At 68.1% G+C, this 222,404-nt stretch carries 223 protein-coding genes, 1 tRNA gene and 3 pseudogenes (2 of these 227 cut by a window edge); 101 read left to right on the top strand and 126 right to left on the bottom strand.

The features are described from left to right. From glpX to FGX59_RS02800, 4 genes are all read right to left on the bottom strand, one after another. Positions 1–343: the beginning of a class II fructose-bisphosphatase gene (gene glpX, locus FGX59_RS02815; RefSeq protein WP_138464989.1), read on the bottom strand. Its footprint begins 629 nt before the window's first position; the window shows 343 of its 972 coding nt (coding positions 1–343); its start codon is at positions 341–343; its stop codon lies off the left edge, out of view. Positions 344–397: 54 nt separating this feature from the next. After that, positions 398–1,684: a homoserine dehydrogenase gene (locus FGX59_RS02810; protein WP_138464988.1), complete on the bottom strand. Its 1,287-nt coding sequence runs from the start codon at positions 1,682–1,684 to the stop codon at positions 398–400. A 373-nt stretch (positions 1,685–2,057) separates the two neighbouring features. Further along, positions 2,058–2,381, bottom strand: a complete 324-nt coding sequence (locus FGX59_RS02805) for a hypothetical protein (protein WP_138464987.1) — start codon at positions 2,379–2,381, stop codon at positions 2,058–2,060. A 116-nt stretch (positions 2,382–2,497) separates the two neighbouring features. Beyond that, positions 2,498–3,703 (bottom strand): flagellin, encoded by a 1,206-nt coding sequence (locus FGX59_RS02800; RefSeq protein WP_138464986.1) that lies wholly within the window; start codon positions 3,701–3,703, stop codon positions 2,498–2,500. Positions 3,704–3,992: 289 nt separating this feature from the next. Between FGX59_RS02800 and FGX59_RS02795 the strand changes: the two genes are divergently transcribed. The 5 genes from FGX59_RS02795 (at position 3,993) to FGX59_RS02775 (ending at position 11,629) form a co-directional block, all read left to right on the top strand. Beyond that, entirely contained in the window at positions 3,993–4,475 is a 483-nt protein-coding gene (locus tag FGX59_RS02795) for a hypothetical protein (RefSeq protein ID WP_138464985.1), read from the top strand. Between the two features lie 88 nt (positions 4,476–4,563). Next, positions 4,564–6,015: a Glu/Leu/Phe/Val dehydrogenase gene (locus FGX59_RS02790; protein ID WP_138464984.1), complete on the top strand. Its 1,452-nt coding sequence runs from the start codon at positions 4,564–4,566 to the stop codon at positions 6,013–6,015. Positions 6,016–6,066: 51 nt separating this feature from the next. Next, positions 6,067–8,046 (top strand): DNA primase, encoded by a 1,980-nt coding sequence (gene dnaG / locus FGX59_RS02785; RefSeq protein WP_138464983.1) that lies wholly within the window; start codon positions 6,067–6,069, stop codon positions 8,044–8,046. Positions 8,047–8,155: 109 nt separating this feature from the next. Next, entirely contained in the window at positions 8,156–10,168 is a 2,013-nt protein-coding gene (rpoD, locus tag FGX59_RS02780; RefSeq protein ID WP_138464982.1) for an RNA polymerase sigma factor RpoD, read from the top strand. Positions 10,169–10,339: 171 nt separating this feature from the next. Then, positions 10,340–11,629 carry a 3-phosphoshikimate 1-carboxyvinyltransferase gene (locus FGX59_RS02775; RefSeq protein ID WP_138464981.1) on the top strand — a complete coding sequence of 430 codons (1,290 nt, stop codon included), beginning with the start codon at positions 10,340–10,342 and terminating at the stop codon, positions 11,627–11,629. 40 nt (positions 11,630–11,669) lie between these two features. On the opposite strand, the gene FGX59_RS02770 is transcribed toward FGX59_RS02775, so the two are convergent. Both FGX59_RS02770 and FGX59_RS02765 read right to left on the bottom strand, forming a co-directional pair. Then, positions 11,670–12,671 carry a hypothetical protein gene (locus FGX59_RS02770; protein WP_138464980.1) on the bottom strand — a complete coding sequence of 334 codons (1,002 nt, stop codon included), beginning with the start codon at positions 12,669–12,671 and terminating at the stop codon, positions 11,670–11,672. Between the two features lie 18 nt (positions 12,672–12,689). Then, positions 12,690–12,890: a hypothetical protein gene (locus FGX59_RS02765; protein ID WP_138464979.1), complete on the bottom strand. Its 201-nt coding sequence runs from the start codon at positions 12,888–12,890 to the stop codon at positions 12,690–12,692. Positions 12,891–13,159: 269 nt separating this feature from the next. On the opposite strand from FGX59_RS02765, the gene FGX59_RS02760 reads away from it, so the two are divergent. The 6 genes from FGX59_RS02760 to FGX59_RS02735 all read left to right on the top strand — a co-directional run bounded on the left by FGX59_RS02760 (position 13,160) and on the right by FGX59_RS02735 (position 17,525). Beyond that, complete coding sequence (locus tag FGX59_RS02760; RefSeq protein ID WP_138464978.1) at positions 13,160–13,576, top strand: secondary thiamine-phosphate synthase enzyme YjbQ; 417 nt, start codon at positions 13,160–13,162, stop codon at positions 13,574–13,576. A 103-nt stretch (positions 13,577–13,679) separates the two neighbouring features. Then, positions 13,680–14,114 (top strand): hypothetical protein, encoded by a 435-nt coding sequence (locus tag FGX59_RS02755; protein WP_138464977.1) that lies wholly within the window; start codon positions 13,680–13,682, stop codon positions 14,112–14,114. A 112-nt stretch (positions 14,115–14,226) separates the two neighbouring features. Continuing rightward, on the top strand, positions 14,227–14,697 hold the full coding sequence (gene nrdR / locus FGX59_RS02750) for a transcriptional regulator NrdR (protein ID WP_138464976.1): 471 nt from the start codon (positions 14,227–14,229) through the stop codon (positions 14,695–14,697). Positions 14,698–14,701: 4 nt separating this feature from the next. Beyond that, positions 14,702–15,799 carry a bifunctional diaminohydroxyphosphoribosylaminopyrimidine deaminase/5-amino-6-(5-phosphoribosylamino)uracil reductase RibD gene (gene ribD / locus FGX59_RS02745; RefSeq protein WP_138464975.1) on the top strand — a complete coding sequence of 366 codons (1,098 nt, stop codon included), beginning with the start codon at positions 14,702–14,704 and terminating at the stop codon, positions 15,797–15,799. Positions 15,800–15,892: 93 nt separating this feature from the next. Next, complete coding sequence (locus FGX59_RS02740; protein WP_138464974.1) at positions 15,893–16,561, top strand: hypothetical protein; 669 nt, start codon at positions 15,893–15,895, stop codon at positions 16,559–16,561. 133 nt (positions 16,562–16,694) lie between these two features. Next, positions 16,695–17,525: a hypothetical protein gene (locus FGX59_RS02735; RefSeq protein WP_138464973.1), complete on the top strand. Its 831-nt coding sequence runs from the start codon at positions 16,695–16,697 to the stop codon at positions 17,523–17,525. An 8-nt stretch (positions 17,526–17,533) separates the two neighbouring features. Here FGX59_RS02735 and rsmA read toward each other — a convergent pair whose 3' ends face one another. From rsmA to lptF, 6 genes are read right to left on the bottom strand one after another with little or no spacing between them, the layout of a single operon-like run. Continuing rightward, positions 17,534–18,376, bottom strand: coding sequence for a 16S rRNA (adenine(1518)-N(6)/adenine(1519)-N(6))-dimethyltransferase RsmA (gene rsmA / locus FGX59_RS02730; protein ID WP_138464972.1), 843 nt, complete (start codon positions 18,374–18,376; stop codon positions 17,534–17,536). Beyond that, entirely contained in the window at positions 18,373–19,347 is a 975-nt protein-coding gene (pdxA, locus tag FGX59_RS02725; RefSeq protein WP_138464971.1) for a 4-hydroxythreonine-4-phosphate dehydrogenase PdxA, read from the bottom strand. Before pdxA ends, rsmA begins: the two co-directional genes overlap by 4 nt. Then, positions 19,347–20,552 (bottom strand): peptidylprolyl isomerase, encoded by a 1,206-nt coding sequence (locus FGX59_RS02720; protein WP_138464970.1) that lies wholly within the window; start codon positions 20,550–20,552, stop codon positions 19,347–19,349. Before FGX59_RS02720 ends, pdxA begins: the two co-directional genes overlap by 1 nt. A 13-nt stretch (positions 20,553–20,565) precedes the next feature. Then, positions 20,566–22,719, bottom strand: coding sequence for an LPS-assembly protein LptD (locus tag FGX59_RS02715; RefSeq protein WP_138464969.1), 2,154 nt, complete (start codon positions 22,717–22,719; stop codon positions 20,566–20,568). Then, the gene (gene lptG, locus FGX59_RS02710) at positions 22,716–23,810 is read right to left on the bottom strand and encodes an LPS export ABC transporter permease LptG (RefSeq protein ID WP_138464968.1); all 1,095 of its coding nucleotides are present in this window, start codon (positions 23,808–23,810) and stop codon (positions 22,716–22,718) included. The genes FGX59_RS02715 and lptG overlap by 4 nt, the downstream gene beginning before the upstream one ends. Continuing rightward, positions 23,807–24,940, bottom strand: a complete 1,134-nt coding sequence (gene lptF, locus FGX59_RS02705; protein ID WP_138464967.1) for an LPS export ABC transporter permease LptF — start codon at positions 24,938–24,940, stop codon at positions 23,807–23,809. Before lptF ends, lptG begins: the two co-directional genes overlap by 4 nt. A 121-nt stretch (positions 24,941–25,061) precedes the next feature. On the opposite strand from lptF, the gene FGX59_RS02700 reads away from it, so the two are divergent. The 4 genes from FGX59_RS02700 (at position 25,062) to FGX59_RS02685 (ending at position 28,438) form a co-directional block, all read left to right on the top strand. Further along, complete coding sequence (locus tag FGX59_RS02700; RefSeq protein WP_138464966.1) at positions 25,062–26,528, top strand: leucyl aminopeptidase; 1,467 nt, start codon at positions 25,062–25,064, stop codon at positions 26,526–26,528. 4 nt (positions 26,529–26,532) lie between these two features. Continuing rightward, the gene (locus FGX59_RS02695) at positions 26,533–27,003 is read left to right on the top strand and encodes a DNA polymerase III subunit chi (RefSeq protein ID WP_138464965.1); all 471 of its coding nucleotides are present in this window, start codon (positions 26,533–26,535) and stop codon (positions 27,001–27,003) included. Positions 27,004–27,114: 111 nt separating this feature from the next. Continuing rightward, positions 27,115–27,816 carry a VPLPA-CTERM sorting domain-containing protein gene (locus FGX59_RS38105; protein ID WP_206078277.1) on the top strand — a complete coding sequence of 234 codons (702 nt, stop codon included), beginning with the start codon at positions 27,115–27,117 and terminating at the stop codon, positions 27,814–27,816. Between the two features lies 1 nt (position 27,817). Continuing rightward, positions 27,818–28,438, top strand: a complete 621-nt coding sequence (locus FGX59_RS02685; RefSeq protein WP_138464964.1) for a phage tail protein — start codon at positions 27,818–27,820, stop codon at positions 28,436–28,438. 52 nt (positions 28,439–28,490) lie between these two features. Here FGX59_RS02685 and FGX59_RS02680 read toward each other — a convergent pair whose 3' ends face one another. The 5 genes from FGX59_RS02680 to FGX59_RS02660 all read right to left on the bottom strand — a co-directional run bounded on the left by FGX59_RS02680 (position 28,491) and on the right by FGX59_RS02660 (position 32,943). Then, positions 28,491–29,069, bottom strand: coding sequence for a TIGR02281 family clan AA aspartic protease (locus FGX59_RS02680; RefSeq protein WP_138464963.1), 579 nt, complete (start codon positions 29,067–29,069; stop codon positions 28,491–28,493). A gap of 58 nt (positions 29,070–29,127) precedes the next feature. Then, positions 29,128–29,748 (bottom strand): MarC family protein, encoded by a 621-nt coding sequence (locus tag FGX59_RS02675; protein WP_138464962.1) that lies wholly within the window; start codon positions 29,746–29,748, stop codon positions 29,128–29,130. A 101-nt stretch (positions 29,749–29,849) separates the two neighbouring features. Next, complete coding sequence (locus tag FGX59_RS02670) at positions 29,850–30,548, bottom strand: L,D-transpeptidase (RefSeq protein WP_138464961.1); 699 nt, start codon at positions 30,546–30,548, stop codon at positions 29,850–29,852. 46 nt (positions 30,549–30,594) lie between these two features. Next, complete coding sequence (locus tag FGX59_RS02665) at positions 30,595–30,939, bottom strand: hypothetical protein (RefSeq protein ID WP_171060490.1); 345 nt, start codon at positions 30,937–30,939, stop codon at positions 30,595–30,597. 150 nt (positions 30,940–31,089) lie between these two features. Beyond that, positions 31,090–32,943 (bottom strand): ABC-F family ATP-binding cassette domain-containing protein, encoded by a 1,854-nt coding sequence (locus tag FGX59_RS02660; protein WP_138464959.1) that lies wholly within the window; start codon positions 32,941–32,943, stop codon positions 31,090–31,092. Positions 32,944–33,107: 164 nt separating this feature from the next. Between FGX59_RS02660 and ndk the strand changes: the two genes are divergently transcribed. After that, complete coding sequence (gene ndk, locus FGX59_RS02655) at positions 33,108–33,530, top strand: nucleoside-diphosphate kinase (protein ID WP_138464958.1); 423 nt, start codon at positions 33,108–33,110, stop codon at positions 33,528–33,530. Between the two features lie 73 nt (positions 33,531–33,603). On the opposite strand, the gene FGX59_RS38100 is transcribed toward ndk, so the two are convergent. The 9 genes from FGX59_RS38100 to FGX59_RS02615 all read right to left on the bottom strand — a co-directional run bounded on the left by FGX59_RS38100 (position 33,604) and on the right by FGX59_RS02615 (position 38,977). Continuing rightward, complete coding sequence (locus FGX59_RS38100) at positions 33,604–33,819, bottom strand: hypothetical protein (protein WP_206078276.1); 216 nt, start codon at positions 33,817–33,819, stop codon at positions 33,604–33,606. A gap of 202 nt (positions 33,820–34,021) precedes the next feature. Beyond that, positions 34,022–34,357, bottom strand: a complete 336-nt coding sequence (locus FGX59_RS38095) for a helix-turn-helix domain-containing protein (RefSeq protein ID WP_255471531.1) — start codon at positions 34,355–34,357, stop codon at positions 34,022–34,024. A 169-nt stretch (positions 34,358–34,526) separates the two neighbouring features. After that, positions 34,527–34,868: a TfoX/Sxy family DNA transformation protein gene (locus FGX59_RS02645; RefSeq protein ID WP_138464957.1), complete on the bottom strand. Its 342-nt coding sequence runs from the start codon at positions 34,866–34,868 to the stop codon at positions 34,527–34,529. A gap of 84 nt (positions 34,869–34,952) precedes the next feature. Continuing rightward, complete coding sequence (locus FGX59_RS02640; RefSeq protein WP_138464956.1) at positions 34,953–35,141, bottom strand: hypothetical protein; 189 nt, start codon at positions 35,139–35,141, stop codon at positions 34,953–34,955. A 380-nt stretch (positions 35,142–35,521) separates the two neighbouring features. Then, on the bottom strand, positions 35,522–36,505 hold the full coding sequence (locus FGX59_RS02635; protein WP_138464955.1) for an isopenicillin N synthase family oxygenase: 984 nt from the start codon (positions 36,503–36,505) through the stop codon (positions 35,522–35,524). A gap of 408 nt (positions 36,506–36,913) precedes the next feature. Next, positions 36,914–37,405 carry an asparaginase domain-containing protein gene (locus tag FGX59_RS02630; RefSeq protein WP_138464954.1) on the bottom strand — a complete coding sequence of 164 codons (492 nt, stop codon included), beginning with the start codon at positions 37,403–37,405 and terminating at the stop codon, positions 36,914–36,916. Then, positions 37,402–38,343, bottom strand: coding sequence for a nucleoside hydrolase (locus FGX59_RS02625; protein WP_138464953.1), 942 nt, complete (start codon positions 38,341–38,343; stop codon positions 37,402–37,404). Before FGX59_RS02625 ends, FGX59_RS02630 begins: the two co-directional genes overlap by 4 nt. A 77-nt stretch (positions 38,344–38,420) precedes the next feature. Then, positions 38,421–38,660, bottom strand: a complete 240-nt coding sequence (locus tag FGX59_RS02620) for a DUF2798 domain-containing protein (RefSeq protein WP_138464952.1) — start codon at positions 38,658–38,660, stop codon at positions 38,421–38,423. Between the two features lie 2 nt (positions 38,661–38,662). After that, on the bottom strand, positions 38,663–38,977 hold the full coding sequence (locus FGX59_RS02615) for a putative quinol monooxygenase (RefSeq protein WP_240722213.1): 315 nt from the start codon (positions 38,975–38,977) through the stop codon (positions 38,663–38,665). Positions 38,978–39,077: 100 nt separating this feature from the next. Between FGX59_RS02615 and FGX59_RS02610 the strand changes: the two genes are divergently transcribed. From FGX59_RS02610 to FGX59_RS02600, 3 genes are all read left to right on the top strand, one after another. Continuing rightward, entirely contained in the window at positions 39,078–39,995 is a 918-nt protein-coding gene (locus FGX59_RS02610; protein ID WP_138464950.1) for a LysR family transcriptional regulator, read from the top strand. Between the two features lie 31 nt (positions 39,996–40,026). After that, complete coding sequence (locus FGX59_RS02605) at positions 40,027–41,868, top strand: ABC-F family ATP-binding cassette domain-containing protein (protein ID WP_138464949.1); 1,842 nt, start codon at positions 40,027–40,029, stop codon at positions 41,866–41,868. Between the two features lie 220 nt (positions 41,869–42,088). Next, entirely contained in the window at positions 42,089–42,361 is a 273-nt protein-coding gene (locus tag FGX59_RS02600; protein ID WP_138464948.1) for a hypothetical protein, read from the top strand. Positions 42,362–42,495: 134 nt separating this feature from the next. On the opposite strand, the gene FGX59_RS02595 is transcribed toward FGX59_RS02600, so the two are convergent. The 8 genes from FGX59_RS02595 to FGX59_RS02560 all read right to left on the bottom strand — a co-directional run bounded on the left by FGX59_RS02595 (position 42,496) and on the right by FGX59_RS02560 (position 50,443). Continuing rightward, a complete protein-coding gene (locus tag FGX59_RS02595; RefSeq protein WP_138464947.1) occupies positions 42,496–43,110 on the bottom strand; it encodes a TetR/AcrR family transcriptional regulator in 615 nt (204 codons plus the stop codon). Between the two features lie 5 nt (positions 43,111–43,115). Continuing rightward, positions 43,116–43,994, bottom strand: coding sequence for a polyphosphate kinase 2 (ppk2, locus tag FGX59_RS02590; protein ID WP_138464946.1), 879 nt, complete (start codon positions 43,992–43,994; stop codon positions 43,116–43,118). Continuing rightward, entirely contained in the window at positions 43,991–44,995 is a 1,005-nt protein-coding gene (locus FGX59_RS02585) for an alpha/beta fold hydrolase (RefSeq protein ID WP_240722212.1), read from the bottom strand. Before FGX59_RS02585 ends, ppk2 begins: the two co-directional genes overlap by 4 nt. Then, positions 44,985–45,902 (bottom strand): homoserine O-succinyltransferase, encoded by a 918-nt coding sequence (gene metA, locus FGX59_RS02580; RefSeq protein ID WP_138464945.1) that lies wholly within the window; start codon positions 45,900–45,902, stop codon positions 44,985–44,987. The genes FGX59_RS02585 and metA overlap by 11 nt, the downstream gene beginning before the upstream one ends. A gap of 42 nt (positions 45,903–45,944) precedes the next feature. Next, positions 45,945–46,808 (bottom strand): ATPase, encoded by an 864-nt coding sequence (locus FGX59_RS02575; RefSeq protein ID WP_138464944.1) that lies wholly within the window; start codon positions 46,806–46,808, stop codon positions 45,945–45,947. Positions 46,809–46,918: 110 nt separating this feature from the next. Then, positions 46,919–48,064, bottom strand: coding sequence for an OmpP1/FadL family transporter (locus FGX59_RS02570; RefSeq protein ID WP_138464943.1), 1,146 nt, complete (start codon positions 48,062–48,064; stop codon positions 46,919–46,921). A gap of 150 nt (positions 48,065–48,214) precedes the next feature. After that, entirely contained in the window at positions 48,215–49,795 is a 1,581-nt protein-coding gene (gene guaA, locus FGX59_RS02565; RefSeq protein WP_138464942.1) for a glutamine-hydrolyzing GMP synthase, read from the bottom strand. 321 nt (positions 49,796–50,116) lie between these two features. Continuing rightward, entirely contained in the window at positions 50,117–50,443 is a 327-nt protein-coding gene (locus tag FGX59_RS02560) for a DUF6477 family protein (RefSeq protein WP_138464941.1), read from the bottom strand. Between the two features lie 252 nt (positions 50,444–50,695). Here FGX59_RS02560 and FGX59_RS02555 point away from each other — a divergent pair, with 252 nt between their 5' ends. Continuing rightward, positions 50,696–51,817 carry a DUF6456 domain-containing protein gene (locus tag FGX59_RS02555; RefSeq protein WP_138464940.1) on the top strand — a complete coding sequence of 374 codons (1,122 nt, stop codon included), beginning with the start codon at positions 50,696–50,698 and terminating at the stop codon, positions 51,815–51,817. Between the two features lie 92 nt (positions 51,818–51,909). On the opposite strand, the gene FGX59_RS02550 is transcribed toward FGX59_RS02555, so the two are convergent. Then, positions 51,910–52,455 carry a peroxiredoxin gene (locus tag FGX59_RS02550; RefSeq protein ID WP_138464939.1) on the bottom strand — a complete coding sequence of 182 codons (546 nt, stop codon included), beginning with the start codon at positions 52,453–52,455 and terminating at the stop codon, positions 51,910–51,912. A 308-nt stretch (positions 52,456–52,763) separates the two neighbouring features. Between FGX59_RS02550 and lipA the strand changes: the two genes are divergently transcribed. Then, positions 52,764–53,720 (top strand): lipoyl synthase, encoded by a 957-nt coding sequence (lipA, locus tag FGX59_RS02545; RefSeq protein WP_138464938.1) that lies wholly within the window; start codon positions 52,764–52,766, stop codon positions 53,718–53,720. Positions 53,721–53,789: 69 nt separating this feature from the next. On the opposite strand, the gene FGX59_RS02540 is transcribed toward lipA, so the two are convergent. The 3 genes from FGX59_RS02540 to hpt form a co-directional block, all read right to left on the bottom strand. Further along, positions 53,790–54,266: a bacterioferritin gene (locus FGX59_RS02540; RefSeq protein ID WP_138464937.1), complete on the bottom strand. Its 477-nt coding sequence runs from the start codon at positions 54,264–54,266 to the stop codon at positions 53,790–53,792. A 156-nt stretch (positions 54,267–54,422) separates the two neighbouring features. Beyond that, on the bottom strand, positions 54,423–55,313 hold the full coding sequence (locus FGX59_RS02535) for a cytochrome c (RefSeq protein ID WP_138464936.1): 891 nt from the start codon (positions 55,311–55,313) through the stop codon (positions 54,423–54,425). Between the two features lie 100 nt (positions 55,314–55,413). After that, on the bottom strand, positions 55,414–55,953 hold the full coding sequence (gene hpt, locus FGX59_RS02530) for a hypoxanthine phosphoribosyltransferase (RefSeq protein WP_138464935.1): 540 nt from the start codon (positions 55,951–55,953) through the stop codon (positions 55,414–55,416). A 68-nt stretch (positions 55,954–56,021) separates the two neighbouring features. Here hpt and FGX59_RS02525 point away from each other — a divergent pair, with 68 nt between their 5' ends. After that, complete coding sequence (locus tag FGX59_RS02525; RefSeq protein WP_138464934.1) at positions 56,022–56,477, top strand: type II toxin-antitoxin system RatA family toxin; 456 nt, start codon at positions 56,022–56,024, stop codon at positions 56,475–56,477. 57 nt (positions 56,478–56,534) lie between these two features. On the opposite strand, the gene FGX59_RS02520 is transcribed toward FGX59_RS02525, so the two are convergent. The 3 genes from FGX59_RS02520 to FGX59_RS02510 are packed head-to-tail and all read right to left on the bottom strand — an operon-like array spanning position 56,535 to position 58,656. Beyond that, a complete protein-coding gene (locus FGX59_RS02520) occupies positions 56,535–57,008 on the bottom strand; it encodes a CinA family protein (protein ID WP_138464933.1) in 474 nt (157 codons plus the stop codon). Then, positions 57,005–57,505, bottom strand: a complete 501-nt coding sequence (locus FGX59_RS02515; protein ID WP_138464932.1) for a phosphatidylglycerophosphatase A — start codon at positions 57,503–57,505, stop codon at positions 57,005–57,007. The genes FGX59_RS02520 and FGX59_RS02515 overlap by 4 nt, the downstream gene beginning before the upstream one ends. Next, positions 57,502–58,656, bottom strand: a complete 1,155-nt coding sequence (locus FGX59_RS02510) for a bifunctional 2-C-methyl-D-erythritol 4-phosphate cytidylyltransferase/2-C-methyl-D-erythritol 2,4-cyclodiphosphate synthase (RefSeq protein WP_138464931.1) — start codon at positions 58,654–58,656, stop codon at positions 57,502–57,504. The genes FGX59_RS02515 and FGX59_RS02510 overlap by 4 nt, the downstream gene beginning before the upstream one ends. 237 nt (positions 58,657–58,893) lie before the next feature. Between FGX59_RS02510 and dusB the strand changes: the two genes are divergently transcribed. The 9 genes from dusB to hflX all read left to right on the top strand — a co-directional run bounded on the left by dusB (position 58,894) and on the right by hflX (position 70,637). Further along, positions 58,894–59,823 (top strand): tRNA dihydrouridine synthase DusB, encoded by a 930-nt coding sequence (gene dusB / locus FGX59_RS02505; RefSeq protein ID WP_138465050.1) that lies wholly within the window; start codon positions 58,894–58,896, stop codon positions 59,821–59,823. Continuing rightward, entirely contained in the window at positions 59,820–60,896 is a 1,077-nt protein-coding gene (locus tag FGX59_RS02500) for a nitrogen regulation protein NR(II) (protein WP_138464930.1), read from the top strand. Before dusB ends, FGX59_RS02500 begins: the two co-directional genes overlap by 4 nt. Beyond that, positions 60,896–62,260, top strand: coding sequence for a response regulator (locus FGX59_RS02495; protein WP_138464929.1), 1,365 nt, complete (start codon positions 60,896–60,898; stop codon positions 62,258–62,260). The genes FGX59_RS02500 and FGX59_RS02495 overlap by 1 nt, the downstream gene beginning before the upstream one ends. 70 nt (positions 62,261–62,330) lie before the next feature. Continuing rightward, a complete protein-coding gene (locus FGX59_RS02490; RefSeq protein WP_138464928.1) occupies positions 62,331–64,577 on the top strand; it encodes a PAS domain-containing sensor histidine kinase in 2,247 nt (748 codons plus the stop codon). Positions 64,578–64,593: 16 nt separating this feature from the next. Then, positions 64,594–66,009, top strand: a complete 1,416-nt coding sequence (locus FGX59_RS02485) for a sigma-54 dependent transcriptional regulator (RefSeq protein WP_138464927.1) — start codon at positions 64,594–64,596, stop codon at positions 66,007–66,009. Positions 66,010–66,063: 54 nt separating this feature from the next. After that, positions 66,064–67,440, top strand: a complete 1,377-nt coding sequence (gene trkA, locus FGX59_RS02480; protein WP_138464926.1) for a Trk system potassium transporter TrkA — start codon at positions 66,064–66,066, stop codon at positions 67,438–67,440. A 7-nt stretch (positions 67,441–67,447) separates the two neighbouring features. Then, entirely contained in the window at positions 67,448–68,962 is a 1,515-nt protein-coding gene (locus FGX59_RS02475) for a TrkH family potassium uptake protein (RefSeq protein WP_171060489.1), read from the top strand. Between the two features lie 158 nt (positions 68,963–69,120). After that, complete coding sequence (hfq, locus tag FGX59_RS02470) at positions 69,121–69,354, top strand: RNA chaperone Hfq (protein ID WP_108263468.1); 234 nt, start codon at positions 69,121–69,123, stop codon at positions 69,352–69,354. After that, positions 69,354–70,637, top strand: a complete 1,284-nt coding sequence (hflX, locus tag FGX59_RS02465; RefSeq protein ID WP_138464924.1) for a GTPase HflX — start codon at positions 69,354–69,356, stop codon at positions 70,635–70,637. Before hfq ends, hflX begins: the two co-directional genes overlap by 1 nt. A gap of 1,357 nt (positions 70,638–71,994) precedes the next feature. Here the strand turns inward: hflX and FGX59_RS02460 are convergent. The 4 genes from FGX59_RS02460 to hemB form a co-directional block, all read right to left on the bottom strand. Continuing rightward, entirely contained in the window at positions 71,995–72,555 is a 561-nt protein-coding gene (locus tag FGX59_RS02460) for a helix-turn-helix domain-containing protein (RefSeq protein WP_171060488.1), read from the bottom strand. Positions 72,556–72,628: 73 nt separating this feature from the next. Next, positions 72,629–75,094 carry a penicillin acylase family protein gene (locus FGX59_RS02455; protein WP_138464922.1) on the bottom strand — a complete coding sequence of 822 codons (2,466 nt, stop codon included), beginning with the start codon at positions 75,092–75,094 and terminating at the stop codon, positions 72,629–72,631. 83 nt (positions 75,095–75,177) lie between these two features. Continuing rightward, positions 75,178–75,729 (bottom strand): YSC84-related protein, encoded by a 552-nt coding sequence (locus tag FGX59_RS02450; RefSeq protein WP_138464921.1) that lies wholly within the window; start codon positions 75,727–75,729, stop codon positions 75,178–75,180. Positions 75,730–75,855: 126 nt separating this feature from the next. Continuing rightward, entirely contained in the window at positions 75,856–76,854 is a 999-nt protein-coding gene (gene hemB, locus FGX59_RS02445) for a porphobilinogen synthase (protein ID WP_138464920.1), read from the bottom strand. A 124-nt stretch (positions 76,855–76,978) separates the two neighbouring features. On the opposite strand from hemB, the gene FGX59_RS02440 reads away from it, so the two are divergent. Further along, entirely contained in the window at positions 76,979–77,488 is a 510-nt protein-coding gene (locus FGX59_RS02440) for a hypothetical protein (RefSeq protein ID WP_138464919.1), read from the top strand. A 57-nt stretch (positions 77,489–77,545) separates the two neighbouring features. Further along, entirely contained in the window at positions 77,546–81,007 is a 3,462-nt protein-coding gene (gene mfd / locus FGX59_RS02435) for a transcription-repair coupling factor (protein ID WP_138464918.1), read from the top strand. A 55-nt stretch (positions 81,008–81,062) separates the two neighbouring features. On the opposite strand, the gene FGX59_RS02430 is transcribed toward mfd, so the two are convergent. The 4 genes from FGX59_RS02430 to FGX59_RS02415 all read right to left on the bottom strand — a co-directional run bounded on the left by FGX59_RS02430 (position 81,063) and on the right by FGX59_RS02415 (position 86,286). Further along, entirely contained in the window at positions 81,063–82,286 is a 1,224-nt protein-coding gene (locus FGX59_RS02430; protein ID WP_138464917.1) for an MFS transporter, read from the bottom strand. A gap of 67 nt (positions 82,287–82,353) precedes the next feature. Beyond that, positions 82,354–82,986, bottom strand: coding sequence for a DsbA family oxidoreductase (locus FGX59_RS02425; protein ID WP_138464916.1), 633 nt, complete (start codon positions 82,984–82,986; stop codon positions 82,354–82,356). Next, entirely contained in the window at positions 82,973–84,508 is a 1,536-nt protein-coding gene (locus tag FGX59_RS02420) for a class I adenylate-forming enzyme family protein (protein ID WP_138464915.1), read from the bottom strand. The genes FGX59_RS02425 and FGX59_RS02420 overlap by 14 nt, the downstream gene beginning before the upstream one ends. Before the next feature lie 71 nt (positions 84,509–84,579). Beyond that, positions 84,580–86,286: an extracellular solute-binding protein gene (locus FGX59_RS02415; RefSeq protein WP_138465049.1), complete on the bottom strand. Its 1,707-nt coding sequence runs from the start codon at positions 86,284–86,286 to the stop codon at positions 84,580–84,582. 529 nt (positions 86,287–86,815) lie between these two features. Here FGX59_RS02415 and FGX59_RS02410 point away from each other — a divergent pair. From FGX59_RS02410 to FGX59_RS02400, 3 genes are read left to right on the top strand one after another with little or no spacing between them, the layout of a single operon-like run. Continuing rightward, entirely contained in the window at positions 86,816–87,589 is a 774-nt protein-coding gene (locus FGX59_RS02410) for a 3-hydroxybutyrate dehydrogenase (RefSeq protein WP_138464914.1), read from the top strand. Positions 87,590–87,607: 18 nt separating this feature from the next. After that, on the top strand, positions 87,608–88,153 hold the full coding sequence (locus FGX59_RS02405) for a hypothetical protein (protein ID WP_138464913.1): 546 nt from the start codon (positions 87,608–87,610) through the stop codon (positions 88,151–88,153). Beyond that, on the top strand, positions 88,150–89,208 hold the full coding sequence (locus tag FGX59_RS02400) for a patatin-like phospholipase family protein (protein WP_138464912.1): 1,059 nt from the start codon (positions 88,150–88,152) through the stop codon (positions 89,206–89,208). Before FGX59_RS02405 ends, FGX59_RS02400 begins: the two co-directional genes overlap by 4 nt. Positions 89,209–89,253: 45 nt before the next feature. Here FGX59_RS02400 and FGX59_RS02395 read toward each other — a convergent pair whose 3' ends face one another. From FGX59_RS02395 to FGX59_RS39255, 3 genes are read right to left on the bottom strand one after another with little or no spacing between them, the layout of a single operon-like run. Further along, positions 89,254–90,180, bottom strand: coding sequence for a site-specific tyrosine recombinase XerD (locus FGX59_RS02395; protein ID WP_171060487.1), 927 nt, complete (start codon positions 90,178–90,180; stop codon positions 89,254–89,256). Beyond that, positions 90,177–91,664 (bottom strand): hypothetical protein, encoded by a 1,488-nt coding sequence (locus FGX59_RS02390; RefSeq protein ID WP_138464911.1) that lies wholly within the window; start codon positions 91,662–91,664, stop codon positions 90,177–90,179. The genes FGX59_RS02395 and FGX59_RS02390 overlap by 4 nt, the downstream gene beginning before the upstream one ends. Then, positions 91,654–91,785: a hypothetical protein gene (locus tag FGX59_RS39255; protein WP_255471527.1), complete on the bottom strand. Its 132-nt coding sequence runs from the start codon at positions 91,783–91,785 to the stop codon at positions 91,654–91,656. The genes FGX59_RS02390 and FGX59_RS39255 overlap by 11 nt, the downstream gene beginning before the upstream one ends. 82 nt (positions 91,786–91,867) lie before the next feature. On the opposite strand from FGX59_RS39255, the gene FGX59_RS02385 reads away from it, so the two are divergent. The 3 genes from FGX59_RS02385 to dusA all read left to right on the top strand — a co-directional run bounded on the left by FGX59_RS02385 (position 91,868) and on the right by dusA (position 94,831). Next, a complete protein-coding gene (locus FGX59_RS02385) occupies positions 91,868–92,473 on the top strand; it encodes a shikimate kinase (RefSeq protein WP_255471530.1) in 606 nt (201 codons plus the stop codon). Then, positions 92,457–93,578 carry a 3-dehydroquinate synthase gene (gene aroB, locus FGX59_RS02380; protein ID WP_138464910.1) on the top strand — a complete coding sequence of 374 codons (1,122 nt, stop codon included), beginning with the start codon at positions 92,457–92,459 and terminating at the stop codon, positions 93,576–93,578. The genes FGX59_RS02385 and aroB overlap by 17 nt, the downstream gene beginning before the upstream one ends. A gap of 206 nt (positions 93,579–93,784) precedes the next feature. Continuing rightward, positions 93,785–94,831, top strand: coding sequence for a tRNA dihydrouridine(20/20a) synthase DusA (dusA, locus tag FGX59_RS02375; protein WP_138464909.1), 1,047 nt, complete (start codon positions 93,785–93,787; stop codon positions 94,829–94,831). A 3-nt stretch (positions 94,832–94,834) separates the two neighbouring features. Here dusA and FGX59_RS02370 read toward each other — a convergent pair whose 3' ends face one another. From FGX59_RS02370 to ccmI, 3 genes are read right to left on the bottom strand one after another with little or no spacing between them, the layout of a single operon-like run. Beyond that, on the bottom strand, positions 94,835–95,059 hold the full coding sequence (locus tag FGX59_RS02370) for a DUF1289 domain-containing protein (protein WP_138464908.1): 225 nt from the start codon (positions 95,057–95,059) through the stop codon (positions 94,835–94,837). After that, positions 95,052–95,534, bottom strand: a complete 483-nt coding sequence (ruvX, locus tag FGX59_RS02365; RefSeq protein ID WP_138464907.1) for a Holliday junction resolvase RuvX — start codon at positions 95,532–95,534, stop codon at positions 95,052–95,054. Before ruvX ends, FGX59_RS02370 begins: the two co-directional genes overlap by 8 nt. Next, positions 95,531–96,760 (bottom strand): c-type cytochrome biogenesis protein CcmI, encoded by a 1,230-nt coding sequence (gene ccmI, locus FGX59_RS02360; protein WP_138464906.1) that lies wholly within the window; start codon positions 96,758–96,760, stop codon positions 95,531–95,533. The genes ruvX and ccmI overlap by 4 nt, the downstream gene beginning before the upstream one ends. A gap of 398 nt (positions 96,761–97,158) precedes the next feature. Between ccmI and FGX59_RS37450 the strand changes: the two genes are divergently transcribed. Both FGX59_RS37450 and FGX59_RS02355 read left to right on the top strand, forming a co-directional pair. Beyond that, positions 97,159–97,314 (top strand): hypothetical protein, encoded by a 156-nt coding sequence (locus FGX59_RS37450; protein ID WP_171060486.1) that lies wholly within the window; start codon positions 97,159–97,161, stop codon positions 97,312–97,314. Between the two features lie 236 nt (positions 97,315–97,550). After that, positions 97,551–98,153 (top strand): superoxide dismutase, encoded by a 603-nt coding sequence (locus tag FGX59_RS02355; protein ID WP_138464905.1) that lies wholly within the window; start codon positions 97,551–97,553, stop codon positions 98,151–98,153. A 66-nt stretch (positions 98,154–98,219) separates the two neighbouring features. Here FGX59_RS02355 and xth read toward each other — a convergent pair whose 3' ends face one another. Beyond that, entirely contained in the window at positions 98,220–99,017 is a 798-nt protein-coding gene (gene xth, locus FGX59_RS02350) for an exodeoxyribonuclease III (protein ID WP_138464904.1), read from the bottom strand. Between the two features lie 143 nt (positions 99,018–99,160). On the opposite strand from xth, the gene FGX59_RS02345 reads away from it, so the two are divergent. Continuing rightward, positions 99,161–100,243, top strand: coding sequence for a sulfotransferase domain-containing protein (locus FGX59_RS02345; RefSeq protein ID WP_138464903.1), 1,083 nt, complete (start codon positions 99,161–99,163; stop codon positions 100,241–100,243). Between the two features lie 36 nt (positions 100,244–100,279). On the opposite strand, the gene FGX59_RS02340 is transcribed toward FGX59_RS02345, so the two are convergent. Continuing rightward, complete coding sequence (locus tag FGX59_RS02340) at positions 100,280–100,612, bottom strand: iron-sulfur cluster assembly accessory protein (RefSeq protein ID WP_171060485.1); 333 nt, start codon at positions 100,610–100,612, stop codon at positions 100,280–100,282. Between the two features lie 78 nt (positions 100,613–100,690). Here FGX59_RS02340 and FGX59_RS02335 point away from each other — a divergent pair, with 78 nt between their 5' ends. The 7 genes from FGX59_RS02335 (at position 100,691) to scpB (ending at position 107,557) form a co-directional block, all read left to right on the top strand. Continuing rightward, positions 100,691–101,842: a deoxyguanosinetriphosphate triphosphohydrolase gene (locus FGX59_RS02335; RefSeq protein WP_138464902.1), complete on the top strand. Its 1,152-nt coding sequence runs from the start codon at positions 100,691–100,693 to the stop codon at positions 101,840–101,842. Positions 101,843–101,963: 121 nt separating this feature from the next. Beyond that, on the top strand, positions 101,964–102,308 hold the full coding sequence (locus FGX59_RS02330; RefSeq protein ID WP_138464901.1) for a hypothetical protein: 345 nt from the start codon (positions 101,964–101,966) through the stop codon (positions 102,306–102,308). A 94-nt stretch (positions 102,309–102,402) separates the two neighbouring features. Further along, a complete protein-coding gene (gene argS, locus FGX59_RS02325) occupies positions 102,403–104,148 on the top strand; it encodes an arginine--tRNA ligase (protein WP_138464900.1) in 1,746 nt (581 codons plus the stop codon). 87 nt (positions 104,149–104,235) lie between these two features. Further along, positions 104,236–105,096, top strand: a complete 861-nt coding sequence (locus FGX59_RS02320; protein ID WP_138464899.1) for an SPOR domain-containing protein — start codon at positions 104,236–104,238, stop codon at positions 105,094–105,096. 3 nt (positions 105,097–105,099) lie between these two features. Further along, the gene (locus tag FGX59_RS02315) at positions 105,100–106,095 is read left to right on the top strand and encodes a glycoside hydrolase family 3 protein (protein ID WP_138464898.1); all 996 of its coding nucleotides are present in this window, start codon (positions 105,100–105,102) and stop codon (positions 106,093–106,095) included. Further along, complete coding sequence (locus FGX59_RS02310) at positions 106,092–106,871, top strand: ScpA family protein (RefSeq protein WP_138464897.1); 780 nt, start codon at positions 106,092–106,094, stop codon at positions 106,869–106,871. The genes FGX59_RS02315 and FGX59_RS02310 overlap by 4 nt, the downstream gene beginning before the upstream one ends. Continuing rightward, entirely contained in the window at positions 106,868–107,557 is a 690-nt protein-coding gene (gene scpB / locus FGX59_RS02305) for an SMC-Scp complex subunit ScpB (protein ID WP_370295694.1), read from the top strand. Before FGX59_RS02310 ends, scpB begins: the two co-directional genes overlap by 4 nt. Positions 107,558–107,663: 106 nt before the next feature. On the opposite strand, the gene FGX59_RS02300 is transcribed toward scpB, so the two are convergent. The 4 genes from FGX59_RS02300 to FGX59_RS02285 form a co-directional block, all read right to left on the bottom strand. Beyond that, positions 107,664–108,221 carry a cytochrome b gene (locus FGX59_RS02300; RefSeq protein ID WP_138464896.1) on the bottom strand — a complete coding sequence of 186 codons (558 nt, stop codon included), beginning with the start codon at positions 108,219–108,221 and terminating at the stop codon, positions 107,664–107,666. 182 nt (positions 108,222–108,403) lie between these two features. Then, entirely contained in the window at positions 108,404–110,218 is a 1,815-nt protein-coding gene (typA, locus tag FGX59_RS02295) for a translational GTPase TypA (protein WP_138464895.1), read from the bottom strand. 93 nt (positions 110,219–110,311) lie between these two features. Beyond that, positions 110,312–110,938: a YitT family protein gene (locus FGX59_RS02290; protein ID WP_138464894.1), complete on the bottom strand. Its 627-nt coding sequence runs from the start codon at positions 110,936–110,938 to the stop codon at positions 110,312–110,314. Between the two features lie 128 nt (positions 110,939–111,066). Next, positions 111,067–112,281, bottom strand: coding sequence for an NADP-dependent isocitrate dehydrogenase (locus tag FGX59_RS02285; protein ID WP_138464893.1), 1,215 nt, complete (start codon positions 112,279–112,281; stop codon positions 111,067–111,069). Between the two features lie 221 nt (positions 112,282–112,502). Here FGX59_RS02285 and FGX59_RS02280 point away from each other — a divergent pair, with 221 nt between their 5' ends. Continuing rightward, positions 112,503–113,669 (top strand): DUF2235 domain-containing protein, encoded by a 1,167-nt coding sequence (locus FGX59_RS02280; RefSeq protein ID WP_138464892.1) that lies wholly within the window; start codon positions 112,503–112,505, stop codon positions 113,667–113,669. Position 113,670: 1 nt separating this feature from the next. On the opposite strand, the gene FGX59_RS02275 is transcribed toward FGX59_RS02280, so the two are convergent. Both FGX59_RS02275 and FGX59_RS02270 read right to left on the bottom strand, forming a co-directional pair. Beyond that, positions 113,671–114,255 carry an HD family hydrolase gene (locus tag FGX59_RS02275; RefSeq protein WP_240722209.1) on the bottom strand — a complete coding sequence of 195 codons (585 nt, stop codon included), beginning with the start codon at positions 114,253–114,255 and terminating at the stop codon, positions 113,671–113,673. Beyond that, positions 114,252–114,905, bottom strand: coding sequence for an alpha/beta hydrolase (locus FGX59_RS02270; RefSeq protein WP_138464891.1), 654 nt, complete (start codon positions 114,903–114,905; stop codon positions 114,252–114,254). Before FGX59_RS02270 ends, FGX59_RS02275 begins: the two co-directional genes overlap by 4 nt. Before the next feature lie 150 nt (positions 114,906–115,055). Between FGX59_RS02270 and FGX59_RS02265 the strand changes: the two genes are divergently transcribed. From FGX59_RS02265 to FGX59_RS02215, 11 genes are all read left to right on the top strand, one after another. Then, entirely contained in the window at positions 115,056–115,514 is a 459-nt protein-coding gene (locus FGX59_RS02265) for an Rrf2 family transcriptional regulator (RefSeq protein ID WP_138464890.1), read from the top strand. Continuing rightward, complete coding sequence (locus FGX59_RS02260) at positions 115,511–116,563, top strand: cysteine desulfurase family protein (protein WP_138464889.1); 1,053 nt, start codon at positions 115,511–115,513, stop codon at positions 116,561–116,563. Before FGX59_RS02265 ends, FGX59_RS02260 begins: the two co-directional genes overlap by 4 nt. A gap of 43 nt (positions 116,564–116,606) precedes the next feature. Next, positions 116,607–118,169, top strand: a complete 1,563-nt coding sequence (gene sufB / locus FGX59_RS02255) for a Fe-S cluster assembly protein SufB (RefSeq protein ID WP_138464888.1) — start codon at positions 116,607–116,609, stop codon at positions 118,167–118,169. Between the two features lie 290 nt (positions 118,170–118,459). Then, a complete protein-coding gene (locus tag FGX59_RS02250; RefSeq protein WP_138465043.1) occupies positions 118,460–118,771 on the top strand; it encodes a heavy metal-binding domain-containing protein in 312 nt (103 codons plus the stop codon). Next, positions 118,771–119,565: a polysaccharide pyruvyl transferase family protein gene (locus FGX59_RS02245; protein ID WP_138464887.1), complete on the top strand. Its 795-nt coding sequence runs from the start codon at positions 118,771–118,773 to the stop codon at positions 119,563–119,565. Before FGX59_RS02250 ends, FGX59_RS02245 begins: the two co-directional genes overlap by 1 nt. A gap of 19 nt (positions 119,566–119,584) precedes the next feature. Then, positions 119,585–120,340, top strand: coding sequence for a Fe-S cluster assembly ATPase SufC (sufC, locus tag FGX59_RS02240; protein WP_138464886.1), 756 nt, complete (start codon positions 119,585–119,587; stop codon positions 120,338–120,340). Next, entirely contained in the window at positions 120,340–121,626 is a 1,287-nt protein-coding gene (locus FGX59_RS02235) for a SufD family Fe-S cluster assembly protein (protein ID WP_138464885.1), read from the top strand. Before sufC ends, FGX59_RS02235 begins: the two co-directional genes overlap by 1 nt. Then, complete coding sequence (locus FGX59_RS02230; RefSeq protein ID WP_138464884.1) at positions 121,626–122,138, top strand: YIP1 family protein; 513 nt, start codon at positions 121,626–121,628, stop codon at positions 122,136–122,138. The genes FGX59_RS02235 and FGX59_RS02230 overlap by 1 nt, the downstream gene beginning before the upstream one ends. 9 nt (positions 122,139–122,147) lie before the next feature. Next, positions 122,148–122,774 carry a Yip1 family protein gene (locus tag FGX59_RS02225; protein WP_138464883.1) on the top strand — a complete coding sequence of 209 codons (627 nt, stop codon included), beginning with the start codon at positions 122,148–122,150 and terminating at the stop codon, positions 122,772–122,774. Continuing rightward, a complete protein-coding gene (locus FGX59_RS02220; RefSeq protein WP_138464882.1) occupies positions 122,767–123,987 on the top strand; it encodes a cysteine desulfurase in 1,221 nt (406 codons plus the stop codon). The genes FGX59_RS02225 and FGX59_RS02220 overlap by 8 nt, the downstream gene beginning before the upstream one ends. A gap of 72 nt (positions 123,988–124,059) precedes the next feature. Then, positions 124,060–124,136, top strand: a tRNA-Arg gene (locus FGX59_RS02215). Positions 124,137–124,671: 535 nt separating this feature from the next. Here FGX59_RS02215 and FGX59_RS02210 read toward each other — a convergent pair. Next, positions 124,672–124,851: a hypothetical protein gene (locus FGX59_RS02210; RefSeq protein WP_138464881.1), complete on the bottom strand. Its 180-nt coding sequence runs from the start codon at positions 124,849–124,851 to the stop codon at positions 124,672–124,674. Between the two features lie 103 nt (positions 124,852–124,954). On the opposite strand from FGX59_RS02210, the gene FGX59_RS37445 reads away from it, so the two are divergent. Beyond that, a complete protein-coding gene (locus FGX59_RS37445) occupies positions 124,955–125,221 on the top strand; it encodes a hypothetical protein (protein WP_171060484.1) in 267 nt (88 codons plus the stop codon). Positions 125,222–125,723: 502 nt separating this feature from the next. Here FGX59_RS37445 and FGX59_RS02200 read toward each other — a convergent pair. After that, complete coding sequence (locus FGX59_RS02200) at positions 125,724–125,951, bottom strand: hypothetical protein (RefSeq protein WP_206078274.1); 228 nt, start codon at positions 125,949–125,951, stop codon at positions 125,724–125,726. Between the two features lie 1,272 nt (positions 125,952–127,223). Here FGX59_RS02200 and FGX59_RS02195 point away from each other — a divergent pair. Next, positions 127,224–128,024 carry a metallophosphoesterase gene (locus FGX59_RS02195; RefSeq protein WP_171060483.1) on the top strand — a complete coding sequence of 267 codons (801 nt, stop codon included), beginning with the start codon at positions 127,224–127,226 and terminating at the stop codon, positions 128,022–128,024. A 6-nt stretch (positions 128,025–128,030) separates the two neighbouring features. Here FGX59_RS02195 and ptsP read toward each other — a convergent pair whose 3' ends face one another. The 6 genes from ptsP to FGX59_RS02165 all read right to left on the bottom strand — a co-directional run bounded on the left by ptsP (position 128,031) and on the right by FGX59_RS02165 (position 134,244). Further along, a complete protein-coding gene (gene ptsP, locus FGX59_RS02190; RefSeq protein ID WP_138464879.1) occupies positions 128,031–130,316 on the bottom strand; it encodes a phosphoenolpyruvate--protein phosphotransferase in 2,286 nt (761 codons plus the stop codon). 11 nt (positions 130,317–130,327) lie between these two features. Further along, positions 130,328–131,566: an aspartate kinase gene (locus tag FGX59_RS02185; protein ID WP_138464878.1), complete on the bottom strand. Its 1,239-nt coding sequence runs from the start codon at positions 131,564–131,566 to the stop codon at positions 130,328–130,330. A 56-nt stretch (positions 131,567–131,622) separates the two neighbouring features. Then, entirely contained in the window at positions 131,623–132,477 is an 855-nt protein-coding gene (locus tag FGX59_RS02180; RefSeq protein ID WP_171060482.1) for a glycosyltransferase, read from the bottom strand. Positions 132,478–132,548: 71 nt separating this feature from the next. Next, positions 132,549–133,205, bottom strand: coding sequence for an SDR family NAD(P)-dependent oxidoreductase (locus FGX59_RS02175; RefSeq protein ID WP_138464876.1), 657 nt, complete (start codon positions 133,203–133,205; stop codon positions 132,549–132,551). A 36-nt stretch (positions 133,206–133,241) separates the two neighbouring features. Next, positions 133,242–133,700: a DUF1178 family protein gene (locus tag FGX59_RS02170; RefSeq protein WP_138464875.1), complete on the bottom strand. Its 459-nt coding sequence runs from the start codon at positions 133,698–133,700 to the stop codon at positions 133,242–133,244. 55 nt (positions 133,701–133,755) lie between these two features. Beyond that, a complete protein-coding gene (locus tag FGX59_RS02165; protein ID WP_138464874.1) occupies positions 133,756–134,244 on the bottom strand; it encodes an NUDIX hydrolase in 489 nt (162 codons plus the stop codon). 155 nt (positions 134,245–134,399) lie between these two features. Between FGX59_RS02165 and FGX59_RS02160 the strand changes: the two genes are divergently transcribed. Next, complete coding sequence (locus FGX59_RS02160; protein WP_138464873.1) at positions 134,400–134,921, top strand: glutathione peroxidase; 522 nt, start codon at positions 134,400–134,402, stop codon at positions 134,919–134,921. Continuing rightward, positions 134,918–136,045 (top strand): acetoin utilization protein AcuC, encoded by a 1,128-nt coding sequence (locus FGX59_RS02155; RefSeq protein ID WP_138464872.1) that lies wholly within the window; start codon positions 134,918–134,920, stop codon positions 136,043–136,045. Before FGX59_RS02160 ends, FGX59_RS02155 begins: the two co-directional genes overlap by 4 nt. A gap of 182 nt (positions 136,046–136,227) precedes the next feature. Here FGX59_RS02155 and FGX59_RS02150 read toward each other — a convergent pair whose 3' ends face one another. Continuing rightward, positions 136,228–136,542 carry a helix-turn-helix transcriptional regulator gene (locus FGX59_RS02150; RefSeq protein WP_138464871.1) on the bottom strand — a complete coding sequence of 105 codons (315 nt, stop codon included), beginning with the start codon at positions 136,540–136,542 and terminating at the stop codon, positions 136,228–136,230. 152 nt (positions 136,543–136,694) lie between these two features. On the opposite strand from FGX59_RS02150, the gene FGX59_RS02145 reads away from it, so the two are divergent. The 3 genes from FGX59_RS02145 (at position 136,695) to FGX59_RS02135 (ending at position 139,244) form a co-directional block, all read left to right on the top strand. Beyond that, complete coding sequence (locus tag FGX59_RS02145) at positions 136,695–137,327, top strand: ATP-dependent Clp protease proteolytic subunit (RefSeq protein ID WP_138464870.1); 633 nt, start codon at positions 136,695–136,697, stop codon at positions 137,325–137,327. Positions 137,328–137,460: 133 nt separating this feature from the next. Then, on the top strand, positions 137,461–138,726 hold the full coding sequence (gene clpX / locus FGX59_RS02140; protein ID WP_138464869.1) for an ATP-dependent Clp protease ATP-binding subunit ClpX: 1,266 nt from the start codon (positions 137,461–137,463) through the stop codon (positions 138,724–138,726). 146 nt (positions 138,727–138,872) lie between these two features. Continuing rightward, positions 138,873–139,244 carry a RidA family protein gene (locus FGX59_RS02135; RefSeq protein ID WP_138464868.1) on the top strand — a complete coding sequence of 124 codons (372 nt, stop codon included), beginning with the start codon at positions 138,873–138,875 and terminating at the stop codon, positions 139,242–139,244. A 46-nt stretch (positions 139,245–139,290) separates the two neighbouring features. On the opposite strand, the gene FGX59_RS02130 is transcribed toward FGX59_RS02135, so the two are convergent. The 5 genes from FGX59_RS02130 to FGX59_RS02105 form a co-directional block, all read right to left on the bottom strand. After that, positions 139,291–139,647 carry a DUF1636 domain-containing protein gene (locus tag FGX59_RS02130; protein ID WP_138464867.1) on the bottom strand — a complete coding sequence of 119 codons (357 nt, stop codon included), beginning with the start codon at positions 139,645–139,647 and terminating at the stop codon, positions 139,291–139,293. 8 nt (positions 139,648–139,655) lie between these two features. Continuing rightward, positions 139,656–140,021 carry a metalloregulator ArsR/SmtB family transcription factor gene (locus FGX59_RS02125; RefSeq protein ID WP_240722208.1) on the bottom strand — a complete coding sequence of 122 codons (366 nt, stop codon included), beginning with the start codon at positions 140,019–140,021 and terminating at the stop codon, positions 139,656–139,658. A 132-nt stretch (positions 140,022–140,153) separates the two neighbouring features. After that, the gene (locus FGX59_RS02120) at positions 140,154–141,122 is read right to left on the bottom strand and encodes a threonine/serine dehydratase (RefSeq protein ID WP_138464866.1); all 969 of its coding nucleotides are present in this window, start codon (positions 141,120–141,122) and stop codon (positions 140,154–140,156) included. Further along, positions 141,119–142,696, bottom strand: coding sequence for a haloacid dehalogenase type II (locus tag FGX59_RS39570; protein WP_370295684.1), 1,578 nt, complete (start codon positions 142,694–142,696; stop codon positions 141,119–141,121). Before FGX59_RS39570 ends, FGX59_RS02120 begins: the two co-directional genes overlap by 4 nt. 549 nt (positions 142,697–143,245) lie before the next feature. Further along, a complete protein-coding gene (locus FGX59_RS02105; RefSeq protein WP_138464865.1) occupies positions 143,246–143,479 on the bottom strand; it encodes a hypothetical protein in 234 nt (77 codons plus the stop codon). A 209-nt stretch (positions 143,480–143,688) separates the two neighbouring features. On the opposite strand from FGX59_RS02105, the gene FGX59_RS02100 reads away from it, so the two are divergent. After that, complete coding sequence (locus FGX59_RS02100) at positions 143,689–144,144, top strand: DUF411 domain-containing protein (RefSeq protein ID WP_138464864.1); 456 nt, start codon at positions 143,689–143,691, stop codon at positions 144,142–144,144. 10 nt (positions 144,145–144,154) lie between these two features. Here the strand turns inward: FGX59_RS02100 and FGX59_RS02095 are convergent, their stop codons facing one another. After that, positions 144,155–145,030 (bottom strand): hypothetical protein, encoded by an 876-nt coding sequence (locus FGX59_RS02095; protein ID WP_138464863.1) that lies wholly within the window; start codon positions 145,028–145,030, stop codon positions 144,155–144,157. A gap of 155 nt (positions 145,031–145,185) precedes the next feature. Between FGX59_RS02095 and FGX59_RS39565 the strand changes: the two genes are divergently transcribed. The 5 genes from FGX59_RS39565 (at position 145,186) to FGX59_RS02065 (ending at position 153,262) form a co-directional block, all read left to right on the top strand. After that, positions 145,186–146,256 (top strand): transposase, encoded by a 1,071-nt coding sequence (locus tag FGX59_RS39565; RefSeq protein WP_171060481.1) that lies wholly within the window; start codon positions 145,186–145,188, stop codon positions 146,254–146,256. A 1,626-nt stretch (positions 146,257–147,882) separates the two neighbouring features. Beyond that, positions 147,883–148,908 carry an IS110 family transposase gene (locus FGX59_RS02080; protein WP_255471526.1) on the top strand — a complete coding sequence of 342 codons (1,026 nt, stop codon included), beginning with the start codon at positions 147,883–147,885 and terminating at the stop codon, positions 148,906–148,908. Positions 148,909–149,671: 763 nt separating this feature from the next. Beyond that, positions 149,672–150,511: an alpha/beta fold hydrolase gene (locus FGX59_RS02075; protein WP_138464860.1), complete on the top strand. Its 840-nt coding sequence runs from the start codon at positions 149,672–149,674 to the stop codon at positions 150,509–150,511. Positions 150,512–150,515: 4 nt separating this feature from the next. Further along, positions 150,516–152,834 carry a PAS domain-containing sensor histidine kinase gene (locus tag FGX59_RS02070; protein ID WP_171060479.1) on the top strand — a complete coding sequence of 773 codons (2,319 nt, stop codon included), beginning with the start codon at positions 150,516–150,518 and terminating at the stop codon, positions 152,832–152,834. Continuing rightward, positions 152,834–153,262 (top strand): response regulator, encoded by a 429-nt coding sequence (locus FGX59_RS02065; RefSeq protein WP_138464856.1) that lies wholly within the window; start codon positions 152,834–152,836, stop codon positions 153,260–153,262. Before FGX59_RS02070 ends, FGX59_RS02065 begins: the two co-directional genes overlap by 1 nt. Before the next feature lie 64 nt (positions 153,263–153,326). On the opposite strand, the gene FGX59_RS39250 is transcribed toward FGX59_RS02065, so the two are convergent. Next, positions 153,327–153,647 carry an IS3 family transposase gene (locus FGX59_RS39250; RefSeq protein WP_255471529.1) on the bottom strand — a complete coding sequence of 107 codons (321 nt, stop codon included), beginning with the start codon at positions 153,645–153,647 and terminating at the stop codon, positions 153,327–153,329. Positions 153,648–153,728: 81 nt separating this feature from the next. Further along, positions 153,729–153,998: pseudogene (locus FGX59_RS38570) on the bottom strand (transposase); the annotation flags it as partial. On the opposite strand from FGX59_RS38570, the gene FGX59_RS39560 reads away from it, so the two are divergent. Next, complete coding sequence (locus tag FGX59_RS39560; protein ID WP_138464852.1) at positions 153,912–154,355, top strand: integrase core domain-containing protein; 444 nt, start codon at positions 153,912–153,914, stop codon at positions 154,353–154,355. The pseudogene FGX59_RS38570 and the gene FGX59_RS39560 sit on opposite strands and share 87 nt — an antisense overlap. Before the next feature lie 62 nt (positions 154,356–154,417). Here the strand turns inward: FGX59_RS39560 and FGX59_RS02050 are convergent. Continuing rightward, positions 154,418–155,188: pseudogene (locus FGX59_RS02050) on the bottom strand (transposase). Positions 155,189–156,278: 1,090 nt separating this feature from the next. Then, positions 156,279–156,587 carry a hypothetical protein gene (locus FGX59_RS02045; RefSeq protein WP_138464850.1) on the bottom strand — a complete coding sequence of 103 codons (309 nt, stop codon included), beginning with the start codon at positions 156,585–156,587 and terminating at the stop codon, positions 156,279–156,281. Between the two features lie 521 nt (positions 156,588–157,108). Here FGX59_RS02045 and FGX59_RS02040 point away from each other — a divergent pair. From FGX59_RS02040 to FGX59_RS02020, 5 genes are all read left to right on the top strand, one after another. Next, the gene (locus FGX59_RS02040) at positions 157,109–157,798 is read left to right on the top strand and encodes a VPLPA-CTERM sorting domain-containing protein (RefSeq protein WP_138464848.1); all 690 of its coding nucleotides are present in this window, start codon (positions 157,109–157,111) and stop codon (positions 157,796–157,798) included. 293 nt (positions 157,799–158,091) lie between these two features. Next, on the top strand, positions 158,092–159,579 hold the full coding sequence (locus FGX59_RS02035; RefSeq protein ID WP_138464847.1) for a hypothetical protein: 1,488 nt from the start codon (positions 158,092–158,094) through the stop codon (positions 159,577–159,579). 187 nt (positions 159,580–159,766) lie between these two features. Then, positions 159,767–160,849 carry a recombinase RecA gene (recA, locus tag FGX59_RS02030; RefSeq protein WP_138464845.1) on the top strand — a complete coding sequence of 361 codons (1,083 nt, stop codon included), beginning with the start codon at positions 159,767–159,769 and terminating at the stop codon, positions 160,847–160,849. Between the two features lie 141 nt (positions 160,850–160,990). Continuing rightward, positions 160,991–163,651 (top strand): alanine--tRNA ligase, encoded by a 2,661-nt coding sequence (gene alaS / locus FGX59_RS02025; protein WP_138464843.1) that lies wholly within the window; start codon positions 160,991–160,993, stop codon positions 163,649–163,651. Beyond that, on the top strand, positions 163,651–163,941 hold the full coding sequence (locus FGX59_RS02020) for a DUF1330 domain-containing protein (RefSeq protein ID WP_138464842.1): 291 nt from the start codon (positions 163,651–163,653) through the stop codon (positions 163,939–163,941). Before alaS ends, FGX59_RS02020 begins: the two co-directional genes overlap by 1 nt. A 22-nt stretch (positions 163,942–163,963) precedes the next feature. On the opposite strand, the gene FGX59_RS02015 is transcribed toward FGX59_RS02020, so the two are convergent. From FGX59_RS02015 to FGX59_RS01865, 32 genes and pseudogenes are all read right to left on the bottom strand, one after another. Next, a complete protein-coding gene (locus FGX59_RS02015; RefSeq protein WP_138464840.1) occupies positions 163,964–164,896 on the bottom strand; it encodes a DUF1796 family putative cysteine peptidase in 933 nt (310 codons plus the stop codon). A 118-nt stretch (positions 164,897–165,014) separates the two neighbouring features. Continuing rightward, entirely contained in the window at positions 165,015–165,416 is a 402-nt protein-coding gene (locus FGX59_RS02010) for a hypothetical protein (protein ID WP_138464838.1), read from the bottom strand. 11 nt (positions 165,417–165,427) lie between these two features. Beyond that, on the bottom strand, positions 165,428–166,252 hold the full coding sequence (locus FGX59_RS02005) for an SIR2 family protein (protein ID WP_138464836.1): 825 nt from the start codon (positions 166,250–166,252) through the stop codon (positions 165,428–165,430). A gap of 3 nt (positions 166,253–166,255) precedes the next feature. After that, entirely contained in the window at positions 166,256–166,471 is a 216-nt protein-coding gene (gene nifT / locus FGX59_RS02000; protein ID WP_138464834.1) for a putative nitrogen fixation protein NifT, read from the bottom strand. Further along, on the bottom strand, positions 166,468–166,749 hold the full coding sequence (locus FGX59_RS01995; protein WP_138464832.1) for a nitrogen fixation protein NifZ: 282 nt from the start codon (positions 166,747–166,749) through the stop codon (positions 166,468–166,470). Before FGX59_RS01995 ends, nifT begins: the two co-directional genes overlap by 4 nt. Next, positions 166,736–167,491 (bottom strand): 4Fe4S-binding leucine-rich repeat protein, encoded by a 756-nt coding sequence (locus FGX59_RS01990; RefSeq protein WP_138464830.1) that lies wholly within the window; start codon positions 167,489–167,491, stop codon positions 166,736–166,738. Before FGX59_RS01990 ends, FGX59_RS01995 begins: the two co-directional genes overlap by 14 nt. Before the next feature lie 3 nt (positions 167,492–167,494). Then, positions 167,495–167,689, bottom strand: coding sequence for a 4Fe-4S binding protein (locus FGX59_RS01985; protein ID WP_138464828.1), 195 nt, complete (start codon positions 167,687–167,689; stop codon positions 167,495–167,497). Between the two features lie 26 nt (positions 167,690–167,715). Continuing rightward, positions 167,716–169,203 (bottom strand): nitrogenase cofactor biosynthesis protein NifB, encoded by a 1,488-nt coding sequence (gene nifB / locus FGX59_RS01980; protein ID WP_138464826.1) that lies wholly within the window; start codon positions 169,201–169,203, stop codon positions 167,716–167,718. Positions 169,204–169,564: 361 nt separating this feature from the next. Beyond that, positions 169,565–171,328 (bottom strand): nif-specific transcriptional activator NifA, encoded by a 1,764-nt coding sequence (nifA, locus tag FGX59_RS01975; protein WP_370295679.1) that lies wholly within the window; start codon positions 171,326–171,328, stop codon positions 169,565–169,567. 312 nt (positions 171,329–171,640) lie between these two features. Further along, the gene (rpoN, locus tag FGX59_RS01970) at positions 171,641–172,921 is read right to left on the bottom strand and encodes an RNA polymerase factor sigma-54 (RefSeq protein WP_138464822.1); all 1,281 of its coding nucleotides are present in this window, start codon (positions 172,919–172,921) and stop codon (positions 171,641–171,643) included. A gap of 109 nt (positions 172,922–173,030) precedes the next feature. Continuing rightward, complete coding sequence (gene nifW / locus FGX59_RS01965; RefSeq protein WP_138464820.1) at positions 173,031–173,378, bottom strand: nitrogenase stabilizing/protective protein NifW; 348 nt, start codon at positions 173,376–173,378, stop codon at positions 173,031–173,033. Between the two features lie 20 nt (positions 173,379–173,398). Further along, positions 173,399–174,115, bottom strand: coding sequence for a serine O-acetyltransferase (gene cysE, locus FGX59_RS01960; protein ID WP_138464818.1), 717 nt, complete (start codon positions 174,113–174,115; stop codon positions 173,399–173,401). Continuing rightward, the gene (gene nifV, locus FGX59_RS01955; RefSeq protein WP_138464816.1) at positions 174,112–175,299 is read right to left on the bottom strand and encodes a homocitrate synthase; all 1,188 of its coding nucleotides are present in this window, start codon (positions 175,297–175,299) and stop codon (positions 174,112–174,114) included. Before nifV ends, cysE begins: the two co-directional genes overlap by 4 nt. 13 nt (positions 175,300–175,312) lie before the next feature. Continuing rightward, positions 175,313–176,533 carry a cysteine desulfurase NifS gene (gene nifS / locus FGX59_RS01950; RefSeq protein WP_370295677.1) on the bottom strand — a complete coding sequence of 407 codons (1,221 nt, stop codon included), beginning with the start codon at positions 176,531–176,533 and terminating at the stop codon, positions 175,313–175,315. A gap of 11 nt (positions 176,534–176,544) precedes the next feature. Next, positions 176,545–176,871: a NifU family protein gene (locus tag FGX59_RS39245; protein ID WP_255471528.1), complete on the bottom strand. Its 327-nt coding sequence runs from the start codon at positions 176,869–176,871 to the stop codon at positions 176,545–176,547. Between the two features lie 159 nt (positions 176,872–177,030). Beyond that, positions 177,031–177,600: pseudogene (gene nifU / locus FGX59_RS38560) on the bottom strand (Fe-S cluster assembly protein NifU); the annotation flags it as partial. A gap of 13 nt (positions 177,601–177,613) precedes the next feature. Next, on the bottom strand, positions 177,614–177,934 hold the full coding sequence (locus FGX59_RS01940; RefSeq protein ID WP_138464813.1) for an iron-sulfur cluster assembly accessory protein: 321 nt from the start codon (positions 177,932–177,934) through the stop codon (positions 177,614–177,616). A gap of 367 nt (positions 177,935–178,301) precedes the next feature. Next, positions 178,302–178,790 carry a hypothetical protein gene (locus tag FGX59_RS01935; protein ID WP_138464811.1) on the bottom strand — a complete coding sequence of 163 codons (489 nt, stop codon included), beginning with the start codon at positions 178,788–178,790 and terminating at the stop codon, positions 178,302–178,304. Further along, complete coding sequence (locus FGX59_RS01930; protein WP_240722207.1) at positions 178,747–179,304, bottom strand: nitrogen fixation protein NifQ; 558 nt, start codon at positions 179,302–179,304, stop codon at positions 178,747–178,749. Before FGX59_RS01930 ends, FGX59_RS01935 begins: the two co-directional genes overlap by 44 nt. Then, positions 179,285–179,593, bottom strand: coding sequence for a ferredoxin III, nif-specific (gene fdxB / locus FGX59_RS01925; RefSeq protein ID WP_138464809.1), 309 nt, complete (start codon positions 179,591–179,593; stop codon positions 179,285–179,287). Before fdxB ends, FGX59_RS01930 begins: the two co-directional genes overlap by 20 nt. 34 nt (positions 179,594–179,627) lie before the next feature. Then, a complete protein-coding gene (locus FGX59_RS01920; protein WP_138464807.1) occupies positions 179,628–179,831 on the bottom strand; it encodes a CCE_0567 family metalloprotein in 204 nt (67 codons plus the stop codon). Positions 179,832–179,900: 69 nt separating this feature from the next. Next, complete coding sequence (locus tag FGX59_RS01915) at positions 179,901–180,374, bottom strand: NifX-associated nitrogen fixation protein (protein ID WP_138464806.1); 474 nt, start codon at positions 180,372–180,374, stop codon at positions 179,901–179,903. Between the two features lies 1 nt (position 180,375). Further along, complete coding sequence (nifX, locus tag FGX59_RS01910) at positions 180,376–180,855, bottom strand: nitrogen fixation protein NifX (RefSeq protein ID WP_138464804.1); 480 nt, start codon at positions 180,853–180,855, stop codon at positions 180,376–180,378. After that, on the bottom strand, positions 180,830–182,215 hold the full coding sequence (gene nifN / locus FGX59_RS01905; protein ID WP_138464802.1) for a nitrogenase iron-molybdenum cofactor biosynthesis protein NifN: 1,386 nt from the start codon (positions 182,213–182,215) through the stop codon (positions 180,830–180,832). The genes nifX and nifN overlap by 26 nt, the downstream gene beginning before the upstream one ends. Next, positions 182,215–183,789, bottom strand: coding sequence for a nitrogenase iron-molybdenum cofactor biosynthesis protein NifE (gene nifE, locus FGX59_RS01900; RefSeq protein WP_240722206.1), 1,575 nt, complete (start codon positions 183,787–183,789; stop codon positions 182,215–182,217). The genes nifN and nifE overlap by 1 nt, the downstream gene beginning before the upstream one ends. 295 nt (positions 183,790–184,084) lie before the next feature. Beyond that, the gene (locus FGX59_RS01895; protein ID WP_171060477.1) at positions 184,085–185,218 is read right to left on the bottom strand and encodes a cytochrome c peroxidase; all 1,134 of its coding nucleotides are present in this window, start codon (positions 185,216–185,218) and stop codon (positions 184,085–184,087) included. 184 nt (positions 185,219–185,402) lie between these two features. Beyond that, complete coding sequence (nifK, locus tag FGX59_RS01890) at positions 185,403–186,944, bottom strand: nitrogenase molybdenum-iron protein subunit beta (protein WP_138464800.1); 1,542 nt, start codon at positions 186,942–186,944, stop codon at positions 185,403–185,405. A 188-nt stretch (positions 186,945–187,132) separates the two neighbouring features. Further along, positions 187,133–188,644: a nitrogenase molybdenum-iron protein alpha chain gene (nifD, locus tag FGX59_RS01885; protein WP_138464798.1), complete on the bottom strand. Its 1,512-nt coding sequence runs from the start codon at positions 188,642–188,644 to the stop codon at positions 187,133–187,135. A gap of 88 nt (positions 188,645–188,732) precedes the next feature. Beyond that, positions 188,733–189,617, bottom strand: a complete 885-nt coding sequence (gene nifH, locus FGX59_RS01880; RefSeq protein WP_138464797.1) for a nitrogenase iron protein — start codon at positions 189,615–189,617, stop codon at positions 188,733–188,735. 228 nt (positions 189,618–189,845) lie between these two features. Continuing rightward, on the bottom strand, positions 189,846–190,529 hold the full coding sequence (locus FGX59_RS01875) for a DUF2161 domain-containing phosphodiesterase (RefSeq protein WP_138464795.1): 684 nt from the start codon (positions 190,527–190,529) through the stop codon (positions 189,846–189,848). Between the two features lie 38 nt (positions 190,530–190,567). Continuing rightward, a complete protein-coding gene (locus FGX59_RS01870; RefSeq protein WP_138464793.1) occupies positions 190,568–194,122 on the bottom strand; it encodes an efflux RND transporter permease subunit in 3,555 nt (1,184 codons plus the stop codon). After that, positions 194,119–195,234, bottom strand: coding sequence for an efflux RND transporter periplasmic adaptor subunit (locus FGX59_RS01865; RefSeq protein ID WP_138464791.1), 1,116 nt, complete (start codon positions 195,232–195,234; stop codon positions 194,119–194,121). Before FGX59_RS01865 ends, FGX59_RS01870 begins: the two co-directional genes overlap by 4 nt. Before the next feature lie 194 nt (positions 195,235–195,428). Between FGX59_RS01865 and FGX59_RS01860 the strand changes: the two genes are divergently transcribed. The 4 genes from FGX59_RS01860 (at position 195,429) to FGX59_RS01845 (ending at position 199,421) form a co-directional block, all read left to right on the top strand. Then, positions 195,429–196,079, top strand: a complete 651-nt coding sequence (locus tag FGX59_RS01860; protein ID WP_171060476.1) for a hypothetical protein — start codon at positions 195,429–195,431, stop codon at positions 196,077–196,079. Between the two features lie 5 nt (positions 196,080–196,084). Beyond that, a complete protein-coding gene (locus FGX59_RS01855; RefSeq protein WP_240722221.1) occupies positions 196,085–197,506 on the top strand; it encodes a PQQ-binding-like beta-propeller repeat protein in 1,422 nt (473 codons plus the stop codon). A gap of 48 nt (positions 197,507–197,554) precedes the next feature. Beyond that, positions 197,555–199,015 (top strand): ribosome biogenesis GTPase Der, encoded by a 1,461-nt coding sequence (der, locus tag FGX59_RS01850; RefSeq protein WP_138464785.1) that lies wholly within the window; start codon positions 197,555–197,557, stop codon positions 199,013–199,015. Positions 199,016–199,148: 133 nt separating this feature from the next. Further along, a complete protein-coding gene (locus FGX59_RS01845; protein WP_138464783.1) occupies positions 199,149–199,421 on the top strand; it encodes a hypothetical protein in 273 nt (90 codons plus the stop codon). Between the two features lie 12 nt (positions 199,422–199,433). Here FGX59_RS01845 and FGX59_RS01840 read toward each other — a convergent pair whose 3' ends face one another. From FGX59_RS01840 to pyrC, 3 genes are all read right to left on the bottom strand, one after another. Further along, positions 199,434–200,111: an orotate phosphoribosyltransferase gene (locus FGX59_RS01840; RefSeq protein ID WP_138464781.1), complete on the bottom strand. Its 678-nt coding sequence runs from the start codon at positions 200,109–200,111 to the stop codon at positions 199,434–199,436. A 236-nt stretch (positions 200,112–200,347) separates the two neighbouring features. Further along, positions 200,348–200,692 (bottom strand): hypothetical protein, encoded by a 345-nt coding sequence (locus tag FGX59_RS01835; protein ID WP_138464779.1) that lies wholly within the window; start codon positions 200,690–200,692, stop codon positions 200,348–200,350. A 212-nt stretch (positions 200,693–200,904) separates the two neighbouring features. Further along, positions 200,905–201,945, bottom strand: coding sequence for a dihydroorotase (pyrC, locus tag FGX59_RS01830; protein ID WP_138464777.1), 1,041 nt, complete (start codon positions 201,943–201,945; stop codon positions 200,905–200,907). Between the two features lie 161 nt (positions 201,946–202,106). Between pyrC and FGX59_RS01825 the strand changes: the two genes are divergently transcribed. The 5 genes from FGX59_RS01825 (at position 202,107) to FGX59_RS01805 (ending at position 205,246) form a co-directional block, all read left to right on the top strand. After that, positions 202,107–202,949, top strand: a complete 843-nt coding sequence (locus tag FGX59_RS01825; protein WP_138464775.1) for an urease accessory protein UreD — start codon at positions 202,107–202,109, stop codon at positions 202,947–202,949. A 16-nt stretch (positions 202,950–202,965) separates the two neighbouring features. After that, the gene (locus tag FGX59_RS01820; protein WP_138464773.1) at positions 202,966–203,268 is read left to right on the top strand and encodes an urease subunit gamma; all 303 of its coding nucleotides are present in this window, start codon (positions 202,966–202,968) and stop codon (positions 203,266–203,268) included. A gap of 291 nt (positions 203,269–203,559) precedes the next feature. Continuing rightward, on the top strand, positions 203,560–203,868 hold the full coding sequence (locus FGX59_RS01815; RefSeq protein WP_138464771.1) for an urease subunit beta: 309 nt from the start codon (positions 203,560–203,562) through the stop codon (positions 203,866–203,868). Between the two features lie 65 nt (positions 203,869–203,933). After that, positions 203,934–204,722, top strand: coding sequence for a transcriptional regulator (locus FGX59_RS39440; protein WP_138464769.1), 789 nt, complete (start codon positions 203,934–203,936; stop codon positions 204,720–204,722). Positions 204,723–204,886: 164 nt separating this feature from the next. After that, positions 204,887–205,246: a hypothetical protein gene (locus FGX59_RS01805; protein WP_138464767.1), complete on the top strand. Its 360-nt coding sequence runs from the start codon at positions 204,887–204,889 to the stop codon at positions 205,244–205,246. A 21-nt stretch (positions 205,247–205,267) separates the two neighbouring features. On the opposite strand, the gene FGX59_RS01800 is transcribed toward FGX59_RS01805, so the two are convergent. After that, entirely contained in the window at positions 205,268–205,819 is a 552-nt protein-coding gene (locus tag FGX59_RS01800; RefSeq protein WP_138464765.1) for a hypothetical protein, read from the bottom strand. Positions 205,820–206,017: 198 nt separating this feature from the next. Here FGX59_RS01800 and ureC point away from each other — a divergent pair, with 198 nt between their 5' ends. The 5 genes from ureC (at position 206,018) to ureG (ending at position 210,221) form a co-directional block, all read left to right on the top strand. Continuing rightward, a complete protein-coding gene (gene ureC / locus FGX59_RS01795) occupies positions 206,018–207,727 on the top strand; it encodes an urease subunit alpha (RefSeq protein WP_138464763.1) in 1,710 nt (569 codons plus the stop codon). Positions 207,728–208,156: 429 nt separating this feature from the next. Further along, a complete protein-coding gene (locus FGX59_RS01790; protein ID WP_138464761.1) occupies positions 208,157–208,420 on the top strand; it encodes a hypothetical protein in 264 nt (87 codons plus the stop codon). Positions 208,421–208,457: 37 nt separating this feature from the next. Continuing rightward, positions 208,458–208,925 carry an urease accessory protein UreE gene (locus FGX59_RS01785; protein WP_138464759.1) on the top strand — a complete coding sequence of 156 codons (468 nt, stop codon included), beginning with the start codon at positions 208,458–208,460 and terminating at the stop codon, positions 208,923–208,925. Continuing rightward, positions 208,906–209,565, top strand: a complete 660-nt coding sequence (locus tag FGX59_RS01780) for an urease accessory protein UreF (protein WP_138464757.1) — start codon at positions 208,906–208,908, stop codon at positions 209,563–209,565. The genes FGX59_RS01785 and FGX59_RS01780 overlap by 20 nt, the downstream gene beginning before the upstream one ends. A 14-nt stretch (positions 209,566–209,579) precedes the next feature. Continuing rightward, on the top strand, positions 209,580–210,221 hold the full coding sequence (ureG, locus tag FGX59_RS01775; RefSeq protein ID WP_138464755.1) for an urease accessory protein UreG: 642 nt from the start codon (positions 209,580–209,582) through the stop codon (positions 210,219–210,221). Here the strand turns inward: ureG and FGX59_RS01770 are convergent. Then, positions 210,209–212,320, bottom strand: a complete 2,112-nt coding sequence (locus tag FGX59_RS01770) for a glycosyltransferase family 2 protein (protein WP_171060475.1) — start codon at positions 212,318–212,320, stop codon at positions 210,209–210,211. The two genes, ureG and FGX59_RS01770, sit on opposite strands and share 13 nt — an antisense overlap. A 118-nt stretch (positions 212,321–212,438) precedes the next feature. On the opposite strand from FGX59_RS01770, the gene ccmA reads away from it, so the two are divergent. The 5 genes from ccmA to FGX59_RS01745 are packed head-to-tail and all read left to right on the top strand — an operon-like array spanning position 212,439 to position 215,185. Then, on the top strand, positions 212,439–213,050 hold the full coding sequence (ccmA, locus tag FGX59_RS01765; protein ID WP_138464751.1) for a heme ABC exporter ATP-binding protein CcmA: 612 nt from the start codon (positions 212,439–212,441) through the stop codon (positions 213,048–213,050). Beyond that, complete coding sequence (ccmB, locus tag FGX59_RS01760) at positions 213,047–213,703, top strand: heme exporter protein CcmB (RefSeq protein WP_138464749.1); 657 nt, start codon at positions 213,047–213,049, stop codon at positions 213,701–213,703. The genes ccmA and ccmB overlap by 4 nt, the downstream gene beginning before the upstream one ends. Before the next feature lie 48 nt (positions 213,704–213,751). Beyond that, positions 213,752–214,504, top strand: coding sequence for a heme ABC transporter permease (locus FGX59_RS01755; protein WP_138464747.1), 753 nt, complete (start codon positions 213,752–213,754; stop codon positions 214,502–214,504). Further along, complete coding sequence (ccmD, locus tag FGX59_RS01750) at positions 214,504–214,656, top strand: heme exporter protein CcmD (protein ID WP_138464745.1); 153 nt, start codon at positions 214,504–214,506, stop codon at positions 214,654–214,656. Before FGX59_RS01755 ends, ccmD begins: the two co-directional genes overlap by 1 nt. Continuing rightward, a complete protein-coding gene (locus tag FGX59_RS01745; protein WP_138464743.1) occupies positions 214,649–215,185 on the top strand; it encodes a DsbE family thiol:disulfide interchange protein in 537 nt (178 codons plus the stop codon). Before ccmD ends, FGX59_RS01745 begins: the two co-directional genes overlap by 8 nt. Before the next feature lie 59 nt (positions 215,186–215,244). Here FGX59_RS01745 and FGX59_RS01740 read toward each other — a convergent pair whose 3' ends face one another. Together FGX59_RS01740 and FGX59_RS01735 are read right to left on the bottom strand one after the other, a co-directional pair. Further along, positions 215,245–215,667, bottom strand: a complete 423-nt coding sequence (locus FGX59_RS01740; RefSeq protein ID WP_138464741.1) for a cupin domain-containing protein — start codon at positions 215,665–215,667, stop codon at positions 215,245–215,247. Further along, positions 215,664–216,620, bottom strand: coding sequence for a glycosyltransferase family 2 protein (locus tag FGX59_RS01735; RefSeq protein ID WP_138464739.1), 957 nt, complete (start codon positions 216,618–216,620; stop codon positions 215,664–215,666). Before FGX59_RS01735 ends, FGX59_RS01740 begins: the two co-directional genes overlap by 4 nt. A 153-nt stretch (positions 216,621–216,773) precedes the next feature. Here FGX59_RS01735 and FGX59_RS01730 point away from each other — a divergent pair, with 153 nt between their 5' ends. Then, positions 216,774–217,202: a PRC-barrel domain-containing protein gene (locus FGX59_RS01730; protein ID WP_138464737.1), complete on the top strand. Its 429-nt coding sequence runs from the start codon at positions 216,774–216,776 to the stop codon at positions 217,200–217,202. Between the two features lie 100 nt (positions 217,203–217,302). Here the strand turns inward: FGX59_RS01730 and eno are convergent, their stop codons facing one another. The 5 genes from eno to FGX59_RS01705 all read right to left on the bottom strand — a co-directional run bounded on the left by eno (position 217,303) and on the right by FGX59_RS01705 (position 221,618). After that, the gene (gene eno / locus FGX59_RS01725; protein ID WP_138464735.1) at positions 217,303–218,577 is read right to left on the bottom strand and encodes a phosphopyruvate hydratase; all 1,275 of its coding nucleotides are present in this window, start codon (positions 218,575–218,577) and stop codon (positions 217,303–217,305) included. A 39-nt stretch (positions 218,578–218,616) separates the two neighbouring features. Further along, positions 218,617–219,483 (bottom strand): DMT family transporter, encoded by an 867-nt coding sequence (locus FGX59_RS01720; RefSeq protein ID WP_255471525.1) that lies wholly within the window; start codon positions 219,481–219,483, stop codon positions 218,617–218,619. A gap of 28 nt (positions 219,484–219,511) precedes the next feature. Beyond that, positions 219,512–219,931 (bottom strand): Fur family transcriptional regulator, encoded by a 420-nt coding sequence (locus FGX59_RS01715; RefSeq protein WP_138464731.1) that lies wholly within the window; start codon positions 219,929–219,931, stop codon positions 219,512–219,514. 81 nt (positions 219,932–220,012) lie between these two features. Then, the gene (locus FGX59_RS01710; RefSeq protein ID WP_138464729.1) at positions 220,013–220,912 is read right to left on the bottom strand and encodes a PhzF family phenazine biosynthesis protein; all 900 of its coding nucleotides are present in this window, start codon (positions 220,910–220,912) and stop codon (positions 220,013–220,015) included. 4 nt (positions 220,913–220,916) lie between these two features. Beyond that, complete coding sequence (locus tag FGX59_RS01705) at positions 220,917–221,618, bottom strand: DUF533 domain-containing protein (RefSeq protein WP_138464727.1); 702 nt, start codon at positions 221,616–221,618, stop codon at positions 220,917–220,919. Positions 221,619–221,781: 163 nt separating this feature from the next. Between FGX59_RS01705 and FGX59_RS01700 the strand changes: the two genes are divergently transcribed. Continuing rightward, on the top strand, positions 221,782–222,404 hold the 5' portion of the coding sequence (locus tag FGX59_RS01700) for a DMT family transporter (RefSeq protein ID WP_138464725.1). 271 nt of this gene lie beyond the right edge of the window; 623 of the gene's 894 nt are visible here — the first part of the coding sequence; its start codon is at positions 221,782–221,784; the stop codon falls past the right edge of the window.

Genomic DNA, 222,404 nt, shown 5'->3' with positions numbered 1-222,404 from the left:
GACCCATGGCGATCACGGTCAGCGCGTTCGGCATGTCCTTGGCGGTCAGCGTGGTGCCCTCGAGCGGGTCGAGCGCGATATCCACGGCCGGGCCGTTGCCGGTGCCGACTTCCTCGCCGATATACAGCATCGGCGCCTCGTCGCGCTCGCCCTCGCCGATGACGACGACGCCGTTGATGTCCAGCATGTTCAGCTGGGTGCGCATGGCATTCACCGCCACCTGATCCGCGGCCTTCTCGTCGCCGCGGCCGATCAGCTTGGCAGAGGCCAGCGCGGCGGCCTCGGAAACGCGTGCGAGGCCGAGAGACAGCATGCGGTCATTGAAATCAACTGGGGTGGCCATCTACGCACTCCTTACTTTTTAGCTTTCCTGGCGGGCCCTTGCGGGCCGCGCCGTTCAGAGACGTTCGATCCGGATCGCCACCGGCTCGCCCGCCAGGACGCCCGTGCCGGGCATCTGCGACAGGGCCGCGTCGAGATCCGCCCGAGTCGTCCTGTGCGTGACAATAAGGACAGGCGCCTTGGCTTCCGCGTGGCCATACTGACGCATCCGGTCGATGGAGATGCCGTTATTGCCCAGGATCGTCGCGATCTTCGCCAGCGCGCCCGGCTTGTCGTCGAGGATGAAGCGCAGGTAGTAGGGCGCCGGCGTCGCCGACATGGCGGGCGGCAGCTCGACCAGCCCCGCGGCCGGCTGGCCGAAAGTCGGCAGGCGCAGCCCGCGGGCGATGTCCATGATGTCCGACAGAACGGCCGAGGCGGTCGGGCCTTCGCCCGCGCCCGCGCCCTGCAGCACGATCCGCCCCGAGGCGTCGCCCTCGATCACGACCATGTTGGTGGCGTTCTCGAGCTGGCCGAGCGGCGAATTCGCCGGGACGAGGCAGGGGGTCATGCGCTGCTCCAGCCCGCGGCCGGTCATCTGCGCCACGCCGAGCAGCTTCACCCGGTAGCCCATGTCGGCGGCGCGGTTGATGTCCTCGATGGTGATCCGCTCGATCCCCTCGAGATGGACGCCGTCGAAATTCACCCGCGTGCCGAAGGCGATGGCGGCGAGGATCGCCAGCTTGTGCCCGGCATCGATGCCGCCGACGTCAAGCGTCGGATCGGCTTCCAGATAGCCCAGCTTCGCCGCCTCGGCGAAGACCTCGTCATAGCTGAGCCCGGCCGACTGCATCCGCGTCAGGATGTAGTTGCAGGTGCCGTTCATGACGCCCATCACGCGCTCGATGCCGTTCCCGGCCAGCGCCTCGGTCAGCGCCTTGACCGCCGGGATGGCGCCCGCGACCCCGGCCTCGTAGCGCAGGACGCGGCCGGCGCCGTCGGCGGCTTCGGCAAGCTCCTGGCCGTGGAGCGCGACCATCGCCTTGTTGGCGGTGACGACATCCTTGCCCGCGGCAAGCGCGGCGCGGGTCGCGTCGAGCGGCGCGCCCTCGGCGCCGCCCATCAGCTCGACGAAGACATCCACATCCGGGCGGGTGGCCAGCGCGACCGGATCGGTTTCCCAGGCATAGGCGGAAAGGTCGATGCCGCGGTCCCGGTTGGGGTCGCGCGCGCAGACCGCGGTGATCTCGACCGGACGCCCGGCGCGGGCGGCGATGAGCCCGGCTTTCTCCTGGACGATCCTGACGACGCCCCGTCCGACGGTGCCAAGTCCGGCAATTCCTAGGCGCAGCTTGTCGGACATGGCGGTCTCCTTGCTTAGTCTCTCGGCCGGCGCCCCAATAGCGGCTTCCCCGGGACTGCGCAACGGGGGCAGGGCAGGGCGGCCGTTTCAGAGTCCCGGTGTCATGGCCCCGGCGGCGCCGATGGGACGGTACTGCTGCGGCCAGTGGCGGCGTGGCTCCGGTAGCCGGGCAATCGTCTGCTGCTTGGATGCGGAGGCGGAGGGATGGCGGGGCTGGCTGCTCGCAGGGGATCCCGCCCTCTTGGGGAAAGGCAGCTTCCGGTTCGGCAGGCAGGGGCGAGGACAGCGTCCGGCGCAGGGGAGATGCCGGCATCCTCGGGTCAAACAGGAGGCGGTGGCCATAGGGGCCGATGCCGTCCTGTGTCGCGGGCGGCTACTCGCGGCTTCGCAGGTCTTCGGCGCGCAGGCGGAGTGCCTCTGCGCGATTCTCCAGTTCCGTCCGGTCCGAAGCGCTTGCTGCGGCCAGAGGGCCCCTGCGCTGGGACAGGGCCGCGTTGCGGCTGTCGAGCGCGGCCGCGGTCTCGGCAATGGCGTCGGCATCCTCCGGAACCTCGGCATAGAGTTCCCGCAGCGGCAGGATGTCGGGGGTCTCGCCGGCATGGGCGCTGCGATCCTCGGCCTTGCGGTATTCCGGGGGCACGCAGGCGGCGAGGCCGAGCAGCAGGGGAAGGACCAGGAAGCGGGCAGGCAGGGGCAAGCGTGGATCTCCGGCGGGCACGCTCCCTGACTAGCCGATCGCACGGGCGGGAGCCAGCGGCTCCGGCACGGAAAAGGGCGCGCCGGGGATCGGCGCGCCCGGAAGCGGAAGCCCGCTCAGCGGAAGAGCGACAGAACGTTCTGCGGCGCCTGGTTGGCGATCGAGAGCGCCTGGATGCCCAGCTGCTGCTGCACCTGCAGTGCCTGCAGCCTGGCCGAGGCCTCCTCCATGTCCGCATCGACCAGCGAGCCGATCCCGGCGCGCATCGAGTCGGTGAGCTTCGAGACGAAGACCGCCTGGGTGTCGATCTGGTTGCCGACCGAACCGAAGGCCGCCGCCGCGTCGATCGCCGTGGAGATCAGCGATTCCATCGTGATCAGCTGCGCCGCCAGCGTCCCGGTATTGGTCGCGTCGATCGTCGAGAGCGCTGCCAGCCCGCCCGAGCCCTCGTCGCCGAACTGGCCGGTGACGGTCAGGTCGACGGAGCCCGAATTGGTGAAGGTCAGCTGTCCGGGCACCGCGCTGTCATAGGCGACGCTGAGGCCGCTGACATTGAAGGACTCGATCTGCGCCTTGAGGTTGGTGGCGACGATGTCCTCGGGGGTGTTGCCCGCGGCGATGTCATTGGCGGTGACGGTGTAGCTGGCGGTGTAGCCCGCGATGCTGATCGAGATGCTCTCGCCCGCGGTGTAGGTCGGGTTGCCGATCACCACCGCATCCGTGCCGGCGCCATTGTCGAGCGACATGACGAAGGTGTCGCCGGCGGCCGAGACCACGGTGGCCGTGCCGCCCGAGAAGACCGATTTCGCGGTATAGCCCCCGGATCCCAGGTTCTGTCCGGCGACAGTGATGTAATTCGCGGTCACGGCGCCGGTCGAGTCGCGGTCGATCGAGGACAGGACATTGGTGGTCGTGCCGTCCACGAGGTTCAGCCCGTTGAACTGCGCGGCGCTGACCACCGAGGTGATCTGCTGCTTGAGCGCGGTGACGTCGTTGTCGAGCTTGGTGCGGTCGACGTTGTCGCCCTGGGCGGCGACGATCTTCGCCTTGATCTCGCCCAGGAGCTCCTGGATGGTCTCCGCCGCGGTCTGGGCGACGGCGACGGTGGATTCCCCCAGCGACAGGCTGTCGGAGATCGCCTTGAACCCGTTCACGTCGGATTCCATCACCTTGGAAATGGCCCAGATGGCCGAATTGTCCTTGGCGGTGGCGATCCGCTTGCCGGTGGAGATTTCGCTCTGGACCTTTTCGAGGCCCATGTTGATGGTCTTCAGCGTTTGCAGCGCGACCATGGCGCTGGTATTGGTCAAAATACTGGACATCTGCCCACAATTCCCTTCTTTGGCGCAGTTCGGCGCCGACTTTCATTCGAGGCCCTTTCGAACCTTGTGCGCAGTCATTCTGATCTTACGACCTGGCTTCCACGGCCGTGCCGTTCTTTCGGAACGCAGCTGCAGCTAACGGAGAAATGGCTAAGGAACGGATAATGCCGCCCTGCGGCAGGGGATGCGCGCCCGGCGGCGCCATCCCGGGACGCGGCGGCCGCGACCGCGAATGGCGGCAGACCCGCCGGTGAAATCAGCATCTTGGAACAGGAGACGGGACGAGCACATGGGCACGGAAGCGCTGGCGCAGCTATATCCCTCAAAGACGCGCATCATTTTAACGGTCCTCGTGCTGGCGGCGGTGGCAGTGGTCTGCCTCTATGTCGCCGCGGGCGAGGGCGGGCAGGGGGCGGCGGCGCGGCTGATGCTGGCGGCCGTGGCCGTGGCGGCCGCGCTCGGCGCCGTCGCGGTCTGGCGCAGCGGCGCCCGCGGGCTCCTGCTCTATCCCGACCGGATCGCCGAAAGCGGCGGGGACACGGTGCTGTGGCTGGCCGATATCGCCCGGCTGGAGCGCGGCGCCTTCGCCTTCAAGCCCGCCAACGGCGTCGTCGTCTCGCTGCGCCGGCCGGGCAGCCTGCGCTGGGTGCCGGGGCTCTGGTGGCGCACGGGCGCGCGGGTGGGGATCGGCGGCATGACCCCCAAGGCCGCGACCAAGGCCTTTGCCGACCTGCTGGAGCGCCGTCTCGGCGAGCTCGGGGAAAACGGTTAGCGGATCCTACAGAGATCCCGGATGATCCTTGCAGGGGCCGCTGGCAGGCAACTGAGTCGCCTTCCGGACGAGCCCGGGAGGAGAACGTATGAATGTGCCCGTGACCGGCGCGGCGGTCCAGGCGGAGCCGAGCTTCCGCCATTCCGTCGACATGATGTTCAACCACGCGGTGGGCCTGATGGACCTGCCGTCGGGGCTGAAGGAGAAGATACGCGTCTGCAACGCGACCTACACAGTGCGCTTCGGGGTCCGGCTCCGCGGCCAGATCCAGACCTTCACCGGCTACCGCGCCATCCATTCCGAGCATATGGAGCCGGTGAAGGGCGGCATCCGCTACGCGATGGGCGTGAACCAGGACGAGGTGGAGGCGCTGGCCGCGCTGATGACCTACAAGTGCGCGCTGGTGGAGGCGCCCTTCGGCGGCTCCAAGGGCGGGCTCAGGATCGATCCGCGCCACTACGAGGAGCACGAGCTTGAATCGATCACCCGCCGCTTTGCCTACGAGCTGATCAAGCGCGACCTGATCCATCCCAGCCAGAACGTGCCGGCCCCCGACATGGGCACCGGCGAGCGCGAGATGGCCTGGATCGCCGACCAGTACGCCCGCATCCACACCACCGACATCAACGCCCGCGCCTGCGTCACCGGCAAGCCGCTGAATGCCGGCGGCATCCATGGCCGGGTGGAGGCGACCGGCCGCGGCGTGCAATACGCGCTGCGCGAATTCTTCCGCCACCCCGAGGACATGGCGGCCGCGGGGCTAGATGGCGGGCTCGCGGGCAAGCGGATCATCGTGCAGGGGCTCGGCAATGTCGGCTACCACGCGGCGAAGTTTCTCTCGGAAGAGGACGGCGCGCTGATCACCGGCGTGATCGAGCATGACGGCGGGGTGTTCGATCCCTCGGGCATCGACGTGGACTCGCTGCGCAGCTGGATCAGCGACAATGGCGGGGTGAAGGACTATCCCCATGCCCAGGTGATCGCCGAGGGCGCGCTGCTGCTGGAGGAGCCCTGCGACATCCTCGTCCCGGCCGCGCTCGAGGGGACGATCCACCTTGGCAATGCCGAGCGGGTGCAGGCGCCCTTGATCATCGAGGCGGCGAACGGGCCGGTCACCGCCGGGGCGGACGAGATCCTGCGCCGCCGCGGCAAGGTCATCATCCCCGACCTCTACGCCAATGCCGGCGGCGTCACGGTCAGCTATTTCGAATGGGTGAAGAATCTCAGCCATATCCGCTTCGGCCGGATGCAGCGGCGCCAGGAGGAGGCGCGCCACCAGCTGGTCGTCGACGAAATGGAGCGGATCGTCGGTGCCATGGGCAACGGCACGACGCTTTCGGACAGCTTCAAGCTGAAATACCTGCGCGGCGCCGACGAGCTGGAACTGGTCCGCTCTGGCCTCGATGACACGATGCGGGTGGCCTACCAGTCGATGCGCGAGGTGTGGCACCGCCGCGCGGACGTCCCCGATCTGCGCATTGCCGCCTATATCACCGCGATCAGCCGCGTCGCCGAAAGCTACCGCGCGAAGGGGCTCTGAGGACACCGGGTCCTCTGGCGTCCGGCACGGGCTTGGGCCATAGTGCCGGACATGAGTCTTCCTCCCGGTTTCCTCGATGAGCTGCGCACCCGCGTGAGCCTGGCCCAGGTGGCCGGGCGCAAGGTCATGTGGGACACGCGCAAGTCGAACCAGGGCCGGGGCGACATGTGGGCGTCCTGTCCCTTCCACCAGGAGAAATCCGCCTCCTTCCATGTCGATGACCGCAAGGGTTTCTACTACTGCTTCGGCTGCCATGCGAAGGGCGACGCGATCAGCTTCGTCAAGGACACCGAGAATGTCGGCTTCATGGAGGCGGTGGAGATCCTCGCCCGCGAGGCCGGGATGCCGATGCCCGCGCGCGATCCGCAGGCGCAGAAGCGCGCCGACCGCCGCACCGAGCTGTCCGAGGTCATGGAGCAGGCGGTCCGCTACTACCGGATGCAGCTGGGCAGCGGCGCCGCGGAAGAGGCCCGCGCCTATCTGGAGCGCCGGGGCCTCGGCCGCGAGGGGCAGGAGCGCTTCGGCATCGGCTATGCGCCGAACAACCGCCGCGGGCTCTTCGAGGCGCTGCGCGCCAAGGGGATCGACGAGTCGCTGATCGTCGATGCCGGGCTCGCCGCGCGGCCCGATGACGGCGGCGCGCCCTATGACCGGTTCCGCGGCCGCATCATGTTCCCGATCCGCGATGCGCGCGACCGCTGCATCGCCTTCGGCGGCCGCTCGCTCGACCCCGAGGCGCGGGCGAAGTACCTGAACTCCCCCGAGACAGAGCTCTTCGACAAGGGCCGCAACCTCTACAATCACGGCCCCGCCCGCGCCGCGGCGGGCAAGGGCCAGCCGCTGGTCGTGGCCGAGGGCTACATGGACGTGATCGCGCTGGTCCGGGCGGGCTTCGGCGGCGCGGTGGCGCCGCTGGGCACGGCCGTGACCGAGACCCAGCTGCAGCTGATGTGGCGGATCTCGCCCGAGCCGGTGATCGCGCTCGACGGCGACAAGGCGGGGCTGCGCGCCGCGATGCGGGTGATCGACCTGGCGCTGCCGATGCTCTCGGCCGGGCGCTCGCTGCGCTTCGCGCTGATGCCCGCGGGCAAGGATCCGGACGACCTGATCAAGGCCGAGGGGCCGCAGGCGATGCAGGCGGTGCTCGACAAGGCGAAGCCGCTCGTCGACCTGCTCTGGCAGCGCGAGACCGAGGGCCAGGATTTCGACAGCCCCGAGCGCAAGGCGGCGCTGGACAAGCGGCTGCGCGAGCTGATCGGCCGGATCGAGGACCCCTCGCTGCGCCAGCATTACGGCCAGGCGATCAAGGACCTGCGCTGGTCGCTTTTCCGCCCGGGCCGCAAGGACCGGCCGTCGTCGGGCGGGATGCGCGGCGCCTTCGTCCCGGGCGCCCGCCGCGGCCTTCCGGCGCAGCCGCGCCCCGAGACCTGCGCCACGCCGCTGGCGCGCGACCCCGACAACCGCGCGGGCGAGCGCATCCGCGAAATGTCGATCCTGGCCGCCTGCCTGCTCGATCCGCGGGTGATCGCCACCTTCGAGGCCGATCTGGACGCGCTGCAGATGCTGGAAAGCGAGCATGGCAGGCTGCTGGCGGCGATTCTGGCGCGGGCGGCGGAGGCCGATGATTCGGGCTTCCTCGACACGATTCGCGAATCTGCCGGCCACAACACCGTTGACAGCGTCCTTGTCAGCCCCCATGTGCGCGTAACTCCCGTGTTCAAGCATCGCGGCAATCTGGAAGTCGCCGTATCGACACTGGCCGAGTCCCTGGCAAAACTCCAGTCGGAGCGGGGTCTGCGCCTTGAGATCGAGGAAGCCGCCGAAGAGATCGGACAGGGACAGAACGAATACGTGACCTATCGGCTCGCCCAGGCCGCCGAGGCCCGCAACCGGGCAGAACGTGCGCATATGGAAAAGGACAGCGCCTTTGACATCGCAGAGAACGGCGCGCGGCTGGACCGCGACGAGAGGGACGCGTTCAGGCGGCTGCTGGATCAGCTTCCGCTAGGAGAATCAGGCAGCAAACAGTGATTCGATTCGCATTCAGTGAAGAATCACTCATAATTGCTTGCTAGACAGTGACAGAATCAGCGCCGGGCACTAGGTGAGTCGCCTGGGACCCCCCGTGAAGGAGCTGCAAATGGCCGCCAAGGACACCGACGATCACAAGCAGAACGAGAGCGACAACGAGCCGATGCTCGACATGAGCCAGGCTGCCGTCAAGAAGATGATCGCGGAGGCCCGGGAACGCGGATTCATCACCTATGACCAGCTCAACCAGGTGCTGCCGCCCGACCAGGTCTCTTCCGAGCAGATCGAGGACGTGATGTCCCTCCTGTCGGAGATGGGTATCAACATCATCGAGGACGAGGAAGCCGAGGAGGGCGAGAGCGCCCCGTCGGCCTCCACCGCGGTGATCACCAAGAACGAGACGCGCGACGTCGCGCTGGGATCGAGCGAGACCGAGAAGCTCGACCGCACCGACGACCCCGTGCGCATGTACCTGCGCGAGATGGGCTCGGTCGAGCTGCTGAGCCGCGAGGGCGAGATCGCCATCGCCAAGCGGATCGAGGCCGGGCGCAACACCATGATCGCCGGGCTCTGCGAAAGCCCGCTGACCTTCCAGGCGATCACGATCTGGCGCGACGAACTTCTCTCCGAGGACATCCTGCTGCGCGATGTCATCGACCTCGAGGCCACGTTCGGCCGCTCGATGGGCGACGAGGACAGCGAGGAGACCACCGCCCCGGTCGTCGAGGGTCTCAGCGTGGTGGCCGATAACGGTCCGAAGAAGGAAGAGCGTTCCGAGACGCAGCAGGAATACGACGCCGACGGCAATCCGATCTCGCGCGAGGAAGACGACGAGGAGGACGACCAGGCCAACATGTCGCTCGCGGCGATGGAAGCCGCGCTGAAGCCGCGCGTGCTTGAAACGCTCGACCGGATCGCCCGCGACTACGCCAACCTGTCCGACATGCAGGACATGCGGATCTCGGCCACGCTGAACGAGGACGAGAGCTTCTCGGCAGAGGACGAGGACGAGTACCAGCTGCTGCGCAGCGAGATCGTCCTGCTGGTCAACGAGCTGCATCTGCATTCCGGCCGGATCGAGGCGCTGATCGACCAGCTCTACGGCATCAACCGCCGCGTCATGTCGATCGACAGCGCGATGGTGAAGCTCGCCGACCAGGCGCGGATCAACCGCCGCGACTTCATCGAGGCCTATCGCGGCTACGAGCTGGACCCGACCTGGATCGACCGCATGGGCGAAAAGCCGGGCCGCGGCTGGCAGGCGCTGTTCGAGCGCTCGCTCGACAAGGTGGAGGAGCTGCGCTCCGACATGGCGCAGGTCGGCCAGTATGTCGGTCTCGACATCTCGGAATTCCGCCGCATCGTCCAGCAGGTGCAGAAGGGCGAGAAGGAGGCCCGCCAGGCCAAGAAGGAAATGGTCGAGGCCAACCTGCGCCTCGTGATCTCCATCGCCAAGAAGTACACCAACCGCGGGCTGCAGTTCCTGGACCTGATCCAGGAAGGCAATATCGGCCTGATGAAGGCGGTCGACAAGTTCGAGTACCGCCGCGGCTACAAGTTCTCCACCTACGCGACCTGGTGGATCCGGCAGGCGATCACCCGCTCGATCGCGGACCAGGCGCGGACCATCCGCATCCCGGTCCACATGATCGAGACGATCAACAAGCTGGTCCGCACCGGCCGCCAGATGCTGCACGAGATCGGCCGCGAGCCGACCCCGGAAGAACTGGCGGAAAAGCTGCAGATGCCGCTGGAGAAGGTCCGCAAGGTGATGAAGATCGCCAAGGAGCCGATCTCCCTCGAGACGCCGATCGGCGACGAGGAGGACAGCCAGCTCGGCGATTTCATCGAGGACAAGAACGCGGTTCTGCCGCTCGACTCCGCGATCCAGGAGAACCTGAAGGAGACGACGACGCGCGTCCTCGCCTCGCTCACCCCGCGCGAGGAACGGGTCCTGCGGATGCGTTTCGGCATCGGCATGAACACCGACCACACGCTGGAAGAGGTCGGGCAGCAGTTCAGCGTGACCCGCGAGCGGATCCGCCAGATCGAGGCGAAGGCGCTGCGCAAGCTGAAGCATCCGAGCCGCTCGCGCCGCCTGCGCAGCTTCCTCGACCAGTAACGGCCGTGCCGCCCCTCCGGGGGCGCCGCATGTCCTTGGGCCGCGCCTTGGCGCGGCCCTTTCCTTTTGCGCCGCCGCCTTCCGCTTTCCTCCCGCGCGCGGCGCATGTAGGAAGCGGGCGCGCCGTCCCGTGCGGCGCACCGGCAGAGACGGGAGGATCGGAGAGACCGCATGACCCAGCCTGGCAGCCCAAGATTCGTGGCCCTCACCGGCTACCAGCCCGAACCCGCCGCCCGCATCCGCGTGCCCGGGTCCAAGTCGATCACCAACCGCGCGCTTCTCGTTGCCGCGCTGGCCGAGGGCCGCTCGGTGCTGCGCCGTCCGCTCTTCTCCGAGGATACCGACGCGATGCGCGACTGCCTCGATGCGCTCGGCGTCAAGGTCGAGCTGCTGGAGGATGGCGACCTGGCGGTGACGGGCTCCGGCCGCCTGGCGGCGCCCTCGCGGACGCTCTTCGTCGGCAATGCCGGCACGGTGGCGCGCTTCCTCACCGCGGCGGCGGCGCTGGTCGACGGCAAGGTCGAGCTCGACGGCAACAGCTACATGCGCAAGCGCCCGATCGGCCCGCTGACCGAGGCGCTCGGCGCGCTCGGGCTCGACGTCACGTCGACAGAGGGCTGCATGCCGGTGACCGTGGCCGGGCAGGGTGCGCTGGCCGCGCAGGCGGAGCGTCCGGTGATCGGCATCGATGCCGGCTATTCCTCGCAATATGTTTCCGCTCTGATGATGGCCGGGCCGATGATGCCGCGCGGGCTCGACCTGCGGCTGACCGGGGCCAAGGCGATCGACGCGGCGGGCTATCTCGACGTGACGACCGACACGATGGCGGCCTTCGGGGTCGCGCCGGTCCTGACCGAGCCGGGCCGCTGGGTGTTCGATCCCGCCGCCTACCAGGCGCGCGACTACCAGATCGAGCCGGACTATTCCGCCTGCACCTATTTCTGGGCGGCGCAGGCGCTCTGCCCGACCGAGATCGAGATCGAGGCCTGCGACGCGGAGGCGACCCGCCAGCCCGATGCCAAGTCCGAGGCGGTGATGCGGCTCTTCCCGGACATGCCGGCAGAGATCGACGGCTCGCAGATGCAGGACGCGGTGCCGACCCTGGCGGTGCTGGCGGCCTTCAACCGCACGCCGGTGCGCTTTGTCGGGATCGCCAATCTGCGCGTCAAGGAATGCGACCGGATTGCCGCGGTGGAAAGCGGGCTGAACCGGATCCGTCCGGGCCTGGCCGTCGTCGAGGGCGACGACCTGACGGTGACGGGCGGGCTTGAGGACGATCCGCAGGCGGCGCCTGTCGAGATCGACTCCTTCGACGACCACCGCATTGCCATGGCCTTCGCGCTGGTGGCGCTGCGCCGCGCCAATGTCGTCATCACCAATCCGCGCTGCGTCGAGAAGACCTTCCCGGACTACTGGACGGAACTGGCGAAGCTCGGCGTGACGGCCGAATTCTCCGGCTGATGCCTTATGGCGCCGCCGTGCTGGCGGCGCCCCGGCGGGCTCAGGCGACCTCTGCCGCCTCGGCCCGTTCGAAATCCAGATGCACAAGCGTCTGGTTCAGCAGGATATAGGCGATCTCGCCGAAGGTGACGGGGCCGGTATAGCCGCCGGTCCGCTTGCCCTCCATGTCGCCGTAGAGATAGTTCAGGATGCAGTTGCAGGAGAGCTGCTCGCCGGGCTCGCCGCTGATCCGCTCGGCGAAGGCGGTGGCATAGTCGCCGGTCGACTTCGCCAGCCGGTACTCGACGCCTGCGACGACGGGCGCGTAGAACTGCACCCGCCCGGTGTCGCGGTCGACCGTCTGGAAGGACACGTTGATCATCGCCCCGGCATAGTCGGCGACCAGCGGCAGACGGGTGTCGAGCGCATTGGCGGAGACGTAGTCGGCGAAATCGACCTCCCGGCCATTCACCTTCGCGGTCTCGGCCGAGAAGCCGTCGGCGGCGAAGACGATGGTGTCGGCCTCGCGGTCCTGCTCGAAGAGGTTGATGATGTCGAGCTCGGTCCGGACGGTGGCCGGAAGCTCGACATGCAACAGGATCGCGCCCTCGTCATAGGCGGCGCCGCTGGTGCCGTCGAAGACCTTCGGGCTGGTGCGGCCGATCTCGTCGAGATGCGTGCCGGTGATCCAGCCCATCAGCGGCTGCTCGAAGACGCTGTCATAGCCCGCGCCCTCCATCGCGAATTGCGCATGCGCCTTCGAGAAGGACGGGATCAGGATGGCCGAGAAGCCGTGGCCGAACCGGTCCGCGGCGAGGCCGGGCAGGGTGTCGGTGCCGTAATGCCGGATGCGGCAGTCGGTGGCGGAATCGAAGACGGTGACGAAGACGTTCTCCTCGTCGCAGCGTCCGCCCTCGGCGGTCAGGAAGTAGACGGAGGTGCCGCCGATCCAGCGCCCCTTCGGCAGGTGGCGCAGCGCCGTCTCCGAGCCCGCGATCAGCAGGATGCGGCCGCTCTCGATCGTGCTGGCGGCTTCGGCGATGCTCATCATCTTGTTCTTCATGGGAAACCCCTCGTGCCGTCAGAGAGCGGCCATGTCCTTGGACGCGAATTGGTGCTTGTCGAAATAGCTGGACAGCTCGCGGATGGCCTGGTCCAGCGCGGACGGCGTGTCGGAGACCTGCCGGCGGAGCCTGGTTACGAGGATCTTGGTCGCGAGCGAGGCGCCCCCGAGATCCTTGTTGCTCGTCAATGTCCTGCGGAAAACGGCAGCGTCGCTCATGGCATGTCTCCGTAACACTTCCGGACGGGGCGTCTTCCGCCAGTCCCTTCCGGCACCTGCATCCGGGTCGCCCATGGGGCGCCCGGCCGGGCCGCACAGGCCCGTCTGCCGGGGTCATGGCATGGCGGGACGGAAAAATCGAATGTTATATGCCTAAAATTTGTGCTGAAATCGCACCGTCAGCCCGGGATCCGGTGCGACGCGCCGCATCGCGCCCCGCCGCGATCCGCGCGATTGTCACGGGGACATCCAGGCTGGAGGACAGGCAGATGCAGGCAAGCTTCACCGTCGCGACCCGCGGTCCGGGGCTCTACGAGATCACCGGCGAGGTGGCGGACTGGGTGGCGCAGAGCGGCACGGGGGACGGGCTCCTGACGCTGATGATCCGCCATACCTCGGCCTCGCTGCTGATCCAGGAGAATGCCGATCCCGAGGTCCGGACCGATCTGCGCGCCTTTCTCGAGCGGCTGGTGCCGCCCACCGACGATCCCTCCATGGCCTATCTGACCCATACCTACGAGGGGCCGGACGACATGCCGGGCCATATCAAGGCGGCGCTCCTGCCGGTGAGCCTGTCGATCCCGGTCGCGGCCGGACGGATGCGGCTGGGGACCTGGCAGGGCATCTATGTCGTGGAGCACCGCCGCGCGCCGCAGCACCGCGAGGTGGCCGCGCATCTGGCGTGACCTCCCGAGGCTGTGATCGCATTCCGGCGGCTGCGGCAGCCGCGTCCCTTGCCGCGGTCGCGCGGCTCTGACAAAGGTTTGATTGCGAAGGAGGACCCGGTCCATGCGTTACGCTCTCATTCCGGCGCTTGCCGTGCTCGCCCTGTCGGCCTGCGATATTCCGCAGCATCCCGGCGGATCCCAGTTCCTGGCCACGAACGGCAACCGTGTCGTGCCGCTGGAACAGCCCGGCACCTTCGAGGTGATCGCGCAGCCGGGCGATGCCGGCCCGTCCTTCTTCTGTGCCGCGGCCGATTACGCCTATCGCCGCCTCGGCGCGCGCCAGACCGACCGCGTGGTCATCATCCAGCCCGCGGGCGACAGCATCAGCTATCCCGGCACCCGCGGCGTCAGCTTCGCGCTGAGATCCCGCGAGGAGATGCCGGACATGAATTCCGGCCTGTTCCTCAACCCGCGCCAGGCAGGCGCGGCGACGACCGTCGGGCATGGCCGCCATGTCTGCAACAGCGATCGCAACCGGGGCACGTTCAGCCGCTGAGTGACGCGCCGCACACACTTTATCTAGGGGGCGGCATTCTTCACTACCCAAGTGCTCGGGGGTTTCCTATAGTCGCTGTGGACGATCAGCCGCACTGACCGACGGAGGCCCCATGCGCTGCCCATTCTGCGGAAACGTGGACACCCAGGTGAAGGATTCCCGCCCGGCGGAGGATCACGTGGCGATCCGCAGGCGCCGCTTCTGTCCCGAATGCGGCGGCCGGTTCACGACCTACGAGCGGGTGCAGCTGCGCGACCTCGTGGTCATCAAGTCGAACGGGCGGCGCGAGGATTTCGACCGCGACAAGCTGGAGCGCTCGATCCGCATCGCCTGCCAGAAGCGCCCGATCGAGCCCGATCGCATGGAGAAGATGATCTCCGGGATAGTGCGCCGGCTGGAATCCCTGGGCGAGCAGGACATCCCCTCGAAGACCATCGGCGAGATCGTGATGGAGACGCTCGCGCGGATCGACACGGTCGCCTATGTCCGCTTCGCCAGCGTCTACAAGAACTTCCAGGCGGCGGATGACTTCGACAAGTTCGTTTCCGAGCTGCGGCCCGGCGCGGTCCCGCCCGAGGCCTGATCCGATGACCGACGACCGGCGCTTCATGGCGCTGGCCCTGTCGCTGGGCGCGCGCGGGCTGGGCCGGGTCTGGCCGCGCCCCTCGGTGGGCTGCGTTCTGGTGAAGGACGGCCGGATCGTCGGCCGCGGCTGGACCCAGGGCCAGTCGGGCCCCCATGGCGAGGCGATGGCGCTCGCCCAGGCGGGCGAGGCGGCGCGCGATGCCACCGCCTATGTCACGCTGGAGCCCTGCGCCCATTTCGGCCGCACGCCGCCCTGTTCGATGGCGCTGGTCAAGGCGGGCGTCTCCCGCGTGGTCTCGGCGCTCGAGGATCCCGACCCGCGGGTAGCGGGCAAGGGCCATGACATCCTGCGCGCCGCGGGGATCGCGGTCGAGACCGGGCTGATGGCGGCGGAGGCGCGGCAGTCGCATGAGGGCTTCCTGAAGCGGATCGAGGACGGGCGGCCGATGCTGACGCTGAAGCTCGCCACCAGCTTCGACGGGCGCATCGCCACCGCCTCGGGCGAGAGCCAGTGGATCACCGGGCCCGAGGCGCGCCGCCTCGTCCACCTGCAGCGCGCGACCCATGACGCAGTTCTGGTCGGCGGCGGCACGGCGCGCGACGACGATCCCTCCCTGACCGTGCGCGGTCTCGGCATCGCCGAACAGCCGGTGCGCGTGGCGCTGTCGCGGCGGCTGGACCTGCCGCTGGAGGGCACGCTGGCGCGCACGGCGAAAGAGGTTCCGGTCTGGCTGGTCCACGGCCCCGACGCGCCCGAGGCGCGCCGCGCGGCCTGGGCGGAGACGGGTGCGGTGCTGATCGAGGCCGCGATCGGCGAGGGGCGGCAGCTCGACCCGCATGCGGTCCTGGCGGCGCTCGGCGCGGCCGGGCTGACGCGGGTCTATTGCGAGGGCGGCGGCACGCTGGCGGGATCGCTGCTGGCGGCGGGGCTCGTCGACCGGCTGATCGGCTTCACCGCGGGGCTGGCGCTCGGGGCCGAGGGCCGCCCGTCACTCGGCGCGATGGAGCTCGCGCATCTCGCCGACGCGCCGCGCTTCGACCTGGTCGAGACCCGCCCCGTCGGACCGGACGTGATGCATCTCTGGCGGTCACGCTCTTGATCGTACCGGAGGGGTGTATTAACCTAAGGTAACATTTTTGGACGGAAACAAAATTGTCCGGATGCACGTCATTGGTTTTAAGGGGATTTTTCGATGACTGGAATTCAGCAGTTTATTTCGGGTCTCCTTCAATCGACGGTATTTACCGGAATTTTCGCATTGTTTTCTGGATTTGTAGGATTCTATTTGACAAATGTTGTCGAGGACCTTCGTTCAGGAAGAACCGCGGTTTATTATTTCTCTACAGATGCAAAGACGGGCCTTACGGACCTCCATTTGGAAAACGTGTCCCGTACGATTCAGATTGAAAACGCGAATTTCCTTGTCCGTTGCAAGGATCAGCGCGGGCAATGCTTCATTCCTTTCGAAAGTGGAAAAACCGGAAAGCCGGTTTGGGTCGAAGCTGCATCCACGCCGCCCAACTATACAGCGCCTATCGCGGATGAACATTCCGGCGGCGCTGTGCTCGATTTCTGCATGAACGCGATCCCGTCGTCCCGAAGCTCCGCGCGGTTTCGCCTAGCTGCGGAAGCGGCTGTCGAACTCGAGTTGTTTTATAACCCTTGGCCGGACGGAACTCGAGAGCGCTGCGGACCGGTTCAGGCGCGAAATCTGCTCCTTCTGACCCGGTGGGATCCTCATGCCTTTCTGGCACGTTACTATTTCGACGCGATCTTCTGGGCGCTGGCTGGTGCGTTGGTCCTGTTGGCCTTGGCATTCTTCGGCACGGTGTTCCAGAGCGGCGGCAGGAACAAGGGGTAAAACAATGAATGGAATTGGTGCAACTCTTCGAGCTGGGTGCATTGCGGCTGCAGTCGCCTTCCCAGGGTGGACCGCCGGTGCCGCGGAGAGCCTGCTACTCTGCGCCTTCCCCGAGAACTGGTCAAAGATGCGCATGGAGGTCAGCATCACGGCAATCCGCAACGGCACCCAGATTGCCGTGACGTCGAACCAGCGGCTCGACAAATGTTACGATGTGGTCTTGGATAGCTGCGATCCTGAGGTCCGGATCCACGTCAAGTCAGGGGAATTCTACAAGGGCAGCATCGAATGCCGCAGCGAGCCGCCGCCTCTGGAAATCGCCCTACTGGCGGACAGAATCGTGATGGTCACTACTTTGTTCAGTGGCATAGACAAAAACATTCCCGGATTCGACGCGGCGGGATTCCAATTCGAGTTCAGCCAGGCAGATGCCGTGATCGACGGCATGCCGGAGTCGGCGGCTACGGCGGATGCTGCGATGCTGGCCGCGCTCGGGGCCGGTGACTTCCCTGCGGCCCAACGCTGGGCGAACGAAATGGCTGCGCTGATGCACAACGCCGGTTATGATCGGCTGTCGCTGGCCTATAGTTCTCTGACCTATGTGACGGGCTTCACGGCGATGGGGGTCGATCCGGTCGGTGGCGAAGGCGGTCCGCTGGTCACGGCGATCGGAGCCCCGGATGCAGCCTTCCCGGTGATGACGTATGAGGGGCGTGATGTGCTGGAACTCTATCAGGCTGGTAGGCAGATCCCGGCCAAGCCGGGAAGCTGGGATTACGCGACATCAAGCACGATCGCGACGATAGACACCGTTACGGCTCCGGATGCCACGTCGACTCCCAAGTGGAATAGCCCCGATTTCGGGGGATTCGACACGATCCGGGAGAACACGATCAGCTTGCCGGGCAAGGTGACGGCTGAGGATGTCATGATTGATCAGACCGGCCGGTTCATCCTGCGCTAGCTCAGAAATCACGTCGCTTTCAAGCACCGCGCAAGCGCGCAGAAGCGTTCCAGCGACACCGTCTCGGCGCGGGCGGTCGGGTCGATGCCGGCCGCTTCCAGCTTCGCCTCGATCTCGGGCGCGAAGCCCTTCAGCGACGAGCGCAGCATCTTGCGGCGCTGGTTGAAGGCGGCGGCGACGACTTTCGACAGACCCTCGGCAGGCGCAGGGAAGCGCGGCTCGGGCAGGGCGGTGACATGGACCACGGCCGAATTCACCTTGGGCGGCGGGGTGAAGGCGCGCGCCGGCAGGTCCATCACGATCCGCGCCTCGGCGCGCCACTGCGCCAGCAGCGCCAGCCGGCCATAGGCCTTGGAGCCGGGCGAGGCGACGATGCGCTCGGCCACTTCGCGCTGGAACATCAGCGTCAGGCTCTGCCAGAGCGGCGGCCAGGTCTCGGGCGTCAGCCAGCGCACCAGCAGCTCGGTGCCGACATTGTAGGGCAGGTTGGCGCAGACCCGGATCGGCCCGTTCAGATGCGCCGCCCAGTCGATCTGCAGCGCGTCGCCCGAGATCACCTCCAGCCGTCCGGGATAGGCCTCGGCGATCTCCTGCAGCGCCGGCAGGCAGCGCGTGTCCTTCTCGATCGCCACCACGCGGCGAGCGCCCATGGCCAGCAGGCCGCGGGTCAGCCCGCCAGGGCCGGGGCCGATCTCCAGCACGTCGCAGCCCGTGAGGTCGCCCGCAGACCGCGCGATCTTCGCCGTCAGGTTCAGGTCGAGCAGGAAGTTCTGCCCCAGCGACTTGCGCGCCGAGAGCCCGTGTTCGGCGATCACCTCGCGCAGGGGCGGCAGGCTGTCGATGCCGCTCATGCCCCGGCCCTCCGGGTGGCCATCTCGCGCGCCAGGCGCAGCGCGGCGATGGTCGAGGTCGGATCGGCCGTGCCGGTCCCGGCGATGTCGAAGGCGGTGCCGTGATCGGGTGAGGTGCGGATGAAGGGCAGGCCCAGCGTGACATTCACCCCGCCGGCGAAATCGACGGTCTTGATCGGGATCAGCGCCTGGTCGTGATACATGCAGAGCGCCGCGTCATAGCGGGCGCGCGCGCCCGGGTGGAACATCGTGTCGGCCGAGGACGGGCCGGTGATCTGGAAGCCCTCGGCGCGCAGCTCCTCGAGCAGCGGGGCGATCATCTCGATCTCCTCGCGGCCCATGGCGCCGCCTTCGCCCGCATGCGGGTTCAGCCCGGCCACGGCCAGGCGCGGTCCGGAAAGGCCGAAATCGCGCTCCAGCGCGGCCGCGGTGATGCGGATGGTCTCTTCGAGAAGCTCGCGGGTCAGCGCGCGCGGGACCTCGGCGACGGGAATGTGGATCGTCACCGGCACGACGCGCAGCTCTGGCGCGGCCAGCATCATCACCACGCGGCGCACGCCGGCGAGATGGGCGAGATATTCGGTATGGCCGGGAAAGGCGAAGCCCGCCCCGTCCTTCAGCGCCTTCTTGTGGATCGGCAGGGTGCAGACCGCCCCGGCCTCGCCCGAGCGGGCCAGGCGGACGGCGCGGGCGATCACCTCGATCACGCCGAGCGCATTCCTCGGATCGGGCCGGCCGGGCACGGCGTCGCCGGCGAAGTCATGGCGCAGCACGGCCAGGCTGTCGCCCGGCTCCGCGGCCTCGGCGGGGGCCGAGATCTCGTGCCAGCGCGCGCCCTCGGGCAGGTGGCGCGGATCGCCGATCCAGAAGAAGGGCAGCTCGGACCCCAGCCGGGCCTGCGCCAGAAGCGCAAGCTCGGGACCGATCCCGGCGGGCTCGCCGCAGGTCAGCGCAACCGGCGCCGGGGCCATCAGAGACGCTCGATATAGGCATTGGCGCGCAGCTCGGCGAGGTAGCCGCCGGCCAGGTCCTCGAGCTTGCGCCGGAACAGCCGCTGCTGCAGGTCGTCGCGGCTCAGATCCGCCCCGGCGATCGGGGTGCGGGCGCAGAGCATGACGAAGGCGGCATTGCCGGGCAGCGCGCCCATCTCCAGCGGGTCGAGCCCGTCGATCACGCCGCGCCGCGCCGTCTCGGTGTCGCTGCGCGGGGCGGTGACATGCTCGATGCGGGTGCCGTCGGGATCGGAGATGTGGCTGTAGATCGAGTCGCAGGTGCTTACCAGCGGCTCCAGCCGGGCCACTTCCGCGGCTGCCTGGCCCTGGGGCGTGCGCACCAGCATGTAGTCGAGATCGACATTCTGCAGGATGCCGGGGCGCGAGTCGCGCAGACCGCGCAGCTGGAAGAGCGCGATCGCGTTGACATTCGGCAGGGGCAGCGGCGGGGTCACGTCGCCCGGCGCCATCGACAGGAAGAGCGGCGCGATCTGCTCGGGCAGGTTCGACAGCGGCATCCAGCCGAGCGCGCCGCCCTGCTCGGCGGAGGGCGAGGCCGAGTATTCCCGCGCGGCGGCGGAGAATTCGGCATTGGTCTTCATCTGCTGGATCTTGTCGGCTTCCTCGCGCACCAGCGCGGCGGTCTCGGGCATCAGCGGCAGCACGATCTCGGCCAGCTGCACCTGGACCGAGCCCTGGCCGGTGCCGAGCGCAATGGCGCGGTCGATCTCGGCATCCGAGACCCGCGCCTGGCCGGCATAGCGGCGGCGCACCACCTCGCGCCAGGCGGCCCCGGCGCGGACGAAGTCGCGGAAGGTCTCGGGGGCGACGCCCTGCTGGCCGATGGCGGCGGTGAATTCCTCGGCGCTCAGATTGGCGCGGGCGGCGAATTCCTCCATCGCCTGCTGCAGCTGGTCCTCGGTCAGCTCGGCCTTCAGCCGGGCCGCCTCGGCAAGCTGCAGCCGCTCGTCGATCAGCGCGTCGATCACGCCGTCGCGGGTGATGCCGGACTGGCGCAGGACGGTCAGGAACTGCTGCCGCTGCTCGACCTCGAAGCGGGTGATGACACTTTCATTGACCCGGACGACCGGATCGAAGAGCGACTGGGCCTGGGCCGCAGGGGCCAGCGCGCCAATGGACATCAGGAGCGCCGCGCCGACGCCCCGCAGGTATTTTTTCAGCATACGCTCGTCCTCATCATGAACACCGCCCCGTTCGGGGACTGCTGGCCGTTCCGCCGGTGCCGAAACCGGTCAGCGACACGGTCAGGCCGTAGGAATAGGTGGGTTCCGCGTCCTCGGTGCTTCTAAAACGCCGGACGCCGGAAAGATCAACCCTGACGCAGTCGTTGCGATAGGTCAGGCCGAAGCCCGCGCGGGTGGAGCGCTCGGCGATCAGGTCGCGGCGCAGCGCCATCTGGGCCTCCCAGCGGTCGGTGATCTGGTAGCTGCCGTCCAGCGTCAGCTCGCTGAGATCCTCGTCCTGGTTCAGCGCCTCGTCCTCGATCTGCCAGACATAGCCCGCGGTCAGGTCGAAGCGGGTGTTCACATAGCCCACCCGGGTCTCGTTCAGCGTCAGGTCGCCCTCGTCGCCGATCAGTGTGAGGCTGCGCAGGGTCATGCCCTTGTAGTCCAGATCGACCTGGGCCAGCCAGTCCGAGCGGGTGCCGCCCAGCCCGGTGCCGGGGCTGAAATCGGCGCTTTCGGCGCGCACCACGCGGCCGGTGGTCAGGCCGACCGTCCAGCCCGAGGGCGCGAAGCGCTGCCAGCGCAGGGCCAGGTTGGCGCGCAGCCCGTCCTCCACCCGGTCGAGCCCGGGATAGCGCTGGTAGCCCATCAGGTTGCCGAGATCGAAGGCCGGCTGGGTGCTGTCGTCATTGGGGCTGTCGATGTCGTAGGGCCCGACCCAGACCACCTGGGCCATCGGCTCCAGCAGGTAGGAGACGCCGTTCGCGCCGGTCTTCTTCATCGGCAGGTTCGCGGCCAGCGACATCGACGGGGTCAGCGCCGCCTGGTAGCTCTCGTAGCGGCTGTCCTCGACGACATGCTGGACATCGGCCATGGCGCGGGCATCGGCGGTCAGGCGGATGCCGGGGCCGACGGTGACGGCATTGCCCCAGCTCAGCAGCGCGCGGCCCTGCGCCATGTCGCGGCCGACGATGTCCTCGCTGGAAATCCGCCGGTGGCCCTGGCCGATCACGGTGAAATCGACGAAGCCCGGCAGGCCGGGCACCTGCATGCGCTCGTCGTAGCGGGCATCGCCGACCAGCGTGGGGATGGTGTTGTTGTCCTCGTCGTCGCGCAGCGAGTGGTAGACGATCACATTGGCCTCGGCGCGGCTGTCGCCGACGATCCGGCTCAGCCCGATGCGGTTCTCCAGCCGGTCGGCATCGGAGAAGTCGTAGTCGCTCAGATAGGCGTCGTCGCTGGCGAACTGGATGCCGAAGGTCAGCGTCGTCTGGTAGGGCAGGTCGAATCTGCCCTCGCCGAAGAGATAGCCGCGCATCCCGTCATCCTCGATGGAATCCTCCGAGATGGCGCCGTTGAACTCGATATTGCCCGAGGTGAAGGCCTGGCGGTAGCGCGCCTCGAGCGTGCGGGTGTAGCTGCCGTTCAGGTCGGTCGCGACGAAGGGCGCGAAGGTCAGGTCGGCATGCTCGCCCAGGGGCACGAAATAGGGCAGGCGCAGCCCGGTGCCGTAGAGATCCGAGGTCTTGGTCGAGGGCACGAGGAAGCCGCGCGCGCGGCGCACGCTGGGTTCGGGCGTGGAAATCGCGGGCAGGTAGGCGACCGGGATGTCGAGGATGCGGAACTGGGCATGCTCGAAATAGATCCGCTTGCGCTCCTCGTCATGGATGATGCGGCGCGCGCGGATGTGCCAGAGCGGGGTCTCGCCCGGGGTGCAGACCTCGCAGCTGGTCGCGACCGTGTCGCGCAGGTCGGTGAAGCGGCCCTGCTGGCGCTGCGCCGAGCTGGCGGCGATCTGCACCTGCTGGTCGAGGATCACCCGCACGCCCTCGATGATGCCGTCGCGCAGGTCGGCCGACAGCTCGGCGGCATCCGCCACGACCAGCGTGTCCGGCCCGTCGGTCAGCGTGATCGGTCCCTCGACCGAGAGCGTGTCGCTCTCCTGGTCGTAGACCAGCCGCGTGGCGCTGAGGCGGCGGCCCTCGGAGAAGACCTCGACAGAGCCCTCGGCGATCAGCACGGTTTCGGATTCGACGATGACGGAATCCGCCACCAGCGTGACCGGGGCGTTCTGCGCATCGGCAGGCGAGGCCGCGGCCAGCCCGAAGGAGAAGAGCAGCGCGGCCAGGAAGCGGGAAGGTCTGGGGGCGGGTCTCGGGGTCATCCGTCCTCGAAATGCAGGAGCGCGGCGACCGCAAGGCAGATCGCCGCGATGGAGGGGCTCCAGACCGCGAGCGCGATCGGCAGCTGGCCGTTCTGGCCCATCAGCTGGGACAGGTTGGCGATGAAGTAGACGAGAAAGCCGGAGAGCACGGCCAGGAGCACCATCAGCCCGGTCCGGCCCATGCGGGTATGGCGCAGCGTGAAGACCGCGCCGATGAAGACCATGGAGACGAAGCTCAGCGGCCGCGCCAGCTCGGCCTGGAACCAGACCATGTGGTTGCGTGCCGAGAAGCCCGCCGCCTCGAGCTGCTTGATGAAGCCCGGCAGCGCCCAGATCGAGATCGAGGAGGGCGTGCCGAAGCTGTCGCGGATCTGGTCGGGGGTCAGCTCCGAGGGCAGCAGGTAGCTCGCCACCCGCCTGGCGCTGGCCTCGGGGATGTCGTCATTGGCCAGATCCCAGATCTTGGCGTCGCTGATCTGCCAGCCCTCGGGGGTCAGCGCGGCCTCGGCGGCATGGATGCGGTAGACCGGCGTGCCCTCGCGGTCGAAGCCGTAGAACACCGCGTCATAGAGCACGGTGCCGTCGAGATTGGTGCGCGAGGCGCGGATCGCGGTCTGCTCGTCATCGACGCCCTGGCGCAGCCAGAGCCCTTCGCCGCTGACCGACAGCGTCCGCTCGTTCCCGGCCTGGCGGTTGATCTCGCGCTCGTAGGCCTTGGAGCTGGCCGAGACCAGCGGATTGGCCAGCGCCACGACGAGGCAGCCGAGCACGAAGGCCGTGGCCGCGGGCGAGGCCAGGCTGCGCAGCGCCGAGCGGCCGGTGGCGCGGGTGATGACCAGCTCGGAGGTGCGCGCCAGCGTGATGAACATCGTCACCGTGCTGAGCAGCACGACCAGCGTCAGCACCTGGTAGAGCATCTCCGGCAGGTGCAGCGCGGAAAGATAGCTCAGCCGCAGGAAGCCGAGCTCGCCCGCGTCGTAGCGGCGGATATGCTCGAGGAGTTCCACCAGCCAGATGAAGACGGTGAAGCCGCCGAGGATCATCAGGAAGATGCCAAGATACTTCCGCGCGAAATAGAGATGCAGGATCACCGCGCGCTCCTCCGGCGGAAGGCCAGGGAGAGCGCATGCAGCCGCCCGCCGCCGAGCCATAGCAGCAGCACCGATATCGCCGCCGCCAGCAGGCTCGGCGCGTAGATCACCGGCCAGGCCGAGGGCGCGCTCTTGGCCATGTCGGCCGCGGCATTGTCGAAGAGCTTCACCAGGACGACGAGCAGGATCGAGAAGGCGATCTGCCGCCAGAGCCCGAAGCGGCTGAACGTGCCGAGCAGCAGCGCCGAGAAGCCCATCACGCACAGCGCCGGGGTCAGCGTGCTCTCGGCAAAGCGCATATGCGCCTCGCGGCGCAGCCAGGCGGTGTCGCGGCGCGTGCTGTCCTGCAGCTCCTGCGAGGCGGCCAGCAGCGCCGGGGTCGAGACCTGGCGGGGATCGAGCCGCCGCTCGGTCGGGGTCGCGATCAGCCCGCCGATCGAGAAGGTGAAATCGCTGAAGCGGGTGATCGACAGCTGGTCGGTCTGCAGGTCGAGCGTCTGCGCCATGCCGTCCATCATCACCAGTTTCGGCCCGTCCTCGTCGCGCAGCAGAAGCGCCTGCTCGGCGGTATAGGTCACCGCCTGGCCGGCATCGCGCCGGTCCGACAGCATCAGCCCGCGGATCACCCCGTCGGCATCGACATCGCGGACATAGACCGTCACGCCGGCAACCGGGTGCTGGAAGGTGCCGGGCACCAGCAGCCGCGCCGAGGCCGCATCGGCCAGCGCGGCCTCCTTGTCGTTGAGCCGCGCCATCGAGACCGGCACCAGCACATGCGCCAGCACCCCGATCAGCAGACCCGCGACGCAGCCGAAGGCCAGCACCGGCCGCGCCAGGCGGAAGCCCGAGAAGCCGGTGGCCTGCACGACCACCAGCTCGCTTTCCGAATAGAGCCGGGTGCAGACCTGCAGCACCGCCAGGAAGGCGGCGATCGGCAGCACCAGCTTGATGAGGGTCGGCAGCGTCAGCAGCGTCAGCTGCAGCACCAGGAGCCCCGAGCTGCCCGCGCCCATGAACTGGTCGATCAGGATCACCGCGCGGTTCACCCAGTAGACGCCCACCAGGACCAGCGCGAAAAAGCCGAAAACAAGCATGAGCTGGGACAGCAGGTATCTGTCAAACCGTCCCATTCACTGCCCTCGTTTCTCCGTTTTGACTGCAGACTATAGGATTGTCTTGCAGGGGAAAACTCCAAACTGGCCAATCCGCTCTGCCCGGGCTAGGGTCCGCGCGACAGACCGAGGACTTCCCATGACCACACCTGCACCCATCCATTTCCGCGAGACCGACCTGGAGCTTCTGGCCACTTTCGAGGGGCGGGTCGTGACCTTCGTGACCGCCGACGGCCGTCTGGACCAGCTCGGGCGCCGGGTCAACCGGCTGACACGGGGCGCGCTCGAACGGGCGGTCTCCAGCCCGGCCTTCGAGGCGCTCGGCCAGGGCGAGGCGCTGGAGATGGGCTTCCCCGCAGGCATGGCCGCCGATGCGCTGCAGGTGGTCAAGATCGCCCGCAAGCCGCGGATCGCCGAGGCGCGCGCCGCAGGTTCCGCCATCGCCCGCGCCAAGGGCGCGAAGCCTGTGCTCGTTGCCGCAGGCGCGCTCGCCAATGCCGCCGAGCTGGCCTTCGGCCTGGCGCTCCGGGCCTATGCCTATTCCGACATGAAGTCGAAGGAGGCCGAGCCGCAGGGCGAGGTGACAGTGATGGTGGCCAAGCCCGAGGCCGTGGCGGCAGCCGCAGGCGACCAGGCGGCGCTGTGCGAGGGCGTGTTCTTCGCCCGCGACCTGACCTCCGCCCCCGCCAACGTGCTGGGAACGCTGGAATTCGCCGCGCAGCTTGAAGCGATGGAAGAGCTCGGCCTCGAGATCGAGATCCTCGACGAGGCGGCCATGGAAAAGCTCGGCATGCGGCTGCTTCTCGCTGTCGGCCAGGGCTCGGCCAGCCCGTCGCGGGTGGTGGTGATGCGCTGGAACGGCGGCGGCGACGAAGCGCCGCTGGCGCTGGTCGGCAAGGGCGTCGTCTTCGATACCGGCGGCATCAGCCTGAAGCCCGCCCAGGGCATGGAAGAGATGACCATGGACATGGGCGGCGCGGGCGTCGTCTCGGGGGTGATGCGGGCGCTGGCGCTGCGCAAGGCCAGGGCGAATGTCATCGGCCTCGTCGGGCTGGTGGAGAACATGCCCTCGCACATGGCGACCCGTCCGGGCGACGTGGTCAAGTCGATGCAGGGGCTGACCGTCGAGATCAACAACACCGATGCCGAGGGGCGGCTCGTGCTGGCCGACGTGCTCTGCTACGCGCAGCAGACCTACAAGCCCGCCGCGATCGTCGACCTGGCGACCCTGACCGGCGCGGCCATCGTCGCGCTCGGCAACGAGATGGCGGCGGTCTATTCCAATGACGAGCCGATCGCCGCGGCCTTCCTCGCCGCCGCCGCGGCGGAGGGCGAGGGCGCCTGGCGGATGCCGCTGGCCCCGGCCTATGACCGGATGATCAAGTCCTCGATCGCCGACATCAAGAACTCGGCCGGGCGTCCGGCGGGCTCCGTCACCGCGGCGCAGTTCCTCAAGCGCTTCGTCGAGGAGGGTACCCCCTGGATCCATCTCGACATCGCCGGGGTGGCCGCGATCAAGTCGGACTCGGTGCTCTCGCCCAAGGGCTGCACCGGCTGGGGCGTGCTGGCGCTCGACCGGCTGGTCCGGGACCGGTTCGAGGGCTGAGCCCTTGGGCCGCGCGATGTTCTACCACCTCACCGAGGGGCCGCTGGAGGCGACGCTTCCGCGGCTCCTGGGAAAGGCGCTCGAGGCCGGCTGGCAGGTGGATCTGCGCGGCCGCGACCGGGCGCGGCTGGAGAAGCTCGACGCCCAGCTCTGGCTCGGGCCCGAGGAGGGCTTCCTGCCGCACGGGCTCGAGGGCGGGCCGCATGACGCGCTGCAGCCGGTGCTGCTGACCACGGCCGAGACCGCGCGTCCGGGCACGGCCTGCGTGATGGCGGTGGATGCGGCCGAGGTCAGCGCCGCGGAGGCCGGGGCGCTGGAGCGGGTCTGCATCCTTTTCGACGGCCATGACGAGATGCAGCTCGCCGCCGCGCGCAGCCAGTGGCGGGTGCTGACCGCGGCCGGGGCGGTGGCGGAGTACTGGGCGCAGGAAGACGGCGGCTGGACCCGCCGGATGTCGACCGCGCCGCAGGGTTGAGACCGGTTCGGCCGTGGATGGAAACAATTCCGGGTTGTTTGTGATATTCATCACATTCGATTTACGCGACATGGGGTAGGACTCTTCCGAGCGACCAGCAGGGAGGAGCCCATGTCGTTTACCAGACTCGCCTGCATCCTGGGCCTGGCGGCGGGGGCCGCAGGTCCGGCCGCCGCGGCACCGGTCACCGCCATGGCGGGGGATGCGGACTGCTTCGGCGGATACGAGCCCGGCGCCTGCGCCGCGGGCGCCTTCGCCGCCATCCCCGCGCCCTTCGACCTTTCCGGCCCGGGAGACCCCGCGGGAACCGACCAATGGGACACCCTGGGCAGCGTGTCGCTGGCCTTCTCCGTCGATCTCGGCGGCCTCGCGGTGCAGAGCGCCACGCTGAAGCTGCGCATCGCCGGGGTCGACATCTTCGTGCTTCCGGGCGGCGGCTGGACCGAGACCGCGACCGACAAGGCGCCGGGGATGGACATCGCCCTGAACGGCAGCTTCGTCGCCGGACATTACAACCCGGTGGTCGTCGGCGACGACATCAACCAGCGCCAGATCGCCGATCTGTCCTATGGACTCGACCCCGCGCTGATCGTGCAGGGCGCGAATACGCTGGTCCTGTCGCCGGAGGCCTCCTTCGGCCTGGCGGCCTTCGAATCCTATGCGGTCGACTATGCCGCGCTGGAGATCGTCACCGCGGCGACGGTCGATCCGGTCGCGCCGGTGCCGCTGCCGGCCTCGGGCCTGCTCCTGGCGGGCGGGGCCGGGGTGCTGGCGCTGGCGCGGCGGCGGGTGCCCCGGACGGGGGGGCGCTGAGATGGCCCGGATCGGAACGCTCGCGGCGGCGGGTCTCGCCGCGCTTCTCGGCGCCGGGTCCGCGACGGCGCAGGTGCAGGAGGTCTATATCGGACAGGTGATCCTGATGGGCACCGGCTTCTGCCCGCGCGGCACGGCCGAGGCGAATGGCCAGTTGCTGCCGATCTCGCAGTACTCGGCGCTTTTCTCGCTCTACGGCACGACCTATGGCGGCGACGGCCGGTCGACCTTCGGCCTGCCGGATCTGCGCGGCCGCTCGGTGGTGGGCGCGGGCGACGGGCCGGGCCGCACGCCGATGCCGCAGGGCGCGACCGGCGGCCGCGAGGAGGCGGTGCTGAGCGTGGGGGAGCTGCCCTCGCATGTCCATGGTGTCACTGCCCAGGAGATGGTCGTTCCCACGCCGGGAAGCTCGCCCTCGCCGGTCGGCAATGTCCAGGCGCTTTCCAGCAGCGCGCAGATCTACGCGCCGCTGCCCGGCGGCACGGCGACGGCTGCCGCGCCGGGCTCGATCCAGGTCACCGAACAGCCGGTCGGCGGCAACATGCCGGTGGCGCTGCGCGATCCCTTCCAGGCGCTGCGCTACTGCATAGCGATGACCGGCATCTTCCCGTCCCGCTCGTAGTTCCCTGGCGGACGGACGGGAAGGCGGAGGGCGCCGGCCAGCGCCCTCCGCATCAGCGCGTCAGGGTCATGCGCCCGTCGCGGATCTCGATCGCGGCGAAGCTTTCCAGATAGCGCATGCCGAGCAGCGAGCCGGTCATCGTCCCGCCATTGACCCGCGCGGGCACGTTGCGGTCGGTGATCTCGCCGATCTGCACGGTCTTCAGCACCACTTTCGCCGTCTCCACCGTTCCATTGGCGGTGCGGGCATTGCCGAAGAAGGCCAGCCGGTCGGTGTCGATGCCGATCTTTCGGGCATCCTCGAGGCTCAGCACGATGTCGGTGGCGCCGGTATCGACGATGAAGCTCAACGGCGTGCCGTTGACGTCCATTGTCAGGTGATAGTGCCCGTCCGGCCCCCTGGGCACCGAGATCTGCCCGACCGAGGTGAAGACCTGGCTCTGCGTGAGGCTGGTCTCGAAATCCTGCCAGACGGTGTAGCCGACCGCGACGCCGAGGAAGAGCAGCCCCCAGATCACCGCGAGGCGCAGCGCCATCAGCATCCGGCCGCGGAAGGCGAAGAGTAGCGCTCCGCCGATCACGGCCAGCAGGATCAGGCGCCTGGCAAGATGCGCGATCTGGTCTTCGGTCATGACGGTCCCTCTGCACGTTCCGCAGGAATATAGGTCCGGCCCCGCCCGGCTGCGAGGGTCACGGCAGCGCCAGCCCGGTCCGCGCCAGCCCGTCGAGGACGAATTGCACCGCCAGCGCCGCCAGCAGCATGCCGAGAAGCCGCGAGACCACCATGATGCCGGTGCGCCCGAGCAGCCGCTCGATCAGCCCGGCGATGGAGAACAGGGCGAAGACGATCGCCACGACCAGCGCCAGCGCGGCCAGCACGGTGACGGTGACCGCCCAGCCCGTCGTTTCGCCCGTGGTCAGGAGCACCGTCGCCGCCAGCGCGCCCGGCCCGGCGATGAAGGGGGTGGCGAGCGGGAAGACCGAAGGATCGTCCGGCGCCTCCTCCTCCTTGTCCTCGCGGCGCTTGGTGCGCTTCTCGAAGAGCATCTCCATCGCGATCAGGAACAGCAGGATGCCGCCGGCGATGCGGAAGGCGGGCAGGGTGATGCCGACCGCGCCGAGGATCGACATGCCGAAGAGCGCGAAGAGCACCAGCACCAAAAGGCCGATGCCGCAGGCGCGGGCAGCCACCTGCAGGCGGTGGCGCTTGTCCATGCCCTGGGTGAGCGCGACGAAGATCGGCGCGAGGCCGATCGGGTCGATCATCACGAAGAGCGTGGTGAAGGCGGTGACGAAGGTGGCGAGCTCCATGGCGCGAGCCTAGCCGACGCCGACCGCCCGGTCGAGTGCCCGGTCGAGTGGCCCGCTGCGCGCCCGGCCGCGCATGGGCGCGGGCCGGGACGGAGGCGGTTTCAGTAGACGGGGACGTCGATCCCGGTCTTGTAGGAGGGCAGCACGACCACGGTCGCGTGGTGCTTGACCCGCTTCTCGATGTCGATCGCGTCCTGGTCGAGCATGCGGATGCAGCCCGAGGAGACGGCCTTGCCCAGGTATTGCGGCTCGCAGCCGCCATGGATGCGGTAGAGCGTGTCCTTGCCGTCCTGGAACAGGTAGAGCGCGCGGGCGCCCAGCGGGTTGCCCGGACCGCCGTCCATGCCGCCATTCGCGGCCGAGTAGGGCGCGTATTTCGGCATCCGCGCGATCAGCGTGTCCGGCGGCGTCCAGCGCGGCCAGGCGCGGGTGAACTGCACGACCGCGTCGCCGTTCCATTCGCGGCCCTGCGCGCCGGTGCCGACGCCGTAGCGCATCGCGTTGCCGTCATCCTGCAGCAGGTGCAGATAGCCCGCATCCGGGTCGACCACGATGGTGCCGGGAGCGTGTTCGGGGAAGGGGTTGGCCACGACCTGGCGCCAGAGCCGCTGCGGAACCACGCCCTCGGGCACGGCGGAGACGACGTACTTGTCGTCGACCTGGCCGTAGAAATCCGGAAGCTTCGGCGTGGCTTCGCGGAATTCAGGCGACTGGGCGATCGGCTGGACGGGTTCGGTGCGGGCACAGGCGGCAAGGGCTGCGGCTGCGCCCGTGGCCAGGAGGGAACGTCGGGTGATCATCTCTTGGATCTCTCATGAACTGATCTGGAAGGGGTCTTGCGGCGGATCAGCCACGCCGCGGCGGGTCGAGCGGTCCTGACGGGTCGTGCATGTCGCCCAGTCTCAGATCAGCGGCCGGGCGCGGAACCGGCGGCCGTGGCAGGGCGGAGGTCCCGGCCCCTGCCAGATGGCCCGGATCGAAGCCGCAGGACGTGCCGGGAAGCCCGGAGATGCGGCAGCGGGTCAGGGTCGAGAGGGTCTTCTGCGCGGCCTGGCTGCGCGTCTCCGCCCGCTCTGCGTAATAGACGCGGAGCGGCCCCGCCTCGGCGGCGCGGGCGGCATGCACCCAGGCGCCCCAGGGAAGGAGCGCGACAAGGAGCAGGTGGATGAGCGCGGTGCGGAGCATCGACATGGTCATCAATATACTACGTTTGGCGCGCCGGGCCAGTTCCCGCATCGCGATCATCGGCGGAGCGTTGCCGTCCTGCCGATCACGAGGCGGTGACATCGCGCCCGGCCCGGCGCCGCCCGCCTGCTCCTGCGGGGGCGCGCGGGCCGGAGGCTAGCCCTGGGCGGTCTCCAGGCGCTCCTGCGCCTGCATCCAAAGGGCTTCCGCGCGGTCGATCGCGTCCATCACCTCGCCGTACTTCTTCTGCCAGACCTCGCGGTCGCCCGTGCGGCCGGGCTCGTAGAGCTCGGGATCGGCCAGCTTGGCGGCCAGCTTGTCCTGCATCTCGGTCAGCTTCTCGAGCCGGGATTCGCATTTGCGGACCTCGGAGCGCAGCGTCAGGATCTCGTCGCGCGAGGCGCGCTTCGGCGCCTTGGGCTTCTCGGGCCGGTTGCGCTCGGCGGGCGGGTCGGAGGCCAGCACGAAGGCGCGGTAGGCATCCAGATCGTCCTCGTAGGGGGCGACCCGGCCGTCCTTGACCAGCCACAGCCGGTCGGCGGCCAGCGACAGCAGGTGCATGTCGTGGCTGACCAGGATCACCGCGCCGGAATAGCCCGCCAGCGCCTCGACCAGCGCCTCGCGGCTTTCCATGTCGAGGTGGTTGGTCGGTTCGTCGAGGATCAGCATATGCGGCGCGTCGAGCGTCGCCAGGAGCAGCGAGAGCCGCGCCTTCTGCCCGCCCGAGAGCCGGCCGACCACGGTATCGGCCTGGTCCGCCATCAGCCCGAAGCCCGCCAGCCGCGCGCGCAGCTTGCCCGGCATTTCGCCCGGACGCTCGCGCTGCAGGTGCTGGAGCGGGGTTTCCTCGGGGACCAGCTCGTCGAGCTGGTGCTGGGCGAAATAGCCGATCCTCAGCTTCGAGGATTTCGCCATCTTGCCCGCCATCGGCTCCAGCCGCCCGGCCAGCATCTTCGAGAGCGTCGACTTGCCCTGGCCGTTCTTGCCCAGAAGCGCGATGCGGTCGTCCTGGTCGATCCTGAGGTCGAGCTTCGAGAGCACCGCGCGCCCGTCATAGCCGACCGCGCCGCCCTCGATATTGATGATCGGCGGGCTCAGCTCGTCGGGCTGCGGGAAGGAGAAGGCGCGCGACTTGGCCTCCTCGGGGGTGGAGATCGTCTCCATCTTCTCGAGGAGCTTCACCCGGCTCTGCGCCTGCTTGGCCTTGGAGGCCTTGGCCTTGAAGCGGTCGACGAAGGACTGCAGATGGGCGCGCCGCGCCTCCTGCTTCTTGGCCTCGGCCGCCTGCACCGCGCGGGCGGCGGCGCGCTGGCGGGCGAAACTGTCGTAATTGCCCTGCCAGTAGGTCATCTGGCGGTTCTCCAGATGCAGGATGCCGCCCACCGCGCGGTTCAGCAATCCGCGGTCGTGGGAGATGATGATGACCGTGTGCGGGTACTTCGCCAGGTAGCTTTCCAGCCAGAGCGCGCCCTCGAGGTCGAGATAGTTGGTCGGTTCGTCGAGAAGCAGCAGGTCGGGCTGGGCGAAGAGCACGCCCGCGAGCGCCACGCGCATCCGCCAGCCGCCGGAGAAGTCCGAGCAGGGCATGCGCTGCTGCGCGTCGTCGAAGCCCAGGCCCTTGAGGATCGCGCTGGCGCGGCCCTCCGCCGACCAGGCGTCGATATCGGCCAGGCGGGTCTGCACCTCGGCGATGCGGCCCGGATCGGTCGCGGTCTCGGCCTCGGCCATCAGCGCGGCGCGCTCGGTATCGGCGGCCAGAACCGTGTCGAGAAGCGAGGTCGCCGAGGCCGGAACCTCCTGCGCCACGCCGCCGATCTTGGCCCGGGAGGGCAGGGTGATGGCGCCGCCTTCCAGCGTCAGCTCGCCCCGGATCAGGCGGAACAGCGTGGTCTTGCCGGTGCCGTTGCGGCCGACGAGACCCACCTTGTGGCCGGTGGGGATGGTGGCGGAGGCGTCCTCGATCAGGGGACGGCCTTCGACGGAATAGGAGATGTGCTCGATTTTCAGCATGGCGCTCTGGTGACTCATTGCCGGCAGAACGTCAATCTGAGCTTTTCAACTGCCAAGCGGCATGGTAGCGGCATCGCCAGATTGGCCGGGGCTCCCTCCGGCTGACGCCGTGGCGCCGGGCCCTGATCCCGGACGGACGGCTCCGAACCTGTGAGGACTATGAAATGGCCACTGAGCGTACCCTGTCGATCATCAAGCCCGACGCAACCCGCCGCAACCTGACCGGCAAGATCAACGCCAAGTTCGAGGAAGCAGGCCTGCGCATCATCGCCCAGAAGCGCATCCACCTGTCCAAGGCGCAGGCCGGCGAGTTCTACGCAGTCCACAAGGACCGTCCGTTCTACGGCGAGCTCTGCGACTTCATGGCCTCCGAGCCGGTCGTCGTGCAGGTTCTGGAAGGCGAAGGCGCCATCGCGAAGAACCGCGAAGTGATGGGCGCCACCAACCCGTCCGAAGCCGAAGCCGGCACGATCCGCGCCGAATTCGCCCTGTCGATCGGCGAGAACTCGGTCCACGGCTCCGACGCTCCGGAAACCGCTTCCGTCGAGATCGCCTACTTCTTCTCCGGCCTCGAGCTGGTCGGCTGATCCTTCCCGGATCGCCGGAACGAGATGACGGCCGCGCCCCTCCGGGCGCGGCTTTTTCTTTGCCCGCTCCTCTTCAGGCGAGGGGCAGGAAGAGATCGGCCACCGCCTCATGCGCGGGCCGGTCGCAATAGCACGGGACGTTCCGCAGCGTTTCGCCGCTTGCGGGCAGCCAGTCGCGGCAGAGGATGCGCGCCGCCGGGTCCGGATCGCCGTTGACGCGCAGAACGGCGCAGCGCCCGCCGGGAGCGACCTCCGCCCCGTGGACCGCGGAAGGGCGGGCGGTTGCCAAGCAGAGAGCGAGCCGGAACGCCGTGTCTTCCCCGGGGGCGGAACGGAAGATGCTGAAGCTCCGCGACCGCGCGGGCGGCAGTCCGGCCGGCCCTGCGCCAGGCGATGAAGGCGCGCAGCCTGCGCCCGAGCCCGGCGGGATCGCCGCAATGGGCCATGACGGCGATGCGGGACGTGCCGCGGATCTCGACATCGTCCCTGGCCTAACGATGCTGCATCAGGGGGCTCCTTGCGGCGGCAAGCGCGGCCGCGGCCGCCTGCCAGGGCTGCCAGCCGGGCGCGGCGCGGACCCCCGCCGGGCTATGGCCGACCTGGCTGCGGAAGGCGCGGGCGAAGGCGTCGAAACTGTCATGGCCCGCCCCGAGCGCGATCTCCGTCACCGGCGCGCCCTGCGGCAGGCCCAGCTGCGCGGCGGCCCGGTCGATCCGTCGGCGCCGGACATGGCGGCCAGGCGGCATGCCCGCGAAGGCGCCGAACTGGCGGTGGAAATGGAATTCGGAGAACGCCGCGACGGCTCTGAGCTCGTCGAGCCCGGGCAGGCATCCCGGGATGGCGGTCGATTTGGACCGGCACCCGGGCCATGCGGTCGTGATAGCGGTCTTCGGGGCCGGGGCTCTCCCGCGCTCGGATGCGGCCGGATCGGTCCGCCTCTACAGCCTGCATGGAATTGCCGCGTCGCGCCCGCCTGTTCTTGCGTGATTGCCGCGCTCAGCCGCGCTTCGGGATCACGCCGATTTCGTCGAGGATGCGGTCGAGCGCCCGCAGCGCGCCGCGGTCGGTCGGCACCGCGGCGGCCTTGATCCGGTCGAAGCGCTTGCGCAGGGCGTCTTTTTCGGCGCCCTTGCAGTCGTTCCAGGGACGGCCCTGCAGCGACATCTCGATGATGTAGTAGCCGATGAAATGCGGCCGCGCGCCATTTGCCAGCAGCCTGGCATAGGCGGCATCGACGCCCAGCTCGCGCAGCGCCTCGGCCGAGCCGATGCCGACGGCAGCGAAGGCGGCCTCCATGGCGGGGCCCATGTTGCGCAGCGCGGAAATCGGAGTGCTCATCGTCGCCCGGCCTGTTCGGAGGATGCTGTTCGCGGAATGTTCCGGTCGCATCCTGCCTTGAAAGGGCGGGCGGGGCAAGCGGCTTCAGAGGCCGCGCTTGTCCTTGTAGAGCGACCAGGCTTCCTTGATCAGGATCGACATCACCGTCAGCAGCAGCTTGCGCTCGATCTCGGCGCGGTTGGCGATGACATAGGCCTTGAACTCCTCGAAGGAGGAAATCTCGGCGAGGCTGGTATTCTGGTCGACATGGTCTGCGATGAGTGACGAGCTCATGATGCGTGGCCTTCCCTGTTCTCCGCTGTGTCAACGGGACGGGCGGCGCCAGGTTCCCCGCGGGGGATCGTCCGGCCCGGGCCGCGTCGCGCGCGGCCTGGGGCATCGGCAGGCGTCCGGGCGGCTCAGATGGCGGCCCAGTCGAAGAAGATCTGCTTGCGCGGCAGCGCGGCGTCCGACTTGCCCTGCTTGCGGGTCTCGGTCTTCTTTGCGGTGCGGTCGGTGGTGGTCATGGCGGTGTCTCCTCTTGTTTGCAGCCCCATCATGACGCCGCTTCGGGGAGGCAACGTGTCAGCAATGTGACCGTTCCGGGGCGGGAGGTTAGATTTGCGCTAACAATCTTTACCCTCCTGACACCATTGCCGGAAATGCCGCCGGTTTCAGCCCTTGCGGGCAGCCAGCGCGTCATAGTTCGCCCGGATCCGCTCGCCGATATAGTCGCCCGCGGTGATCGCCGGGTACTTCTTTTCCGGCCCCTGCAGCAGGACGTCGCGATTGGCCTGGGCGAAGAACGGCATAGAGTAGCGCGGACCCAGATACTCGTCCGGCCGCGGCATCCGCACCCGGTGCGGATTCGACAGCAGCTTGTCGTCCGACCAGCGCATCAGCATGTCGCCGATATTGCAGGTGATGACGCCGGTGACCGGCTCGACGCTGGTCCATTCCCCGGCCTCCGCCTCGGCGCCGGGCGCGACCTGAAGCCCGCCCTGGCCGGTCTTCTGGTGAAGCAGCGTCAGGCAGTCGAAATCGGTATGGGCCCCGGCGCGCCAGCCGCTGTAATCCCCGGGCCGCGCACCGGTCATCGGCAGGTAGTGGATCAGCCGCAGCGTCGACTGGTAGCCGGGGCTCTCGGGATCATGGGCGCGGGCGAAGCTGCCGGCCTCGAAGCCGAGTTTCAGCGCGAAGGCATCGAGCACCTTCATCGCCACCTCCCAGTTGGCCCGTTCGAAGGCCAGCATCCTGGCGCGAAAGCCGGGGATCGCCTCTTCGGCGGGCCAGAGCCCCTCCATCCGCGGGCGGGTGATCTGGTAGCTTTCCTTCTGGTCCGGCGTGCCTGTCGAGGGGCGGATCTGGCTCTTGAACTCCCAGCCGGCATTGGTGCCGGGGCGCAGCGGCAGCGCCGCCTTCTCGGCCTCGGGCAGGGCGAAGAACGCCTCCGACAGCGCGAAGGCCTCTTCGATCTGCGCCAGCGGGATGCCATGGCCGGTGAGCTGGAACAGCCCCAGCCCGGTCGCCGCCTGCCAGAGCGCCGCGGCAATCTCCGGCTTGCGCGCCTCGAAATCGGAAAGGTCGATCAGCGCCACGTCGCGGGCCTTTTCCGAGCCCGTCCCGCCAATGCGCGCTTCGCGGTGAAGTTCCTGCATGTCCGTCATCCCGCATCCGTGGTCTCTACGGAGCAATGACCCGGCCCCTGCGGGCGCCTGACTGCTTCTACTCCGGCATCTGCCTGTCGTGCCGGTCAAGCGGCGGCATCCGGGAAGGGAGGAGGTGTCCGGAGGCCGCCGCTCAGCCGACATATTCAATATGCCCCGGTTCCGCACTGCGGCGCCAGACGGCCTGCACTGCAGCATGACGGGATTTCTCCGCGGCCCGCAAATTTTGCGAAAAATTCTCATTTTGACCGCAAAAGCGGCGGTTAACGCCCGTTAACGCAGGAAAACCGTCCGTGCAGGGAGGGTTTTCCGGACTGAATAAATCGTTAACATACCGTAAACAAGGAAATTTTTCCGAAAAAGCGGCTGCGGGCCGTTGCGCCGCAGCCGCTCTGTCCGTCAAGCGTCGAACCGGCCGGTCTCGACGTTCTTCTCCAGCTTGACGGCCGGGAAGATCCGGCCGTTCATCACCCCCCAGACGCCCTCGGGCAGGGCCTGCGCGGCAATGATCGCGCCGCCGAGATTGAAGGCCGCGTCAGAGCGGCCGAGCGAATAGGGCCGCATCGCCCCGGTCAGCACCACCGTCTTTCCGGGGATCTTCCCCTCGAGGACGCGCGCGGTGTGGCCCATCGTGCCGGTGCCATGGGTGACGACCAGCGCGGTCTCCTCCGCCTCGAGGCAGGCCTTGAGGATCAGGTCGCGCTCGAAATCGGTGAAATGCAGGCTGTCCATCTGCAAGAGTTCGGTCACCGCCGGATGGTGGCAGCGGGCATTCTGCAGGAGGCCCGGCACCTGCGAATGGCCGTCATCGGGAAAGCCGAGGCCCTCGCTGCGGGTGTCATGGACCTTGTCGAAGGTCCCGCCCGTGAGAATGAGGCGAACGGGGGTCATAGGGTGCCGATCCTTTCGGTCAGAAGCGCGTAATAGCCGTCGGCATCGGCGTCGCCCATGAAGGTGGCATTGGGCGTGCGGCCGGTGATCCCCCACCAGTCGGCCACGGTCATGCCCATGGTCAGCGGCGAGGCGATCTCGATTTCCACATTGATGTGACGGCCCGAGAACAGCTCGGGACGGATTAGATACGCGATCACGCAGGGGTCGTGCAAGGGCGCGCCCTCGGAGCCGTATTTCGCCATGTCCCAGCGCTCGAAGAAGCCGGTCCAGGCGGCGACGGCCTCGCCCGCGGGCGTGCCGAGATCGCGGAAGGCCTGGTTGCGCGCCGGGCTGGTCAGCACCTTGTGGGTCACGTCGAGCGGCATCACCACCAGCGGCACGCCCGCGCCGAAGACGACATGGGCGGCATGGGGATCGGCGAGGATGTTGAACTCGGCCGTCGGGCTGGTGTTGCCGACCTCGAAATAGGCGCCGCCCATCAGCACGATCTCCTGCACCCGGCCGACGATGTCGGGGGCGCGGCGGAAGGCGGTGGCGATATTGGTCAGCGGCCCCAGCGGGCAGAGCGTCACCGTCCCCGGGGCCTCGGCGCGCAGCGTCTCGATGATGAAATCGACGGCGTGCTGCTCTTCGAGCGGCATGGTCGGCGCGGGCAGCTCGATGCCGTCGAGCCCGGTCTTGCCATGGACGTTCTCGGCGGTGCGCGGCGGGATCAGCAGCGGCCGGTCGGCCCCGGCAAAGACCCGGATGTCGCGGCGCCCGGCCAGCTCGCAGATCTTGCGGGCGTTTTCCTGGGTGCGCGCCAGCGGCACGTTCCCGGCCACGGCGGTGATGCCCAGAACCTCCAGGTCGGCCGGCGAGCCGAGCGCCAGAAGGATGGCCACGGCATCGTCCTGGCCGGGATCCGTATCGATGATGATCTTGCGGGGGGACATGGGCACCTCGTCACGCGTTGTCTCGCGCGCACCCTGTCCGCGGCCGCCCGGAAAATCAACCCGGGCGGCGCCGGGGCTCAGCGCCCGCGCGCCAGGCGCGGCTGCAGATGCGCGTCGAGCCGCAGGCTGGCGCGCAGCACGACCGGGCCGAAGAGGAAGGAGATCGTTCCCGCGGCCGGCCAGGCGACGCGGAAGGCCGCCATCCAGTTGCTGGCGAAATGCGGGCCGAAGCCCAGATTCAGCCAGGTGACGAAGAAGGTCATGAGGAAGCTGAGAACGAGCGACATCATGGCGGCGAAGAGAATGCGCTGGGACATGGCTATTCCTGGGCTGGGGCGGGCACGGCCTGGCCGATCGCGCCGAGTTTCTCGATATAGACGACCCGCGTGGCACCGGTCTCCAGCACGTGGCGGGTATGGGGATAGTCGTAATGCGCCTTGAGCGCGGCCTCGGAGGTCCAGCGCTCCCACAGGGTGAACTTGCGCGGGTCCTCCAGGCTCTGGCGGATCTCGAAGGCGATGCATCCGGGTTCGGTGGCGGTCGCGCGCACGAGCCCGGCCAGCAGGGCCTCGGTCTCGGCAAGCGGCAGCACGCCGGTGGCTTCGATGCCCGCGCTGATGCAGAATTCGGTCATGTGCAGTCCTTTCGGGAAGGTCGGGATGAGGCCAAGGTAGAATTCCCGGATCGGGAATTATATGCCGAAGACCGGTGGTATAAATTCCGGGATTGGAATCATGCTGGATGATCTCGCGCTGTTCGTCGCCATTGCCGAGGCGGGCGGCCTCTCGGGCGCGGCACGGCGGCTGGGCGTGCCGCCCGCGACGGTGACGCGGCGGCTGCAGAAGCTGGAGGAGCGGCTGGGCTGCCAGCTGGTCCACCGTTCGGCGCGGCGGTTCTCGCTGACCGGCGAGGGGGCGGCCTACCTGGCGCAGCTGGGTCCGCTGATGGCGCAGATCGAGCATGCCCTGCGCGGGCTCTCGGCCGATATCACCGAGCTGGCCGGGCCGGTGACCGTGGCGGCGCCGACCAACCTGTCGATCCGCATCCTGCGGCCGATGTGGTCGGGCTTCGTCGCGCGCCATCCCGAGGTGGAGCTGGACCTGCGGCTGTCGAATGCCCGCGAGGATCTGCTGGAGATGGGCGCCGATCTGGCGATCCGCGTCGGGCCGCAGCCGGATTCGCGGATGACGCAGAAGCGGCTGGGCCATGCCGCGACGGTCATCGTCGGCGCGCCGGGCTATCTCTCTGCCCGCGGGCGCCCGGCGCAGCCCGCGGATCTGGCCGCGCACCGGATCATCGCCACCAGCCTGATGCCGCTCTGGAAGCTTGCCGGGGCGGACAGTTCCGCCCGGGCCGAACCGCCGCTGCGCGCCGCGACCATGGTCGACGATATCGGCCTGGCGGCGATGCTGGCGGCGGACGGGCAGGGGCTGGCGCTGCTGCCGGTGTCCGAAGTCGCCGAAGAGATCCGCGCCGGGCGGCTGGAGCAGGTGCTGCCCGGCTGGCGCGGCCCCGAGCGCGGCATCTACGCCATCTGGCCGACGGGGCGGCTGCTGTCGGCGCGGGCGCGGGTGCTGCGCGACTACATGGCGGGCTTCATCGCCGCCGAGCCCGCGCTGCAGGGAGAGGTGCCCTGTGCTGCCGCCCCTTGACGGCGGGCGCGCCGCGTCATAGCTCGCCGCCATGGCGCGCGCACCCCTTCTCCAGCTCTCTGGCATTTCCCTCACCTTCGGCGGCAACCCGGTCTTCGACGGGCTCGACCTGGTCGTGCAGACCGGCGACCGCGTGGCCCTGGTGGGCCGCAACGGCTCGGGCAAGTCGACCCTCCTGAAAGTCATGGCCGGCATCGTCGAGCCGGACCGCGGCGCGCGGGTGCTCAGCCCTGGCACCTCGGTCGGCTACATGGAGCAGGACCCCGACCTCTCTGGCTTCGAGACGCTCGGCGACTATGCCGGCAGCACGCTCGATCCGTCGGAGAGCTACAAGGTCGAGATGGTGGCCGAAGGGCTGAAATTCGATCCGGAGATGCCGACCGCGACCGCCTCGGGCGGGCAGAAGCGGCGCGCGGCGCTGGCCAAGCTGCTGGCCGAGGCGCCCGAGCTGATGCTGATCGACGAGCCCACGAACCATCTGGACATCGAGGCGATCGCCTGGCTGGAACGGACGCTCTCCGAGACCCGCGCGGGCTTTGTGCTGATCTCCCACGACCGGGCCTTCCTGAACAACCTAACCCGCGCGACGCTCTGGATCGACCGCGGCGAGGTGCGCCGCTCGGAGCAGGGCTTCGCCCGCTTCGAGGAATGGCGCGACAAGATCTGGGCGGACGAGGACGAGGCGCGCCACAAGCTCGACCGCAAGATCAAGTCCGAGGCCCGCTGGGCCGTGGAAGGCATCTCGGCGCGCAGGAAGCGCAACCAGGGCCGGGTCCGCGCGCTTCAGGCGCTGCGCGAGGAGCGCTCCAGCCAGATCCGCCGCCAGGGCACGGCCGCGCTGAACCTTGCCGACGGACCGCAATCCGGCAAGCGGGTGATCGAGGCGAAGGGCCTGACCAAGGCCTTCGGCGACCAGCAGATCGTGAAGAATTTCGACCTGCGCGTGCTGCGCGGCGACCGCGTCGCCATGGTCGGCCCGAACGGCGTCGGCAAGACCACGCTGCTGAAGCTGCTGACCGGCGAGCTCGCGCCCGACGAGGGCACGGTGCAGCTGGGCACCAATCTGGAAATGGCCGTCTTCGACCAGAACCGCGCGCAGCTCGACCCCGAGGCGACGCTTTGGGACAGCCTGACCAACGATCCGCAGATGTCGGTCTCGGGCCGCTCCGACCAGGTGATGGTGCGCGGCGTCGCCAAGCATGTGGTCGCCTATCTGAAGGACTTCCTCTTCGACGAGGCGCAGGCGCGCGCGCCGGTCAAGTCGCTCTCGGGCGGCGAGAAGGCGCGGCTGCTGCTGGCGCGGATCATGGCGCGGGAATCGAACCTGCTGGTGCTCGACGAACCGACCAACGACCTCGATGTCGAGACGCTCGACCTCTTGCAGGACGTGCTGGGCGAGTATGACGGCACGGTGATCCTGGTCAGCCACGACCGCGACTTCCTCGACCGGGTCGCCACGACGACGATCGCGATGGAGGGCAATGCCCGCGTCACCGCTTATCCCGGCGGCTGGAGCGACTACCAGGCGCAGAAGGCGCTGACCGAGGCGCCCGCCGCGGCTGCGGCCGAGAAGCCCAGGGCGGCGAAGCCCGCCGATCCGGCCCCGGCCTCCGCTGCCGCTCCGGCGGCGAAGGGCGGCAAGCCCGCCGGGCTGAGCTTCACCGAGAAGCACCGGCTGGAAGAGCTGCCCAATGTGATCGCGCGGCTCGAGGCCGAGATCGCCAAGCTCGAGGAGCTGATGGCCGATCCGGAGCTTTTCACCCGCGAGCCGGTCAAGTTCCAGAAGGCCACCGAGGCGCTGGTGGCGCGGCAGGACGCGCTGGCGGAGGCCGAAGAGGAATGGCTGGAGCTGGCGGAGAAGGCCGAGGGCTAGCCCCGGCCTTTGCTTCGCGGCGCATGCCGGGGCGTGACGCCCCGGACCCGGGCGCCGCGGGGCCCTGCAGGATCCGGTAAACCATGATCTCCGCGGCATTAATTCCGATCCGCTTTTACCTCCGCTTGCGGGACGGATTTTACCCTTGGGCAACTCTGGCGCAGTAGTAACGAAGCCGGAGAGCCGCATGGGGGCGAGAGACCGGATGGGGAAGCTGGGCATGAAAAGCTGCAGGCCGGAGCGGACGCTGGGCGAGGATCTGGCCGACATGACGCTGGAACTGCGCAATTTCGCCTTCGCGCTGTCGCAGGCCGGGGGCAATGTCCTGGCGCATGACCGCGTGTCAATGACCGATGCGGTGCTCGGACTGATTTCCAGGACGGATGACCTGATCTCCCGCGCGGGAAGCGAGCTCGGCGCCGGGACCGGGACGCCGCCGCAGGCGCGGCAGGGCGCTCAGTCCGGCGGGATCAGGCCCAGCCCGCGCAGGTAGATGCCGATCCCCGCATCGAGCAGCTCCTCGGGCGGGAAGGGCGCGCGGCGCCCCTGCGCGCCGCGGGCATGGAGCTCCACCCCCCCGTGACCGAGGGCCCGGATATGGGCGCCGCCGCAGGCGCGGCAGGGCGCTCAGTCCGGCGGGATCAGGCCCAGCCCGCGCAGGTAGATGCCGATCCCCGCCTCGAGCAGCTCCTCGGGCGGGAAGGGCGCGCGGCGGCCCGGCGCGCCGCGGGCATAGAGCTCCACCACCCCGTGGCTGAGCGCCCAGATATGGGCGCTGAACATCGCCGCGGGCGGGCGCTTTTCCGGCGGGATATGCTGCGACAGGTGCTCGGCGGCGCGTTCCATCACCTCGCGCGCCCGTGCCGAGGCCGCAGCCAGCGCCGCGTTGCGATTCACCGAAATGCCGCTTTCGAACATCGCCACGTAATGGCCGGGATATTTCTCGGCAAAGGCCAGATACGCGCGGCCGGTCGCCTCGAAGGCCGAAACGGCAGTGGGCCGCCCGTTGTCGAAGGCGTAGTCCATCAGGTCGGCGAAGATCTCGTAGCCCTGCCGCGCGGCTTCGGCGATCAGGTCCTCGCGCCCCTCGAAATGGCGGTAGACGGCGGCGGGGGTGACCCCGGCCGTCTTGGCCGCTTCCGACAGGGTGAAGCCGGTCGGGCCCTTCTCGGCGATCAGCACCAGCGCGGCCTCGACCAGCGCCTGGCGCAGATTGCCGTGATGGTAGCCGCGCTTAGACATCGGTCTCAGGCATTGAAGAGGTCGGGGCCGCCGCAGATCTGGGGGTCGGGCGCGCAGACCAGCTTGTCGTCGCGACCCTCGTAGCGGATCAGGTTCAGCACGTGCCGGATCGCCTCGATCCGCGCCCGCCGCTTGTCGTCCGAGCGGATCACGGTCCAGGGCGCGACCACGGTATGGGTGGCGTCGAAGGTCTCGCGGATCGCGTCGGTATAGGACTCCCAGTGGCGCAGCCCCTCGACATCGATCTGGCTCAGCTTCCACTGCTTCAGCGGGTCGCGCTCGCGGGCGATGAAGCGGCGCAGCTGCTCGCCGCGGCTGACCGTCAGCCAGAGCTTCACCAGCACGATGCCGTCCTCGATCAGCGCGGTCTCGAAGCCCGGGCAGAGCCGGAAGAACCGCGCCCGCTCTTCGGGCGTGCAGAAGCCGAAGACCTTCTCGACGACGCCGCGGTTGTACCAGGAGCGGTCGAAGAGCGCGATCTCGCCCGCTGCCGGAAGGTGCGGGATGTAGCGCTGCAGGTAGAACTGGGTCTTCTCGCGCTCGTTCGGCGCGGAAAGCGCGACGACCCTGGCGACGCGCGGGTTCATGTTCTCGCGGAAGCGCTTGATCGTGCCGCCCTTGCCGGCCGCGTCGCGCCCCTCGAAGAGCACCGCCAGCCGCAGCCCCTGGCGCCGCACATGGGTCTGGAATTTCGCCAGCTCGATCTGCAGCTTGTAGAGTTCGCTCTCGTAGGCCTTCGTCTCCATCCGCTTGGGATAGGGATAGCTGTCGCCGAGCATGTCGTCCTTGTCCGCGGCGGCGATGGCCGCGCGGATTTCCTCCGGAGCGTCATTCTCGTAATAGCGGCTGATCTGGCCGCCGAAGGGCAGGTCGTCTTTTGTCATGGCGCTACATTGCCCGAGCCGGGGCGCGGATGCCAGCCTGCCCGTGCGGCGGCGCGTTCGACCGCGCCGAGCACGGCGTCCGGCGCGGCATGGTGCGGCATGTGGCCGATCCCGGGCAGTTCCGCCAGCGCCGCGCCGGGAATGGCCCGGACCGTGGCGGCGGAATGGATGTCGAGCGGCACGACCCGGTCGGCAGTGCCATGGACCATCTCGACCGGCAGGGCGAGCGAGCCGTAGCACGGCGCCATCGCCGCCAGCGCGGACCAGAGCGCGTTGACCTGGCGGGCATTGGCGCGGAAGGCGCCGCGCCGCAGGCTCAGCCGGGCGCCGATCATCGCGGCATAGCCCGCGGGCGGCTCCTGCGGCGCGAAGATCGCGGCGAGCGCCCGGTCGACGACCTTGCGCGGCGTGAAGGCGGAAATCAGCGGCACCAGCGTCACCGCCCCGAGCGGATGGGAGGCGATCGGATAGAGCGGGCCGAGACGGCCGCCGGGCCAGGGCTGCGAGGCGGCGGAGACAAGGACCAGCCCCGCGGTCTTGCCGGGATGCTCCAGCGCCCAGGCCAGCGCCACCGCGCCGCCATAGGACTGGCCGAGCACCAGCGCCGGGCCGAGCCCGAGACGCCCGGCCGCCCCGGCCATGAGCCGCGCCTGCTCGGCGGGCGTCGGCGCGGCATTGCGCCAGGGCGAGCGGTAGCGCGCGGGCAGGGCGGAATGGCCTAGCCCGGGCCGGTCGAAGCGGATCACGGTGTACTGCGCCGCGAGCTGCGGCAGCAGCGGCTCGAAATCCCGCATGTTGCCGCCCGCGCCATGCAGCAGCACCAGCGGCGGGCCGCTGCCCTCGACCTTCATGTGGAGCCGCACGCCGTCGGCCTCGATCATCTCGCCTTCGGGCGGATGCTCGGCCTCGGCGCGGGTCTCGCGGCGCTCGGCGCGCAGATGGATGCCGAAATAGGCCGCGATCTTGGCCGAGGCCATCGCGATGACCGCACTAGCTGCCAATGAGGTCGAGCTCGAAATGGGTGGTCTGGTAGATCTCGTTGATCCAGTTGCCGTAGAGCAGATGCGCCTGGCTGCGCCAGCGGTTCAGCGGGGTCTTGGAAGGATCGTCGTCGGGATAGTAGTTCCCCGGCACGTTGATCGGCGTGCCAGAGGCGACGTCGCGGTCGTATTCCTGCTTCAGCGTGTCCGAGTCGTATTCGAAATGGTTGAAGATGTAGAGCGCGCGATGCGCCGGATCCTCGACCAGGCAGGGGCCGGTGTCGGGACTGCCCAGCAGGATGCGCAGACCCGGCACCGCCTCGATCTCGTCGCGGCGCATCTCGGTCCAGCGGCTGACCGGGATCACGAAATCATCCGAGAAGCCGCGCAGATAGGGCGAGGCGGGGGCCAGGTTCTGCTGGCGGAAGCAGCCGAAGGCCTTGTGCGGCAGCATGTGCTTCTGCACCCCGTGCAGCGCGTAGATCATCGCCATCCCGCCCCAGCAGACGCCGAAGGTGGAATGCACGTTGGTCTGGGTCCAGGCGAAGACCTCGCGCAGCTCGTCCCAGTAGGTCACCTCGTCGAAGGGCAGATGCTCGATCGGGGCGCCGGTGATGACGAGCCCGTCGAACTTCTCGTGCTTCACTTCCTGGAAGGGCCGGTAGAAGGCGTCCATGTGCTCGGCGGCGGTGTGCTTGGACTGGTGCTCGCTCATGCGGATCAGCTGGAAGTCGATCTGCAGCGGCGTGGCGCCGATCAGCCGGGCGAACTGGATCTCGGTCTGGATCTTCTTCGGCATCAGGTTCAGGAGCCCGATCCGCAGCGGCCGGATGTCCTGGCGCGCGGCGCGGGTGTCCGACATGACCATGACGCCCTCGCGGTCCAGCACGGAAAATGCGGGCAGCTCGGCGGGCAGGGTAATGGGCATGGTCGGCTCTCCGGTATGTCTGAGGCGTCGGATGTAGACCCGTCAGCCGCGCTCCTCAAGGGCGCGCGCGATCAGATCCTCGAAAGCCTCCTGGCTCTGGACCCGGGCGACGTCCCCGGCCTTGACCGAGATGCCCCAGTTCTCCGCCATCGCCTTGTAGCGCGGACGTCGGTGCGCCAGCGCGCGGGCATAGGTCCAGCGGATGAATGCATCGGGATCGACCTCGGCCTCGGAGAGCCCGTTCGACGCCAGATACTCGTCCCATTGCGCGGCCAGGAAGGCCGGCTGGTAGTACATCGGCTTCGGCGCGCGGTCGAAGCGGGCGATCAGTGCGTCGCGATGCTCGGCCGTGTCCTCGATCCAGACCATCAGCGTCTCTTCGGCCAGCGGCACCAGCACCGGATCAGCCTCGTCCCAGGGATCGACCACCTCGCAGATCGAGCCGCCGGAATCGCAGATGAAATTGTCGTAGCGGTAGATGTCCTTGGCGCGGCGGATGAAATGCCCGGTGTCGAGCAGCGCGGAGACCTCCGCGACGCGGTGCTGTTCCTGGCGGCGCAGGTATTCCGCGAAGGGCAGGCCGCCCAGCTCCGGATTGCCGGGCTTGCCCAGATAGGTCGAGAGCGGCGAGAGGTTGTCGAAGGTCAGGTTCGAGGCGATGTAGATCGAATCGCTCTTCAGCAGGTTGGCGAGGAACGGGTTGCGCATCGCCTCGCGCTTGAAGTTGTCGACGATCGCCTCGTTCATGTAGCGGGTGCCGATGCGGTAGTCGATCGAGTAGTGGAACCAGTCCCCCGCGCCGCGCAGGATGTTCGAGACATGGGTCTTGCCCAGGCCGGACATGCCGAAGAGGAGCACGCGCTTTTCGGTGGCGGCACGCCAGTCCTTTGCAGTGGGAAGCGTCATTGGGGCGGATCCGTCCTGTGTTGTCCGGTGTCGCGTTAGCAGCGCCGGGGGGACGGTTTCAATGGACATTTCGTCCGGCGGCCGTCGCTTGGGCGGCCGCCGCTGCGCGATCAGAACCGGTAGCCGACCTTCACGCCCACCGAAACCGCCTCGTTGCCCGAGAAATCCGCCCGCGCGATCTCGGCGGTCTGCGCCTCGGCATCGCCGAGCCACGTATAGCGCAGCCCCGCCGACAGATCGACCTGGCCGATCGTGTACTTGGCGCCGACCCGCAGCGCCTGGCTGCCATGGGTCGGGGCCAGCGGCGAGACCAGGCTGTCGCCGTCGACCTGGTCGTAGATATAGGCCAGCGAGCCGCTGAAGCTGTCGCTGAAGCGGTGGCCGACGCCCAGCGTGTAGGTGACGCTGTCATCGAGATTGACGAGCCCGGTATTGGTCAGCGCCGTGAAGACCTCGGGTTCGACGGTGAATTGCGAATGGTCGACCCAGCGGATCTGGCCGAAGACCAGCCAGTCGGGCGCCACCCCCGTCTGCAGGTCCAGGTTGACCGCCCGCGGCGTCTTCACCCTGGTCTTCTCCGAGGCGCCGAGGCTGGCGCCGTTCAGCGTCTCGGTGGTGGCGAAGTCGTGCGCGATCTCGGAGAAATAGGTCAGCGCCACGCGCAGCGCGATGTCCTTGCGCTCGTAGGCACCGCCGATCAGGTAGCCCCAGGCCTCGTCGCTGTCGAGATCGACCTCGTAGCCCGCGACCTTGCCGTAGGCGAGGCCCGAGAGCCCGATCGAGCCGTCCGCCCGCTGGTAGCGCAGCCCGCCATGCAGGCTGAAATTGCTGTCGATATGGTAGCGCCCGACCAGCGACAGTGTGTAGCTGTCGGCCTTGGCATAGGTGCCGCCGAACATCGAGCCCGCGGCCTCGGGATAGCTGACATCGACGCCGTAATCCTCTCCTCCCAGGAAGATCACCGACAGCTTGTCATTGACGTCGTATTTCAGCCCGAAGCGCAGGAGGTCGAAATCCCCCGCGACATCGCCATAGCCCTGGCCGCTGTCATAGCCGAAGAAGGGCGCGCCGGGCGCCTGGCGCAGGTCGTCGCCGCCGACATCGGTCCAGGTCCGGGCAAAGCCGATCTCGGCATAGTTGCCCTCCTCGAAGATCAGCGCGATGTCCTGGCCGGAGCGGTCGATGCCGCCTGCCTGCGCTCCCCCCGCCAGGCCCAGGCAGGCCAGCGTTGCAAGGCCGGTAGTGTAAGCCTTCATCTAAGTCCTCCCCCCGGCCGGCTTGCTGTTGGTCTGTTGCGACCGGGCCCCTTCATGGCTGCGGGAAATTAACCTTGCGGTCAATTCCGCGGGAGGCGCGTGACGTGCCGTCCCGCGCTCCCGTGACGCAACGTTGCGGGGCCCGCCGCATTATTCCCACTCGATGGTGCCCGGAGGCTTCGAGGTGATGTCGTAGGTGCACCGGTTGATGCCCTTCACCTCGTTGATGATCCGCGTCGCGGTCTCGCCGAGGAAGTCGTGGCTGAACGGATAGTAGTCTGCCGTCATGCCGTCGACCGAGGTCACCGCGCGCAGCGCGCAGGCATAGTCGTAGGTCCGCCCGTCGCCCATCACGCCCACGGTGCGGACGGGAAGGATCGCGACGAAGGCCTGCCAGATCTCGTCATAGAGCCCGTGCTTGCGGATCTGGTCGATATAGACCGCATCCGCCTTGCGCAGGATCTCCAGCTTCTCGCGGGTGATCGCGCCGGGGCAGCGGATCGCCAGGCCCGGTCCCGGGAAGGGATGGCGGCCGATGAAGCTGTCGGGCAGGCCGAGCTCGCGCCCGAGCGCGCGGACCTCGTCCTTGAAGAGCTCGCGCAGCGGCTCCACCAGCTTCAGGCCCATCTTCTCGGGCAGGCCGCCGACATTGTGGTGGCTCTTGATCGTCACCGAGGGGCCGCCGGAGAAGCTGACCGACTCGATCACGTCCGGATAGAGCGTGCCCTGTGCCAGGAACTCGGCGCCGTCGATCGTGTCGGCATGCTTCTGGAACACGTCGATGAAGAGCCTGCCGATGATCTTGCGCTTGGTCTCGGGGTCCGACTGGCCGTCGAGCTCGCCCAGGAACAGCTCGGTCTCGTCGGCATGGATCAGCGGGATGTTGTAGTGGTCGCGGAACATCGAGACGACTTCGTCGGCCTCGTTGAGCCGCAGCAGCCCGTGATCGACGAAGACGCAGGTCAGCTGGTCGCCGATCGCCTCGTGGATCAGCACGGCCGCGACCGAGCTGTCGACGCCGCCCGAGAGGCCGCAGATGACTTTCTTGTCGCCGACCTGTTCGCGGATCTTGCGGACCGCTTCGTCGCGATAGGCCGCCATCGTCCAGTCGCCGGAGAAGCCCGCGATCTTGACGAAGTTCTCGTAGAGCGTCTTGCCGTTCGGGGTGTGGTGCACTTCGGGGTGGAATTGCACCGCGTAGAAATGGCGGCTCTCGTCGGCGGTGATGGCGAAGGGCGCGCCCGGCGAGGTGGCATAGACCTCGAAGCCCGGCGCGATGCGGGCGACATGGTCGCCATGGCTCATCCAGACCTGCTCGCGCGGGGTGCCCTCGGGGCCGGATTCCAGGAAGAGCCCGTTGAAGATGTCGTGCTTCTTGTCGGTGGGCGTGATGTAGGCGCGGCCGAATTCGGCGGTGCCGTGGCCCGACTCGACCTTGCCGCCGAGCATTTCCATCATCACCTGCTGGCCGTAGCAGATCCCGAGGATCGGCACGCCCAGATCGAAGACGGTGGCGGGCGGGCGCGGCGACCCTTCGCGGGTCACGCTGTCGGGGCCGCCGGAGAAGACGACGGCTTTCGGCGAGAACTCCTTCAGGAAATCGTCGGTGACGTTCTGATAGGGGTGGATCTCGCAATAGACATTCAGCTCCCGCAGGCGGCGCGCAATCAGCTGCGTTACCTGGCTGCCGAAGTCGATGATGAGGAGGCGATCATGGGCAATGGCTGTCATGACGCCTGATAGGCAGGGGCCGGTCCGAGTTCAAGAGCCCGCGAAAGGCCCGGTCGGCGGTTTTTCGCGACCGGGGCCGGGGGCGCGGCGAATCAGCTGCGGCGGGACAGGCGGGCCGCAGCCGCGGCGGGCGCGGCGCGGCGGGGGGAAGGCCATGCCCGGGCGCCGCTGACAGCGCGGGGCCGGGCGTCGGGCAGCGGCGCGCCGGGGCCGCTGCGGCGCGGTGCCGGAGACGGGCGGCACCGCGGGGCGGAGGATCATCGGGACGGGCCCGGGACTGCGGAAAACCTGCCTGAAATGAGGCTGTTGGCGAGGCTCCGCCTAGAGGGCCGCCAGCCGTGCCGGGGCGGCGGCGATGCCGTCCTGGCTTTCGGCCAGGATGGCGCGGGCCTCGGAGATCAGCGCGATCAGCACATCGAGATGGCGCAGCGGGGAATAGCCCGCCTGGCCGGACCGGCGGGCCGCTTCATGATCCTGCTCGAGGCAGATCAGCCGCATCGCCGCCTGGCGCGGGCCGGGCAGGGCGGGCTCGCCCAGGATGCGGCGCAGCTGGGTCTCGCGGCGGTAGAGGCGGGCGCCGTGGCGGGCCGCCTCCATCAGCAGCCGCGGCCGGTGCAGGGTTTCCAGCAGGGACAGCACGTCGTTCATTTCGGGATCCTTCCACAAGGTTGTCCACAAAATCTCGGCCAGCTTGTCCGGGTGTTGCGCGCCCGGTGGACGGGCGAACGGTGATAGCGAAAAAAGTTTAGGCTTTAGAAACAATACCTAAGGGCATCTTCAATTTTAACCGTCTTCTAACGGACACAACTGAAACGGACACAACTGAAGGTTGAAAATGTATTAAACTTGGCGCCCGGAAGTTAATTTTCCGGCGCCGCGGTGCAGAAGGAGAACATGCGGATGGCCGCGCTGCCCAACACCGCCGGAAATCAGCCGGGCACCGGGCTTCCCGACGCGGTCGTCCACTACCTCGTCCATACCGAGCTGGGCCAGTCCATCCGACGGATCGCGCGCCAGGCCGGCTGCCACGCATCCACCATTTCCCGGCAGGTCCGCCGGTTCGAGAGCCGCCGCGACGATCCGCTGATCGACGAGGCGCTGGAGCGGATCGGCCAGCAACATTTCGCGCGGATCGCTGCAACCAAGGCAAGAGAGGAACCCGCAATCATGACGGCTATGACCAGGATCAAGGAAGAGCTTGCCGAGGATGCCCGGCACGAAGCGGAATATCTGCGCGTGCTGCGACGCCTGGCCGAGAGCGGCGCGGTGCTGGCCGTGGCCAAGGACATGGAGCGCGCGGTCGTGGTGCGCGACCTGCCGGGCGGCGCCTCGACCCGCAGCGCGGTGGTCGACCGGGCCGTGGCCGAGGCGATGGCGCTGAAGGACTGGATCTCCTGCCAGACCTCGGGGCGGATCTCGCGCTATGCGATCACCCAGGCCGGCCGCGCCGCGCTGCGCCGCCTGCTGGCCGAGGAGGAGCAGGACGGCTTTGCCGAGGCGATGTCGCCCTTCGCCGCGCAGCACCGCGAGATCGAGGAGCGCGACTTCTCCGAGCCGGGCGGGCGCAGCCAGCGGGTCAAGTACAACCTCGCGGAGTCGCCGCTTTCGGTGCTGGCGCGGCGGCGCGACAAGGACGGCCAGCCTTTCCTGGCCAATGACCTGGTGGCCGCGGGCGAGCGGCTGCGCGAGGATTTCGAGCTGGCGCAGATGGGGCCGCGGGTGACGCAGAGCTGGGAGAGCTTCCTGACCGCCGGCGACCGGCCGCCGCCCGGATCGGGCGAGGGGGCGGGCTTCGGCCCCCAGGCGGCGCGCGACCGGGTGCAGGCGGCGCTCCAGGATCTGGGGCCGGGGCTGGGCGACGTGGTGCTGCGCTGCTGCTGCTACCTGGAGGGAATGGAGAGCTGCGAGAAGCGGATGGGCTGGTCGGCGCGCTCGGGCAAGGTCGTCCTTCGGATCGCGCTGCAGCGGCTGAAGCGCCACTACGAAGAGACCCATGGCAAGTTCGGCCCGATGATCGGCTGAGCGCCGCACCGCACAGAGCTGCAATGAAAAAGGGGCCCGCCGGCCCCTTCATTTTGCGGTTGCAGCATGCAACCGCCCCTGATCCGGTGCGCTTACGCGGCTTCGGACTTGGCCTTTTCCAGATAGGCCAGCAGGGTCTCGGGGGAGGACTCGCCATAGGGGTCCTCGCCGAAGTTGTCGCACAGGCCGGGCTCTTCGAACCAGGCTTCGACGACGCCGTCCTTGACGACGGCAGCGTAGCGCCAGGAGCGCGCGCCGAAGCCCAGGTTGTCCTTCTGCACCAGCATGCCCATGCGGCGGGTGAACTCGCCCGAGCCGTCCGGGATGACTTTCACGTGGTTGATGCCCTGGGCTTCTTTCCACTTGTTCATGACGAAGCTGTCATTCACCGACATGCAGTAGATCTCGTCGATGCCCAGCTCCTTGAACTTCTCGAAGTTGTCTTCGAAGCCCGGCAGCTGGTAGGTCGAGCAGGTCGGGGTGAAGGCGCCCGGCAGCGAGAACAGGATGACGCGCTTGCCTGCGAAATAGTCGGCGGTCGTCACGTCTTCCCAGCGGAACGGGTTCGGGCCGCCCACGGATTCGTCGCGGACGCGGGTCTTGAAGGTGACATTGGGAAGGCTCAGTCCGGCTTTCATCGGGATATCCTCATCGTAGGCGTGAATTCTGTGGCCACGCGCATGCGCCGCGTCGCAGCATGGGCGTTTTAGAACGCTTCCAAACCAAGAGGCAAGCCATCCCCGGCGGGGCGCGACCGGATGTGCCAGCTTTCCGGAGTTATCCCGAGTATTTTGCTCAATCTTCAGGCGCTGCCGCCGGATCCCGCTGCAGATGGCATGCTTTGTGCCACGGCGATTCGCTCATGGCGGCAATGCACCGCCCGTCATGTCCTCTTTGCCCATCCCCGGTTAAGGGTGTATACGGGCGAGAAATCTGGAGGACCCCCATGCGCGACCTGAAGATCCCGGGCGAACGGCACCCCGAGAAGGCGCATCGCAAGGACAATGCGCAGCCGAAGAAACCGGACTGGATCCGCGTCAGGGCGCCGGGCTCCGAGGGCTACCGCAAGACCAAGGCGATCATGGACGAGCACAAGCTCGTCACCGTCTGCCAGGAGGCAGCCTGCCCGAATGCCGGCGAATGCTGGAGCCACGGCCACGCCACCATGATGATCATGGGCGACATCTGCACCCGCGGCTGCACCTTCTGCAACGTCGCCACCGGCCGCCCCGACACGCTGGACGTGTTCGAGCCGGGCCGCGTCGCCGATGCGGTCCAGAAGCTCGGGCTGAACCATGTCGTCGTCACCTCGGTCGACCGCGACGACCTGAAGGATGGCGGGGCAGAGCATTTCGCCCAGACGATCCGCGCGATCCGCCACCGCTCGCCCGAGACCACGATCGAGATCCTGACGCCCGACTTCCTCAAATGCGGTCCCGAGGCGCTGGAAATCATCGTCGAGGCGCGCCCCGACGTCTTCAACCACAATCTCGAAACCGTCCCCGGCCTTTATCCCGAAGTCCGCCCCGGCGCGCGCTACTTCCATTCGCTGCGCCTGCTGCAGCGGGTGAAGGAGCTGGACCCGGGCATGTTCACCAAGTCCGGCATCATGGTCGGGCTCGGCGAGGACAGGCAGGCGGTGCACCAGATCATGGATGACATGCGCGCCGCGGATGTCGATTTCCTGACCATCGGCCAGTACCTGCAGCCGACGCCGAAGCACCATGCCGTCGACCGCTTCGTCACGCCGGAGGAATTCGCCAGCTACGAGAAGACCGCCTATGGCAAGGGCTTCCTGATGGTCTCGGCCACGCCGCTGACCCGTTCCAGCTACCATGCCGGCGACGATTTCGCCCGGCTGCGCGACAACCGGATGAAGAAGCTGGGCAAGCTGCCCGCCTGAGCCCGGACCACGTCGTGAAAAAGGCCCCTGCGGAGCGATCCGCAGGGGCCTTTGCATTCGGGCAGGCGGCTATTCCGCGTTGGCCGTAACGTATTTCGAGGCGTAGTTCTGCTCGCCGATGCGGCCGATCAGGCTGATCTGCAGCTCCAGCCAGCTCTTGTGGCCTTCCTCGTCCAGCGCGATATCCTCGAACAGCTTGCGCGTGCCGATATCGCTGACCTCGCCGGCCTGCTCGGAGGCGCGGGTGTAGAATTCGATCGCCTCGGCCTCGTCGTCGAGGTCCATCTGGAACATGGCCTCCAGCGTCCCGGCCTTCACCGGCGCCTTGTCGAAGCCCAGCTCCGGCGTGCCGCCGAGGAACAGGATCCGCTCGATGAACGTGTCGGAATGGCCCAGTTCCTCGGCCATCTCCTCGCGCATTTTCGCCGCCAGCTTGTCGAGGCCCCAGTCCTCCAGCACATGGGCGTGGAGCTGGTACTGGTGCGCGGCGGTCATCTCCATGCGGAGCGCCTTCTGGAGGTTCTCGATCGTCTGGGTATTGGACATGCTGCAATGCTCCTTTCGCGTCTTGGGGAAACGTCGGCGATGCGGCCGGGTTCCCGGCCTGCCGTTGCGCGCATCTAGGCAGGAATGGCCACCGCCTGCATTGATTTGCCGCAAATGCATGCTTTGCCCTCGCGGCAGTTCGTGCAGGGCCTGCACTTAGTCCGCCGCGGGCACCGTCTTGAGATAGGCCGCGACCGCCGCGCGGTCCTCCGCCGGAAGCTGGCCGTAATTCTCGACGATGAAGGCCATGTGCCCGCCCACCGAATCGAAATCCGGCGTGAAGCCCGATTCGAGGTAGTAGGCGATATCGTCCTCCGACCAGTCGAGCTGCGCCGGGGTGATGCCGGGGATGCGGCCCTCGCCGCCGGGATTGGGCGCGCCGGCAAGCCAGCGGCTGCGATCCGTCGCGCCGAGCGCGTTGCGCGGCGTGTGGCATTCGCCGCAATGGCCGAGCGCCTCGACGAGATAGCGGCCCTCTGCAGGCGCATCCGCCACCACCCAGCCGTCGCGCAGGAACATCCGCTTCCAGATGCCGAGCGAGCGGCGGATGTTGAAGGGGAAGCCGACCTCGTGCGGCTGGCTCGGGATCTCCGAGGCGGGGAGCGTGTCGAGGAAGGCCTTCAGGTCGGCGATGTCGGCGGGCTCCATGCGGATATAGGAGGTATAGGGGAAGGCCGGGTAGTAGTGGCGCCCCTCGGGCGAGACCCCGCGGGTCAGCGCCAGCGCCAGGTCATCCGTGGTCCAGCCGCCGATCCCCTGCGCCGAGGGCGAGATGTTCGGGGCGATGAAGGTGCCGAAATCCGACGGGAAGCGCATGCCCCCCGCCAGCACCAGCTTGGCATCGCCCTCGGCCTCCGGCGCGGCATGGCAGGAGGCGCAGCCCGCGGCGAGGAAGATGCGCTCGCCCCGGGCGGTGTCGGGCGCGGCGGCCGACAGCGCCTGGCGCGTCTCGCGCGGCAGCTTGGCGGGCGCGGTGAGCCACAGGAACATCCCGACCCCGATCAGCGCGGCCAGCGCGAGTGCTGCAAGCCCCCTGAGAAATGCCATTTTCCGTCCTCCGAAACGTGATCCGCCGTGATCGAAGGATGGGGCGGGAGCCCGCCCCGGGCCAATGACAAATCCGTGGCCGCGCCAATTCGCGCGGGGCTCAGTCGAGGAAGCGCACCTTGCCGATATAGGGCAGGTTGCGGTTCCGCTGGGCGAAGTCGATGCCGTAGCCGACGACGAATTCGTCGGGGATCTCGAAGCCGATCCAGCGCGCCTTGAAATCCACCTCGCGGCGGCTCGGCTTGTCGAGAAGCGCGATCGTGGCCAGCGACTTCGGATTGCGCGATTTCAGCATGTTGGTGACATGGTGCAGCGTGAAGCCGGTATCGACCACGTCCTCCACCACCAGCACGTCGCGGCCCTCGATGCCGCTGCGCAGGTCCTTCAGGATGCGCACTTCGCGGCTCGATTCCGTGGAATCGCCATAGGAGGAGGCTTCGATGAAATCGACCTCGATCCCCATGTCGAGCTCTCGCACGAGGTCGGCAATGAAGATGAAGCTGCCGCGCAGGAGCCCGACGACGACGATCTTGTCGACCCCGGCATAGGTGGTCTCGATCTCCCGCGCCAGCGCCTCGATCCGTGCCGCGATGGCCTTGGCCGAGATCATCTGGTCGATCACATAGGGTCTTTCCGGCATGACGCCCCCTTGAACTTTCCGTGTGATCGCTAGGATAACGGGCTAACGCAGAAAGTGCCACGAGACCGATGCCCAAGCACCAAGAGACCCGCCAGCTGCCCTATTCCGCCGACGACATGTATGCGCTTGTCGCGGATGTGGCCTCCTATCCGAAATTCCTGCCCTGGTGCGCCGCGGCGCGGATCCGGTCGCGCGAGGACAAGGGGGATCACGAGGTGATGGAGGCCGATCTGGTGATCTCCTTCAAGGTCTTCCGCGAGAAATTCGGCTCGCGGGTGACGCTCTGGCCGGAGAAGAAGCGGATCGACACGGAGTATATCGACGGCCCCTTCCGCTACATGCAGTCGAGCTGGGAATTCGCCGACCGCGAGGGCGGCGGCTGCACGGTGGAGTTCTCGACCGATTTCGAATTCCGCAACCGCATGCTGCAGGGGGTGATCGGCGTGGTCTTCAACGAGGCGATGCAGCGGATCGTGCGCGCCTTCGAGGAGCGCGCCGCCAAGATCTACGGCTCCCGCGGCTGAGCGCAGGGCGGTTGCAGATCGCAACCGGGGCGGTTGCGGGATGCAACCGCTGCCCGGTCAGTCCTCGGACAGCCGCGCGACCAGCAGGGCGAGCGCATGCGCCACCGTGGCCGCCCGCACTTCGGCGCGGCCGATGGCGCCGAACTCCACGGTTTCGGTGAGGGTCTTCCGGCCGGTCTGCGCCAGGCCGAAGCAGACCCGGCCCTCGGGCTTGTGTTCGGACCCGCCCGGTCCGGCGATCCCGGTGACGGCGACGGCCAGATGGGCGGCAGAGCGGTTCAGCGCGCCCTCGGCCATTTCCCGCGCCACCTCCTCCGAGACCGCGCCGACCGCCTGGATCGTGCGCGGATGGACGGCCAGCATCTCGGCCTTGGCGGAATTGGTGTAGGTGACGAAGCCGCGGTCGAAGATGGCGGAGCTGCCCGCAACCTCGGTGATCGCGCCGGAGATCAGCCCGGCAGTGCAGCTTTCGGCCGTGGCGATCATCACGCCCTTGGCGCGGGCCAGCTCCAGGAGGCGGGCCGCGCTCATACCCCGATCACCCCATGGGCGATGAAGGCGGCGAAGGCCACCGTGACAGCCGCCATCAGCCCGGCGATCACGTCATCGACCATCACCCAGGCGGCCGCGTCCTTGCGGTCCGCCCAGCCGACCGGCCCCGGCTTCCAGATGTCGAAGAGGCGGAACAGGACGAAGGCGCCGACCCAGCCCGGCCAGGGGAAGAGCCAGGGGTCGACCCCGGCATGCGAGAGCCCGAGCGAGAGCGGCCACATCGCCACCCATTGCCCGGCCACTTCGTCGATGACGATCTCGGAGGCGTCCTTCCTGCCAGTCGCCGCGCGCTCGGCTTGGCAGGCCCAGATACCGACCGCGAAGACGGCGATAGTGGCCAGCGATAGCAAAGTGAAACCGCCCAGCCCGTGCAGCACGTAGCCCAGCGGAATGGCGATGGCGGAGCCCCAGGTGCCGGGGGCGGGGCGCAGGAGGCCGACGCCGCCGAAGGTCGCGATCAGGCGGGACGGTCTCATTCTGCAACCACCGTGCAGGTGGCGATGGCGGCGATGCCTTCCTCGCGTCCGGTGAAGCCCAGCCGCTCCGAGGTGGTGGCCTTGACGCTGATCCGCCCCGGCTCGATCCCGGTGATCCCCGAGAGTGCCTCCATCATCGCCGCGGCATGCGGGCCGACCTTCGGGCGTTCGCAGATCAGCGTGCAGTCGATATTGGCGATGGCGAAGCCGCGCGCCGCGGCCAGCTCCACCGCATGGCGCAGGAAGATCTCGCTCGCCGCGCCTTTCCATTGCGGATCGGAGGGCGGGAAATGGCGGCCGATATCGCCCTCGGCCAGCGCGCCGTAGATCGCGTCGGTGATGGCATGCATGCCGACATCGGCGTCTGAATGACCCTTCAGCGCCGCGCTGTGCGGGACCTTCACGCCGCAAAGAACGACATGGTCGCCAGGCTCGAACGCATGCACGTCGAAGCCGTTGCCGGTGCGGATATCCATGGGCCGCGCCCCTTTCCTTGCCAGGATCGCAGCCGCGCGGGCGAAGTCCTGCGGATGCGTGATCTTCAGATTGTCCTCATCCCCCTGGACGATGGCCACGTCAAGCCCGTGGGCCCGGGCGACCTCGACATCGTCCGCCGCGGGGCTGCCGCTCCAGGCGGCATGGGCGGCGCGGATCGCCTCCGCGCGGAAGCCCTGCGGGGTCTGCGCGCGCCAGAGACCGGCACGGTCCTGCGTGCCCGCGACCAGGCCGCCCTCGCCGCGCCAGAGCGCGTCGGTGACCGGAACGGCCGGGGCGGCGCCGGGGTGGTTGCGAAGTGCAACCAGCACGCGCTCGACGAGTTCGCGCGACAGGAGCGGCCGTGCCGCGTCGTGGATCAGCACCTCGGTGCAGTCCGCAGGCAGCGCCGCCAGCCCGGCCCGGACGGAGGCATCGCGCGTCTCGCCGCCATCGACCAGGATCGTGCCTGCAGGCAAGTCGACCCTGCCCAGTTCGGAGGCACGGTCTTCGGGATGCACCACCAGCACCACCGCGCCGACCTTTGGATGCGAAGCCAGCGCCCGCAGCGTGTGGGCAAGCAGGGGCTCTCCGGCAAGGGTCTGATATTGTTTTGGAATATCTCCGCCTGCGCGGGTGCCGCGGCCGGCGGCGACGATCAGGGCTGTGACGGACATCGGGGCCTCCTTCGCAGGAGGCTGCATAGACCGGGCGAGAGGTGCTGACAATCCATGCAGTTTACCGCGGAGAAGTGCATAATAATTGTGCAAATGGCATTTTATGCGTAGTTCTTCACGGGCAGCGATTGCACAGGATTTGTCCCACGTTTAGTTCCGAAGCAGAGCTGCGCAAGGATTAGGCACTTGACTAAACCTCTGGCGGGACAGGTTCCGCCAACTGTTTCACTGGCCCCGATGGCGGGGATCACCGATCTTCCCTTCCGGCAGCTCGTTGCAGGATTCGGCGCGGATCTGGTGACGAGCGAGATGGTGGCCAGCCAGGAGATCGTCCAGGCGAAGCCGGGGGTGCGCGAGCGCGCCGAGCTGGGGCTGGACCAGACCCGTACCGCGGTGCAGCTGGCCGGGCGCGATCCGCACTGGATGGCCGAGGCCGCCCGCTTCGTCGCCGGGCAGGGCGCGCAGATCATCGACATCAACATGGGCTGCCCCGCCAAGAAGGTCGTGGGCGGGCTCTCGGGCTCGGCGCTGATGCGCGACCTCGACCTGGCGCTGCGGCTGATCGAGGCCGTCGCCGGGGCGGTCGAGGTGCCGGTCACGCTGAAGACGCGGCTCGGCTGGGACGACGCGACGCTCAACGCCGCGGAGCTGGCGCGCCGCGCCGAAGGGGCGGGGGTGCAGCGGATCGTGATCCATGGCCGCACCCGCTGCCAGTTCTACAAGGGCCGCGCCGACTGGGCGGCGATCCGCGAGGTGGTCGAGGCGGTCTCGGTGCCGGTCATCGCCAATGGCGACATCACCGATGCCGAAAGCGCGCGCGACGCGCTGCGCCTGTCGGGCGCGGCGGGGGTCATGATCGGCCGCGGCGCCTATGGCCGGCCGTGGTTGCTGTCTGCAATCGCCCATGAGCTGACCGGCGCGCCAATGCCCGAGATCCCCGAAAACGAGGCGCTGGCGGAGATGGTTGCAGATCACCACCGCGCCATGCTGGACTTCTACGGCCCCGAGCTTGGCCTGCGCGTCGCGCGCAAGCACCTGGGCTGGTACATGGACGCGGCCGGGACCGATCCCGCGACCCGCCGCGCCGTGCTGACTTCCCGCGAGGCGGGCGAGGTTCATCGCCTCCTGCCGCGGGCCCTTCTTGAAACGGAGGCTCTTGCGGCATGACCGCGGACTGGACCGAACAGCTCTGGGCCTCGCTGCCCATTCCCGCTTTCCTTCTCAACGCCGACGACACGATCGCCGATATCACGCCGACGGCGGAGGCGTTCCTCAACATGTCCGACAAGGCGCTGATCGGCTTCCCGATCTGGGACAAGCTGATGATCGACGCGCCGCTGGAGGACAGCTTCGCCCGCGTCCGCCGCGACCAGTCGGGGCTGTTCATCAACAATGTCGATGTCGGCGGCGGCAACCGGCCTCCGGTGCAGTGCAACATCCAGATCGGCCCGCTGATCGACACGCCGGACATGGTGCTGGTGCTGCTGGAGCCGCGCCAGATCGCCGACCGGATGGAAAGCGCCCATGCGGTGAAATCCGCCGCCAAGTCGGCAATCGGCATGGCCGAGATGCTGGCCCACGAGATCAAGAACCCGCTGGCGGGGATCACCGGCGCGGCGCAGCTCCTGAGCATGAACCTCTCGGGCGAGGACCAGGAGATGACCGACCTGATCGTCGCCGAGACGCGGCGCATCGCGAAGCTCCTGGAGCAGGTCGAGCAGTTCGGCAACCTGCGTCCGCCCGAGCTGAAGCCGGTCAATGTGCATGACCTGCTGGACCGGGCGCGCCGCTCGGCCGTGGTGGGCTTTGCCGCGCATATGCGGATCATCGAGGAATACGACCCCTCGCTGCCGGCGACCTATGTCGATGGCGACCAGATGCTGCAGGTCTTCCTCAACCTCCTGAAGAACGCCGCCGAGGCGTCGGACGGCGAGGGGACGATCCGCATCCGCACTTTCTACGAGCTCAGCCTGCGGCTGCGGCGCACCGATGGATCCGGTGCCGCATTGCCGCTGCAGGTGGAAATCATCGATGACGGTCCCGGGCTGAAGCCCGAGATCGCGGATTCGATCTTCGATCCCTTCGTCTCGGGCCGTGAAAACGGAACTGGACTGGGGCTGGCACTGGTGTCGAAGATCGTCTCGGAACATGGCGGGTGGATCGGGGTGGAGAGCGTGCCGGGACGCACGGTCTTCCGCATCTCGCTTCCCGTTGCGCCCAAGAACACGGAGATTGACTGATGGACGGGACCGTTCTTGTTGCAGATGACGACCGGACGATCCGGACGGTGCTGACCCAGGCGCTGACCCGCGCGGGCTGCAAGGTCCATGCCACCTCATCGCTGATGACGCTTCTGCGCTGGGTCGAGGAGGGCAAGGGCGACCTGGTGATTTCGGACGTGATGATGCCCGACGGAAACGGGCTGGACGCGCTGCCGAAGATTGCCGAGTACCGGCCCGGCCTGCCGGTGATCGTGATCTCGGCGCAGAACACGATCATGACGGCGATCCAGGCAGCCGAGGCGGATGCCTTCGACTACCTGCCCAAGCCCTTCGACCTGCCGGATCTGATGAAGCGCGCGGGCAAGGCGCTGGAGGTCAAGCGCCGCGCGCCGCAGCCCAGGAAGGAAAGCGAGCAGGCCACGGGCGATCTGCCGCTGGTCGGCCGCACCCCGGGCATGCAGGCGCTCTACCGCCTGGTCGCGCGGGTGATGAATTCCGAGCTGCCGGTTCTGATCACCGGCGAATCCGGCACCGGCAAGTCGCTGATCGCGCGGGCGATCCACGATTTCTCCGACCGCCGCACCATGCCCTTCGTGGTGGTCTCGGCCTCGGATCTGGCCTCGATGGACGGTCCGGCGCAGATCATCGCGCGCGCCCGCGGCGGTTCGATCCTGTTCGACGAGGTGGGCGATTTCGATGACGAGGCGCAGGCCCGCATCGTCCGCATGCTCGACGGGTTCGGCGATCCGGCGCCCCGGGTGCTGGCCTCGTCCCAGGGGGACCTGGCCTCGAAGATGGACGAAGGGCGGTTCCGCCAGGACCTGTTCTACCGGCTCGGCGGCGTCACCATCGCGGTGCCCAGCCTGCGCGAGCGGGTCGACGACATTCCGCTTCTGGCCGAGCATTTCCTGACCCGCTCCGAGCGCGACGGCGGCCCGGTCCGCCGCTTCACGCCCGACGCAATGGAGATGATCCGCGCCTATAGCTGGCCCGGCAACGTGCGGCAGCTGGAGAACACCATCCGCCGCCTGGTCATCACCGCGGGCGAAGAGGACATCACCCGCGCCGAGGTCGACCAGATCCTCGGCAACCAGCCGGCGATGGAGCCGCTCTCGGGCCGCGGCGACGGCGAGAAGCTGTCCTCCTCGGTCGCGAAGCACCTGCGGCGCTATTTCGACCTGCATGGCGGCGTGCTGCCGCCGCCGGGGCTCTACCAGCGGATCCTGCGCGAGGTGGAGCTGCCGCTGATCGAGATCGCGCTGGATGCGACGGGCGGCAACCAGGCCAAATGTGCCGATCTTCTCGGGATCAACCGCAATACCTTGCGTAAAAAGATCACCGATCTCGATATTCGGGTGACACGCCGGCGCAAGTTGATGTAAACCTGCCACAGCGTGGCGCGAAAGCCGCAATAGACGGAATCGCGCCCGAGGTGGGTGTCGGGTGAACTGAATGCGAGCCAAACTGCGTCAGCCTTTCTGGCGCGAACTGATCCTCCGGCTAGAGCGGAGACGCATGTCGAATGCCGCGACCCTGGGGCTGGTGCTCCTGGGTCCGGTGATGACGGTGGCCACCTACCTGGTGCTGGGGCCGCTGGACCAGAGCGCGAATTCCATGTCGCTGCGGCTCGTGCTGCTGGCCGATCTGGTCTACGTGCTCTTCGTCGCGACGCTGGTGCTGCGCCGCATCGCCCAGATGGTGGCGGCGCGGCGGGCGAAATCCGCCGGATCGCGGCTGCACCTGCGGCTGACCGGGGTCTTCGCGCTGGTGGCGCTGGGGCCGACCGTGCTGGTTGCCGTCTTCGCCGGCCTGACGCTGAATGTCGGGCTCGAAGGCTGGTTCTCCGACCGGGTGCGGCAAGTGGTGGGCAGCTCGCTCGCCGCGGCCGAGGCCTACGAGCAGGAGCACCGCGACGGGCTGGCCACCGATGCCAGGGCCGTGGCCGATTTCCTCAACCGCCAGCGCCAGCAGACCGTGCTGATGTCCGACGGCGATGTCCGCCAGGTGCTGGGCCAGGCCCAGAGCGCGATCCAGCGCGGGCTGAAAGAGGCCTATGTCATCGATGGCGGCGGCGAGATCCGCGCCCGCGGCGACCGTTCCTACCTGTTCAACTACGAACCGCCCTCCGAGGACGACCTGGCGCGCGCCCGCAACGGCGAGACGGTCATCATCGAGGATCTGGAGCAGAACGAGTACCGCGCGCTGATCCGGCTCGACGCCTTCGTCGACCGCTATCTCTATGTCTCGCGGATCGTGGACGGCAAGATCCTGACCCTGCTCGACGACACCCAGGCGACCGTGCGGCTCTACAACCAGCTCGAATCCGAGCGGGGGCGGCTGCTGTTCGAATTCGGCCTGATCTATCTCGGCTTCGCGCTGGTGCTGATCCTCGCCTCGATCTGGCTGGGCCTGTGGTTCGCCGAGCGCCTGGCGCGGCCGGTGGGCCGCCTGACCTCGGCCGCGCAGCGCGTCGGCCATGGCGACCTGAACGTGAAGGTGCGCGAGGAGAAGGGCGATGACGAGATCGCCATGCTGGGGCGGATCTTCAACCAGATGACCGGCCAGCTCAAGGCGCAGCGCGAGAGCCTGGTGCAGGGCGCCGCCGAATCCGAGGCGCAGCGGCGGCTGTTCGATTCCGTGCTGGGCTCGGTGACGGCCGGGGTGATCGGCCTCGACGCAGAGGGGCGGGTGGAATTCGTCAACCGCTCTGGCCGGGCGATGCTGGACCTCGAGGGCTTCGTGCCCGCGGGCCAGGAGCTGGGCGAGCTGGTGCCGGAATTCGCCGAGCTGCTCGAGACCCTGCGCAACGGCCGCCGGGAGCATGTCCAGCAGGAGCTGAAGCTGCGCCGCCATGGCGCGATGGAAAGCGTGCTGGTGCGGATGGGCGAGCGGCGCAGCGGCGCGGGCAAGTCCGAGGGCTTCGTGGTCGCCTTCGACGACGTGACCGAGCTGGTCACCGCGCAGCGCACCGCCGCCTGGGGCGACGTCGCCCGCCGCATCGCGCACGAGATCAAGAACCCGCTGACCCCGATCCAGCTCTCGGCCGAGCGGGTGAAGCGGAAATTCTCGCGCGAGGTGGCCGAGCCCGAGAAGTTGGGCGCGCTGACCGACGTGATCGTGCGCCAGACAGAGGATCTGCGCCGGATCGTCGACGAGTTCTCGAAATTCGCCCGCATGCCCGAGCCGAATGCCACGCGGCAGGATCTGGCCGGGCTGGTCCGCGAGTCGGTGATGCTGCAGAAGGCCGGCAGTCCCGGCGTGCGGCTCAGCGCCGACCTGCCCGAGGGGCCGGTCTGGGGCGATATCGACAAGACGCTGATCTCGCAGGGGCTGACCAACCTGATCAAGAACGCCATCGAGGCGACCGAAACCCGTGCGGAAACCGGCGAGGAGTTCCGCCGCGAGGTGCGGGTCTCGCTGCTGCCGGGCGCGCCGGGCGGCATGGCCGAGGTGGCGATCGAGGATAATGGACCGGGATTCCCCGAGGACCGCTCGCGGCTCTTCGAGCCCTATGTGACCACGCGGGAAAAAGGGACGGGGCTTGGCCTCGCCATCGTGAAGAAGATCGTCGAAGAACATGACGGCGAGCTTCGGCTGGAGGATGCGGAGCCCTTCGGGCCCGACGGGCACCGGGGGGCGCGCGTGGTGATGCGCCTGCCGCTGTGGTCCGAACGCATGCCCGATGCCGCGGCTGAATGACAAGAAGGATCGAGGCATGAGCGACATTCTGATTGTAGACGACGAACGGGATATCCGGGAACTGATCGGAGACATCCTGGAGGACGAGGGCTTCGCCACAAGGCGGGTCGGCAGCTCGGATAGCTGCGTGGCCGCGCTGGCCGAGCAGCTGCCGGCGCTGATGATCCTCGACATCTGGCTGAAGGACAGCGACATGGACGGGATCGACATCCTGACCAAGGTCAAGCGCGAGACGCCGGAAGTGCCCGTGGTCATCATCTCGGGCCATGGCAATATCGAGATCGCGGTCGCGGCCATCAAGCAGGGCGCCTATGACTTCATCGAGAAGCCCTTCAATATCGACCAGCTGCTGGTGGTGATCCGCCGCGCGATGGAGACCTCGCGGCTGCGGCGCGAGAATTCCGAGCTGCGCCGCGCTGAGGCGACCCCGACCGAGCTGGTCGGATCCTCCTCGGTCTTCCGCTCCTTTCGCAGCCAGCTCGACAAGGTGACGCGGTCGAACGGGCGGGTGATGCTGATGGGCGCGCCGGGCTCGGGCAAGGAGACCGCCGCGCGCTACATCCACCGCAACAGCCCGCGCGCGGGCGCCAGCTTCGTCACCATGAACTGCGCCTCGATCGAGGCCGACCGGCTGGAGGCGGCGCTCTTCGGGCGGGAATCCGCGGGCCAGCAGGTCGAGCCGGGGCTGCTGGAGCAGGCGGACGAGGGCACGCTCTATCTCGACGAGGTCGCGGATCTGTCGCACGAGACCCAGGGCAAGCTGCTGCGCGTTCTGGTCGACCAGCGCTTCCAGCGGGTGGGCGGCTCGGCGCAGATCAATGTCGATGTGCGCATCATCTCGGCGACCGCGCGCGACCTGCAGCGCGAGATCGCGGCCGGGCGCTTCCGCGAGGAGCTCTACCACCGGCTGAATGTCGTGCCGGTCCATGTCCCCGCGCTGGAGGAACGGCGCAGCGACATCCCCGAGCTCGCCCGCCATTTCGCCGGGCTCTTCCACCAGACCGAGGGGCTGCCCGCGCGCGAGCTCAGCGACGACGCCGCGGCGCTGGTCCAGACGATGAGCTGGCCGGGCAATGTCCGCCAGCTCCGGAACATGATCGAGCGGATCCTGATCCTCGGCACCGAGAAGGGCCCGATCGAGCCGGGCGAGCTGCCCGGTCCCGACGGCACCCAGGGCGGGGCAGGCGAGGAGGAGCGGCTGATCCTGTCGAACGCCATCGCCCATCTGCCGCTGCGCGACGCGCGCGAGCTCTTCGAGCGCGAATACCTGCTGACCCAGATCAACCGCTTCGGCGGCAACATCTCCCGCACCGCGAATTTCGTCGGGATGGAGCGCTCGGCGCTGCACAGGAAGCTGAAATCGCTCGGCGTGGTCACCTCGGCCAAGTCGGGCGCGCGCATCGCCGCGTTTGCCGATAGCGGCGAGAATTGACCCCGGTCCCCGCTCCGTGTCAGGACGGGGCCGGAGCTTCATGAAGGACGCGGCATGAAAGTCATCATCTGCGGCGCGGGCCAGGTCGGCTGGCAGATCGCGCGGCACCTGTCGGTCGAGCGCAACGACGTCACCGTCGTGGACAACAATCCCGAACTGGTGCGCCGTGCGACCGACAACCTCGATGTCCAGGGGATCGCGGGCTTCGCCTCCTATCCGGACGTGCTGGCCCGGGCCGGGGCGCGCGATGCCGACATGATCATCGCCGCGACGCATTCGGACGAGGTCAACATGGTCACCTGCCAGGTGGCCCATTCGGTCTTCGCCGTGCCGCGCAAGATCGCCCGGCTGCGCGCGCAGAGCTATCTCGACGCAATCTACTCGGAGCTCTACCGCCGCGACCACCTGCCGATCGACGTGGTGATCAGCCCCGAGCGCGAGGTGGCCGAGGCCGCGCTGTCGCGCCTGGCGGTGCCGATGGCCTTCGACACGGAGCAATTCCTCGGCGGGCGCGCGCAGCTGCTGGGCATCGCGCTCGGCGAGGACTGCCCGGTGCTCGACACGCCGCTGCGCCAGCTCACCGACCTTTTCTCGACGCTGCGCGCGGTCGTGGTGGGGGTGCGCCGCGAGAGCACGCTCTTCGCGCCCGATCCCGGCGACATGCTGTTCGCGGGCGACGAGATCTACGTCTTCGCCCATGTCGACGATGCCGAGCGGACGATGGAGATCTTCGGCAAGACCAACCCCAAGCAGGAGCGCGTGATCATCGTCGGCGGCGGCAATGTCGGGCTCGCCGTGGCACGGCAGCTGGAGAAGCAGGCCCGCCGCGTCCGCGTCCGCATGATCGAGCACAGCCGTGCCATCGCCGAGCGCGCCGCCGATGCGCTGGAGCGGACCATCGTGCTCAATGGCGACGGGCTTGACGCGGATCTGCTGGAGGAGGCCGGGATCGACCGCGCCGACGCGATCCTGACCGTCACCGACGACGACAAGGTCAACCTGTTGGCGGCGGTGCGCGCCAAGGCCAAGGGCTGCCCGATGGCGATCAGCCTGATCAACGACCCCTCGCTGCTGCCGCTGATGGGACCGCTCAATATCGATGCCTATATCAACCCGCGCTCGACCACGGTCTCCTCGATCCTGCGCCATGTCCGCCACGGCCGGGTCAGCGGCGTCTACTCGATCGGCGATGCCGAGGCCGAGATCATCGAGGCGCAGGTGCTGTCCACCTCGCCGATCGCGGGCAACGTGATCCGCGAGATTCCCTTCCCCGAGGGCGTGCTGGTCGGCGCCGTGCTGAAGGGCAAGAAGGTCGTCATCCCGAAGGGCGACACCCGGCTCGAAGAGGGCGACGTGATCTCGCTCTTCGCGCTGACCGCGGACATCCCGGAGGTGGAGCGCCTGCTGCAGGTCTCCATCGACTTCTTCTGACATGGGCGTGAACTGGGAGCGGGTGCCGCTCTTCCTGTGGTTCACCTGCATCTCCGCGCTCGCCATGCTGCCGGTGGCGCTGCTGGCGGCGACCGACGGGGATTTCGCGACCGGGCGGCCCTTCCTCTACGGCGCGGTGCTGGTCTTCAGCGTCACGGTGATGGTCGGGCTGGCGATGAACAACATGCCGGCCACCAAGCCCGCGCGCGGACAGCTGCTGGCGCTTCTGGGCGCCTTCACGCTGCTGCCGCTGATCCTCGCCTGGCCGCTGGTCGAGGCGGTGGAGGGGCTCTCCTGGCTCGACGGCTACCTGGAAATGGTCTCGGCCGCGACCACGACCGGCATGACGATGGAGCCCGCGCCGCTGACCTGGAGCCGGCCGATCCACCTGTGGCGGGCCGAGGTCGCCTGGCTGGGCGGGCTCCTGATCTGGGTCGCGGCCATCGCCATCCTGGCGCCGCTGAGGATCGGCGGCTTCGAGCTGATCCTGCCCCGCAACCGCGAGATCCGCCGCCAGGTGCAGTGGATGGGCCAGAAGGCGATCAGCCCGCCGCGCCGGGTCTACCGCGCCTTCGCCACGCTGGTCTGGGTCTATGCCGGGCTGACCTTCGCGCTGTGGATCCTGCTGATGGTGGTGGGCGAGACGCCCTTCATCGGGCTCTGCCATGCGATGGCGGTGCTCTCGACCTCCGGCATCTCGCCGGTGGGCGGGCTGACGGGCGGCGAGGGCGGCCTTCCCGCCGAGATGGTGATCTTCGCCTTCCTGATCTTCGCCGTCAGCCGCCGCAGCTTCTCGCGCGACCTGCCCGCGATGGGGCGCCGCTGGCTCTGGCAGGAGCCCGAGATCCAGGTGGCGGCCGGGGCGGTGGCGCTGGTGACGGCCGTGCTCTTCATCCGCCACTGGTACGTGCTGGTCGAAACTGCCGAGACCTTCGGCATCGGGCTGATTCCCCGCGCGGTCTGGGGCGCGGTCTTCACCTCCGCCTCCTTCCTGACGACGACCGGCTTCGTGTCCGAGGAATGGGAGATCGCCCGGCTGTGGTCCGGCCTCTCGACGCCCGGCATGGTGCTGATGGGGCTGGCGCTGATCGGCGGCGGGGTGGCGACCTCGGCGGGGGGCGTGAAGCTCCTGCGGATCTACGTGCTCTACAAGCACGGCCAGCAGGAATTCACCCGGCTGGTCCATCCCTCCTCGGTGGGCGGCGTCGGCTCGCGGCAGCGGCTGATCGGCAGCCAGGCGGCCTTCATGGCCTGGCTCTTCTTCATGCTCACCGCGCTTTCGATCACCTTCGTGACCATGGTGCTGTGCCTGATCGGCCAGTCCTTCGAAAGCGCGACCGTGCTGACGCTGGCGGCGATCTCGAATACCGGACAGCTTACCGACGTTGCGATCATGCCGCCGATCGAGACCGGCGCGCTGCCCGAGGCGACCAAGGTCGTTCTGGCCGCGGCCATGGCGCTGGGGCGGCTGGAAACCCTGGCCATCATCGCGCTTTTCAACCCGAATTTCTGGCGGAAATGATCCTGCGCAACGTGCATCTTCCGGTGGATTGCAATATTGCCGCATATCCGGAGAATTTCGCCGATCCCCCCTTTGGGGGGTCTGGTACTCGCCCGGAGGTCGCGACATACTCCGGCCTGTGAGTATCCGGTCCGCCTAAAACGGAAGAAAAAAGAAAAATGCCGTCAGACAAGCAAAACCTCCAAGACGCGTTCCTCAATCACGTCCGCAAGACCAAGGTTCCGGTCACCATATTCCTGATCAACGGAGTCAAGCTCCAGGGCGTCATCACGTGGTTCGACAATTTCTGCGTTCTCCTGCGCCGTGACGGGCAGTCGCAGCTGGTCTACAAGCACGCGATCTCGACGATCATGCCGAGCTCTCCGATCAACCTCTATGACGGGGACGACTGATCGACACCCCTGAGACCGAGGAAAGGCCGACCCGGGCCTTCGTCCTCCATCCCGACCTGAAATCCGAGCGTGACCGGCGCGATGCCGCGCGTGCGCTGGAAGAGGCCGTGTCGCTTGCTGCGGCACTGCCCGGGATCGACATTGCCGGCGAGGCGGTGGTGCCGCTCGCCAAGCCCCGCGCGGGGTATCTCTTCGGCTCCGGCAAGATGGACGAGCTCGGCGAGATGCTGAAGGCCGCCGAGATCGACCTGGTCCTGGTCGACGGGCCGGTGACGCCGGTGCAGCAGCGCAACCTGGAAAAGGCCTGGAAGGTCAAGCTCCTCGACCGGACGGGGCTGATCCTCGAGATCTTCGCCGACCGCGCGCGCACAAGGGAGGGCGTGCTGCAGGTGGAGATGGCTGCGCTCAGCTACCAGCGCACCCGGCTGGTCCGCGCCTGGACCCACCTGGAACGCCAGCGGGGCGGGCTCGGCTTCGTCGGCGGCCCCGGCGAGACCCAGATCGAGGCCGACCGCCGCGCCATCGACGAGCAGATCGTCCGCATCAAGCGCCAGCTGGAGAAGGTGGTGAAGACCCGCACGCTGCACCGCGCGGCGCGGGCCAAGGTGCCGTATCCGATCGTCGCGCTGGTGGGCTATACCAACGCGGGCAAGTCCACGCTCTTCAACCGGGTGACCGGGGCCGAGGTGCTGGCCAAGGACATGCTCTTCGCGACGCTCGACCCGACGATGCGCGAGCTGCAGATCGGCGACGGGCCGAAGGTGATCCTGTCGGACACGGTGGGCTTCATCTCCGACCTGCCGACCCAGCTGGTCGCGGCCTTCCGCGCCACGCTGGAAGAGGTGCTGGCGGCCGACCTGATCCTGCATGTGCGCGACATCTCGCATCCCGAGACCGAGCTGCAGGCCGAGAATGTCGCCGAGATCCTCGGCAGCCTCGGCGTCGAGTCGGACGTGCCGCAATTCGAGGTCTGGAACAAGATCGACCAGCTGCCGGAGGCGGAGCGCGAGGAGCTCGCCAACCGCGCGGCGCGCAGCGAGGGCATCTTCGCGATTTCCGCGCTGTCGGGCGAGGGGATCGGCACGCTGCTCGAGGCGGTGGCCGAGCAGTTCCAGGACCGGCGCCACGAGACCGAGCTGCATCTGGGCTTCGGCGAGGGCCGCCGCCGCGCCTGGCTCTTCGACGAGAACGTGGTGCGCAGCGAGACTCAGACCGAGGACGGCTTCGACCTGACCGTCTACTGGACGGACCGCCAGGAACAGCGCTACCGCCAGCTCTCCTGACCCCGCCGCCCCGCTCCGGCAGGGCGGCCCCGGCCGCCGCTCTCCTGACCCCGGCGCCCCGCTCCGGCGGGGCGGCCCCGGCTGCCGCTCTCCTGACCCCGGCGCCCCGCTTCGACGGGGCGGCCCCGGTCGGCCCGCGGGCAGGAGGCCAGCCACGCCCTCCGCGCGTCAAGGCATGTCCTTCCCGCCCGTGCCGGCGCGCTGCGGCGCCGCACGCGGCTAGGCCCAATCCGCGCCGCCCGGATCGACCATTCGGCATTTTCCGTGCATGTCGCCCTGTCCACGTCGCAGGGATGCATGCGTTCTCGGAGCGCTTGCATGCCTGCGGATGATCTCGACCGGCCTCTCGGAAAGCCGAGTCTGCTCTCCCGTGCGACGACCTCCATCAGAGCGTGCCGTCCTGAACGCCCGGATGGGAGCGTACGGTCTTCTGACCGGATTGGCGGTCGCCATCTGGACTTTCGTCAAGACCCAGGCGATGCTGCCCATCGCCTCTGGACGCGCCGTGAGCCTCGGCACAGACGGCCGGCGCGAAGCGCCTGGAGGGTCCATCGGGGGGCTTGGACAGAGCCGCCCCGGACAGAGTGCCCGCCCGGTCCCGGCGCCCGCCGGCCCGGCGTCGCGCTTTCGGCGAGCCTCTGACGGACGTCCCTCGCCAAGGGCCCTGAATGCAGCCATCCGCCCCACCGTGGAGGAGCGGTTCGGGACAGAGCGGCTGCCCGATCCCGACCGCCGCCGCCGCGACGTCGCGGCTAGGACGCGCCTCAGACGGACGTCCCTCGCCAAGGGCGCGGAATACAGCGATCGACAGCTCAGAGAGGCAGAGTGGTTCGGGACAGAGCTGCTGCGCCGCCGGCTCGACGTCGCGGCCAAGGCGCGCGTCGGACGGACGTCCCTCGCCGAGGGCCCGGATTGCGGCCATCGGCGCTTCAACGGAGTGCCGTTCGGGACAGAGTGCCTGCGGGCTGGCGTCGGTCAAAGCCTCTGCGGCGTAGCGAAGGTGATCAGGGACACCCATGGGGCCAGAGAGGCCCCGAACGTCGGGCGACTGGCGCGATCCCGAGGAAGCAGACCGAGCCCGGCCCGCCTGATACAGGAGGCTCCCCCCGAGGCCCCGTGTGCCGTGATTTCACCGACCGCCTGCTTGCAGCAAGATCAGCCGGTTCGCCGCAAGGGAAGAGCGGCGAGCGTGGATCTCCCGCCAGCGCGCGCCCGGTGGCTTGCGAAACCGCGAACGGATGCACCATGTCCGACAGCGGATCGTCGCGCGGGTCGATCTGCAAAGGATCCCCGTCGCAGCTAGCCCCAGAACGGCATCCCTGCAGACGCGTCTTGCGCCGGGTGCCACGCGGCGCGGTCAGCCGGAGGGCGGGGCCGGGACGGCGGGCGGGCAGAGCGGGCCGAAGCCGTTCAGGACATCGCCCTCGGCTTCGTAAAGCCGCGTGCGGATTGTCAGATCCGGCAGGGCGCCGTCCAGATGCTCCTGGCGCAGCTCGTGCTGGAAGCGGCGCCAGAGCCGCGGGCCGCCGCCATAGAAGAGCCGCGGCCGCAGATCCGCGGTGGCCGGGGCCGGATCGAGCCCCCAGGCGCAGAGCTCGACAATGGCCGGGACCAGCTGGATCGCGGTCTCGGTCAGGGCATAGGGCTGGCGCTGCTGCGCGTCCGGCGCCTCCGCCCGGGTCAGGAGCCCGTCGGCCACCATCCGCTTCAGCCGCGCGGCAAGCACGTTGCTGGCAATGCCCTCGCGCGAATGCTGCCGCAGCTCGCGGAAGCAGCGGTGCCCGTCGAACATGATGTCGCGCAGGATGAGAAGGGTCCAGCGATCGCCGAGGAGCCGGGTGGCGCGATGCAGCGGATGCTCCGCGTCCGCGCAGGTTGCGGGGGGCTCTGGCAAGTCGTCGGAGGGCTGGTCTTGCATGCTGGTTGCACCTCGAAACCGGGAGAAGATGCCCCGGTTTCGCATGGCAACCCTTTCGGCGACCTTAACCCTGTCAGTCCGGCTCCGGCCGCAGCCAGACGGTTCCCTCCGCCCCGGCGCGGGCCAGGTCGAGATCCAGCGTCATCGGGACGTACTCGCCGCGCCGCCAGAGCTCGCTGAGATCGTCGTAATGGCGCGAGAGCGGATGGCCGGACTGGCCGGTGGCGATCACGAAGAGCGAGGCATTGGGATCGTTCAGGTCGTAGACGCCGCGATAGCCCGAGGCATGGACATTGGCGAATGGGTCCGGGCCTTCGCCGCGGGTCTGGCCGCGGGCCAGGGTCTGGTCGCCGCCCGAGGTGGACTGGCGGATATTGACGATCCAGTTCAGCACCGGGACGCCGCCCAGCACCGGGTGGTCGTGATGCGCCATATGGGCGTCGCCCCAGCGCAGGGACTCGAGCGTGCCGCCATAGGTCTCGTGCAGCCAGACCAGCGCGTCGTCGAGCGCCAGCCGGGCGATCTCGGTGCAGCTCTCGACCGGTTCCGAGCGCTTGACGTCGCACCAGGCGGAGGCGCCGTCGACATTGCGGAAGACCCGCTCGATGAAGAGCGGCTCCACCCGGCCGAAGCTGGCCGCCAGCGGACCGCCCAGGTCGTCCTCGATCAGCCGCTGCTGCAGGAAGCGCATCCAGGCCATGTAGATCAGCGGCTCGGGCAGGTGCTCGCTCATCTCGCCATTCCAGTTCGCCAGCAATTCCAGTGCCTTGCTGCGGTCCCGCTCGGGGGTGCCCTCGGGCGCGGCGCTGCCGGTGTACCACAGGTCGCCGGCCACCAGCGGCAGGAGCGTGCGTGCGGACACGCTGACCGTGTCCAGCTGCGCCTCCATGAAGCTGTCGCGGGTATGGACCTCGCGCGCCTGCATAAGCCGCTGCCAGCGCTGCACCCGCTGGGTGTCGCCCCAGGTGAAGCTGACATGGGCGGGGAAGGGCGCGTCGGTGAACTTGTTGTTGGTATTGCCGAGGATGCCGCCCGCGGGATCGAGGAAGCGGGGATTGTCGGCATAGGGCAGGTAGCCGTCCCAGCGGTTGGCCGCGACCCAGCCGCGCGACGGCAGCCGTCCCTGGGTTTCATGGGCGGGGTCGCGCTTCGGCTGGCGGCCGATCAGCTGCATGCCGATATGGCGCCGGTCGGCCATGGTCAGCACCTGCGCGGGCGCGACGATGCCCGAGGCGGACTCGGTGGCCTCGGCGACCGAACGGGACCGCATCAGCTTCAGCGCGGCGCTCATCGTGGTGTCGGCCGGGTCGAGCACGGTCCAGTCCAGCGACATGACATGGCCCGGAGGCGTCACCGAGGCCAGGTCGTAGACGCTGCCCGGCAGGACCGGCCCGTTCGCGGTGCGGCGCAGCGTCAGCGTCCGCGGCGCGGCGCCCTTGACCCGCAGGATCACCTGGGAGGTTTCAAACGGCAACCACCCCTCGGGACCACGGTATTCGCCCGGATCGGCCGGGTTCACCTCTTCGATATGCAGATCCTGGTCGTCGAGATAGGCGCTGGTCAGCCCCCAGGCGAAATCGGCATTCCGGCCGATCAGCACATTGGGCATGCCCGGGATCGTGCCGCCGATGATCCCGCCCGAGGGCAGCTGCAGCTCGGCGAGATACCAGATCGAGGGGGCGGTCAGCTCCAGATGCGGGTCATTGGCCAGAAGCGGCGCGCCGCTCGCGGAGCGCTTGCCCGAGGCCGCCCAGGCATTCGAGGCGCCGGCCGCGCCGGGGGCGGGCAGGGGCGACAGGAAGGCCTCGGCCACGTCGAAGGGCGCGTCGCCGCTGCCGCCTTCGGGGAAGAGCGCGGCGAAATCCTCGAGCGCGGCGATGCTCTGCGGGCTCTCCGGCAGGATGTCCTTCACCCGCTCCGGCGGCAGCGCCAGCGCGACGCGGGCGCGGCGCACTTCGGCGGAGAGATGGGTAGAGAGCTGCAGCCCCAGCAGCTTCATCACCGCCAGGCTGTCGGCAGGCCGCCAGGGCGCGACATCGGCGCCGAAAAGGAAGAGCTCGGGCGCGCCGCGGCCGAGCGCGCGGTCATTGACCTGGTCGATCCAGGCATTCACCCCGGCCGCATAGGCCTCGAGCGCGCGACGGGTCTCGGGGGTCTGCGCCGCCAGCGAGGCTTCGGCCGCGCGGTAGAGGCCGAGCCGCAGGATCAAGTCGTCCACGCTGGCGGTGCGCTCGCCGAAGAGCTCGGAAAGCCGCCCCTGCGCGGTGCGGCGGAACATGGTCATCTGCCAGAGCCGGTCCTGGGCATGGGCGAAGCCGAGGCCGAAATAGACATCCTCGTCGGTCGCGCCGACCACATGCGGCACGGCATAGGTGTCGCGCACGATCTCCACCGGGGCGGAGATGCCCTCCAGCGTGAAACTGTCGTCGTAATCGGGCAGAGACCGCGTGACCAGGTACCAGGCCAGGCCCAGGACGAGGGCGCAGGCCAGCGCCAGCCCCAGGAAGAGGCGCAGGCCCCAGCGGAAGACGAAACGCATAGAAGCCGGTCTCCTGAACGGCGGGGGCGGGCCCGGGGCCGGCGCGATGCCGACCCGGTTGCAGTTTGAAACCGCCCTGCGGACTAGCGCAGGATGCGGGTGTACTTGGTGCCGGCCAGCGTCGCGGCCGCGCGCACGCCGGTCTGGGCGAAGATGATCGCGACCACGGACTTGCCGCTGATATCGGTCGAGGCGGACAGGTTGCCGCCCTGCCTGTCGAGCGCGAATTCGGCATCGGCCCCGCCCGACCAGCCCGGCGAGGTGCGGAAGTCGCGCAGCGCCTCGGGGGTCAGGAAGAACAGCACATGGGCGTATTGCTGGGCGCCGATCTGCAGCCCGACGCTGGCCTGGGTGGCGGAATAGTAGTCCACCGTCGCGTCGCCGATCAGCAGCGCGCCCTCGCCATAGCCGCCGCCGACGATGAAGCCGGCCTCGCCCACCAGCGGCATCACCAGCATGCCCGCCGATTTCTCCGCCAGCTGGCGGGTCTCGGGGTAGTTGTCGAACATGTAGCGCAGCGTCTTCTGCACGCGCTGGTCGATCACTGCGGCGCCATTGGTGCCCACGGAGTTGTCGCAGGCGGCCAGCAGCGCGGCGCCCCCTATCAGAAAGGCCCGTCGGGTCGGATTGCTCATGCTCGCCTCTTAATGTCCCGGCTCCGAGGAGCCTGCCTGTGGAAATGCGCCGTTCCGGCGTCGTTCGCCGGGCAGGTTACGCGAATGCGCAGGGAATGTCATGGCCAATGCGGCCTGCCCGCGGCCTCAGGCCGAAAGCAGCCGGGCCGCGCGCGGCGCGTAATAGGTCAGGATGCCGTCGCAGCCCGCGCGCTTGAAGGCCAGCAGGCTCTCCATCATGATCTTCTCGCCGTCGATCCAGCCATTGAGCGCCGCCGCCTCGATCATCGCGTATTCGCCCGAGACCTGGTAGGCGAAGGTCGGCACGCCGAATTCCGATTTCACCCGGTGGCAGACATCCAGATAGGACATGCCCGGCTTGACCATCACCATGTCGGCGCCTTCCTCGAGGTCGCGCGCGATCATCCGCATCGCCTCGTCGGTATTGGCCGGATCCATCTGGTAGGTCTTCTTGTCGCCCTTCAGCGCCCCCGAGGCGCCCACCGCGTCGCGGAACGGGCCGTAGAAGGCCGAGGCGTACTTGGCCGAATAGCTCATGATCGTGACATCCTGGTAGCCCGCCGACTCGAGCGCGTCGCGCATTGCGCCGATCCGGCCGTCCATCATGTCCGAGGGGCCCAGGATGTCGGCCCCCGCCTCGGCCTGGGCCATCGCCATCTTGACCAGCGCGACCACGGTCTCGTCATTGACGATCCTGCCGTCGCGGACGATGCCGTCATGGCCGTTGCTGTTGTAGGGATCGAGCGCGATATCGGTCATCACCGCCATCTGCGGCACTGCCTGCTTGATCGCGCGGATCGCCCGGTTGGAGATGTTCTCGGGGTTCCAGGCCTCTTCGCAGGTCTCGGTCTTCAGCGCGGCCTCGGTATAGGGGAAGATGCAGACCGCCGGAATGCCGAGCGCCGCGGCGCCCTCGGCCGCGGCCACCGCGCGGTCGACCGAATAGCGCATCACCCCCGGCATCGAGGCGACCGGCTCCTCGATATTGACGCCCTCGCGCACGAAGATCGGCCAGATCAGGTCGGACACCGTGAGCGTGGTCTCGCGCACCAGCGAGCGGATGGCTTCGGACTGGCGGGTGCGGCGGGCGCGCTGGCGCATCTCAAAGGCATGGGGGGCGGTCATCTCGGGACTCCGGTCTGTTCGGAGCCCCCGACTGCCACGGATCGCGGCGCATCTCAAGGCTGGCCCTCGCCCGCGGGAGGGGGTAGCACCGTCACACCCCTGTGACGAACCGGAGCCGCCGTCCGTGCCCTTCCTGAGCCCTTTCGACCTGATCAACGCTTCGGCCTTCTCCAGCCTCTGGTACTGGATCGTGGTGGCCCTGGTCTGGACCCGCGCCGCCCATGCGCCGATGGGCATCCCGATGGAGCATTACGACCGCGCCCGCGCGGTGGGCGGCGAGGGCGACCTCTTCGCGCTCCTGCGCGCCGGGGTGGCGCGCCAGCTCGGGGTGGGCCGCCGCGCGCGCCATGTCTTCGTGGCACTCTGGGCCTGCGCGCTGACCACGCTCTTCGGGCTTTCCATGCTGGGGGCGGAACTGGCGCAGGCGCTGTTCCTGCTGGCGCTGCCGCTGGCGATCTCCCAGCTTCTCGTGCTGCGCAGCGCGCAGCGCATGTCGGCGATGGAGGCCGAGGTCGATCCGCTGATGGCGGAGATGCGGCGGCTCCGGCTCTGGCTGCAGGGGCTTGCCGTGGCCGCGATCTTCGTGACGGCGGTCTTCGGCATGAACCAGGTGCTGACCCGCGCCTTCCTCTGAGCGGTTGACACCGGCGCTGGTCCCGCTACCCGGAGCGGGCGAAGGAGTTCTCTGACCATGACCGACCCCCACCACCTGACCGTCGGCGGCGCGCCCGAAGGCTTCGACGCGCGGCTGGTGCTGCGCGAGATCGAGACATCCGGGGGGCCTGTCCTGCATCTGTCGCGCGACGACAAGCGGCTTGACGCGATGCGCGCGGCGCTGGCCTTCTTCGCGCCCGAGATGCCGGTCTTCACCTTCCCGGCCTGGGACTGCCTGCCTTTCGACCGGGTCTCGCCCAATGCCGATATCTCGGCGGCGCGGATGGCGACGCTGGCGGCGCTGGTCCATGACATGCCGGGGAAATTCGCGCTGCTGACCACGCTGAACGCGGCGACCCAGAAGATCCCGGCGCGCGGCCTGCTGCGCGAGGCGGCCTTCCGCGCGCGGGTCGGCCACCGGATCGACGAGGCGGGGCTGAAGCGCTTCCTGGTGCGCATGGGCTTCACCCAGAGCCCGACGGTGATGGAGCCGGGCGACTACGCGGTGCGCGGCGGCATCATCGACATCTTCCCGCCGGGCGAAGGCGGGCCGGTGCGGCTCGACCTCTTCGGCGACACGCTGGATTCCGCCCGCCGCTTCGACCCGGTCAGCCAGCGCACCACCGAGGCGCTGAGCGAGGTGGAGCTGGCGCCGGTCTCGGAAATCGTGCTCGACGAGGCGGCGGTGACGCGGTTCCGCCAGAACTACCGCATCGAATTCGGCGCCGCGGGGACCGACGATCCGCTCTACGAGGCGATCTCGGCGGGGCGCAAGCACCAGGGGGCGGAGCACTGGCTGCCCTTCTTCCACGAGCGGCTGGAGACGCTGTTCGACTACCTGCCGGGGGCGCCGGTGCTGCTGGACGACCAGTTCGACGCGGCGCGGCTGGCGCGCTGGGAGACGATCGCCGACCAGTACGACGCCCGCCGCGAGGCGATGGGCGACCGCAAGCGGCTGTCCTCGGTCTACAAGCCCTGTCCGCCGCATCTGCTCTATCTCGACGATGCGGGGTTTTCCGCTGCAACCGCCGGGCGGCGGGTGATGCGGCTGAGCCCGCTGCCGCAGGCCAGCGGCCCGGGCGTGATCGATGCGGGCGGCCGGATCGGGCGCAATTTCTCGCCCGAGCGGCAGCAGGAAAATGTCAGCCTTTTCAGCGCCCTGTCGGACCATCTTAAAGCGCGCGTCAAGCAGGGGCCGGTGGTCGTCGCCAGCTATTCCGAAGGCGCGCGCGAGCGGCTGAAGGGCCTGCTGGAAGATGAGGGCCTGATCGGAACTAAGGAAATCAAGGATTTCCGGGACGTTCTTAAAGCGGAGAAATCGGTCAATCTGGCGGTCTGGGCGCTGGAGCACGGCTTCGAAGCCGAGGGGATGACCGTCGTCTCGGAACAGGACGTGCTGGGCGACCGGCTGATCCGCGCGCCGAAAAAACGCAAGCGGGCCGAGAACTTCCTGACCGAACTTCAGACGCTGTCCCCGGGCGATCTGGTCGTGCATGTCGAACATGGCATCGGCCGCTACCAAGGGCTGGAGGTCATCAACACGCTCGGCGCGGCGCATGAGATGATCCATATCGACTATGCCGAAGCCGCGCGGCTCTACCTGCCGGTGGAGAATATCGAGCTGCTCTCGCGCTACGGCCACGAGGACGGGCTTCTGGACAAGCTGGGCGGTGGTGCCTGGCAGGCGAAGAAGGCGCGGCTGAAGGAGCGGATCAAGGAGATCGCCGACCGGCTGATCCGGATCGCGGCCGAGCGCGAGCTGCGCAAGGCGCCGATCCTCGCCGCGCCCGAGGGGATGTGGGACGCCTTCTGCGCGCGCTTCCCCTATACCGAGACCGACGACCAGCTGCGCGCCATCGAGGACACGCTGGACGATCTGGAGCGCGGTCGCCCGATGGACCGTCTGATCTGCGGCGACGTGGGCTTCGGCAAGACCGAGGTCGCGATGCGCGCCGCCTTCGTCGCCGCCATGGCGGGCCAGCAGGTCGCGGTGATCGCGCCGACCACGCTGCTGGCGCGCCAGCATGCCAAGGCCTTCGAGGAACGCTTCCGCGGCTTCCCGCTGGAGGTGCGGCAGCTGTCGCGCTTCATCTCCGCCAAGGAGGCCACGGCAACGCGCAAGGGGCTGGCCGATGGTACGGTCGACATCGTCGTCGGCACCCATGCGGTCCTGGCCAAGCAGGTGAAATTCCAGAATCTCGGCATGCTCGTCATCGACGAGGAGCAGCGCTTCGGCGTCACCCACAAGGAGCGGCTGAAGAGCCTGCGCTCGAATATCCACGTGCTGACCCTGACCGCGACGCCGATCCCGCGGACGCTGCAGATGAGCCTCTCGGGCGTGCGCGACCTGTCGATCATCGGCACGCCGCCGGTCGACCGGCTGGCGATCCGCACCTATGTCAGCGAATTCGACCCGGTCACCGTGCGCGAGGCGCTGTTGCGCGAGCATTACCGCGGCGGGCAGAGCTTCTTCGTGGTGCCGCGCGTCGCCGACATCCCCGAGATCGAGGAATTCCTGCGCGAGCAGGTGCCCGAGGTCACTTTCGTCGTCGCCCATGGCCAGCTGGCGGCGGGCGAGCTCGACGACCGGATGAACGCCTTCTACGATGGCAAGTTCGACGTGCTCCTGGCGACGACGATCGTGGAGTCGGGGCTCGACATCCCGACGGCGAACACGATGGTGGTTCACCGCGCCGACATGTTCGGCCTGGCGCAGCTCTACCAGATCCGCGGCCGGGTCGGCCGGTCGAAAACCCGCGCCTATGCCTATATGACGACGAAGCCGCGGATGAAGCTGACGCCCGCCGCCGAGAAGCGGCTGCGCGTGCTGGGCTCGCTCGACAGCCTCGGGGCGGGCTTCACCTTGGCCTCGCAAGACCTTGATATCCGGGGCGCCGGCAACCTGATCGGCGAAGAGCAGTCCGGCCAGATGAAGGAGGTCGGCTACGAGCTCTACCAGCACATGCTGGAAGAGGCGGTGACGCGGATCCGCTCGGGCGAGGCAGAGGGCATCCTGGAGGATGACGACCAGTGGGCGCCGCAGATCAACCTCGGCGTGCCGGTGCTGATCCCCGAGGCCTACGTGCCCGATCTGGATGTCCGGCTGGGGCTCTACCGGCGGCTTTCGAGCCTCGCCACCAAGGTGGAGCTGGAGGGCTTCGCCGCGGAGCTGATCGACCGGTTCGGCAAGCTGCCGAAGGAGGTCAACACGCTCCTGCTGGTGGTGCGGATCAAGGCCGAGTGCAAGAAGGCGGCGATTGCCAAGCTCGATGGCGGGCCGAAGGGCGTCACCATCCAGTTCCACAACGACAAGTATCCCGACCCGAAGGGGCTGGTGGAATTCGTGCAGTCCGAGAAGGGGCTGGCCAAGATCAAGGACAACAAGATCGTGGTGCGGCGCGACTGGACCAAGGCCAGCGAGCGGATCAAGGGCGCGTTCAACATCGCCCGCGACCTGGCGCAGCGCGCCCGCGCCGAGCCCGCGAAGAAGAAGGCATGAAAAAGGCCGGAGCGGGGAACGCTCCGGCCGTCTGCCTGTCAGGGACTGGTGTGACTCAGGCCGGGCTGCCCGCCCGGTCATAGGCGCGCCCCGAGAGCATCAGCCGCCCGAAGATCATGAAGCCCAGCACGCAGGCCACCAGCGGGATCTGGGTGCCGTTGAAGCTCGCCGCCGCCGGGATCGCCACCAGCGCGCCGATCAGCGTCGAGAGCGAGGCGATCAGCGAGGAGGCGATGCCCGCGACATGGCCGAGCGGCTCCATCACCAGCGCGTTGAGATTGCCCATCGACAGCCCCATCGTCATGAAGATCGACACCTGCCACAGGAAATAGGGCAGCAGCATATCGGTCGGCACGAAGCCCGCCGTCAGGCCGATGAGGTAGAGCGCCGAGAGGCTCGCCTGGACCGCCATGGCGATCGACGAGATCCGGTGCATGCCGAAGCGCATCACGATGCGCGAATTCACCATCGGCGCCGCCAGCGCGGTGATCGCCGCCGCCCCGAACCACAGCGGGAATTGCGGGCCGCGGCCCAGCGTGTGCTCGAAGACGAGCTCGGTCGAGGAGACCGTGGTCAGCATCATCGCGAAGCAGGCGCTCATCGCCAGCACGGTGCGGCGCACCATCGGGATCGAGACGATCTCGACCAGAGCGGCGCGGATCAGCGGCAGGCGGATCGGGCGGCGGTTCTCGGGGGCGAGCGTCTCGGGCTGGCGCATCGCGAACCAGGTCAGCACGATCCCCGAGAAGATCAGGAAGGACAGGAAGACCGAGCGCCAGCCGCCGACCCAGATGATCACCTGGCCGATGCTCGGCGCGACCGCCGGGAAGACCATGAAGACGGTGATGATCAGCGAGGTGACCTGCGCCATCGCCCGTCCGGCGAAGCGGTCGCGCACCATCGCCATGGCGACGACGCGGCTGCCCGAGGCGCCGAGCCCCTGGATCAGGCGCGCCAGCAGGATCAGCTCCAGCGAGGGGGCGAGCCAGGCCAGGAAGGCGCCGAGCGCATAGACGGCGCCCGAGAAGATCACCAGCGGGCGGCGGCCATAGGCATCCGACAGTGGCCCGGTGAAGAAAGTGCCGATCCCCATGCCGATCATGAAGACGATGACCACCAGCTGGGCCCGGACCGGCGCCTCGGGCGAGAGGGTCTGGCCCATCTCGGTCAAGGCCGGCAGCATGGCATCCACGGAAAAGGCGTTGGTGGCCATCATCATGGCCATCAGCGCAACAAATTCGCCCTTTCCGGGCTGCGACTCGGATTTCTTAACAAACATGAACGCCGTTTATGTGCGCAAATGCCGTCTGTCACCTGATTGTTCTGCGCATCTACGCGCAGTGACCTTAGGTCAATCCCGCAATTTCGTCGATCACCTGGATCCACAGCGCGGCCGGCTGGGCGCCCGGGACGGCCTGCTTGCGGTCGACGAGGAAGGTCGGCACGCCGGTCACGCCCATGCCGCGGAAGGCGGCGTCGCGCTCGACGATCAGCTTCAGGTCGGCATCGCCCTCCAGCAGCCGCCGGATCATCGCCGCGTCCATGCGCGCGCCATCGGCGATGTCGCAGAGCACGTCGCGGTCGCCGATGTCGCGGCCTTCCTGGAAATAGGCGTGGAACAGCGCGTCGACCACGACGCCCTGGCAGCCCTCCACTTCGGCCCAGAGGATCAGCCGGTGGGCGTCGAGCGTGTTCGGCACGCGCGGGATGGCCGAGAGGTCGAAATCGAGCCCGGTCTCCTTCGCCGCCGCCATGATCGAGGTCACGGTCTCGGCCGCGGCCTCGCGGCTGCCGAACTTGGTCTCGTAATAGCCCTTCCGGTCGATGCCCTCGCGCGGCATGTCCGGGTTCAGCTGGAACGGGTGGTATTCGATGACGAACGGGTGCTTCGGCCGTGCGGCCAGCGCCTGGTCGAGGCGGGTCTTGCCGATATAGCACCAGGGGCAGATCGGGTCGGAAATGACATCAAGCTTGATCATGGGTCGTCTCGTAGTCCGTTCTTATCTTGCGGCGCATCAGCTTGCCGTTGGGGCTTTTCGGCAGCGCCTCGAGATGCACGAAGAGCCGCGGGCACTTGTAGCGGGCGAGGTGCTCGGCGGCATAGGCCGCCAGCTCGTCCCCGGGCACCGGCGCACCGGTGTAGAAGGCGGCGATGATGCTGGCGCCCTCCTTGGCGGCGACCTCCACCGCGGCCGCCTCGGCGATCTGCGGGTGATGGGCCAGCACCGTCTCCACCTCGATCGGCGAGACGCGGAACCCGCCGGCATTCATCATGTCGTCGTCGCGGCCCAGATAGGCGATGGCGCCGCTGCCGTCCATCTCGCCCAGATCGCCGGTCAGGAACCAGGCGCCGTCGGCGGTGAAGCGGGCGCGGGTTTCCTCGGCGGCATTCAGGTAGCGCAGCATCAGCCCCGGATCATCCGCGGCCACGGCAATGGTGCCGGGCGTGCCGCGGGGCACGGGCTGGCCTTCGGGGTCCAGAAGCGCGACGCAGCGCCCGGGCTGGACGAAGCCGAGCGTGCCCTCGGGGGCGGGTCGGTCCGGGCAGCCGGAGAGGAAGGTCGAGATCTCGGACATGCCGAAGGCCTCGTGCACGGCCTTGCCGGTGGCCTCCTGCCAGGCGCGGCGGGTGACGGCGGGCATCTTCTCGCCCGCGGAAAGCCCGTGGCGCAGCTTCGGCAGGGCCGGCATCGGCGCGCGCAGCATCTGGCGGTAGACGCCCGGCGCGGCAGCAAAGATGGTGGCGTCATGGCGCTTCAGGAGCAGCGGAAGCTGCGCCGCGGTGACGCCCGCGGCCGGGATCAGCGCGGTGGCGCCCATGGTCCAGGGATCCATCAGCCCGGTGCCCAGCGTGTAGGTCCAGTTGAACGCCCCGGCATGCAGCAGCCGGTCGGCGGGGCCGAGCCCGTACCAGCCCGCCATCATCATCTGCCGCGCCCAGATCGCGCGATGGGCATGGACCACCCCGCGCGGGCTGCCGGAGGTGCCTGAGGTATAGACGATATAGGCCGGGCGGTCCGGATCGCCCGGCACCGGCGCCATCGGCGGCGCCTCGGCCATGGCATGCAGGTCGTCCTCGGGCAGGACCGGGCAGGGGCAGCCCGCGGGCAGGGCGACGCCCGCCCCGGCAACGATCAGCGCGGGCGCCAGATCGGCGGCGAGCTTGCCGGCTTCCTCGGCGGTCAGCTGCGCCGAGGTCGGCACGGGAACCAGCCCGGCGGCAATCGAGGCCAGGTAGACCAGCGGGAATTCGACGGTATTGCCCAGCCGCATCAGCACCCGGTCGCCCTCCGCCAGCCCCCGGTCCCGCAGCGCGGCGGCCAGGCCCAGGACGGTGCGTTCGAGCCGCCCGTAGCTCCAGCGCTCCGAGCCCGAGAGGCTGAGGATCGCCAGCGCGATCTTGTCGGGATCATCCTTGGCGCGGCCCAGCACATGGCCGGCCAGATTGAAATCCGGCGGGCAGGGGGCGCGATCGGCGCGGAGATCGGTGAGCGACGGCATGGCCGAGGGCTAGCCCGTCGGCGCGCCGGGTTCAAGGGAGCACCGCATCCCGGAGGATGCGGCGCGGCGGGTCACTCGGACCACCAGACATCCGGCTGCCAGCCCGGCCAGTCGCCATAGAGCGGGATCCGCTCGGGATAGTGCAGGCTGGCGTCATAGGCGAGGCGCGACACTTTCGAGTACCACAGCGGAATGACATAGCGCCCGGTGGTCAGCACCCGGTCGAGCGCCTTCACCGCCGCCTGGAATTCCTGCGGATCGGCGGTTTCCAGCATGGTGCGGATCATCGCCTCGGCCGCGGGGCTGTCCATGCCCATCCAGTTGCGCGAGCCCGGCTCGGTGACGCCCTCGTGCCCCCAGTAGAGCATCTGCTCGTTGCCCGGAGAGAGCGACAGGGCCCGCGTGTAGAAGGTCATGTCGAAATCGTAGCGGTTGGTCCGCTCGTTGTACTGCGCGCTGTCGATCGTGGTGGTGCGCACGCCGATCCCGAGCCGCTCCAGCGCCTGGGTGAAGATGTTGACGATGGCCTGGTACTCGGTCGAGCCCTGGCGGATCAGGATCTCGAACTCGAAGGGGCGCCCTTCGGCATTCACCAGCCGCCCGTCCTTCGGCGTCCAGCCCGCCTCCTCGAGGAGCGCCGCCGCCTGGCGCAGGTTCCTGCGGTTGCGCTCCGTGCCGTCGCCGACGGGCAGGGAATAGCCCTCCAGCGCGCCGGGCAGCAGCTCGCCGGCGAAGGGCTCCAGCAGGTCGCGGACCCGTCCCTCGGCCGGACCGTGCGACATCGCCAGCACCGAGTTGCAGAAATACGAGCAGATCCTGGGATCGCTGCCGCCATTCTGGGTCTGGGCGATGAACTCGTAGTTGAAGGCCTGCATCATCGCCTCGCGGACCCGCCAGTCGGCGAAGATCCCGCGGCGGGTGTTCATCACCAGCCCGGTGATGCCCGAGGGCCGGTCATGCGGGATCTCGGCCTTGGCGATCTCGCCCTCCTGGACCAGCGGAAAGCTGAAGCTGTCCTGCCAGCGCGCGGCATTGCCCTCCCGGAAGGAGCTGATCTCGCCGGCCTTGAAGGCCTCGAAGATCACGCTGGCATCGGCGAAGTACTCGTAGCGGATCAGGTCCAGGTTGTTGCGCCCGCGGTTGAAGGGCAGGTCCTTGCCCCAGTAGTCGGGGTTGCGGCGGAAATTGATGAAGCGGCCCGGCTCGAACTCGGCGATCGGGTAGGGCGAGGAGCCGATCGGCGGGATCAGCGAGCTCTCGGCGAAATCCTTGCCCTCCCACTGCGCCTTCTTGAAGATCGGCCGCAGCCCCATGATCAGCGGCAGCTCGCGGTCGGGCGTGTTGAAGGTGATGCGGAAGGACCGCTCGCCGGTCTGCTCGATCTTCGACACTTTCTGCCAGCTGCCGAGGAAGCGCGGATGCCCCTTGGTGCCCAGGGTCTCGTAGGACCAGATCGCGTCCTCGACCGTCACCGGGGAGCCGTCGGAGAACTTCGCCTCGGGGCGGATGGTGAACTCCACCCATTCTCGATTCGGCCCGGTCTCGATGCTCTCGGCCAGCAGTCCGTAGAGCGTGAAGGGCTCGTCATAGGAGCGGCCCATCATCGACTCGAAGACATGGCTGTAGACGCCCCAGGGCGCGCGGCCCTTGAGGATATGGGGGTTGAGGCTGTCGAAGCCGCCCTGTTCGGCGAAGATGATCTGCCCGCCCTTGGGGGCATCGGGATTGGCATAGGGCAGGGACACAAAATCCGGTGGCAGCGCGGGCTCGCCATACATAGCTATGCCGTATTGCGGCTCTGCCTGTGCGAGCCCCGCCGAGAGGAGTGCCGCAAGCACCCAGCCCGTCCGTCCAGCGCGATATGTCAAATTCTTGTTCCTGCTCCGGTTTTGTTTGGGCCTGCCTAGCAGATATGCGCCGATTTTGAAACTTTGGGGTTGGAGACAGGCCGCCTTGGCCTTATATAAGAAGCACTGCTCGATAGGTTTCTTGCCTGTATGAAACCTGCCTCAATGACTTGACGCCGGCCTTGTGCCGGCGTCTTTTTTGTCTGGGCAGCCCAAGGATTCAAGGCCTAAAGCGACATGGACCCCGCCCGCGGGGGCTTTTCCCCGGCCATCCGCCCCGTCCCGTCCCGCCATCGCGGAGAGAATCAGCATCCCCGGCGGAGTCCCGCCGGTTGCAGCGGCAGGGCGGAGATGGCATCCAAGCGCGGCAATTTCGCGGATTCCGCGGGCCGGGCATGATTGGTCTGGCTTTCGCGTCCGCAGCAATTACCTTCAGGCCAGGCAGAAGGGGAGTACCGACATGACTCTGGCAGGCAAGACGGCTGTCGTCACCGGATCGAATTCCGGGATCGGACTGGGCATTGCGACGGAACTGGCGAAGGCGGGGATCAATGTGGTCCTGAACTCCTTCACCGACCGCGACGAGGATCACGCGCTGGCCGCCAAGCTGGGCGCCGATTACGGGGTCGAGGCGCGCTATGTGGCGGCGGACATGTCCAAGGGCGACGACTGCCGCGCGCTGATCGAGAAGGCGGGCGCCTGCGACATCCTGGTCAACAATGCCGGCATCCAGAACGTGGCGCCGATCGACGAGTTTCCGGCCGCCAAGTGGGATGCGATCATCGCGATCAATCTCAGCTCCGCCTTCCACACCACGGCCGCCGCGCTGCCGAAGATGCGCGCCGCCGGCTGGGGCCGGGTGGTCAATATCGCCTCGGCGCACGGGCTGACCGCCTCTCCCTACAAATCCGCCTATGTCGCGGCCAAGCACGGGGTTGTCGGGCTGACCAAGGTCACCGCTCTGGAAACCGCGCGCGAGGCGATCACCGCCAATGCGATCTGCCCGGGCTACGTGCTGACCCCGCTGGTCGAGGCGCAGATCCCCGACACGATGAAGGAATACGGCATGACCAAGGAGGAGGTGATCGAGAAGGTGCTTCTCGAGCGCCAGCCCTCCAAGGAATTCGCCACGGTCGAGCAGCTCGGCGGGACCGTGCTCTATCTCTGCTCCCCGGCCGCGGACCAGGTCACCGGCACCACCATCTCGGTGGATGGCGGCTGGACCGCGCTCTGATCTGACAGGAGGTCCGCAGTGTTCGGCGCATTGAGCAAAGTCCTGATCGGCCGCACCGAGTCCCGGCTCGGCGTGGGCTATCCCTATGTGCGCCGGATCGCCGAGACCAATACCCGGCTGCTCTGGCGCTACCGCAAGTTCCTGGCCTTCCTCGACCCCAACCAGGACGTGCCGCCCGAGGCCTACCACCTGGCGCGGCTGCGCGGGGCGCTGGCGATGGGCTGCGCGGACTGCGTCGAGAGCGAGATCGCCCAGGCCAAGGCCGCGGGGCTGCGCGAGGGGCTGATCCGGGAGTTCCTGACGGCGTCGCCGGGCGAGCTGCCCGGTCCGCTCGGCGACGTGATGGCGCTGGCCGATGCGGTCGTGGCGCGGCGCAGCGACGATCCGGAGGCGCGCGACCGCGTGCGCGCCGCCTTCGGCGAGGACGGGCTGATCGAGCTGGCCTTCGCCATGAACGGCGCGGCGATGATCCCCGGAGTGAAGCGGGCGATGGGCTTTTCCGGCAGCACCGACCCCGGCACGCTGAAGCGCCTTGCCGGGCGCGAGGAGAAGGACGGCGGATGAGCGATGCCCCGAAGCGGATCAACCTGGCGCTGCAGGGCGGCGGCGCCCATGGCGCCTTCACCTGGGGCGCGCTGGTGCGGCTCCTGGAAGACGAGCGGATCGAGATCGCCTCGGTCTCGGGCACCTCTGCCGGGGCGCTGAACGGCGCGGCGCTGAAGGCGGGGCTTTCCTGCCCGGTGGCGCCCGATCCGCGCAAGAAGGCGATCGAGACGCTGAACTGGCTCTGGACCCAGATCGGCGCGGTGCAGGATCTGCGGATGAGCGCCTGGATCAACGCGCTGGGGCCGCTCTTCGGGCTCTTCCGCGAGGCCTATGCCGCCTCGCCGGCCTTCCTGATGGCCGAGGCCGCCTCGGGCTTCCTGTCGCCCTACATGTACGGGCCCGTCTACCGCAATCCGCTGGAGCGGATCGTCCAGCAGCTGGCCTTCGACGATATCTGCCGCACCGAGCGGGGACCGGAATTCTTCGTCTGCACCACCCGCGTGCGCGACGGCAAGGCGCGGATCTTCGCGGGCGACGAGATCTCGGTCGATGCGGTGCTGGCCTCCGCCTGCCTGCCGACGATCTTCCAGGCGGTGCAGATCCATGACCGCAGGACCGGCCGCGACGAGTTCTTCTACGACGGCGGCTATACCGGCAACCCGGCGCTCTATCCGATGTTCGGCCGCCACCTGCCGGAGGACATCGTGGTGATCAACATCAACCCGCTGGAGCGCGACGAGCTGCCGACCACGCCGCAGGAAATCGACAACCGGATCAACGAGATCAGCTTCAACTCCTCGCTCCTGCGCGAGCTCCGGGCGATCTCCTTCGTCAAGCGGCTGCTGGCGACCGGGCAGATCCCCGAGGGCTCGATGCGCGGGGTCAATATCCACATGATCTCGGATGACGAGATGATGCGCGAGCTGTCGGTGGTGACCAAGCTGATCCCGTCGCCCTACCTGCTGGGCAAGCTGCACAAGGCGGGCTACGCCGCGGCGGATAACTTCCTGGCGGCGCATTTCGACAAGATCGGCGAGGAAAGCTCGGTCGACGAAGTGGCGATGTTCAGCTAAATCAAGGGACTACGGAGCGGTTTTCAAGTGGAACCGCCCTGTCCTTCACTCCTCGGCCAGGGGATGGTGCTCCAGCACCAGCTCGCGCAGCCGCGCTTCCAGCACATGGGTATAGACCTCGGTCGTCGCCAGATCGGCATGGCCCAGCATCATCTGGATCGCCCGCAGGTCGGCGCCGTTCTGCAGCAGGTGCGTGGCGAAGGCGTGGCGGATCGTGTGCGGCGTCACCGTGGCCGGAGAGACCCCGGCCTTGACCGCGACGGTCTTCATCAGGACGAAGAAGGCCTGCCGCGTCATGTGGCCGGTCTGGCCGCGGCCGGGGAAGAGATAGGGCGAGGCGGGCTTGCCGCGGGCCTTCTTCGCGGCCTCCTCCTCGGCGTCGCGCTCGGCCAGCCAGGCGGCCAGCGTGGCCTTGGCGGGCGGCGAAAGCGGCACCAGCCGCTCCTTGTCGCCCTTGCCGCGCACCAGGATCATCGCCGGATTGCCGCGCACGGCGGAGACGGGCAGGGTGACGAGCTCGCTCACCCGCATGCCGGTGGCATAGAGCAGTTCCACCAGGCAGGTGGTGCGGGTCTTCTCCAGCTGGTTGCGGCCGTGGTTCTTGGCCGCCTCGAGAAGGCGTTCCACCTCCTCGATGCTCAGCGTCTTCGGCAGCCGCTTGGCCCGGCCGGGCCCGCGGATCTGGATCGCCGGATTGTCGCCGCGTAGGCCTTCCTCATAGGCGAAGCGGAAGAGCTGGCGGATCGAGGCGAGGCGGCGCGCGCGGGTGGCGCGCGACAGGCCCTGGGCCTCGCAGAACGCGATGTAGTCCTCGATGCCCGCGCGGTCGATCTTCAGGAAATCGCTGTCATGCCCGCCGAGCCAGGTGGCGAAGTCCTTCAGGTCGCGGCCATAGGCGAGGCGGGTGTTCAGCGCGGCGTCGAGCTCGGCGCTCTGCGCTTCGAGAAAGCGGCTGATCCAGCCCTCCATCATCGCCCGATCCCTCCGGCCAGGATCATGTCCGCCGCGATCCGCCGCGCCGCCTGGTCCTGGCCCGCCGCGCGCAGCAGCTCCAGCGCATGGACATGGTCCTCGAAATCGGCCTCGGCGCCCGGCACCAGCAGGGTCAGCGCCGAGAGGATCGCCTCGCCGGTGCCGTCGGCCAGCGGCACCGGGTCGTCCGCGAAGGCCGCCGCCAGCCGGTCGGCGCGGCTGTCGCCGGTCGCGGGGCTCTCATGGCCGCCCGCGATCGCCCAGGCGAGCTGCAGGTCGCTTCCCGCGCCGTCATGGATCGCCGCAGGCGCCTGGCCCGCGAAGAGCTGCAGCCGCAGTGCGGCCTCGGCGCCCGGTCCGCGCAGGCTCAGCCGCGTCAGCCGGTGCGCCATCATCTCGGCCAGGGCGGGCTCGAGCCCGGCCATGCCCATCGCCGAGCGCGCATCGATCAGCGCGGCAGAGACGGCGGAGGGATCGCCGGTATTCAGCGCCAGGTCCAGCGCCTGCACCGCGCGCACCCGGTCCCAGATCGCGCCCGAGACCGTCGCCTTGCGCTCGGTATAGAGCCCGAGCAGGCGGTTGCCCGAGACCGATCCGGCACGCGCCAGCCGCTCGGCCGCCTCGAGCTGCGCCTTCCAGCCGGAGACGAAGCGCAGGTCGGACCAGGCGAAGGCCAGCGGCAGGTCGCGGGTCGGCAGCGGCTCGCCGATCGCCTCGAACATGCGGAAGGCCAGCGGCGTGACCTGGCGGGGCGGGGTCAGCGGCGGCTCGCCCTCGTAGAGATCGGGATCGAGGAAGCGCGCCAGGAGCGCGTATTCCGACTCGGAGACATCGCCGAGGCCGCGGCCGCTTTCCAGCGTCAGCGCGGCGGTCGTCCAGCGGCCCTCGCGCGCCAGGCAGAAGACGCGGGTGATCGGATTGGGGGTCAGCCCGGGATTGGCCTCCAGCGCCTGGCAGGCGCGGTCCTCGCTGTCCGAGAGCAGGCTGATGTCGAACCAGCGGCGGAAGAGGTCGGGCGTGTCGGGCCCGGCGCGCTCGATCAGCGCCTGGGCACGGTCGATGGCGCCGCGGCGCAGGAGCGCGTCGATCCGCGCGGTCAAGAGCGCGTCGTCCATCCGCGCGGGCGGCTCGGCCTCGGTCAGCAGCAGCCGCTGCACCAGCGCCTGGGCGCCGGGATAGGGCGAGGGCGGCAGCCTGTCGAGCATGGCGATCACCCGGTCGCTGTCGCTGGTCTTCCACAGGTCGGGCGGCAGCCCGGCGGCGCGCGCCGGGATCAGCCCGGTCGCGTCGCGGTCGAGCTGGCCGAGCGTGCCGGTTTCCACCTGCGCGGCGCCCGCGGGGGGCGGCAGGCCCGGCGTGCTGCCGGACAGGCTGTCGCTGAGCCACGGCAGCGATCCGCCCGCGCGGTCCTGGGCCGCGGCCGGTTGCCCGGGCAGCGCCAGTCCGGCACAGAGCGCGACCGCGATGCGGACGCTACTGCGCACCGAGTTCCACCGGGATCGACATTTCGGTCGGCACTGGCGCCAGATTGCCGAAATAGGCGAATCCCACCAGCCCGAGTCCCGCTACGACCAGCAGGAATGCCAGTGCTTTCAGTATTATCATCTCAGACCTGCCTTCGGAGCCTCTGCGCGTTTGACGATGTTTCTTGTTCAACTTATACGTCGCCTCCCAGTATAACACGGCGGTGCCGTGTCTCAATCCGTCAATAGAGCAGGACCGGACCGGCAGATTGACCTACCGATTGAACAAGACAGTGGTCCTGGTGGGGATGATGGGCTGCGGCAAGACCTCGGTCGGCCGGGAACTGTCGCGTCAGCTCGGGGTCCCGTTCATGGATTCGGACGAGGAGATCGTGCGCGCCTCCTCCTACGAGATCCCCGAGCTCTTCGCCCGCTTCGGCGAGATCTATTTCCGCGAGAAGGAAACCCAGGTGATCCTGCGGCTCTTGCAGGACGAACCGAAAATCCTCTCGACCGGCGGCGGCGCCTGGATGAACCACACCAACCGCCTGAACATCAACCGCGACGGGCTGGCGGTCTGGCTGCAGGCGGATGTGCCGCTCCTGTGGTCGCGGGTGAAGGGGCGCACGGGCCGGCCGCTGCTGCAGACGGAGAACCCCTACCGCACGCTGGCCGAGCTCTGCGAGAGCCGCAATCCGGTCTATGCGCGCGCCCCGGTCCATGTCCGGGCCCGGCCCGAGGACAGCGTGGCCGACACGACCGGCCAAGTCATTTCGGAATTGGCGAAACTGAACGACATCCTGGAGGAGAGCGGTGAGCGAACCGGTTGAGCGGGTCCATGTGGCCCTTGGAGAGCGCGCCTATGACGTGCTGATCGCAGAGGGGCTTCTGGACCGGGCGGGCGCGCTGATCGCGCCGCTGCTCCACCGGCCCCGCGTCGCGATCGTGTCGGACAGCACCGTGGCCGGGCACCACCTGCCCGGTCTGGTCCGGTCGCTGGAGGCCGAGGGCATCGCCTCGGCGCATCTGTCGCTGCCGCCCGGCGAGGCGACGAAATGCTGGGGCCAGCTGGAGACGGTCTGCTCCTGGCTCCTCGACCAGCGGATCGAGCGGCGCGACATCGTGATCGCGCTCGGCGGCGGGGTGATCGGCGATCTGGTCGGCTTCGCGGCGGCAGTGCTGCGCCGGGGCGTGCGCTTCGTGCAGATCCCGACCTCGCTGCTGGCACAGGTCGACAGCTCGGTCGGCGGCAAGACCGGCATCAACACCCATCACGGCAAGAACCTGATCGGCGCCTTCCACCAGCCCTCGCTGGTGCTGGCGGATACCGGCGTGCTGGCTAGCCTTCCGCGGCGCGACCTGCTGGCGGGCTATGGCGAGGTGGTGAAATACGGCCTCCTGGGCGATGCCGCCTTCTTCGAATGGCTCGAGGCGAACGGCCCGAAGCTGGCCGCGGGCGATCCGGCGGCCCGGCTGCGCGCGGTGACGCGCTCGGTCGAGATGAAGGCCGAGATCGTGGCCCGCGACGAGACCGAGCAGGGCGACCGCGCGCTCCTGAACCTGGGCCACACCTTCTGCCATGCGCTCGAGGCGGCGACGGGCTATTCCGGCCGGCTGCTGCATGGCGAGGGCGTGGCGATCGGCTGCGCGCTGGCCTTCGAGCTCTCGGCGCGGCTGGGGCTCTGCTCGCAGGAGGCGCCCTCGCGGGTGCGCGCGCATCTGCGCGAGATGGGGATGAAGACCGACCTGGCCGACATTCCCGGCGAGCTGCCGGGCGCCGAGGCGCTGATCGGGCTGATGGCGCAGGACAAGAAGGTGCTGGACGGCAAGCTGCGGTTCATCCTCGCACGCGACATCGGCGCGGCCTTCGTGACCTCCGATGTCGCGCCAGGCGTGCTCCGCGAGATGCTGGACGAGGCCCTGGCCGCTGTCTAATCCCGCGATCGGCGGCGCGGCCCGAACGGCCGCGCCGGCCTTCCGGAGCGCAGCGCTCCGGCCATGGAGCGGCGCGGCAAAGAGCTCGTGCCATTCCGCCGCACCCGCGATATAACGGCGGCCATGCCGGCAGTCCTGGAATGCAATTCGGCGGTCCCGGGGACTGGCGGCGGAACCGAAATGACGGGCGACGCTGGAAGACGATGATGACACCTGACAGGCAAGAGCGGGACCGGAGCGCGACGGGCGGCAGCCCCTCCCTGATTGAACGCGCGTCCCGCCTCTCCGTGGCGCCGATGATGGACTGGACCGACCGTCACTGCCGCATGCTGCACCGGCAGTTCTCGGCCCGGGCGCTGCTCTATACCGAGATGGTCACCGCGCCCGCGCTGGTGCGCGGCGGCGCGCTGCATCTGCTGGACCATGACGCGGCCGAGCATCCGCTGGCGCTGCAGCTCGGCGGATCGGAGCCCGAGGAGCTGGCCGAGGCCGCGCGGCTCGGCCATGCGGCGGGCTATGGCGAGATCAACCTCAATGTCGGCTGCCCCTCGGACCGGGTGCAGTCGGGTGCCTTCGGCGCGGTGCTGATGCGCGATCCCGATCTGGTGGCGCGCTGCGTGGCGGCGATGATCGCGGCGAGCCCGGCCGAGGTGACGGTCAAATGCCGGATCGGCGTCGATGACGATGCGCCCGAAAAGGTGCTGCCGCATTTCCTCGAGACCGTCGCCGCCGCGGGCGTCCGCCGCTTTGCGATCCATGCCCGCAAGGCCTGGCTGCAGGGGCTGAGCCCGAAGGAGAACCGGGACGTCCCGCCGCTCGACTACCCGCTCGTCGTGGAGATGAAGCGCCGCTATCCCGGGCTGCATGTCTCGGTCAATGGCGGCATCGGCTCGCTGGAGGCGGCAGAGGGCTTCCTGCGGGACGGGCTCGACGGGGTGATGATCGGCCGGGCGGCCTATCACGAACCGGCGGCGATCCTTGCCGGGGCGGACCGCCGGATCTTCGGCGACAGCCACCCGGAGGTGACGGCGGAAGAGGCGGCGCGGGCGATGATCCCCTATATCGCCGACCATGTCGCTGCGGGCGGACGGGCGCATTCGGTCACGCGCCACATGCTGGGGCTCTTTGCCGGACGGCCCGGCGCGCGGGCCTGGCGGCGGCATCTCTCGACGGCCGCGGCGCGCGACGGCGCGGGGGCGGAGATCGTCGAGGAGGCGCTGGCGCTCATCCCCGGGGCGCTGGCCGCCGAGTGAGGCTCAGCGCGGTCCGCCCTCGGGCGTGCCCGAACGGCGGCGCCGGCGGCGCTGCGGCACCTGGCCCGCGCGCGAGGGCAGCTCGGCCATGACCGCGGCGCGCTCTTCGTCGCTGTAGAACTTCCAGCGCGAGATCTCCTCGACCGTGCGCAGGCAGCCGATGCAGAGCCGCGCCTCGTGATGCACCGTGCAGACCCCGGTGCAGGGGGAATTGGCCTTGTCACCCATCGGCAACTCCTTTCAGGTGCCTGAGGCGGTCGAGCGCGCCCTGCAGGATATAGCCCGCCGCCACATGGTCGATCACCTCGGCCCGGCGCCGCCGCGACGTGTCCGCCTCCAGCAGCGCCCGCTCCGCCGCCACCGTCGACAGCCGCTCGTCCCAGAAGGTCATGGGCAGCGGCGTCAGCTGGGCGAGGTTGCGGGCGAAGGCGCGGGTCGACTGGGCGCGCGGGCCTTCGGTTCCGTCCATGTTCCGCGGGAGTCCAAGCACGATCCCTGCCACCTGCCGCGGCTCGATGATCTTCAGCAGCGCCTGGGCGTCGAGGGTGAATTTCTTGCGCTTCACCGTCTCGATCGGACTGGCGACGCTGCGCATCGTGTCGGAGACGGCGACGCCGATCGTCTTGGTGCCGAGATCGAGCCCGGCAAGCGCGCCGAAGGGCGGGAGAGCGGCGGCGAATTCCGCGATGTCGTCAGTGATCATTGTCCAATCCCCGCCTCTGCCGCGGCCGCATCCACCTGGGCGAGCCCTTCGGGATCGGCGGCGAAGACCGTCTGCGCCTCGGCATGGATCGCCTGCGCCCGCTCGGTCTGGCCGAGCACGCCGAGCGCGCCGATCAGCCGGGCCCATTCCTGGGGGCTGCCGCCCTGGTCGGCCAGCCTCTCGGCCAGGCCCTCGACCATGCTCTCGATCATCGCCTGGCGGTCGGCGCCGGACATGTCCTGCGCGGCGGCGACATCGCCGGCGGAGGGGCCGGGCAGGCCCGTCACCGGCGCCTCGGGCGGCAGGGAATAGCGGACGCCCGCGCGCATCGCGGCATCCTCGATCTGGGCGCGGATCGCGCCGACCCAGGGCGCGTCCGGGCGGCTCTGCTCGAGCAGCTGCCGCCAGAGGCCGAAGGCCAGATCCGGCCGGCCGGTCTGGTTGTACATCACTGCCATGTAGTAGCGCGCCAGCGGGTTGCTGCCGTCGCGGGCCAGCGCCTGTTCCAGCGCCTTTTGCGCCTCGGGGCTGACATAGCCGCCGGCCGCGAGGACATAGAGCTCGCCCAGCTCCGCCCAGCCATCGGCGGGCGCGTCGTCGCCGGTCAGCTCCAGCAGCTTCGCCTGAGCGGCATAGGCGGCCTTGTAGTTGCCCAGATTGGCCTCGTTCTGCGCCAGAAGCTGGTAGCCGCGGGGATCCTCGCCGCGTTCGGCCACGGTCTGGCGCAGCCGCTCGACCAGCGCGAGGTACTCCGGATCGGCATCGGGGCGGGGCGATTGCGGCAGCTCGGCCTCGGCCTTCTCCTGCGACGGACGACTGCCGCGCAGCTCGTCGGTCATCGCGATCCGCTCTTTCAGCGGCAGGTCGCCATAGCCCGGCGCGCCGAGCTTCCAGTAGAGCCCGAGCGAGCCGCCCACCAGCACCAGGGCCCCGGCGACGATGGCCGCGACTGTCGCGGATTTCGGCGCGCTGTGGCCCGCGGCGTCGCCGCGCGTCTTGTCGGCATCCAGGATGCGGCGGGAGATCTCGAGCCGCGTGCGCTCGGCGGTCTCGGGCGAGATCACGCCGCGTTCCAGGTCGCGTTCGACATCCTCCAGCTGTTCGCGATAGACCGCGATGTCGAAATCGGCGGCGGCGCGCGCGGTGCCGCCCTGCCGGGCGAGGACGCGGATCAGGGGCAGGGCCACGACCAGCGCCATCAGGAAAGAGAGGATCCAGAAGCTCATGCGCTTCACATATGCGCTTCGGGTTCCGTGCAAAACCCGGATTCGCTGCGCAGGCCCGTCAATTCCCCGCAAGTCGCAGTCGGGGCGGACGGGCACCTGCGATCGCGCGCGGGCGAGGAAGATGAAGTTTCTCTGGCAAATCATTGAAATGTAATGATGCGCCATGCGAATCGGGAAGCACTCACAACGTCGCGCAAGCCATTGATATTACGTAGGGTTGCAAATCGCCACCGGGTTGCGTCTGGATTAGAAGTGTGCCTCAAGGCTATGTAAATGCATAATTTTAACCCCGCCGTGGTGCGGCCCTGCAACAGTCCGGAAGCAGGCGGTTGCGACGGGGAACCGGCAGGGCGGCGGGCCGTTATCCCGGAAGTTGAAACAGAGACGGAGCTTGCCCCATGGCCGAGAAATCCCCCAATACCACCCTGGCATTCCTTCTGGGCGCCTGCCTTGTCGCCCTCGTCGGCGTCGTTGCCTATGTCTATACGGGCGGCGATTTCGGGCAGGAGAGCGAGCCGGAGATCCAGATCGACCTGCCCGGCGGGGACGGCTGAGAGACGGGGCCCGGGGTTGATCTGTGACAATCTGAAGCCGCAGGGCAAGACGCGCGAAACCCGCCCGGAAGGGCCGGTTTTGCCGCTGTTAGCGGGGAAAACGCGCGGAATTCCGCATTGTTCCGCAGAAATGGACATGTCGCGGAAAAACCTGTGCCAGCGCCGTGGCGGGGTTGACGCGCCGCGGCAGGAGGCCTCTATACAGGGCACGACCAATAACCTGTGAGGGGTCCAACATGGCTTTCGAACTTCCCGATCTTCCCTACGCCCATGACGCGCTTGCCGATCTGGGCATGTCCAAGGAAACCCTCGAGTTTCACCACGACATCCACCACAAGGCCTATGTCGACAACGGCAACAAGCTGATTGCCGGGACCGAGTGGGAAGGCAAGTCGCTGGAAGAGATCATCGCCGGCACCTATTCCTCTGGCGCGGTTGCCCAGAACGGCATCTTCAACAATGCCTCGCAGCACTGGAACCACATCCAGTTCTGGGAAATGATGGGTCCGGGCACCGGCGCGATGCCGGGCGAGCTGGAAAAGGCGATCACCGAGTCCTTCGGTTCCGTCGACAAGTTCAAGGAAGACTTCGCCGCCGCGGGCGCGGGCCAGTTCGGCTCGGGCTGGTGCTGGCTGGTGAAGGACGCGGATGGCAGCCTGAAGGTCACCAAGACCGAGAACGGCGTCAACCCGATCTGCTTCGGCCAGACCGCGCTTCTGGGCTGCGACGTGTGGGAGCATTCCTACTACATCGACTTCCGCAACAAGCGTCCGGCCTACCTGACCAACTTCCTCGAGAAGCTGGTCAACTGGGAAAACGTGGCGTCGCGCCTGGGCTGAGCCCGGCGGCACTGCAGATGCGAGGCCTGCCCCCGGAAAGGGGCGGGCCTTTTTCTTTGGGCGGCCTCAGGCGGCCAGCTCGATCCAGACCGGCACATGGTCCGAGGGCTTCACCCGGCCGCGGATGGCGCGGTCGATCTGGGCGTCTTCCAGAAGGTCGGCGGCCTGCGGGCTAAGGAGCAGATGGTCGATGCGGATGCCGTTGTCGCGGTCCCAGCAGCCGGCCTGGTAGTCCCAGAAGCTGAAATCGCGCAGCGCGGGCTGGGGCGGGCGGTGCGGATGCACGGCGCGCAGCGCATCGGTCAGCCCCAGCGCCAGCAGGCGCCGCCAGGCCTGGCGCGTCTCGGGCAGGAACAGCGCGTCCGTGGTCCATTCGGCAGGGTTCGCGGCGTCCTCGGGCTGCGGGATGATGTTGTAGTCGCCCGCGAAAAGCACCGGCTCCTCCAGCGCGAGCAGCTCCGTCACCCGGGCCTCCATCCGCTTCAGCCAGCCGAGCTTGTAGTCGTATTTCGGCCCCGGCGCGGGATTGCCGTTGGGCAGGTAGAGCCCGCAGATCCGCACCGGCTTTTCGCCGATCACCGTCGCCTCGATCCAGCGCGCCTGCTCGTCGCTGTCATCGCCGGGCAGGCCGCGGGTGACGTCCTCGAGCGGCAGCTTCGACAGGACCGCCACGCCGTTGAAGCTTTTCTGGCCATGGGTCTCGATGCGGTAGCCGCGTTCCTCGAAGGGCTCGTGCGGCACGCCGGCATCGACCGATTTGAGCTCCTGCAGCACCGCGACATCCGGCTGCGCCTCGTCGAGCCAGTCGAGCAGGGCGGGCAGGCGCGCCTTGATCCCGTTGATGTTAAAAGTGGCGATCTTCATCTTGGCTGTTCCCTTGCGGCCTCGCTGCAACTCGACCGAGCGGCGGGCCGCTGTCAAGCCGCCGCCTGCGTCGGTCCGCGGCTGGAAGCACGGGGCGCGATCGGCTACACCTTGGGGCATGTCGAGAGCGGTCGAGGAATAACGTGGAAAAGTTTCTGTTCTGTCTGGGAGTTAGCAAGGGGGGCACGACCTGGCTCCATTCGGCTCTGGTCCGCAATCCCGGGATCGGCCGCATTCCCCGCAAGGAGCTGCACTACTATCTGCGGCAGTACGGCAATGTCGACCGGCTGACCGATTCCGCGCGGCTGGGCGCGCTGGCGATGCATTGCCGCCGGGCCCGCTTCGTCTCGCCCGAGGACGAGCTCGGCCGTTCGGTCCTGACCGATCCGGATACCTATGGCTGTCCCTGGGACGGGGAAATGGCGCGCAACTGGGCCCAGGGCGGCATCAGCTCCAAGCGCTACGGCGCCTTCCTGCAGTCGCTGGAATGGTACAAGCGCTTCCTCAAGGGGCCGGTCGACGACAATTGGTACCGCAGCCTCTTCGCCGACGTGCCGGACGACCGCTGGGCGCTGGATTTCTCGACGACGAATTTCCTCGCCACGCGGGCGGGGTTCCGCGACATGTCGGCGGTGGCGCGCGACACCCGCGCGATCATCGTGCTGCGCGATCCGATCGACCGGCTCTGGTCGCACATGAAATTCCATGCCGATGTCACCCGCGACATCCTGCGCTTCCATGTCTGGAGCACGCAGGCGCTGCGCGATTTCGCCACGCATCATCAGCTGGTCAACAGCAGCCTCTATGGCGACGCGATCGAGAACATGAAGGAAAGCTTCGGCGAGGAGAAATCGCTGGTGCTGAATTTCGAGGATATCCGCACCCGCCCGGCGGGGATGTTCGAGGATGTCGAGCGCTTCCTCGAGCTCGATCCTGTCGGCCTGCCGAAGCGCGACGACGATGACGCACGGATCATCAACGCCTCGGCCAAGCTGCCGATGCCGAAGGGGCTGTTCGCGCATATCGCCGGCGAGTTCGAGCGCGACCTGGAGCGGGTGGCCAAGGCTGGCGTCAGCTTCGTCGAGCCCTGGATCGCGCATGCCCAGGCCCACCAGAAAGAGAAGCCGGTCCCGGAACTCATGGGGATCCGGCCACTTGCCAAGCGCGCGGTCAACTACCTGGTCGAGGACCGCCGCCGCCGCCAGGTGCTGCAGACCGAGCGCTGAGCCATGCCGGCCCGCCTCTGCGGGCCGGTGTCCCGGTCACATCGAGAAGCTGGTGCCGCAGCCGCAGGAAGAGGCGGCATTCGGGTTCTCGATCACGAAGCGCGCGCCGATCAGCTCCTCGGAGAAGTCGATCACCGCATCCGACAGGAAGGGCAGGGAGACCTCGTCGACCACGACCTTCTGGCCATGGCCCTCGAGCACGAGGTCGCCCTCGCCGGGCTCGTCGAGCGTGATCTCGTACTGGAAGCCGGAACAGCCGCCGCCTTCCACCGCGATGCGCAGGGCTTTCGTCTCGGCCGCGGCCGCGTTGATTTCGGCGAGACGCCCGAAGGCGCGCTCGGTCACTTTGGGGGGCAGGGTCAGGTCCATCCGGCGATCTCCGCACTTGGAAGCTACGATCAGAAAATATAAGTGGTGACGAGGCCACAGACAAGAAAGCAGCACGGCATGTGCCAGCCCTATGCGAGCGACCCCCACCGGCTGAGAGGCCGACTCTACCCCGAAGAGGAGTCGAGTTTCCGCTCTCCGTACCAGCGCGACCGCGACCGCATCATCCATTGCAACGCGTTCCGGCGTCTGAAGCACAAGACCCAGGTCTTTGTCGAGCACGAGGGCGACTACTACCGCACCCGGCTGACCCACTCGATCGAAGTGGCGCAGGTCGCGCGGACGATCGCCCGGGCGCTGGGGCTCAACAGCGACCTGACCGAGGCGGTGGCGCTGGCCCATGATCTCGGCCACACGCCCTTCGGCCATACCGGCGAGGATGCGCTGCAGGACTGCATGGCGCCCTGGGGCGGCTTCGACCACAATGCCCAGGCGATCCGTATCGTCACCCGGCTGGAAACGCAGTACGCGGCCTTCGACGGGCTCAACCTGACCTGGGAATGCCTCGAGGGCATCGCCAAGCATAACGGGCCGGTGCTGGGCGCGGTGCCCGCGGCGCTGGCGACCTACAATGCCCAGCACGACCTGGAGCTCGGCACCCATGCCAGCGCGGAGGCTCAGGCCGCCGCGCTGTCGGACGACATCGCCTATACCAATCACGACCTGCTCGACGGTCTGCGCGCCGGGCTCTTCTCCGAGGACGACCTGATGGCGCTGCCGATCCTGGAGCCGGCCTTCCGCGAGGTCGACCGGCTCTATCCCGGCACCGAGCAGATCCGCCGCCGCCACGAGGCGCTGCGCCGGGTCTTCGGGGTGATGGTCTCGGACGTGATCGAGACCAGCCGCGCCCGGCTGGAGGCGCTGGCGCCCGGCTCGGTGGAGGATATCCGCGCCGCGGGCCATGCGGTCGTCGCCTTCTCGGACCCGGTCTGGCGCGACCTGAAGCTGATCCGCGCCTTCCTGTTCGAGCGGATGTACCGCGCGCCCTCGGTGATGCTGAAGCGCGCCGAGGCCGAACAGGTGATTCGCGAGCTCTTCCCGCTCTACATGGCGCAGCCCGGGCTCTTGCCCGCGCGCTGGCATGCCCGTGCGCTGGTGGCGCAGGAGGGGCGGCTGGCGCGGATGGTGGCCGACTACATCGCCGGAATGACCGACCGCTACGCGATCCAGGCGCATCGCCGGCACTGCCCGGAGCCGCTGCGCTATCTCTAGCCCGCCGGGACCGGCCCGGGCCCGGGCCGGTCCCGGCGGGCCAGATTGAATTCCCGCCGCGGGAACTGTAGCTTGCGCGGCAAGCGCCCGGAGCGCTGCCGGATGTCGAGGAATGCGCCCCATGAACTTGCCCGCCATTGCGAACGCGGACGCCATCGTCAACTTGACCACCTTCCTGCTGGGGCTGGCGGGGGCGGCGCTGTTCGGAGCGGTGGCGGCGGCGGTGCAGGCCCGCCGGGGCTATACCGGCCATAATTTCCGCTTCACCATGACCGAGCTGATCGTCCGCTCGGTGGTCGCGCTCCTGGCGGTGATCGCCTTCTCGGTGCTGGCGAAGCTGCCCCTGGACGACGGGAGCATCACCCTGATCGCCGTCGTGCTGGCGGTGCTGTCGATGATCTTCGCCTTCGTCACCTATGCGCGGCTGACCTTCCGGCTGTTCTTCCACGCGCTCAAGAGCGTCTGAGCCCGCGCCCGCCGGGGAAAGCGCCCCCGGACCATGCCGGCCGTTGACGCCCCGGCTGCGGATGCTACACCGCGCCGAGGCAAAGGTGGACGCTATGAACCTGTTTTCCGAAGTGAAGGACCTGGTCCTGACCCAGCTCGACGCTCTGGTGGCGGAGGGCAAGCTGCCCGAAGGGCTCGACACCAAGAACGTGACGGTGGAACCGCCGCGCGACGCGTCGCATGGCGACATGGCGACCAATGCCGCGATGGTCCTGGCCAAGCCCGCCAAGATGAAGCCGCGCGACATCGCCGAGGCGCTGGCGGAGAAGCTGGTCGCCGATCCGCGGGTCGAAGAGGCCGGTGTCGCCGGTCCGGGCTTCCTGAACCTGACGCTGACCGCCGCCACCTGGCAGGCCGAGGTCGCGCAGATTCTCACCCACGGCCGGGCCTATGGCCGTTCCGGCCTGGGCGCCGGCAAGAAGATCAATGTCGAATATGTCTCTGCGAATCCGACTGGACCGATGCATGTCGGCCACACTCGGGGCGCGGTATTCGGCGACGCATTGGCGTCGCTTCTCGACTATGCGGGCTACGAGGTCACGCGCGAATACTACATCAACGACGGCGGCGGGCAGGTCGACACGCTCGCCCGGTCCGTCTACCTGCGCTATCTCGAGGCGCATGGCCAGGAGGTCAGCTTTCCCGACGGGACCTATCCCGGCGACTACCTGATCGCGGTCGGCGAGAAGCTGAAGGACAAGGTCGACGAGGCCTATATCGGCCAGCCCGAAGAGGTCTGGCTGGAAGAGGTCCGCGAATTCGCGACCGAGGAGATGATGGCGCTGATCCGCGAGGATCTCGCCGCGCTCGGCGTGCGGATGGACAATTTCTATTCCGAGAAATCGCTCTACGGCACCGGCCAGATCGAGAAGGCGCTGGCCGATCTCAAGGCCAAGGGGCTGATCTACCAGGGCGTGCTGGAGCCGCCGAAGGGCAAGGTCCCCGAGGACTGGGAACCGCGCGAGCAGACGCTGTTCAAATCGACCGCCCATGGCGACGATGTCGACCGCCCGGTGATGAAGTCGGATGGCAGCTGGACCTATTTTGCCCCGGATATCGCCTATCATTATGACAAGGTTTCAAGGGGTTACGATGCGCTGATCGACGTGTTCGGCGCCGATCACGGCGGCTATGTCAAGCGGATGAAGGCGGCCGTGGCCGCGCTTTCGGGCGGGACCGTGCCGCTCGACATCAAGCTGATCCAGCTCGTGAAGCTCTGGAAGGATGGCGCGGAATTCAAGATGTCGAAGCGCGCCGGCACCTTCGTGACGCTGCGCGACGTGGTCGACCAGGTCGGCCCCGACGTCACCCGCTTCGTCATGCTGACCCGCAAGAACGACGCGCCGCTCGACTTCGATTTCGACAAGGTGCTGGAGCAGTCGAAGGACAATCCGGTCTTCTACGTGCAGTACGCCTATGCCCGGATGTCCTCGGTCCTGAACAAGGCGGCGGCGCAGGGCGTCGACATTTCCGATGCCGCGATTTCGCGCACCGACCTGTCGCATCTGAGCGATCCGGCCGAGCTGAAAGTGGCGAAGAAGCTGGCCGAATGGCCGCGCCTCGTCGAGATCGCGGCGCGCGGGAACGAGCCGCACCGCATCGCCTTCTACCTCTACGAACTGGCCGGCGACTTCCACGCGCTGTGGAACCGCGGCAACGACCAGACCGAGCTGCGCTTCATCCAGGACGGCGATCCCCAGGCGACATCGGCAAAAATTGCACTGCCGCGCGCGGTCGGCGTTGTGATTTCGGCCGGTCTTGGTATTCTTGGCGTGACCCCGCTGGAGGAAATGCGCTGACTTAAACGGCGACCCCGGCGGCGGACATTGAGGCAGAACCGCAGACAAGAGGACGGGCCACGATAAGGTCCGCCGCATGGGGCTTAGATGGCAAACCCGGAATTCACCGAGGACTTCACGGACGACGTATCTTCCGAGGCCGTCGTCTCTTCCTTCATGGGCTGGCTCGGCGCAGGCTGCTCGCTTGCGCTGATCGTCGGCGTCGGATGGTGGTCCTATGACCTGGCCATGCGCGAGACCAACGGCATCCCGGTGATCGCCGCGCTGGAAGGCCCGGCACGGATCGCGCCCGAGACGCCGGGCGGCTTCGAGGCCGAGCATCAGGGCATGTCCGTGACCGAGCTCTCCTCCGCTGCCGACGTGATGGCACCCGAGGAGATCACCCTGGCGCCCGCGCCGGTGAGCCTGCAGGAGACCGACCAGCCCGTCGCCGAAATCGCACCGGTCGCGCGCCAGCGCACCCTGCGCGACGCGGTCAATGACGCGCTGCAGGATGCCGGCGTGCTGCCGAGCGCCGCCGAGGCCTCGACCGCGCCGGTCGATGCGCCGATGGAGGCTTCCACCATCCCGACCATCATGAATTCCGCGCCGCGCCCGTCGCCGCGGCCGAATCTGGGCGTGGTCAGCCGCGCCTCCTATTCCGTGCCGGTGGAAGAGCCGAAGAAATCGCTCGACCTCGATCCGGGGCTGATGGCGATCGGCACTCGCCTGGTGCAGCTCGGAGCCTATGACAGCACGGCGACCGCCGAATCCGAATGGAGCCGCCTGAGCGGCCGCTTCCCCGGCTATTTCGACGGCAAGCAGCGGGTGATCGAGCGGACCGAGCGCAACGGCAAGGTCTTCTACCGTCTCCGCGTCCACGGCTTCAGCGACGTCGCCGACAGCCGCCGCTTCTGCGCCTCGCTCCAGGCCGGCGGCGCCGATTGCATCCCGGTGCAGGTCCGCTGATACATGAGTCTGTCTGCTGCGATCCTCGGGCTCTCCGGGCCCGGGCTTTCCGCGTGGGAGCAGGGCTTCTTCGCTGAAACGAGGCCCTACGGCTTCATTCTCTTCTCCCGCAATATCGAAGACCCCGAGCAGCTCCGCCGCCTGACCGGCGAGCTGCGCGACACGGTCGGCCATGACGCGCCGATCCTGATCGACCAGGAAGGCGGCCGCGTGCAGCGGCTCGTGCCGCCGCATTGGCGCCAGTGGCTGCCGCCGCTGGAGCAGGTGCAGCGTTCCGCGCCGGGGCTTGCCGCGCGCGGCATGTACCTGCGCTACCGCATCATCGCCGCCGAGCTGCGCGAGATGGGGATCGACACCAATTGCGCGCCGATGGCCGATGTGGCGACGGGCGGCACCCATCCGTTCCTCTTGAACCGCTGCTATGGCAGTGACCCGATGACCGTGGCCGCCTCCGCGCGGGCCGTGGCGCAGGGGCTGCTGGCGGGCGGGGTCCTGCCGGTGCTGAAGCACATCCCGGGCCATGGCCGCGGCACGTCGGACAGCCACAAGGAGCTGCCCCATGTCGACGCGCCGCTCGACGCGCTGCGCGACAGCGATTTCGCCGCCTTCCAGGCGCTTGCGGATGTGCCGATGGGGATGACCGCCCATATCGTCTATCCGGCGATCGACCCGGATCTGCCCGCCACCCAGTCGCCCGCGGTGATCGATGCCGTCCGGCGCGAGATGGGGTTCGACGGGCTCCTGATGACCGACGACCTGTCGATGCACGCCCTGACCGGCCCCTACGAGGCGCGCGCGCGGCTTTCGCTTGAAGCGGGCTGCGATGTCGTGCTCCACTGCAACGGGCACCGGGACGAGATGGAGGCGGTCATGGCAGGCACCGGGACACTCGCGGGCAAGGCGCTTTTCCGGGCGCACAAGGCGATGATGCTGCGCGGCGCGGTCGAAGAGGCCGATATCGCCGCGCTCGAGGCGGAGCTCGCGGAGATCCTCGGGTGACGGAGCCCGACTCCAATGTCACCGAGATCGAAGCCCGCCGCGCCGCCGAAGCCCTGATCGTCGATGTCGACGGCTTCGAGGGGCCGCTCGACCTTCTGCTGTCTCTCTCGCGCACGCAGAAGGTCGATCTGCGGACGATCTCCGTGTTGGCGCTGGCCGAGCAGTACCTGAGCTTCGTCGAGCGCGCCAAGGAGCTGCGGATCGAGCTGGCGGCCGACTACCTAGTCATGGCCGCCTGGCTGGCCTTCCTGAAATCGAAGCTGCTGCTCCCGCCCGATCCCAAGGAAGAGGGTCCTTCGGCCGAGGAGATGGCCGACCATCTGGCCTTCCAGCTGGAGCGCCTGGCGGCGATGCGCGAGGCGGCGGCGCGGCTGATGGGCCGCGACCGGCTGGGCCGCGACGTCTTTGCCCGCGGCATGCCCGAGGGCATCTCGACCCATCGCAACGTCATGTACCAGGCGACGCTCCTGGACCTGATGCAGGCCTATGCGCGGATCCGCACCAAGGACGATTTCCGCCCCTATGTGATGGACCGCGATGCGATCCTGACGATGGAGCAGGCGCTGGACCGGCTGCGGGGCATGATCGCCTTTGCCGGGCAGTGGTCGGATCTGGCCAGCTACCTGCCGGTCGACTGGCAGGGCGATGCCGCACGGCGGCGCAGCTCTCTGGCGGCGACCTTCGCGGCCTCGCTCGAGCTTGCCAAGGAGGGCCGGGTGGAGATACGGCAGTCCGATATCTTTGGCCCCATCGAGCTGCGCAAGAAACCTGAATGACCGATCAAGACGACGACCTGCCCGAAGGCGCCGATCCCGAGGAAATGGGGGCGCTGGAGGATCCGGGCCTTTTCGACGCGCCGCCCCTGGCCGAGCAGGAGCGGATGGTGGAGGCGATGCTCTTCGCGACCTCCGAGCCGCTGACGCTGCGCGAAATGGGCACGCGGATGCCGCAGGGCTGCGATCCGGGGACGGCAGTGGCGATGCTGCAGAACCATTATCGCGGCCGTGGCGTGAATGTCGTGCAGGTCGGCGGCGCCTGGGCGATCCGCACCGCGCCGGATGTCTCCTTCCTGATGCAGAAGGAAGTGGTCGAGAGCCGCAAGCTCAGCCGCGCGGCCATCGAGACCCTGGCGATCATCGCCTACCACCAGCCCGCGACCCGCGCCGAGATCGAGGAGATCCGCGGCGTCGCCGTGTCGAAGGGCACGATCGACCTGCTGCTCGATCTCGACTGGATCCGCGTCGGACGGCGACGCGAGACGCCGGGCCGTCCGGTGACCTTCGTGGTGACGGAGGCGTTTCTCGACCATTTCTCGCTGTCTTCGGCCAAGGACCTGCCGGGGCTGGGCGAGCTGCGTGCCGCCGGTCTGCTCGATCCGCGGCGGATGCCCGGGCTCGACGAGGACGCGCCGGGCGATGGCGAGGAGGACGAGGGCGACGAGGATCAGGAAGAGATGTTCTGAGCTCCGCCAGGATTGCGCGGCAAAGCGAAACCCCCGCCGGAGACCCGGACGGGGGTTTCATTTTGCAACCGCCCGGGGGACGGGAGGGTTGCAAACTCGAACCGGCTCAGGCGCGCCCGGCCATCCGCTTCAGCGTGCCGTCGCGCCACAGGCCCTCATGCAGCCCGACCATGACGACATGGCCTGCGATCAGCGCTGCCATCACCCAGCCGGCCTCGCCATGCAGCGCATTGCCGAACGCGACCATCCATTCGATAGGCGCCTCGCGCGGCGCCGTGATTTCCAGGCCGAACGGGGCGAAGCCGCGGGTGCCGCCGATGGCGCGCAGGATGGCCGCCAGCGGCACCAGCACGATCAGCGCATAAAGCGCGGCATGGCCCGCCTTGACCGCCAGTCCCTGCAGGCCCGCGCCGTGATCCGGGCGGCGGTTGCGCATTGCAACCGCCCAGAGAACCCGCGCGACTGCCAGAGCGAAGATCAGCGCCCCCAGATCGCCGTGATGGCCACGGAAGAACTGCGTCACCGCGCTTTCGCCGCCCAGCACACGCTTGAACCCCATCCCGGCCAGCTGCCACAGGATCAGCACGGCCAGAGACCAGTGGAGGAGGCGGGTCACGAGGCCGTAGCCCGCCTCCGTGTCGAGAATGGGGGTGCGTCCGGACATGAGGACATCCTCTACTAGCGAAAACCTTTCCGTCATATGGCAATGCCGCGATGCAGCGTCGAGCCCGGATGACGAAAACTTGAGTATTTCCGTTGGGTAATGTGATCCGCCCGTGCCTTGAAACGGAAAACGGCGCCCTCCCTGGGGAGGACGCCGTCCGGATTGCTCTCGCTGCAGCGCGATCAGGCGGATCTGGCCATCCGCTTGCGCTCATGCGGGTCGAGATAGCGCTTGCGCAGGCGGATCGCGTTCGGCGTGACTTCGACAAGCTCGTCATCGTCGATATAGGCGATCGCCTGTTCCAGCGTCAGCGTGATCGGCGTGGTCAGGCGCACGGCCTCGTCGGTGCCAGAGGCGCGGACGTTGGTCAGCTTCTTGCCCTTCAGCGGGTTCACTTCCAGGTCGTTGTCGCGGCTGTGCTCGCCGATGATCATGCCGGTATAGACCGGCTCCTGCGCGCCGATGAACATCTTGCCGCGATCTTCCAGGTTCCACAGCGCATAGGCGACCGAAGCGCCGTTCTCCATCGAGATCAGCACGCCTGCGCGGCGGCCGGGGATCGCGCCCTTGTGGGGCTCCCAGCTGTGGAAGACGCGGTTCAGCACGCCGGTGCCGCGGGTGTCGGTCAGGAACTCGCCGTGATAGCCGATCAGGCCGCGCGACGGGACCAGCGCGATGATCCGGGTCTTGCCGCCGTTCTGGCGCATCTCGGTCATCTCGCCGCGGCGCGCGCCGGTCAGCTTCTCGATCACCGCGCCGGAGAATTCGTCATCGACGTCGATGGTGACTTCCTCGATCGGCTCCAGGCGCTGGCCGCCTTCCTCGCGGAAGAGCACCTGCGGGCGGGAGATCGACAGTTCGAACCCTTCGCGGCGCATGTTCTCGATCAGCACGCCCATCTGCAGTTCGCCGCGGCCCGCAACCTCGAAGGCCTCGCCGCCGGGGGTGTCGGAGATCTTGATGGCGACGTTCGACTCGGCCTCTTTCATCAGGCGGTCGCGGATCACGCGCGACTGGACCTTGTCGCCGTCGCGGCCAGCCAGCGGGCTGTCATTGATGCCGAAGGTGACGGTGATGGTGGGCGGATCGATCGGCTGGGCCGGGATCGCGTCGGTGATGGCCGGATCGCAGATCGTGTCGGCCACGGTGGCCTTCGACATGCCCGCGAGGCTGACGATGTCGCCGGCTTCCGCCAGGTCGATCGGCTGCTGCGACAGGCCGCGGAAGGCGAGGATCTTGGTGACGCGGAACTGCTCCACCCGGCTGCCGTCGCGCGACAGCGCGTTGACGGTCGTCCCGGCCTTGAGCGTGCCCGACTCGACGCGGCCCGTCAGCAGGCGGCCGATGAACGGATCCGCGCCCAGCGTGGTGGCCAGCATGGAGAAGGGCTCTTCGCGCTTGGCGATCTGCTTCGGCGGCTCGACATGGCTCAGCACCAGATCGAAGAGCGCCGACAGGTCCTTGCGCGGGCCGTCGAGTTCGGCATCGCACCAGCCGTTGCGGCCGGAGGCGTAGAGTGCCGGGAAATCGAGCTGCTCGTCATTGGCGTCGAGCGAGGCGAAGAGGTCGAACACCTCGTCGAGCGCGCGGTCGGGCTCGGCATCGGGCTTGTCGACCTTGTTCAGCACGACGATCGGCTTCAGCCCGAGCGCCAGCGCCTTGGAGGTCACGAATTTCGTCTGGGGCATCGGGCCCTCGGCCGCGTCCACCAGCAGGACCACGCCGTCGACCATCGACAGGATGCGCTCCACCTCGCCGCCGAAATCGGCGTGGCCGGGCGTGTCGACGATGTTGATGCGAGCACCTTTCCACTCGACACTGGTCGCTTTCGCGAGGATGGTGATCCCGCGCTCGCGTTCCAGGTCGTTCGAATCCATGGCCCGTTCGGTGGTGGCCTGGTTCTCGCGGTAGGTGCCCGATTGCTTGAGCAGTTCGTCCACCAGGGTCGTCTTGCCGTGGTCGACGTGTGCGATGATCGCGATGTTGCGCAGATCCATGGGTGGCGTCCTTGTCTGAAGTTGCGCTGGCCCTACAGCGCCGCAGCGCGGAAGGCTAGTCCTAAAGACAGGGGAATTGACCTATCTGGCGGGTTATCGCGCGATATAGCGGTCCCTGCGGTGGTTGAAGGCGATCAGCCCGTTGAGGATCACCGCCCCGATCAGCGAGTAGAAGACGACCGTGAACGGGAAGATCAGCGCCGCAATTAGAAAGAGCACGGCATCGATGATCAGCTGCACATAGCCTGCGCGGAAGCCGAAATTGTCCTGGATGTAGAGGGCGATGATGCCCAGCCCGCCGAGCGATCCGCCATGGCGGAAGATGGCGAGCAGCCCGATGCCGGTGACGGTGCCGAAGAAGAAGACGCCGAGGATCGGGTTCAGGTGCTCGATCTGGAAGCCGAGCGGCATGTAGTCGGTGCACACCGAGAGCGCGGTCACGCAGCCGAGCGATTTCAGCGTGAACTCCCAGCCCATCCGTTTCACCGCCAGCCAGTAGAAGGGCAGGTTGATGACGAAGAACACCTTGCCGAAGGAATAGCCGGTCAGATGGGCGAGGATGACGGCGGCGCCTGCGGTCTGGCCGGTCATGAAGCCCATATAGGTCAGCAGCACCAGCCCGAGCGAGCACATCACGATCCCGGTCGAGAGGCCCTGCACGTCGTCGAGGGCGGTATGTTCGACCGCTTCGGGATCGGGAAGGGGCATCGGCGCTGGCATGGGCAGGCTCCTCGAGGAAGGGCAGGGGTTCTGACCCAGTTGAGCCTGCAATCCGGCCGATGGCAAGACGCGGCGCCCGGGGGACGCCGCGTCAGATGGTCATCAAGCTGTGGAGAAGGCGCCGCTGCCTAGCCGACGAGCGCCTTGTTGAGGTTCTCGTCGATCTTCTCGAGGAAGCCCATCGTGGTCAGCCAGCCCTGGTCGGGGCCGACGAGCAGCGCGAGGTCCTTGGTCATGAAGCCCGATTCCACCGTCTCGACGATGGTCTTCTCCAGCGTGGTGGCGAAGGCCATCAGCGCGGTGTTCTGGTCGAGCTTGGCGCGGTGCTTCAGCCCGCCGGTCCAGGCGAAGATCGAGGCGATCGAGTTCGTCGAGGTCGACTTGCCTTCCTGGTGCTGGCGATAGTGGCGGGTGACGGTGCCATGCGCGGCCTCGGCCTCGACGATCTTGCCGTCCGGCGTCATCAGCTGCGAGGTCATCAGCCCGAGCGAGCCGAAGCCCTGCGCCACGGTGTCGGACTGAACGTCGCCGTCGTAGTTCTTGCAGGCCCAGACGAACTTGCCCGACCATTTCATGCAGCAGGCGACCATGTCGTCGATCAGCCGGTGCTCGTACCAGATGCCCTTGGCCTTGAACTTCTCTTCGAACTCCTCCTCGTAGACCTTCTGGAACAGGTCCTTGAAGCGGCCGTCATAGGCCTTGAGGATGGTGTTCTTGGTCGACAGATAGACCGGCCAGCCGAGGTTCAGGCCGTAATTCATCGAGGCGCGGGCGAAGTCGATGATCGAGCTGTCGAGGTTGTACTGCGCCTGCGCGACCCCGGCGGAGGGCGACTGGTAGACTTCGCGCTCGATCACCTGGCCGTCATCGCCCTCGAATTTCAGGATCAGCTTGCCCGGGCCCGGCATCAGGAAGTCGGTGGCGCGGTACTGGTCGCCGAAGGCGTGGCGGCCGATGACGATCGGATGGGTCCAGCCGGGCACAAGGCGGGGCACGTTGCGGCAGATGATCGGCTGGCGGAAGACCACGCCGCCCAGGATGTTGCGGATCGTGCCGTTGGGGCTGCGCCACATCTTCTTCAGGCCAAATTCCTCGACCCGCTGCTCGTCCGGGGTGATGGTCGCGCATTTCACCGCGACGCCGACTTCCCTGGTCTTCTCGGCCGCGTCGATGGTGATCTGGTCCTCCGTCCGGTCGCGCTCCTGGATCGAGAGGTCGTAATAGAGCAGGTCGAGATCGAGATAGGGCAGGATGAGCTTCTGCTTGATGAAGTCCCAGATGATCCGGGTCATCTCGTCGCCATCCATTTCGACGATCGGGTTGTCTACCTTGATCTTGGTCATCGGTGGTCCTCTGAGTCGGGAGCGGGGGAAGAACTCCTGCCGCCTTAGCGCATTTTCCAGGCGGGGGCCAGATTTGCATACGTTGGTATACAGAATGCCGCGCCCCTGATGCGCGGACGCCGCGGCGGCAGGAGGGCGGTGCAAGTCGGCTTGTGAGTCGGCTTGTGAGTCGGACGGGCTGCGGTCATGCTCGACTAGGATCGCGAGGGGGTGAATTTGCCATGAAGCGTATCGCAATTTTCTGCGATGGAACCTGGAATCGCAGCGACCGGGCCGTGCTCGCGGCAGAAAACCGCCCCGTCACCAGCATCCTGCGGCTTTCCGAGGCGGTGATTGCGGGCAAGGCGCCGGATGGCGTGGCGCAGGAGGGCTTCTATATCGACGGGGTTGGCACGCCGGGCGAGGTCGGGCGCCTGCGCTACACGATCGACAGGGTCGGCGGCGGCGTCTTCGGGTGGGGGCTCGACGACAAGATCCTGAAGGCCTACCGCTTCCTTGTGCGCCGCTACGAGCCGGGCGACGAGATCCACATCTTCGGCTTCTCGCGCGGCGCCTATACCGCCCGCTCGCTGGTGGGGCTCCTGCGCAATTGCAGCCTGCCGACCGAGGACGACCCAGTGCTGCTGTCGCATCTGATGGGGGTCTATCGCAGTCGCCGCCCCGGCGATGCCCCCTGGGAGGAGCGCGCGCGCAGCCTGAGGGGCTGGGTCAATCCCGGGCTCGCCACCGACGAGGCCGACCGGGCGGCGCGGCCCGGCGCCTGCCCGCTGCGCATCGCCTATATGGGGGTCTTCGACACGGTGGGCGCGCTCGGCGTGCCCGAGCTCTGGCCGGGGATCGCGCGAGTCAACAGCCGCTACCGCTTCCACGACCAGAAGCTCAGCGCGATGGTGCGCGCGGCGCGCCACGCCATGGCCATCGACGAGCCGCGGATCACCTACAAATCCGTGCCCTGGGACCGCGCCAAGCTGGCGGAACTGAATGCGGCGGCCGGGGACGCGCCCTACCGCCAGCTCTGGTTTCCCGGCGTGCACGGCACGGTGGGCGGTTCGCTGACCGAGGGGCATGAGGGGGCGGGGATGGCCGTGCTCGACTGGATCGCCGCGGGGGCCGAGGCGGCCGGGCTGGCCTTTGATGCCGCGAAGATCGCGGCGCTGCGCGGCCGGGCCGATGTGCTGGGGCCCTTCGGCAATCCGGAGGTGGCCTACAAGCTCGCCGACCGGCTGACGCTGCGCGCCTTCCCCTATCAGCGGCCAGCGGCGGAAAGCGCGGCGGAGGTGTCGGAAGTGGCCGAAGCGCGCTGGCGCGGGGCCGGGGCCGGGCCGGGCTGGCCCTACCGCCCGTCGCAGCTCAGCGCGGTGGCGGGCAGCGCGGGCTGGCCCGCCTGAGCTAGCGCGCCGAGGTCCCGGCGAAGAAGCCGGTGATCCGCGGCCAGAGCCAGGACCAGAGCCCCGGCGCGCCGCGTTCGACTGCGCGGCCGATGCGGCGCTCGATCTTCTCGGGGGTGACCTCGTAGAGCTTCCAGTTCACCCCGTCGGTGGCGAGGTTCAGAAGAGGCGGCTGGAACCGGTCGAGCGCCTTGGCGAATTGCGCCTCGGGCGTCTCCTCGGCCTCGAACTCGTCCCAGAGCGCGCGCAGCTCCGCCCCCTGGTCCTCGGGCAGGAGCCCGTAGAGCCGGTCGGCCGCCTTCTTCTCGGCGGCTTCCTGCGCGGCGGTGTCGACATTGCCGTGGATCGGGTTGTCGCCGGCATCCACCTCGACGATGTCATGCAGGATCAGCATGCGGATCACGCGGTTGAGGTCGATCCCCTCCGCGCCATGCTCGCCCAGCACCAGTGCGAAGAGCGCGAGATGCCAGGAATGCTCTGCCGAATTCTCCGGCCGCGAGCCGTCGCCGATGGGGGTGGAGCGCTCGATCTTGCGAAGCCGCTCCGCCTCCATCAGGAAGGCGATCTGCCGGTCGAGACGGGTCAACGGGTGGTCTCGGTGAGCCGCCGCTTGACGTAGTCGGAAACCGAACCGGTGAGGGTCTCCATATGCGGATCCTCGTAGAAATGGCCCGCGCCCTCGACCTCGGTATGGGTGATGGTGATGCCCTTCTGCTCGTGCAGCTTGCCGACGAGCGAACGGGTATCGGCCGGCGGGGCGACCCGGTCATTGGTGCCGTTGATGATCAGCCCCGAGGACGGGCAGGGCGCCAGGAACGAGAAGTCGTACATGTTCGCGGGCGGGCTGACCGAGACGAAGCCGGTGATCTCGGGGCGGCGCATCAGCAGCTGCATGCCGATCCAGGCCCCGAAGGAGAAGCCCGCGACCCAGCAGTGCTTGGCGTTCTGGTTCATCGACTGCAGGTAGTCGAGCGCGGAGGCCGCGTCCGACAGCTCGCCGATCCCCTGGTCGTATTCGCCCTGGGACCGGCCGACGCCGCGGAAATTGAACCGCAGGACGGTGAAGCCCATGTTGAAGAAAGTGTAATGCAGATTGTAGACGACGCGGTTGTTCATCGTCCCGCCGAACTGCGGATGCGGGTGCAGGATGATCGCGATCGGGGCGTCCTTGATCTTCTGCGGGTGGTAGCGCCCCTCCAGGCGCCCTTCGGGTCCGGGGAAAATGACCTCAGGCATCGGCTGCTCAGCTCTCCAGCTCACCGGCGCTGTTCCTTGACGGAGTCTCCACCGGTCCTTAGACGTGTCTCTCGCCGTCACGGGCATGACGGCATCGTGAGGCAGGTATACATCCATGGGCCACGGGTCAATGGCAACGGAGGGGATAGCGTGAAGCTCAGCACAAAAGGCCGCTATGCGATGGTGGCGCTGACCGACCTGGCGTTGCAGAAGCGCGACGAACCGGTCAGCCTGGCCGATGTCGCCAAACGGCAGGACATTTCAGTGGCCTATCTGGAACAGCTCTTCGTCAAGCTGCGCCGCGCGAAGCTGGTTGAATCGGTGCGCGGCCCGGGCGGGGGCTACCGCCTGGCGCGGCCTGCGACGGAAATCCGCGTCTCCGAGATTCTCGCCGCCGTCGACGAGACCGTCAGCGCACTGCACAAGGGGGCGGCAGCCTCCGGCGCGCTCTCGGGCTCCCGCGCCCAGTCGCTGACCAACCGGCTCTGGGAGGGCTTCTCGGCCCATGTCTATGTCTTCCTCCACCAGACGCGGCTGTCGGATGTCGTGAAGAACGACCTCGCCCCCTGTCCCGCCGTCCCAAACCTCTTCGCCATCATCGACGAATGACGCGGGAAAGAGCCTATCTGGACTGGAACGCCACGACGCCGCTGCGCCCCGAGGCCAGGGCGGCGATGATCGCGGCGATGGACGTGACCGGCAATCCCTCCTCGGTCCATGCCGAGGGGCGGGCGGCGAAAGGGCTGGTGGAGAAGGCGCGCGGCCAGATCGCCGAGGCGCTCGGCGCGATGGCGGCCGATATCGTCTTCGTCTCCGGCGCGACCGAAGCGGCGGCCCTGGCGCTTGCCGGGCGCGACCTGCGCTGCGCCGGGATCGAGCATGACGCCGTGCGCTCCTGGTGCCGCGAGGATCTTCCCGTGGACGGCGGTGGCAAGGTGCAACTGCCCCAAGATGCCAGCGGTTGCGCTTTGCAACTCGCCAATAGCGAGACCGGGGTGATCCAGGATCTGCCCGAGGGCCTGGCCGTCAGCGACCTCACCCAGGGCTTCGGAAAGATGCCGGTGGGATTCGACTGGATGGGCATCGACATGGGCTTCATATCTGCACATAAGCTGGGCGGCCCCAAAGGTATCGGTGCGCTGGTGCTCAGGCGCGGGCTTGACATCACGGCCCGGATCAAGGGCGGCGGACAGGAGATGGGGCGCCGCTCCGGGACGGAAAATGTCATTGGAATCAGTGGCTTTTCTGCTGCGGCCCAGGCCGCGCAGCGGGATCTCGCCGAGGGCGTCTGGGAAAACGTCTTTGAACTTAGAAAAATTCTAGAAAGCGGCTTGGCCTCGGAAAATTCTTCGACTATTTTTGTCGGGAAAGATAGCGCGCGTCTGCCCAATACCTCGATGATCGCCACTCCCGGCTGGAAGGGCGAGACCCAGGTGATGCAGATGGATCTGGCGGGATTTGCGATCTCGGCCGGCTCCGCCTGCTCCTCGGGGAAGGTGAAGGCGAGCAACGTGCTGTTGGCCATGGGCCATGATGCGGAAACCGCCGGAAGCGCGATCCGCGTCTCGCTCGGCCCCGAGACAACCGAGGACCAGGTGCTCCGCTTTGTCGAGGCCTGGAGCGCACAGAACCGCCGGCGCCGCGCGCGGGCATCATAGGGATAGCGGACCGGGGCGGTCCGCCGAGGGAAAGGCAAACGTCATGGCAGCTCTGGATACCCCTGGCGTCAAGGAAGGCGTCGACCAGGAAACCGTCGATGCCGTCCGCAACATGGGGACGTACAAGTACGGCTGGGAAACCGAGATCGAGATGGACTATGCCCCCAAGGGGCTGAACGAGGACATCGTCCGCCTGATCTCGTCGAAGAATGACGAACCGGAATGGATGACGGAATGGCGTCTGGCGGCCTATCAGCGCTGGACCCAGAAGGAGGAGCCCACCTGGGCGATGGTCGACTACCCCAAGATCGACTATCAGGACCAGTATTACTACGCCCGTCCCAAGTCCATGGAAACCAAGCCGAAATCGCTCGACGAGGTCGATCCGAAACTGCTGGAGACCTATAACAAGCTGGGCATTCCGCTGAAGGAGCAGATGGTCCTCGCGGGCGTGGAAGGCGCCGAGGCCGCGCCGGCCGGGGCCAAGGATGCCGTGAGCGAGCTGTCGGCCACCGCCGGATCGGGCCGCAAGGTCGCCGTCGACGCGGTTTTCGACTCCGTCTCGGTCGGCACCACCTTCCAGAAGGAACTGGAAGAGGCGGGCGTGATCTTCTGCTCGATCTCCGAGGCGATCCGGACCCATCCCGAGCTGGTGAAGAAGTACCTGGGCTCGGTCGTGCCGGTCTCGGACAACTTCTTCGCGACGCTGAACTCGGCGGTCTTCTCCGACGGCTCCTTCGTCTACGTGCCGCCGGGCGTGCGCTGCCCGATGGAGCTCTCGACCTATTTCCGCATCAACGCCGAGAACACCGGCCAGTTCGAGCGGACGCTGATCATCGCCGACAAGGGCTCTTTCGTGAGCTATCTCGAAGGCTGCACCGCGCCGCAGCGCGACACGACCCAGCTGCATGCGGCAGTCGTCGAGATCATCGTCGAGGAAGACGCCGAGGTGAAATACTCCACGGTGCAGAACTGGTTCCCCGGCGACGAGAACGGCAAGGGCGGCATCTACAACTTCGTGACCAAGCGCGCGGATTGCCGCGGCGACCGGGCCAAGGTGATGTGGACGCAAGTCGAAACCGGCTCGGCCGTGACCTGGAAATACCCGTCCTGCATCCTGCGCGGCGAGGAAAGCCAGGGCGAGTTCTACTCGATCGCCATCGCCAACAACTACCAGCAGGCCGATACCGGCACCAAGATGATCCATCTGGGCAAGAACACCAAGTCGCGGATCGTCTCCAAGGGCATCTCGGCGGGCAAGGCGCAGAACACCTATCGCGGGCTCGTCTCGATGCACCCGAAGGCGAAGAATTCGCGCAACTACACCCAGTGCGACAGCCTGCTGATCGGCGATCAATGCGGCGCCCACACGGTCCCCTATATCGAGGTGAAGAACAACTCGAGCCGGGTGGAGCACGAGGCGACCACGTCGAAGGTGGATGACGACCAGCTCTTCTACTGCCGCTCGCGCGGCATGGACGAGGAAGAGGCGGTGGCGCTTGTCGTCAATGGCTTCTGCCGCGAGGTGCTGCAGGCCCTGCCGATGGAATTCGCCATGGAAGCGCAGCAGCTGGTCGCGATCTCGCTCGAGGGCTCGGTCGGCTGAAGGAACGTCTTCCTGCGGGCGGTCGTCGGCATCCTGGGATGGCCGGAGCTCGCTCCGCAGGAAAAGGTGCTCTGGCGCATCGCCTGGTGATCGGGGGCGCCGCCCTGGCGGCAATTGCGGAGCGGGACAGGTCGAGTGGGCAAGTTCAGGCGCGGGACAATGCGGTTGCATATTGAAACCGGCGGCCAGGCGATTGAAAAAGCTTGGCTTGACGCCCGGATCGGATCTGGCCGTTTCGGCCGCTGGAGATAGGCATGGGCAACCCCTGGGGCAAGTCGAAAGGCGCATCCATGATCGTCACGACCACCAACGGCATCGAGGGCCGGTCGATCTCGGCCTATCACGGCATCGTGGTGGGCGAGGCGATCCTGGGCGCCAATGTGTTCCGGGACATGTTCGCGGGCATCACCGACATCATCGGCGGCCGCTCGGGCGCCTATGAGCGCTCGCTCGGCGAGGCGCGGGAGACCGCGCTGAAGGAGATGGAGGAGCGCGCCCGCGCGATGGGCGGCAATGCGGTGGTCGGTGTCGATATCGACTACGAGGTCATCAACAACATGCTGATGGTCTCGGCCTCCGGCACTTCGGTGACGGTGGACTGATGGCCGCGCGTCCGCCTCTGCGGCTCTTCTGGTGGCGCAAGACGCCGAATTTCGGGGATGGCATCTCGCCCCTGATCGTGGCCCATGCGAGCGGCCGCCAGGTGGTGCATGCCGATCCGGACGAGGCGGAGCTGTTCGCGCTCGGCTCGATCCTCAGGCCGGTTGCAAAGAGCTACCGCGCGCCGCGGCGGCACCGGCCGGTCGTCTGGGGCGCGGGCTGCATGAAGCCGGTGGGGCGGCGCTTTACCGCCCATGTCGACTTCGCTGCCTTGCGCGGACCGAAGACGGCCGAAGTGCTGCATGTCGCGGTGGAGGCCTATGGCGATCCCGGCCTGCTGATCGGCGAAGTGCTGGGAGAGGACATCAAGAACGGCGAAGAAGTTGCTGTTGTTCCTCACTTTTCCCATGTCGATCTGCCGGTCTGGCGGGCGCTGGCCGAGCGACCGGGCCTCCGCCTGGTCGATGTGCGCGCCAGCGATCCGCTGGAGGCGGTCCGGCAGATTGCCGGAGCGCGGCATGTCTTCAGCTCGTCGCTGCACGGGCTGGTGACGGCGGACGCCTATGGCATTCCCTCGACCTGGGTCGATCCAGAGGGGATCCATGCCGAACCCTACTTCAAGTTCAACGACTATGCCCTTGGCATAGATAGAAATCTTGGGAAGCCGATCCAGCCGGAAGAGATTCCGGCCCGGCTTCCGGACCTGCCCGAGGGGCCCTTGCCCCATGCCGCGGGCATCGCCGCCGCGAAACAGCGGCTTTGGAACAGCTTTCCGCCTGCTCTGCGGGCGAACTAGATCAAGAAGAGGATGTAACATGCTGGAAATCAAGGGGCTCGAAGTCAAACTCGAAGAAGAGGACAAGCAGATCCTCAAAGGCGTCGATCTGAGCATCGAGGCCGGGACGGTTCATGCCATCATGGGGCCGAACGGCTCGGGCAAGTCGACCATGTCCTATGTGCTCTCGGGCCGTGACGGCTACGAGGTCACCGGCGGCACCGCGACGCTCAATGGCGAGGACCTGCTGGCGCTGGAGCCCGAGGAACGCGCCGCCAAGGGCCTGTTCCTGGCCTTCCAGTACCCGGTGGAAATCCCCGGCGTCGGCAACATGACCTTCCTGCGCACCTCGCTGAACGCCCAGCGGAAGCTGCGCGGCGAGGAGGAGATCAGCTCCGCCGACTTCCTCAAGCTCGTCCGCGCCAAGGCGAAGGAGCTGAAGATCGACGCCGAGATGCTGAAGCGTCCGGTCAATGTCGGCTTCTCCGGCGGCGAGAAAAAGCGCAACGAAATCCTGCAGATGGCCATGCTGGCACCGAAGATGTGCATCCTCGACGAGACCGATTCCGGCCTTGATGTCGACGCGATGAAACTGGTCTCGGACGGCGTGAACGCGCTGCGCGACGCGGGCCGCTCCTTCCTGGTCATCACCCACTACCAGCGGCTTCTCGACCACATCAAGCCGGACGTCGTCCACATCATGTCCAATGGCCGCATCGTCAAGTCCGGCGGCCCCGAGCTGGCGCTGGAAGTCGAGCATAACGGCTACGCGGACATCCTGTCGGAGGTGGCGTGATGGCAGCGCAGCTGAAGCCGAAGCTTGACGCGCTCGAGGCGCGGCTGGCCTCGCTGAGCCTGCCGGAAGGCGGCTGGAGCGCGGCGGCGCGCAAGGATGCGCTGTCGCGTCTGGGCGCGATGGGCCTGCCGCATGCGCGCGACGAATACTGGAAGTACACCCGTCCCGACACGCTGAACGCACCCGAGGCGCCGAAGGCGGCGGTTTTCGAGGGGTCGGAAACGCCGGTCTTCTCGGCCCGCGACCGTCTGAAGATCACTTTCGTCGACGGCGTGTTCGATCCCGAGCAGTCCGACCCGCTGGAACTCGAAGGCATCACGATCGAGCGCCTGGCCGAGGCTGGCACCAAGGATATCCATTGGGCCAAGGACTTGTACGGCGTTCTTGAAGTGGCGGGCCAGACCCCGGTCGAGCGTCCGCTGGCCGCGCTGAACACCGCCTTCGCCACCGACGGGATCCTGATCCACGTCACCGGCACGCCCTCGAAGCCGGTCTCGCTGGTCTATATCCACCAGGATCCGGGCAGCGACGCGATCCTGCACCATGCGGTCAAGGTCGAGTCCGGCGGCGAGATCACGCTCCTGGAGAACGGCCCGGCCGCGGCGCGGTTCAACAAGGTGCTGGAAGTCGATGTCGCCGATGGCGGCAAGTTCCACCATGTCCGCGCCCAGGGGCGCGACCACGAACGGCGCGCGGCGACGCATATCTTCGCGCGGCTGGGGACGGAGAGCCTGTTCAAGTCCTTCACCATGACGGCCAATGGCGTGCTGACGCGCAATGAATGCGTGATCGAGTTCACCGGCGACGACGCGGTGGCCCATGTCGCGGGCGCCTCGATGGGCGATGGCGACTTCCACCATGACGACACGGTGTTCGTCACCCATGACGCGGTGAATTGCGAAAGCCGCCAGGTCTTCAAGAAAGTGCTGCGCAACGGCGCGACCGGCGTCTTCCAGGGCAAGATCCTGGTGAAGAAGGACGCCCAGAAGACCGACGGCTACCAGATCAGCCAGTCGCTGCTGCTGGACGACGACAGCCAGTTCCTCGCCAAGCCGGAGCTGGAGATCTATGCCGACGACGTGGCCTGCTCGCATGGCTCGACCTCGGGGGCGATCGACGAGACGGCGCTCTACTACCTGCGTTCGCGCGGGGTGCCGCGGCGCGAGGCCCAGGATCTGCTGACGCTGGCCTTCCTGGCCGAGGCGCTAGAGGAGATCGAGGATGACAGCCTGGCGGAAGAAATCCGCGAGCGGCTGGACGGCTGGCTGGCGCGGCGCCGCAGCTGATGTCGGTCACGCTGGACATCCTCTCCAGCTACCGCTGCCCGGGCCGCGTGGTCCGGCGGCTCCTGGCGGCGCCCGAACACGAGGGGCGGGCGCTGGCCTATCTGATGCTGGGCTGCGCGCTGGTCTTCGTGGCGCAGCTGCCGCGGCTGGCGCGGGAGACGGCAGAGGCGGGCGGCGCGATGGCAGAGACCGCCTCGGGCGAGCTGCTCTTCTGGATGTTCTTCGCGCCGCTGGGCTTCTACGCGCTGGCGGCGCTGGCGCGCGGGCTGTCGCGGCTCTTCGGCGGCAGGCCCGGCTGGTACGGCGCGCGGGTGGCGACCTTCTGGGCGCTGCTGGCGGCGAGCCCGCTCTGGCTCTTCCGCGGGCTGGCGGCCGGGTTCTCGGGGCAGGGCACGGCGCTCGACCTGGTGACGCTGGCCGCGCTCGCGGGCTGGATCGCGATCTGGATCCTCGGCATGCGGGCGGCGTCCCGGCCGGCGCCGGGCATTGCCGGCGGTGACGAGCTGGCGTAGGTGAAGCCCATGACACCGCGCCTTTCCGATTTCACCCTTGGGGGCATTTTCGCCCTGGTCATTGCCACGCTGCGCAATCCGCGCGGCACGGCGCGCCACATCCTGGCGCTGGAGCTGCCGCAGAGCACGCTCTGGCTGGTTCTCGTCACGGTCGCCGCGATTTCGGCGCTGGCCGGGCAGGCGGCGGCCCTGATCTTCCTGCCCTCGGGCGGCGAGGCCGAGCTCGTCGGCCTCGGGCCGCTGGCCATGGCGGGGCTGCATCTGTGCGGCCTCGTGCTGACGGTCTTCGCCGTCCACCATATCGGCCGCGTCATGGGCGGCACCGGCACGCTGGACCGGTCGCTCCTGCTGCTGAGCTGGCTCGAGATCGTCATGATCTTCGTGCAGCTCGCGCAGGTGGGGCTTCTCTTCGTGCTCTCCTTCATCGCCCCGGGCGGGGCCGGGCTCTTCGTCACTGCCGCGGGCTTCGCGCTGGTGACCTGGCTCTTCACCGCCTTCGTGGCCGAGATCCACGGGTTCAAGAACCTGTGGCTCGTCTTCCTGATGATCGTCTGCTCGGTGCTGGCGATCAGTTTCGCCCTGTCTCTCGTCCTGTCCTTCATGGGGCTGCCCTTAACAGGAGGTGCCGTTGCTTGACGTCGCAAAGATCCGTGCCGATTTTCCCATCCTCTCGCGGGAGGTGAACGGCAAGCCGCTGGTCTATCTCGACAACGGCGCCTCCGCGCAGAAGCCGCAGGTGGTGATCGACGCCGTCACCCGCGGCTATGCCGAGGAATATTCCAACGTCCATCGCGGGCTGCACTACCTGTCGAACCTCGCGACCGAGAAATACGAGGCGGTGCGCGGCAAGGTCGCCCGCTTCCTGGGCGCGCCGGACGAGCACGAGATCGTCTTCACCACCGGCACCACCGAGGGGATCAACCTGGTCTCCTATGCCTGGGCCGCGCCGCGCTTCGAGCCGGGCGACGAGATCGTGCTGAGCGTGATGGAGCACCACGCCAATATCGTGCCCTGGCATTTCCTGCGCGAGCGCCAGGGGGCGGTGCTGAAATGGGTGGAGACCGACGCGGTCGGCGCGCTCGATCCGCAGAAGGTGATCGACGCGATCGGCCCGAAGACCAAGCTCGTCGCGATCACCCAGCTCTCGAACGTGCTGGGCACCCGGGTCGACGTGAAGGCGATCTGCGAGGCGGCGCGCGAGAAGGGCGTCCCGGTGCTGGTCGACGGCTCGCAGGGCGCGGTGCATGCGCCGGTCGACGTCGCCGATATCGGCTGCGACTTCTACGCGATCACCGGGCACAAGCTCTATGGTCCGTCGGGCTCGGGCGCGATCTGGATCCGCAAGGAGCGGCTGGCAGAGATGCGGCCCTTCATGGGCGGCGGCGACATGATCCGCGAGGTCACCCGCGACGCGGTCAGCTATGCCGACCCGCCGATGAAGTTCGAGGCGGGCACGCCGGGCATCGTCCAGACGATCGGCCTCGGCGCGGCGCTCGACTACCTGATGGATCTCGGCATGGAGAATGTCGCGGCGCATGAGGACCGGATCAGCACCTATGCGCGGGCGCGTCTCGACGGGCTGAACTGGGTGAATGTCCAGGGCCAGGCGCCGGGCAAGGCGGCGATCTTCTCCTTCACGCTCGAGGGGGCGGCGCATGCGCATGACATCTCGACCGTGCTCGACAAGAAGGGCGTGGCGGTGCGCGCGGGCCATCACTGCGCCCAGCCGCTGATGCAGCATCTTGGGGTTTCGGCGACCTGCCGGGCGTCCTTCGGGCTCTACAATACCGAGGCGGAGGTCGACAAGCTGGTGGAGGCGCTGGAGCTCTGCCACGAGCTTTTCGCCTGACGCAAATTCCCGCCGGGACATCGATTTTTGCGATTGCAAGTCCCGGCGGCGCCACCTATACACCCCCGGCACGCACCCATAGCTCAGCTGGATAGAGCGCTGCCCTCCGAAGGCAGAGGTCTGAGGTTCGAATCCTCATGGGTGCGCCATTTTCCTTGACACGGGTTGAAGACAAGGAAAATAAAAAACCGAATATCAGCGAGTTACATGCGTTTGTCAGTCCGGTGGCCGGAATGCCTGTTACAAAACCCGCAACAAATCCCATTAAATCTTACTTAACCGCAAGCGGGTCGCCACGCTGAATTCCCCTCACGAATTCACGCCGGGGAGATATGCCGAAATTGCGGAAGGTGCCGGGCGTCACGCTGGACCGTGGGCGCTACCACTTTGTCAAACGGGTGCCGAAGTCCCTGGGCGGCCTGATCATGGGGCGCGACGGGCTGCCGGTCAATTTCGTTCGAATTGCACTGCACACCGCCGGCCTGTCCGAGGCAAACGCCAAGGCGGCACGGGTCGCGGCAGAACGGGCGCGCGATGGCCGCCGGAGAGGGGGCGGCCGCAAGGGCGCACTACCTTGCGGCACGGCGCCTGGCCGAGGCCCGGGGCTTTCCCTGCGTGCCGCTCGACGTTCTGGCAGGCTCTGCGCTGCGCCGCCCTGCACAAGATGAACATGGCCGAGCGCTTTCAGGAAGGCGCGATGACGGCCGCGAATTCCGGGGCCGCCGCCAGGATGGTCCTTGAGGCGGAGGCCGCGCAGCTTGGCGCCGCCTCCATCCCGGGGCGGATGGCGACGACTTCGAGCCGGACGAAATCGAGGCGGGAATTGTGGTGGAGCTGCCGCCGGGCCTGAAGGAGAACCCGCATAACCCGAAAAACCTCGATGCGGCGGCGGAGCCCTTCCTTCGCACCATGACCGCCAGTCCCTGCGCCTGGAGGAAGTCCGGGCCCTGAGACCGGCGAGCCGCTGATGGTCTACGATGACCCGCCGACCGGCCGGCAAATGCAGCTGGCCAGCAAGGACGGCATCGTCCCTGTCGGCGGCCATCTCCATTCTGTGCCCGACACCTCCCGCCGGCGCGTGCTCGTGGTCCAGCACCGTGCGGCCGAGATTCGCATCTTCGAGGAGCGAGGGCAGGACTGCCATCGGTCCGAAGGAATGCCCGAACGAGCTGATCGCGCGCGACCGGTGCTCGAGGAAAAGCCGGTTGGCTGCTTGCGGATCTGCCGGCCCTGATCTGGAGAGAGGCCTCGCACGCCGCCGGTCCGGGAGAGATGCCGAAGCCGCTGCCGGGCGTTCCCGTTGGAGCCGTTACGCCGGGCGACCATGCGAGAGCCGAACGACGGCGCCTTCCCGATCATCGTCTTGATCGGTTCGGCGACGCGGGGATCGACCTTCAGCGCGGGTTTGACCGGCTCGCGGCAGACCGTCCGCAGCGGCACGCCGAACCGGGCAGGGCGTCTGGCCTGCGGCACCGTGATCCCGTCAGACAGTAGGCGCTCACGGAGCGTCCGGATCTCCTGCTCCATGAGGGCCTGCAGCTTTTTCCGGGCGCATCTCCAGCATGCCTGGCCCCAGCAGGGGGATGCAAAAGGGGTCCTGGGCGTCATCCCGGAGGATTTCGTTCCGGATTTGACCTGGATTTCTCCTCGAATCCGGCAGGTCTGGCCGTGTTCGGGGCCATCTTCCCGGTTTTCCAGCATACCCCGCGGCCGAGCAGACTTTTTTCGGCACCCGGCTAGGCTGCCTGCAAATCCTCGGGCAGCTTCGCGTATTGCTCGCCGTTGCCGAGCGGGTCCGCGTGCCGCGAGGTCTCCATGCTCCGCTTGCCATCCTCGACCCGGCCCTCGATCCCGGAAGGGGACAGGTCGAATGACCGGCTCGCCTCGGCCACGGTTGTCCTGCTCTGGATGATCTCGGTGAGGAGCACCGTTTCCGGGGCTTTCGCGCCCACGGTCCCCTTCAACTCCGCATCGCCGTCCAGCGCTTGACGCTGACGGCCATCGTCATGCTTGTCGCGACCTTCTCCCGTGCACCATGAGCAGGATGCCACTGGGTCGATACATCCGTGCTCACGCGTTTCCGGAGTTCGGTCTGGCAGCCCAGAAAGCGATAGTGCGGGCCTCGATCGCAGGGATCGACACATGCGGCATCACGATACCGTACGGGCATGGAGCGTGCCGGGTCTTTGACCGCAAGGTCGGGCCTCAGGCGGTCACTTGCGGTCCGGTCGGCGGCCTTCCGCGAGTGCCGGTCGATCGCAACGGCGAAATACTGGCAGCCCTGCATGGCCGAAGGCTGCCAATGATGCGCCATGGGTTCGAGTGGCAAAGGGGCGTGCCGGATGCACCCTGTCCTGTCGCTGGCGACGGCAGGCTGGACGGTCCCGCCACGCGACGGCCCCGCTCTGGCTGACGCCGGGGACGTGGTGCTCCGGCTGAAGGGGAAGCTGGTGCGCGCCATCGGGTCCGGACCGGTCGGCCTCGATGAGTGCAAAGCGCGCCAACTCGCGTCTTTCGCGAAAGAGGTTGCGGCCCTGCTCGGGATGTCGCGCTCCTGTTTGAGGGCTGAGACCGCGCTGCGCAGCCGCTTCATCTCGACATGCGGGCCGACCTGTTCGCCGCGGGGCTCCTCCGCATTCCGATCTGCCCGGATCCAGCGCGTCGGCTGGCCGCCGCCCGGATCATCCGCGATGTCGCGCCGCCTTTGCCCGCTGGCCCGTGCCAGCTGCAGCGCTTCGCGCTAGGGCTCCGGCGCCAGACACTGTCCGTAGGATATAGGACTTGGCCTGGCGTCCCAGGTGGTGCTCTCCGCGTTCTCCGGGCCAGCCATGACCGAAGATTTCCGGAGGGCCCGATCGTCGCACCCTATCGGAAGCTACTCGGGTCGATGGTGGCCGGCGCTGTGGCCGGGATACCGGGTCGGACCGTTGTCCTGGAGGCGGCCGCCGAGATCGGGCCGGAATTCCGCATCCTGCTGCGTCGGCATGTTCCGAACTGGTCCACTGGAGGGTGGATGCGCCTGGCTTCCCGGGCGCGCAGCCATTGCGGTCCCGGCGGGTCGGGATTGCAGTTGCTCCGTATCCTGGTCAGGGGGCGGCCGCTTGGATGCCGCTGAAGGCACGGGTTGCGGGGTTTGCGGCAATGGGCGCGCTGCGCGCGCTGCGCGGGACGGGTATGGAGAGGGCGCGCTATCCGTGCGGGGATCCCGGGCGGGGGCAGGACTGCAGGAGCGTGCCGTGAAATTCATCGTCCTTTCGGATCTGCACATCACCCTTCCCGGCGAGCGGCTCGCGGGGATCGATCCGGCCGAGTGGCTCGGGGCCGCCATCTCGCGGATCAATGCCGCACATGGCGATGCCGACCTGGTGGTGCTGGCCGGCGACCTGACGGACCGCTCGCGCAGCGCCGCCTATGAGAGCCTGCTGGAGGCGCTCGGCGGGCTGCGCGTACCCTGGGCCGCGACGCTCGGCAATCACGACAACCGCGATGTCTTCGCCCGCATCTTCGGGGCCGAGCGGCTTGATGCGAACGGCTTCGCCCAGTCGGCGCATCATCTGGGCGGCGAGGTGGTGCTGGTGCTCGACACGCTGGAGAAAGGGCCGGGAACGGGCGGCTGGGGGCGCGGCACCGGGCGGCTCTGCCCGCTGCGGCTCGACTGGCTCAGGGCCGAGCTCGACCGCGCTGCGGGGCGGCCGGTGCATGTCGTGCTGCACCATCCGGCGCTGCAGGTCTCGCCGGTCCATGACGCCTACCTGATGGAGGAGCCGGAAGAGTTCCTGGCGATCCTCGACGGCTATCCCGACATCCGCGGGGTCACGGCGGGCCATATCCACATGGCGACCACGACGCTGCGCCGCGGCATTCCCTATCATACCATCGCCGGCGGGCATGCCACGATGCGCGAGGAATTCGGCCCCGCGCCCTACCGCACCCGCCGCGAGGGGCCGGGGCAGATGGCCGTCATCCTCAGCGAGGCCGACCGCACCGTGCTGCATTTCGACAACTACATCGACCGCCACCCCGAGCTGCCGGGCTGAGCAGGCTCAGCCTGCGGCGCGCTGGCTCTCGGGCAGGGGATCGACGCTGAGATCGAGCGTCGCCAGATGGCGCATCAGCGCCGGGCGCACCGACTGGTCGCCATTGGCGCGGGCCTCCTCGACCACCCGGCGCACCTCGCGCAGATCGGCGCGGCGCAGGAGATGCTTGACCGGACCGACCGAGGCGGGGCGCATCGAGAGCGAGCGCAGCCCCATCGCCGCGAAGCACAGCGCCTCGACCGGGCGCCCGGCATCCTCGCCGCAGAAGCTGACCGGGGTGCCGCTCTCGTTGCAGCGGTTCACGATCTGCTCGATGAAGCTCAGGAAGCTGCCGTTGAGCGTGTCGTAGCGGCGGCGCACCCGCTCGTTCTCGCGGTCGGCGGCGAAGAAGAACTGCTTCAGGTCGTTGCCGCCGATCGAGACGAAATCCGCCATCTCGAAGAACTGCCGCGGCGCATAGGCCATCGACGGCGTCTCCAGCATGGCGCCGATCTCGACATTCGAGGGCAGCAGATGGCCCTGGCGCTCCTCGCGGTCGAGCTCTTCGAGCATCAGCGCGCGGGCGGCGCGGAATTCGTCGAACTGGGCAACGAACGGGAACATCACGGTCAGCGGACGGCCCCGCGCGGCGCGGATCAGCGCCTGGAGCTGCATCCGCATGATGCCCGGCTTGTCGAGCCCGACCCTTATGGCGCGCCAGCCGAGCGCCGGGTTCGGCTCCTCCGTGCGCTTCATGTAGGTCAGCACCTTGTCCGAGCCGATATCGAGCGTGCGGAAGACGACGCGCTTGCCGTCGGCGGCATCCATCACCCTGGCGTAGATGCTGGCCAGCTCGCCGCGGCGGGGCATCTTGTTGCGGATCAGGAACTGCAATTCGGTGCGGAACAGTCCCACGCCCTCGGCGCCGCAGCTCGAGAGCGAGGGCAGGTCGACCAGAAGCCCGGCATTCATGTTCAGCGAGACGGTCTCGCCGCAGATGGTGCGGGCCGGTTCGCCGCGGATCGAGGCGTAGCGTTCCTGGGCCTTGGCATGCATGGCAAGCTTGTCCCGGAAGGCATTGGCAATGGTGTCGTCGGGGCGCAGGTGCACGACGGCATTCTCGCCGTCGACGAGGATCGCATCCCCGGTCAGCGCCTCGGAGGTGATGCCCGAGGCGTTGATCACCAGCGGGATCGCCCAGGCGCGGGCGATGATCGCGGCATGGCTGCCGACCGAGCCCTCTTCGAGCACGATGCCCTTGAGCTCGCGGCCGTAGTCCAGGAGCTCGCCCGGGCCGATATTGCGGGCGACCAGGACGGGGTTCTCCGGGCGTTCGGCGCCGGTGTCGCGGCCCTGGCCGGTGAGTTCGCGCAGGAGCCGGTTCGACAGGTCGTCCAGATCGGTGCCGCGGGCGCGCAGATAGGGATCGGTGGCGCGGGCCAGCCGCGTGCGGGCGGCGGACTGCTCCTTCTCCACCGCTGCCTCTGCCGAAAGACCGCGGGCGATGTCCTCTTCCATCCGCCGCAGCCAGCTCTTGGAATTGGCGAACATGCGGAAGGTCTCGATCACCTGGGTGGCTTCCTCGTCGCCCGAGGAGGCGGCGTCGAGCATCTTGTCGAGCGAGACGCGCAGCCGGGCGACGGCGTCGCGCAGCCTCTCCAGCTCGGTATCGGGGTCGTCGCCGATCGGGTTCGTGACCACCACGCGCGGATCGTGCAGCAGCACGCGGCCCTCGGCGGCGCCCTCCTGGCCGGTGGTGCCGCGGAAGGCGACCGGGCGCTGGTGCAGCGGCGACAGGGCGGCGCCCTCGTCGAGGAAGGCGCCGAGCTCGGTCATCTCGGCCAGCACCATCGCCACGACCTCGACCCCGTAGAGCTCGTCCTCGGAGAACTGCCGCGCTTCCTTCGACTGCACGACCAGCACGCCCAGGACCTGGCCCAGCCGCTGGATCGGCACGCCGAGGAAGGAGGTGAAGATCTCCTCGCCGGTCTCCGGCATGTAGCGGAAGCCGGGCTCGGCCGGGGCATTGGCGGAATTGACCGGCCGGCGGGTGCGGGCGACCTTGCCGACCAGGCCCTCGCCGAGGCGCATGCGGGTCTTGTGCACCGACTCCGCCTTCAGGCCGAAGGTGGCGCAGAGCTCAAGCGTCTCGGCATCGCGGAAGAGGTAGATGGAGCACACTTGCGTCCCCATCGACTCCGCGATGATCGAGGTGATGCGGTCAAGCCGCTCCTGTCCCGCGCCGCCGCTGGCGAGGGCTTCCCGCAATCGTCCAAGGAGCTTGCGGCTCTCGGTTTCCTGGATTTGGCCCATGGGCCTCCGGTTCAGGCTGCTTCGTCCAATCCGAAGGCATCATGCAGGGCTTGTACGGCCAGTTCCATATATTTCCTGTCGATGAGCACGGAAATCTTGATCTCCGAGGTGGAGATCACCTTGATGTTGATATTCTCCGCTTTCAGCGCCTCGAACATGCGCGCCGCGACGCCGGCATGGGACCGCATGCCGATGCCGACCACGGAGACCTTGCAGACTTCGGTGTCCTGGACCAGCTCGCCGAAATTGATCTCGCCGCGCTCCTTGGCCTCCTGCATGGCGCGCTCGGCGCGCAGCACCTGGTCGACCGGGCAGGAGAAGGTCATGTCGGTGCGCCCGTCCGCCGAGACGTTCTGCACGATCATGTCGACATTGATCCCGCCATGGGCCAGCGGGCCGAAGATCGCGGCGGCGATGCCGGGACGGTCGGCGACCGACAACAGGGTCATTTTCGCTTCGTCGCGGGAATAGGCGACGCCGGAGACAACTTTGCTTTCCATGATTTCCTCCTCGTCGCAGACCAGCGTCCCGCTGGTCTCGTCGGTTTCCTCGAAAGACGACAGCACGCGCAGGCGCACCTTGTAGCGCATGGCCAGCTCGACCGAGCGGGTCTGCAGGACCTTGGCGCCGAGGCTGGCGAGCTCCAGCATCTCCTCGAAGGCGATCTTCTCGAGCTTGCGCGCCTTCTTGGTGATGCGCGGGTCGGTGGTGTAGATGCCGTCCACGTCCGTGTAGATGTCGCAGCGCTCGGCCTCGAAGGCGGCGGCGAAGGCGACGGCGGTGGTGTCCGAGCCGCCGCGGCCCAGCGTGGTGATCCGGCCCTCTTCCGAGATGCCCTGGAAGCCCGCGACGACGGCGACCTTCATGCCCTCGGCGAATTTCTGGTCGATATTCTCGCGCGGGATCTCGACGATCCGGGCCGAGGAATGCGCCGAGCTGGTCTTCAGCGGCACCTGCCAGCCCTGCCAGCTGCGCGCCGGGATGTCCATTTCCTGCAGCGTCAGCGACATGAGCCCGGCCGTGACATTCTCGCCCGAGGAGACGACGGCGTCGTATTCGCGCGCGTCGAACAGCGGCGAGGTCTTCGAGACCCAGCCCACCAGCTCGTTGGTCTTGCCCGACATGGCCGACACGATGACGATGACATCATAGCCGCGTTCCACTTCGCGGCGGACCTTTTCCGCGGCATTGCGGATGCGGTCGAGGTCGGCAACAGAGGTGCCGCCGAATTTCATCACGAGGATGGGCATGGCGTATCCTTCCCGGCGGCCCGGACGGATCCGGGCGGCGTAACACGGCGGCGGTCTTACGGTGCCGATCCGCCTTGCGCAAGAGCGCGTTCGCGCTGCGCCGCGGCGGATGGTCCCCGTGCCGCAGGGGGCGCGGCGAGGAGGCCGGGAAGGAAGGGAAACCGCGCCAGCGCCGCGGCCAGCGCGGGCCCGTCAAGCGGGGTCCCGCCGAAGCGCGCGCGGCTGTCATTGCCGCCATGGACCGAGCGCAGGTAGAGCGGCGCGCCGGTCTCCACCAGCCGCGCGGGATGACGCTCGCCGATCCGCCTGTGCGCGGTGCCGTAGGGATGCACGTCCGCGCCCGGCCGCGCGAGAAGCGCCAGCCCGAGATTGGTATAGGGCACGCGGCGGGAATAGAGCGCCGGGACCCGCCCGGGCGCGAGATCGAGCGTCAAGCCCTCGGGGAAGGAGAGGAAGAGATGCCCCTCGGGCGCGAGCGCCTCGGCCTCGGCGCGGGCCCGGTCGCGCAGGAGCCCGGTGAAGCCCGCCGCCAGCGCGTCGTCATCGTCGAGCACCACCTGGCAGAGCGCCGCGCCGGGCGGGAAGCTGCGCCGCACGTGGCGGCGGAAGGGACGCAGGGCGCGGCCGGGCCTGGCGAAGAGGACCCGGGCGCGCGCGTCCCCCAGCGTGTCGAGGCAGAGCGCGCGCAGCCGCGCCTTCCAGCGCCGGGGCATCGCCGCGCCGCCGAGGACGACATGGCAGAAATCGCCGTCCTCCTGGGCCAGCAGCCCGGGCAGGGTGATCCGTTCGAAAAGGGCGAAGCGCTGCGCCAGCCGGGCATCGTCATAGAGCGCGGCGGCATCCCCGGCCTCCGGACCGCGCCAGCCGGAGAAGCCGAGATAGGAAAACCGCGTCTGGTAGACGATCTCCATCCTGCGCCTCCGCATTCCTGTCGGGCAGAGGCTTGCCCGGCAGAGATGAAGAAACCGCGAAGGCGGGGCCGTCAGAAGGCGACCGGGCTGCCGTCATGCGCCAGCACCGCGCCGGTCGTCGCCAGCGTCAGCTCGTCGAAGCGCGCGGCCAGCCCCGCGGCGCTTTCCGCCGGGGTCAGGTCGGCGCCGTTTCCGCCCATCTCGGTCTGGACCCAGCCGGGATGGTAGGCGCCGACCGCGATGCCGATCGGCTCCAGGTCGGTGGCGAGGTTGCGCGCCAGATTGGTCGCCGCCGCCTTCGAGGCGCGGTAGATATAGGAGTGCCCGGGCGCCCGCGCGCTCGAGCCCATGGCCGAGGTGATGACCGCCACCCGCGGCGCCTTGGCCATCTGCAGGTTCGGCAGCAGCGCCTGCACCGCGAGGAAGACGCCGGTGACATTGACCGCGAAGGTCTCCGCCCAGAGCGCGGCGGGGTATTCCGTCGCCAGCTTCATCCCCTTGTCGCGGTAGATGCCGGCATTGCAGACCAGCAGGTCGACCGGCACGCAGTCGAGTTTCTCCGCCAGGGCGGGGAAGCTGGCCGGATCGGTGACGTCGAGCGGCAGCCAGCCGGGCCCCTCGGGCAGCGTGCCGCGGGCTGTGCCAAGCACCTCGCGGCCCTGGGTCAGATAGTGCTCGCGCAGCGCGCGGCCGAGGCCGCGGGTCGCGCCGGTGATCAGGATTGCCATGGCAGCGCCTCCTCCGGAGATGCGGTCAAGATGCGGTCAATTGGTGCCCCGCCGGTCGCGGAAGGGCAGGGGCAGGACCGGGATGCCGTCCTGCAGCAGCGCGCGCGCCTCTTCGGCATTGGCCTCGCCATGGATCGCGCGCCCGGGCTTCTCGCCCTCGTGGATCGCGCGGGCCTCCTTGGCGAAGCTGCGCCCGACATAGTCGGAATGCGCCTCCACCTCGGCGCGCAGCTTCTCGATGGCGCTGCGCAGCTCGGGCGGCATCTCCGCCCCGGCCGTCACCGGCTGCTGGGCGGGCTTTTCCGGCGCGGGACGCGCCGCCTCGCGCTCGGCGGGGGCGACGCGCGGAGCCATCAGCGCCTTGGCGATCTCGGTGCTGCCGCAGACCGGGCATTCAAGCTGTCCGGCCGCCGCGAGGGAGTCGAAATCCCCGGCGGAGCGGAACCAGCTTTCGAAGCCATGCTCCTCGGAGCATTTGAGGGCGTAACGGATCATCTTGGCACCGGAGTGAACTGCTTACCCTTACTACCTAGACGATATTGGCGGAATATCAACGTCCGGGCACGCGGACGCGATCTGCCGGCGGCAGGCCCTCGGGGCTGAAACGGGCGAGGATCTGGCCGAGCTCGGGAGAGTCGACCAACTCGGCGGCGGTCTTCGGGCTGGCCCAGCGGCGCTTGCGCTGCCCGGCCTCGGGGAAGCGGCGGCGCAGCGCCGTGACCTCGACCGCATAGAGCGCGACCACGCAGGGCAGTCCGCCCTTGGAGCTGCCGTAGATGCCGAGGCAGAGCGGATGCGCCTTGCCCTCGACGCCGGCCTCCTCATAGGCCTCGATCCCGGCGGCGGCGGCCGGGGTGCGGCCCGGGATCGGCCAGCCCTTGGGGATGATCCAGCGGCCTTTCCCGCGCGAGGTGATCAGCAGGATCTGCACGCGGCCCTTGCTCTGGCGGTAGCAGATCGCACCGAATTGCGAGCGGACCTGGCGCTTCTTCGAGGGGGCGAGCGACAGGGGAGCCTGCCGGATGCGGAGGATCGACATGACGGGGCTGCCCCTGGGTGGAGTGAATCACTGCCTCTATCTAGATGTAGTATGTGCCTGCGGCTTCTCCTGTCCATCCGGTAGTTGTGCCGAGGGCAAACCTTGACCTCGGGGCGGCGCGGCCTACATATCCGCAGATCACAGGGAGGCGCGCCGTGATCCGTATTCTTGCCCCTATCATCCCGTTCCTGGCCGGCGCCTCGGCGGCCGCGGCCTTCAGCTTCGGCAATATCGACGGCGGCACGCTGGAGACGGAGGACTGGGCGGGCCGTCCGGTTCTCGTGGTCAACACCGCCTCGCGCTGCGGCTTCACCCGCCAGTACGAGGGGCTGCAGGATCTCCAGGACCGCTATGGCGGCGAGGGGCTGGTCGTGCTGGCCGTGCCCTCGGACGACTTCCGCCAGGAGCTCGACAGCGCGGCGGAGGTCAAGGAGTTCTGCTCGCTGGTCTTCGGCCTGACCCTGCCGATGGCCGACATCACCCCCGTCACCGGCGAGGCGGCGCATCCCTTCTACCGCTGGGTGCGCGACGAGACCGGCTTCGAGCCGTCCTGGAATTTCAACAAGGTCCTGATCGGCCGCGACGGCCGGGTCCTGGCGACCTGGGGCTCGGCGACCGAGCCGCTCTCGCCCGAGATCACCGGGCCGATCGAGGCGGAGCTTGCGGCGGACGGGTGAACGCGCGGCCCTTCTTCATCGGATCGGAAATCTACCGCCATTCCTCCTACGGGACCTGGCATCCGCTCAGGGTGCCCAGGGTCTCGACGCTGATGGACATGGTGCGCGCGCTCGGCTGGATCGATCCCGGCCAGTACCGGCTGAGCCCGCGGGCGACGCCTGCGGGGCTGGCGGCCTGGCATGCGCCGGACTACGTCGCCGCGCTGATGCGGGCCGAGGCCGAGCAGGCGGCCGATGACGCGACGCGGGCGCGCTACCATCTGGGCACCTCGAACAATCCGGTCTTCCCCGAGATGTTCCGCCGTCCCGCCACCGGCTGCGGCGCGGCGATGCTGGCGGCGTCGCTCCTGAAGGACGGCGGGGTGGTGCATGCGCCGGGCTGCGGCACCCATCACGGCATGCCGGACCGCGCCAACGGCTTCTGCTTCCTCAACGACCTGGCCATCGCCATCCTGTCGATGCGTGCGCAGGGCCTCCGCCGGATCGCCTATGTCGATATCGACGCGCATCATCCCGACGGGGTGGAGCACGGCTTCGGCCGCGACCCGGACGTGCTGATGATCTCGGTCCACGAGGCCAACCGCTGGCCGCGCACCGGGCGGCTGGAGGATCGCGGCGCGGGCAATGTCTTCAACCTGCCGGTGCCCTCGGGGCTGAATGACAGCGAATTCGCGCTGATCCGCGACGCGCTGGTGCTGCCGCTGGTCGAGGCCTTCCGCCCCGAGGCGGTGATCCTGCAATGCGGCGCCGATGCGGTGGAGGAGGATCCGCTGTCGCGGCTGCGGCTGTCGAACAATGCCCATGTCGCGATGCTCGCCGGGCTGCGCCCGCTGGCGCCGCGGCTGATGGTGACCGGCGGCGGCGGCTACAATCCCTGGTCGGTCGGACGGCTCTGGACCCGGCTCTGGGCCGAGCTCGACGGCCGCGAGCTGCCAGATCATCTGCCCGGGCCCGCCCGCGAGGTGCTGGCCGCGCTGCGCTGGTGGCGGTCAGGGCAGGAGCGTCCGCCCGCGCCCGGCTGGCTCGACACCCTGGCCGATCCGCCGCGCGAGGGGCCGCTGCGCCCCGAGATCCGCGCGATGGCGGCGCATCTGATGGCCGATCGCGGAAGGATGCGGGCCTGACATCCTGCCCGTGCTCCATGTCGGTTTTGCGACAGTCCCGCGGCTGCCCGGAAATGCGCCGCAGGCGGGGGCGGGACGCGATGCCGCAGTCCGGGGCCGGGATCGCGGCCTGCCGTAGCGGCAGGTGCCGCTCTGGCGCATTTGGCATGCGGGATGCTCCGGCATCCCCGGTGCGGGTGCCGTCAGGTCCCGTCCCGCGGAGCAGGGAATTCGGGCGCGTCGAAGCCGCGCAGCGCGTCGCGCCAGAGGTCCTCGAGATAGACGCGCAGCTGGGCAAGGCCTTCGGGGCGCAGCCGGTAGACCCGGCGGGCCCCGACCGGCACCACGTCGAGCAGCCCTGCGCAGCACAGCACCCGCAGGTGCTGCGACACGGCGGGGCGGCTGATCTGGAAGCCCTGGGCCAGCTGGCCCACCGATCTGGGGCCGTGGCGGAGCTTCTCGAGAATGGCACGCCTCGTGGGGTCGGCAAGGGCTTGCAAAGCGGCGGCGTAAGTCATAGCTTACCGTAAGTGACAACTTACGAAAGTGTCAACAACTACCACCGCAGGTGGCAGGACCGGTTTGCAGACTTGCCCTTGCAGCCCCCGCGGGAGACACCTAAGACTCACGGGACCGGCGCTCGTGCCACCAAGAGAAGCAGGCGATTGCGATGAAAGACCCTATCGACGTTTACATGAACACCCTCGTCCCCATGGTGGTGGAGCAGACCTCGCGCGGGGAACGGGCCTACGACATTTTCTCCCGCCTGCTGAAAGAGCGGATCATCTTCCTCTCCGGGCCGGTGCATGACGGGATGAGCTCGCTCATCGTCGCGCAGCTGCTGCATCTGGAGGCAGAGAACCCCTCCAAAGAGATCTCGATGTACATCAATTCGCCGGGAGGCGTGGTGACGTCGGGCCTGTCGATCTACGACACGATGCAGTACATCAAGCCGAAGGTCTCGACGCTGGTGGTCGGTCAGGCGGCCTCGATGGGGTCGCTGCTGCTGACCGCGGGCGAAGCGGGCATGCGCTTCTCGCTGCCGAATTCGCGCATCATGGTGCACCAGCCCTCGGGCGGCTTCCAGGGGCAGGCGACGGATATCTCCATCCACGCAAAGGAGATTCTGGAGCTGAAAGAGCGCCTGAACAACATCTACGTCAAGCATACGGGCCAGGACTACGCCACCGTCGAGGCGGCGCTGGAACGCGACAACTTCATGACCGCCGAAGCTGCCAAGGCCTGGGGCCTGGTCGACGAGATCGTCACCAGCCGTGCCGCGCCGGAAGCTGACAAGGCGTAAACCAACAATTTGCAGGAATTCGCGGATGGGCGATTTATCCGTTGTGCGTGAATTCCTGCTGTCCTAAGCTGACCGGAGGCCGGCCGAGGTCTCCGATGCGAGGGCTCCGGCCCGCCCGATAGGAGGTGACGACATGGCGAACAATTCTGGCGGGGACAGCAAGAACACGCTGTACTGCAGCTTCTGCGGCAAGAGCCAGCACGAGGTTCGCAAGCTGATCGCCGGCCCTACGGTGTTCATCTGCGACGAGTGCGTTGAGCTCTGCATGGACATCATCCGCGAGGAAACCAAATCGGCCGGGCTGAAATCCTCCGACGGCGTGCCGAGCCCGCGCGAGATCTGCGATGTCCTCGATGACTACGTGATCGGCCAGTTCCACGCCAAGCGCGTGCTCTCGGTGGCCGTGCACAACCACTACAAGCGGCTCAACCACGCGGCGAAATCCTCGGATATCGAGCTGGCGAAATCCAACATCCTGCTGATCGGCCCGACGGGCTGCGGCAAGACGCTGCTGGCCCAGACGCTGGCGCGGATCCTCGACGTGCCCTTCACCATGGCCGACGCGACCACGCTGACCGAGGCGGGCTATGTCGGCGAGGATGTCGAGAACATCATCCTCAAGCTCCTGCAGGCCAGCGAGTACAATGTCGAGCGCGCGCAGCGCGGCATCGTCTATATCGACGAGGTCGACAAGATCACCCGCAAGTCCGACAACCCCTCGATCACCCGCGACGTGTCGGGCGAGGGCGTGCAGCAGGCGCTGCTGAAGATCATGGAAGGCACCGTTGCCTCCGTGCCGCCGCAGGGCGGGCGGAAGCATCCGCAGCAGGAATTCCTGCAGGTGGACACGACCAACATCCTGTTCATCTGCGGCGGCGCCTTCGCGGGTCTCGACAAGATCATCGCGCAGCGCGGCAAGGGCTCCGGCATCGGCTTCGGCGCCGATGTGAAGGATGACAGCAACAAGGGCGTGGGCGAGACCTTCAAGTCGCTCGAGCCCGAGGACCTGCTGAAATTCGGCCTGATCCCGGAATTCGTCGGCCGCCTGCCGGTCATCGCGACGCTGACCGATCTGGACGAGGAAGCGCTGGTCACGATCCTGACCGAGCCGAAGAACGCCCTGGTCAAGCAGTACCAGCGCCTCTTCGATCTCGAGGACACCAAGCTGACCTTCACCGAGGACGCGCTGAAGGCGGTCGCCCGCCGCGCCATCGAGCGCAAGACCGGCGCCCGCGGCCTGCGCTCCATCATGGAGGACATCCTGCTCGACACCATGTTCGACCTTCCGGGGATGGACGATGTCGAGGAAGTGGTGGTCAACGAGGAATCCGTGACGGCCGAGGCTGCGCCGCTGCTGATCTACGCAGAGCGCAAGGACGAACCGGCCAGCGCAAGCTGACCGGGGCTGCCCCGCGACATCTTGGGAAAGCGGCGCCTCGGGCGCCGTTTTTCGTTTGCGCCTCCGCGGAGACCGGCTAAGGGCATCGCCGTTGCGGCAGCAGGCGGCACGGGGCCGCTTCGCCGTCCGTCCAGGAGGACCTTTCCTTGAAACGCATCTTCTCCGGTTCGCCCTACGAACCCCGGATCGCCTATGCCCGCGCCGTCGTCGCGAACGGCTTCGTCTTTGTCAGCGGCACCACCGGCATCGATCCCGACGGTCCGGCGGACCAGCCGGTCGAGGCGCAGTGCCGACTGGCGCTGTCGCGGATCAAGGCGGCGCTGGAAGAGGCGGGCAGCGGGATCGACCGCGTGGTGCGCGTCACCTACATCCTGCCCGATGGCGGCGAATTCGAGGCCTGCTGGCCGGTGCTGCAGGAGACGTTCGCCGAAACGCCCCCGGCCGCGACCATGATCGAGGCCAAGCTGATCGACCCGGCGATGAAGATCGAGATCGAGGTCACGGCGCTCGCAGGCTGACCCTGCAGCCGGCCGGGCAGGGCGCAAGGCCCTCCGGCCGGACCCGTCAGTCGAGGGGCGGCACGCGGGCGATGAAATGGCCCTTCACGCCTTGCGGCCATTGCCGGAACGGCACCTGGCCGCTCTCGCTGGCGGCATGGCCTCCGGCAAATTCGGCCAGGGCGGCGGCGTCTTCGGCGCTGCCCTCGAACCGGCCGAGCACATAGGTCAGCTTGCCGTGATCCGAGACCGCGGCGTTGCAGCCGTGTTCGCAGCCCATCAGGCAGGAGACCCCGCGCACCGCGAGCCGGTCGCCGCAGGCCGCCTTCATGGCAAGAAGAAACGCTTCCCCGCTGGGAGGAAGCGTCCGGTCGTCCCGCTCTTCTGCCGTGCGGCAGGTCGTGCAGACGGTGATCGTCGTCATGTCCGGGCTCAGGCCGCGCGGCAGAACAGCTCGTGCAGCAGGCCGATCACCCGCTTGGTGCGCTCATCGGCCAGCGAATAGTGGATCGCCTTGCCTTCGCGGCGGGTGCGGACCAGCTTGTCTGCGCGCAGCCGCGCAAGATGCTGGCTGACAGAGGACTGGCGTGCGCCCAGAAGGAGCTCCAGATCGGTGACGGTCTTCTCGCCTTCGATGAGGTAGCACAGGATCATGAGCCGCCCGGGATGCGACAGGGCCTTGAGATAGGCGCTCGCCATTTCGGCATTGTCTGCCATGTCCGCCTGGAGGATTTCCCCCGGCGGCAGGTCGAGCTCGATTTCAGGCGCGAAGTCGATTTGGGTCACTGTGTCGGTCATTGCACTCATCGCGTTTGCGGTACCATTGATACGGAATTGTGACACGGACATATAATCGAATGCGTTTGCGGGAAAGCGATTAGGTCGGGAAACCATTAGAATCAGACGCAAGATTTAGTGAGCTGTCCAATTTCATAGCAGCCCCATGGCCTGCGCGAGGAGCTGGGGATCGCAATTACCTCCGCTTGCCGTGACGATCACCGCGTCGCCCTCGAGCTCGCCGCCATGGAAGAGCGCTGCCGCCAGCGCCGCCGCTCCGCCGGGCTCCACCACCAGCTTCAGCCTGAGCGCCGCCAGCGCCACCGCCTGCATCGCCTCGTCATCGGTGACGACCAGGCCCGGCCCGCAATGCGCCTGGATCAGCGGGAAGGTGATCTTGCCGGGCGAGGGCGTCAGGATCGCGTCGCAGAGGCTGCCCGAGAGCCGGTCATTCGCCTCGCGCTGGCCCGAAAGCTGCGAGCGGCGGGTGTCGTCGAAGCCCGCGGGCTCCACCGGGCGGACGCGGTAGCCGGGCGCGGCCTGCGACAGCGCGACCGCGATCCCCGAGGTCAGCCCGCCGCCGCCGCAGCAGACCAGAACCTCGGCCCGGTCGATCCCCATCGCCTGCGCCTGCTCTGCGATCTCCAGCCCGCAGGTGCCCTGGCCCGCGATCACCTGCGGATCGTCATAGGGGCGCACCAGCGTCATGCCGCGCTCGGCCTCGAGCTCCAGCATCAGCGCGTCGCGGTCCTGGGTGGCGCGGTCATAGGTGACGACCTCGGCGCCGAGCGCGCGGGTGTTCTCCAGCTTGATCCGCGGCGCGTCGGCGGGCATCAGGATCACCGCCTTGACGCCCATCTCGCGCGCGGCCAGCGCCACGCCCTGGGCATGGTTGCCCGACGAGGCCGCGCAGATCCCGCGGGACCGCGTGTCCGGGTCGAGCGCGCTGATCGCCGAGCGCGCGCCGCGGTACTTGAAGGAACCGGTATGCTGCAGGCATTCGGCCTTCACCAGCAGGCGGCGTCCGGCGATCTCGTCGAGGAAGGGCGAGGAGAGGAGCGGCGTGACGCGGGCGTGTCCGGCAAGCCGGGCGCGGGCGGCGGCGATCAGGTCGGGGGTCATGGCAGCCTTTCTAGGAACTCGGAAATCACGGCCTGCGCCTCCGGTTCGTCGAGGAAGGGGACATGGCCGCGATCGGGCACCTCGCCAAAGATGATGTCCGGGCGGCGGCGCCGCATCTCCCCGGCTGTGGCGGCCGACAGGATGTTCGAGTTCTCACCACGGATCAGCGCCAGCGGCAAGCCCTGCATCGACTTGAAGAGCAGCCAGACATCCTGGATCGCGTCGGTTGCGGACTGCTCCATGATCGAGCGCCGCAAGAGCGCGTCATAGCGCAGGTCGAGCCCGTCGGGGCTGTCGCAGTAGATCCGCTTGGCATGCAGAAGCCAGCGCTCGGTCGGGACGCCGGGGAAGGTGCGGCCAAAATTCTGCCCGAAGCGCTCGGCCGCCTCCTCGTAGCTGCAGAGCCCGGGACGGTTGCCCAGGTACTGGCCGATATAGGCCAGCCCCTCCGCCTGGATCTCGGGGCCGATGTCGTTGAGGCAGACGCCGGAAATGCGCGACTTGTGCCCGCCCGCCAGCGCCATGGCGATCAGCCCCCCGCGCGAGGTCCCCAGCACCGCGGCCTTCGCGATGTGCAGGTGGTCGAGCAGGTCGATCGCGTCATGGCTCTCGCGGATCAGGTTGTAGTTCAGGTAGTCCGGATCCCAGTCCGACTGGCCACGGCCGCGGGTGTCGAGCCGCACGATCCGCGCCCGATCCGAGAAATCCCGGGCGACGAAGTCGAAATCCGCCAGGTTGCGGGTCAGCCCGGCCAGGCACAGCAGCACCGGCGCGTCCTTCGGCCCGTCGTCGCGGAAGGCCAGGCGCAGCCCGTCGCGATTGGTGAAATACTCGGTATGGCCGATCTGCGCCGGGCTGTCGCGCAGGTTGTGGCGCATCAGCCGCGCGGTCTCGCAGACCTTCGACAGGTCGGGCTGGGTCAGGTCGGGCCGCCCCTTCAGCCGGTCGACCGGCAGCCCGTCGCGGTTGACCCAGAGCGTGCGGAATCCGTGGCTCGAGGCGGCGGCGATGTCCCAGCCATTGGCCGACACGAACAGCACTTCGCCGCGCGGCCGCCCGAAGCGGTCGCTGACCAGGTCGTAGACCCGCGGATCGGGCTTGAAGACCCCGGCCTCCTCCACCGAGATCAGCGCGTCGATCTGCCCGTCGAGCCCGGAGGAGCGGACCGCATCGGCCAGCATTTCCTGGGTGCCGTTCGACAGGATGCCGATCGTCATGCCGGCCTCGCGCAGGTCGCGCAGCACGCCGGGCACTTCGGGATAGGGCGGCAGGCGGCGGTAGAGGTTCAGAAGCGCGTCGCGCAGCTCCTCCGCCTTGGCATCGGCAGGGTCGAACCCGTGCCGCTCCAGCGTCCAGTCGAGCGCCTGCCGCGTGATCTCCCAGAAATCGGCATGTTCGCCGGTGATGCTGCGCAGCCAGGAATATTCCAGCTGCTTGCGTCTCCAATCCGCCGCCAGCGCCTCGGAACAGGCGCCGAGCTTTTCGGATCCTGCTCCGGCCGCGGCCTTGCGGGCAGCCTGCGCCACGTCGAAAAGCGTGCCGTAAGCGTCGAAAACTACGGTTGTAATCGTCATCCCCACCTCCCTCGGACGGAGAGTTGCATGTCCCTCGAATGACAAAAAGCGCTATCTGCGGGCATTGTCCTTGCGGCCCGTCAAGTATGGCACCGAAGTCTCGCAAACGTGACCGTTTATACCGTCGCGCCCCGGTTTCCGTCGCGTTGACCGGAGCCGGGCGGTGGCGCGTGCGCAAGAAAGGGCTGTCCGGGCAGGGAGATAGGGCGCGCGCGAAGCAGGCGGGAAGGCGCAGCGCCTCAGGACCCGGAGCCGGCCCGGCCGTCTGCAGCGGCAGGGTGGTCGTGACAGGGCTGTCATGGATCGTGACGGTCATGCTGGCGCAAGCGGCTGCCGCCGGGACCGGATCGGTCAGGCCGTCGGCATTGCCGTTTCCGGCAGAGGTGATGCCGTTGCGGGTGTCGCACTTGCCGTTGAAGGCGTCGTCGCCGGATTCCGCATTGGCGGTGCCGAAATAGCAGGTGCTCCCGCGAGGCACGAGGACTGGCAGGACCGCGCGACAAGGTCCCGGAGGCCGGTACCCGTGACGACGGCGGCAAGCCCGCTCGGCTAGATCAGCGTGCCAGTCTCGAAGACGATGAAATTGACATCGTCATTCGCCAGCAGGTCGATGGCCTGGGAGAATTGCTGCACCAGGATGCCGGTCTCGACGGTGAGGCCGGCCAGCGGCGTGCGTTTCGGCAGGCGCGCCGTGAAGGACGCGGTCTTGCCGGATCCATCGAAGAGCGTCGTTGCGCTGGCTGCGGCGCCCTGGGCGCAGAGCAGCGCAAGGCCCCGGAGCATTTCTGAACAGAGATATTCCATTCTGCCGCTTTGTCTTCAAATTATAGATACATCGGATGAATGGTCTGGCGAATGGCGGGGCCGGGTTTCCGGGTTTCCGGCAAGATCGGGACATCGCCCCGCGAAAAGCGGCGCGGCCCTGTGCGTGCGAGCCGGGCCGTGCTAGGCAGAAGGCCGCATCCGCGTCCCGGCCAGAGGAGGACCTTGCCATGACCGACCGCCGCAGCTTCCTGATCTCGGGCCTTGCGCTTCTTGCCGCCCGTCCCGGCCATGCCGCAGCGCCCGCGATCCATGTGGTGAAGGATCCCGGCTGCGGTTGCTGCTCGGCCTGGATCGCCGTGCTCGAGGCCGAGGGCTTCGCCGTCACCGCCGAGAACCGCCCGGCCGCCGCACTGGCAGAGCACAAGGCGCAGTCCGGCGTGCCGGAGGCGATGGCCTCCTGCCATACCGCCCATGCAGGGGGCTATTTCCTCGAGGGCCATGTGCCGCCGAGGGAGATCCGGCGGATGCTGGCCGAGGCGCCCGCGGCGCGCGGCCTTGCCGTGCCGGGCATGCCCTGGGGCTCGCCCGGGATGGGCCCAGAGGCAGAGCGCGACGCCTACCAGGTCTTCCTGATCGGTCCCGAGGGCGGCGCCACGGTCTTCGCCGCCTACGACGCGGCCTAGGCGCGCGGGCTCAGGCGAGCCCCGCGCTGCCCGCCTTTGGCGCCCGTGCCGCGAGGTCGTCGCGGAAGAAGACGCAGATCAGCGCGGTCGCGACCAGTATCTGCGCCGTGAACTGGAAGACCGACAGGAAGCCGGGGCCGATCGACATCAGCGCGATCAGCGCGGTGCCGCGCGCCACCGCGAGAAGCGCCATGTAGAGCAGGCAGACCGCCACCGCTCCGGCATCGACCATTGCGGCAAAGGCCCGGAAGTAGAGATACATCGCATAGGTCGGCACGATATAGGTCAGATAGGCCGGGATCAGGATGAGCGCGCCGTAATCCTGCGACAGCAGCTGGTCCTCCGGCCCGGGCGGGGTGGCGAACTGCATCAGGAACTGCTGCAGCACCGGCAGCAGGTCGTCGAAGGCGAAGAGGAAGAGCGCCGCGATCATGGCGCCGAGCACATGCAGCCCGTATCTGCGCAGGCGGTCCTCGAAGGGCGCGGCCAGCGCGGCCGAGAGCAGGACCACCACGGAAAAGAGCAGGGCCTTGGCGTAGAGCGCCAGCTGCGGCAGGAGCGAGAAGGCCCAGGCGCCCGTGACGAGCCCCTGCATCACCGGCACGCGCAGGAGCTCTTCGTAGAAGGCCGCGCTGCAGAAGAAGAGGACGGCCAGCTTGGTCCAGCGGCTGCGATCCTTCAAGCTTGCGACGAGAATGGCAGAGATGGCGTAGAAGGCGGCATGGCGCGCCAGCGCCAGCAGCGCGGCCTCCATCCGGGTGAAGCCGAGGCTGCCCGAGGGATAGGGGACGTCGAAGACCTGCTGGGCAATGACATGGACGCTGAGCCCGGCAAAGCCGGAAATAGCGACAAGGAAAATGGTCCGGGGCGAAAGAATTTGCGACATTCTGTTCCGTTTCTTTAAATGCAAACGGTTATCATTGATTTCTTAAGTGCCTTTCCGGCGACCTGTCAATCGCGGCCGGGAAACGGGCGCCTGATCGGCGCCAAATCGCGGCCCGCAATTGCAGGGCTCGGCGGGCGGTTTGCCGGTCTCGGTCCGTGGGCCATTTCCCCGCGGCCGTCTGCCTTGCTGACAAAAGGGAAGTGGTGCATCGGCGGCCGTGGATCGCGTGCGCCGTGACCTCGGCGGCATGGAGCTGGCGGAGCGATGCGCATGACGGCACCAAGGCCGCCACCGCCCGGGGGCTGTCCAACGCCTGGCAGCGCTGTCGCGTCCATTTCCGGCGCAATGCGTGCGCCGATGCCGGGAAGAGCCGCCGCGGGCCTTCAGCGCCACGGCCGTCGCCCAAGCCGGTGCATGCCGCCGTCAGGACCCAGCAGCGCCTCGCCGATGGCCGGAGGTGTCCCGAGCTGCCGATGCGCGCCATGCCCATGGACAGGGCGGAGGAGGACGTGCTGGCCCGCATGAGCTTCCCGGCCGGGCACCGAGCCAGGCGTCACGACACGAACCCGATTGCGCGCCCGAATGGCGAGATCGGGCAGCGCGCCAATGTCTCCGGCGTCCGGGCATTCCTTCGGACCGGCGGCCGTCATGCCCTCCCTTCCCGACGAGGCCCCGATCCGGCGCCTCGTCGGCGTTATCCGATTGAACAGACCCGGGAACGGACTGCACAGCGCGCTTGCTGCATGACGCTGGAAACGCCTGCACCGTCTGCGACGATGTTACCGCCATGCTGCCTTCCGCACAGAGCGGCCAGCCAGCGCGAGGCCCGCCGCGCGCTGCGCCGCAAAGCGGGACAGGATCCGCCCATGGCCGTTTGTCAGCCTGGGACACGGATTCCGAGCCAAGACCGTGCGGATGTCGCGGCCGCGTCCCGCCGGGTTGCCCGGTCGGTCGTGACCCTGGGGCCGCCTGAGTTTGCAATGGACCGGAATGACCGGACCGGGCGCTGTCCTGCATCCCGGCCGAGACGGGCCCGGGCATGCGTCTGCCTGCGGGATTTCCGGACCGGCCAGACACGGCGTGCATCAACGGGTTTGCCACCGGTGTCTGTTCCCAGGTTGCGCATTCTCCCGTCCCGGCCATGGGTCCGCCGCCGGCTGCCTCACTGGGGAGCGTCTCGGCGGCCCCATGGACTCGCGGCATCTCGTCAGGCGGCTCCGGGTTGAGACAGGCCGATCCGATCGCCGTCCGTCAGCGCGTGCGCCTGTCCTGCACCCGGGCCAGCTCCTTGTCGTGGCGGCGTTTTTCGCGGAGAACCCGTTCCTCGCCGCGGTGGCAGGGGGCGGGTGTCGCGTCGCAAATGGCGGTGCTCGCGGTTGTCCCGGGCCGCGAGGCCCTGACCCCAGGCTCGCGCTTTTTCGAGGGGGGCCAAGCCGTGCGGCGGCCGACCGGGGCGGTGTTTGCAGATCCGGAACAGCGCCTCGGAGAAGGGATCGTCGTTCGATGACCGCGGCGGGCTGAAGGACGCGGTGATCCCGTGCCGCTCCAACGTTGCCCTCATGGTCGCGCCTTTCATGCGCTGGCCGTCAGGGCATTGCCCGGCAATGCCCGAGAGCGCACTCCCATTGTCAGACTGCAATGCCAGCGGGCTGGTCACGCAATTCTCGGTCCGGACCGCCCGCTCGCGCGGCGCCGCTGCATTCTCCGCAGCCTCGCACTCGCGGACCTTCCGGCCGGTGATCTTCCGGCTCCAGATGCCGGTGATCATGCAGAGACGGAGGAAATTTCCCGCGGCCGGTCCCAGCAGCGTAGTGGGCTCTGCTTGTCTGATCCTCGAATCCTCCCTCGGAGGATTTGCCGCTGGCGCGGACCGGATCGAACTCCCAGGTCCAGACGTGGCAGGCTCCCTCCACCTCGAAGATTGCGGGTGCCTTGGGGCGGACCGGCGCCCGGCCGCGGCGGTGGTCCTGGCCGTGGTCGGGCAACACCCTTTACGGCGGATTCCGAGGGGATTTAGCAGGATGCTGAAAAAAGTCCGTTTGGCCGAGGAGCTGGGGGCAAGACTGGAACAATCGTCCTGAAAGCGGCTGGACTTGCCCATTACTGAAGAAATCACCTGAACGGCTCCGGAACGAATTCCTCCACGGCGAGGCCCTGGATTTCCTTTTTAGCAGCCTGTTAGATGCCCCCGTCGTCCAGCCTGGGAACGATCCGGCTTGGCACGAGGCCGACGAATTCCGGCAGGGCGCAGGTGGCGACGATACGGGCGCGCTCTGCGTCGCCTAGCTTGCCGGCGGCGCTGGTCCAGCCGGATGCAACCCTCCGGGTCGCGCCATCGGCCCAACGCGCGCGGATGCAGCCCGAGCTTCGCACGGGCGGCCGCGCGGCCAGCGCCTCGCCGACGGCCCGGTACTCTTGCGGCGATCGGGACCAGAGGTCTTTCGTTCTCTCGGTCTGCTAAGCCTCAGATCATCGCCGCCTTTTTCTCGGGAGCAAGAGCGTGGCTGCTTCCGCCCGAGCGGCTGGATGCGCGTCCGGTGGTCTTTCGCCTGTTTCGCGATCCGCGCCGAGGCCGTCCGGTCCCGGTCATTCGCCTGCTCGCAGGCCTCCCGCCAGATCGAGATCTGCTCGGGAAAGATCCTGCAGCGGCGGCAGAAATCGCCGAGCTCGGCCGCGTTCAGCGCCGCGGCTTCAATGACCGCCGCGAGCTTGTCCCGCGACGTCCAGCCTTCGGCACGCGGGTCGGCTTCGGGCAGCAGCTTGCCCTTCGCCAGCGCCCCAGTGCGCCACTTGGCAGGCGTTGCCCGCGAGATCCCTTCCTCAACCGACAGCCGGTTCCGGTCTGAAGCGTCGTGTCCGACGCGGCGGACTCCTCGCTTTCCTTGGAACCTTGCCAGCCTGCCTCGTTGGCATGGAGGCCGGTTCAAGTTCGCCACCGGGCGCGGGAGCTGATGGCTCTTGGCCATGAGGTTCGCCTGATCCCGCCCCGGTACGCAAAGCCGTATGTGAAGCGAAGCAAGACCGATGCCGCAGATGCGGAGGCAATCTGCGAGGCCGTCGCGCGTCCGAGTTCAAGCCGGTCAGCGCCTGCGGATGGAACGATCCGGGGGATCGTTCAAAGGCGCGGAACGCGCTTCGTCCCGGTCAAGTCGAAGGAAAGCCAGGGACTGTTGACCCTGCGCCGCGTGCGCGCGCTGCTCGTGAGGCAGCGGACGGGCAGCGTGAATTCGGCACGGGGGCTGCTCGGCGAGTTCGGAATCGTTGCCGCGCAAGGCATCTCGCGTGTCGCGACACTGCGCCGGGAGATGGAGGCTGCGAAGGGCGGCGTGCTGCCGCGCGAAGCCTTGACGGCCCTCGATCTCCTGTTCGAACATCTCGATGATCTGACGAAGAAGCTCGACGCTGTCGACCGCGACATCCTCGCCCGGCGCGAGGCAAGCGAGGCAAGCCAGCGTCTTGCCACCGCGCCCGGGGTCGGGCCGCTAACGGCGGCGGCGCTGATCGCGGCAGTCTGGGATGCATCGCAATTTGCCTCGGTCGGCCATTTCGCGGCGTCGGGCCGTAGGCGCGCCTCCGGCGTGACGCCCGGTCTCGCGCCCCGCATTTCCGCGAGCGGATGCCGGGAACATATCGGGCGGATCGGCAAGGGCGGGGACCGCTATCTGCGAACGCTGCCGATCCACGGCGCGAGGGCGATGGCCGGCGCCAGTTTCAGGCGCGGCGTGAAACCGCGGCCCTGGCTGCAGGCCCCGATCGGGAGGCGCCCGGTCAATGTCGCCTCGGTGGCCGTTGCGCACAAGACGGCGCGGGCGCTCTGGGCCAAGATCCGGCGTGAAGAGGCCTGCAGGCCTCCGGCAATATTCATGGCCGCCGCCTGACAGAGACCAGCGCCGCTCGCACGGCGGCGCCGACTTGCGAGGGAAACATGCGAGGGCAGCCGGGGTCCGGAAAATGCCCTTGGAATGATGCGAGCCTGCGTGAGCTCGTCCACTTGTCTGGCAGCCGAACCGCGGACACCATCGAGGCCAGCGGCGGCAATGTCGCACAAACGGGCCGGATGCACGACTGCAAGCACCGGCATCGTCATGATCGCATGAAAATCCTTGCAAGGACGAGTTGGTCCATGCACGTCATCCTGGTCCACCCGCCTCGTTGCCTGGTTTCAGATTGAAGGGCGGTGACAACACCCCTCACAGAGGGGGCTCCTTCCCGCTGGACGATCCGCGTGCCGTACAGTCGTCCCGGTGGTTCAACTTGCCATGTTCACGATCCGAGTCGGCGTCCGGACGGCGCCCGGCAAACGCTGCCCATGCGGGCAGCGCAGCGGAACGGCGAGCCGCGGCGGCGCAGGATATTCGTTCTTCCGGGCCGCATCTTTGCCGAACAGGCGTTCTTGCTTGCATCCGGATATCGGCGATTTGCGGATCAACAGCCGCTTCGGACCTTCGCAAAGATGACTATGTTTTGTGCTTTATGCCGAAACCCATTCACTTTAGCATTCGATCAGTTCCCGTGCCGGGAGGCCCGGAAGCGGCCTCCCTTGTCCGATTGAACCCGGCCCATCACGCGATCAGGGAGCATTTCCGTGCAGACAACTTCCGCAAGCCATCGCTTCGACCTTCTGATCCGGAGGTGAGCGCGATGAAACTGCAACCGCGCGAGCAGCATTGCGCCCGGGTGTCGGGGCAGGGCGGGCGGACGATCGTGCTGGCCCATGGCTTCGGCTGCGACCAGACGGTCTGGAAGGATGTCGCCCCGGACCTGGCCGCCGAGTACACCGTCGTCACCTTCGATTTCGCCGGGGCGGGCGGGGCCGATCCCGGGCTCTACGACCGGCGGCGCCATGCCAGCCTTGACGGCTATGCCGATGACGTGATTGCGCTTTTCGAGGACATGGATCTGCAGGGAGCGGAATTCGTCGGCCATTCGGTCAGCGCGATGATCGGCGCCATCGCCGCGCTGAAGCGGCCCGGCATCTTCTCGTCGCTGGTGATGATCGGCCCGTCGGCCTGCTATCTCAACACGTCGGACGGCTATCACGGCGGCTTCGAGATGCGCGAGGTCGAGGAGTTCCTCGACCTGCTCGACCGCAATTTCGCGGGCTTCGCCGCCACCTTCGCGCCGATCGCCACCGGTCCCGCGAACGGACCGGAGGTCGCCGAGGAATTCGCGCGCACGCTCTGCCTGAATGATGCCGAGATCGCCAGCGCCTTCGCCCGGGTGACCTTCATGAGCGACACGCGCAAGCTCCTTCCGGCGCTGCGGCTGCCGGTGCATGTGCTTGCCTGCAGCGAGGATCCGATCGCGCCGGTGCCGGCCATCGAATTCGTCCACGAGGCCATTCCGCACTGCTCGATGGAGACGCTCGAGGCCACCGGCCACTGTCCGCATATCACCCATCCCGCCGAGGTGGTTGCCGCGCTGCGCCGCGCGCTGGATGAACGGCTTGGCGGCCAGGCGGCCAACGCCGCGGGCGGGTGACGCGATGGGAGTACTCGATCCGGCCAGCCTGACGACCTGCGGCCTCGTGTCCGTTGCATCGGACGGGGTGATCCAGGAGGCGAATGCCGCATTCCTGGCCTGGCTCGGCCGGAGCCGGAGCGAGGTCGTGGGGCAGATGCGGCTGCAGGACAGGTTCACCCCCGGCGGACGGCTCTATTTCCAGACCCATCTGCTGCCGATGCTGCGCCTGAATGGCGAGATCGCGGCCAGCGCCATCAACATGCTGCCGGACGCGCCGGAATCCGTCCTGCTCTCGGCCAGATCGGATCCCGAGGGCGGCGGGGCGGCCTTCGTGCTGATGCCCGCGGTGGAGCGGCTCCGCCGGGAGGCGCGGCTGACCGAACGCGTGGCCCAGTCGCGGCAGAAGGAATCCTGGCTGGCGCAGATCGAGACGCTGGCGGATATCGGCGCCTGGGCAGTCACCTTGCCCGACATGAAGCTGCACTGGTCCGACGCGGTCTTCCGCCTCCACGGCCTGCCGGTCGGAAACGAGCCCGACCTGGAGACGGCGCTGGGATACTATGCCGATCCCGCCGACCGGGAGCGGGCGGCGGCGCGCTTCGCGGCGGTTGTCGACCAGGGCGCGACGGTCGAGGTCGAGGCGCGCATCGTCACCGCCGACGGCCGCCTGCGCAACGTCCGCTCGCATGCGCGGCCGGTCTGGCACCAGGGACGGATCATCCGCGTCGACGGGCTATTCCAGGACATCACCCCCCAGCGCGAGGCCGAAGCCGCGCGCGACCAGGCCGTGACCCGGCTCTCGGGCATGGCGGAGAACCTGCCCGGCGTGCTCCTGACCGTCGAGAAGCCCGCGCGCGGCCCGGCGCGGATCGCCTATGTCTCGTCGCGCTGCCGGGAATTCTGGGGCCTGCCGCCCGAGGAGCTGTCCCGCGACATCGCCCTGCTGGACCGTCCCGGCCCGGAGGGCACCCCGGCCGGGCTCTCGGCGACGATCACCGCCGCGCTGGAGCGCGGCCTGCCGCTGGCGGACCGGTTCCGCATCACCGACCCCGCCGGCACGGAGCGCTGGCTGTCGCTGTGCGGCAGCGTGACCGGCGCGGGCGGCGGGTGGGTGCGCGCGGATTGCATCATCCTCGACATCACCGCCGAGGTCGAGGCCGAGGCCCAGCTCGAACGCCAGTCCGCGCTGATCCGCCATGTACAGAAATCCGAAAGCCTGGGCCAGCTGACCGGCGGGATGGCGCATGATTTCAACAACATCCTCGCGGTGATCCTCGGCAATCTCGAGCTTCTGCGCGCCGGGGACGGTGCCGATGACGAGGTTGCGCTGATCGATGCCGCGCTGGCGGCGACCGAGCGCGGCGCGGGGCTGACGCGCAGCCTCCTGGCCTTTGCCCGCAAGGCCCCCCTGGCGCCGGCGATCTGCGACCTGAACCAGATCGTGCGCGACACCCGCGACTGGACCGGGCGGACGCTGCCGGCGCATCTGGCGATCGAGACCTCGCTTCTCGAGGGGCTCTGGCCGGTGGAAGTCGATGTCGACAGCACCGCAAGCGCGCTGCTCAACCTCCTGGTCAATGCCCGGGACGCGATGCCCGATGGCGGGAGCCTGACGATCGAGACCGCCAATGTGCGGATCGACGACGACTACGTGACCGAGCGCTTCGACGAGGTGCCGTCCGGCCGCTACGTGATGCTGTCGGTCTCCGATACCGGCCTGGGCATTGCGCCCGAGGTGCTGCCGCATATCTTCGTGCCCTTCTACACGACGAAGCCCGTCGGCCGTGGCTCCGGGCTCGGCCTGTCGATGGTCGAGGGCTTCATGAAGCAGAGCGGCGGCACGATCCGGGTGTATTCCGAGCCGGGCAAGGGCACGACCTTCAAGCTCTATTTCCCGGCCCGGCCGGGCAGCGGCGCGGTCCCGGCGCCGCTGCCGCGCGAGGCGGTGCGGGGCGGCGGCCGCAGGGTGCTGCTGGCCGAGGACGAATCCGCCCTGCGCACGCTCCTGGTGCGCACGCTCGAGGCTGCGGGCTACCAGGTGATCACGGCGGCGAGCGGCGACATGGCGGCGGATATCTTCGCCGAGGATCCGGGCTGCGACCTGCTGCTGACCGATATCGTGATGCCCGGCAAGCTGCAGGGCCCGGGGCTGGCGCGCGCGCTGCGCCGCCTGCGGCCGGAGCTGCCGGTCGTCTTCATGTCGGGCTATGCCGCCGAGGCGGCGGTCCATGGCAACGGCCTGGAGCCTGACGACATCCGGCTGACGAAACCGGTGCGCCGCGGCGACCTGATCGCTGCGCTGGAGCGGGCGCTGGCCTCGCGCAGGCAGGGGGGGCGGTGATGGACAAGGCGCGTCCCCGGCTGCTGATCGCCGACGACAATCACGAATTCGCCGCCTATATCGGCCGCGCGGCCGAGGGCGCGGGCTGGACGGTGACGTCCTGCGCGGATGGCGGCGCGCTGCTGGACTCGGCGGCCGGGCTCGACTGTCCCGCGCTTCTGCTGGTCGATATCGACATGCCGGGTCTCGACGGCATCCAGGCGGCGGGTCAGCTGGCCCGGCTCGAGAATGCGGCGCTGTTCCGTCTGCGCTTCGTCACCGGCGGCGCCGAGACCGGTCCCCTGACGGCCCGCATGATCGCCGAGGCAGGCAGCATTGCGACCGGCCGCAGCCTCTTCAAGCCGGTCCGCCGCATGGAGCTGCTGGAGATCCTCGAACACGAGCACCACGTCCTCGACAGCCTCGCCGAAGAGCGCGGCGCCGGCTGATCATGTTCGCCCTGGTCCTGCAGGGATGACCTTGCCCCAGGGTCCCGGACTGGGGTGGTAATCCCTATGCGGCCATCGCGGCGGCCATGTCGATCCTTGCCTGCGCGGGCGTCCTGTATCCGATGCTCGAGTGGCGGCGCTGCCTGTTGCGGAACATGGCGATGCAATCGAACAGCTCGGCCGTTGGCTCTTGGCGTGCGCGGAACCTCGTGCGGTGGACGAGCGCGTTCTTCAGCGAGCCGAAGAACCTCTCCATGGGACCGTTCGATCCGCTGGCGCGGACCAGCGTGAACTCGAGGCAATGGACGGCACCGGACGCAAATTGACCTCCTCTGCCCGGGTGGCCGCTCAGCCCCGGTGCCGGCCGCTGGTTCTGGAGCGACATGCGCATCGCGTCTGCCCTGCTCGGAATAGAGTCGGCATTCTCTAGTTCGCAATGCTTGGGCTTCGGTCCTCTACTAACCGTTGGCGATACTCTCACGAGGCTCGCGTGCGGGGGATGATTGTCGTAGTCAGCGCGCCAGGCCAAGATCAGCTCCCTTGCGTGGCGCAGGCTGGCAAACAGGTGCTCGTTGAGGCTTTCGTCGCGCAGGCGGCAGTTGAAGCTCTCGACAAAGCCGCTCTGCATGGGGTTGCCCGGGGCGATGCAATGCCATTCGACCTTGCGGCCGTCCTGCGCGTGAAGGAGGGCATTGGAGGTCAGCCCTGTTCCGTTGTCGCTGACCACCATGCAGGGACAGCTGCACTTGATCGAGCCGGGCAAGCTGGTCCGGAACGCCTTTGCCGAGAGCACCAGCGGCGTTCGCCATTAGGCTCGAACCAGTGGCGGCTGAATGGCTCGCTTAGCGACGAGTGCCTCAACCTTCGCTGGTTCCGGCCGTTCCTGCATGCCAGCGAGAAAGTGGGCCGGGGGCGCGACGACTGCAATTCCGGGCGCCCGCATTCCGCGCCGGGATACCTGTCACCGCCACGGTCGCAGATGAAAACCGCCCCGGCGGCTTCCGAGACTCATGCGGTCCCGCCGCTGCCGCTCAACCCCAACCGGAGGATTGCAGTACAAAACGGCCCGGATGAAGGGGGAGGGTCAGGGTAAGGGGTCCGCGGACTGAGGCAGGTTGCCGTCCACTTCCCAACCACGGCTGCTCGGGCCGCTTTTCAGGCGGTGAGCTTGGCGGTGCATCCGTTCCAAAGATCGAAAGAATCTGTCCGCGGGTGGCGGTCGGACTTGGCGGAGAGACCGTGGCGCTTTGGCCCGGACAAGGCGGCTGCCTGATCATGAACGGGCAGGAACGCCGGGCCTGGCCGGGCGACATGGACCGGCCCATGATCTTCCCGCGGCGGCTCGTGTGGCGGTGGCTGGCGTCGGAGCGGTTGTTCAGTCCCCTGTGCTGGCGGTGTTCGACGCCCGGCGCGATTTCGGCTTTCGCGGTCGCGCAGGAGGCGAGCTTGTCGGCCGCCAGAACGCGCGGCATGCCCCAGCGCCGGAGACGCGCGCGGAAGAAGCGCTTTGCGGCGGCTTTTCCGCGCCGCGGCTGGACGAGGGGATCGAGGAATGCGCCATGTGTTCAAGCATGTTCGCGAATGCCGGTCCCGCCCACCGCGCGCCACAGCCAATGGGACTTGCCGTTGATCCGGATGACGGCCTCGTCGAGATGCCGTTTGTCCGCAGGAGCCGGACATCCCCGCCGGATGCTTGCGGCAAATTGATGGGCGAAGCGGTCGTCCCGGCCGCGGATCGTTTCGCGGGAGACCGTGACGCCGCGCTCGGCCGTTCGGGCATTCTCCCGGACCCACGGCGTTCATGCCCTCACTCCTCCATGTCGCCCAGGCTCAGGCGAAGCGGCGATGCGCCCAAACGGCATGACCGATGACGCCACGCGGAAAGCGGGAGCCCTTGATCCGGGGCAGGCCTTCGATGTTCAGCATCATGCGAGGCTACGCCATGCCGCGTGGCCGGCAACCTCGCAAAGCCGTCCGGGGCGGCTCTCTGCCCGATGGCGTCGGGCGCGCGGAGCGCTATCACCAGTCTGGCCAGTTGGGGCGTCCCCCGGTTCCGCTTGGCGCCAGCTCCCTGGCACTGCCGGGAAACCCGGTGGCAAATGCCAGCTGCACCGCGCTTCGGGACGCGATCAGGATCTCCTCGGGCTTGGACTTTCCTTGCCCCTTGTTCCCGCCCTCCATCTGGCGCGAAGGCCCAGCTCAGGGAGGAGCCCGTTTCACAGGAAGACCACGGGCTTTTCGCAGATGACGCATAGGTCTCGTCAGCCCACGGATGCAATGAAGCCGGGATCCGGGTCCGTCGCGCGGCAGGTGGCAAGCCATGCCAGGGCGTCTGCGGGAACTGCCGGTCGATGAGTTCCGTGACGGCCAGGTTCCTGGCGCTTCCATCGCGCGGCTGGCAAGCCAGGGTGGAATGGCCTCGGACAGCTGGCCGCACTGCCGCCGGAGGCTGGGACCGTGAGGCGCCGTTCTCGCCGGTTTCCGCCTCCTGTCCCGGGGGGAGACTGGAGGCGTCCGGCAGACAGCCGCGCGGGATCGACGGCCGGCCGATCCTGGCATGCCTTCGCCCGTTGCGCTCGGGCCCGTGGCGCAGGCGGGCCCGCTTTCGATCGCGGCGGCCGATGTGACTGGCTCGGCTTCCCGCCGCCTGGCCGCCGAAGACCGATGCCATGTTCCCGATCGCGGTCCGCACCAGCCGCGGATCGTTCCGGGAAGGATGGCGTTGAACGGCTGGCCCGGACCGACGGCGTTCGCCGGTCGACTCCTGGCCAGAACGGACGTCGCGCGCTGGCTGCGGAAGGCGCCGAGCGGTGCCGCCGCGTTGAACTCCAATGAAGGCGCTTCCGGTTCGCCGTCCCGGGCCAGTCCTGCCCGGGCGCCGAAGCTTGGAACCGCGTCCGTAGATCCGCGACCGCATCCTGTCGCTCCGGTCCGGCTTTCGGGGACGGGATTGTTCCGGGCGAAGGCCGATGCAGCCCCCGGCGACGGTCCATGGTCCGGCTTGCCGGAGGGCGGATTACCGCGAGACGTCGTCGAGCGCCGTGCGCATGAATTCGCCGAAGGACTTGTGCTCCTCGCGCGGCCGCTTGCGGTTCTCGATGGTGCGCGAGATCGCGACGGCCGCCAGGAACCAGGCCGGGGCGAAGAAGAAGAGGGCCACGAGCACGACATAGGGCGACAGGCCGACAAGCGTCGCAAGCCAGCCGGTGAAGGCCAGTGCGGCGAGGGCTCCGAGAAGCCAGGCCATGGCGCCGATCGCCGCCGCCAGCATGCCGGCGAGGCCCAGGATCAGAACCATCACGGTCACGTAGACCAGGAACGTCAACGCAAATTCACCCCGCTCAACCGACTCCCATAGCGGTATGTGAGCACACCTTCACCATATGTGAGCACATCTTCGCGGCAAGAGTCGAGCCCGGGGGGCGAATGCGCGGGGTCCCGGGGGTGCACGCCTTGGTGATCGCTGCCGTCTTCGGCGCCTGCCGGCGTCGCTGCGTCCCGCAAAAGGCGCAGCCGCGGATCCCGGTAGCCCGCGCCGGGCGGAACAGGTGCCGCGGCGTGGACGACGATGCCATGCAGGCAGTTGCATGGCATTGGGGAACGGCTTCGGCCCGGTTGATCCATGGCCGCTGCTCGCGCCGCCGTGCTGCAGGGGACGTGTCCGGACGCGGCAGCCAGCTGCCTGTTTTCCGGACAACGCCCGGAATATGCCCAGCGGCTTGCCTGCCATTTGGGCGGATCGGAGTCTGCCGCCTTTCATTAAGATGTTCAGCTTGACGGCCGGGCGGGGCGGCGGCGAGCGTGACCGGGCTTGGGGAGCAACGATCAGAAAGCTTCGGGGGACGAATGCTTCCAAGATCCATCCTGGCGGCGGCCGTGATTGCGGCGCCGCTTGCTGCCTCTGCGTCGGTTATCGACAGCTACAGCATCTACAGCGGAATCTTCAAATTCGAGCCGGGAGGCCGGACCGAATTCTCCGGCCAGCCCCAGCCTTCGGGCTTCTCGGACTCGAGCTATTCCGAAACGCTGGAGATCGCCGACTACCTGTCGGGCTCCGGCGCGCTGAATAACGGCGGGACGTCGCTCGACCTGTCGACGGCCAATGTGTTCTCGAGCGCGGATGATGCCTCCATCGTGCTCTCGCTCGATGCTGTCTACCGGCTGAAGGAGATCATCATCTACTACGCGGAGGATGACGCGAACGTCACCACCACCCTGTCCGCGGTCGAGGCCACGGCATCGTCGGCTTCGGGCTCGGCCTCGGTCGCGGCGGTCGCCAGCACGAGCATCACCGCCGCGGGCCTCGCTGTCTCGGTGATCAGCGCCACGGGGACCGACCTGGAGGATGCCGTGGCGGACACGATCACGCTCTCCGGCTTCGAGACGGCCGGGATCGACTCGGACCTCTTCGCGATCGCCGAGATCGAGGTGGTCGGCACCGAAGTGGTGCCGGCCGTGCCCTTGCCCGCAAGCGGCCTGCTGCTTGTCGGCGGGGTGGCCGGGCTCGGACTGGCGCGCCATCTGCGGCGCGGCTGACAACCAGGGGCGGCGGGCAGGGAGACCGCGCCTGCCGCCCCCTTTCGCCCGGGACGGAGAGAATCGGACGGGCCGGGCCCGCGCCGGGCAAATTGCGTCGGCACCTCATGCTGCGTCACAGCGTGCACTTCGCCCGCTAAATCATCGTGTTACTATCCGGCAGTCCCGAAAGCGCGCATTTCGGCCATGCCGAAGGCAACCTATGGTTGATCCGGGCCGGGCTGCGTCCTAGCGAGGAACAGGGCCCGAAGAGGAGTGCCGGAAATGAACCCAGTGTCGCGGCAGGCGGTCCGATGAGCACGCCGACAGGCCAGCAGGTGGCGGAGATGTCCGCCGAGGAGAAACAGGATTTCTGGCGCACGCTGGTTCAGGGCGATGTCGGTGCGGCGGCGGCGGCGCGTGCGCCCATGGGGCTGGGGCTGCCGACCAACGAATTCATGGCGCGGCCGCTCCGGGTGGAGGGGCGGCGGCCCTTCCAGTGGGCTCCGGCGGCTCGCGGCGCGGCACTGCAGCTTGGCGCGGCGGCGACGGCCGATCTGAGCCATCTTCTCGACGGCAGCGACAGCATGGTGCTGGCAAGCCCCGGCGCGCGGCTGGTGGCCGGGCGCGGCCGGACCTTCCTGGGGACCGACGGCCAGATGGCGACGGCGGGGCGCAAGGCGGCGCTGCGGGTGATGCGCATCGGCGATGAGGTGATCCTGCAGGAGGTCACCCCGGCCGCGCTGTCCTACGGACCGGCGCCCAGGTTGCAGCACGACGTCCGCTTCGTCTGCGGCGGCCAGTCGAACATGTCGCTGATGGAGGATCGCGGCGGCTGGGGCGGCTTCTCGGCAGCACTGGCGCGGGGCCTGGAAGGCGCGCGCAATCTCTCGGTCAGCTTCGTCAACGGCGCCACGGGCGGGACGGCGATCGACAGGCGCTCGGTGCGCGGCGACTCGGAGGGCTACTGGTGGGATGCCGAAGCTGCAGCGCCGGGCCCGTCGCTGTTGGCCTTCTACGACGCGCTCGATGCGGGCCTTGCCGATGGCCAGGACCTGCCGCTGCGCTGCTTCTGGACCCAGGGCGAGAGCGATGCCAATGCGCTGCAGAACCGGCGGATGTCGCCGGCGCAGATGACGCAGACGGTCCTGGCGGTCTGGGACCATATCTGGGCACGCCATCCGGGGATGGTCTTCATCGTCAACATGATCGGCGGCTATGACTACCTGGCGGCCGAGCGGGGGACGAATGCCGCGCGGGCGGCCTATCTGCAGGCGATCGCCGCGCGGGAGAAGGCGCATCAGGGCATCGAGATGTACGACCTGCAGCGCGACTGGCTGGACATCCACTACCAGTACGGCGGCTACGCGATCGCAGGCGGACGGATGGCGGCGCATCTGCTCAATCTCGACTACGGCGCGCAGAACGCGCTCGGGCCGCGGGTCACTGCCGCGACGCTGCAGCCCGACCGGACGTCGGCCATCCTGACGATCGACTGGGGCAGGGCGCAGATCTGCCCGCCGCCGCAGGTGCTTCTGCAGGACCGGCGGCCCTATGGCATCTACATGCTCGCGCCGGGCAGCGATCCCTCGCAGCAGCCGCTCGATCTGGCGGCGGCGCGCTTCCTCGGCCGGGATCTCCTGGTCCGCTCGAAGCACGACATGAGCGGATGTTTCTTGGGCGGCCCCTATGGCTGCTGCGTCGAGGCGCGCCGCGGGCAGATCCTGCATGACATGAGCTTCAACAACTTCAGCGGCGACCGCGGCCTGCCGCTGCGCTCCTTCCTGATGAAAATCACCTGACGGGACCGGCAGACCCGGTCCCGCCTCCGCAGCCTGGCCAGCTTAAGCATGCCTTAACCGACTCGTGCCGATAGTTTCCGGACGAATTTGAGTTGAAATGTTCCGCTCTGTTCCCCATAGTGAGAACAAGAGCAGAACATAACTGGCATTGCCGCCCTCAAGCGGGCATGAGATAAGGACAGGCGTAATGGCTTCGGCAAACCTCCTCGATCTGGGCGGAACTCGCACTATGGACAAGCAGAAGGCGCTGGACTCGGCTCTGGCGCAAATCGAACGGCAGTTCGGCAAGGGCTCGATCATGAAGCTCGGCCAGGAAGGCGCGGTTCAGGACATCGAGGCGACCTCGACCGGTTCGCTGGGACTCGACATCGCGCTCGGCATCGGCGGCCTGCCCAAGGGCCGGGTGATCGAGATCTTCGGCCCGGAAAGCTCGGGCAAGACCACGCTGACGCTGCATTGCGTGGCGGAAGAGCAGAAAAAGGGCGGGATCTGCGCCTTCGTCGATGCCGAACATGCACTCGACCCGCAATATGCCCGCAAGCTCGGCGTCAATCTCGACGAGCTGCTGATCAGCCAGCCGGATACTGGCGAACAGGCGCTGGAGATCACCGATACCCTGATCCGCTCCGGCGCGGTCAGCATGGTCGTGGTCGACTCCGTCGCCGCGCTGACGCCGAAATCCGAGCTCGAGGGCGACATGGGCGATGCCCAGGTCGGTGCCCAGGCCCGGCTGATGAGCCAGGCGATGCGCAAGCTGACCGCCTCGATCAGCCGCTCGAACTGCATGGTGATCTTCATCAACCAGATCCGGATGAAGATCGGCGTCATGTTCGGCTCGCCCGAGACCACGACGGGCGGCAACGCGCTGAAATTCTACTCCTCGGTCCGGCTCGACATCCGCCGCATCGGCTCGGTCAAGGACCGCGACGAGGTGGTGGGCAACCAGACCAAGGTCAAGATCGTCAAGAACAAGGTGGCGCCGCCCTTCAAGCAGGTGGAATTCGACATCATCTACGGCGAGGGCATCTCCAAGATGGGCGAGCTGCTCGATCTGGGGGTCAAGGCCGGGGTCGTGTCGAAATCCGGTTCCTGGTACTCCTATGGCGACGAGCGGATCGGCCAGGGGCGCGAGAACGCCAAGACCTACCTGCGCCAGAACCAGAAGATCGCGATGGAAATCGAGGACCAGATCCGCGCGGCCCACGGGCTCGACTTCCACATGGGCGAAGAGACCGATACCAGCAGCGACGACGAGGTGATGGAGGGCTGATCCTCCCCCCGGACCGGGCCCCCGGGCCCCTGCGGAACCCCGTCCTCGCGGCGGGGTTTTTTCATGCGCGCCTGCGATGTGGACACCCCGCCGCTTGGGCGATAGAGAGGCGGGAACCGAACCGGCAAGAGACGCTGAGCCATGGCAAGCCTGAACGATATCCGCACGACCTTCCTCGACTATTTCGGACGCAATGGCCACGCGGTGGTGGACAGCTCGCCGCTGGTCCCGCGCAACGATCCGACGCTGATGTTCACCGCGGCGGGCATGGTCCAGTTCAAGAACGTCTTCACCGGCGTCGAGCACCGCGACTACTCCCGCGCCACCACCGCGCAGAAATGCGTCCGCGCAGGCGGCAAGCATAACGACCTCGACAATGTCGGCTATACCGCGCGCCACCATACCTTCTTCGAAATGCTGGGGAATTTTTCCTTCGGCGACTATTTCAAGGAAGACGCGATCCCCTTCGCCTGGGAGCTGCTGACCAAGGATTTCGGCATCGACAAGTCGCGCCTCCTGGTCACCGTCTACCACACCGACGAAGAGGCGGTGCAGATCTGGAAGAAAGTCGCGGGGCTGCCCGACGACCGCATCATCCGCATCGCCACCGACGACAACTTCTGGTCGGCCGGCCCGACCGGTCCCTGCGGTCCCTGCACCGAGATCTTCTACGACCATGGCGACCATGTCTGGGGCGGCCCTCCGGGCAGCCCGGAAGAGGATGGCGACCGGTTCATCGAGATCTGGAACCTCGTCTTCATGCAGTACGAGCAGTTCGAGGACGGCCGCCGCGAGGACCTGCCGAAGCCCTCGATCGACACCGGCATGGGGCTGGAGCGGATCGGCGCGCTGCTGCAGGGCAAGCACGACAACTACGACACCGACCTGATGCGCTCGCTGATCGAGGCCTCGGCGAATGCGACCTCCTGCGATCCCGACGGTCCGGGCAAGGTGCATCACCGGGTCATCGCCGACCACCTGCGCTCGACCTCCTTCCTGATCGCCGACGGCGTGTCGCCCTCGAATGACGGCCGCGGCTACGTGCTGCGCCGGATCATGCGCCGCGCGATGCGCCATGCGCATCTGCTGGGCGCCAAGGATCCGCTGATGCACCGGCTGGTCCCGGCGCTGGTCGCGCAGATGGGCCAGGCCTATCCGGAACTCGGCCAGGCGCAGTCGCTGATCGAGGAGACCCTGCAGCTGGAAGAGAACCGCTTCCGCCAGACGCTCGACCGCGGCCTGAAGCTGCTCGACGACGCACTTGTCGACCTGCCCGAGGGCGCGGAGCTGCCGGGCGAGACCGCGTTCAAGCTCTACGACACCTACGGCTTCCCGCTCGACCTGACCCAGGACGCGCTGCGCGAGAAGGGCCACACGGTCGACACGACCGGCTTCGACAGCGCCATGGCCGAGCAGAAGGCCAAGGCGCGCGCCGCCTGGGCGGGCTCGGGCGAGACCGCCGATGCCGCGATCTGGTTCGACCTGGCCGAGAAGCACGGCGTGACCGAGTTCCTCGGCTATGACGCCGAGTTCTCCGAAGGCCAGCTGCTGGCGATCGTCAAGGACGGCGCCGCGGCGACGGAGGCTGCGGTCGGCGAGACGGTGCAGATCGTGGTCAACCAGACCCCGTTCTATGCCGAAAGCGGCGGCCAGGTGGGCGACTCCGGGCGGTTGCGGACTGCAACCGGGGCGGCGACGATCACGGATACCAAGAAATCTGCGGGCGTTTTCATCCACTTCGCCGAAGTGACCGAAGGCACGATTTCCGCCGGGCAGGGCGCCGAGCTGATCGTCGATCACGGCCGCCGCGCCGCGATCCGCGCCAACCACTCGGCGACGCACCTGCTGAACGAGGCGCTGCGCGAGGTGCTGGGCACCCATGTGGCGCAGCGCGGCTCGCTCAATGCCGAGGATCGCCTGCGCTTCGATTTCAGCCATTCCAAGGCGGTGACGTCCGAGGAGCTGGCCCGCATCAATGCCGACGTCAACGCGATGATCCGCCAGAACAGCCAAGTCGATACCCGCATCATGACGCCCGACGAGGCGCGCGAGCTGGGCGCCCAGGCGCTGTTCGGCGAGAAATACGGCGACGAGGTCCGGGTCGTGTCGATGGGCACGCAGAAGGGCTCCGGCAAGGGCGTGACCGGCGATGTCTACTCGCTGGAGCTCTGTGGCGGCACCCATGTCAAGCGGCTGGGCGAGATCGGCATGTTCGTGACGCTGGGCGACAGCGCCTCCTCGGCCGGCATCCGCCGGATCGAGGCGCTGACCGGGCAGGCCGCCTTCGACTACCTGGCCGGGCAGGCGGCGACGCTGTCCGAGGCGGCGGGCGTGCTGAAGGCGCAGGCCGATGACGTGCCCTCGCGGCTGCAGGCGCTGCTCGACGAGCGCCGCGCGCTGCAGAACGAGGTGGCGCAGCTGCGCCGCGACCTCGCGATGGGCGGCGGCTCGGGATCGGGGCCTGAAACCAAGGACATCAAGGGCGTGACCTTCCTCGGCCAGAGCCTTTCGGGCGTCTCCGGCAAGGATCTGCGTCCGTTGATCGACGCGCACAAGGAACGGCTGGGCTCGGGCGTGATCGTGCTGATCGCCGATGCCGACGGCAAGGCGGCCGTGGCCGCGGGCGTCACCGGCGACCTGACCGGCCGCATCTCGGCAGTCGACCTGGTCAAGGCGGCGGCGGCCGAGCTGGGCGGCAAGGGCGGCGGCGGCCGACCCGACATGGCCCAGGCCGGGGGGGCGGATGCCACCCGGGCGCCCGAGGCGCTGGCCGCCGTGGAACGCGTGTTGGAGGGACTGTGATGCCTGCGCTCTGGATCACCCATGTAAGTGTCAGCAACGAAGAGGACTACGGCAAGTACGCGAAGCTTGCCGGGCCTGCCATTGCCAAGCATGGCGGCACCTTCCTGGCACGCGGCACCCGCTACAAGTGGATCGAGGGCAACGAGCGCCCGCGCAATGTCGTCGTCCGCTTCGACAGCATCGAGGCGGCCGAGGCCTGCTACAACAGCCCAGAATACCAGGAGGCGCTGTCCTTCGCGAAGGACGCCTCCGAGCGGGACATGGTCTTCGTCGAGATCGCCGACGCCTGACCGGACGAGTGGCGGGGGGCCTCTAGCCCTCCGCGACCGCGATCAGGTCGCGCATCAGCCCCAGCTCCCAGTCCATGCCCTCGGGCGTCCGGTAGGCATGGATATTGCTCCAGACATAGTCCGCCGTCGGGTAGGGCCGCGAGATGGCGTGGACCCCCTCCGCGAGGCGCGTGATGCCGGGTGCCAGCGGGCTGTCGCCGAAATCCAGGATCACCAGGCGGGGCTCTGCGGCGCCGGCCTCCGAGATCGCCGCGAGCAGCCGGTCGATCTCGGCGCGGCTGCCTTCGGGATGGAACTTCGCCCAGCGGCTCATCACATGGATCGCGCCGGGACGGCGGCTGGCCTCGTAGAAGGCGGGGACCAGCGCGGCCTGATGGGCGCGGAACCGGGCGAAGTCGTCGTCCGTCCAGGCCGGGCCGCGATGGTGGTTCCAGGTGATGCCGCGCACCGGATCGACCAGCATCGGCTGCCGGCTTGCGGCATGCGGGCGGGTGCCGATGGCGCCGGGCCCGGCATAGCCGTCGAAGCGGCTCTCGAGGATGCCGAGCAGTCCGGGCATGCGATGCACGCCCAGGCTGAACGGGTTCATGTCGCGCATCGTGTCGCGGAAGCCCCAGCGGTTCAGGATCACCCAGGGCTGGCATTCGCAGCCGAGGCTGACATAGCTGCGGCGGCTGAGGCGGGCGCGGTGGCGTTCGCGGAAGATCTGGCGGCGCTTCGCGGCCCCGCGCAGGCGGTCCGCCGCGGGGGCGGTCACCGCGGGATCGAGCACGGACTGCTCGGCATATTCCGTCAGCCAGGACAGGAAGGCCACGGAGGCGCCGGAGATGCAGGCGGGATCCCCGAGGAAGGCCGCCGTCCGCGCCGCGACCTGCGGCCAGTCGTGATCGGCGACCAGGTCGTGCAGCTGCTGCATCGCCGCTTCGGTGAATTCGGGCCGCGTTCCGGCTGTCATGCTGTGGCTTCCCCCGCGCGTCGCAATTGCTTTTCCGCATGCTAGGGGACTGGCGGCGCGGCGTATATCGCCGTAGCGCGGGCCCTGCCGGAAATCCGCCGATGGCGGGCGGGAGGGCTCACTCCGCGGCCGCGGCCGGCCGTTTCTTCGGCAGCACGCCCTCGGCGCGCAGCATCGCCTTGAACTGCTTCATCACCGGGCGCGAGATCCGCGTTTCCGCCAGGACGCGCGCCTCGTAGACATCCATGCGGACATGCTCCACCGTTTCGGCACGGGCGCGCGCGATCATCTCGTGGCTGTCGCGGCCGAGCTTGGCGGCCGGCAGATGCCGCACCGCGTCATAGAGCGCCATCATGATGGCGGCCTCGTGCGGCGGCATCTTGCATTTCCCGTCGAGCACCTTCAGCGCAACCGCGATGGCGCAGTCGACATGGGCCGGGCAGAGAGGACTACGCTCTGCCCAGCCCTGAACGTCAACGCCCCCCTCGGGAGCATCGGGGGCGGACGTCGTCCCGGTCATCCGGGCGCCGGTCAGGCCGGTTCGGAGGCCAGAGCCTCCAGCACGGCCGAGGCCGGAAGATTCACCCTGAGGATACCTAATTCATCAAGGAATTTCTCTTCCATCCGCGAAAGATCACCGTCGATCACAGCGACGTGATTTCCGCCCGAGCGCTTGACGATCTGGCGTGCGAAGATCCTGAGCATCTGGTCATCGAAACGGCATCCGAGGAAGAGGAAGCCGCGGCCAGTGCGGCGCGCGCGGACCTCTTCGGGGATCGGCGTCTGGATGTCGATCTCGGTCAGCACCTCGACATAGTCGCTGTCCGACAGAAGGAAGCTGGAGCCCTTCCGCGCCATGCCGTGCGGCTTGTAGATCAGCGAGGCCCAGGCCGGGTTCGGCGCCTCGAGCTCGGTGCCGTCCGGGGCGAAGGCCTTGTTCCAGATCTCGATCCATTCGCCGTTGCGCGACCAGCCCTGGGCCCAGCCCCAGCTGTCGCCCTCATAGGCCTTCAGCAGGCCGTCATCGTACCAGGTGTCGACCACCATCGGCGGGCGGATGCGGGCAAGCCAGGCATGGACCGGGTTGCCGCCTTCGTCGCCCTCGAAGGCGCGGGTGACGATATCGGCGAGGGTCGCGCGGAACTTGCGGCTCTCGACATACTGGGCGGCGGACCACAGGTTGCCCTGGGCGCGCTTGGGCACGCGGACCTGGGCCTCGATCACCGCGCAGAGCGCCTCGGGCGAGCGCGGGGCGTCGCCATTCGACATCGCCGACACGCCGGCGCCCAGATAGGGGATGCGGGTTCCGGCCTCGACCTCGGCCAGGGCCTTGCGCAGGATCTCCATCTCGCTCATCGCTCAGTCCTCCACTTCGGCGAGCTTCTTCGCCTCGATCGTCGCGGGCAGGGAGGGCGGCTCGTCATAGGCCGGCATCTGCAGCTTCCAGCCATTGGCCAGCTTGACCCAGCCGCCCCAGATGTCCGGGGTCTCGGTCTCGACGACCAGCTCCTCCAGGTCCTTCTTGGGAACGTAGACCTCCAGCCCCTTGGGCGTGTTCCTCACCATGACTTTCATTCGGCAGGCTCCTCGATGGTAAACGGCACGAGCTCCCGTTCGCGCATGCCGACGATTGATCCACGCTCCATGAAGTCGACGGCGTAGATGTAGAACTGCTGCAGGAAGACGCCGATGTCGCGCACATAGCCGACATCGCCCTTCTTCACGACGGTCTCGTTGATTTCCTTGCCGAACATCGTGCCGTCATTCTTGACGTTCTTCTTGGAGACAACCTTGTCCCCGGGCATGTATTTCGGGTCCCGATAGACCTCGATCTCGCGGTCATCCGTCGACATTGGCTCCCTCCTTCAATTGGTGCAGCCGTGCGGCTGCGGTTTCGCGGATCACCTCCTCGGGGTCGTCGAGAAGGCGCGTTGCCTCTTCCAGGCCGCCGCGCTCGGCGACGGCATGGCGCACGCGGAGGTCGTCATCCTCCACGAAGGGGCCCGGCCGCCGTCCGGCCGCCTCGCGGCGCACCAGCGGGTCGGGATCGCTGCGGAACCGGTCGAGCCAGTCCAGGCCGATGCGCCGGGCCACGATCCGCCGGATCTCGGGATCGGCGTCATGGATCGCCACCGGCAGCATCCCCGGTTCCGCCCGCCGCATGGCGATGGAGCGGACATAGCTGTCCGGGTCGCCGAGCATCGGCAGCAGCTCCTCCACCGGCAGGCGGTGGGCGACGGCGATCCGCACGCGGCGGTCCTCGTCCTTCATCCGCCGCTGGGCATGGGTGACCGGCAGGCGCAGCACCGCCATGGCGCGCACCCCCGGATCGGGATCGCTCAGCAGCCGGGTCAGCCGGAAGACCGAGGCCAGCCGCGCGGCATTCATCCGGGTCTCGAAATAGGGCATCCCGAGACACTCGTCGGCCAGGTCGGGATTGAGCAGGAAGAACCGCTCGATCCGCTTGGCATAGCGGTCGTGGACGCAGGCCCAGCCAGGGCCGCATTTGCCCTGGCCGAGCTTGCGCTTGAAGCGGCAGGCGCCGCAGTCGAGGGGATCCCCCTGCCAGTCGACAGGGGGAGGTCCGTCGGTCATCGCTCAGGCCGCCACGCAGGTCTCGGGCACCGGGCAGACCTCGGCGCATTGCGGGTTGTCGGCATGGCCTTCGCATTCGGTGCAGAGCGACGGGTCGATGATGTAGGTGTCGCTCTCGAAGCGGATCGCGGCGTTCGGGCATTCGAACTCGCAGGCGCCGCAGACAGTGCAGTTTTCGACGACGATTTTCAGTGCCATGGCTTGCTCCTTTCGCGGGCTCTGGGTCAGGCGATCTCGGCTTCTTCGGCCGGCAGGCCGTTCCTGGCGCGGTAGACGGCCGAGACGGCGGTCTCGATGTACTCGTAGGCATAGTCCTGGATCGCCTCGATCCCGGCCTTCTCCAGATCCTCGCGCGGGCAGTCGCCGATCTTGGCGCAGAGGATGGTGCTGATGCCCTCGAGCGTCTTGATCACCAGCTCCAGCTTGTCCTCCTCGCCATAGCCGCCGACGCAGTAGTTGTCGCAGCGGCGGTGGGTGACGAAGCGCACGCCATCATTGTCCACCTCGAAGATCTGGAACTCGGTCGCATGGCCGAAATGCTGGTTGATGCGGCCGCCGCCCTTGGTCGCCACGGCGATCAGCATCGCCTCGGCATCGGGGTTCACCGCAGCCTGCGTCTCGGCTTTGGCGGTTTCCGCGGCCGCCCGGCGCTCGCCGCGCTCCTCGGCCACCCAGTCGCGATAGGCCTCGCGCTTGGAGGGATCGTAGGTGACCTCTTCGGGGACCAGATCCATGGTGAATTCCTGGCCGCGGTCCTCGCCCAGAAGGCCCACCGCATCGGCGCGGCACTGGCGGCAGTGCTTCATCAGGTTGGCGCCGCCGGCGCAGGCATCCTGCAGCTTCTTCAGCTCGGCCGCGGTCGGGCCGCGCTGGCCTTCCAGGCCGAAAACCGTGCCGTGCTCGGGCGCCGAGATCAGCGGCATGATGTTGTGCAGGAAGGCGCCGCGCTTCTTGACCTCGCGGTTGACCTCCAGGAGGTGCTCGTCATTGATCCCGGGGATCATCACCGAGTTGACCTTCACCAGGATGCCGCGCTCGTGCAGCATGTCGAGCGACTGCATCTGCCGCTCGTGCAGGATCTGCGCGGCCTCGAGCCCGGTGCGGCGCTTCTTCTCCCAGAAGATCCAGGGATAGATCTTCGTGCCGATCTCGGGGTCGATCATGTTGATGGTCAGCGTGACATGGTCGATGTTCATGTCGAGCAGCTCGTCGACATGGTCGGGCAGGGCGAGACCGTTGGTCGAGAGGCACAGCTTGATGTCGGGCAGCTGCGCCTGGACCTGCTTGAAGGTCTCCTTCGTCTTGCGCCAGTCATAGGCGCTGTCGCCCGGTCCGGCGATGCCGAGGACGGAAAGCTGGGGGATTTCGTTGGCGACCGCGATCACCTTGCGCGCGGCCTGGTCCGGGGTCAGCCGTTCGGAAACGACGCCGGGGCGGCTCTCGTTGGCGCAGTCGTACTTGCGGTTGCAGTAGTTGCACTGGATGTTGCAGGCAGGCGCCACGGCGACATGCATCCGGGCAAAATAGTGATGCGCCTCTTCGGAATAGCAGGGATGGTCCTTCACCTTCTGCCAGGTGGAGGGATCCATGTCCTCGGGGGCGTCGGAAGACCCGCAGGACGAGCTTTCGCATCCCTTGGATTCGATGGCTTTGGTCAGATCGTCCCGGCTGGCAACCTTCAGCCCGTCGAGCGAGATCACATTGGCATTCATCTTCGCGCATCCTCTCTATTTGAACCTGAGGCTTGTCCAGCAGGAAGCGTGCCAAGGCGTAATCACTTGGAAACACGTCGATTTCAGACGTTTTCGCGGTGTCGCATAGGGGACAAACCGACGACATTGTGACAGGCCGGCGGCCGTCCGAGGGAAAATGTCGGATTTGGGCTGCGCCTTTCGCCGAAGGGGGCGGAACAGGGGCGGTTCCACTCTGCAACCACCGCTCGCCAGGGGCGGTTGCAGGTTGCAACCGGGGCGCGGCGCCTGGGCGGGGCCGGGCAAAAAAAGAGCGCCCCGGGCGGGACACCGGGGCGCTCGTCGCTTTCACGGGGTGGAGAGACCCCCGTGGACCGCGTCTTCAGAATTTCTGCACTTCGATACCGTGTTTCTTCAGCGCGTAGGCAATCTGGCGCGGGGTCATTCCAAGGATCCGCGCGGCTTTCGCCTGGACCCAGCCGGCCTGTTCCATGGCCGAGATCAGCTCTTCGCGGGCGGTATTGGCGGTCTTGCGCGGCTGCACCGCGGGCTGCGCCGGGCAGCCCGGCGGCAGGCTTGCCTGCGGCGCGGCCGGGGCGGCCGAGGGCGGCGGTCCGGAGACGACTCTCGGCGTGATGATTTGGCCCGAGGCCAGCCCGCCGATCGGCGAGGAGTCCCCCGATTGCAGCCGCCACAGCTCTTCGCTCAGGCAGGTGCCCTGCTTGCAGGCCATCTCGTCCGCATGGATCATGTCGTCCATCGACAGCGCCGCGGCGCGGTTCACGCAGTTCTCCAGCTCGCGCACGTTGCCGGGGAACTTGCAGGAACAGAGCGTCGCCATCGCATTGGGCGCGAACGCGATTTCCGTCCCGTTCTGCTCGTTGAACTGCTTCAGGAAGAGCTCGGCCAGGGGCTTGATATCGCCCGGGCGCTCGCGCAGCGGCGGCAGGACGATTGGCACGACACAGATGCGGAAATACAGATCCGCGCGGAACTTGCCGGAGGCGACCGCCTCTTCGAGATCGCGGTTGGTCGCGGCGATCAGGCGGAAATCGGTCTTGATCGTCTGCGTGCCGCCGACCCGCTCGAACTCGCTTTCCTGCAGGACGCGCAAGAGCTTGGCCTGGAATTCCGGGCTGATCTCGCCGATCTCGTCGAGGAAGAGCGTGCCCTTGTCCGCCAGCTCGAACCGGCCCTTCTTCTGGCCGCTGGCACCGGTGAAGGCGCCTTTCTCATGGCCGAAAAGCTCGGATTCCAGCAGGCTCTCGCTTAGCGCGGCACAGTTCACCGAGATGAACGGCTTCTTGGCGCGGTCGCTCTGGGAATGGATGGCGCGGGCGAAAAGCTCCTTGCCGGTGCCGCTTTCGCCGCGCAGCAGCACGGCCGCCTTGGTCTTGGCGACGCGGCTGATCCGGGCGATGACCTGGGCGATCTCGTCGCTTTCGCCGATGATGCCGTCGATCCGGATCGGGGGGAGGCTGTCGCCGGAGGTCTCCATCCCCTTCGCGGCTTTCAGCGCGCGGGCGGCGTCGTTCATCACCCGCTCGCGGTCGCGCGCCACCATGCGGCGGAAGCGCAGCGCCTGTTCGAGGAGCGAGCTGACCATGGTCAGGACATTGACGTCATTCTCGGTCAGTCCGGCCATTTCGTCGTCATGCGCGCGATAGGCGGCCAGGACGCCGATGACCAGAGGCGAGCGGCTGGCCTCGCGCACCGGCACGGCAACCATGGTGTGGCGCTTGCCGCGGGCCTGGGGCGGGACGGCCTCGGTGCCGAATTCGTCCTCGACATCCCAGGCGACGATCGGCACGCCGGTGCGGAAGACGCCGCGGGCTACGGCTTCGGGGATGGCGCCGCAATCCGGCGGCTCCTCGCGGCGGCCGCGGATGGTGGCCGCGATCACATAGGGGTTCACCTGCTTGCCCGCCTGGCCGGCGACCGGATCGGACAGCAGCGCCAGCGCGCCGTTGCCGAGGCCGATGAAGGAAGACAGCACGTTGAGAACGCTTGGCATTTCCGATATCGGATCCGCCGCACTCGTCATGATCTTGGCAATTTCGTAGACTGCATCCAGAGTCAGCGCCGGCAGATCGCCGCGGGCGCGGCTGCCGGAAACCTGGCGGGATTTTACGTCGATATGGGCCACTGACCGCTCCTTGGCTTGGGGGATCGCCACCTGCGTGGAGGTCAAGTTTCCCTGAAGGTACCAGCCCTGCGGGGCCTGTCTCCGGATTTCCGCTGCAAGGCAGAAAACCGGCAGCCGGATGCTGCAATTTACGACAGCTTGGTGACGGCGTGGCATCGATTGCAAATGGAAGAGGCAGTTATTGCATATGATGCATTCGTGCGGGGAATCAGATGATCCAGCCAGCGAAATCTTATTGGAAAGCGCTTTGGGTAGCGCAAACGGTTCCAGCGCGCCGGGGCGCGCGGAACGACGTCGCGGCGGTGCGGGGGGCTAGACGGCGATCTTGCGGCGGCGCTGGAAGGAGGAGCCGATGCCCAGCATCGAGCGGTACTTCGCTACGGTGCGGCGGGCGATGGCCAGCCCGGCGGCGTCGCTCTTCTGCACGATCGCCTCGTCCGAGAGCGGTGCGGACGGGTCTTCCTCGGCGATGACGCGGCGCACGAATTCCAGTGCGGAGTCCTGCGAGGCGGTGTTCTGCCCGTCGGCGGTCGGAACCGCGCGGCTGAGGAAGGCGCGCAGCGGCAGCGCGCCCGCCGGCGTGTCGATCATGCGGCCGGAGGTGGCGCGGCTGATCGTCGAGGGGTGGAGCTCCAGCTCGGTCGCGACATCTTCCAGCGACAGCGGCACCAGATGGGCGCGTCCATGGTCGAGGAAGGCCTGCTGCCGGGCGACCAGCACGGTCGCGGCGCGCAGGAGCGTCTTGCCGCGGCGCTCCAGCGCGCCGGCCAGCGCGCGGGCTTCGGCCAGGGCGCGGCGGCGGAAGGCCTTGGCCTCGCGGTCGCGGGTCTCGGAGGGGAGGTTGTCGGGAACAACCGTGATCGAGGGCAGGGTGGAGCGGGTCAGCGCCACCGTCCAGCCCTCGGGGCCGCGCCGCGCAGTGAGGTCGGGCGGGAAGATCGGCGTGCGGTCATGCGAATAGGCCAGGCCCGGCTTCGGATCGAAGCGGCGCAGCGCACGGGCGATGTCGGGAATGTCGGAAGGCTCGCAATCGCAGAGATCGGCCAGTTCCGTCAGCTTGCCATCGGCCAGGAGGCCCAGATTGTCGAGCAGCACCTCGAGTTCCCAGGTCAGCATGTCGGCTTCCTGGGCCTGGATCTTGAGGCATTCGCCGAGCGAGCGGGCGAAGACGCCCACCGGTTCCAGCCCCTGCAGCTCGGCCAGCACGCGCTCGGCCCGGGCGACGGGGACGTGGTTGCGATCTGCAACCGTCTCGACGGTCTGGCCCAGCCAGCCGGTCGGCTCCAGCGCCTCGGCGAAGCTCAGCGCGATCTGCCGGTCGGCGCCGGGGACGAAGGCCAGGTCGATCTGCTCCATGACGAAGGCCATCAGCGAGGGCTTGTCGGAGGCCAGCGCGGCGACCTGGTCGAAGTCCTCGCCACCTGCGGCATAGATCTGCGGCGGGCGGAACTGGATCGCCGGATTGCTCTCGGCCCTCTTCGCCAGATGCTCGGCCAGGTCCTGGTTGGACATGCCGAGAATGGAGAGCGACGCCAGCATCTGCGCGCTCATCGTCTGGGTCTGGCGTTGGAGGAGGCCTTGAGTCAGTTGCATCTCGGGATCATCCTAGCATGGTCCGGCCGCCCGGAGGGCGCCGAAGTCGTCTGGCACCGGCGGGCCGCGCCGCACTGCCCGTCCGGCAGGCAGCGGGCGCGGCGGATGCTCACTGGCCGGCCAGGCCGATCGTGTCGATGCCGACGAAGCGGCGGGCATGCTTCTCGGCCTCGTCCTTGAAGACCTTGAAGACCTTCTCCTTCATCGGGGTCGACTCGATGAAGTCGAGATAGGCCTTCTTCAGCGCGGCGCGCAGTTCCAGGAAGATGGCATTGTCGTCCATGCCCTCGAAGCTGGTCTGGCGCATGTACTGGCCGAGCCGCTTCATGATGTGCAGCCGCGAGACGTTCACGACCTCCTGCTCGTAGGGGACCAGCAGGTAGGTGAAGATGTCCTCGGCCGAGCTGAGCTTGGCGACATGGTCGAGAACGCCGGTTTCTTCGAAATCCTTGGGCATGGGAGGTCTCCTCTTGTGGATCAGTGGGTGGGGCCGAGCTGGGGCTCGGTGCAGGTCTGGGGTTTGGGGCTGGGCAGCTTCTCGGCGCGCTTGTGCTGGATCAGGCTCGCCTCGAGGAAGGCGACGCGGTCGGCCAGCTGGGCAAGCGATCTGCCCACCGGATCGGGCATCAGGTGGTGGTTCAGATCGACCCGGTAGGGCGAGCTCGATTTCGGCGCGTCGGTCTGGACCGGGCGGGCGGGGATGCCGATCACCGTCGCCTCGGGCGGCACTTCGGAGACGACCACCGAATTGGCGCCCACGCGCGCGCCCGCGCCGACGGTGATCGGCCCGAGGATCTTGGCGCCGGCGCCGACCATGACATTGTCGCCCAGCGTCGGGTGGCGCTTGCCCGGGGACCAGCTGACCCCGCCGAGCGTGACGCCGTGATAGAGCGTGACATTGGTGCCGATCTCGGCGGTCTCGCCGATCACCACGCCCGCGCCATGGTCGATGAAGAAGCCGGGGCCGATTTTCGCGCCGGGATGGATGTCGATCGCCGTCACCGCGCGCGAGAGATAGGCGAGGAACCGCGCGGAAAAGCGCCAGTTGCGCGCCCAGAGCGCATGGGCGAAGCGGTGCGCCACCGCCGCATGCAGGCCGGGATAGACCAGCGCGGTCTCGATCTTGCCGCGTGCCGCGGGGTCGCGTTCGCGGATCGAGACGAAGTCGGAGCGGATCAGCGACCACAGGCTCATGACGCGCGGCTCCGTGCTTCGGCTTCCTCGATCGACCAGGCGATGGAGACCAGCGACACCAGATCCTCGGGCTGGGCCTCGCGCTTGGCGGCATTGGCCCAGCCGCGAAGAAGGGGCAGGACCCGCCGGACGGTCTCGGTATCGCTCGGCAGGTGGTTGGCGGCGAGCGCGGCCTGAAGCCCGGACATCCCGGAATGCTTCCCGACCGTCAGCCTGTGGGACCGGCCGAACCGGGCCGGATCCACGCGCGGGTCCTGATAGGTGTTCCTGTTCTTGAGGATGGCATCGACATGGATGCCGGCCTCGTGGGAAAAGACGTATTCGCCGACGATCGGCTTGTTCGCCGGCAGCGGGCGGCCCGAGGCATGGGCGACGAGCAGCGACAGCGCCATCAGACGACGCAGGTCGACGCCGGTCGGGATCCCTTCCGCATCGAGCGCGGCGGAGACCTCTTCCAGCGCGGCATTCCCGGCGCGCTCGCCCAGCCCGTTGACGGTGACCGACAGGTGGTCCGCCCCGGCCTGGTAGGCGGCCAGCGTGTTCGCCGTGGCCATGCCGAAATCGTTATGGGCGTGGAATTCCAGCGGCAGGTCGATCTGCGGCGCAAGCTTGGCGACCAGCGCATGGGCGGTGAAGGGGGACATCAGCCCCAGCGTGTCGGCCAGGCGGAAGCGGATCGCGCCGGCGGCCTTGGCGACGCGGGCGAGCTCCACCAGGAACTCCAGATCGGCGCGGCTGGCATCCTCGGCACCGACCGAGACGGCGAAGCCGCGGGTGGTGGCGGTATAGACCAGCGCGGCCGTCTCGCGGAGCGCCCAGTTGCGGTCGGCCTTGAGCTTGCCGACCAGCTGGCGCTCGGAGGTGGGCACGGCGAAATGCAGCCGCCGCACCCCTGTATACTGCGCCGCGTCCAGATCCGCCATGCGCAGGCGGCACCAGACGACGGGCTCCGCATGCCGGAGCTCCTGCGCGATGGCCCGGATCTCGGCCACTTCCTCGGGGCCCATGGCCGCGACGCCGAGTTCGATCTCGGTGACATGCGCCTCGTCCAGTGCCAGGGCGATCGCGAGCTTCTCCTCGAGGGTGAAGGCCACGCCCGCCGTCTGCTCGCCATCGCGCAGCGTGGTGTCGCAGATCATGGCCGGACGGTTGGTCAGGGCGGGAAAGTCGAGAACCGGGGACATCGCGTCAGGCTCCTCAGGCGTAAGCGGGGTCGAAGTTTTCGGGCGAGGCGCCGTCTGCCGACCAGAAGGGCGACATCACGCGCAGACCGGCGATGATCTCCGGCACGACGGCCAGGACCCGGTCGATCTCCTCCTCCGTGGTCTCGCGGCTGAGCGAGAAGCGGATCGCGCCATGGGCGGCGGTGAAGGGGATGTCCATCGCCCGCAGCACGTGGCTGGGCTCGAGCGAGCCCGAGGTGCAGGCCGAGCCCGACGAGGCCGCGATGCCTGCCTGGTTCAGCTTCAGGAGGATCGCCTCGCCCTCGATGTACTCGAAGGCAATGGTCGAGGTGTTCGGCAGCCGGTCGAGCGGATCGCCGGTGACGAAGCAGTGGCCGACCGAGGCGACGAGCCCGGTCTCCAGCTTGTCGCGCAGCGCGGTCATGCGCTTGATGTCCTCGGCCATGCTGGCCCTGGCCATTTCCGCCGCCTTGCCAAGCCCGACGATCGCCGGGGCGTTCTCGGTGCCGCCGCGGCGGCCGCGCTCCTGGTGCCCGCCGCGCTGCAGCGGACGGAAGCGGGTGCCCTTCTTGAGATAGAGCGCGCCCAGGCCCTTCGGACCGTGCAGCTTGTGCGAGGACATCGACATCATGTCGATATCGGTCGACTTGACGTCGATCGGCACCTTGCCCACGGCCTGGACCGCGTCGCAATGGAAGAGCGCGCCATGCTGGTGCGCCAGTTCCGCGAGCCCGTCGACCGGGAAGATCGTGCCGGTCTCGTTATTGGCCCACATGAAGCTGACCACGGCGGTCTTGTCCGACAGCTTCTCGCGGTACGCGTCGATATCCAGCCGGCCGAGCTTGTCGACGCCGATGCGGTGCACCACGACATCCTCGTGCTTTTCCAGCCAGTCGACCAGGCTGAGGATCGCGGGATGTTCCACGGCAGAGGTGATCACCTCGTTGCGGCCCGGCTGGACCTGCAGCGCGGAGCGGATCGCGGTGTTGTTCGACTCCGTGCCGCCCGAGGTGAAGATGATCTCGTGGTCGAATTCGGCGCCGATCAGCTCCTGCAGCGAGCGGCGGGCCTGGCGCAGCGCGCCGCCGACTTCCGCCCCGAAGGCGTGGATCGAGGAGGCATTGCCGAACTGCTCGGAGAAATAGGGCAGCATCGCCTCGACGACTTCCGGCCAGACGCGGGTCGTGGCGTTGTTGTCGAGATAGACGGGGGTGACCTCGGTCATGTCTTTCATCGCTTGGCTCCTCAGGTCTTTGCCACGGGGATGACCCGGACCGGACGGCCCAGTGCCTCGGAGATGATCTTCTGGATGCCGCCCAGCGTCTGGGTCGCCAGCTGGCAGCCCGAGCAGGCGCCGGTCAGATGGACCATCACGATGTTGCCCTCGATGTCGAAAAGCTCGACATCGCCGCCGTCGCGCTTGAAGGTCGGGCGCATCTCCTCGATCAGCCTTGCGACCAGGATCGCCTCCTTGGCCGGGCTCAGCCCGGTGGCCGGAGCGGCGGCAGGCGCGGGCGCCGGGGCGGGCGCGACGGCCACGGCGGCCGGGGCCGCTGCCGGGGCGGCGGGCATGGCGATCTGGACCGGGGCGGAGGGCTGGGCCGGGCCGGTCGGCGCGGCGACGGGAGTGTCGGGGATGACGAAGCCCTTGACCGTCTTCTCCTTTTTCGGCGCGGGGGCCGAGCCGAAGATGAAGGCTTCCTCCGCCTTGATCAGCCCTTCGGCGACCATGGCCTTGTTGGTGTCGGCCAGCAGCTCTTCCAGCGGCTCGCGGCAGGAATTGCAGCCGCCGCCGGCCTTCGTGTAGAAGGTCACCATCTCCAGCGTGGTCAGCTTGTTGTTGCGGATCGCCCGCTCGATCATGCCGGCATCGACGCCGAAGCACTTGCAGATCAGCGCGCCTTCCTCGTGGTCGTCCTCGTCGAGCTCCTCGCCCTTGTAGGCGGCGACGGCGGCGGTCAGCGCTTCCTGCCCCATGACCGAGCAGTGCATCTTCTCGGGCGGCAGGCCGCCGAGGAACTCGGCGATGTCCTGGTTGGTCAGCTTGCGCGCCTCGTCGATCGTCTTGCCTATGACCAGTTCGGTCAGGGCCGAGGAGGACGCGATGGCCGAGCCGCAGCCGAAGGTCTGGAATTTGGCATCCTCGATGATCTCGGTCTCGGGATTGACCTTCAGCATCAGTTTCAGCGCGTCACCGCAGGAGAGCGATCCGACCTCGCCGACTGCATTGGCGTCGTTCATTGCGCCGGCGTTGCGCGGGTTGAAGAAGTGATCCTTGACCGTGTCGGTGTATTCCCACATGAGGGCTGGCTCCTTAGCAGAAGGACTTGCCGCAGCCGCAGCTGCTGCTGGCATTGGGGTTGTTGAAGACGAAGCCCGAGCCCTCGAGACCCGAGACGAAATCGATGGTGGTGCCGGCCAGATGCGCCTGGCTTTCCGGATCGACCAGGACCTTGACGGGGCCTGCCTCGATCACGGCGTCGTCGGACTGGATTTCCAGCTCCAGCGCCATGCCGTATTGCAGCCCGGCGCAGCCGCCGCCCTGGACCATGACGCGCAGCCCGGCAACGGGCTGGCCGGCGCCGTCGATGGCCGACTTGATGGCAGATTGCGCGCTTTCGGTGATTGCCAGCATTTCATCTCTCCTGTTCAGGTGCGGCTTGCGTTCGGATCAGGATCAAGCATGCGGCGTGCCAAGATTGTTTTGCGTGTTATTTCCGTTACTTGATGGTCATGTGCGGGCGGGTTGGCACGCGACATTGCAGAATTTGCGACAAAGCCGTTTTGTCGCCTTTGCGCGAAACCGGCGCCTGCAATGCCGGTTTTCGGCAGCCCTGTGCGACGGTGCGTGGGGGGGTGCGGCGGTTGCGGGTTGCAACCGGGTGCTGGTCCCGGGCGGGCCGGGCGGTTGCGACTTGCAACCAGGTCCGGGCCTGCGAGGAAAACGGCGAAGGGACGCCGCTTGCGGGCGGCGTCCCTTCCGGGCAGGGATGGGGAATGGTCTACTCTTCCAGCGCGGCGTCGCGCGCCTCCATATGGCGCAGAAGCCAGAGCCCGCCGAACCGGTCGGTCGGGTCGAGATCGCCGGCCTTCGACAGCACTTCATGGGCGATGTCGTCGCGATGGAGCCGCGCGGCGCAGTAGCCGAGCGCGACCAGCGCCTGCATGTAGAGGCCCGGGCCGAACTCATGCGCCGAGAAGGGGGCATCGCCGGGGCGCACCTCGCGCCAGTCGCCGGCGATATTGAGCTGCCGCGCGGCATGGCGGATCAGCTCGCCGGCCTGTTCCAGCGCGGCGGCATGGTCATGGGAATAGAAATAGAACCGGTAGGCGGCCAGGCGGACGCGCCAGTCTTCGGGCGCGGCCTCAAGCGCGGCGCGGATCGCGGCGGCGCTTTCCAGCGGGCGGGACCGGGCGGCCTCCGCTCCGGCGAGGAGCGCCAGCCCCTCACTCGGACGGGGCGAAGCAGTCGCTGTATTCAGGGCAGTCATCGCAGGTCGGGCTCAGGCATAGCGCGAAATCCTTGTCCGCGCAGATCTGGCGGTAGAAGAACTTCTTCCAGCGCATGTTCTGGGAATTGGCCTCGAAGAGGCGGGGGAAGTGGCGGCGCATCAGCGCGCTGAGCGCCGGGCGGGCGGCAAGGCCAAGATCCTCCCACAGATGGGAGGTCTCCATGGCACGGCGGGCGATGATCGCGGCCAGCCACTGGGTTTCGGCATCGATCCGTCCGCCCCGCCAGAGCAGCAGTTTGGCGATGGCCTCCTGGTCGGGCAGGACCGCAGGCGGTTCCGCATCGAGATCGGGGAGGGTTGCATAGGGAAACCACCTGGCGGCGAGCTTCTCCAGCGCCGCGGGCGGCAGGCCGAGCAGCTCGGGCAGGGTGCCCTTGCCGGCGGCCCGCGCCTTCAGCGCATGGTCGAAGATGCAGGCGAAATCCGAGCTGATCAGCATCCGCTCCGCCTGCATCCCCGCCGGGACGCGGATATCAGGCGTCGAGAGGCGCATGGGTCTGGCAGTCCGACGGGCAGACGCGGTTGCAGGCGCCGCAGCCGATGCAGGCATCGGGGTTGGTCATGACCATCACCTTCTTGATGATCTCGTCCTCGTCCTCCTCGTATTCCTCGGTGCCGGGGATCAGCAGCGCGCCCTCCTCGGTGAAACCGCCGAGGCCCATGACATCGCGGCCGCAGACCTTGTAGCAGCGGCCGCAGCCGATGCACTTCTGGGCATCGATCGCCATCAGGAATTCGGGGACATACTCCGTTCCCCCACGGGTAAGCGCAGTCATCGGCATCGGTTCAGGGTCCTTCAGTGGCTGTGGCCCGGGATCAGGCGGTGGCTTTCTTGGCCTCTTTCAGCGCCTTGCGCGCTGCGGCCAGCTCCTTGAAGACCTCGAAGGTCTCGGCGGCGACCTCGGGGATCTTCTCCCAGTCGGTCGGCAGCTCCTCGGAGAGGTCATGCAGGTTCATTTTCGCGGTGGTGGAGCGCATCGACAGCTTCTTCACCTTGGCTTCGAGTTCCTCGATCGACATCGCGGGTCTCCTCGTCTCATGCGTGGTGGCGGCAACCGCGCCAGGGCGGTTGCACGTGAAAACCGGTCCTCAGGCCTTTGAGGCCTCGGGGAATTTCTCGATGATCGCCACGGCGTCGGCGGTGATCTTCTCACCCGCCTCGCCAAGCTTTGCATAGGTCTCGAAGCCGAAGCGGTGGACATCGCGGAGATGCTTGGAGACAACGCAGAGCTTGCCCGCGATCAGAACGATCCGGCCGAAGCCCTCATGGCTCATCTTCTGCATCTGGCTGGCCATGCAGCCGGTCTGCTTCTCGATCAGCAGGCCGATCGCATCGTAGAACTTGGTGATGCGCCACATCACGTCCGGGTCGGGATCGCCGATGATCGGGATCTCGCGGCGCTCCTCCTTGGTGACGATGAATTCAGACATCAGCTCGGCATCCGACTTGTCGTCCCAGGTCCCGTAGCTGTCCTCGGCGCGGATCACCGCGGCGAGCTGCTTCAGGAAGGGGCTGCCTGTCATCTCGCCGCCGCGCGGGCCGTCCAGGGTCTCAGTGGCCATGTCAGACCGTCTCCTCTTCGTAGTCATCCATGAAATCGGGCTTTTTCTCGGTGCCGAGGATCTTGCGCAGGAAGGGCGGCGGGGTGCCGTTGAGCATCACGCGGACCTGCTCCAGCACATCCGTGATCGGCTCCGGGCCCTTGCGCTTGATCGGGTGGATCCCGGCCTTCACCAGCTTGGCCGCGGAGGGACCGCCGACGGCCAGCGCGAAGAGGATCGCCGATCCGGCAATCGCCTCGATCTTCGGCGTGATCTTGTCGTCCTGGTCGTCATGCTTGCCGGACTGCTTGGTGAACTTGGCGAATTCATGCGCCTCGACGAAGCTGTGGCCGGTCGGCGTCACGTCATAGACCGCGAATTTCTTGGCCGAGCCGAAATGCGCGTTGAGGTTTTCCATGTCGTTGGTCGCGATCGCCACGCGCAGAGGCTTGCCCTCGGCCTCCGTGGCACCGGAATCAACAAGTCTGAGCGTGCGGGACATGGTCGAACTCCTCTGGGATGGGGGCGGCGCCGAAATCCTCGGGCGTCGCGCGGTGGTGGATGGACTGGACGGTGTTCGCGATCTCGTAGAGGAAGGCGCGCGTGCCGCGGTAGCCGACCCGGCAGATGTCCTGGGCGCCGATCCGGTCGAAGATCGGGAAGCCCGCGCGGACAAGCGGCAGGTGCAGCCGGTGCGCGGCATGGCGGCCATGGGAATGGGTCACCAGGATCTGGGCGCGGGCGGCGCGGGCCAGATCCTCGAAATCGCCGAGGTCTCCGATGACAACCTCCTCTGCCGGGACGCGCTCCAGCACCGGGTTGTGCTGCGAGGTCGAGACCGCGGTGACGATCTCCGCGCCCATCCCCGAGAGGGTCTGGGACAGCGCGTAGAGCAGGTCGGGATCGGCCCCGATTGCAATCCGCAACCCCCCGGTATGGAAATGCGCGTCGAGCGCGGCATCGACCAGGCGGGACCGCTCGCGCTTGATCGAGGGCGGCGCGTCGCGCATCCCCGACAGCGTCATCAGCGTGCGGATGAAGGCATCGACCGGCTTCAGCCCGGTGACCGACTGGAACACCCGGAAGGGCACCATGGCGCGGTCCTCGAGCGCCCTGGCGGCGCCGCGCATCGACTCGCCGATGGCCAGCGTGAAGGCGGAGCGGTCCATCCGCGCGATATCCTCGATCGTCGTGCCACCCAGCGAGGTGCCGCGCCAGTCGTCCGAGACATGGCCGTCGAGCGAGCAGGAGATGTCCGGCAGCACGATCGGCGACAGGCCGAAGGCGCGGATCAGGCGCACTAGCTCCTCGATTTCCGCCGGGGTCAGATGGCTGCCGCAAAGCAGGTTGACCTGGCGCAGCTCGGGGTCGCGTTCGCTTGCGGCGGGGACCAGGGCGTCGATGATCGCCTCGACCGCCTTGGCCCAGCCATCTTCCAGCGCGCCCTCGAAATCGGGTGTGGAGGCATAGACCACGGCGGTATCGGCGAAGTCGTCGCGGCGGCGCAGGATGTCCTTCAACTCGCCGACGACATCCTCGCCGCGGGTCTCGGTCAGCGCGGTCGAGGCGATGCCGATGAAGCGCGGCGCGGATTTCCGGCGCAGGTTCTCGATCGCTTCCTCGATCTGGTCCGCGCCGCCGAGGATCGTGGAAACTTCATTCATCGCAGTGGTTTGCAGCGGCACGGCTTCCTTGAAATGACGCACCAGATGGACCATGGCGAAGGCGGTGCAGCCCTGCGAGCCGTGGAAGAGCGGGATCGCGCTCTCGATCCCCAGATAGGCCAGGGCGGCGCCGAGCGGCGTCGAGCTCTTCAGCGGATTGGTCGAGAGCGCGCGCTTGGGATGGGTGATCCTGGCCATCAGCAGTCATCCTCGAAATCGGTCGGGTTGGTGGAGCCGCCGAGGAAGCCGGTCCCGGCCATCGCGGGTTCCTTCGCCGGGGCGGGACGGGTCATCGGCACGACGGCCGGGCCCTGGCCCTCGATCCCGGTGACCGGGCAGGCGCCCTTCAAGGGCGGCATCACGCCGGCCTCGGGCAGCTCGCCCTCCCAGGGTGCGGCTTCGCGCAGCTCGGCCCACATCGGGTTGTTCACCGCGCGGTCGATGGCGCGGACCAGGTCGACCATGCCCATGTAGCCGGCATAGGGCTCGTGCTTCTCCTGGTTCACGTCGACCCAGGGCATCTTCGCCTTCAGCGCCACGAATTGCGACCGGCCGCCGGACATCAGCACATCCGCCTTGGCCTCCTTCAGCACGCGGTACATGTCCTTCGGCGCCATGTTGTCGAACATATGCGCGTCGGTCTGCATGATCTCCTTGACGCGTTCCTTGTCCTCCTCGGTGGCCTTGCGGACCGAGGTGCCGATCACCTCCATGCCGAGCTCCTGCAGGGCAGAGACGACCGACCAGGACTTGTGCCCGCCGGTATAGAGCAGCACCTTGCGGCCCTCGACGCGCGGACGCATGGTTTCAAGTTGCAACCATATCTTCGCCTCTTCCTCCGCGATCAGTGCCTCGCAGCGGTCGAGCAGTTCGGGATCGGCGCCCTGGTCGACCATGATGCGGCACATATGGCGCAAGGAGTCGGAGGTGTCGGAAATGCCGTAGAAGCTGCCTTCGAAGAACGGGACGCCCCAGCGTTCCTCCAGCTTGCGGGCGACATTGATCAGCGCCTTGGAGCAGACCATCATCGTCACCTTGGCGCGGTGCATCATCGCGACCTGCTTGTAGCGCGCATCGGCCGAAAGCGAGCCGAGGATGCGGATGCCCAGCCGGTCGAGCAGCGGTTTCACCTGCCAGAGCTCGCCCGAGAGGTTGTAGTCGCCGACAATGTTGATGTCGTAAGGGGTGCATTCGGCCGGTTCCACCGTGCCGATCACGTGGTCCAGCATCGCCTCGCCGGCCAGCTTGTTGCCGAGGTTCTTCGAGCCGACATAGCCCGGCGCGTTGATCGGGATGCAGGGCGTGCCGAATTTCTCGGTCGCCGCCTTGCAGACCGCATCGATATCATCGCCGATCAGCGCCGGGACGCAGGTCGAATAGACGAAGACCGCAGGGGGGTCCTCCTTTGCAACCAGCTCCTTGATGGCGCGGAAGAGCTTCTTCTCGCCATGGCCCATGACGATGTCGATCTCGGTCATGTCGGTGGTGAAGCCGGTGCGGTAGCGCTCGGACCCCGAGGAGGCGGCGCCGCGGTTGTCCCAGCCATTGCCTTCGCAGGCCAGGGGCGCATGGACCAGATGGGCGACGTCGACGATGGGCTGCAGGGCGATCTTGGCACCGTCGAAGGCGCAGCCGCCCGCCGCCGCACCGGGCGTCAGCGGCTTGGCACAGCCCTTCTTGCGCTGCTGTTCGGTCTTGTTGACGTTGTGACCGCAGGCCGGTTCGTCGAACACGTCCTGTATCTTGTCCTTCAGCGCATCCGCCATCGTCATCAGCCCCTGTTGCTTCGGCTCCTCGCCGGAACCGCGTTTCCGGTGAGGTCAGAGCACAGGGCGTGCCAAGTCGCGGAGGACCGGATGGCAAGCGCAAAAGATCAGGAAATCCAGCGGTGTAAGGGACGGTTTTCAAGTGAAACCGCTGGCTGGGGCAGGGGCGTCGCCGACCGTGCCAGTCACGAAATGTGCCAAGCCGCTCAATGTAGGTTTTGCGACATCGCCCGGGCCGGAGCCGGCGGACGGCAAAAAGGCCGGGACGGGGCCCGGCCTTTCCATGCGGCTGCGGAAGGGATCAGTCCCCGAGCAGCGGCTCGTAGCGGGCGTCGGTCAGCGTCTTGAGGAAGGCGACGATGGCATCGATGCGCTGGTCGTCGAGCGCGGGGCCCGCGGTCAGCTCCTCCATGGAGAGCGTGTCGGGCACAGGCGCGGGACCGAAGGGCGCGCCGGTCTCGGGATTGACCAGCCGCTCGGGGTTCTTCGTGTTGTACTTGTTGTAGAAAAGCACGACCGTGCGCAGGTCCTGGAAGACGCCGTTATGCATGTAGGGACCGGTCACGGCGACATTGCGCAGCGAAGGAACCTTGAATTTGCCGCGCTCGGCGGCGCCGTCGACCCCGGGATTGGCCAGGAGCCCCTCGTCCACGGTGCCCGCCGCAATGCCGTTCATGCCGCGCAGCTCGGCATTCTCGGGCGTGCCGATATTGTGGAACTCGTAATTGGTGAAGGTCTCCTGCGGATCGACGGCGGAGCGCTGCAGCTGGTGGCACTGGTTGCAATTGGTGAATTGCTGCGAGAAGAACAGCAGCCGCCCGAGCTCCTCGTCGCGGCTGAGCTCCACCTCGCCGCGCAGGTAGCGGTCGTACTTGCTGTCGAAGGGCGAGAATTCCGGCGTCCGCTCGAAGGCGGCAAGGGCGGCGGTCATCGCCTGGTAGCCCGCCGTCTCGTCCTCGAGCGTGCCCGTGCCGAAGAGCCGTCCGAACCCGTCGACATAGGCGGGGTTCTCGCGCAGCCGCGCGACCACGGCGGCCTTGTCGGGCATGCCCATCTCGATCGGGTTCAGCGGGGGGCCGCCGGCCTGCTCCTCCAGTCCGGCGGCGCGGCCGTCCCAGAACTGGCCCCCGGCGAAGCGGCCGTTCTCCTTGCGGTGGAAGGCCGGGGCGAAGGCGGCATAGGCGGCCGAGGGCGCGTTGCGGTCGCCTAGGCTGACCCCGTCATCGCCCGGCGAGGCGGCGCCGCGCGGATCGGCGAAGCCGGTCGCGGGATCGTGGCAGGTGGCGCAGGACTGCGTGCGGTTGGCGGAAAGCGCGGGATCGAAGAAGAGCGCCTCGCCCAGGGCCGCGAGATCGGCATAGGGCGCGACCTGCGCCGGGGCGGGCAGGGGCAGGGTCATGGCGGCCAGGACGGCGATGGCTTTGACGCGATGCATGGGAGGACTCCGACTTTACCTGACTATAAAGATCGGCTTTTGCCGCCGCAACCTTGATCGAGATCAATCCGGGGTAACCGCAGGGAGAAAGCCCGCCCGGAAAAGCGAGGGCCGGCGCGCTGTCGCGCACCGGCCCCTTGCCGTGGCTGGGCCGCACGAGGGACGCGGCCTGGCTGGGCAAGCCTCAGCGGGTGAGGTCGTAGGAGTAGTCGGTCTCGCCCGGGATGATGGTGTCGTCGTCGAGCTTGTCGAAGATCGTGTCGAGGATCTTGACCAGCACCGTCATCGCGCCCTGGTAGCCGAAGGTCGGGAAGCGGTGATGGTGGTGACGGTCGAAGATCGGGAACATCAGGCGGATCAGCGGGGTGCCGGTGTCGCGCTCCAGGTACTTGCCGTAGGAGTTGCCGATCAGCATGTCCACGGGCTCGGTGGTCAGCAGCGACCGCATGTGCCACAGGTCCTTCTGCGGCCAGACCTGGCAGCCATTGCCGAAGGGCGAGGTGGCCAGCAGGTCCTCCATCTTCTTCGCCCATTTCTTGCCGCCATTGGTGGCCAGGCAGTGCTTCGGCTGCGCGCCCATTTCCAGCAGGAAGCGGGCCATGCCGTAGACGAAGTCCGGATCGCCGTAGATGGCGAAGGTCTTGTCATGCAGCCAGGCCTGGCTGTCGGCCATGGCGTCGACCAGGCGGCCGCGCTCCTTGCGCAGGCTCTCGGGGATTTCCTTGCCGGTCAGCTTGCTGATCGTCATCAGGAACTCGTCCGTGCCCTGGATGCCCATCGGGTAGTGCAGGGCGGTGGTCTCCTGGCCCTTGTCGGCGCAGTATTCCAGCGTCTTCGGCGTGCAGTATTCCTGCAGGCTGACGGTGGCCTTGGCGTTCAGCGCCGCCTTGGCATCCTCCAGCGTGGTGCCGCCGTCATACATGCGGAACTCGCCGTCCGAGGGCGTGTCGTAGACGTCCGAGACATCCGACAGGACGGTGTAGTCCTCGACGCCCATCTCTGCCAGCAGGCGCTTCATCTCGCGGATATTGGCGACCGCGAAGCCGTCGAAGCCGGGGATGATGTTGATCGAGCCGGTGACGGTGCGCTCGGCCTTCTCCCAGAAGTGGCTGAGGATGCCCTTCTGCATGTTGTCGTAGCCGTCGACATGGCTGCCGACGAAGGCCGGGGTGTGGGCGAAGGGCACGTCGAAATCGGCCGGGACCGACTCCTTCTGCTTGGCCTGGGCGATGAAGGACGACAGGTCGTCGCCGATCACTTCGGCCATGCAGGTGGTGGAGACCGCGATCATCTTCGGATCATAGAGCGCCTTGGTGTTGGCCAGGCCGTCGACCATGTTGGTCAGGCCGCCGAACACGGCCGCATCCTCGGTCATCGAGGAGGAGACGCAGGAGCTGGGCTCCTTGAAGTGGCGGGAGAGGTGCGAACGGTAATAGGCAACGCAGCCCTGCGAGCCATGGACGAAGCTCATGGTCTTCTCGTAGCCGGCCGCGGCGAAGACGGCGCCCAGCGGCTGGCAGGCCTTGGCCGGGTTCACGGTCAGCGCCTCGCGGGCGAGGTTCTTCTCGCGGTATTCCCAGGACTTGGTCCAGTCGCCGATTTCCTTGACCATCTCGTCGGGATGGCCGCATTCGTATTTGACCTTCTTGTTCTCCAGCATCTCCTTGTATTCGGGCTGCTGGAAGAGCGGTGCGTGATCGAGCACTTTGTCTGCCGACTGGGGCATGGTTGCATTCCTTCTATGGCCGTCCGCATTCCGAGACGCGCCAGGGTTGAGAGGGAAAGGGGGCGGCCGGGTCCGAGGGGGACAAGCCCGGCCGCCGGAGAGGGGCCCGCGAGGATCGGGCCGCCGTCATCCTGTAGGCAGTTGCAGGTCGCAACCGGGGTGGTTGCAGTCTGCAACCGCAGTGCCGATCACTCGGCGGCGATCGCTTCCGGAGCGGATTTCCAGGGCGCGTCATAGAGGCCCCAGACCGGGTTGTTGATCGCCATGTCCATGTCGCGGGCGAAGATGGCGAAGCCGTCATAGCCGTGATACGGACCCGAATAGTCCCAGCTGTGCATCTGGCGGAACGGAATGCCCATCTTCTGCACCGGGTACTTTTCCTTGATGCCCGAGCCGACGAGGTCGGGGCGGATCTTCTCGATGAACTTCTCCAGCTCGTAGCCGGTGACGTCGTCGTAGATCAGCGTGCCTTCCTTCACGTAGTGGCCGGTGCGCTTGTAGTCGTCGCCATGGCCGAACTCGTAGCCGGTGCCGGCGATGACCATGCCGAGGTCGTCATAGGCGGTGACGACGTGGCGCGGACGCAGGCCGCCGACATAGAGCATGACCGACTTGCCCTCGAGGCGCGGACGGTACTTCTCGATCACGGCGTCGACCAGCGGCTGGTACTTGGCGATCACCGCCTCGCATTTCTCCTGGATGGTCTCGTCGAACTTCGCGGCGATCGCGCGCAGCGAGGCGGCGATCTGGCTGGGTCCGAAGAAGTTGTACTCCATCCATTCGATGCCGTACTTCTCTTCCATGTGGCGGCAGATGTAGTTCATCGACCGGTAGCAGTGGATGAGGTTCAGCTTGGCCTTCGGCGCGCGCTCGATCTCGGCCAGGGTCGCGTCGCCCGACCAGTTGCCGACCACGTTCAGGCCCATTTCCTCCAGCAGGATGCGGGAGGCCCAGGCGTCGCCGCCAATATTGTAGTCGCCGATCACGTTGACGTCGTACTGGCCCGGCTCGTAGGCCTTGACCGCGTCGCTGTCTTCCTTGTCGAAGACCCAGTCACGCACGGCGTCGTTGGCGATGTGGTGGCCCAGCGACTGGGACACGCCGCGGAAGCCCTCGCAGCGGACCGGCACCATGGTCTTGCCATGTTCCTTGTTCTTCTGCTTGGCCACGGCCTCGATGTCGTCGCCGATCAGGCCGATCGGGCATTCCGACTGGATGGTGACGCCGTTGTTGAGCGGGAAGAGCTCTTCGATCTCGTCGATCGTCTTGGCAAGCTTCTTGTCGCCGCCGAAGACGATGTCCTTCTCCTGGAAGTCGGTGGTGAACTGCATCGTCACGAAGCTGTCCACGCCGGTCTTGCCGATATAGTAGTTGCGGCGCTGGGACCAGGAGTACTGGCCGCAGCCGACAGGACCGTGCGAGATGTGGACCATGTCCTTGACGGGGCCCCAAACGACGCCCTTGGAGCCTGCATAGGCGCAGCCGCGGATCGTCATCACGCCCGGGACGGACTTGATGTTCGATTTCTGGGTGTCGCACTTCGAGGCAATGCCGGTGGTTGCATCGGGCTCTTCTTCGGTTGCCTTGGCAACGGTCAGGTGCTTGGCGCGACGCTTGGCTGATTTCGCGGGGTAGGCTTTGAGGACCTCTTCGATGAGGGCTTCATAGTCTTCCGACCCGCCGACGTGATCTTTGGCCATTCTTTTGGCTCCTATTCGCGTGCTTGGGGATTGCTGGGGGCTATGGACCGGCCCCGCGGGGCCGGTCCGGCGGTTAGCGGGGCCGGTCTCAGGAAGCCTGCGCGTCGGTCGCGGCGATGGCCGCGAGGCGCTCTTCCTCGGACTGCATGATGCCGAATTCCATCAGCATCTCTTCCAGCTCTTCCATCGTGATCGGGGAGGGGATGACGCCCTTGCCCGAGTTGTTGTGGATCTTGTTGGCCAGCGAGCGGTACTCCTGGGCCTGCTGGGACTCCGGTGCGTACTGGAGCACGGTCTGGCGGCGCAGCTCTGCGTGCTGCACGATGTTGTCGCGCGGCACGAAGTGGATCAGCTTGGAGCCGAGGCGGGCGGCCAGGGCTTCGGCGAGTTCCAGTTCCTTGTCGGTCTGGCGCTCGTTGCAGATCAGGCCGCCCAGGCGGACGCCCCCCGAGTTGGCGTATTTCAGGATGCCCTTGGAGATGTTGTTGGCGGCATAGAGCGCCATCATCTCGCCCGACATGACGATGTAGATTTCCTGGGCCTTGTTCTCGCGGATCGGCATGGCGAAGCCGCCGCAGACCACGTCGCCGAGAACGTCGTAGGAGACGTAGTCGACATCGTCATAGGCGCCGTTTTCCTCGAGGAAGTTGATGGCGGTGATGACGCCGCGGCCGGCGCAGCCGACGCCCGGCTCCGGGCCGCCCGATTCAACGCACTTGATGTCCTTGAAGCCGATTTTCAGCACGTCCTCGAGTTCCAGGTCCTCGACCGAGCCCATCTCGGCGGCCATGTGCAGGACGGTGTCCTGGGCTTTCGAGTTCAGGATCAGGCGGGTCGAGTCTGCCTTCGGGTCGCAGCCGACGATGAGGATCTTCTGGTCCAGCTCCACGAGGGCAGCCAGGGTGTTTTGCGAGGTGGTGGACTTGCCGATACCACCCTTGCCGTAGAAGGCGATCTGGCGGAGTTCGCTCATTGGTTGGTTCCTTTGTCAGGTCGTCTTTGATCTTGAGACGGCCCCATTGCCGCGCTCGCAGACTACTGAGCAGGCAGCGTGCCAGTTGCCGGGCACGAAAATAGGTCAATGAAATCAGTCAATACTGCGAAGGCTGCCCGGAAATCCGGCGGTGTGGGAAATCCGACAATGGCCCGACAATGCTTCGCTGCCCCGCGGCAGAAGGGAAAATCCGCCCCCGGGGACGGCTCAGGTGCCGGTTTCGGCGATGTCCGCGCGGTCGCAGGGCAGCGCCGCCGCCGCCGCCACGCCCGCCTCGCTGAGGACATAGACGCCGCGGGCGATGCGCTCGAACCAGCCATAGTGGTTCGCGGCCATGATCGCCGTGGCTGTGGGCACGCCCGCGCCCTTTGCCACCACCGCGCCGCGCTGCGCGCCCTCTGCCAGCAGGTGGCGGGCGATGCGCTCGCAATCCTGGCGGTAGGCGGTAATCAGCCGGCCGCGATGGCCGCCGGTATTGGGATCGCCCTCGCGGCGGGCGAATTCGCGCAGCAGCCTGGTGCGCTTCTTCGGGACGCGGCGCGGCTGGAAGGGGCCGGGATCGCAGACCGGTTCGACGAAGCCGTCGGAGAGCCGCACCGCCAGAACGCCGAGCCCGAGGCGGCGCGCCAGTCCGACATTGTCGCGAAACGCCCGCGAGGCGGATTTCGGCAGGGCCAGGTAGACGCTGTCGGTGATCGCCTGCCGGGCAATGCCCTGATGGAAGAGCGCCAGGGAAAAGGCGGTCTTCATCTCGACGATCACCGGTTCCTCCTCGCCGCGGCGGGCGACGATGTCGGCCGAGGCGATTTCGGATTTCACCTCGTAGCCCTGGGCTTCGAGAAAGGCCTTGAGAGGCGCGTAGAGGTCGGTTTCGCGGCAGGGAGCAGGCATGGGGCGAGCCTAGCCCAGGCTTGCCGTTCGCGCCAGCGTCACTCCGCCGCGCGCAGCTCCGCAGGCGGCGTGCCGGGGGCGCCGGTGTCCCACAGGATCTCGGGCGCGGGCGCCTTGCGGGCGCGGCGGCGCAGGAGCCAGTCCTCGGCCGCGCGCGAGCGCCGTCCGCCGGTGGCGCGCTCGATATAGCGCAGGAGCGCCATCGCATAGGCATTGGCCCAGACCCGCGCCGCCAGCATCGCGGGCGTGAAGACCAGCGTCAGCGCCGTGGCGATGCCGAGGCCGAAGACCACCGCGGTGGCGAGCTGCTTCCACCACAGCGCGCTGGGACTGTCGAGCGTCGCGCCGCCATGGACGAAGTCGAGGCTCAGCCCGAACATCATCGGCATCAGCCCCGCCATCGTGGTCAGCGTGGTCAGCAGCACGGGACGGATCCGCGCCTCCGCGGTGCGGATGATCGCCTCGATCTTCGGCATGTAGCGGCTGAAATCCTGGTAGGTGTCGATCAGCACGATGTTGTTGTTCACCACGATCCCCGCCAGCGCGACGACGCCCGTGCCGGTCATGATGAAGCTGAAGGGCTGCTGCATCACCAGCATGCCGATCAGCACGCCCGCCGTCGACAGCACCACCGCGAGCAGCACCAGCACCGAATTGTAGAGGCTGTTGAACTGCGCCAGCAGGATGATGAACATCAGGAAGAGCGCGGCGATGAAGGCCTTGCCGAGGAAGTCGGCGGTCTCCTGCTGGTCCTCCTGGTCGCCGGTCCATTCCCAGGTCACGCCCGCGGGCAGGGGCGCCATATCAAGCCAGCTGGTCAGCTTTGCGATCCGCTCGGTCGCGGTGACCGGCCGGCCCTCCTCGTTCTGCAGCCCCGGCAGGATGTCCGCCTTGACGTCGTAATAGCGCTGCTGGTCGATCCGGTCGATCTGCGCCAGCTTCTTCACCGGGCGGATCGAGATGAAGTTGGTCAGCGGCACCAGCCCCTCGGAGGTCTGCAGCTTCAGCGTCTCGAGCGTCGAGAGCAGGCGGTACTCCTCGGGCAGGCGGGTGCGGATCTCGATCTCCTCGTCGGAGCTGTCGACCCGCATCGTGCCCTGCAGGATACCGCGGGTGACGAGCTGGACCATGCCGCCCACCGTCGCCACATCCGCGCCGTAGCGCCCGGCCGCCTCGACATCGACATCGATCTCCCAGTCGATCCCGGGCAGGGGCAGGGTGTCCTCGATATCGGTCAGCCCCTGCATGCCCTCCATTTGCGCGCGCACCATGGCGGCGGCCTCGGCAATGGGGCCGAAATCATTGCCGATCAGGCGCAGGTGCAGCGGCTTGCCGTCGGCGGGACCCTGCGCAAGATCGGCGATCTCGGTATAGATGCCGGGGATCCCGGCCAGCCGCGCCTCGAGCCGCGCCAGAACGGCATTGCCGTCGTAATAGGGATCGGCGACCTCGCGCAGCAGCAGCCGCTGCCACCAGGGGCCGTCGGCGGCGATCTTCGGGCGGTCCTCCCAGGGGAAGGTCTCGAACTGCACTTGGCCGATCGCGTCGCGCGGCCCCTCGCCGCCGCCGTTATTGGAGTTGAGCCCGCCCGCGCCGGCGAAGGAGAAGGCCGAGGCCACGCCCTTGGTCGCCAGCACCTCGCGCTCCACCCGGCGGACCAGCGCGTCCTTCTCGGCGACTGACAGGTTGCCGCGGGCGCGGACATAGACGATGGCCTGCTCGGGCTCGGTCTCGACGAAGAATTCCGAGCCGTAGTTCTTCTGGCCGTAGGTGACGAAGACCAGCACGACGAAGCCCACCACCCCGGCGATGGTGACGAGCGGCATCACCGGATTGCCCGCGACGAAGGCGATGGCATGGCCGAAGGCGCTGCGCCGGTAGCCGCGGGACAGCTCCGCCTCGCGCGGGGCCCGCTTCAGCGCCCCGGCAGTGACCGCGACGGCCGAGAGCCCGGCGACGAACATCGCCAGCGCCGCGAAGGGCATCTGCCCCGAGGGGGTCAGGAGCGCGCGCAGCCCCGCCCAGGCCAGCACCGCCGCCAGCGCCAGCAGCACCAGGCGGACGGGCAGCGGCAGGCCGCGCAGGGCCTCGGACATGTGGTGGAAGCTGCGGTCGATGCGCCCGGCCACGCCGCCCATCACCGGCAGGTAGATCAGCGCCACGATCAGCGAGGCCGAGAGCACGAAGATCAGCGTCACCGGCAGCATCCCCATGAACTCGCCCGCCACGCCCGGCCAGAACAGCATCGGCAGGAAGGCGCAGAGCGTCGTCGCGGTGGAGCTGACGATCGGCCAGAACATCCGCTTGGCGGCCTCGACATAGGCGCGCATCGGCCCCTGGCCCTCCTCGATCCGGCCCTCGGCATATTCGACCACCACGATCGCCCCGTCGACCAGCATGCCGACGGCGAGGATCAGGCCGAACATGACGATGTTGGAAATCGTCACCCCCATGACGGCGAGGAAGACGAAGCACAGCAGGAAGGAGGTCGGGATGGCGAAGCCGACAAGCAGCGCCGGGCGCCCGCCGAGACTGGCCAGCACCACGATCATGACCAGCGCGATGGCGGTCAGCACCGAGCCCTCGAGCTGCGAGATCATCGAGGCGACATTGTAGCTCTGGTCGTTCGAGGTCGCGACCGAGACCGCGTCCTGCAGCTCGGGCGGCCAGCTCGCGCGCTCGTCGGCGACGATCTGGCGGACCTGCGCGGCGGTGTCGATCAGGTTGAAGCCCTTGCGCTTGACCACCTGCAGCGCGACCGTCTTCTGGCCGTCGAAGCGCGCCGTGCCCTCGCGGTCCTCGAAGGTCAGGCGGATATCCGCCAGATCCGACAGCGTCACCACGCGGTCGCCATTGGTCTTCACCGGCAGGTTGAACAGGTCGCGGCTGTCCTCGAAGGAGGAGGGGATCTTGACCGAGAAGGCGCCGGTCGCGGACTGGATGTCGCCCGCCGCAATCAGCCGGTTGTTCTGCTCGACCACGCTGACCAGCTCGGCGGCGGTGACATTGTAGGCCTCGAGCCGGATCGGGTCGATCACCACCTCGACCATCTCGTCGCGCGATCCCGCCAGGGCGGCCTCCAGCACGGCATCCTGGGATTCGAGCCGGGTCTGCAGATTCTTGGCCAGCCGCACCAGCGTCCGCTCGGGCACGTCGCCCGTTAGCGAGACGATGATGATCGGGAATTCCGAGAAGTTGATCTCGTTGATCGAGTACTGCTCGGCCCCGTCGGGGAAATCCGCCGCGGCATTGCTCATCGCGTCGCGGACATCGGCCATGATCTTGGTCTTGTCCCAGCCGAAATCGAATTCCAGCGCGATGCCGGCATAGTTCTCGGCGGCCGTCGCCTTCATCGATTCCAGACCGTCGAGATCGGAAAGCTCGGTCTCCATCGGCCGGACCAGCAGCTTCTCGCTGTCGGTGGCCGAGATGCCGGGGAAGGGCACCGAGACGAAGAGCATCGGGATCTCGATATCCGGCTCGCCCTCCTTGGGCAGGGTGACATAGCAGTAGGCGCCCGCCACCAGCGACAGGATGATGAAGGCCGCGATCATGCGGGCGCGGCCCGCCGCCCAGTCGACCAGGCCGGTCACGACGCGTCCTCCGGGGCATGGACCGCCACCTCGACGCCCTCGGTCACGTAATCCTGACCGAGCGTGATGATCCGCACCTTGTCGGGCAGGCCGGTGACCAGCATGCCCTCGGCGGTGTCGCGCAGCACCTTCACCGGCAGGAAGCGCACGCGGTTCTCGCCATCGACCGTGCGCAGCCCCATCGTGCCGTCATCATCCAGCGTCAGCGCCGATTGCGGCACCAGATGGGCGCGGCTGCCCTCCACCTCGATGGCGATCTCGGCGGTCTGGCCGTCGCGCACCGAGACATCGGGATTGGGCACTTCTATATCCACCCGGAAGGTGCGGGTCGCGGCGTCGGCAGAGCGCGAGACGAAGCTGACGCGGCCTTCCTTCACCGTGCCGTCGGCCAGCCGCGCCCGCGCGACCGCGCCGGTCTCGACCTGCGAGACCTGGGTCTCGGGCAGGAAGCCCACCAGCCGCACCGGATCGAGCCGGATCACCGTGGCGCAGGCGGAGCCGGTCTGCATCAGGCTGCCGAGCTCGGCGCTGTCGGTCTCGAGAAGCCCGTCGAAGGGGGCGGCGATCTGCAGCCGGGCGATCTCGGTCTCGGCCCGGGCCACCGCGGCGCGCGCGGATTCAAGCTGGGCACGGGCGGCAACCGCCTGCGTTTCAGAGGTATAGCCGCCCTTCGACAGCCGCTCGGCCGCGGTGTTCGAGATCTCCGCCTCGGCGAGCTGCGCCCTGGCCTCCTCGAGATCGGCATAGCGCGTGCCCGGATCGATCTCGCAGATCACCTCGCCCTCGCTGACGAAGCTGCCCTTGGGTTTCGGCGCCGAGATCACCAGTCCGGAGATCTGCGCCTTCACCTCGACGGAGCGGTCGGCCTCGGTGCGGCCGCGCAGCACCACGGCGCTGTCGACCGCCTCGGCGGTGCTGTCGATGGCGACCACGTCGATGGCGGCATGGCCCGCGGCGTCGAGGGTCTGCGGCACGGCCGTCTCCGCGGGGGCCGCGGCCTCGGGCGTCGGCGCTTTTGCGCCGAGCAGAGCACGCAGCGCGGGGCGCTCGAAGACCACTCCGTAGAGGACGGCCGCCACGATGATGGCAGTCACGATCGGCAGAAATCTCATCACGCGGTCCCTGTATGCTACCTGCCGGGCGCTGCCGCCCGCCACTCCCCCGGCCAGCGCAGGGGCTGAACCATGCGGTTCAGATTAGGGATCCGCGGGCAGCGCTTCAAGACACCGCGCCAAAAGCTCTTGGCCGCCCTTGGCATTTTTTGCCATTTGGCTGTAAGACGGCCAGAGATGAACCGGAGAGTCCTGTGAGCAGTCCAGACAGTTTCATTGACGAGGTCGCCGAGGAGGTCCGTCGCGACCGGCTTTACAAGCTTGCCCGCCGCTATGGCTGGATCGCGGTGGCCGCGATCGTCGTCGGCGTGGGCGGCGTCGGGTACTGGGACTGGCAGAAGGGCCGGACCGAGAGCACCGCGCAGGAATTCGGCGACGGCATGCTCGCGGCGCTCGATGCCGAGGATGCGCAGGTGCGCGCGCTGGCCGTCGAGGGCGTCTCCGCGACCGGCGACCAGCGGGCGATCCGCGACCTCACCGCGGCCGGCGACGCTGCGCTTGGCGACAGCCAGAAGGCGACCGAGATGCTGCAGGCGCTGATCGCCGATGACAGCATCAGCCCGGTCTACCGCGACATTGCCCGGCTGAAGGCGGTGCAGCTGCCCGACAACCGGCTGACCACGGACCAGCGCCTCGAGGTGCTGGCGCCGCTGCTCGAGCCGGGCCATGCCTTCCGCCTGACCGCGCTGGAGCTGCGCGCGCTGATCCGCGTCGAGCGCGGCGAAACCGATCTGGCCCTGGCCGATCTCGCCGAGCTGCGCAGCGCCGCTGATTCGACCGCCGGCCAGCGCCAGCGCGCGCTGCAGCTGATGGTCGCGCTCGGTGGCGATCCGGAGGCTTCGTGACTGCAATGGACCGCCTGAGCATGCCGCGCGCACGCGGCTGGACCGGACAGGCCGCGATGGCGGCCGTTCTGCTGTCTCTCGCCCTGGGCGCCTGCTCCCGCACCGAAGAGGTCCTGCCGGGCGAACGCTACGGGCTGCGCGATCTCGACCAGGCGCAGGACGTGCTGGCGACTGCCGCCGACACCTCCGCGGCCCAGGTGCCGCCGCAGCCGCCGCGGGTGATCCCGCAGCCGGGCTATTCGGTCGAGGGCGAGGCGAAGGCGATCTCGCTGCCCGCCGCGCGGACCGTCGCCTCCTGGCCGCAGAAGGCGCAGAACGCCAATCACGACGCCCCGCACGCCCAGCTGCGCGCCGGGGCGCTGACCCAGACCTGGGCCACGCCGATCGGCCAGGGCGCGACCAAGCGCCAGCGGCTCAGCGCGGCCCCCGTGGCCGCCGATGGCCGGGTCTTCACCCTCGACAGCGCGGGCACCGTCAGCGCGGTCGGCACGAACGGCGCCGTGCTCTGGAGCAAGTCGCTGGTCCCCGCGGGCGAGAAGCCCGGCGTGGTCGTCGGCGGCGGCCTGGCCGTCGAAGGCGGCACGCTGCTGGTCACCACCGGCTACGGCCGGCTGCACGCGCTCGCCGCCGCGACCGGGGCCGAGGCCTGGGTGCAGGATTTCGGCGCCGCCACCACCGCCGCGCCGATGGTCCATGACGGGCTGGTCTACGTGACGTCGCGCGACGGCATGGGCTCGGCGGTCGAACTCTCGAACGGCCGCATCCTGTGGCAGATCGAGGGCAGCGCCGCCCCCGCCTCCGTGGTCGGCAGCGGCGTCCCGGCGCTGTCGGGCAACTCCGTCATCTTCCCGTTCGGCGGCGGCGAGCTCGTCTCGGTGCTGCGCCAGGCGGGGATCACGCTCTGGTCTGGATCGGTCGCGGGCAGCCGCACCGGCCGCGCCTATGGCGCCTTCGGCGAAGTGCCGAACAGCCCGGTCGTCGCCGGGGACACCGTCTTCGTCGCCACCGAGGCCGGCCGCCTCGCGGCGCTCGACGCGGCGTCGGGATCGCGGCTCTGGACCTCGCTCGAGGGCGCGACCGGCTCGGTCGTCGCTTCGGGCGGCGCGCTCTTCCTCGTCTCCGACGAGAACCGGCTGCTGCGGATCGACGCCTCGGACGGCTCCACCGTCTGGGCCGCGACCCTGCCGCTCTTCGAGGCCGAGAAGGTCAAGCGCCGCAAGGATATCTTCGTCCATTACGGCCCGGTGCTGGCAGGCGGACGGGTGATCCTGGCCTCCTCCGACGGGATGCTGCGCGAGGTCGACCCCGCCTCGGGCGCGCTCTTGCGCGCGACGCCGCTCGGGGCGCCCGCCGCCTCGGCGCCGATCGTCGCAAATGGCACGCTCTACGTCCTCACCCAGGATGGCGTGCTTCGCGCTTTCCGTTGACGGCGGAATGCGCTAAGGACGGCGCCTGATCTCTCAGGAGGGACCAAGGTGTTCAAGCTCGCCATCGTCGGCCGCCCCAATGTGGGCAAGTCGACCCTGTTCAACCGCCTCGTCGGCCGCCGCCTCGCGCTGGTCGACGACCAGCCGGGCGTCACGCGCGACCTGCGCGAGGGCGAGGCGCGCCTTGGCGACCTGAAGTTCACCGTGATCGACACGGCCGGACTCGAGGACGCCACCGATGACAGCCTGCAGGGGCGCATGCGCCGCCTGACCGAGCGGGCCGTCGACATGTCCGATGTCTGCCTCTTCATGATCGACGCCCGCGCCGGGGTGACCGCGAATGACGAGCTCTTCGCCGACATCCTGCGCCGCCGCGCCAAGACGGTGATCCTGGCCGCCAACAAGGCCGAGGGCGCCGCCGGCGCCGCGGGCGCGCTGGAGGCCTATTCGCTGGGCCTGGGCGAGCCCCTGCAGATCTCGGGCGAGCATGGCGAGGGCATGGCGGAACTCTACGCCATGCTGCAGCCGATCGCCGAAGCCCATGCCGAGGAGATCGCCGCCGCCGCCGCCGATTCCGTCGAGCATGCGCCCGAGACCGATATCGACATCTCCGACGAGGATGGCGAGGTCTTCCCGGACTACGATCCGACGAAGCCCCTGCAGGTCGCCGTGGTCGGCCGCCCGAATGCCGGGAAATCGACGCTGATCAACCAGCTTCTCGGCGAGGACCGGCTGCTGACCGGGCCCGAGGCGGGGATCACCCGCGACTCGATCTCGGTCCAGGTCGACTGGGACGGCCGCCCGGTGCGCATCTTCGACACCGCGGGCATGCGCAAGAAGGCCAAGATCCAGGACCGGCTCGAGAAGATGTCGGTCGGCGACGGCCTGCGCGCCGTGCGCTTCGCCGAGGTCGTGGTGGTGCTTCTCGACGTGGAGATCCCCTTCGAGCAGCAGGATCTGCGGATCGCCGACCTTGCCGAGCGCGAGGGACGCGCGGTGGTGATCGGCGTCAACAAGTGGGATCTCGAAACCCACCGCCAGGACAAGCTGCACGAGCTGAAGGACGCGTTCGAACGGCTGCTGCCGCAGCTGCGCGGCGCACCGCTGGTGACGCTCTCGGCCAAGACCGGGCGCGGCATGGACCGGCTGCGCGAGGCGATCGAGCGCGCGCACATGACCTGGAACCGCCGCATTCCGACCGCGCAGCTGAACCGCTGGCTGACCGCGATGCTCGAGGCGCATCCGCCGCCCGCACCGGGCGGACGCCGGATCAAGCTGCGCTACATGACCCAGGCCAAGACCCGGCCGCCGGGCTTCGTGGTGATGTGCTCGCATCCCGACAAGCTGCCCGACGCCTACAAGCGCTACCTGGTCAACGGGCTGCGGCAGGATTTCGACATGCCGGGCACGCCGATCCGGCTGTGGTTCCGCGGGCAGAGCGACCAGAACCCCTTCAAGGGCCGCAAGAAGTCGACCCCCTCGCGGCTGAACAAGCACCTGCGCAAATAGCCCTGTCCCGCCCCGGAGACATCCGGGGCCTCTTCCTCTCCGCTCCGGGCGGCGTTAACCACGATTTCACCGGATCCGGTCTTTCATGCCTGCGCAGGAAGCGCAGATGCGCGGAAGACGGAGACCATGGAACATGGCAAGGACCGGAGAGCTCTACCTTCACGAGGCGATGGAATACGTGCTGCTCAGGGCGGGCCAGCCGCTCGACAGCAGCCGCATCGCCGACGAGATCAACGCCCAGGCGCTCTTCACGCGGCGGACGATCGACGAGAAGCCGCTGCAATGGTGGCAGGTGGAGATCGACGCACGGAAATTCCCGAGGAAATTCCGTCTCGACGGGCGCGAGATCTGTCTCGCGGCCGTCTCGACGCGGGGCGAGCCGCGCTATGCAGGGATGGCGCGCTGACGCGCCCCCGGCTCAGCCCTTGCGGGCCGCCTGCCAGCCGCGCGGATCGTCCAGGAATTCCTTCACCCCGGCCAGCGTCCCGGCGCTGAACGCACCGGAGGCTTCGGCCTCGGCGAAGACGTCCCACCAGGTGCACAGCGCGGTCAGTTTCACGCCATGGTCGCCCAGCGTCTCGGTGATTTCCGGGAAGATGCCGTAGGAGAAGATCACGCAGGTATGCGCGCAGCTCGCGCCGGTGTCGCGGATCGCGTCGACGAAGCTCAGCTTCGAGCCGCCATCGGTCGTCAGATCCTCGACCAGCAGCACCCGCTGCCCCTCGGTCATCGCGCCCTCGATCCGGGCATTGCGGCCGTAGCCCTTGGGCTTCTTGCGCACATAGGTCATCGGCAGCGCCAGGCGCTCGGCGATGAAGGCCGCGAAGGGGATGCCCGCAGTCTCGCCGCCCGCCACGTTGTCGAAGGCCTCGAAGCCCGCCTCGCGCATGGTCTTGCAGGCCAGGAAATCCATCAGCGTTGCACGGATGCGCGGATAGCTGATCAGCTTGCGGCAGTCGATATAGGTCGGTGAGGGCAGGCCGGAGGCCAGGGTGAAGGGCTCTTCCGGACGGAAATCCACGGCGCCGATCTCCAGCAGCGCGCGCGCCGTCAGGCGGGCCATCTCTTCGTTCGAGGGGAAGGAGGTGGGGATCATGGGGGCGGGCTCCGTCGGTGAAAAACTCGGCGCTCCCTAGCCCATTCCGCTGCCGCGGGAAAGCCCTGCACGGAACGCACCGGGGCCGGTACGGATCGCGGTCCGCGCCCGCCGCCTTGCCAGGTCCCGGCCGTCCGGAGAAGGCGCGGGACGTCGGCACGGCCAGGATTTGACCCGGGACGGGACGCCGCGTCCCGGTTTCTCCGCAGGCGCCGCCGATGACCCGGACCGCCCCGTCACCCGCCAGCCATTTTCCGCAACCGGGCCATGATGGCCTCGGTTTTCGGCATCCGGATATCCTTGCGGTTCCTGAAGATCGTGGCCTTCTGAATCGCCTCGGAGCTCGCCACGACACCGAGATAGATGAAGGGCATCGAGGGCATCAGGGGGATCAAGTCTAATGGAGAGCCGAGGATTCCATGGAAAACCGGCAGGAGCAGCATGCCCGCGAACAGCAGCGCCAAGCCCGATGCGAGAATCGCCAGAGACACAAGAAACGGGTGCCGACTGTGCCAATCCAGGATCTTCAAGAGCAGCCGCCGCCAATCCATCGGCTCTGGAAGCCTCCGCAGGTAGCACATCGCCGCGCCTTCCGGCAGCAGGAACTTCAGGGCCCGGGGCCGGAGCGCATCGGCAGCCTGCCTTGCGGTCTCCCGATGTCAATCGGATTTCCGGCCCGGGCCGGGCGCGCGGCATGTGCCGCAAGATCAAGGCCGGGGCCGCAATGCAGCGGCCCGGACCATCGGGCCTTCGCCCGCCCGGGGGACCGGACAGGCGGATGGCGGCAGGCCTGTCAGCCCTCGACGTGCCAGTAGAGCGGGAAGCCCGGATCGAAGACCGTCACGGGGCCGTTCTCGGTCTCGATCGCCGCGGGGTAGTCGACGGGCGCGCCCTTCTTCAGGGTGATCGTGTCCTCGTTCGGCGGCAGGCGGTAGAATTTCGGCCCGTTCACCGAGGCGAAGCCTTCGAGCTTGTCGAGCGCGCCGGCATTCTCGAAGACCTGCGCCAGGCAGGACATGGTGTTGGTCGAGGAGAACACCCCGGCGCAGCCGCAGGCGCTTTCCTTGTCCTTGGTCAGGTGCGGCGCGGAATCCGTGCCGAGGAAGAAGCGCGGATCGCCCGAGGTCGCCGCTGCCACCAGCGCGTCGCGATGGGTCGCGCGCTTGGCCACCGGCAGGCAGTAGTAATGCGGCTTGATCCCGCCCACCAGGATGTGGTTGCGGTCGATGATCAGGTGGTGCGTGGTGATCGTCGCGCCGAGGTTGCCGGTCGAGGCCGACACGTAGTCCACCGCGTTCGAGGTGGTGATATGCTCCATCACCACGCGCAGCTCGGGGATGTCGCGGCGCAGCGGGTCGAGCACGGTGTCGATGAACACGGCCTCGCGGTCGAAGATGTCGATCGCCGGATCCGTGACCTCGCCATGGCAGCACAGCGGGATGCCGACCTGGGCCATGGTCTCGAGCACGCGGCGCACCTTCGACAGGTCGCGCACGCCCGAGGCGGAGTTCGTCGTCGCCCCGGCCGGATAGAGCTTCACCGCGGTGATCAGCCCGATCTCGGCGGCGGCGCGGATGTCGCGCGGCTCGGTCGTCTCGGTCAGGTAGAGCGTCATCAGCGGGCGGAATTTCGAGCCGTCGGGCTTCGCCGCCAGGATGCGGTCGCGGTATTCCGCGGCATCGGCCGGGGTGACCACCGGGGGCACCAGGTTGGGCATGATGATCGCGCGGCCGAAATGGCGCGTGGTCTCGGGCAGGACGGCCTCGAGCATCGCGCCATCGCGCAGATGCAGGTGCCAGTCGTCGGGGCGGCGGAGCGTGAGCGTGTCGGTCATGCGCCTGCTTTAGCCCCGCGCGGTCACGGAGGGAAGAGCGGCCGGGCAGGGGGCTGCACATTATTCGGGCGCGCGCCCGGGCGGCAGGCTGCGGCGAGATGCGGTACTGTTGCCAGTGCGGCGGGAACCGCTAGTGTGGCCCGGAAGAACGAAGGACGCCCATGCTCGACCAGACCGCCAGGACCGCCGCCCGCCCGCCCCGCCAAAGGGTCGATGCCGCGGCCGCCGTCAGCTTCGCGCTGAGATCCGGGCGCACCGTGCTGGAGCGGCTGGCGCAGCGGGGCTCGGCCAAGGCAATGCTGCCGAAGGTGCACCGCGCCGAGCCGGAGCTGGTCTTCCTCAACACTGCGGGCGGGCTCACCGGCGGCGACCGGATCGGCTTCTCGCTCGATCTCGCGCCCGGCACCCGCGCGGTGGCGACCACGCAGACCGCCGAACGCGCCTATGCCAGCCTCGCCGAGACCGGCCCGGCCGAGATGCGCGTGCGCTTGCGCGCCGGCGCCGGGGCGCGGCTCGACTGGCTGCCGCAGGAGACGATTCTCTTCGACCGCGCCGCGCTTCACCGCCGGACCGAGATCGACCTGGACGGCGATGCCGAATGCCTGTGGTGCGAGTCCATCGTGCTAGGCCGCGAGGCGATGGGCGAGACGCTGGCAGAGCTCGATTTCCGCGACACCCGGATGATCCGCCGCGACGGCCGCCCCGTGTTGGCCGAGCCCCTGCGGATCTGCACCGGCACCCTGGCGCAGCGCGGCGCGCCCTCGGGCCTCGGCGGCGCGCGCGCGCTGGCCACGATCGCGCTGATCGCGCCCGGCGCGGAGGATCTGGCGCCGCGGCTGCGGCCGCTCTGCGAGGCGGAGGGGCTGCGTGCCGCGGTCTCGGGTTGGGACGGCCGGCTGGTGATCCGCGCGCTCGCGGCAAGGCCCCATGATCTGCGCCGCTGGATGGCGCATGTGCTCACCGATCTGCGGGGACAGCCCTTGCCCCGCGTCTGGTCGATCTGAAGAAGGACGGACCCCCATGAATCTGACCCCCCGCGAAAAGGACAAGCTGCTGGTCAGCCTCGCCGCGATGGTCGCCCGCAACCGGCTGGAGCGCGGGGTGAAGCTCAACCACCCGGAAGCCATCGCGCTGATTACCGATTTCGTGGTCGAGGGCGCGCGCGACGGCCGTTCGGTCGCCGATCTGATGGAGGCCGGCGCCCATGTGATCACCGCCGCGCAATGCATGGAAGGCATCCCCGAGATGATCCATGACGTCCAGGTGGAGGCGACCTTCCCGGACGGCACCAAGCTTGTCACCGTGCATCACCCGATCCGCTGAGCGCCGGGCTCGCGACCAAGTAGCGCTGCAGAATCGACGCGTTCCATTCGCTTTTGGCTATTCTTTGGGCAGTGGTGCGTTTAGTCTGGCCATGCGCGCCGACGGACTGGAAGCAGGCCGGGGTTTTGCGAAGGTAGTCATGGCAGGGCGGCAACCATGTCCGGCCTGTCCAGAACGGAGCGGCACCCGCGGATCTGCGGCGACCGTCACGCTCCGGCACGCGATGCGCCGCAGGCGCAGGGACAACCGGACCGGCGGCAGGCCGGACGGGCAGAGAACGGAGAGCTCCGCATGATTCCAGGAGAAGTGATGACCGCCGAGGGCGACATCACCCTCAACGACGGCGCCGATGTCACCGAGCTGGAGGTGGCCAATGCAGGCGACCGTCCGGTCCAGGTCGGCAGCCACTACCATTTCGCCGAGACCAATGGCGCGCTGCAATTCGACCGGGCCGCGGCCCGCGGCAAGCGGCTCGACATCGCCGCGGGCACCGCGGTGCGCTTCGAGCCGGGGCAGAGCCGCACGGTGCGGCTGGTGCCGCTGGGCGGCGCGCGCAAGGTCTTCGGGTTCAACCAGGCGGTGATGGGAGCGCTGGAATGATGTTCGTGAATATGTGTTCGGGCAAGGCGGCGAGCTTTCCGGCCAACTTTGGAGTATGGGGAGACATGCAGAAACAATTCGTGACCCCGATGGACATGTGGCGCAACGGCATGGAGCTGTGGCTGCGTTCGGCCGAGGCGCAGATGGACATGACCATGAAGATGGTCAGCGCCTGCAGCGCATGGGATTTCGGGCTGAGCGCCGCGCGCCAGCTGAAGGACGAGGCGGCGAAGCCCGCGCCGGTGACCACCGCGCCCGCCGCAGAGCCCGCGCCGAAGCCCGCGGCCGAGAAGCCGGTGCTGCGCGCCGTGCCCGCAGGCACGCCGACCGCCGATGCGCCGAAGAAGCCGACCGCCAAGCCCGCGCGCAAGGCCGCGCCGAAAGCGCCGGCGAAAGCCGCCGCTGCCGCGCCGAAGGCCGAGGCTGCCAAGCCTGCGCCCGAAGCGCCGAAGGCAGAGGCGCCTGCGCCCGCTCCGGCACCGAAGGCCGAGCCTGCGCCCGAAGCGCCGAAGGCAGAGGCGCCTGCGCCCGCTCCGGCACCGAAGGCCGAGGCTGCGCCCGAAGCGCCGAAACCGGCGGAGGCGCCGAAGCCCGCTGCCGCCGCAGCACCGGCCGCCGCGCCCGCGCCGCAAGCCGAGGCAGCCGCGCCGGCCAAGAAGGCGCCCGCGCGCCGCACCGCCGCCAAGCCCGCGGCGAAGGCCGCCGCGAGCAGCGGCACCGCGACCGCCGCGAAGCCGGCGACTCGCCGCCGCACCGCAGCGAAACCGGCCGTCGCCGAGGGCGATGCCAAACCCGCCGCGCCGCGCCGCCGCCGGGCCGCGCCCGCGGCCAGCAAGACCGAAGACAAGAAATAGCCGCAGAATACGGCGCATTTTCAGCACTATACGGCAAAGGCGTGTCCCGCGGGGCACGCCTTTTCGTCTGCCGGGACATGCGTCAAATGGGGCAGGCGGAAAACGTCAACGCTTTTGCCATAGTATAACGATTACGTAAGGTCCACCGACCGCAAGGAGTTGCCATGTCCCCCTCCGAGGCCGCGCTTGCCCCCTCGCTTTCCGACGACGTTCCCTCGATCCCGCATGATGTGATGAAGCTCGGCTTCGACCTGATGTGGCTCGGCGCCGAGTCCCAGGCGGTGATCGCCATGCGCCTTCTGGGCCTGGGCGGCATCTGGCACATGGAGCCCGACGAACCCGGGCTGATGATGCTGGAGAAATCCCTGGGCTTCGCCGAGGCCACCGGCGCGGCGATCACCGCCGCGAGCCTCGGCGCGCGCTTCGACCAGGTCCTGTCCGCGGCGGTGGCGCCGCTGCGCAACCGCACCGCCGCGAATGCCAGGCGGCTGGGCCAGGCGGGGCTGCGCTACTCGGTGATCTGAGCGCGGGCCCCGCGGGCGGGGTCAGAGACCCAGCCCGGCCTTCACGCAGGCGCGGCCCGCCGCATTGCCGGGCGCGTCGAAATCGCGCCACATGTTGCGCCCCGACCAGATGGTCAGCGGCACGCCGTTCTGGGTCACGCCCTGGCCGCGCAGGTTGCCCGGGCTGGCGGTGCGGAACTGGAAATCCACCACGCTGCCATCCGAGCAGGTCAGATGCACCCGCGCGACGGAGCGGCTGACCGTCGGCAGCACGCCGCCGGTGCAGCTGAGCCCGCCGGTGCCCTCGGCCGAGAGGCGGCCGCCCTGCGACAGGTAGCTGCGCCCGACCAGCGCGGGTCCGCTCTCGCCGAAGCAGGCGACCACCGGCGCGCAGTCGCCTGCGCGGGAGGGGTCGGCGTTGCACATCGCAGCGGCGCGGCGCTGCACCTCTGCGGTCACCGGGTCGCTGCTTGTCGCGGCGCTGCTGCTGGAGGCCGAGCTTGCGCTGCCCGTGCCCGGCTCGGGGTCGCAGGCGGCCAGGAGGCCGAGCGCGGCAAGGGCGACGGCGGGAACGAGGGCGGGTCGAAAGGACATGGACGTGCTCCGGAATGACGGTCTCCTCCGAGACTAGACGCGGCGGGCCCCGCGGGCAACGGGACGGGGCCGCGCATGTGCCTGATTTCCGGGCATCCTCCGGAGGGCGCAACCTGCCGCAACGCTGCCCCCTTGCGGACCGGCCCGGCTTTCGTGTCAGGTAGGCGCGACCAAGACCCGAGACTGAGGGAGCCCTCCATGCCCGCAAAGATCACCCGCGCCGCCTATGCCGACATGTACGGCCCGACCACCGGCGACCGCGTGCGGCTTGCCGATACCGATCTGGTCATCGAGGTCGAGAAGGACCTGACCACCTATGGCGAAGAGGTGAAATTCGGCGGCGGCAAGGTGATCCGCGACGGCATGGGCCAGAGCCAGGTGACCCGGGCGGGCGGGGCGGTCGACACCGTCATCACCAATGCGCTGATCCTCGACCATACCGGCATCTACAAGGCGGATATCGGGCTGAAGGACGGGCGGATCGCCGCCATCGGCAAGGCCGGGAACCCCGACACCCAGCCCAATGTCGACATCATCGTCGGCCCCTCGACCGAGGTGATCGCGGGCGAGGGACGCATCGTCACCGCGGGCGGCTTCGACAGCCATATCCACTTCATCTGCCCGCAGCAGATCGACGACGCGCTGCATTCCGGCCTGACCACCATGCTCGGCGGTGGGACCGGCCCGGCCCATGGCACGCTGGCCACGACCTGCACCCCCGGCTCCTGGCACATCAGCCGCATGCTGCAGGCCTTCGACGCCTTCCCGATGAACCTGGCGCTTTCGGCCAAGGGCAATGCCTCGCAGCCCGCGCCGCTCGTCGAGATGATCGAGGCCGGCGCCTGCGCGATGAAGCTGCACGAGGACTGGGGGACCACCCCCGGCGCGATCGACAACTGCCTGAGCGTCGCCGACGACATGGATGTCCAGGTGATGATCCATACCGACACGCTGAATGAATCGGGCTTCGTCGAGAACACCGTCGCGGCCATCAAGGGCCGCACCATCCACGCCTTCCATACCGAGGGCGCGGGCGGCGGCCATGCGCCCGACATCCTGAAGGTCGTGGGCGAGGCGAACGTGATCCCGTCTTCGACCAATCCGACCCGGCCCTACACGGTGAACACGCTGGAAGAGCATCTCGACATGCTCATGGTCTGCCACCATCTCGACAAGGCGATCCCCGAGGATGTCGCCTTCGCCGAGAGCCGCATCCGCAAGGAGACCATCGCGGCCGAGGACATCCTGCACGACCTCGGCGCCATGTCGATCATCGCCTCCGACAGCCAGGCGATGGGCCGCGTCGGCGAGGTGATCATCCGCACCTGGCAGACCGCCCACAAGATGAAGGTCCAGCGCGGCCGCCTGCCCGAAGAGACCGGCGAGAATGACAATGTCCGCGTCAAGCGCTTCGTCTCGAAATACACGATCAACCCGGCCATCGCCCACGGGCTGAGCCACGAGATCGGCTCCATCTCGGTCGGCAAGCGCGCGGATCTGGCGATCTGGTCGCCCGCCTTCTTCGGCGTGAAGCCCGAGATGGTGCTGCTCGGCGGCACGATCGCCGTGGCGCAGATGGGCGATCCGAACGCCTCGATCCCGACGCCGCAGCCGGTCTACAGCCGCCCGATGTTCGGCGCCTTCGGCGGCTCGGTGACGCGCTCGGCCGTGACCTTCGTCAGCCAGGCCGCCGAGGCGGCGGGCATCGGCAAAGCGCTCGGCCTCGCCAAGGAGACGGTCGCGGTCAGGAACACCCGCAATATCGGCAAGGCCGACATGGTGATGAACGCCGCCACCCCGAAGATCGAGGTCCATCCCGAGACCTACGAGGTGCGCGCCGATGGCGAGCTCCTGATCTGCGAACCCGCCTCGGTCCTGCCGATGGCGCAGCGCTATTTCATGTTCTGACACCGGGCTGACCCGGGACAGAACCGGGGCAGGGCGTCCCGGCCACGCGGATCAGGCGCAGCGATCCGTCCGCTGCGCCTTTTTTGCGGTCTCTGCCCGGAAAACGGGCAGGGATCGGCGGTAACGCTGCATTGCAGCGAAATTCCTTCTGCCAGAGCGGGATCCGCTGCCGCCCCATGCTACCTTGGTGGCACGGGAGGAAACCGAGCAGTGAGTTTCCGGATGTCGGTTTCTGTGCATGTGCCGAAAGATCGGGCAGGTTGGCCCCGTAGCCTGGCGTTTTTCCCGCCTCGGGCGTTTTCGCCGCAGCTCTCTCAAGTTTTGCCTAAGGCTTTCGGGATAGCCCGGAAGGAAGCCGCGCACAGGCAGGATGGCGGAGACGCGACGCGTGCCGCCTTCCGGTCGCCCGTGACAGGAGTGTTCTGACCCATGCCCATGACAGCAGATGTGTACGTGCTGTATCCGCCCGATCTCGACAAGGATTTCGACACCGCCCTGGCCAATCTGGGCTTCGGTCTCAATCCCGCCGGGCTGCACCGCCGCTACCGCCGCGAGGCGCTGCGGCTCAACACGCTCAGCGATTTCGATCTCGGCATGCTCGGGATCGAGCGCGAGGAGATCCCGGCCTATGTGATGCGCGAGCGCTTCCCGGCCTTTGCCGCCCGCTTCGCCTTCCGCTCGGCGAATAGTTGAGCTTGCGCTCCGCTGCCCTGCGGCGCAATCTCCGGCCATGAGCGAGACCACAGACACCTATCCCCTGGCGCAGAGCGTGACGCGTGCCGAGCCGGGGGACGACACGATTTCCCTGACCTATGGCGACCGACTGCTGCGTCGGCGGCGGCTGACCTCGGATGCCGGAACCGTCTTCCTCGCCGACCTGCCCGAGACCCGCGGGCTCGACGAGGGCGACGCCTTCCTTCTGGAGACCGGGGCGCGCGTGGCGATCCGCGCCGCCGCCGAAGGGCTGCTGGAGATCACCGGCGACCTGCCGCGGCTGGCCTGGCATATCGGCAACCGCCACACCCCCTGCGAGATCGGCGCCGCGTCGCTGCGCATCCTCGAGGATCACGTGCTGGAGGCGATGCTGCGCCAGCTCGGCGCCACGGTCGCGCATGTGACGGCGCCCTTCCGCCCCGAGGGCGGGGCCTACGGGCATGGCCGCACCATGGGGCACGATCATGGCCACCACCATCACTGAGCCCGGCCGCTCCGGCGATCTGCTGACGCTGGTCCAGTGGCTGTCACCCGCCTTCCCGCTGGGCAGCTTCGCCTTCTCCCACGGGCTGGAGCACGCGATTTCGACCGGCACGATCCGCGACGCGGACGGGCTTCGCGACTGGCTGGCGGACCTGATCTGCCATGGCAGCGGGCGCTGCGACGCGGTGCTGCTGTCGATGGTGCTGGGCGGTGCCGATCCCGGCGAGACCGACGCGCTGGCGCGGGCGCTGGCGGCCTCTGCCGAACGCCACATGGAATCGCTCGCCCAGGGCCGCGCCTTCCTCGCCACGACCAACGCGCTTCTGGACACCGACTGGCCGGAGATGGCCCTGCCGGTGGCGGTCGGCGTGCAGGCGCGGCAGCTCGCGCTGTCCCCCGAGACGGTGATCGGCCTCTATCTGCAGAGCTTCGCCTCGAACCTGGTGCTTGGCGCGGTGCGGATGGTCCCGCTCGGCCAGACCGAGGGGCAGCGGGTGATCCAGGCGCTGGGGCCCTTGACCGGCCGGCTCGCCGCAGAGCTGGCCGGGGCCGGGGAGGAGGCGCTCTGGTCCGCCGTGCCGGGCGCCGATCTGGCGGCGATGGCGCATGAATACCAGGAAGTCCGGCTGTTCCGCAGCTGACCAAGGAGACCGAAATGGCACAGACGAACGGCCCGCTGCGCGTGGGCATCGGCGGCCCGGTGGGCGCCGGCAAGACCACCCTGACCGAACAGCTCGCCCGCGCGCTGGCGCCGCGGCTGTCGATGGCGGTCATCACCAACGACATCTACACCCGCGAGGATGCCGAGGCGCTGATGCGCGCCCAGGTGCTGCCCGGCGACCGCATCCGCGGCGTCGAAACCGGCGGCTGCCCGCATACCGCGATCCGCGAGGATGCCTCGATCAACCTCGCCGCGGTGGCCGATCTGCGCGGCCAGTTCCCCGATCTCGACCTGATCCTGATCGAGTCCGGCGGCGACAACCTGGCCGCGACCTTCTCGCCCGAGCTGGCCGACCTGACGCTCTATGTCATCGACACCGCCGCGGGCCAGGACATTCCGCGCAAGAAGGGCCCCGGCGTCACCCGCTCGGATCTGCTGGTCATCAACAAGACGGACCTCGCCCCGCATGTCGGGGTCTCTACCGATCTGCTGGAAGAGGACGCGACCCGCAGCCGCGCCGGACGTCCCTTCGTGATGGCGCAGCTCCGCCATGGCAAGGGCGTGGCCGAAATCATCGATTTCCTCGTCCGCGAGGGCGGTCTCGTTCTGCAACCGGAGCCCGCTCAGGTCTCGTGATCGAGCACCATCGCCCAGGCCGCGCGTTCGGTCTGGGTCAGCTCTAGCTCCGCGATCTCACGTACCAGCCCGGCATTGGCCGGGTCGGCGCGCAGCGCGGCCGCCCGGGTCCGGTGCCAGTCCAGCGCCCGGGCATGGGCCGCGGCGATCTCGGGGTCGGCCATCAGCTCGTCGATTCCGGCCTGCACCCGCGGCAGGTGGCGCAGGATGGAGCGGTCCTCGCGATCCTGCCAGTCCATGCGGATCCAGTAGTTCCGGCCGATCTGCCGGTCGACATGCAGCGCGCGGCCGCGCTGGCGCTTGACCAGGAACCCGTCCTGCGAACGCAGCGGATAGTGGTTCAGCTGCACCAGGCCGTAGCCGATGGTTGCAATTGAGGACCGCCAGCCGCGCCTGGCCACCTCCGGCCCCATCGGGTCTCCGGAGCCATTCACCCAATGCGCATGGCGAAGCCCTTCCTCCTTGGGCTTCACCGGCCGGTGGCAGGAAATTTTTTCATAGATCCCAATGTTCTGCGACAAGGTCTTAAACCCCCAGGCGGTATGCGGCTTGGGGCAGAAGGCCGGGGCGCAGCGCGTTCCCTGGGCGATGACGGGGCGGTCCTCGATTGCAACCGCCGCGGCGCCGAAGAGCCGCCAGGTCAGCGCCCAATGCGTCGCCTGCGGACAGGCCGCGAAGAGCGCTTCGAGCGTGCCGTCGCCGGTGCGGATATTCGCGAACTCGTCCGTGTCGATATGGAGCACCCACTCCGCCTCGCGCAGCAGATCCGTCGTGACCGCGTGGTTCAGCGCTGCCTGCTGCGGCGATTTCCCCTGCCAGCGGTCATTGGCGATCCGCGTGACCCAGCCCTGGCGCGCCACCAGATCGAGCAGCCGGTCGGTCCCGTCGGAACAGTCGTTGGTATAGACCAGCACATGATCGAAGCCGATCGCGCGATGGAAAGCCAGCCATTCGAGCAGATAGGGGCCCTCGTCCTTGGCGCAGGCGACGATCACCCGCCGGGCGCCACCCGCGCGCGTGGGCACAGCGGGAAAGGGCGTTTCGGGACCGGCGGGCGGCGCGATCCGGTCATGCGGCGAATAGCGCGAGCGCAGGAGCCGCGCATGGGTCTGGCGCACATTTTCGGGCAGGCTCGTCCCCTCGGGCCGGGGCGCGGCGGCGGCGGCCAGCATCCGCGGCAGCAGCGCATCCATCGCCGCCCCAGGATCGAAACTGTCCTCCTTGGGCAGGATGCGATCTGGCGCCGGGCCTCCCGCCAGCCAGGCCGAAAGCGGCGCGGGATCAAGCGGTGACCCGTCGACCGCCAGCGCCGCCATCGCCTGGGCGCGAAGCTTGCGCGGGATCGCCAAGCCACGCGACAAAGCATTTCGGATCAGAGGGTTGAGCGCCGCCGCGCGCGCGAGCGTCCGGGCCGATGGCTGGGGCGCTGCGGGGCCCGGCGGTGGAAGGCCGAGATGCGCGCAGGCGGCCTCCGCGCCGGGCAGGACCCTGGCCGAACCGAATTCCGCCTCCCAGAAGGTCCGGAACGTTTCGGCCGCGAGCCAGTGCGGCGGCAGCTCCAGCTCGGGGAAATCGTCGAGCTCCGGCCGCGGCAGCGCATGGCAGGCCCGCGCCGCTGCCCAGTCATCGGGCCGTCCGGCCAGATCGGCCCCGAGCGGCGTCACCCGGCCCCAGAGCAGCTGCGCGCTCCAATGCGCGAGAAGCCCGGCCAAGGGATCGGGCGGATCGATCGCCAGTTCCACATCCCCCAGAGGCGTCAGAAAACTGCGCAGCCGCCCGAGCTCGCTTGCCCGCCGCAGATGCCGCCCCGCCAGATCGCAGCAGATCAGCACCTGATCCGCCCCGGAGATTTCCGCCGCCAGCTCCTGCCGCAGCCGCTCGCCGAGCGCCGCGTGCCGGTCTTCGGGCGCATGGCCCCGCGCGGCGCGCAGGGGATCGACATGGCCGGGATCGAGCGCGGCCATGAAAAGCCGCACACCGGCCGGCAGCCCGGGCGCGCGGGGTCGCAGCCAGCCCGGCGGCGGCCCGGCACGCAGAACCGCCTGGAGCCGTCCGGCGCCGATCGGGCAGGGCCCGGCATGAAGCAGGATGCGCGTCATGGCCACCCTTCGCCCGGCCTCGGTTAACGCCCGGTTTCGCCGCCCCGGCCTCCCCAATAGGTCGCATCTCCTCCAGAGGGACTTTTCCCGGGCAGGGCATTGGGATAGCAGGACAGCCATGCTGAGCGTGACCGACCTGACCTGCGCCCGCGGCGGCGTGCCCGTGACCGAGGGCGTCTCCTTCCGGCTCGATGCCGGCGAGGCGCTGGTGCTGCGCGGGCCGAACGGGATCGGCAAGACGACGCTCTTGCGGGTAATCGCCGGGCTCGCGCCGCCGCTGGCGGGCGAGGTCGAGGGCGCCGAGGGCATCGCCTATGCCGGGCATGCCGACGGGATCAAGGCGCAGCTTTCGGTGACGGAGAACCTGCGCTTCTGGGCGGCGGCCTTCGGCACGACGGACATCTCTCCGGCGCTTGACGCCTTCAACCTGCGCGAGCTGGCCCATCGCATGGCCGGGACGCTGTCTGCCGGTCAGAAGCGGCGGCTGGGCCTGGCGCGGCTCCTCGTGACCGGCCGGCCGGTCTGGGTGCTCGACGAGCCGACCGTGTCGCTCGACACCGCCAGCGTCGCGCTTTTCGCCGATGCGGTGCGCGCGCATCTGGCCTCGGGCGGCGCGGCGCTGATCGCGACCCATATCGATCTGGGGCTCGAGGCGCGGGTGCTGGAACTGGCCCCCTTCAAGGCGAAGCCCGCGACGCGCGCCTCGGATTTCGACGAGGCCTTCCTGTGATCGCGCTGCTGCTGCGGGACCTGAAGCTGGCGGTGCGGGCGGGCGGCGGCTTCGGCCTGGCGCTGGCCTTCTTCCTGATCGTCGTGGTTCTGGTGCCCTTCGCGGTGGGACCCAACACCTCGCGGCTGGCGCCGATCGCGGCCGGGGTGCTGTGGATCGGGGCGCTGCTGGCTTGCCTCCTGTCGCTCGACCGGATGCTGGCGCTCGATCACGAGGACGGGACGCTCGACCTGCTGGCGACCGCGCCGATCCCGCTGGAGGGCGTGGTGCTGGTCAAGGCCTGCGCGCACTGGCTGACGACGGGGCTGCCGCTGACGCTGGTGGCGGCGCCGCTGGGGGTGCTTCTGAACTTGCCGCAGCCGGGCTATGGCTGGCTGGTGCTGTCGCTGGCCTGCGGCACCCCGGCGCTCAGCATGATCGGCGCTTTCGGCGCGGCGCTGACCGTCGGGCTGAAGCGCGGCGGGCTCTTGCTGTCGCTGCTGGTGCTGCCGCTCTACGTGCCGACGCTGATCTTCGGCGCCGAGGTTGCGCGGCGCGGCGCGGAGGGGCTGGAGACGCAGGTGCCGCTGCTTCTGAGCTGCGCGATCACGCTGGGCGTGCTGGCGGCGATGCCGTTTGCCGCCGCTGCCGCGCTGCGGATAAACCTGAGGTGACCGGCCACGATATTGTGCGCCTGCAGAGAGGGGGGTAACAGGACCGGGATGGGATCGATCTGGGAATACGCGAATCCGGTGAAGTTCAGCCGGACGGTGTCGGCGGTGCTGCCCTATGTGGCCGCGGCCGCGCTCGGCTGCCTGGCGGTCGGGCTGGTCTGGGGCTTCTTCTTCACCCCCGATGACTACCGGCAGGGCGCGACGGTGAAGATCATCTACCTGCATGTGCCCGCGGCGATGATCGCGATCAATGCCTGGCTGATGATGCTGGCCGCTTCGCTGATCTGGCTGATCCGGCGCCATCATGTCAGCGCGCTGGCGGCGCGGGCCGCGGCGCCCGTGGGCCTTGTCATGACGCTGATCGCGCTGGCCACCGGCGCCATCTGGGGCCAGCCGATGTGGGGCACCTGGTGGGCCTGGGACCCGCGGCTGACCTCCTTCCTGATCCTGACGCTGTTCTATCTCGGCTATATCGCCCTCTGGGAGGCGCTGGAGGATCCCGACACCGCCGCGGACCTGACCTCGGTCCTCTGCCTCGTCGGCTCGGTCTTCGCGATCCTCAGCCGCTACGCGGTGAATTTCTGGAACCAGGGGCTGCATCAGGGCGCCTCGGTCATGCGGGTCGAGGCCGTCACCGGCGCCGATACCGAGGAGAAGGTGTCGAATGTCTTCTTCGCGCCGCTGATGGTCTGCATGGCGGGCTTCGTCTTCCTTTTCCTGGCGCTGGTTCTGCTGCGGACCCGCACGGAAATCCACCGCCGCCGTCTGAAGGCGATCGAAGCGCGGGAGCGGATGGCATGATGCCCGAACTTGGAAAATACGCGGGGACGGTGCTTTCGGCCTATGCCGTGTCTCTGGCGCTGCTCGTCGTGCTGGTCCTTGCCAGCATCGTCGCCGCGCGCCGCACCGCCCGCCAGCTCGAAGACGCAGAGGAGCGCCGCAAACATGGCTAGGATCTCGCCGCTCGTCGCGCTGCCGCCGGTGATTTTCGCCGGGCTGGCGCTGGCTTTCTACATGGGGATGAAGCGCGAGGATCCCGACGCGCTGCCCTCGACCCTCGAGGGGCGCGCCGCGCCGCAGGTGGTGCTGGAGCCGCTCGGCGGGCTGCCGGAATTCGACCTGGCCTCGCTTGCGGACGGGCAGGTGAAGCTGGTGAATTTCTGGGCCTCCTGGTGCGCGCCCTGCCGGGTGGAGCATCCGAACCTGGAACGGCTCTCGGCCGAGGGGGTGACGGTCTACGGCATCAACTACAAGGACCAGCCGCAGAAGGCGCTGGCCTTTCTGCAGGAGCTCGGCAACCCCTATGCCGCCGTTTCCGCGGATGAAAGCGGCCGGGCCGGGATCGACTGGGGCATCTACGGCGTGCCCGAGACCTTCGTGATCGACGGCTCCGGCACGGTGATCCTGCGCTTCCCCGGACCGATCACCGAGAAGGTGATCGAAGACACGATCCGACCGGCGCTGGCCAAGGCGGAAGGTTGAACTTCATCTCGTAAGTTACTGATTTTCTGATCGGTTGCAGATTGCAACCGGGGCAGGGGTCAGGGAATGTCGAAGCTCTGCGCAGCCAGCTCGAACCCGGCGAAATCAAAGCCGGGGCTGACCGCGCAGCTGACCAGGGTCCAGTCGCCGCAGCTTTCGGCCGACTGCCAGAAATGCGGCGGGACCAGCCCTTGAGGCCGCTCACCGGCCGCCAGATCGGGACCGAGCCGCAGCGCCTCCGCCGGGCCCGCGTCGCTCGCGGCGATCTTCAGGATCAGCGGCGCGCCCGCATGCCACAGCCAGTGCTCCGCCGCATCCACCCGGTGCCAGTGGCTGCGCTCGCCCGCTGCCAGCAGGAAGTAGATCATCGTCCCGGCCGGGCGCTCGCCCTCTGCGGCCGCGGCGCGCCAGGTCTCGCGGAACCAGCCGCCCTCGGGATGGCGGATCAGCTCCAGCTGCTCGATGATCTCGTCTGCAGTCAAATCCCGCTCTCCGCAAAGGCGTCAGGCAATATGTAGCGGTGTTTGCGCAATCGCGCCTCGTCCTGTTTGGAAATATGGTCGAGCACGCGTTGCTTGCTTCCTGACCGGTTGCGCAGGCGCTCCGGCCCATCAGCCGCGCCAATCTCGATGGGCGTGGCCCGCCCAAACAGGCTCCGGCAGACCGCCCGACCGGACAGCGGTTTCTGCGCAATCGGCAGGGCCTCGAACTTGGTCAGCTGACCTTGCGCGACGCTGCCTTCCCATTTCCATGATTCCCAAAGCACAGGATCGGACTCGCCGGCCCTGCGGCGGACCTCCTGGCGATTATACAGGTGACCGGCATCGACGAACTTGAGGTGAAACAGATAAAGATCCGGGTCAAGGATGAACGGATCCGCGACCGCGTGCGGCGAGAGCGTGCTCGGTCGTCCGAGAATATGCGGTTTGGAATAGAGGGGCGAGAGGAACACGTTGCGCCTCTGACTAAAAATAGGCGCAGCGGAGTCAAAAGCCGCCTCCGAGTGGCGGTCGTGAAACAGCTCCACTCCAATGCCGGCCGCAATCTGACCGCGAAGGCTACTGCGGTCCAGGTAATCCGCCAGATCGCGGTAGCGCGCGGGATCCGCGACGAAGATCTCGTCCGCATCGTTGAACAGAACGAGGTCATAGAAGGCGAGCAGGCCGCCGATGAATCCGCTGATCGCGGTAAAGCGCTGCTTGTCGAAGGACCGTTCGCGCTTAATGTCCGAAGTCTCCGCACGCGGCGGAAGGCAGAACGTATTCACGCGACTGCCGCGAAGCTCCGGATCCAGCATCTCGACGATCGCGCGGGCGGAGGAATGGTCGATGATGAACAAGTTCTCGGCACCGAAGATCCGAGAATAGTAGCGGAACCAGATCGGCAGGAAGAAATCCTCGTCCTTCATCATGGTCACGCAGGCAATTTTCGTCATGTCGTTCCTGGGCAGCTCTCGCCATACAGTCTCAGTCCGTCCGACGGTGGCGGCTTCCCGCCGGGACCGCAAGCAGACAATCCGCCGCCGCAGGAACCCGGGCGCGGGGTTGTGCATTGATGCCCCACGAAACGACAAGCAAAGGAGGTTTCCATGACCCGTCTTGCCATTCCCGCCCTCGCCGCCGCGACCGCGATTGCCGCTGCGCCGCTCTGGGCCCAGGAGGCTGCCATCGACCCGGACAGCCTGATTCTGGCCGATGACCTGGAAGGTGCGGAGATCTACTCGGATATGGAAAGCGGCAGCTGGGCCGAGGAGCCGAGCCTGGAGACGGTCGGCGACGACTGGAAGCCGATCGGCCATATCGAGAATGTCGTGCTGGATTCCAAGGGCAACATGTACGGGGTGGTGGCCGATATCGGCGGCTTCCTCGGGATCGGCGACAAGCATGTCCTCTTCGAGATGGACAAGGTCGCGATCCTGCCGCGCACCGATGGTGCCGAGACCTACCAGCTGGCCGTCAAGGAGACCCAGGCCGAGCTGGAATCGATGCCCGCCGTCGAGAAGGGCTGGCTGGAGTAACCGTCGCTATTGCCAGCAAAAAGGGGGCCTTGGGCCCCCTTTTTCATGTTGGTGCTTTCGCGCGGCAACCGGTGCGCCATGCCCCGGTTGCAGACTGCAATCACTTCAGGATCGAGGTGCCGGCATATTCGGCGGTCGCGCCCAGCATCTCCTCGATGCGGATCAGCTGGTTGTACTTCGCGAGCCGGTCGGAGCGCGCCAGAGAGCCGGTCTTGATCTGCCCGCAATTGGTCGCCACCGCGAGATCGGCGATGGTCGCGTCCTCGGTCTCGCCCGAGCGGTGCGACATGACGTTGGTGTATTTCGCGCGATGCGCCATGTCGACGGCCTTCAGCGTCTCGGTGAGGCTGCCGATCTGGTTCACCTTGACCAGCATGGAGTTGGCGACGCCCTGGGCGATGCCGTCGGCCAGGCGGGACGGGTTGGTGACGAAGAGGTCGTCGCCGACCAGCTGCACCTTGTCGCCGATCGCGTCGGTCAGCAGCTTCCAGCCCTCCCAGTCGTCCTCTGCCATGCCGTCCTCGATCGAGATGATCGGGTAGGCGTCGCAGAGCGCCTTGAGATAGTCGACATTCTCGGCCGAAGTCAGGGACTTGCCTTCGCCCTTCATCTCGTACTTGCCGTCCTTGAAATACTCGGTCGAGGCGCAGTCGAGCGCCAGGAAGATGTCCTCGCCCGGCTTGTAGCCCGCCTTCTCGATGGATTTCAGGATGAAGTCGAGCGCGTCATTGGTCGAGGCCAGCTCGGGCGCGAAGCCGCCCTCGTCGCCCAGCCCGGTCGACATGCCCGCTGCCGAGAGCTCTTTCTTCAGGGTGTGGAAGACTTCCGACCCCATGCGCACGGCGTCGCGGATGTTTTCCGCGGAGACCGGCATGATCATGAATTCCTGGATGTCGATCGGGTTGTCGGCATGCTCGCCGCCATTGATGATGTTCATCATCGGCACCGGCAGGAGGCGCGCGGAGGTGCCGCCGACATAGCGGTAGAGCGGTTGCGTGGTGAAATCGGCCGCGGCCTTGGCGCAGGCGAGGCTGATGCCGAGGATCGCGTTGGCGCCCAGCCGCGCCTTGTTCGGGGTGCCGTCCATCTCGATCATGGCGGCGTCGATGGCGGCCTGCTCGGTCACATCGAAGCCGACAAGCCCTTCTGCCAGCTCGCCATTCACGGCGGCGACGGCCTCGAGCACGCCCTTGCCCAGATAGCGCGACTTGTCGCCGTCGCGCTTCTCGACGGCCTCATGCGCGCCGGTCGAGGCGCCCGAGGGCACGGCGGCGCGGCCCATGGTGCCATCCTCGAGGATGACGTCGACCTCGACGGTCGGATTGCCGCGGCTGTCGAGAATTTCCCGGCCGATGATGTCGATGATCGTGCTCATGGTGCTGCTCCCTCTCGGAAAAACCTGTCCGCGACCCTGTTAGCTTGCCTTCAGGGCCGAGGAAAGTGGGCGACTGCGCGCATGCCGCTCGCGATGGAGCGTATAGAGCCCCGATCCCAGGATAAGCCCGGCTCCCGCCAGCATCGGCAGGTCCGGCCGCTCGCCGAAGACCAGGAAGCCCAGGGCGATTGCAAACAGCAACCGGGTGTAGCGGAAGGGAGTCACGACCGCGACCTCGCCGATCCGCATCGCCTGGGTGATCGCGAAATACCCGCAGAGCCCGCAGCAGGCCGCCAGGACCAGAAAGAGCACATTGTCAGGCGCGCTCCCGCTGCCGGTGCCGAGGACCGGCACCAGGATCACGCCTGCAACCGCCATGGCGCAGAAGCCGTAGAAGGCGATCAGGAGCGACGGCACTTCGCGGGGGATGGCGCGGGTCGCCAGGTCGCGGCCGCTCATGCAGATCGTCGCCGCCAGCGCCAGAAGGGAGACCGGCTGGAAGCCGTCGAGCCCCGGACGGATGATGACCAGGACCCCGGCGAACCCGGCCGCCAGCGCCAGCCAGCGGCGCCAGCCGAAGACGGCGCCGAAGAACAGCACCGCACCGAAGCCCACCACCAGCGGCGCGGCCTGCATGATCGCAGAGGCGACAGAGAGCGGCATGCTGACGATAGCCGCGACAATCAGGACAGTGCCGGCCACCTCGGTCAGGTTTCTCGCGACCAGCGCCCGCCCGAAGAAGACCGGAGACAGCATGCGGATCCGCCGGATCCGGCAGAGGATTCCGAAGACCGTGACGCCGCAGAGCCCGACGAAGACCAGGACGAGCCCGGTCGACATTGTGGCCGAAAGGGTTTTCACGAGGGCGTCCTCAATCGCGAAGGCCGCCATCGAAAGGATCATCAAGCCGATCCCGCGCAGATTTTCCAATATGCTATGCCTTCGGCTTGCGGATCGGAACGCCGTAGAGCTCCAGCCGGTGCCCCTTCAGACGGTAGCCCAGCTTGGCGGCGATCCTTTCCTGCAGCGCCTCGATCTCGGCATCGACGAACTCGATCACCTCGCCGGTATTGAGGTCGATCAGATGGTCGTGATGGTCGCGGTCGGCAGGCTCGTAGCGGGCGCGGCCGTCGCCGAATTCATGCTTGTCGAGAATGCCCGCCTCCTCGAACAGCTTCACCGTGCGGTAGACGGTGGCGATGGAGATGTTGGAATCGACGGCCTGGGCGCGGGCATAGAGTTCCTCGACATCGGGATGGTCCTGCGTGTCCTGCAGCACCATGGCGATCACCCGCCGCTGTTCGGTCATGCGCAGGCCCTTGGCCTCGCAGCGTGCCATGATCCCGTCCGACATCTTCCGCCCGCCTGTTCGAATGCCCATCGGTCTTAGTCGATCATGGCGCGGCCGACCAGACGGTTTCGATCTGCAACGGCCTCAGATCTCCGCCAGATGTCCCTGCATCACCCGCACCGCCGTGCCGCCGACGGTGACCAGGGACTGGCCGGGGCCGGGGCTCTCCGCGGTGGCCAGGATGCGGCTGGGGCGGCCCATGGAAAGGCCCTGCAGGATCTCCAGATCCTGCGGCGCTCCGGTTCGCAGGCAGACATGGGCGGCAAGGGCCGCGGCCGCGCTTCCGGTCGCAGGGTCCTCGGGGATGCTGTCCAGCGGCGAGAACATCCGCATCTCCACCCGGCCCTGGCCTCGGTTGCAATATGCAACCACCGCGAAATCGCCCTCGCATTCGGGGTAGCGCAGGGCGGCCGCCGAGAAGGCGGAGAGATCGAGGCTGATCGCCTCCAGCGCCGCCGTGCCGTCGATCTCGGCCAGGACGAAGCGCAGTCCCTTGGAGGCGAAGAGCGGCAGGTGGTTGCCAGTTGCAACCTCCGCCTCTTCCAGCCCGAGGCAGCGCGCCAGCAGCGCGGCGTCGACCTCGCGGCCGAGCTCCAGCGGCAGTTCGTTCACCAGCGTGGCGAAGAGGCGGCCGTCGCGCTCCTCGACCCGGCAGGGGATCGGCCCGGCTCCCTCCTCGAGGACCAAGTCGCCGGGCAGGGGCGCTCCTGCCTCGAGCGCGCGCTCCGCCAGGCAGATCGCCGTGCCGATCGTGGGATGGCCCGCGAAAGGGATCTCGCGCTGCGGCGTGAAGATGCGCAGCCGTGCCGTCCCGCCCTGTTCTGCGGGCAGGACGAAGACCGTCTCGGAATAGTTGAATTCCCGCGCGACGGCCTGCATGCAGGGCGTGCCGAGCGGGCCGGAGGGGAAGACCACAGCCAGCGGGTTGCCGCCGAAGCGGCGGTCGGTGAAGACGTCGTAGGTGCGGAATTCCGGTCCGGCCATGCGCTCAGCCCTGGTTCACGCCCATTTGGGCATGGATCGCCGATCGGGTCGCCTCGTCCAGCTGCAGCGCGGCGGCGAGCGTGTCGAGATACTGGGTCTCCGCCTTGCTGTCGATGGTGATCGCCATCAGCGACATGGCATAGACCTGCGCCCGGCTCTGGTCCGTCGCCGCGCGGGCGAGCGCCATCGGGTCCAGCGGGGCGGCGAGCTGCTCCTTCACATAGGCGACCTCCTCGGGCGTGGCATCGCCGAGATGGGAGAGGATCTTGCCCTGTTCCTCCGCGTCGATCTCGCCATCGGCCTTGGCCGCCTGGATCATCGCGCGGATCATCAGCTTGGCATTGTCCTCGGCGAGCTTGCCGGCCGCGGTGCCCTGGGTCAGGCTCGCGAACATCTCGGCCGCCGTGCCGCCGGTCGCCGCCGCCATGCCGCCCATCGCGTTCATCATGCCGCCGAGGCCCGCGAGCTCGGCCGGGTCCTTCCGGGCGCCGATGCCGAAACGGGACATCATGTCCTCGACCGCCTTGCCGCCGCCGGGCAGGCCCATCTTCTCGGCCATGGAGGCCATCTGGGCGGTCATGTCGCCGCCGGACTTCTCCATGGTCCGGCGCAGCCCGTCCATACCGCCCATGTTCTGGTATTTCGACAGTCCCTTGGCGGCCGCGAAGCCGATGCCGACGCTGACCAGGGTCTTCATGAAGCTCATGATCTCTCTCCCGTCCTGGACCGGTTGCGGAATGCAACCGCCCGTCATCGGCACGGTTGCACTTTGAAACCGCCGTTTCCACCGAAAACCGCGTCCCGTCCGGGACTTGACTTGCCCGGCGAAACATCATCTGGGGAACAGGTATAGACAAAAGGGGCAGGGAATGCGCAAGGACCGGATGGACATGGCGGGCGCGGCGGGGCTGGTCCTGTTTGCCGCGATCTTCGCGCTGAACCAGGTGGTCATCAAGGTCACCAATGGCGGTTTCCAGCCGATCTTCGGCGCCGGGCTGCGCGGGATCGGCGCGGGGGCCTGCCTGCTCCTCTGGGTCTGGTGGCGCAAGATCCCGCTCTCGCTGCCGCGTGACGCCTGGCCCGGCGCCGCGCTGATCGGGCTCTGCTTCACGATGGAGTACATCTGCCTCTTCCTGTCGCTCGACATGACCAGCGTGGCGCGTTCCGTGGTGATCTTCTACTCCATGCCGGTCTGGCTGACGCTCGCGGGACATTTCCTGATCCCGGGCGAGCGGATCACGCGCTTCAAGGCGCTGGGGCTGGCCTTTGCCGTGGCCGGGGTCGGGGTGGCACTGGCGAACCGCTCGGGCGGGCAGACCAGCCTTGCAGGGGACCTTCTGGCGCTCGGCGCGGCCTTCAGCTGGACCGGCATCGCGCTCTGCGCCCGGGTGACGAAGCTGCGCGAGGTCGCCCCCGAGACGCAGCTGATGTGCCAGCTGGTGATCTCCACCGTGCTCCTGCTGGCGATCTCGCCGTTCTTCGGGCCGTTCCT

Origin of the sequence: Poseidonocella sp. HB161398, from assembly GCF_005870025.1 — a bacterium.
Taxonomy (GTDB): domain Bacteria; phylum Pseudomonadota; class Alphaproteobacteria; order Rhodobacterales; family Rhodobacteraceae; genus Mangrovicoccus.
This window is presented reverse-complemented; position numbering and strand designations above follow the sequence as displayed.

Coding starts and splice junctions, on each gene's coding strand:
- FGX59_RS02810 (WP_138464988.1), bottom strand. CDS start 1,684: ATGTCCGACAAGCTGCGCCTAGGAATTGCCGGACTTGGCACCGTCGGA.
- FGX59_RS02800 (WP_138464986.1), bottom strand. CDS start 3,703: ATGTCCAGTATTTTGACCAATACCAGCGCCATGGTCGCGCTGCAAACG.
- FGX59_RS02795 (WP_138464985.1), top strand. CDS start 3,993: ATGGGCACGGAAGCGCTGGCGCAGCTATATCCCTCAAAGACGCGCATC.
- FGX59_RS02790 (WP_138464984.1), top strand. CDS start 4,564: ATGAATGTGCCCGTGACCGGCGCGGCGGTCCAGGCGGAGCCGAGCTTC.
- dnaG (WP_138464983.1), top strand. CDS start 6,067: ATGAGTCTTCCTCCCGGTTTCCTCGATGAGCTGCGCACCCGCGTGAGC.
- rpoD (WP_138464982.1), top strand. CDS start 8,156: ATGGCCGCCAAGGACACCGACGATCACAAGCAGAACGAGAGCGACAAC.
- FGX59_RS02775 (WP_138464981.1), top strand. CDS start 10,340: ATGACCCAGCCTGGCAGCCCAAGATTCGTGGCCCTCACCGGCTACCAG.
- FGX59_RS02770 (WP_138464980.1), bottom strand. CDS start 12,671: ATGAAGAACAAGATGATGAGCATCGCCGAAGCCGCCAGCACGATCGAG.
- FGX59_RS02765 (WP_138464979.1), bottom strand. CDS start 12,890: ATGAGCGACGCTGCCGTTTTCCGCAGGACATTGACGAGCAACAAGGAT.
- FGX59_RS02760 (WP_138464978.1), top strand. CDS start 13,160: ATGCAGGCAAGCTTCACCGTCGCGACCCGCGGTCCGGGGCTCTACGAG.
- FGX59_RS02755 (WP_138464977.1), top strand. CDS start 13,680: ATGCGTTACGCTCTCATTCCGGCGCTTGCCGTGCTCGCCCTGTCGGCC.
- nrdR (WP_138464976.1), top strand. CDS start 14,227: ATGCGCTGCCCATTCTGCGGAAACGTGGACACCCAGGTGAAGGATTCC.
- ribD (WP_138464975.1), top strand. CDS start 14,702: ATGACCGACGACCGGCGCTTCATGGCGCTGGCCCTGTCGCTGGGCGCG.
- FGX59_RS02740 (WP_138464974.1), top strand. CDS start 15,893: ATGACTGGAATTCAGCAGTTTATTTCGGGTCTCCTTCAATCGACGGTA.
- FGX59_RS02735 (WP_138464973.1), top strand. CDS start 16,695: ATGGAGGTCAGCATCACGGCAATCCGCAACGGCACCCAGATTGCCGTG.
- rsmA (WP_138464972.1), bottom strand. CDS start 18,376: ATGAGCGGCATCGACAGCCTGCCGCCCCTGCGCGAGGTGATCGCCGAA.
- pdxA (WP_138464971.1), bottom strand. CDS start 19,347: ATGGCCCCGGCGCCGGTTGCGCTGACCTGCGGCGAGCCCGCCGGGATC.
- FGX59_RS02720 (WP_138464970.1), bottom strand. CDS start 20,552: ATGCTGAAAAAATACCTGCGGGGCGTCGGCGCGGCGCTCCTGATGTCC.
- FGX59_RS02715 (WP_138464969.1), bottom strand. CDS start 22,719: ATGACCCCGAGACCCGCCCCCAGACCTTCCCGCTTCCTGGCCGCGCTG.
- lptF (WP_138464967.1), bottom strand. CDS start 24,940: ATGGGACGGTTTGACAGATACCTGCTGTCCCAGCTCATGCTTGTTTTC.
- FGX59_RS02700 (WP_138464966.1), top strand. CDS start 25,062: ATGACCACACCTGCACCCATCCATTTCCGCGAGACCGACCTGGAGCTT.
- FGX59_RS38105 (WP_206078277.1), top strand. CDS start 27,115: ATGTCGTTTACCAGACTCGCCTGCATCCTGGGCCTGGCGGCGGGGGCC.
- FGX59_RS02685 (WP_138464964.1), top strand. CDS start 27,818: ATGGCCCGGATCGGAACGCTCGCGGCGGCGGGTCTCGCCGCGCTTCTC.
- FGX59_RS02680 (WP_138464963.1), bottom strand. CDS start 29,069: ATGACCGAAGACCAGATCGCGCATCTTGCCAGGCGCCTGATCCTGCTG.
- FGX59_RS02675 (WP_138464962.1), bottom strand. CDS start 29,748: ATGGAGCTCGCCACCTTCGTCACCGCCTTCACCACGCTCTTCGTGATG.
- FGX59_RS02670 (WP_138464961.1), bottom strand. CDS start 30,548: ATGATCACCCGACGTTCCCTCCTGGCCACGGGCGCAGCCGCAGCCCTT.
- FGX59_RS02665 (WP_171060490.1), bottom strand. CDS start 30,939: ATGTCGATGCTCCGCACCGCGCTCATCCACCTGCTCCTTGTCGCGCTC.
- FGX59_RS02660 (WP_138464959.1), bottom strand. CDS start 32,943: ATGCTGAAAATCGAGCACATCTCCTATTCCGTCGAAGGCCGTCCCCTG.
- ndk (WP_138464958.1), top strand. CDS start 33,108: ATGGCCACTGAGCGTACCCTGTCGATCATCAAGCCCGACGCAACCCGC.
- FGX59_RS02645 (WP_138464957.1), bottom strand. CDS start 34,868: ATGAGCACTCCGATTTCCGCGCTGCGCAACATGGGCCCCGCCATGGAG.
- FGX59_RS02640 (WP_138464956.1), bottom strand. CDS start 35,141: ATGAGCTCGTCACTCATCGCAGACCATGTCGACCAGAATACCAGCCTC.
- FGX59_RS02635 (WP_138464955.1), bottom strand. CDS start 36,505: ATGCAGGAACTTCACCGCGAAGCGCGCATTGGCGGGACGGGCTCGGAA.
- FGX59_RS02630 (WP_138464954.1), bottom strand. CDS start 37,405: ATGACCCCCGTTCGCCTCATTCTCACGGGCGGGACCTTCGACAAGGTC.
- FGX59_RS02625 (WP_138464953.1), bottom strand. CDS start 38,343: ATGTCCCCCCGCAAGATCATCATCGATACGGATCCCGGCCAGGACGAT.
- FGX59_RS02620 (WP_138464952.1), bottom strand. CDS start 38,660: ATGTCCCAGCGCATTCTCTTCGCCGCCATGATGTCGCTCGTTCTCAGC.
- FGX59_RS02615 (WP_240722213.1), bottom strand. CDS start 38,977: ATGACCGAATTCTGCATCAGCGCGGGCATCGAAGCCACCGGCGTGCTG.
- FGX59_RS02610 (WP_138464950.1), top strand. CDS start 39,078: ATGCTGGATGATCTCGCGCTGTTCGTCGCCATTGCCGAGGCGGGCGGC.
- FGX59_RS02605 (WP_138464949.1), top strand. CDS start 40,027: ATGGCGCGCGCACCCCTTCTCCAGCTCTCTGGCATTTCCCTCACCTTC.
- FGX59_RS02600 (WP_138464948.1), top strand. CDS start 42,089: ATGAAAAGCTGCAGGCCGGAGCGGACGCTGGGCGAGGATCTGGCCGAC.
- FGX59_RS02595 (WP_138464947.1), bottom strand. CDS start 43,110: ATGTCTAAGCGCGGCTACCATCACGGCAATCTGCGCCAGGCGCTGGTC.
- ppk2 (WP_138464946.1), bottom strand. CDS start 43,994: ATGACAAAAGACGACCTGCCCTTCGGCGGCCAGATCAGCCGCTATTAC.
- metA (WP_138464945.1), bottom strand. CDS start 45,902: ATGCCCATTACCCTGCCCGCCGAGCTGCCCGCATTTTCCGTGCTGGAC.
- FGX59_RS02575 (WP_138464944.1), bottom strand. CDS start 46,808: ATGACGCTTCCCACTGCAAAGGACTGGCGTGCCGCCACCGAAAAGCGC.
- FGX59_RS02570 (WP_138464943.1), bottom strand. CDS start 48,064: ATGAAGGCTTACACTACCGGCCTTGCAACGCTGGCCTGCCTGGGCCTG.
- guaA (WP_138464942.1), bottom strand. CDS start 49,795: ATGACAGCCATTGCCCATGATCGCCTCCTCATCATCGACTTCGGCAGC.
- FGX59_RS02560 (WP_138464941.1), bottom strand. CDS start 50,443: ATGAACGACGTGCTGTCCCTGCTGGAAACCCTGCACCGGCCGCGGCTG.
- FGX59_RS02555 (WP_138464940.1), top strand. CDS start 50,696: ATGGCCGCGCTGCCCAACACCGCCGGAAATCAGCCGGGCACCGGGCTT.
- FGX59_RS02550 (WP_138464939.1), bottom strand. CDS start 52,455: ATGAAAGCCGGACTGAGCCTTCCCAATGTCACCTTCAAGACCCGCGTC.
- lipA (WP_138464938.1), top strand. CDS start 52,764: ATGCGCGACCTGAAGATCCCGGGCGAACGGCACCCCGAGAAGGCGCAT.
- FGX59_RS02540 (WP_138464937.1), bottom strand. CDS start 54,266: ATGTCCAATACCCAGACGATCGAGAACCTCCAGAAGGCGCTCCGCATG.
- FGX59_RS02535 (WP_138464936.1), bottom strand. CDS start 55,313: ATGGCATTTCTCAGGGGGCTTGCAGCACTCGCGCTGGCCGCGCTGATC.
- hpt (WP_138464935.1), bottom strand. CDS start 55,953: ATGCCGGAAAGACCCTATGTGATCGACCAGATGATCTCGGCCAAGGCC.
- FGX59_RS02525 (WP_138464934.1), top strand. CDS start 56,022: ATGCCCAAGCACCAAGAGACCCGCCAGCTGCCCTATTCCGCCGACGAC.
- FGX59_RS02520 (WP_138464933.1), bottom strand. CDS start 57,008: ATGAGCGCGGCCCGCCTCCTGGAGCTGGCCCGCGCCAAGGGCGTGATG.
- FGX59_RS02515 (WP_138464932.1), bottom strand. CDS start 57,505: ATGAGACCGTCCCGCCTGATCGCGACCTTCGGCGGCGTCGGCCTCCTG.
- FGX59_RS02510 (WP_138464931.1), bottom strand. CDS start 58,656: ATGTCCGTCACAGCCCTGATCGTCGCCGCCGGCCGCGGCACCCGCGCA.
- dusB (WP_138465050.1), top strand. CDS start 58,894: ATGGCGGGGATCACCGATCTTCCCTTCCGGCAGCTCGTTGCAGGATTC.
- FGX59_RS02500 (WP_138464930.1), top strand. CDS start 59,820: ATGACCGCGGACTGGACCGAACAGCTCTGGGCCTCGCTGCCCATTCCC.
- FGX59_RS02495 (WP_138464929.1), top strand. CDS start 60,896: ATGGACGGGACCGTTCTTGTTGCAGATGACGACCGGACGATCCGGACG.
- FGX59_RS02490 (WP_138464928.1), top strand. CDS start 62,331: ATGCGAGCCAAACTGCGTCAGCCTTTCTGGCGCGAACTGATCCTCCGG.
- FGX59_RS02485 (WP_138464927.1), top strand. CDS start 64,594: ATGAGCGACATTCTGATTGTAGACGACGAACGGGATATCCGGGAACTG.
- trkA (WP_138464926.1), top strand. CDS start 66,064: ATGAAAGTCATCATCTGCGGCGCGGGCCAGGTCGGCTGGCAGATCGCG.
- hfq (WP_108263468.1), top strand. CDS start 69,121: ATGCCGTCAGACAAGCAAAACCTCCAAGACGCGTTCCTCAATCACGTC.
- FGX59_RS02460 (WP_171060488.1), bottom strand. CDS start 72,555: ATGCAAGACCAGCCCTCCGACGACTTGCCAGAGCCCCCCGCAACCTGC.
- FGX59_RS02455 (WP_138464922.1), bottom strand. CDS start 75,094: ATGCGTTTCGTCTTCCGCTGGGGCCTGCGCCTCTTCCTGGGGCTGGCG.
- FGX59_RS02450 (WP_138464921.1), bottom strand. CDS start 75,729: ATGAGCAATCCGACCCGACGGGCCTTTCTGATAGGGGGCGCCGCGCTG.
- hemB (WP_138464920.1), bottom strand. CDS start 76,854: ATGACCGCCCCCCATGCCTTTGAGATGCGCCAGCGCGCCCGCCGCACC.
- mfd (WP_138464918.1), top strand. CDS start 77,546: ATGACCGACCCCCACCACCTGACCGTCGGCGGCGCGCCCGAAGGCTTC.
- FGX59_RS02430 (WP_138464917.1), bottom strand. CDS start 82,286: ATGTTTGTTAAGAAATCCGAGTCGCAGCCCGGAAAGGGCGAATTTGTT.
- FGX59_RS02425 (WP_138464916.1), bottom strand. CDS start 82,986: ATGATCAAGCTTGATGTCATTTCCGACCCGATCTGCCCCTGGTGCTAT.
- FGX59_RS02420 (WP_138464915.1), bottom strand. CDS start 84,508: ATGCCGTCGCTCACCGATCTCCGCGCCGATCGCGCCCCCTGCCCGCCG.
- FGX59_RS02415 (WP_138465049.1), bottom strand. CDS start 86,286: ATGTATGGCGAGCCCGCGCTGCCACCGGATTTTGTGTCCCTGCCCTAT.
- FGX59_RS02410 (WP_138464914.1), top strand. CDS start 86,816: ATGACTCTGGCAGGCAAGACGGCTGTCGTCACCGGATCGAATTCCGGG.
- FGX59_RS02400 (WP_138464912.1), top strand. CDS start 88,150: ATGAGCGATGCCCCGAAGCGGATCAACCTGGCGCTGCAGGGCGGCGGC.
- FGX59_RS02395 (WP_171060487.1), bottom strand. CDS start 90,180: ATGATGGAGGGCTGGATCAGCCGCTTTCTCGAAGCGCAGAGCGCCGAG.
- FGX59_RS39255 (WP_255471527.1), bottom strand. CDS start 91,785: ATGATAATACTGAAAGCACTGGCATTCCTGCTGGTCGTAGCGGGACTC.
- dusA (WP_138464909.1), top strand. CDS start 93,785: ATGACACCTGACAGGCAAGAGCGGGACCGGAGCGCGACGGGCGGCAGC.
- FGX59_RS02370 (WP_138464908.1), bottom strand. CDS start 95,059: ATGGGTGACAAGGCCAATTCCCCCTGCACCGGGGTCTGCACGGTGCAT.
- ruvX (WP_138464907.1), bottom strand. CDS start 95,534: ATGATCACTGACGACATCGCGGAATTCGCCGCCGCTCTCCCGCCCTTC.
- ccmI (WP_138464906.1), bottom strand. CDS start 96,760: ATGAGCTTCTGGATCCTCTCTTTCCTGATGGCGCTGGTCGTGGCCCTG.
- FGX59_RS37450 (WP_171060486.1), top strand. CDS start 97,159: ATGGCCGAGAAATCCCCCAATACCACCCTGGCATTCCTTCTGGGCGCC.
- FGX59_RS02355 (WP_138464905.1), top strand. CDS start 97,551: ATGGCTTTCGAACTTCCCGATCTTCCCTACGCCCATGACGCGCTTGCC.
- xth (WP_138464904.1), bottom strand. CDS start 99,017: ATGAAGATCGCCACTTTTAACATCAACGGGATCAAGGCGCGCCTGCCC.
- FGX59_RS02340 (WP_171060485.1), bottom strand. CDS start 100,612: ATGGACCTGACCCTGCCCCCCAAAGTGACCGAGCGCGCCTTCGGGCGT.
- FGX59_RS02335 (WP_138464902.1), top strand. CDS start 100,691: ATGTGCCAGCCCTATGCGAGCGACCCCCACCGGCTGAGAGGCCGACTC.
- FGX59_RS02330 (WP_138464901.1), top strand. CDS start 101,964: ATGAACTTGCCCGCCATTGCGAACGCGGACGCCATCGTCAACTTGACC.
- argS (WP_138464900.1), top strand. CDS start 102,403: ATGAACCTGTTTTCCGAAGTGAAGGACCTGGTCCTGACCCAGCTCGAC.
- FGX59_RS02320 (WP_138464899.1), top strand. CDS start 104,236: ATGGCAAACCCGGAATTCACCGAGGACTTCACGGACGACGTATCTTCC.
- FGX59_RS02315 (WP_138464898.1), top strand. CDS start 105,100: ATGAGTCTGTCTGCTGCGATCCTCGGGCTCTCCGGGCCCGGGCTTTCC.
- scpB (WP_370295694.1), top strand. CDS start 106,868: ATGACCGATCAAGACGACGACCTGCCCGAAGGCGCCGATCCCGAGGAA.
- FGX59_RS02300 (WP_138464896.1), bottom strand. CDS start 108,221: ATGTCCGGACGCACCCCCATTCTCGACACGGAGGCGGGCTACGGCCTC.
- typA (WP_138464895.1), bottom strand. CDS start 110,218: ATGGATCTGCGCAACATCGCGATCATCGCACACGTCGACCACGGCAAG.
- FGX59_RS02290 (WP_138464894.1), bottom strand. CDS start 110,938: ATGCCAGCGCCGATGCCCCTTCCCGATCCCGAAGCGGTCGAACATACC.
- FGX59_RS02285 (WP_138464893.1), bottom strand. CDS start 112,281: ATGACCAAGATCAAGGTAGACAACCCGATCGTCGAAATGGATGGCGAC.
- FGX59_RS02280 (WP_138464892.1), top strand. CDS start 112,503: ATGAAGCGTATCGCAATTTTCTGCGATGGAACCTGGAATCGCAGCGAC.
- FGX59_RS02270 (WP_138464891.1), bottom strand. CDS start 114,905: ATGCCTGAGGTCATTTTCCCCGGACCCGAAGGGCGCCTGGAGGGGCGC.
- FGX59_RS02260 (WP_138464889.1), top strand. CDS start 115,511: ATGACGCGGGAAAGAGCCTATCTGGACTGGAACGCCACGACGCCGCTG.
- sufB (WP_138464888.1), top strand. CDS start 116,607: ATGGCAGCTCTGGATACCCCTGGCGTCAAGGAAGGCGTCGACCAGGAA.
- FGX59_RS02250 (WP_138465043.1), top strand. CDS start 118,460: ATGATCGTCACGACCACCAACGGCATCGAGGGCCGGTCGATCTCGGCC.
- FGX59_RS02245 (WP_138464887.1), top strand. CDS start 118,771: ATGGCCGCGCGTCCGCCTCTGCGGCTCTTCTGGTGGCGCAAGACGCCG.
- sufC (WP_138464886.1), top strand. CDS start 119,585: ATGCTGGAAATCAAGGGGCTCGAAGTCAAACTCGAAGAAGAGGACAAG.
- FGX59_RS02235 (WP_138464885.1), top strand. CDS start 120,340: ATGGCAGCGCAGCTGAAGCCGAAGCTTGACGCGCTCGAGGCGCGGCTG.
- FGX59_RS02230 (WP_138464884.1), top strand. CDS start 121,626: ATGTCGGTCACGCTGGACATCCTCTCCAGCTACCGCTGCCCGGGCCGC.
- FGX59_RS02225 (WP_138464883.1), top strand. CDS start 122,148: ATGACACCGCGCCTTTCCGATTTCACCCTTGGGGGCATTTTCGCCCTG.
- FGX59_RS02210 (WP_138464881.1), bottom strand. CDS start 124,851: ATGCGGGTTCTCCTTCAGGCCCGGCGGCAGCTCCACCACAATTCCCGC.
- FGX59_RS37445 (WP_171060484.1), top strand. CDS start 124,955: ATGGTCTACGATGACCCGCCGACCGGCCGGCAAATGCAGCTGGCCAGC.
- ptsP (WP_138464879.1), bottom strand. CDS start 130,316: ATGGGCCAAATCCAGGAAACCGAGAGCCGCAAGCTCCTTGGACGATTG.
- FGX59_RS02185 (WP_138464878.1), bottom strand. CDS start 131,566: ATGCCCATCCTCGTGATGAAATTCGGCGGCACCTCTGTTGCCGACCTC.
- FGX59_RS02180 (WP_171060482.1), bottom strand. CDS start 132,477: ATGGAGATCGTCTACCAGACGCGGTTTTCCTATCTCGGCTTCTCCGGC.
- FGX59_RS02175 (WP_138464876.1), bottom strand. CDS start 133,205: ATGGCAATCCTGATCACCGGCGCGACCCGCGGCCTCGGCCGCGCGCTG.
- FGX59_RS02170 (WP_138464875.1), bottom strand. CDS start 133,700: ATGATCCGTTACGCCCTCAAATGCTCCGAGGAGCATGGCTTCGAAAGC.
- FGX59_RS02165 (WP_138464874.1), bottom strand. CDS start 134,244: ATGTCGATCCTCCGCATCCGGCAGGCTCCCCTGTCGCTCGCCCCCTCG.
- FGX59_RS02150 (WP_138464871.1), bottom strand. CDS start 136,542: ATGACTTACGCCGCCGCTTTGCAAGCCCTTGCCGACCCCACGAGGCGT.
- FGX59_RS02145 (WP_138464870.1), top strand. CDS start 136,695: ATGAAAGACCCTATCGACGTTTACATGAACACCCTCGTCCCCATGGTG.
- clpX (WP_138464869.1), top strand. CDS start 137,461: ATGGCGAACAATTCTGGCGGGGACAGCAAGAACACGCTGTACTGCAGC.
- FGX59_RS02130 (WP_138464867.1), bottom strand. CDS start 139,647: ATGACGACGATCACCGTCTGCACGACCTGCCGCACGGCAGAAGAGCGG.
- FGX59_RS02125 (WP_240722208.1), bottom strand. CDS start 140,021: ATGACCGACACAGTGACCCAAATCGACTTCGCGCCTGAAATCGAGCTC.
- FGX59_RS02120 (WP_138464866.1), bottom strand. CDS start 141,122: ATGACCCCCGACCTGATCGCCGCCGCCCGCGCCCGGCTTGCCGGACAC.
- FGX59_RS39570 (WP_370295684.1), bottom strand. CDS start 142,696: ATGACGATTACAACCGTAGTTTTCGACGCTTACGGCACGCTTTTCGAC.
- FGX59_RS02105 (WP_138464865.1), bottom strand. CDS start 143,479: ATGCTCCGGGGCCTTGCGCTGCTCTGCGCCCAGGGCGCCGCAGCCAGC.
- FGX59_RS02100 (WP_138464864.1), top strand. CDS start 143,689: ATGACCGACCGCCGCAGCTTCCTGATCTCGGGCCTTGCGCTTCTTGCC.
- FGX59_RS02095 (WP_138464863.1), bottom strand. CDS start 145,030: ATGTCGCAAATTCTTTCGCCCCGGACCATTTTCCTTGTCGCTATTTCC.
- FGX59_RS02075 (WP_138464860.1), top strand. CDS start 149,672: ATGAAACTGCAACCGCGCGAGCAGCATTGCGCCCGGGTGTCGGGGCAG.
- FGX59_RS02070 (WP_171060479.1), top strand. CDS start 150,516: ATGGGAGTACTCGATCCGGCCAGCCTGACGACCTGCGGCCTCGTGTCC.
- FGX59_RS02065 (WP_138464856.1), top strand. CDS start 152,834: ATGGACAAGGCGCGTCCCCGGCTGCTGATCGCCGACGACAATCACGAA.
- FGX59_RS39250 (WP_255471529.1), bottom strand. CDS start 153,647: ATGTCGCTCCAGAACCAGCGGCCGGCACCGGGGCTGAGCGGCCACCCG.
- FGX59_RS39560 (WP_138464852.1), top strand. CDS start 153,912: ATGCCATTCGACCTTGCGGCCGTCCTGCGCGTGAAGGAGGGCATTGGA.
- FGX59_RS02040 (WP_138464848.1), top strand. CDS start 157,109: ATGCTTCCAAGATCCATCCTGGCGGCGGCCGTGATTGCGGCGCCGCTT.
- FGX59_RS02035 (WP_138464847.1), top strand. CDS start 158,092: ATGAGCACGCCGACAGGCCAGCAGGTGGCGGAGATGTCCGCCGAGGAG.
- recA (WP_138464845.1), top strand. CDS start 159,767: ATGGCTTCGGCAAACCTCCTCGATCTGGGCGGAACTCGCACTATGGAC.
- alaS (WP_138464843.1), top strand. CDS start 160,991: ATGGCAAGCCTGAACGATATCCGCACGACCTTCCTCGACTATTTCGGA.
- FGX59_RS02020 (WP_138464842.1), top strand. CDS start 163,651: ATGCCTGCGCTCTGGATCACCCATGTAAGTGTCAGCAACGAAGAGGAC.
- FGX59_RS02015 (WP_138464840.1), bottom strand. CDS start 164,896: ATGACAGCCGGAACGCGGCCCGAATTCACCGAAGCGGCGATGCAGCAG.
- FGX59_RS02010 (WP_138464838.1), bottom strand. CDS start 165,416: ATGACCGGGACGACGTCCGCCCCCGATGCTCCCGAGGGGGGCGTTGAC.
- FGX59_RS02005 (WP_138464836.1), bottom strand. CDS start 166,252: ATGAGCGAGATGGAGATCCTGCGCAAGGCCCTGGCCGAGGTCGAGGCC.
- nifT (WP_138464834.1), bottom strand. CDS start 166,471: ATGAAAGTCATGGTGAGGAACACGCCCAAGGGGCTGGAGGTCTACGTT.
- FGX59_RS01995 (WP_138464832.1), bottom strand. CDS start 166,749: ATGTCGACGGATGACCGCGAGATCGAGGTCTATCGGGACCCGAAATAC.
- FGX59_RS01990 (WP_138464830.1), bottom strand. CDS start 167,491: ATGACCGACGGACCTCCCCCTGTCGACTGGCAGGGGGATCCCCTCGAC.
- FGX59_RS01985 (WP_138464828.1), bottom strand. CDS start 167,689: ATGGCACTGAAAATCGTCGTCGAAAACTGCACTGTCTGCGGCGCCTGC.
- nifB (WP_138464826.1), bottom strand. CDS start 169,203: ATGAATGCCAATGTGATCTCGCTCGACGGGCTGAAGGTTGCCAGCCGG.
- rpoN (WP_138464822.1), bottom strand. CDS start 172,921: ATGCAACTGACTCAAGGCCTCCTCCAACGCCAGACCCAGACGATGAGC.
- nifW (WP_138464820.1), bottom strand. CDS start 173,378: ATGCCCAAGGATTTCGAAGAAACCGGCGTTCTCGACCATGTCGCCAAG.
- cysE (WP_138464818.1), bottom strand. CDS start 174,115: ATGAGCCTGTGGTCGCTGATCCGCTCCGACTTCGTCTCGATCCGCGAA.
- nifV (WP_138464816.1), bottom strand. CDS start 175,299: ATGTCCCCGGTTCTCGACTTTCCCGCCCTGACCAACCGTCCGGCCATG.
- nifS (WP_370295677.1), bottom strand. CDS start 176,533: ATGAAAGACATGACCGAGGTCACCCCCGTCTATCTCGACAACAACGCC.
- FGX59_RS39245 (WP_255471528.1), bottom strand. CDS start 176,871: ATGCCCGCCGCCCCGGCAGCGGCCCCGGCCGCCGTGGCCGTCGCGCCC.
- FGX59_RS01940 (WP_138464813.1), bottom strand. CDS start 177,934: ATGCTGGCAATCACCGAAAGCGCGCAATCTGCCATCAAGTCGGCCATC.
- FGX59_RS01935 (WP_138464811.1), bottom strand. CDS start 178,790: ATGACTGCCCTGAATACAGCGACTGCTTCGCCCCGTCCGAGTGAGGGG.
- FGX59_RS01930 (WP_240722207.1), bottom strand. CDS start 179,304: ATGCGCCTCTCGACGCCTGATATCCGCGTCCCGGCGGGGATGCAGGCG.
- fdxB (WP_138464809.1), bottom strand. CDS start 179,593: ATGCCGATGACTGCGCTTACCCGTGGGGGAACGGAGTATGTCCCCGAA.
- FGX59_RS01920 (WP_138464807.1), bottom strand. CDS start 179,831: ATGTCGATCGAGGAACTCGAAGCCAAGGTGAAGAAGCTGTCGATGCGC.
- FGX59_RS01915 (WP_138464806.1), bottom strand. CDS start 180,374: ATGGCCACTGAGACCCTGGACGGCCCGCGCGGCGGCGAGATGACAGGC.
- nifX (WP_138464804.1), bottom strand. CDS start 180,855: ATGTCCCGCACGCTCAGACTTGTTGATTCCGGTGCCACGGAGGCCGAG.
- nifN (WP_138464802.1), bottom strand. CDS start 182,215: ATGGCCAGGATCACCCATCCCAAGCGCGCGCTCTCGACCAATCCGCTG.
- nifE (WP_240722206.1), bottom strand. CDS start 183,789: ATGACGATGGCGGATGCGCTGAAGGACAAGATACAGGACGTGTTCGAC.
- FGX59_RS01895 (WP_171060477.1), bottom strand. CDS start 185,218: ATGCATCGCGTCAAAGCCATCGCCGTCCTGGCCGCCATGACCCTGCCC.
- nifK (WP_138464800.1), bottom strand. CDS start 186,944: ATGCCCCAGTCGGCAGACAAAGTGCTCGATCACGCACCGCTCTTCCAG.
- nifD (WP_138464798.1), bottom strand. CDS start 188,644: ATGGCCAAAGATCACGTCGGCGGGTCGGAAGACTATGAAGCCCTCATC.
- nifH (WP_138464797.1), bottom strand. CDS start 189,617: ATGAGCGAACTCCGCCAGATCGCCTTCTACGGCAAGGGTGGTATCGGC.
- FGX59_RS01875 (WP_138464795.1), bottom strand. CDS start 190,529: ATGCCTGCTCCCTGCCGCGAAACCGACCTCTACGCGCCTCTCAAGGCC.
- FGX59_RS01865 (WP_138464791.1), bottom strand. CDS start 195,234: ATGAGATTTCTGCCGATCGTGACTGCCATCATCGTGGCGGCCGTCCTC.
- FGX59_RS01855 (WP_240722221.1), top strand. CDS start 196,085: ATGGACCGCCTGAGCATGCCGCGCGCACGCGGCTGGACCGGACAGGCC.
- FGX59_RS01845 (WP_138464783.1), top strand. CDS start 199,149: ATGGCAAGGACCGGAGAGCTCTACCTTCACGAGGCGATGGAATACGTG.
- FGX59_RS01840 (WP_138464781.1), bottom strand. CDS start 200,111: ATGATCCCCACCTCCTTCCCCTCGAACGAAGAGATGGCCCGCCTGACG.
- FGX59_RS01835 (WP_138464779.1), bottom strand. CDS start 200,692: ATGTGCTACCTGCGGAGGCTTCCAGAGCCGATGGATTGGCGGCGGCTG.
- pyrC (WP_138464777.1), bottom strand. CDS start 201,945: ATGACCGACACGCTCACGCTCCGCCGCCCCGACGACTGGCACCTGCAT.
- FGX59_RS01825 (WP_138464775.1), top strand. CDS start 202,107: ATGCTCGACCAGACCGCCAGGACCGCCGCCCGCCCGCCCCGCCAAAGG.
- FGX59_RS01820 (WP_138464773.1), top strand. CDS start 202,966: ATGAATCTGACCCCCCGCGAAAAGGACAAGCTGCTGGTCAGCCTCGCC.
- FGX59_RS01815 (WP_138464771.1), top strand. CDS start 203,560: ATGATTCCAGGAGAAGTGATGACCGCCGAGGGCGACATCACCCTCAAC.
- FGX59_RS39440 (WP_138464769.1), top strand. CDS start 203,934: ATGCAGAAACAATTCGTGACCCCGATGGACATGTGGCGCAACGGCATG.
- FGX59_RS01805 (WP_138464767.1), top strand. CDS start 204,887: ATGTCCCCCTCCGAGGCCGCGCTTGCCCCCTCGCTTTCCGACGACGTT.
- FGX59_RS01800 (WP_138464765.1), bottom strand. CDS start 205,819: ATGTCCTTTCGACCCGCCCTCGTTCCCGCCGTCGCCCTTGCCGCGCTC.
- ureC (WP_138464763.1), top strand. CDS start 206,018: ATGCCCGCAAAGATCACCCGCGCCGCCTATGCCGACATGTACGGCCCG.
- FGX59_RS01790 (WP_138464761.1), top strand. CDS start 208,157: ATGCCCATGACAGCAGATGTGTACGTGCTGTATCCGCCCGATCTCGAC.
- FGX59_RS01785 (WP_138464759.1), top strand. CDS start 208,458: ATGAGCGAGACCACAGACACCTATCCCCTGGCGCAGAGCGTGACGCGT.
- FGX59_RS01780 (WP_138464757.1), top strand. CDS start 208,906: ATGGCCACCACCATCACTGAGCCCGGCCGCTCCGGCGATCTGCTGACG.
- ureG (WP_138464755.1), top strand. CDS start 209,580: ATGGCACAGACGAACGGCCCGCTGCGCGTGGGCATCGGCGGCCCGGTG.
- FGX59_RS01770 (WP_171060475.1), bottom strand. CDS start 212,320: ATGACGCGCATCCTGCTTCATGCCGGGCCCTGCCCGATCGGCGCCGGA.
- ccmA (WP_138464751.1), top strand. CDS start 212,439: ATGCTGAGCGTGACCGACCTGACCTGCGCCCGCGGCGGCGTGCCCGTG.
- FGX59_RS01755 (WP_138464747.1), top strand. CDS start 213,752: ATGGGATCGATCTGGGAATACGCGAATCCGGTGAAGTTCAGCCGGACG.
- ccmD (WP_138464745.1), top strand. CDS start 214,504: ATGCCCGAACTTGGAAAATACGCGGGGACGGTGCTTTCGGCCTATGCC.
- FGX59_RS01745 (WP_138464743.1), top strand. CDS start 214,649: ATGGCTAGGATCTCGCCGCTCGTCGCGCTGCCGCCGGTGATTTTCGCC.
- FGX59_RS01735 (WP_138464739.1), bottom strand. CDS start 216,620: ATGACGAAAATTGCCTGCGTGACCATGATGAAGGACGAGGATTTCTTC.
- FGX59_RS01730 (WP_138464737.1), top strand. CDS start 216,774: ATGACCCGTCTTGCCATTCCCGCCCTCGCCGCCGCGACCGCGATTGCC.
- eno (WP_138464735.1), bottom strand. CDS start 218,577: ATGAGCACGATCATCGACATCATCGGCCGGGAAATTCTCGACAGCCGC.
- FGX59_RS01715 (WP_138464731.1), bottom strand. CDS start 219,931: ATGTCGGACGGGATCATGGCACGCTGCGAGGCCAAGGGCCTGCGCATG.
- FGX59_RS01710 (WP_138464729.1), bottom strand. CDS start 220,912: ATGGCCGGACCGGAATTCCGCACCTACGACGTCTTCACCGACCGCCGC.
- FGX59_RS01705 (WP_138464727.1), bottom strand. CDS start 221,618: ATGAGCTTCATGAAGACCCTGGTCAGCGTCGGCATCGGCTTCGCGGCC.